Source organism: Nocardia alni (assembly GCF_019038435.1).
GTDB lineage: Bacteria > Actinomycetota > Actinomycetes > Mycobacteriales > Mycobacteriaceae > Nocardia > Nocardia alni.
This window is the reverse complement of record NZ_JAGPOX010000002.1, coordinates 1-194,745: the sequence shown is the minus strand read 5'-3', so window position 1 is coordinate 194,745 and position 194,745 is coordinate 1. Positions and strand designations below refer to the sequence as shown.

Sequence of the window (194,745 nt, the reverse complement as noted above, 5' to 3'; positions counted from 1 at the left end):
GGTCGAGGAACCGCAGGAGCAGGGCGTTGGCCTCCTCGGCGGCGGGTGGACGGCGCTCGGGGCGGTTGGTGCCGTACATCAGCAGGTAGAAGGCGGGGCGGCGCAAGCCGAACTCGACGTGGGCGTCCCAGCCGCGGCGCATGTCGGCGACCGGATCGCCGGTGTGGGCCAGCGCTTGTTTATCGGCCAGGTAGAGCTCGAAGCCGTGGATGGCCAGGGCTGTGAGAAGACCGTCCTTGTCGCCGAAGTACTGGTAGAGGGAGGCGGCGCGGATACCGGCAGCCGAGGCGACCGAGCGAGTCGAGACCGCCTGGGCTCCGTCTCGCTCGAGTATTTCAGCCGCTACTTCGATGATCTGCCGCTGGGCTCGGGTCTTCACGTCGTCCACTGTTGCGATGTTACGGCATTGCGCGTATCACTGATTCGGACAGTGCTACGACTTTATGCGTAGCGTCGATACGACAAGGAGAAGTCAGTGAATCGTGTCGGCTACGGCGCCATGCAGCTCGCCGGACCCAATGTGTGGGGGCCACCCGCCGATCCCGAGGCGGCGCGGCAGCTGCTACGGCTGGCAGTCGAGTCGGGAGTGACGTTCTTCGACACAGCGAACGCCTACGGTCCGCGCTCGGTCAACCAGCTGATCGGACAAGCACTACGGCCCTTCCCGGAGGGGGTGATCGTCGGCAACAAAGTCGGCGCGGGCCGCGGTCCGGACGGCTCGTGGCTGATCACCGACCACCCCGACACCATCCGCCGGCAGGTTCACGAAGCGCTGGCGGACCTCGGGGCCGACACCAGCGAGCTGACGTACCTCAGGCTCGGCGGCGACGGTACGGCACCGGTGAGCGATGTGCCGCTGGAGGATTCGCTCGGCGTGCTGGCGGAGTTGCGCGGCAAAGGTCTCATCCGGCGGATCGGACTGTCCGGCGCGTCACCACAGATGCTGGCACGCGCACAGCAGATAACACCGATCGCGGCCGTGCAGAACCGTTTCAACCTGCTCGACCGCAGCGGCGTGCAGGTTCTCGCCGACTGCGAGGAGCAGCAAATCATGTTCATCCCGTACTTTCCGCTGGCATCAGGGCGGCTCACCAGCTACGCCGAGCTGATCGGCCCGGCGCAACGCCTCGGCGCCACCCCCGCCCAGATCGCGCTGGCTTGGCTACTGCGCCGTTCCCCCGCCATCGTGGTCATCCCCGGCACGAAGAACCCTGCCCACCTACGCGCCAACGTCGCCGCGTCCGACCTCGCGGCCGACCTGACCGACGCCGAGGTAGCCCAGCTGACCGATCTGGTCGACGAGTCGAAAGCCGTCCTCGACCAGCCACACCAAACCACGCTCGACGCGCACAGGTCGGCCGTGGAGAGCCACCGCTGACCGGTCGTTCCGACGACCCCCTGCTCCAGAGGTCATCCGCGCGCGCAGGGGAGGGCGATCACCCGCAGATCGACCTTGTCCCGGGATACCCTCCCCTCACACGACGGCACCGGAGGAGTTGCACGATGGAACATCCCACGAGCCCGACCGATGACCACGCACCGTCGCAAGGGGGAACGGTTCCTTCAACAGCACCGAAAACCGCCCCGGCCCTCGATGCTGGTCGCGCCCGCGACATTCGCCGGGAGTTGCTGTTGATGCGGGCTTTTCAGAGCCGGGTCGGCGGCCCGCTACTGCGGCGCTTTGCCGACCCACAGCAGATCCTGCAGACCGGGATGGCGTTCTGGGCCTCACGGGTCGTTCTCACGGCGGTCGAGTCCGGTGTGTTCACCGAGCTGGCGGTGAGTCCGCTGTCGCAACAAGAACTGATGAACCGACTCGGATGGCATCCACGCGCTGCCGGCCCATTCCTCGGAGCTCTTCTCGACATGGGTTTGCTGCGGCGCAATCGCGCTGGGCTGTATGCGAACTCACGCCGGGCCGCACTGTTCTTGGACCGCGCAAAACCCAGTTACATCGGCGGACTGATGGAGCTGTCGAGCAGTCGACTCTACGATCTATGGTCGGGCCTGGGGGATCTGCTCGAGTCCGGCAGTCCCGGGGCCGAAGAAGAACACGGTGACAACGAGTTCTTTTCCTCGCTCTACCGCGATCAGGCAGCGCTGCGGGATTTTCTGGCCGGGATGACCGGGATTTCGACCGGCGAGGCGATGCTCATCGCCGCACGCTTTCCCTGGAAGAATTTCCGGACGTTCGTGGATGTCGGTGCGGCACAGGGAGCGCTGCCGGTGAGGATCGCGCTCACCCACTCCCACGTCGAAGGGGTCAGCTACGACCTCCCCGCGGTGCGGCCGATCTTCGACGAATACGTCGCATCGTTCGCACTCAGCGACCGAATCCGCTTCGTACCGGGCGACATGTTCGACGGCCCACTGCCCACCGCCGACGTGATCTGTTTCGGCCACGTGCTGCACGGCTACAGCGAAATCACGCGGCGCGAATTGATCGCCAAGGCGTACGCGGCCGTCCCGCCCGGTGGCGCGTTGCTCGTCTACGACGCCATGACCGACCCCGGGCGCAGGCACAACCTCGTCAGTTTCCTCTCCAGCCTGAACATCATGCTGGAGATGCGCGAAGGCTTCGAAGCCACAACCACCCAATGTGCCGGCTGGCTCAGCGACGCAGGCTTCGTCCACGTCAAGAAACGGCACCTGATCGGGCCTACGTCAATGGTGTTCGGGCGCAGGCCGGGAAGGTTGGCGGACCAACCGTGATGTCGAAGGAGCACAGCAGTGCCGCGCGGGCGGACCGAGTACATCCCGACTCCGGGCAACGCACTACATTGCCGCGTTCAGCGTGTTCGGACGGCTGACGATCGTTGGCCCACAGGTGATCTCGCCAGTTACTCGCTCATGCCGATTACACGGCGGTTGGATCGCCCACTTGGTATCCATCGAAGAGTCGTCCGCCGAACAGATCGAGAACCTCGGTAACGGTGTTGACCATCGGTTCGACTGCGCCCGACGCGACCGATTCCACCGCATTTGCCAAGGTTTGGGCATACGTGGTCCCTGCGGTCCGGTCGAAGGTGGTCAGTTCGCGGTGCAGCCATTTGCCGCTGCCCGTCCAGCGGCTGTTCCCTGTCAGCAGAAGATCGGCTGCGGCATGCCACACGGTGGTTGCGATCATCAGCCGCTCTGCGGGATCTTCTGATCCGATGAGATCGTCGAGCAGATCGGTGATGCGATAGCGGGATGATCGTAACTCGCTGTCGGACAAAGGATCAGGTCCTAAGGCCAGCTGCTTCGCGTATGACTCCTGGAAGAATGCACCGCTGCCGTCGACATCGACAAGGACGCAACTGTGCCCGACCAGCCGCAGCGTGCTCGGCCGCCGTTCAGCGTGTTCCTTGGCGCGGAAGTGTTGGAGGGATGCTTCGGTCTGGACGAACAGTTCGACCGGCCACGTGCCGCGGTGCATCGATGCACGATAAGGCGCCGGCGAACCTGGCAACAGCACAGTGATGTCCAGATCTGAAGTAGCGGTAGCTATCCCGAGCGCAACACTGCCGCCCAGCCACGCCGCCCGCGCCTGCGGAAAGTCTCGATTCACCAGTTGCCGGGCAACTTCCACCCCGTCGATTGCCACCCCGCCAGTGTGACATCCGGGCCGCCGCATACTTCGATCGAATGCCCGCTACTGCCGCTGGGCGGGCGATCCAGGAAGAGCCGCGCGGCGCACCGACAGATCAACGCACGGAGATGGTCTCGACCTCTGCGGCGTACGGAAATGGCTCCCCTACGGTCCAGAGGCAGTCGGGAGTTGGCCGTTGGACCCAGTGGTGGTAGGTCCGGGTATGGGCTCAGTGTCGGACCGGGTATCGCAGGTGCACAGCACGATGTCCCTGAACGACGATGGGATCGTCGAGCATCCGGTGGCCCTGATCCAGCTTCGCGAAATAAGGGATTCCCGCGCCGAACAGCACCGGTACGAGACTCACACACACCTCGTCCACCAGACCGAGACCGAGTGCCTGCTGGATGATCGTCGGACTCGCGATAGTGACGTCCTTGTCGCCGGCGATCTTTCTGGCCTCGATAATCGCGGCCTCGACCCGTCGACGAACGCTGTCCTCGGCCACCGCTGGGCGGCGTCTGTCGGTGGTCGATGGGTAACCACCACCACGGGAGCACCCACCGGGTGGTTGTCACCCCAACCCTGGGCGATATCGAACAGTCGTCGGCCGGCAACGAGCGCTCCAGTGTTTTCGGTCAGTTCGCGAAGCATCTCCGCACCGGCGCGATCGACTCGGAACGCAATGTTCTCATTCGGACTCGGCACGGTCACCTCCCCTGCCTCGTACCACTCGAACAGTTCCCCCACCTGGTCATTCGAATCCGCGATGAACCCGTCCAGCGACATCGTCATATGTGTGAATACTCTGCCCACGAGTGGCCCTCCTGCGGCTGTCGGCGATCACTGGATTCGACGGTGTACGGCCGTGGAACTCATCGGTGACGCACGCGACGGCCCATCCGTGACCATCGCCAAAGCGTTATCAGCGTAAGTCGTTCTGACTTGACCCCGTGATTTCGGCCCGGTCCGGACCGAACCACGGGGTCCCGCCAGTTCCACTCCGAGCGGCGTCGGCACCCTGGCCACTGACTTCAGTCGACACGGGTGCGCTCTCATAGCCGCTGGGCGCGTATTTCGGTCGGACCGCTGTCCAACGGCCGGAAGATCAACTGGCCGCGATCATTTCAACCGGGCAACCGTACACACATGCCGCATGTCGGATGTGGGGAGAAACCCGGCGAGGCCGGTGGGTCGTTCGGATTACGCGAAGCCCCTGAACACGCCGACCTCACCGGCTTCCTCTGCGGCTCTGGCGTAGTCCTCGATGGTGATGTTGGCGTTATCCACGTTGGTGACAACATCGCACAACTCGGAAGACACGACCCGGACGGTAGGGCTGGGCTGCTCCTCGAAAAGGTCGAGAAACAGAATCGGATGCTCTGCGCCCGTCATGGTCTCGCGGTCCGCCAGCATCACATACGCGGTGTCCGCGTCCTCCAGCTCGAGAAACTGCTCAACGGTGACGTCCCGGTAGACGGGATCATCGATTATCTCGACGAACACCTCGATACCCACATCAGGGGCGACTTCACGGTCTCGGGCAGAATGATCACCAGGACAATACCTTTCGAAGTAAGTGCAACTGCTCCAATCACAGCACATCGCACGCCCAACGCAAACCGGCCCGATCAACGCCCGCTCACGCCGCGACCCACGCGCTTTCACATACGGTAATCGTTGTGCGCCAGTCAGTCTCGGTCACCGACTTGTACCATCCGAGGAGTATGGGTCGCGTGAGGGCCGACCACGCCGCTTGAATGCCGGTGTCGAGCAGTGGGGGAGCCGGAACTCGCTGTGCCGGCGGGTGGTCCAGGGCGCTGCTGTCGTCGCCACAGGGAAACATCCGACGGAATGCGCGGACGGTTCGGTGTGGCCGTCTTCTCCGCACCAAGCAAGCCGCTGACACACCGAATCATGTGGTGGCTGAGACGAGTAGACGTTGTGCACCGACGTACCGGGCAGGACGAGGCGATCTCGGCGGTGCTTTCGACACCTTCGAGGTTCGTTCAGTGATCCGGTCGCCTACCACGTGGACCGGCGAGGTGATTCGGTCAACCATTTCTCAGACGGGAAGTTCGGTGATGCTGAGGGCGAAGTCCAAGTTCCCCACCCCGTGGTTGGCGAGGCCCACCGTGACCACGCCCGCTCCTTCCAGCCAGTGCGCCATTTTCAGGCCGCCGACATCCAGCGGGCGCAGCTCGAGGCTCTCGATGAACGCCTCCACACTTGCCTTGGCCTGCGCATTATCGCCAGCGATGAAGACATCGGGCCGCCCCTCCTCCAGGACACGCCGGAAGATGGTGTTGAACGCCTTCACCACGCTGGCGCTGGCCGGAGCCGCCTTGGCGAGTTCCTGCGCGATCGAGGTCTCCTCGCGGTGAGCCAGCCCGTCGAACGTGGGATTGAAGGGATTGCTGATGTCGACGATGACCTTGCCCGCGAGAGCGTCTCCGTACTGGGCGACGACCGGCACGACGCCGTCGTACAACAGGGCCACGATGACGATGTCCCCGGCCGGGGCGGTGCCCCATTCTCCCGTCGTGGCGCCTTCGCCGAGAGCCTTGGCCAGATCAGCGGCCTTGGACTGATCGCGGCCCATGACCTCGACGGTGTTGCCGCCCGCTATCGCCCGCGCGCCGATGGTGCGGGCCATGTTCCCGGTGCCGATGATGCTGATGTTGCTCATGAGATGCCTGCCCTTGTTGTGGTTGTTCGGTTCAGATGACGGCGATTTCGTCCTGGCCGGGGGTCAGGACGTTGACGCGGATTCGGCGGTCCTCGAACTCGTTGAGCCACACGCGGGCCCACGCCTGCTGCACGGCCTTGCTGCCGGCGTAGACGCTCCAGCCGCGGAAGGCGCCGAGGGAGGCGTTGGAGCGTACAAGCGGTCCAGGTCGTCCAGGCCCGCGGCGTCGCCCTGGATGCCGGTGACGTTGCGGCCGATCTGCTTCACGGCCTCGTCCAGGGCGTCCTGGCGGCCGCCGGTGATGACCGCGACTTTGCCGTCAAGCCTTCCCATAGTCGTTCCCTCGAGTCGGTGATGCCGTGTGTACAGGGGGTTACGGTATTAAGTACACCGCACTGTGTGCTTACGGTACTGAACGGGCCGCCGATACGCAAACTATGTACACCGATCGTTACCCAGCTGCGGTAGGGTGGACTCGTGACGGAGTTGGCGAAGGGCCCCACGGGCCGCCGCCGCGGCCGGGGCGCGCGAGCGCATCCTCAGCGCGTCCCAGCAGCTGTTCCGCGAGCAGGGCATCAACCGCACCGGCATGGACCATGCTTTGCGCCGCGGCCGAGGTGTCCAAGCGCACGGCCTACCCCCTGTGCCCCTACATCGCCGCCGCCGCCGAACTCCACGACCCCCAGCACCCCGCATCCCAGTACGCGCGCGACTACAAGAAAGCCGTTGCCGCGCGGCTCGCCGACACCGCCCGCGAAGTCGGCGCCGCCGCCCCTGAACAGCTCTGCCGGTCAGTCCATGCCGACGCCGATGATCCGTCAGGGTTGGGCTTGGCATCACCGCGGAACGCACTGAAATGCCGACGTGCGGATGGTTGGTTGCGGGCTGCGGGGCGCTGCTCATGTCACTTTGATGACAACCTTGCCCGAGGTGTGACCGTTCTCGACGGTGGCGAGGGCGGCGGGGGCGTCGGAGAGTGGATGGACCCCGGTGATGACGGGTGCGAGGACTCCGTCGAGGGCCAGCCGGGCGGACCGCTGCAGGTTCTCGCGGTCGAGGCGACGCTCGATGAAACGCCCGCCGAGGTCGGGCACGGACGAATCACCCACGGCGATGACGTTGCGGGGATCGCGGGCCAGTGGAGCGACCGTCCGTAGCGAGGCGCCTCCGACCAGGTCGATGATCCCGTCGAAGCCGTCCGGGACCAGTTCGCGTGCCGTGGTGACGACGTCCCCGGCGGTGTAGTCGATGAACCGCACTCCGATGGTCTCGGCGTGCTCGCGCTTGGCGGTGCTGCCGGTGCCGACCACACGCAACCCGCGCCCGGCGGCCAGCCGGGCGACGGCGAGGCCGACCCCGCCTCCGACCGCGTTGACCAGGACCGTGGCACCGGCCGGGAGGCCGAGCTGGTCGAGTGCGTCCACCGCGGTCGTCCCGGCCACCGGCAGTGTCGCCGCCACGGTCGCGGACAGACCCGCCGGGATGCGCGCGGTGTTCGGTGCGGACAGCACCGTTGTCTCGGCGTACGTGCCGCCGCCGGTGAGCGCGAAGCCGAAGACCGCGTCACCGACCTCGAGCCCGTCGACGTCATCGCCCAGGGCGAGCACGGTTCCCGCCGCCTCCATGCCCAGCACGCGGGGGAACGGACGCCCGCCGTCGAGCCCGGGGACCAGACCCGAGCGAAGAAGGTGGTCGAGGGGATTCACGCCGGCGACCTCGACCCGGATCAGCACCTCGCCGCGGCCGGGTGCAGGATCGGGGCGATCGAAGAACACCTGTACCTCGGGCCCGCCATACCTGCCGAAACCCCACGCCTGCCCCATCTTTCATCGCCTCCTGTGTGACCGACCCGGTGGCTCCGGGCTCTGTGGCCATCCTCATCCCTCACACCGATGTCATGGGCAACAGGCTGAGGCACAGGTCACAGCGTCAGGCCGACTCTGCCATCGGTTCCGGGGCGGTGGACAGCTCCGCCCGGTGCTGGCTGTTGGCCCTGATCAGCACGTCGAGCGCATCCCGGGTCTCGATCAAATGCGCGATATCGGCGTCGATCCGGGCGCGTTCACGCGTCATCGTCGCGAACGCGAGCTCGACGACACCCGGGTCGTCGGGGGTCTCCACGCACGGCAGCACAGTCGCGATCACCCGGCTGGACATACCCGCGTCGAACAGCTGTCGGATGACCGACACGCGCTGGACCTCGGCGTCGGAATAGTGACGCTGCCCGGCGTCGGAGCGTGAGCTGGTCAGCAGGCCCTGCTCTTCGTAGTACCGCAGTGAGCGCGGGCTCACACCCGTGCGCCTGGACAGCTCACCGATCCGCATCCCAGAAAGCCTACGCCCGCATGCTCCGAATTCAGCCTGCCGGCGACCGGTGACGACGCGGACGGACGGTGTTGTGACGGGCAGAAAACCGGCACAAACACATATGCGTACGGGATCTCCGACATCCGCAAATGCCGCTGCGCGGGCGTTGGTCGGCCTGCTGAATCGGGTTGGGTGACAGGGCCATCGATGGCGGGTTTCTGAATTGTCGGACCTGAGTTGAGCTGGTGAGCCGGCACTGCGAGGGTGTAGGGCATGACAACATCTCTGCCGGTTACCTCGGATGTGCCGGTGGTGCGTACCGACTTTTCCGACCAGGGGGCCTGGGAGCGGGTGAAGGCCGGGATCAGCTGGGTGACACCGGATGAGTTCACCGCTCATGTGTCCTTTGTCGATGACCGGGCGTTCGCCGGTGTGCCGGTCACCGATCTGCTGGAGCGCCTGCCCGACGGCAGCGTGCACGCGTTGCTCCTGGTCGTCGACGAGACCACAATTCGCTCCCCCGAACACCCGATTCTGGTCGTGGATCTCGTCCCGGAGCCTGCTCCGGACGACGATTGGCCGGGCGACGATTGGCCGGGCGGGCCTTCCGGTCGAACGTTCCGGGCGCTTCCGCACACGATCCAGGAGATCGAGAACAACCTCTCGATTGCCAACATGGGTTGGGAGGACTTCACCAATGACATCGATGACGACGGCATACGGCGGGAACACATGCTCTACGGTCGCGTCGAGGACTTGGCCGACGACCAGGTCGACGAATAGTCGCGGATTGACGACCGGCCGAGCCGGTCATCGCGCGAATCGAGTTCTCGGCCTCTGGATTTCGGCATCGTCCCGCCAGCCGTGCCCGGCCGTATCGAGCTGGCCGGGTCCGGCGAGATCACCTACGACTGGGCGTCCGACACCTTCGTATCAGTCGAGTTCGGGACCGAGCGGACGTCGGTAGGACAGATCGGTGCGGTCGCGTGCGATCGGACCGGGCTGCACCCGCTCGACGGGTGGTAGATCGGGATCAGCTAATCCGCCAACCCATTCCAGCAGCGAGGCCCGGTGTGCGATCGCCCAGCGGCCGTCTCGGCGCTCGAAGCGGTCGATGTACCGGCCGCCGTGCAGCGTCAGGGGCGTGCCGTTGAGGTTCTGGCCGACCATGACGTAATACGTTTCGGTGTGGGCGGTGTCGCCGTCCAGTTCGCAGGTGTGGTTCATTACGTAGTGGTGGTGGCCGCGGTGGTTCTGGCGGTGGCCGTCGAATGCCCACGTGATGAACTCCGCTACACCGGCTTTGATGAGGCCGTGGTCGTCGATCGCGTCGGGGTGGTAGGCGGAGGCGAGTAGATCTGCGTCGAGGCGGTCAACTCCGCGGCAGTAGCGGTGGATGCAATCCAGTATTTCCTGGCGGTCCAGGAGTTCCCGGATCGCCTGTTCCGTCGTCTGTGCCATGAGGATCTCCCTCGCTACGAATGCGCTGCCTGGATGAGGGAGGCGGCGTGCCAGGCCAGGGCCTGGGTGGGGGCGGACGTGTTGCCCGAGGGCTGGTACGGGAATACGGACGCGTCCACGACGCGCAGCGCCTCTACGCCGCGCACTCGTAGCTGAGGGTCGACCACATCGTCGTCGTTCGGGCCCATCGCGCAGGTGGCGAGTGTGTGGTAGCCGCTGGCGCCGGCCACGAGGGAGTTGTGCAGGAACTCGTCCTCGGTGGCGATCTCGGGGCCCGGGTAGAGCCGCTCCCCTACCAGATCCGACACCGGGCCTTTCGCGAACAACTCCTCGGTGCGCGTGCTCATGTTGCGGATCATCTGCTGGTCGTATTCGGTGGACAGGTAGTTCGGCCGGATGACGGGACCGTCGGATCCGAGGTGGATCGAGCCGCGGCTGGTCGGGCGCAGCGGGTAGACCGCGATCATCAGGCCGGGTTTGTCGTCGACCACCAGGGCCTTGTCGTGCAGGGAGGTGTTCTTGGTCGAGATGGGGTTGAAGAAGCCGATGGAGTCGGGGCGCTGTGCGCCCGGTTCGGATGTGAAGTAGGCCAGCACATTTGCCGAGCCCTGGCTGATGATGCCGTCGCGGGTGAACAGATAGCGGGCGCCCGAGGTCAGTTGGCCGAGTTGGCTGTCGACCTGGTGGTTGTAGCCGCCGCGCCGCCGCAGGCGGTACATGAATCGCGCGCCGCGGTGCTCGGAAAGCCGCTCGCCGACATTGGGACTCTCCACGATCTGCTGAATTCCGTTGGCGCTCAGCACTGCTCCCTGGCCGATGCCCGAACGTTCCAGGAGCAGAGGGGTATCGAGGGCGCCGGCGCAGAGGATCACCTCGCGGCGGGCCGTGATGTCTGCCGTCTCGCCACGATGGTGTACGCGGACCCCGGTGGCGCGACGACCGGAGAACAGCACCTGGCCGACCTCCGCGTCGGTGAGCAGCCGCAGGTTGGAACGGCGCAGCGCGGGATGCAGGAACGCACGTGAGGCGCTGACCCGCGTTCCCCGCTTGGTCGAGAACTGCGTGTAACCGGTGCGTTCGAGATCCGAGCCGTTGACGTCGTCGACCTTGGTCATCCCGGCGGTGACGCAGGAGGCCATGAACGCCTCCGACACCGCCTCGGCGGGACGGCCGATCTCGACGTTGACCGGTCCGGCCCCGCCGTGAATCGCCGAGGGGCCCGACTGGAACCGCTCGATGTCCAGGTAGGCCGACAGGAAGGTCTGCCAGTTCCAGCCGGTGTTGCCCTGGGCCTCGAGCATGTCGAAGTCGGGCGCCCAGCCGCGATTCCAGATCAGGCCGTTGACGGTCGTCGAACCGCCGATGACCCGGCCACGGAACCACTGATCCACCGAATTCTGCGGCCCGTACGGCTGAACGGTGAACTTCTTGGTGTACTTCGGCGATTGCATCGTGAAGAAGAAGCCCTTGGGCACCAGATGGATCGGGTGCCGGTCGCTGCCTCCGCCCTCCACGACGAGCACGGACACGGCCGGGTCGGCACTCAGGCGTTCGGCGACGACCGAGCCGCCGGCGCCGCTGCCGACGACGATGTAATCAAACTCCATGAGTGTCTCCCGCACCTGTCCCGCTAGCTAATCAACCTACAATTATCCTACTAGCAAGTTATAACATAATTAAAGGGAGCTCCTGTTCCACCTCAGCCGGCAGATCGAACCAGCCTGCCGGGACGGGCGCCGGTGGCCTCGCCATCGCGGTAGGTGACCTCTCCCGCGACGACGGTAGCTGTGTATCCGGCCGCCTTCTGCAGCAGCCGCCGACCACCCTTCGGCAGGTCGTAGGCGGCATACGGCGAGCCGAACGCCAGCTGATCGAGGTCGATGACGTTGAGGTCCGCGCGCAGCCCGCGCCGGATCCGCCCGCGATCGCGCAGTCCCATCACATCGGCGGTGTCCGAGGTCATCCGGCGCACGGCCTCGCCGACCTCCAGCACGCCACGCTCCTTGACCCAGTACGTCAGCATCCAGGTCTGGAATCCGGCGTCGAGGATGAATCCGACGTGCGCGCCACCGTCGCCCAATCCCATGATCGAGCGGGGGTTGGCCAGCATCTCCTCGCACGTGCGCAGGTCTCCGCTGGCGTAGTTCGCGAACGGGACGTGGATGAATCCCAGGCCGTCGTCCTCGAGCAGCACGTCGTAGGCGACGTCCTCGGGACGACGACCCGCCCGCTGCGCGATCGCCGCCAGCGAGTCGGCCGTATCGGGGGTGTAGTTGGGCGGGTTCCCGAACCGGTACATGCGCTCGTAGGTGAGGTTCTTCAGCAGCGCCCAGCCGCTGAACTCGAAACGATCCTCGGCGAGGATCTGCTCCTTGACCCGCGGGTCACTCATCCGCGCCACGCGCTCGGCGAGGGGAAGGTGGGCCATGCCGTGATAGGTGGCCGTGCCGGCGAACGGATGCTGACTGCCCTCGAGCCCGAGCAGCAGTCCCACCGACCGCGGGGCCACGACCGGCCGCAGATCGACGCCCTGTGCCGATACCTCGTCCGAGTACTCCATCAGATCCCGCCACAGATCCTTGCCGTCGGCCCCGATCTGCCCGCTCTGCACGAGGCTGTAGACGCCCGGCCGCCCCGATTTCCGCAACGCCCGGCGCATCATCTCGAATTCGCCGATCACGTCCGGGTCCTGCACCTCGGCGACGAACTCCAGGAAGCCGCGTCCCCCGTCGGCCATGCCCTGCGCGAGACCGACCAGCTCCCGTTCGCGGGCCAGCAGGGTGGGGGTGAACTCACCGGCGAGATTGCGGTGGGCGGTCGAGCGTGAGGTCGAGACTCCGAACGCGCCGGCCCGCACGGCCTCCGCGACGAGCCGGCGCATTTCGGCCACGTCGTCGGGGGTGGCGGGCTCGAGCCGCAGCGCGCGATCGCCCATGACGTACACCCGCAGCGGCGCGTGCGGCAGCAGCGCGCACACGTCGATGTCCCAGCTCCTGCCCTCCAGCACGTCGAGGTAATCACCGAAACTCTCCCAGTTCCACGGCAATCCCTCGTGCATGACGGGCGCGGGGATGTCCTCGACACCCTCCATCAGGTCGATCAGTCCCTTGCGGTTCTCCGGCTTACAGGGTGCGAATCCGACGCCACAGTTGCCCATCAGCACGGTGGTGACGCCGTGCCAGGCCGACGGCGCGATGCTGTCGTCCCACACCGCCTGACCGTCGTAGTGGGTATGGATATCGACGAAGCCCGGGGTCACGATCTGCCCGCGCGCATCGATCTCCTCCCGTCCGGCCCCGCGGACATCTCCGATCTCCGCGATCTTCCCGTCCAGCACCGCGACATCGGCCGTGATCGGGGCGCCCCCGTCCCCGTCGTGCACGTCGCCACCGCGGATCACGAGATCGAACTGCGCGCTCGTCATATCCTTGCTCCTGTTCGCACATCGCGGTCGCGGGAAGCGGCGGCGATCTGAATAATGTTGTGCGACGCATCTATTCGCGTACCAGTGGCATGCGTCGACACGAGTTGCCGGTTGTGGGAGACGGTCGGCGCGGCGCGCGTGCGCACCACGCCGACCGCGGCATGTGGGTGGTGCTCAGAAGGAGGTGATCACCGATCGGGCGATACCGCCCTGGGCGAGTTCCTCGTACGCCTTGTTGACGTCGTGGATGCTGATCGTGCGGGAGAGCAGGTCGTCGAGATTGAAACGGCCCTGCAGATACAGCTCTGCATACATCGGGATGTCCCGCTTGAAGTTGGTGCCGCCCATGTAGACGCCGCGCACCGCCGTCTTGTTGAACAGCAGATCGGCCGGGCTGAGGTCCATGACCTCCGTCGGCGCCTGCGCGCCGACGATGTACGCCGTGCCGCCCTGCGCCAGCATCCCCACCGCCTGCTGGAGCGTCTTCTTGATGTTGCCGATGACCTCGAAGGAATGATCGACACCGCCGCCGGTGAGCTCCCGCACCGCCTCCACCGCATCCTGCTCGGCCGGGTTCACCACGTGCGTGGCGCCGAACTTCTTGGCCAGCTCGAGCTTGTCCGGCAGCAGGTCGATGCCGATGATCTTGCGGGCGCCGGCCAGGGCCGCGCCCTGGATCGTATTGAGACCCACACCGCCGCAACCGATCACCGCGACGTTGTCACCGACCCGGATACCCGCCGAGTTGATCGCGGCCCCCGCGCCGGTGGTGACGCCGCAACCGAGCAGCGCGGCCTGCGGGAAGGGCACCTCGACGGGCACCTTCACCGCGTTGTTCTCGTGCAGCAGCACCTGTTCGGCGAAACCCGAGATCTCCGAGAACTGACCGATCGGCTCACCCCCGAGGCGCATCCGCGGCGGCTGGTCGGGCGTGCGCTGAGTGCCGGTGGGGTAGTTGCGGCACAGGTTCGTCTCGCCGACCACACACCGGTCGCACGTACCGCAGAAGCCGTCGAGGCAGGCGACGATGTGATCGCCCACCGCGAACTCGGTGACGTCCGGCCCGATCGCCCGCACGACACCCGAGACCTCGTGACCGAGGATGATGGGCACCGGCGTGCCGAGACCGGGCTGGGTCGCCACATAGATATCGCTGTGACACAGGCCGCTGGCCTTCACATCGACCAGGATCTCCCGGCCCAGCGGATCGTCGAGGGTCAGATCCTCGCGGACGACGAACGGTTCGCCGATCGCGCTGATGACAGCTGCTTTCATGTACAACACCACTTCCGAGTCTCTATATGGTACTGCTAATCAATCTAGTATTGTGATAGCCACCACTGCAACAGTGTGTAGGCAACAAGGAGTCAACGATGTCCGTAGTATCCGCATCCCGGCCCGTCACGAGCCGGTACCGGACGATCAATCCGGCGACCGGTGAGGTGATCCGCGAGTGGGATCCGCTGACCGACACGGAGGTCGAGACGAAACTGGCGGCGGCCCACAGCGCCTACTCGGCCTGGCGAGAGGTGTCGCTGGACGAGCGTATTCGGCTATTCCACGTCGTCGCCGATCTGATGGAGGCCGAGCTGCCCCAGCTCGCCCGGCAGGCGACCCTCGAAATGGGCAAGATCCTGCCGCATTCGACGGCCGAGGGAGTCGGCGCCATCGATATGTTCCGGTACTACGCGAAGCACGCCGCCGAACTGCTCGCGGACGAGGAGATCGAGGTGCCCGGTCTGTCCCGGGCCATCGCGCGCCGGGAGCCGGTCGGGGTGGTGCTCGGCATCGAACCCTGGAACGCACCCCTGTTCCAGGCCATGCGAGCGGCCGTGCCGAACCTCATGCTCGGCAACACCGTGCTGGTCAAACCCGCCGAGGCATGTGCGGGCTCCACGACGATGTTCGACGAGATCTTCCTGCGCGCCGGATTCCCGGCGGGCGCCTACCAGACGCTCCTGGCCTCGACCGAGCAGATCTCGAACCTGCTAGCCGATCACCGGGTCCGCGCGGTCACGCTGACCGGCTCGGATCGAGCCGGATCGATCGTGGGCGAGCAGGCCGGCCGCCACATCAAACCCGTCGTGCTCGAACTCGGCGGCTCCGACGCGTTCATCGTGCTCGACGACGCCGACGTCGCGAAGGCGGCGGCCACCGCCGCGACCTGCCGTCTGATCATCGGGGGGCAGGCGTGCGCACTCCCGAAGCGGGTCATCGTGACCGATAAGGTCGCCGACGAGTTCATCGCGCAATTCACCGAGATCTTCCGAGGCCAGAAGCTGGGCGATCCCTTCGATCCCGAGACCACGGTCGGGCCGATGTCCAGCACGGCCGCCGCCGAGCTGTTGCAGAGCCAGTACCAGGACGCGATCGACAAGGGCGCGACCGTGCTCGTGCCGGGCGGACGGGTCGAGGGCCCCGGCGCGTTCTTCCAGCCCGCGGTCATCACCGATGTCACCCCGGCGATGCGGGTCTATCACGAGGAAGCGTTCGGGCCACTGGGCATCATCTGGCGTGTGCCGGGCGCGGAGGCGGCGGTCGCACTGGCGAACGACACGAAGTTCGGTCTCGGCGGCAGCGTGTTCTCCGAGGATCTCGACGAGGCCCGCCGCGTCGCCGGGCTCCTGGACACCGGCGGCGTCGGAATCAACGCCTTCCTGGGCGCACCCATCGAAATCCCGTTCGGCGGAACGAAGGCCTCGGGCGTGGGACGCGAACTCGGCCGATCCGGGATGGATCAGTTCGCCAATATCAAGACCTACGGCTGGGCCTGAGCCCGCCTGAATACGAAGACGAGGGCCGGGATCGGATCGATCCCGGCCCTCGTGTTCGGTCGGCCGTCAGATCAGGTCGAGGGCACGAAGACTACGCGCGTAGTTATCGATGATCTCGGGGGTGATGTGGGGAATATCCTGCGCGCCTTCGAGTTCCGCGCCGCGAACCGCGTCCCGGAAACGATCGGCGGGCGCACCGGCGCCGAGGGACGGTGGGATCGGTTCGACGTAGTTGTGCAGCAATGGCAGGACAGAGTGATGCTTCCGCCGATCGGGCAACGTCTCGACGGCGGCGCTGAACCTCTGGAACCACGTCTTGTAATCCCCGACCCGGGTGATCGCTTCCCCATGGGCGACAAGCCAATCGATGTATCGGTCGAAGCCGATGCCATCCTCGTGCGGGTTCATCGCATGGTAGGTGCGATAGTCGTCCGCCTGGCTCAGCGCACGGATCGCCGACGCCAGAAAGTCGACGGGCAGGGCGTCGTGATGTGCGCGGGCCCGGGAACCGTCGGCGGCGAGCGGATGGAACGAGTCCGGCGCCAGGCCGGTTGCCAGGACGCTCTGCAGCAGACGGGTGAACATGTCCGGCACGTTGATCTGGCCGGTGTCACGCGCATTGGCCAGGATCATGTCGCACCGGAATACGGTGACCGGGAGCCCGAACCGGTCATGTGCGTCGCGGAGCAACACCTCACCGGCCCACTTACTGTTGGCGTAACCACTGGCATAGCCGGCCTCGATCCGGCGCACCGGGCTGACCGCGCGAATATCGGCATCCTCGACGAAAGAGTCACGCGGAATCTGGCTGCCGACGCCCACCGTGGAAATGTACACATACCGCTTGCGGACACCGGTGAGTGCGAGACGGATCAGCTCCGCGGTGCCGAGTACGTTGGGGCCGAACAGTTCTCGATAGGGCAGGACGTGGTTGACCAGCGCCCCGGAATCGACGATGAGTTCGACGTCCCGCGTGAGTTCGGTCCAGGTGTCGTCGTCCAGTCCGAGCTGTGGAGCATCCTTGTCGCCGGCCACGACCCGCAGACGCGCTTTCGACAGCGAATCGAACTCCTCGCGCAGGGCGCTCCCTTCGTTGCCGAAGACCGCTTCGAGCCGGGCCTGGGCGGCCGCGTCATCGCTCGCCCGGACAAGGCAGACGACGTCGGCGTCGGCATGCCGCAGCCATTCGAGCACGAGGTACCGGCCCAGAAAGCCGGTTGATCCGGTGATCAGCACCGTGCGTGGCGTGTGCGCCGCGGCGGGCAGTGTGGTGGCGTTCGCGAGTATTTCGGCGTCGATGAGCTTGTCGACGGTGAGGTCGCTCGCGCGGAGGCTGTCGCTGTCCTCGCCGTGCACCGATTCGACGGTCGGCCGCGCGAGTTCGGGGTTTTCGAGAAATGCGGCGAGTGAGCCGAGGTCCGTCGCGGGTGAGGTGATCAGCCCGACAGGAACTTTCACATCGAAGATGTCGTGCAGCGTCGAGCCGAGGGTCAGCGCATTGAGCGAATCCCCGCCGAGATCGATGAATCGAGAAGCCGGGACGATCTCACCGTCCCGAAGGTCCAGCAGCGCCGCGACCACGTCGATGACAGTGTCGAGAACCGTTCTGCTCCCGGAGTTTTCGTGAGCGGCACGCAGCCTTCGGTCGCGCTCGCCGGCCAAGTCGGCGTAGAGAGACTCCAGTCGGTCGCCGTAATGCTGCTTGAGCTGAGGGCGTGCCAATTTCCCGATTCCGGTGAGCAGCCCGTTGGACAGCGAAAAGGGCGTCGTCTCGACGATGACGTCGCGAGGAGTCTCCGCCGACGTCAGCCCCGCGGTCTCGCCGATCTCACGAATGGCCGCGACGATATCCGTTCGCAAGGAATCCAGGTCGCCACCGGCGCGAGCGATCGCTTCCCCGGTGGGTACCGCCACGCCGAGGAGATACGGCCGAGCGCTGTTCCCATAGACGTACATCTGACGAATCGGCGCGACGGTCAGAGTGGATTCCACGTACGAGATCGTGATGAATTCGCCCTGGGACAGTTTGATGACGTTGTTGCGGCGGTCCAGATACCGAAGCTCGTCCGGCCCGACCTGGGCCATGATGTCGCCGGTCCGGTAGTAGCCGTCGTCGTCGAAAGCCGTCTCGGTCAATTCGGGTCGGCGGTAGTAGCCCATGAACATGTATTCGGTCTTGACCAGCAGTTCGCCGCGCGGGAATGGGCGGTCGGTGCCGTAATACCCGAGTTCGGGCACGTCGAGGAGTTTGTAGGCGTTGACCGGGGGCCTCATCACATGTCCATTGCGCAGGATCGCACCGGCCTCGGTGGAACCGTACCCCTCGGTCAGGGTCGCGCGGACGAGTCGCTCGACGAAATCCGCCACCTCCGACGAGGTGGGAGCCGAGCCGGTGAACGCGCGGAGCGGTTGATCGCCGAAATACCGCTGGCGCAATTCGGACAACGCCGTGGCTTCGTCGATACCGCGGCTGCGGTCGGCCTGGAGTTCCTGGTAGAGCATCTCCCAGATACGCGGCACGAAATGCAACTGGTTCGGCTGTACCTCGGCGAGGTCTTCGAGCAGCGAAGAAAGGTCGCTGTGCCGGGTGAAATATGCCGTGCCGCCGTTCGAGAGCGTTTGATACAGGGTGCTGCGCGCTCTGGCATGGCTCATCGGCAGAAAATTCAGGGTGATCCAATTTCGAATGCCTTCCCCGTCGCCGATCAGGGGGAAACCGCCGAAAAGCCATCGCACGATGGCCCGCTGCGCGTACATGGCGCCCTTGGGCGTACCGGTGCTACCGGAAGTGTAGATGAGCATCGATAGCTGAGCCGGGTCGCATTCCTGGAAGGCCGCCTCGTCGCGGAGCTGCTCCAACTCCTCCAGCGTGACGACCTCGAGGCCCGGAATGCTCGCAGCGGCTTGCGCTTCCGGCGACGGTACGTCGAAGACCACCACCCGCGGCCGGGCTTCCGGTCCCATATCGCGCAGCACGGTCGCCAGTTTGGTGAGTTCGTCCGCGGAGACGCCGATCACGCGCGGTTCGGTCTCACGCAGTATCTGTTCCCAGTTCGACAGCGCCGCATTGTTCTGCAGCGGTACCGAAACCGCGGCGAGGGGACCGATGACAGCCAGATCTATCAGCGTGTACTGCGCACTGGTGAAACCGATCATGGCCACACGATCGCCGGGCCGGACTCCCAGGCGCGCCGAGAACGCCGACGCTATCCCGAAGACCCGGTTCGCAAGGGCCGCATAGGTCATGGACTCCCAGCCGCCGTCGTCTCCCCGCCACGACAGAGCCGTTCGGCCGAAGTAGCCGGCAGCGAGGCACCTGAGCACGCCGGATACCGTCTGTTCAGCGGATATGGCTCGGGTCACGGCCGTATCGGCGCCGAACGGGTTGGACGCCTGGGGCGGCTGGGACATGGGGTCCTCCAGTACTCGAGGTCAGCCTTGCATACCAACGTCTATCATTACTTCAGACATAGAAGTAGGATAATTGTATTATGAGTAGGCTTGCAGGCAAGGTCGCGTTGGTGTCGGGTGGCGCACGAGGACTCGGCGCCGAATACGTCAGACATCTCCTCGCGGCGGGGGCCAAGGTCGTATTCGGTGACATCCTGCGCGAGGAGGGCAGCGCCCTCGCGGCCGAACTCGGCGCCGATGTGCGGTTCACCAGCCTCGATGTGACCCAGCCGGAACAGTGGTCCACCGCGGTGGGCGTGGCCGTCCAGGAGTTCGGCGGCCTCGACGTACTGGTCAACAACGCGGGGATCGTCGACAGAGGGCGGATCGAGGACTTCGGCCTGGAGGCATGGAACAGGGTGATCACCGTCAATCTCACCGGAACCTTCCTCGGCATGCAGGCAGCCATTCCGACCCTGAAACGTTCGGCGAACGGTCCCTCGATCATCAATCAGGCTTCCATCGCCGGGATCAGCGGCGTGGCCGGATCGAGCGCCTACAGCGCGTCCAAATTCGGCATCCGCGGACTCACGAGATCGGCGGCGAAAGAGTTGGCCGACGAGGGAATTCGGGTCAACGCCGTGGTGCCGGGAACATTCGCCACCGCGATGACGGCAGGCTATTCCGGTGTCCCACCGCAGATTCCGTTGCACCGGATCGGCAAGCCCGCCGAGATCGCGCCGACGGTCGTGTATCTGGCCAGCGATGACGCCGCCTACGTGACGGGCGCGGAGTTCGTCATCGACGGCGGGTGGCTCGCCTGAGCCGAGCACTCACTATCGCTCGATCCCGGGGCCTCCCACCGACCGCCGACGCGCGTCAGACCCGGGTCAGTACGAAGACGGGAATGGGCCGATCGGTCTTCGTCTGATACCCGGCGTAGTCCGGGAAGGCCGCGACCGCCCGCTCCCACCACAGCGCCTTCTCCTCGCCGGTGACCTCCCGGGCCCGGTAGTCGTGTTTCTCCCCGCGATCCTGTAGTTCGACAAGCGAATTCGCCCGCACGTTGTGATACCAGGACGGGTGATTCGGCGCGCCGCCCAGTGACGCGACGATCGCGTATTGCCCGTCGTGCTCGACCCGCATCAGCGGCGCCTTGCGCAGCAGGCCCGACTTGACCCCGACCGAGGTGAGGACGACGACGCGAGAACCCCTGACCGTTCCCCCCTCGGCTCCGTCCGACGCCTCGTACTCCGCGAGTTGCGCGAGGGCGAACTCACTGGTGCCGGCCTCGTACTTACCCGTCAATGGCATTCGTGCTCCTCTAGTGATTGTGTTGTCCGCCAGCGCTTCCGGCGATGGTTCCGCTCGTCACAGCGAGAGCCCGCCGTCGGCGACGAGCAGCTGGCCGGTGACGAACGACGCCTCGTCGGAGAGCAGGAAGGCCACCACGGCGGCCACCTCCTCCGGCGCGGCGACCCGGCCCATCGGGATCCGCTCGCGCAGCTTGCGCTCACGCTCGGCGTCGCTCGTCAGACGCTCGATCATCGCGGTGTCCATGTGGCCGGGGCCGACCGCGTTGATCCGGATTCCGCGATCCGCGTAGTCCCGGGCTGCCGCCTTGGTCATCCCGACGACGGCGTGCTTGGAGGCGGCGTATGCCGTGATCCCCTGCGCGCGAACCACAGCGCCGGCGTAGGAGGCGACGTTGACGATCGACCCGCTCTTCGCGGGCACCATGGCGCGCAGTTCCGCACGCAGGCAATGGAAACTCCCGCGGAGATTGACCTCGTAGGCGCTGTCCCACACGTCATCGCTCAGCTCGGCGGCCGGAGCCGGGGGCGGACTGATGCCGGCGTTGTTGACAGCGCAGTCCAAGCGCCCGAATTTCTCGATGGTGACCGCCACGAGATGCTCCACCGCGTCGAGGTCGGTGACATCGGTGGGCACCGCCACCGCGCGGCCCGCCGCGGCGGTGATCTCGTCGACCACCTTGTCGCACAGATCTATTCGGCGGCCGGCGACGACGACCGCGGCCCCCTCGGCGGCCAGCCGGTGCGCGCAGGCCCGCCCGAGCCCACTGGTCGCACCGGTCACCAGGACGACTCGATCCTGGAAACGACGCGTCACATTCGGCGCCGTCATCACGAATCGCCCTGTGTCGGGTCCGGCCCGACGCGCACCAGCAGCTTCCCGAAGTTGGCCCCGCGCAGGAGCCCGGCGAACGCGGCGGGCGCGGATTCCAGTCCGGCGACGATGTCTTCCCGGTAGTGCACGCGCCCCGCGCGGATGGCCGCGGCCGTCTCGTCCAGGAACCGGCGTTCGTGCGATGCCGCGTAAGGCCGGAAGTGGAAGCCCTGCACGGTGATCGCCCGAGACAGAATCAGCGACATCAGGCCGGGCAATCGGTCCGGCCCCGCTGCCGGCCCGTCCCCGTTGTACTCGGAGACCATGCCGCAGACCGGCACCCGCGCACCCAGGTTGAGATGCGGTAGCACGGCGTCGAACACCCGGCCGCCGACGTTCTCGAAGTAGATGTCCACCCCGTCGGGGACGGCCGCCGCCAACTCGTCGCCGAAGGTCGGTGAGCGATGGTCGAGCGCCGCCGCGAACCCGTTCTCGCGCAACCACGCGACCTTGTCCGGTCCACCGGCGATGCCGACCGCGCGGCACCCCGCGAGTTGTGCCAGTTGCCCCACCATCGACCCCACGGGACCGGTGGCCGCCGCGACGACGACTGTCTCACCGGGATTCGGCCGGCCGATCAGATTCAGCCCCACGTACGCGGTGAAACCAGGCATACCGAGCACGCCCAGCGCGGTGCTCACCGGCGCGGCGCCGGGATCCAGTCTTCGCACCCCGGCCGCCCCTCGCACGCCGAAGCTCTGCCAGCCCAGGTCTGCCAGCACGATGTCACCGGCGGCGAATCCCGGACTCCGCGACTCGACGACCTCGCAGACGGTACCGCCCGGGATCACCTCGCCGAGGGGCAGCAGGGGCGACGCGGACCGGTACGCGTGGGCGTCGCCCAGGCGGCCGCGAACGTAGGGATCCAGCGACAGGTAGATCGTGCGCAGCAGCAGTTCCCCCTCCCCCGTCGGCGGCACCGGCACGTCCTCCGCACGAAAATCACTCGGTTCCGGAGCGCCCACCGGGCGCGATGCGAGGACGATCCGACTACTCGTGGTCACGATCAGCATAGTACATGCTGTAGTGTTGTATTGATCCTGCAATTATGGAGTTGGGAGCGCCGAGTCGTGTCCAGAGGATGCCCACCAGGCACATCGACCGCTGGAGCGCCGGTTGCCGCCGGTGCGCTCGCCGGCGTGCGGGTGGTCGACGTCTCGCGAGTGCTCGCCGGCCCGTACGCGGCACAGCTGCTGGGTGATCACGGCGCCGATGTCATCAAGGTCGAGCCGCCCGCAGGCGACGGCACCCGCGCCTGGGGACAGACGTATCCGGAGAACATCAGCGCCTACTACGCCGGGCTGAACCGCAACAAGCGCCATACCAGCGTCGACCTGGCGACCTCGGGCGGGCGAGAGGTACTGCTGCGAATGCTCGAGCACGCGGACGTCCTCATCGAGAATTTCAAGCCCGGCACGATGGAGCGATGGGGGCTGGACGCCGAGGATCTACTGAGCCGCTTTCCGCGCCTGATCTATTGCCGCATCTCCGCTTTCGGCGCGGAGGGCCCGATGGGCGGGCTGCCCGGATACGACGCCGTGATGCAGGCGTATGCGGGCATCATGCATCTCAACGGCGAGCAGGGCCGGGGACCGCTGCGAGTGCCCATGCCGATCACCGACCTCACCACCGGACTGCACGCGTTCTCGGGCATCCTGCTGGCGCTGTACGAGCGCGCGGCGTCCGACCTGGGCCAGGTCGTCGAGGTCAGCCTGCTCGACAGCGCGGTCAGCCTGCTGCATCCGGCGGCCGCAGCCTATTTCCTCGACGGTCAGCGGCCCCGGCGCCTGGGCGCCGCGCATCCGAGTATCTCCCCGAGCGATATCTTCCGGACCGCCGACGGTCACGAGGTCTACGTCGCGGCGGGCACCGACCATCAATTCCGCCTGCTGTGCGAATTTCTGGACGCGCCCGAACTGGCGCAGGACGCGCGATTCCGGACCAATCACGACCGCCTGGAACACAATGCGGAACTCACCGACCTGCTGGCGAAACTCATCGCCGATCTGGCCGCGGACGACGCGATGGTTCGCCGCATGATCGCCGAGGGAATTCCGGCCAGCGTCGTACGACCGCTGGACGAGGTGCTCGACGACGCCCAGGTCCGGCTCAACGGCATGGTGCAGACCGTCGGTGAATTCCAGGTTCTCGGCATTCCCGCCAAACTCGGCCGCACACCGGGCAGTCTGCGCACTCCCCCTGCCCGGCAGGGCCGAGATACCCGCGAGGTGCTGCTCGAGATGGGCCTGACCGATGCGCAGATCGACGACCTGATCGCTCAGGGAATCGTGAAACCACCTGCGCCTTAACCACTTCCACAAGCACGAAAGGAACGCGATGGAATTCGACAATATTCTCTACAAGGTCGAGGACAGGATCGCAACGATCACCTTGAATCGGCCCGAGAAACGCAATGCGCTCAGTCCCGGCCTGCGCCGCGACATTCTGGCGGCGCTCGAATCCGCCGAACGGGACGACGATGTGACCATCGTCCTCATCGAGGGCGCCGGGTCGTCCTTCTGCGCCGGTTACGACATGAACAGCTACGCCGGCGGGGACGAACACCCGGAGCGGCCCGCGGGTTGGAATCACAGCCCGCTCTACGAGTCCTGGACCGGGCAGTTCCCGCGCAGTTGCCTGCGTGACTGGCTGCGGATCTGGGATCTGATGAAGCCCGTCGTCGCCAAGATCCACGGCCACTGCCTGGCGGGCGGATCGGAACTGATGTCGATGTGCGACATCGTGTTCGCCGCGGACGACTGCCTGATCGGCTATCCCCCCACCCGCGCGCAATCGACGCCCGACATCGAGTATTTCCCGTGGAAGATGACGATGGCGCAGGCCAAATATCTTCAGCTAACCGGACATTCGGTCACCGGCACACGCGCGGCGGAAATGGGCTGGATCGCCAAGAGTTTCCCGGCCGAGGAGCTCGACGAGCAGGTGGCCCGCGAGCTGCGCCCGCTCGCGCAGCTGCATCCCGCGATGCTCGCGGCGAACAAGTTCACGCTCAACCAGTCCTACGAGACGATGGGGTTCCGGGCGGCGTTGCAGGCCTCGGTTCCCTGGTACGTCCTGGCCCGCGGCTTCCGGCCGGGCGGCGGCGAATTCCAGACCAAGGCCGCCGCCGAGGGGCTGAAAAAGGCGCTCGCCTGGCGCGACGGTCCGTTCAAGGAAGAAGGTTTCGCACTGTGACGACAGCAGCGGTCAAGGAACTCAATCACGTCGCGATCGGCGTGCGCGACCTCGACGCGTCCCTGCGGTTCTACACCGAGGGGCTGGGTCTGCGTAAGACACTGGAAAAAGCGGTCAGTGATCTGACGTGGCGCCTGATGCGACTGCCCGAGAATACGACCGGGCAATCGGTCTTCGTGCAGGGTCCGTCCAGGGTCGGTCAGCTCGAACTGGTCAAGTGGGAACTGCCCGAACCCGAGGGCGACGCCCCGAAATGCCCGGGGCGCATGGGATACGGGCAATTGTCCTTCCCGGTCGATCCCGAACATATCCAGACGATCTACGACCGCCTCGTGAGCATGGGCTACACGGTCTATTCGGAGCCGACGACGACGATCGTCAAGAACTACGGCCCCGTCACCCTGTTCCTGTGCGAGGACCCGGACGGTAACCAGATCGAACTGGTGGCCCTGCCCCCGGCCGAGGTCGTCAAGGAATTTCGCGCGAAACTCCGTGCGGAGAAAGAGAACAACTGAACTCACCCGGGCAGTGCCACGACGGCACTGCCCGGGAACCCGTGAGGCTCAGCGGTATCCGGTTCCGGCGACCGAGTGCAGCGGCTCGCCCTGCACGACCACGCCGGCCTCGATCAACTCGTCGACCTTCGAGCCCTCGATACCCGCCTCGACGAGTATCTGCCTGCTGTGTTCGCCCATCCCCGGGGTGCCCATCATGGGATTGTCCGGATGCCGGCCGAACGCCGCGTACTGACGCGGCATGTAGGACCGGTTTCCGTCGGGCCAGGTCACCATGCCGATGTGACCGTCCGCCAGCGTCACCTCGTCGAAGAGCAGTTCCTTGTTGTCCCGCCCACGCGCGACGGTACCGCCGTGCGGCTCGAGCCGGTCCGCGATCTCCTTGCTGGACAGTTCCTTGCACGCCGCGCCCAGCGCCGCCGCCAGCGACTCGTCGCTGTGCAGCGCCGCGGCGTCGGCCATGCCGGCTGTCAACGCCACCTCGGCCGACGGAAGGTGCACTCGAACCCAGCCGTCGGTGCACGCGTAGTACCGCGAAATCGCCGACGGCCCAGGGTAATCGCGCCCACCGGACTCCGCCGGCGGACGACCGGCGAAGCGGACCAGCTCGCCGTTCTGCATATAGGCCGACGTCGCGACCAGCGAGGTGGCGACCGCCTGACCGCCCCGACCACTGACCTGCTGGTAGAGCGCAGCGCATGTGCCCAGTGCGGCCAGGGCCGCGACACCGACGTCGTTCACCGACACCGTGCAGAACACCGGCTCGGCAGCACCGCCCTGACCCCGCATGATGCCCGACAGCGCCTGGATGACCGGATCGTAGCCGGGCTGCCTGCCGAGCGGGCCTATCCCGCCGTACCCGGTGATCGAGGTCGTCACGATATCGGGATTGAACGCGCGCAGACTCTCCAGATCGATCCGCAGCCGTTCGACCACGCCCGGACGGAAGTTGTCCAGCACCACATGGCAGGTGCCCGCCAATTCGCCGAACGCCACATATCCGCGCGGATCCCGCAGGTCGATCGACAGACCGCGCTGACCACGATTGATCATGTAACCGCGCACCCGGAACTCGTCGCCGCCGGTCGTCTCGACCTTCATCACATCGGCGCCGAGACCGGCGAGCAGCTGGCCGGCGTAGGGACCGGCCAGCACCGTGCCCAGATCGAGCACACGCATGCCGTGCAACGGCCCGCGACCGGGCAGACGGTTCGCGTCGAGCGGGACTCGGCGCGGCTGCGTGCCGCCTCGGGCATCCTCCCAATCGACTGTGCCGGAATAGATTCGCGCCCGATAGTCCGGCTCCGGCATCCCGGAGAAGCGAACGGGGTTGCCGCCCGTCACGGCCCGGCCGACGTGCGGATCGTCGATCTCGATCCGCTGGCCCAGCGCGATGATCTGCGGGTGATCCAGCCAGGTGTCACGGTCGCCCACCGCACTGGCCGGACACGCGGCGCCGGCGAACTCGGCGAGCCAGACGTCGCGGTCCTTCGCGCGGAAGCCCTCGGCGATCCGCGCTCGGACCTGGTCGCGCAGGTCCACGGCATAGATTTCCTCCCGATTGGCCGCGATCCGCGGATGGGAGGTGATGTCGGTGGTGCCGAGCAACTCGAAGGCGATGTCCTGGAACTTGACGCCCAGCGCGCCCAGGAACAGCCACTGGCCGTCGCGACACTGGTAGGTGCCGAAGGCCGGGTTGGGACCGCCCGGCCCGACGCTCGTGGTGGGCAGTGAGACCAGCGGGTCGGCGAACATGGTCGTGGTCGCGGCCACGATCGCGCCGTGCAGGGGGTCCACGACCACCCGCTGGCCCAGGCCGGTGTTCTCGCGCCCGACGAGCGCGGCGATGGCCGACGCGGCCGCCCACGTGCCCTGCAGATAGCTCGCGAACGGGTAGACGCAGTCGACCGGGCCTCCGCCGAAGGACGTCTGCCGCCGCGCGATGCCGTACTCGGCCTGCACGAACCGGTCCGCGGTGAGCGGATCGAGCCCCTGACCGGCTCCCCAGCCCGGTACGTGAAGGTGCACCTGGCCGGTCGGGTCGGTCCCGGCGAGCGGTACGCCCAGGGCAGCCGCGTGCCCTGCGTCGCTCGTGACCACCACATCGGCGCCCGCCGCGAGTGCGGCGCCGCGCTGCGCGGGCGTAATGGTCTTGTTACGGTGCCACATGACCGAGCCGGGAAGTTCGGCCGAGTCGTCCTCCAGGCGGATGACCTGTGCGCCGAAATCACCCAGGATCATAGCGGCTATCGGCCCGGCGATTCCCGACGTCGCATCGACGACCCGCACACCCGTGAGTGGTCCTTCAGATCGGCGGCCGCTCATGCTCGCCTTCTTCCATATCGCAGTATAAATAACACCAACATAGTTGTATCACAACTAGGCTGGTCGGCGATCGGCCTCCACGGCGCCGATGATGTGCTCGACCGCCCGCACGGTGGCCTCGGGCGCGTCGAGCGGTACATGGTGGTACGCGCCGGGCGCGATACGGCACGGCACGTCCCGGCCCAGTACCCGCGACAGGTGCTCGACGGTGGCCCGGTCCACCAGCTCGCTGTGCTCACCGTAGAGAAATTCCACGCGACACCGGATCCCCGAGGCCACGGCGTCGAGTTCGTCACGCGGAATCTGTTGCATCGCATGCGGATCGAATTTCCACCGCCAGCCTTCGGCGTCCTCCCGCAGACCCAGGTCGGCGATACGGGCCAGCGTCCGCTCGTCCGCGATCGTGCCTCGCGGCCGCAGCCGGAACCTGGCGATCGCCTCCGCGTGCGAGGGGTAATGAAAAACCTCATGCGACATGGGCCGTAGCACGGTTCTGCGCACCACGGCGCTGTCGATCACCAGTAGGGACCGCACCGCCTCGGGATACCCGCCGGCCGCCAGCATGGCGACCATGCCACCCATGCTGTGCCCGACCAAATGCACCGGCCCGGCCCCGACCCGGCGGATGACCGCCGCTACCTCATCGGCCCACAATCGTGGTGAATACGACGTCCGATGCGCGCTGTCGCCGTGCCCCGACAACTCCATGACGACGACGTCGTGGTCCACCGCCAGGGCGGGAGCGACGTGTATCCACCATCCGGCGTGCCCCGCGCTGCCGTGCAGTAACACGATAGGCGGCCCGCCGCGACGACCGAGACGCCGATACCGAACCCGCGCCTGGTCCACCACGACGGACTCGGTACTCCCATCGAGCCAGTCCATCACCTCGGCCGCCCAACGGCGATCGCCACGACAATCACAGAACTCGGTCCCTTCCTCGATCGTCACACGCCAGGAACGAGTCGATTTCGGACCGGGCGATCGTGTAGCTCTCCTCTTCGGTCAGCGACCGCCCGCCCGCTTTGAGCATGCGCGCCGTGCCACGGCGAAGATCATCGGTGTAGCGCGCATCGATCACCTCGAATTCCAGATTCTTGACGTAGATACGCAGGCGGTCACGCAACGCGCTGTCGGAGTCCGCCGCCGCGACGACGTCGGGCAGCATATTCGTCTGAACCAGCAACGCGTGGGACACCCGGCGAGCGTCCTCGTCCCGGAGCCCGATGAGAATCTCACGCTCCGAGGCGCGAATGAGATGATCCTTCCACCAGTCGAAATCCTCTTCGGCGTCGATGGCGACCAATTCCACCGCCGGTTGGGAAAGCGTGCGAGCCAACGTCTCGACCGCGGCGTTCAGATACAGTTCGCGCTGCGCCGACGGAAGCGCGCCGCACGTCGTCGTCAGCTCGCGCCGGGCATCGGCCGTGGAGAAGCAATATCGCCTGATCCCGTATATCGAGCCGTCCAGGAAACCGTACTCGTAATTGAAGACCCGAAAGGGATTGACCGCACTGGGATTACGCGACGGCCGCCCGACCGCGGCGGCCGCCTCCTTCGTGAAGGCCCAGACCGGGTCATCGAGCCGGCTGCCACGCAGAATGTCATTGTGAATCGGCGCTCCGTAGAACCGTTGCGGCAGTACGACTCCCGGACCTCTCGCGTACGCGATCGTCACACCGGAACTCTGCGCCTGCCGCAGAAATCGGTTGTTGTCCAGATATGTCAACGACGCCGTATAACGAGCCAGTGGCGGCGGGCGAAGTTCGCCGACACTGTAAATCGAGTCGTAGAGTCGCGGTGGCCAATCCTTACCCCAGACATCCCGGGCGGCGGCCGCGATCGCATGGGCGACCGCCGTATCGTCACCGGAGAATCGGGCGCCGCCGGTGGCCACCCCCAGAATCCCCAGCAATGCTGTCGTCGCGGAATCGAATCCCGACGCACCGCCGGAGGAATGCACCAGCAACCCCAGGGATTCGGCGAGCCCGCCGAAATCCGTGCTGGTATCCAGGACGAACTCGGGACGCAGATCGGCGAGACGCCGCACGCCCTCGGCGGTGAATTCACGCTTGCGGTCGTCGCTTTCCATCGCGGCGACGACGAATTCCTGGAGAATCTGGGAACCGTGCGAGTGTTCACCGGTCGCGGCGTCCTCGGTCAGCCAGTCGCGCAGGCCTCGAGCCAGATCGCGCGCACCGACAGCGCGGATGCGTTCGAGGAACTCCATCAGCTCGCGGCGCACCGCCGGGGAGGAGGCGGCCGGCACCCGGCGGTTGGCCGCGATCGCGACCTCGGACAGCGACACCCGGGGATTGCCGCGCCCGCCGGGGCTCCCGGACTCGTAGACCCGCAGCGTCCCCTTGCGCACCCACTGGTTGACCGCCTGGCGGCTGACCCCGACCACACGGGATGCCTCCGCCTGCGTCACCAGGTCGGGCGGCGCGTCGGAGGGATCGTGCCGAAGCCGTAGTCGCTCCGCCGCTCGCTCCAGGGCTCGCACGAGCTCGCCGACCGGGACCGCGCCCACCTCACCGAGTGTGATCGCGAGACGTTCCACCGCGACGGCCACTGTTTCGGTCTGCTTGTCCATGGTCGCCTCAAGATACAAGTCCGGCCGGACGCGACCGACGCCGGGTTGCATGTCAATGGCATCACTTGACACGATCTTGGACCGTGACTACCGTCACAGGCGGTGACCGTCAGCGAGACCGAGGAGCACGCCCATGGAGATCGAACAGATCCGCGACCTGGCGCAGCAGGCCGCCGGACTGCTTCCGGCCGCACCGACGAACAGTGACGCCCTGAATTGGCTCAGCTGGCGCGAACTGGTCTGGGATACCGCGCAGCGGATCGCCGAGATCGGCGGGGCGACGCTGGCCCGGGCGGGCTATGCGCCGACCCGCGACCTGGACCGCGGCGCGGTCACACCCGAGGAACTGCTCGGGCTGGCCACGCAGCTGCGCGCCGATATCGGATCCGCCGCGGCCTGCAAAATCAGCTGGGGCTCTCGATAGGGTCCAGCCGGCCGCTCATACCCTGCGGGCCCGGCGCCGACGGTTCGGCCGAGGCGAGATCGCTCATCCGGGTCTCCGGCAGGAAGCAGGAGAACACACCGCTCAGCACGGTCGCCGCGATGAGGAATACCGCCACCCAGATCACGCTGGTGCCACCCGTCGCGGCGAAGAGTGCGGCCGCGGCCAGCGGCGACAGCCCACTGCCCAGCACCTGGGCGATCTGATAGGTGGTCGACACCGCGGTGTACCGGATCTCGGTGGGGAACAACTCGGTCAGCAGGACCGGAGCGACCGCCATCACGCAGGTGTTGATCGCCGCGAAATACACGAACAGCGCCGCGACGACGGCCACGGCCGAGCCCGTGTCGACGAGCAGGAAACACGGGTAGGTGAACAACGCCGTGGCGATGATCCCGCCCAGCACGATGGGTTTACGCCCGACCCGGTCCGACAGCGTCGCGTACACCGGCGTCAACGCCATGGCGGCGATCTGCGCGAAGGTGATGGCCAGCAACGCCGTCCCGGCGGAGAAGCCGGCGTGCGGCGCGTACGAGATGATGAAAACGCCGAAAACCCCTTGGCCGCAATAGGCTCCGGCCTGGAAGAACACGGCCAGCACCACCTGCCGCGGATAGCCGCGCAGCAGGGAGACGATGGGCATGACCGGTCTGCCCTCGGTCCGGTGACGGACGAACAGCGGGCTCTCGGGCACGCGGGACCGGAAGTACAACCCGATGCCGAGCAGCAGGAAACTCCCGAGGAACGGAATTCGCCAGCCCCAGCTCAGCAGGTCCGGCGTCGGCAGCGACGCCACCAGGAACATGATCCCGTACGACAGCACCGATCCGCTCGGCGCTCCCATCGCGGCCGCGCTGCCGAAACGGCCGCGCTGCCCATCCCGGGCGTGCTCGGTGGTCATGAGCACCGCGCCGCCGTACTCCCCGCCCACCGCGATCCCCTGGATCACCCGCAGCAGCACGAGCAAGACCGGTGCGAGGCCGCCGACCTGCGCATAGGTCGGCAACAGGCCGATCAACCCGCTGGACAGGCCCATGACCGTCATCGTGGTGACCATGACGGTCTTGCGGCCGAGACGATCGCCGAAGTGCCCGAACAGGATCGCACCGCCGATCCGCGCGAAATGCCCGGTGGCCAGGGTCGCGAGCGACACGATCGTGCCGACCAGGGGGCTCAGATCGCTGAAGAACACCTTGCCGAACACCAGTGCCGCGGCCGACCCGTACAGCAGGAAGTCGTAGTACTCCATGGTCGTGCCGAGAAAACTCGACAGCGCCACCCGGCGGGCCTGCCTCGCTCGATGTTCTGAGGTCGCCTCTGGATGCATGGCGATCCCGCCTTCCGTCGTACTATTGTGCACAAATAATGTTACAAGATAAGTTCGTACACTATTGGGAAAGGCGGAGGAAATGAACGACACCGATACCGAGCTCCAGGACCGCATCGGGATCGAGGCCGCGCTGCGTGGCTACGCCTACGGCCTCGACGAACGACGATGGGAGGCATGGGATCTCGTCTTCACCGAGGACGCGATCATCGACTTCACCCCGATGGGCGGCAAACGCGAGACCCCCGCGCAGATGAGCGCGCGGCTGTCGGCGCCCGATCCGGCCTGGTTGTTCGCGCAGCACCCGTTGATCAACACCGTCATCGAGATCGACGGCGACGAGGCCCGGGCATTCTCGGATTACCAGATGGAGACCGGCCGCCGCGCCGAGACTCCCGGTGAGATCATCCGCGTCTCGGGTGGCGGCTCGTACATCGACCTGCTGCGCCGCACCGGCGATGGATGGCGCGTCTACCACCGGTCGGTCTCGCTGAAATGGCGTGAGCGCAGGCAGGTCAAGGACGAGATCTCCCGCTGAACGACGACGTCGATCGGCGGGAGATGATCGGCCGTCAGCCGATCGACGTCTTGTACTCCGGGTGCTCCGGCCAGGTGAGGCGGGTGTAGCTCGGATCGCTCTTGTCCCGGGTGCCCCGGAAGTGACCGCCCGGCACGGCATTGGTGGCGGGAACGGTTCCGTCCCATTCGATCACCACCCGCCGGTAGACCAGCTGCCAGCGCCCATCGATGCGCTGGAAGTAGTCGGCGTATCGACCGATCGACTGGTACAGCGAGTCGGGGGTGGTCTGCATCCAGTACGCGAAGTACGTCTCGCCGTGCGCCTCGTCGCCCTCGACATCGAACAGCGACTGCCCCATCAGGTGATAGAGGAACGGCGAGGCCGTGGTGAATCCCGGGTTGTTGCAGATGAACTCGGCGAATTCGTCACGGCCGCCCCGGAACCGCCCGTGATCGTCGAAGGATTTCTCCGCATAGCAGGCGAGGATGCCTTCGCGATCCTTGCGGTCGACCGCTCGCGCGATCCGGGTGACGAGCTCGGTGAGCTCGAGTTTGTCCGCGATCAGGTCCAACCTGCTGTTGTCACCCATGATCAACTCCTATCTCTGCCGGACCGAATGCCGGTACAACTCCGTGCTCGCCGACCTCCCGATAACGCACGGCCAGCGGCATGCCCACGACCGCGTCGGCGGGATCCATATCGACCAGTCGTCCCAGAATTCGCACTCCGCAGTCGAGTTCGACCAAGGCCACCGGATACGGGATCTGATCCTTCAATGCCGGAGCGTAAGCACGGTGGTAGACGACGAAACTCCACAGCGTGCCGGTCCCCTGGACCTCCGCCCACGTGGCTTGGCGGGCAAGGCATTCGGGGCAGACACCGGCGGCGGGCCAACGCACATAGCCACACTCGTCGCAATGCTGGAACACGAGCCGTCCCTCCCGGGCGCCATCCCAGAAAGGCTGGTCGTCACCGCTGAGACCGTAGGGCGCCTGGCTGCTCACGCGACCTCCTTGGCGAAGATCGTGCTCGCGGCCTTCATCATCCCGAAGGTCGAACAGTATTGAGCGACTCGCACATCCGCGAGCTGACGCGGCCCGGCCTCACCCCGCATCTGCCGGACCAGCTCGCACAGGTGCAGGAAACCCCACATGTAGGCCTCGGACAGTTGCCCGCCATTGGTATTGAGCGGCAGCTTGCCGCCGTATCCGATCGCACCGGAGGTGAACGCGTCGCCCACGCCGCCGGGCTCCACGAAACCGTATGCCTCGAGCATCTGCATGACCCATACGCTGGTCGGATCCTGAATGTAGAGCGCGTCGACCGCCGAACGATCCACACCGGCCGCCGGGTAGATCCGCTCGGCGACCTGCTTCAGCCACGGCCGCATCCACTGATCGTCGTTCTGCCGGTCGCGCAGGCCGCTCTGCTGGGCGATCCCGAGGACGTAGACCGGCTTGTCGGTCAGCTCGCGGGCGATATCGTCCCGCGCGACGATCAGGCACGCACCGCCGTCGGAGATCATGCACAGATCGGCACGGCGCAGGGGCGCGACCAGATAGGGCGAGGCGAGGTAGTCATCGATCGTCAACGGATCGCGGAAGATCGCCAGCGGGTTCTCCCGGGCATACTTGCGCTGCGAGACGGCGATCTGCCCGAGATCGGATTCAGTTGTGCCGTACAGCTTCTGATGCCGCCGGAACGCCATGCCCGCGATACCGGCCACGTTGAGGAAGCCGTTGACCGACGCGTCGTCCTGGCGGCCCAGCGGATGCGCGAACCGATTACCGGCACTGCGCTGGTTGGTCCCGTAGACGATGGCGACCGTGGAGGCCAGGCCCGCCTCGATCGCCGCGACGGCCAGGTGCAACGAGAAATTGCACGTGCCGTAGTCGAGGGTGGCGCTGTACGCGGGATTGAGCCCGGCGAGCCGGCCTATCTCGGTGTCGATTCCGAACCCGCCGTAGGACTTACAGGTGATGAGGCCGTCGATCCGGGACTTATCGATCCCAGCGTCGGCGAGGGTGATGCGCAGCGCCTCGACGGCCACCTCGTCGGGTGCGATACCCGGTAGCTCGCCCTGCAGCGTATTACCGACGGCGACGATCGCGGCGCGACCGCGAACCGCGCCCGGTGCGCGAGAGGAATCTGCCATGCGCTCAGATCACCCCCTCGGCGGCCAGGCCGTCGACCTCGTCCGCGGACAGGCCGAGCAGTTCCTTGTAGACGTCGTAGTTGTGCTCACCGTAGGTCGGCGCGGCCCGCCCCACCGGGCCCCCGATGTATTGCGGGTTGTCGCTCAGCGACACCGAGGGCGCCGCGACCGGCCAGCGACCGAAGTCGGTCGCCTCCAGTTCGGTGAGCCAGTTCAGCGAACGCAACTGCGGATCGCGTTCGACCCGATCCTCGGCGGTCTGCACGACGCCGGCGGCGATCCCGATGTCCTGCAGGCGCGTCATCAGACCGTACCGTTCGCATTCCGCGGTCCACGATCCGATCAGCGCATCGAGGCCCGCCCGGTTGCGTTGCCGTGCTTCGGATGTCGCGAACTCGGTCCGCTCGAGCCATTCGGGATGACCGGCCTCCTTGGCCAGCTTCTCCCATTCGTCCTGTCCCGCACAGGTGATCGCGATCCACCTGTCGTCGCCCGTGCACCGATAGATGCCCTCGGGGGCCGCGGTCGAATAGGGCGACCGGTTGCCGGCGCGTTCGTAGACCCGGCCGTTGACGCTGTGGTCGAGCAGGGGCACCGCGCCGAGGAACAGGCCGACCTCGCACTGCGAGGCATCGATCCACTGCCCTTCGCCGGTCATCTCGCGGTGATAGACCGCGGTGAGCAACGCGAGCGCGAAACTGTAAGCGCCGTACCAGTCCAGATACGAATAGCCCCAGCCGGCGGGCGGGAACGGATCCGGCAGGCCGCTCATCTCGGAGATGCCCGAGAACGCCTGTGCCACAGGGCCGACGGTCCTGAACCGTCCGTAGACACCCTTGCTGCCCATCCCGGACTGCTTGGCGTAGATGATCTTCGGATTGATCTCGCGCAGCACGTCGTAGCCCAGGCCCCACGCCTCCATCACGCCCGGCGAGAAGCCCTCGGCGACGATGCTCGATTCGGCGACCATGCGCTTGGCGAGTCTGAGACCCTCGGGGTGCTTGACGTTGAGCGAGATACCGCGCTTGCCAGGGTTTTTGTTGTTGTACTGGGCGCCGACCGGACCGCCCTGGTCGGCGGGCCAGCGCGAGGGCACCGGTTCGGTCGCCCGTTCGCGCGCCTCCCGTCCGCCGACCGGGGCGCCGCCGCGGCGCGGGTCCAGGTTCTTGTGCCATTCGACCTTGATGACGTCGGCGCCGAGTGCGGCCAGGAATCGGGTGGCCCCCGCGGAGGCGAGCATCCAGGTGAAGTCGAGCACTCGAACCCCTTGCAGCGCAAAGGGAAGACCGTGCGGCGAGAGTCGCTCTTGCTGGGCCCCCGGCAGATACAGCGGCTTCGCGGGCGTGCGCGGCGCGATCTCGAGAATCGAGCGCCGATCCTCGTCGAGCAACGGCGCGCGGCGGCCGGTGACCCAGTTCGAGCCCTGGGTCACCCATTTGCTCGTCGGGTAGCGGAAGGACTTGCCGAGTTCGGGGTGTTCGACATCGGTGTAGGTCTCGCGCTCGAGCCAGTGCTCGTCCTGCGCGCTCTCGTGCGGTTTGCGCACCGGAACCCACATCAGCCCGGCCTGCTGGGCCTGGCGCCACGGCACGGAGTCGAACAGGTACCGCCGCATGGTCTGCTCGACCACGTCCATATTGCTGGCCGCGCCGCCCTCCATACCGGGCAGCACCCGCGAATCCTTCTCGGTCTCCTCGCTGCCGTCGCTGATGGTGCCGCCGACACCCCACTCGTCCAGGAATGGGCCGAGCAGCTTGGCATTTCGGGTCATGGCCAGGTACCAGCGGCCGTCCTTGGTGCTGAAGATGGTGCGATGACGCGAGACGTTCGGCGCCGAATGGCGGCAGGTCTGGCGGTTGAACGGGGTGCGCAGCGCGACCCACGACATCAGGTCGCCCTCGGTGTTCTTGGCCACCGCCTCGTGGATCGCGCACGACAGGTGCTGCCCGCGGCCGGTGCGGTTGCGGGCGCTCAGCGCGGCCACGAGCGTGAACGCCAGCTGCTCGCCCGCGATGGCATACGAATGGCCCAGTTGCGGTGCGATCGGCGGTGTGTCGTAGACCAGCTTGGGGTCCGGGTCGTAGCCGTTGTTCATCACCACGCCGCCGAGCGCGAGATGCACCAGGTCCGAAGCCTTCAGATGGGCCTGCGGCCCGGTCTCGCCGAACGGGGTGATCCGGCCGTAGATCAGCCGCTCGTGGCGGGCGCGCAGCTCGGCGCTGCCCAGGCCGAGATCGTCGAGAGAGCCCAGCGGCGTCGAATCCAGCACGATGTCGGCGGCCGCGACGAGACGTTCGTACTCACCCCGGTCCTCCGCGGTGTCGAGATCGAGAACTATCGACTGCTTGCCCCGGTTGTACGCCCAGAAATGCAGCGACCGTTCGGGGTCGGGCTCGTCGTTCACGAAAGGCCCGAGGCCGCGTGTCGCGCTGCCGCCCGGCGGTTCCACCTTGATCACTTCGGCGCCGAGCCCGGCCAGCACCAAACCGCAGTATTCGCCTTGCTGATCACCGACTTCGATGACCCGGACCCCGGCGAGCGATCCACCGTGTCCGTTCGCTGTTGATGAGGTCATGCTCTTCCTCCGTGATGGGTCTGGGACATGTCAGGCCGCCTCCTGCCAGCCGAGCCATGTCGCGATGGCCTCCCCGAGGACCAGATCCCTTTCGGGAGCGGTCAACTCGGGGGTGTGGTGCACGAACACGTCCACCAGTTGCTCGTAGGGCACCGGTAACCGGGACAGATCCGAACCCCAGAAGACCCGTTCAGCGCCGAACGCCTCGACCAACCGGTAGACGGCCGACGTAATGGACGGGAATGGATAGGACTCCCGGACGAAACACGGTAGTGCCGAGGCTTTTACCGCGATCCCGGGGTGGGCGGCCAGCGCGAGCAGCGGTTCGATCGCCTCCACCAGCGGCCGCCGGTCGTCCTCGACGGCGGCGTGGTCGACCGCGATCCGCAGCCCGGGGTACGTGCGGGCCAACTGCTCGTAGAGGTCGTAGCGGCCGGGTGCGTAGATACTGAGCGGAACATCGAATTTTTCTGCGGCGGTGAAGAATCCGCTCGACGTCGCGCGTTCCAGCGTGCCCGCGACGTCACCACGGTTGAGCGACATCCGAATGGCCAGCCGGCCGGGCACATCTCGCCAGTGCGCCAGCTGCTCGACCGCCGCGGGGTCGTCGGTCGCGAAACGGCAGATCGCCCCGAACCGCGCGGGTTCGGCCGCCGCGGCCGCCAGCACGTAGTCGTTGCGCGAGCCCTCCCAGGTGGGCGCCAGCAGCAGCGCGCCGCTCACGCCCGCGCGCGTCATCGACTCGCTGACCTCCGGGACCTCGAGCGGCACCGCACGCTGCGGCGCGATCGCGTCCGCGGGCCAGGGGCGTTCGGGCGTCGACGCCTTCCAGACATGGATCTGGGCGTCGATCACACGCGAAACCGGATGTGCCGCCATCAGCGCGACCGTTCCCGGGGCTTAGAGGTCTCCAGCGGGTACGCGTCGAAGTCGTTCATCTCCAGCTCGGCGTACTGCGCCTCGTGCTGGGCCCGGGTGAACGGCCAGATGACCGGGACGCCGACGGTCTGGCTGTACCAGTTCTTGCCCTCGGAGTACGTGGTGCCCGGAAGTGCGTCCAGCACTGTTTGCAGGAAGGCGTCGGTGGCCTTGCGCGTCGGCGCGTAGCCGCGCTTCGTACGGGCGATCACGTCGAAAAGCCGCATCAGATAACCGACTTCGTGAGCGAGCGTGGTCGGGATCGAGATGGAGTTGACCGGAGCGAACGGCCCGCACAGCAGGAAGAAGTTCGGGAATTCCGGCACACCGATCGCCCGGAACGCCGCGACGCCCTCGCGCCACGCCTCGTCGAGCGTGCGGCCCTCGGGCCCGACGACGTTCATCGGACGCATGTAGGCGTGCGCGTCGAATCCCGTGGCCCAGACGATCACGTCCAGTTCGTGCAGGGTTCCGGTGTCATCCACGATCCCCGTGGGCTCGACCCGCTGGATCCCGCCGAAGATCGGGTGCACGTTCGGCTGCTGCGCCACGCGGTAGTAGTCCGGGGTCTTGGCGATGCGCTTGACGCCCAGGGGCTCGGTCGGCGTGAACTTGGCGCGCAACTCGGGGTCGGAGATCTCGTCGTGCAGCATCTTCAGGAAGCGCTGCTTCATCTCCTCGCGGTCGGGCCCCGGAACCAGACGCCATGTCTCGTTGCCGTCGGTCCGCACACGCACCGCCGCCATCCGCGCGTCGTACCGGGCCGCCAGCCGCGGTATCCGCATCTGGATCCGCTCCCACAGCGAATACGGCGGGTTGTCCTTGACCTGCATCCATTGCGGCGTCCGGATGAAGTGCGTGACCTCGTTGCCGAGCTTGCCCAGCGCCGAGGTGATCTGTACCCCACTGGATCCCGTGCCGACGACCCCGTACCGCAGCGAACGATCGGACAGGTCGATCGTGTGATCCCACTGCGAGGAGTGAAAGGAGCGCCCGCCGAAGGTTTCCGCGCCCGGCACCTTCGGAATCGAAGGCATCCGCAGGAATCCGGAGGCCGCGACGACGATGTCGAACGTCGCGGTCGACCCGTCGGCGAGGGTGACCTGCCAGGCGCCGTCCTCCCACACCGCCGCGACGACCTCGGCGCCGAAACGGATGTGCGGCAACAGGTCCTGGTTCCGTGCGAAGCCCTGAAGGTAGGTCCGGACCTCGGAGCCCGGTGCGTAACGCTTGGTCCAGTGGAAGCTGCGCGCGAACGGGAATTCGTAGTTGCGGGTCAGCACGTCGACGTGCAGCCCCGGGTAGGTGTTGGTGTCCCAGGTGCCGCCCGCGGCGGCACGCTTCTCGTAGATCGTGAAATCGAGGCCGGCCTGCTTCAGGTGGTAGCCCAGGAACAGTCCCGACATCCCGGCACCGATGACTCCCACCCGCAATGGCTGCTTCATACCCACGTCTCCGTTCCGCGCCCCCGACGTTGCGACGTGCGCACATCGTTGCGACAAACACCAAAACAATGAACTAAGATAGTTATATCATAGTAGTAAACACAATTACATTCCACGGGCGGCCGGTCAGAGCCGCCCGTCCCATACCCGGCGTCGGTAGCCGTCGGGATCGGTGACCGTCACACTGTCGATATCGATCCGGCACACCCGGCGACCGTCGTCGTAGACCGGCCAGCCGGGATCGCCCTCGGTCACGAACCGCACCCACGTCGAGTGGACGGTGTCGGCCAGCGACTGCGGCGCGCCCCGGCCTCGTAGCCCCTCCCCCCACGGATCCGCGAGGGTATCGAAGACGAAGGGGATCTCGAGGGTGTGGCAGGCGCCGAGCCGACCGCCGAATGTTTCCGGCTGCCAGGCGAATTCATACACATGCGCGGGAGTTCCGGCCGCGTGCCGCGCCTCGGCGTAGCGCATCGAGGGCACCCGGCAGAACCAGTCGGACTGGATCGCGACGAACAGTTCGGCGGGGTCCGCATCCGGCAGCTGCTCGCGGTAGGCGGAGATGACGGCCCCGGCGTCGACACCGAGTCGCGCGACCGTGCCGTGCAGAGCCTCGTCGGTCAGGGTGTCCACGAGGCCGGTCGGCGCGCAGAACAGGCCGTACTCCTGCGCGTTCCACCCGAGCATCAGGTCCACCTCGCTGCCGGCACCGGCGCGAGCGGCCTCGACCGGATGCTGCGGCAGGGTGTCGCCATCGATGACCGGTTGCAGCACCAGACGGGTAAAGGGCGCGAATCGAGGATCCTTACCGGCACTGAGCCGGGAGATCACCGCGTTGGTGGCCTGATGGAGAGCCTCGACCGGCACTGTCTCCAAGGACTCCGCCGTCGGCTCGAGACCCAGTTCGACCCCCAACTCCCGGGTGACGATCGAGGCGACCTCCGCGGTGTGGACGTGATGACCGTCCCCACTCTGCGAGATAGCCCGGCGGATCAGGCCCGCACTGCGCGGCATGGCCAGCAGCGTCAGCACGCTCATGGCGCCGGCGGATTCACCGGCGACGGTGACGCGGCCGGGATCGCCGCCGAACGCGGCGATGTTGTCCCGTATCCAAGTAAGCGCGGCGAGCTGATCGAGCAGACCACGATTGGCGACCCGATCGGGCAGCAGCAGGAAGCCCTCGACGGCAAGGCGGTAGTTGATGGTGACCACCACGACGCCGTCGCGGGCGAACGCGGCGCCGTCGAAGGCGGTGGTCGAGCCGGCCCCGGTCACGAAGCCACCGCCGTGGATCCACACCAGCACCGGACGGCTGCCCGCGGTGTCCGGAGTCCAGATGTTGAGGTTGAGCCCGTCGAATCCGGGGCGGACCGGGTCCGGAAGCAACGCGTCGATCACCGCCGAACGCTGAGGCGGCGCCGATACGGTCGGCCCGTAGGCCGTCGCGTCGCGCACCCCCTCGTGCGGCGGGGGAGGTTCCGGGGCGGCGAAGCGAAGCGCGCCGACCGGTGCGTCCGCATAGGGGATCCCCTTGAAGGTGAGCACATCGCCTACCCGCGCACCGCGGAATGTCCCCTGCGGGATCGTCACCTCCATGCCATCCTCCAGCCAATCTTGTCATTGTTGTCATGGGCACGATTGACACGGCGGCGCCGGGGGGCGGCGCGCAGTCCTATCTATCGTCTAATTGTGTAGCTTTGCTACTATGACACAATAGCGAAAGGGAGGCATGACGCAATGGCGTTGTCCGACAAAGAACGACTCGAGCTCCTGACCGCGCCCGGAGCGGCATTCCCGCTGCGGGACCACACGGTGGACGGACATACGTACCAGGTCTTCGACCGCGAACCTCGGACGCTGCGAAATGCCTTCGCGGAGATGAGAACCCACGGAAGCGCCCGGGCGATCGGCTACCGCGACGAGTACTGGTCCTACGACGACATGTGGTCGGAGATGACGGCGCTGGCCCATGCGCTGCGGGATCGGCACGGGATCGCCAAGGGTGATCGAGTCGGCATCGCCATGCGCAATTATCCCGAGTTCGTCATGATCTTCGGGGCGGTTCAGCTCCTGGGCGCGGTCGCGGTGCCGTTCAACGCCTGGCTCAAGGGCAACGAACTGGCCGAACTGGTCCTCGAGTCCGCCCCCCGGGTGCTGTTCGCCGATCAGGAACGCGCCGAACTCGCGCGCCGCCTGGAATTCGCCGGCGGCGCGACGAGTACGACGCTGGTCGGCGTGCGGTCCCCGGCCGCCGACGGCGTCGTCGCCTACGCCGACCTGCTCACCGATCGGCGCCCGGCGCAGCAGTCCGACGCACCCGAGGTCGAGGTCTCGCCCGAGGACATCTCGACCATCCTGTTCACCTCCGGCACCACCGGACGCCCGAAGGCGGCCGCGCACAGCCACCTCAACCATTCGGCCTCGCTGCTGAACAAGCTGATTCGCGCGGTGAAGCTCGACGTTCCCGCCGACGGCGGCGCGGTGCGCGTCTCCCCCGCACCGCATTCCTGCAAGCTGGTGACGTTCCCGTTCTTCCACATCGCGGGGATCAACACCATGTACAACAGCCTCTACGCGGGCCACACGTTGATCCTGATGTACAAGTGGGACGCGCCCGAAGCGGTCCGCCTGGTCGAGCAGGAGAAGGTCAACGAGATCTCCGGGCCACCCTTCGTCGTGCAGACCTTCCTGACCGCGGCACGCGAGGGCGGCAAGGACCTCAGCTCCCTGCGCACCCTGGGCATGGGCGGCGCGGCGGCCCCGCTCGGCGTGATCGCCGAGGCCCGGGAGGTGCTGGGGCCCAACATCCTTCCGCGCACCGGATACGGGATGACCGAAACGACCTCGGGCGTCGTCGCGATCTCCGGCGTCGACTTCGAGCGCCGCCCGACCAGCGTCGGCCGCACGCTCCCCACCGCCGAGATCGGCATCATGGGCGCCGACGGCGCGCTGCTGGGCATCGGCGAGGAAGGCGAGGTCGCGTTCCGCGGCCCGCAGGTCATCCGGGGATACGCGGGGATAGCCGACAGTCCCGACTTCCGCGACGGATGGTTCTTCACCGGCGATATCGGCCGCATCGACGAGGACGGGTTCATCTACCTGGTGGGTCGGGTCAAGGACATCGTGATCCGCGGCGGGGAGAACATCAACTGCTCGGAGGTCGAGGCCTGCCTGTCGAGTCATCCGCACGTGATCGAGGCCGCGACCCTGGGCGCACCGCATCCGACACTCGGCGAGGAACTCGTCGCCATCGTCCACGTGCACGCCGGCGGCGCGGTCGAGGCCGAGGAGTTGCGCGCGTACGCCGCCGAGCGGCTGGCGAAGTTCAAGGTCCCGGCGCGCATCGCGATCGTGCACGAATTCCTGCCGCGCACGGCCAGCGGCAAGGTCATCAAGCGCGAACTGATCGGCGAACTCGGCCTCGACTGGCTGCTCGAGCCCGAAGCCGCCTGACGCATGACGCGGACCGAATACCACCACGTTTCCATTGATTATCGAGGAGTTCCCAGATGACCGCTACCGAGACCGCGACGACCGCGACGGAGAAGACGACCTTCGACGTCCTGGTGATCGGCGCCGGAATTTCCGGTATGTATCAGCTGCACCTGCTGCGTGAGGAGGGGCTCTCGGTCCGCGTCCTCGAGGCAGGCAGCGACGTCGGCGGAACCTGGCATTGGAACCGCTACCCCGGCGCCCGCTTGGACTCCGAGTCGTACAGCTATCAGTACGCGTTCGCGACCGACATGCTCGAAGATTGGGATTGGAGCGAACTTTTCGCGGGTCAGCCGGAGCTCGAACGCTATTACCAGACGGTCGCCGACCGTTACGACCTGCGTCGCGATATCGAGTTCGACACACGCGTCACCGCAATGGCTTTCGATGAGCAGGCGAACACCTGGACCGTGACGACCGACACCGGCAAGACCTTCGTCGCGCCACTGGTCATCACCTGCACCGGTGTGCTGTCCGCGCCGATCTACCCGCACATTCCCGGCATCGACCGGTTCAAGGGCGAGCGGTACCACACCGCGCTGTGGCCGGCGGAAACCGTGACCCTCGAGAACAAGAAGGTCATCGTCATCGGCACCGGGGCCACCGGAATTCAGGCCATCACCGAGGTCGCCAAGACCGCCGGGCATCTGACCGTTTTCCAGCGCACCGCGAACTGGGCTGTGCCGCTGCGCAATCAGGCGATGACGCCCGAGCGGATGGCCGAAATCCGGGCCGGATACCCCGACATGTTCGAGAATCTGCAGCACACCTTCAGCGGATTCCTGCACGACTGGGATCCGGTGCCGACGACCGCGTACACCCCCGAGGAACTCCAGGAGCGCTTCCAGCAGGCGTGGAACGGGCCCGGGTTCGCCAAGTGGATGGGGCTGCCCAACGATATCGCCAGCAGCGCCGAGGCCAACCAGAAGTGGTGTGACTTCCTGGTCGAGCGGATCCGCGAGCGGGTCACCGACCCGGCCACGGCCGCGCTCCTCACGCCGAACGACCACTACTTCGGCACCAAGCGGGTGCCCTGCGAGAGCGGGTACTACGAGGTCTTCAACCAGGACAACGTGGATCTGATCTCGCTGAAGCAGAATCCCATCCTGGAGATCACCGAAACCGGCGTGCGCACCGAGACCGGTGACATCGACGCGGATGTGATCATCTTCGCCACCGGCTTCGAGGCCTTCAGCGGTGCGCTCAAACGGATCGACATCACCGGCGTCGGCGGAATCACCCTCGAGCAGGCGTGGTCGGACGGTCCGGTCACCTATCTGGGTGTCCAGGTCGCCGGCTTCCCCAACCTGTTCATCATGGGCGGCCCGCACGGCAAGGGCGGCCACGGCAACGGCCCGCGCTGCGCGGAGAAGGTCCAGGAGTGGATGACCGATTTCGCGAAGCACATCTTCGACGAGTCCATCGTGCGCGTGGAGGCCGACCCGGCGGCCCAGCGTGAATGGTCCGACGAGGTGCAGGAGCGCGCGATGAAAGGTCTGATGGCACAGACCAAGTCGGCGTTCTTCGGCGACAATCTCGCCGACGACGATCCGGCCAAGCCGCGCAAGCGTACCTATCTCGCCTACGTCGGCGCGCTGGACGAGTACGTGGACCGGCTCAAGAACCTGACCAAGAACGGCTACCCGGGCTTCGTGATCACCTCCTAGGCGATCGCGCCCCCGAACGATCAACGGGTTGCCACGTCCAGGACGTGGCAACCCGTTGGTCTATCTACTCCCGAGCGAAACTCACCGCGCCCGTGCGCCTTCCAGGATCAGATCGGCGGCGATCCAGGCGAGCGCCATCGTGGGGGCGACGCTGTTGCCCGAGGGCTCCCAGCGCAGCACCGACGCGTCCACGACCCGCAGACCGGACGTTCCGCGCACGCGCAGCTCGCCGTCCACCACGTCGGTGTCGGACGGTCCCATCGCGCAGCTGCCCAGCGTGTGATACCCGGAGTTGCCGCGGTTGAGCCCGTACGACAGGATCTGCTCGTCGGTCGAGACCTCGGGTCCGGGTTCGATTTCCGCGGATACATAGTTCGAATACGGTGCGCTGGAGGTGATCTCGCGAACCTTGCGGACGATGTTGATCAGCAGCGCCCGATCATGCTCGGTGGCAAGGAAATTCGGCACGATCTTCGGCGCGTCGGACAGGGACTTACCGGTGATGTGGATGGATCCCTCGCTGGTGGGACGCAGACCGAGCGCGACCAGGCGCGCGCCCGGCTCCTTGTCGACCACGAGCCGACCGCTCATCGGGTTCACCGCGGTCGTCGAGATCGGTGTGAAGAACCCCTGGGTATCGGGGCGATCCGACGCCGGATCGGACGCGAAGATCGCGCTCAGGCCGAAGCCGCCGTGCGCGATGAGACCCTGGCGGGTGAACAGATATTTGAAGCCCGTCCACATCTGCCGGATCGTGCTGGAGGCCTGCGCGTTGTAACCGCGCACGCCGTGGAGTCTGTACTGGAACAGGATGCCCCGGTGTTCACGCATCCCCTCGCCCACCCGCGGGCTGTCCACCACGACCGGAATGCCCAGGCTCTTCAGCAGTTCGGCCTGCCCGACGCCGGAGCGCTCCAGCAGCATCGGCGATTCGAAGGCTCCGCCCGCCAGGATCACCTCGCGACGCGCCTTGTAGGTGACCGGGGTCGCGCCGTCCCGCAGCGCGGAGACGCCGACGGCCCGGGTGCCGTCGAACAGGATCCGATCGACCTCCGTGTGCAACGCCACAGTCAGATTGCGCCGCCGGCGCGCGGGCCACACCAGCGCGCGGGACGCGCTCACCCGCAGGCCGTGCCAGATGCTCGAGGCGACATACGACACACGGTTGTTGTCGCTGCCGTTCATATCGTCCTCGAACTCGATGCCGTTCTTCACCATCGATTCGATCAGCAGGTCGGAGGCCTCCTCGCGCGGGCGCACGATGGAGATGCCGATCGGTCCCTTGTCACCGCGGAAATAGGTCCCGCCGAGCTCGTGACGCTCCAGGCCGCGGTACGCGGCGCAGAATCGCTCCCAGTTCCAGCCGGTGAGGCCGATCTGCTCGTACCGGTCGTAGTCGGGCGCCCAGCCCCGGTTCCAGACCATGCCGTTGATGGTGGTCGAGCCGCCCAGGACGCGGCCACGGTGCCAGACCTCGTGCGCGCCGTCGCCGTATTTCTCGGTCTCGTAGTCCTTGGCATACTTCTTGTTGTTGAGCGTGAAGTAGAAGCCCTTGGGCACCAGATGGATCGGCGCCGAGTCGGATCCGCCCGCCTCGATCAGCAGAACCGACACCCCGCGGTCGGCGCTCAATCGGTAGGCCAGCACGGATCCGGCCGCCCCGCCGCCGACGACGATGTAATCGAACTCGGTTCTATTATCAGGTTTCACGAAGCACCTTTTCCTGTTCATACTATGCTTACCAAGGTAGCCGAAGCGCGGACCGGATGGTGAGCGCCCCGCACGACAACCCTCTAGTTGTGTTGTACATGGTTTGGGGAATATAGTTCAACAACTATGAGCGAAACGACGAACGCGGCCACGTCGGCAACCGGACCACTCGCGGGGGTGCGAGTACTCGACCTGTGCCGAGTCGTCTCCGGCCCGTTCGGCTCACTCCTGCTCGCCGACCTCGGCGCCGAAGTGATCCGGGTCGAGCCGCTGCCCGCCGCAGGTACGGCCCAGCCCGGCGAGCCGGCCGATCTGACCGAGGAAGAGGCGTTCCACTGGGGCCTGAACCGGAACAAGAAGTCGATCAGCCTCGATCTCAAATCCCCTGCGGGCCAGGAGATCTTCCACCGGCTGGTCGCCGACGCCGACGTCGTCTACGACAACTTCCGGCCCGGGGTGACCGCACGCCTGGGCATCGACCGCGACACTCTGCTGGCGTACAACCCGACGGTGATCACGTGCTCGCTCACCGGATTCGGCGCCGACGGCCCGTGGGCGAAGATCCCGGCATACGACCCGATCGTCCAGGCCATGTCCGGAACGATGAACTACACACGGATCGACCACGCGGGCTCGCCGGTGCGGTGGGGCATTCCCATCGGGGACCTGTTCGCCGGAATCTACGCCGCCATCGGCGTACTCGGCGCGGTCATGCACCGCGATCGCGCGGGCGTCGGCCAGCATGTCGACGTCTCGATGCTCGACGTGATGCTCGCGCTCAACACCTACCGGGTGCCGCAGGCGCTGACCTTCGGGCAGGAGCCCGACCCCGCGCCCTTCGAAGGCGGGCAGGGCACGGTCCCCTTCGGGAATTTCGAATGCTCCGAGGGCTGGATCGCCACCTGCATCAGCCAGCGCATGTGGAAGGACGCCTGCGAGGTGTTCCGGCGGCCCGATCTGATCACCGACGAACGATTCAGCACCGGCCATGCCCGGCACGCGCATCGTGACGAACTCGTCACGATTTTGCAGGGAATCTTCCGCAAGCGCACTGCCGACGAGTGGCAACACGAGTTGATGGCCGTCGGCGTGGTGTGCGGGAAGGTCACCGGGATCGCCGAGGTCTTCCAGCATCCGCAGATCCTCGCCAGGAACATGGCGGTCGAGATCCGCGACCAGTACGACCGCGTCGGCACGGTCGCGGGCGACTCGCTGCGGTTCAGCGACACCTCCACCTGGTGCGCGCCGCGCGCGGTCGGCGCGGACACCGCGCTGGTGCTCTCGTCGCTGCTGGGCACGAACGATGACGAACTCGACCGGCTGCGCGACGAGCGGGTGATCCATCTGGCCGACGCCACCGGCGGCACGCCGCTCGCGCCGCACACCCGCTTCGTCCCCGGGGACGCGACCGGCGAGCCGGCACAGCGGCCGCTGCACGGCGTCACCGTGCTGGAACTCAACGGTGACGAGCCGAGCAAGGGTTTCGCCGCCCAGTTCCTCGCGGATCTGGGCGCGCGCGTGATCCGCGTCGACCGTCCGGTCGGCCAGGTCGTCGAGCCGTATCCGGACCACTCCCGCGAGGCGTCCTTCCGCGCCGGTCTCAACCGCGGAAAGCTCAGCGTCATCGCGAATCTCAAGGACAGCGACGGCCACGCGCTGTTCGACCGGCTGGTGGAACACGCCGATGTCGTCCTGGACAACTACCGGCCCGGCGTGCTGGAGCGGCTGGGCATCGACAACGACTCGCTGCGGGTCCTCAATCCGCGCATCATCTCGACCTCCATCACCGGCTTCGGGCACACCGGGCCGTGGAGTTCCTTCCCCGCCTTCGACAATGCGATCCAGGCGCTGGGCGGCGGCATGAGTATCACCACGGATCCGAGACTCCCGGATGTGCCGATCCGATGGGGCAACCCGATCGGCGGGCTGACCGGTGCGATGTTCGCCACCCTGGGCACCCTCGCCGCGCTGCGGCAGCGTCACACCACCGGGCAGGGCCGCAAACTCGACATCAGCCTGCTCGACTCACAGGTCGCGCTGCTGTCCTACCGCGTACCCCAGGCCGTCACGGTGGGCAAGAAGTTCCTGCCCGAACCACGTCGCGGGGGAACCGGATCGCTGCCCTTCGGCGCGTTCGCGACCAAGGACGACACCTGGTTCGTCATCTGCATCACCCCGCAGTTCTGGAGCCGCTTCTGCCAGGCCGCGGGCGCGCCCGAATGGGAGAAGGATCCGCGCTTCGTCACCGAGCCGCTGCGCCGGGCCAACGAGGCCGAGCTGTACGCCCTCGTCGAGCCGAGCTTCCTGCGGCGAACCGCCGCGGAATGGCAGGAGCTGTACATCGAGAAGGGATTGCCGGGCGCGAAGGTGCTCACGCTCGCCGAGGCGTTCGAGCATCCGCAGGCGCTGGCGCGGTCCATGCGCGTGCGACTGCCCGACCACGAAGTGCCGGGCGGGATCGAAGTCGCCAACGCGGCCCTGAAATTCTCTGTGTGCGAACCGGTTCCGGCCATATCCGCGCCCGTGCCGGGGCGTGATACCGCGACGCTGGCCGCCGAGGTCGGGTTCGAGGCGCCGATCGCCCAGGCCGATTCACCGGCCGCTCGGTGGGAAGCCGCCGCGTCGTAGGGTAATCACGAAATGGCCCGCAACCATGGAAATGGTTGCGGGCCAAGCTCTATAGTCACCGCTTCTGCCATCACTGCTGAGGCTCTGTCATCACCGCTGCGGCCCGAGCCGGAGGTCCCAGGCCCGCGAATACTGTCCCAGGGCGAGCATCAGCTCGCCACCGGGCGTGCCGTCGGCCAGATATCCCATCGCCGTGTTCACCGGCATGCCCTGACACCCCTGGCGGCTTCAGGACGGCGACCGTGCCGAAAGCGATGGGCGCCACTGTGTCTGCTGCGCGGTCACCAGCTCAATTGCCGGTTCGTATCCGAAAGTGCCGCGAGGCGCTCGGCGCGGCGGACAACCGGGGCGTCGATCATCGCCCCGTCGACCACGGCCACGCCGTCGTGTTCCCGCATCGCCGCGAGAATCCGCTCCGCCCATGCCCTTTCGGCCTCGGTCGGCAGAAATCCCTCGTTGACGACCGGTACCTGCCGAGGGTGGATGCACAATTTGGCCCCGAAACCGAGCTCCCTGGCATGCGTCAGGTCGTGCTCGAGGCGCTCCGGTGCGTCGAAAGCCGTACTGACACCGTCGATCGGGGCGGGCAACCCCGCCGCGGCGCAGGCCAGCACCATCTTTCCCCGCACATGCCCCAGCGCGGTATGGGAATCGGGATCGATGCCCAGCTCCGCCGAGAGATCGACGTTGCCCAGCGCGACACGAACGACGCCCTCGACCGCGCACACCGCGTCGAGATCCCGTATGCCCCGGGCGGTCTCGACCAGGGCGATGATGCTGCCGTATCCGAGCCTGCCCGCCACGTCGGCGAGCACATCGGCCGATTGCGCCTTGGGCAGCATGACGGGCGCACCGGTGGAACGCAGTGCCTCGACGTCGTCGGCGTGCCACGCGGTATCCGCGCCGTTCACACGCACCACGGCCCGACCCCCGCGAGTAAGCCACTCGACGGCGGAGTTTCGCGCCGTGTCCTTACGATCGGCGGCTACCGCATCCTCCAGGTCGATGATGACGGCGTCGGCTCCGGTCGCGATCGCCTTGTCGAAGCGATCCGGCCGATCTCCGGGAACGAACAGGAAGCTACGGGCCACTGCCAGTGCGGCATTCACAGCGGCAACACTCGAAGGCTCGATGGATGACACATTTCTCCTGACCTGATCATCCGCGGCCCCGGAAGAAGGTCCGGAGATCACCGACCAGCAATTCGGGCTGCTCGGCCGCGGCGAAGTGCCCACCGCGCGGAAACTCCGTCCAGTGCTCGACGGCATAATGATCGCTCGCTATCCGACGGGACGTCGGATAGAGCTCTTTCGGAAAGACGCCGATACCGGTAGGGGTCGACACTCGCTCGACTCGCGGCCGTTCCGCGCCGCCGCCATTGAATGCGGCGGTCTCGTAGTAGAGCCGCGCGGCCGACCCCACGGTTCCGGTGAACCAGAAGGTGGCCACACCCGCGAGGATCTCATCTTTGCTCATCACCGACTCGAGATCACCGTCACAGTCGGTCCAGCTACGCAATTTCTCGACGATCCACGCTGCTTGCCCGACCGGCGAGTCGTGCAATCCGTACGCAAGGGTCTGTGGTTTCGTCGACTGCATGGCGACATAACCCGTATCCACCGCGCGCCGCCGATCATTGGCCGCGATCTGCGCCTCCTCCGCAGCCGTCAGCACCCCGTCCAGCGGGCGCAGACCGCTTTGCAGAAGTGTGAGGTAAAGGCCGGTGAGCCGGTCCGGAAAGCGCTGTGCGAGTTGAGTACCGATCGGTGATCCCATATCTGTACCGAAATACCCGTAGCGACGGTAACCGAGCAGTCCCATCAGCTCCGCGAGAGCCGATCCCACCCGTCCGACATGCCAGCCGCGCTCCGTTGTCGGACCGCTCCAGCCATAACCGGGAATGGACGGTGCGACAACGTGAAAAGCATCGTCCGCCGTTCCCCCGTATGCCACGGGATTCGTCAGCGGTCCCAGCACCTTCGCGAATTCCAGTGGGGTACTCGGCCACCCATGAACCATGAGCAACGGGCGAGCCTGCACGAATGGCGAACGGATGTGCAGGAAATGCACCTTCTGCCCGTCGATCTCGGTAGTGAACTGCGGCTGGGCATTCATCTGCGCCTCGGCCGCTCGCCAGTCGAAACCCGTTGCCCAGTACTCGCACAACTCCCGCAGGTAGGCCGGAGCCACGCCGTAGTCCCAGCCCGCGCCGGATATCTCATCGGGCCAGCGTGTCCGCGTCAAACGACGACGCAGGTCGTCCAGCACGTCATCACGGACGTGTACCCGGAAGGGGTTGTGCCCGACCGCAGTCATCGCATCGCCTTTTCTGTGTCAGCCGAAGGCGAACCCGCGGAAGCCGTCTGCGAACGCCTCCGCACATCGCTCGCGATCGACCGGAACGCCGCCGGTCCGCAGGTGTTCCGGACATCGCGACCCAGCGAAGCGCACGGCGACCTGACCGGAAAGCAGGCGTTTGCCGCGGAGAGCTGAATGTACGTGCTACGTCGTCGGCTGGGTGACCTGACCGAACAATTCACCCAGCTTCGACCGTGCCACCTCCAGCCGATGCGCGAACTCGTCGCGCTCGGCCTCCAGCCGATCCCGCTCGGCGGTGAGCAGCGCCACGTCTTCCTCGGACGGCCTGCCGATCGCCTGGAGATCTTCGGGCGAGGCCAGCAAAAGCTCCTGAACGAGCGCCCGGGCGAGCTTGCGATAGTCGATCTCGGGCATCACCTGCTGCGCCGACTCGGCGACCGGGGACGTGGCGAGCGACATCGGCTGCGCGCCTGTCGGACTCAGCCGCCCGGCCTCGCCCAGCCGGATCGCATACGTCCGCTTGCCCTTGATGTCCCGGGAGATCTGCCCCTCTTTGTCCATGGCGGCGATCAACTGGATGAAGGCGACGCTGGAACCGTTGTATTCGACAGCGTCCATGAGAAGCGAGGTCGCACGCCCGGACGGGTCCTCGATGGGGCCCGACTGCTCCAGTAGTTGACGGATCCTCGTGCGTGCCGTGAGATCGCGCGTCACTTCCTCCACCTCATGCTTCCCTGACCGGTTCTGTCGGCTACTACCATACGACATCGAGAGCAGTACGAATGGTAGCAAGTGTACCCGCATACCATAAGGGTGCAACACGAATAGAGTTTTCGGCAGCATTAAGGCTCCGCCCGCGCGACGTCTCAGGCGCACATCCCGGCGGCCAGCCGCAGCAGCTTGAACTCGAGCGAGCACTCCCTGGGCCCGAGGAGGCAGAGCGCGGCCTCGATGACGGTCCTGTCGTAGCCCGCACTGGCCCGCAGGCCCTCGGCGGCGATCCGGACCAGGTCGTCCCAGGCTTCCCTGCTCCCCCGATCAGCGGATATCACGGACCGGTCCAGCGGCGGGATGATCTCGACGGCCCTCATGGTCAGCGATACGACCAGACGAGCGCCAGAAAGTTCCGGGGCGGCCGGCGAGATGAACGACCGCTCGACACAGGAAGGCGAAGGGCTGCCCGCACGGCGCCCGATGGACCGTCGGCCGTGTACTGCACGCTGCATCGTTGCACGCTCCTGGTGTTCGTCGGCTTCAATAGTCAAGGATGCGCAGCACAGGATGAATCGGCATGCGTACAAGTACGTAGACATGTACCGAGACCACTTCGAGAACGCCTGTATTACCGGAACGGTAGGCTCGTCGGACGGGCCCGCCGAGCGGGCAGACCAGATAACGCTGGATACGACCAGCACACCGATGACGAGGCGGTCATCCGATGCGGCAGGCATCTCAGCGAGGACGGGGCAATGTTCCCGGCGAGACCTCGAGCCTGGTAGGCCGGCGAGCAGAACTCGCCGTCATCAGACGCATCATGCGAACATCACGATTGGTGACCCTGACCGGCCCGGGCGGCGTCGGCAAGACGCGGCTGGCCTTGCACATCGCGAACAGTTCGCGCGGCGCGTTCGCGGACGGGATATGGATGGTCCCGCTCGCGGAACTGTCGCAGGCCGATCTGATCCCTTCCACGATCATGGCCACGATGGGCGAAGCAGGACCCAACAGAACCGATGTGGACGACCTGATCGGCTTTTTGGAGAATCTCGAGCTGCTGCTGGTCCTGGACAATTGCGAACACCTCGCCGAACCGTGCGCGAGAATCGCGTCGGCGATCCTCGAGAGATGCCCGAAGGTCCGGCTCATGATGACCAGTCGCGAGGCGCTGCGCATCGCCGGCGAAGCGATATTCACCGTGCCGCCGCTGTCCCTGCCCGATGCGGGAGAACGCATCGCATCCGGCAGCGCGGTGTTGTTCGACGCCGTGGCGCTGTTCAAGGAACGCGCCACGGCCGTCGAACCGGAGTTCGTGCTGCGTCCCGAGGACGAATCTCAGGTCGTCGAACTGTGCCGCCGGCTGGACGGTCTCCCGCTGGCGATCGAGCTGGCCGCTGCCAGCATGAGGTGGTTGCCCCTGGGCGAGCTGACCGTCGGCGCGGCGACCCCGCTCGCTCTGGTGACGTCCCCCAGCAGGAGTTCCCCGGTTCGCCAGCACACCCTGCGGGCGTCGCTGGACTACAGCTACGACCTGTGCTCCCCCGGAGCCCGAGCACTGTGGGCGCGGCTGTCCGTGTTTCGAGGCAGCGCCGAACTGGATGCGATCCGTTCGGTATGGAGTGCGGACAGCGGCATGGTCGAGCCGCTGCTCGCCGAACTGGTCGACAAGTCACTGCTGATGCTCACCGGCGGCCGTTACGTCATGTTGGAGACGATTCGCCAATACGGCTCCGAGCTGTTGATTTCGCTCGGCAGTGCGAACGACGCACGCCGCGCCCATGTCGAGTATTTCGCCGCCATGGCCTCCGACCTGGAAGCGTTCTGGTCCGGCCAGGATCAAGCCAAGCATCTGAGCTGGGCGAAGGTGAACAGCGCGAATATCAGGGCCGCGCTGGAATACTGCCTCGAATCGGCCGAGTTGCTCGACACCGGTCTGCGGATCGCTGCCGGACTGTGGTCGTTCTGGTCCGCGTGCAACTTCGAGAGCGAGGGTGGCATGTGGCTCACGCGGCTGATAGACGCCGACGCGCGATTACCGGGCGCACCGCGACCGGCGCTCGCCCGGGGGCTGTGGGCCATGGGTTTCCTGGAGGTGATCGACGGCAAGCTCGAGCACGGTAGCCGCAGCCTCGACCGCGCCATCGCCCTGGCCCGGGAGATCGGCGACCCGGTCATCGAGGCGAACGCGGCGCATTCTCGCGGCTTCGCGGAACTGCTGAACGGCGATATCGACAGCGCGCTGCACTATCTGGAGCACAGCGTGAAGCTGGAACGGGACGCTCCGGCGCCCAATCCCTTTCTCGCGTTGTCCCTGCTGAGCTACGGACTGGCGCTGTGCTTCAGCGAACGTCGCGACGAGGCGGCTCCGGTCCTGGCACAGGCCCGCGCCCTGTCGGAAAGCAGTGGCGATTTCCTGCATTCCTGGAGCCTGGTCTTCCTCGGGCTCGAGGCGCTGCTGGACGGCCGGTTGCAAGCGGCGTCGGCGCTGCTGACGGACGGGCTGGCGAGCAACGTCCGGGGCCCCAGAAACAACCAGGGATTGATCTGGGCGACCGAATTCCTCGGCTGGGCCGCGTTCTACGAGGGCGACGCCCGCCGCGCCGCTCGGCTGCTCGGCGGCAGCGAGGCACTCTCCGACGAATCGGGCCCCTACCTGGTGGGCTTCACGATTCTTCGCCGGCTGCACGAGGACTACGTGGATCAGGTACGGGCGGCGCTGGGCCCCGAGATATTCGAGGAGGAGCGATCCGAGGGACGCCGGCTCGATGTGGACGCGCTGATCGCCATGGCCCTCGACACCCGCCGGACCGGCCCGGCGCAGAAGAAGGTCGCGGTCCCCGCGGTCAAGCTCGATCTGCCGCTCACCCCCCGGGAGAGCGAGATAGCCGAGCGAATCGCCGCCGGCCTGACCAACCGCGCCATCGCCGCGGAGCTGGTCATCTCGAAGCGAACCGTCGACACCCACGTCGAGAACATCCTGGTCAAGCTGGGATTTTCCTCCCGCACCCAGATCGTGGCGCTGCTGACGTCCATGGATTCCGCATCCGGTAAGAACTGACGTCGCCGCCGTCCGAGGCGCTGCCCACTCGTTTTCCGGTCCACGATTGGTCTGCACCACTTCCGGCCGTTCCCGCAATAAGCATACAATTATGCTGAGCGTAGTTTCAGTTCCGCGCCCACGGGGGCCGCGGCGGGAAGGGCAGCGTGACACGAGAACTCCAGCACTGGATCAACGGAGCGTCGGTACCGGTGGGCACGGCACAGATCACCACCGTGACCGGCCCGCACGATCGCACCGAGGTCGCCCGCGTGCCGGGCGGCACCCCGGCACAGGTCGACGAGGCCGTCGCCGCGGCCAAGGCGGCCGCGCGGGGATGGCGTGAGCTGGCCCCGGTGCAGCGCGGCCGGCTGTGCGCCGAGCTGGCACGGCGCCTGCGGGAACGGGCCGAGGAGTTCGTCGCCGTGGAGGTCTCCGAGACCGGCAAACTCGTCGGCGAGATGCGCGGCGGCGTGCAGACATCGGCCGATTACTTCGAGTACTACGGCGGTGTGGTCCGGGCGCTGTTCGGCGAGACCATCGGCCTCGGCGCCGGGGACCACGCGTTCACCAGCCGCGAGCCCTACGGCGTCGTCGGCATGATCACGCCCTGGAACGGCCCGCTGACCCAGGCGGCGCGCGGCATCTCCGCCGCCCTCGCGGCGGGCAATACCGTCGTCATCAAACCCTCGGAGCTCACCTCGAGCACGACGGTCATGCTGGCCCAGCTCGCCGCCGAGGTCGGCTTCCCGCCCGGCGTGCTGAATGTCGTGCTCGGCAAGGGATCTCAGGTCGGCGCGGCCCTGGTGGCGCATCCCGACGTGCGCCTGATCGCGTTCACCGGCTCGGTCGAGACCGGGCAGCTCATCGCGCGGATCGCGGCGGACCGGCTGGTCCCGACCATCCTCGAACTGGGCGGGAAGTCGGCGAACATCGTGTTCGCCGACGCCGATCTGGACAAGGCCGTGACCAGCGCGCTCACGGTGACCGTCGGCGCCGGGCAGCAGTGCGCCGCGCTGAGCAGGCTGCTGGTGCAGTCCGAGGTCTACGACGAACTGGTGGCACGGGTCGGCACGGCGATGGCCGAGAAGACGCCGGGCGAGCGCCTGGCGCCGATGACCACCGAGGGACAGTTCGAGAAGGTGCTCGAGTACTTCGAGGTGGCCGAGAAAGACGGCGCGCGACTGGTCACCGGCGGGCATGCCGTACAGGGCGCCCTGGCGGCGGGGCGATACGTGGAGCCCACGGTATACGCGGACGTGACCCCCGAGATGCGGATCTTCCAGGAGGAGATCTTCGGGCCGGTGCTCGCCATCTCACGCTTCGAGGACGAGCAGGAGGCGATCGAGCTCGCGAACGACTCGGACTTCGGGCTGGTCGCCAGCGTATGGACGCGCGACATCGGCCGCGCCTTGCGCGTGGCGGCACGCATCGACGCCGGGCAGGTCATGGTCAACGGCGGCCGGACCGGCATCGAAACGCCGTTCGGCGGTTACAAGGCCAGCGGTCTGGGCCGCGAGAAGGGGTTCGAATCGCTGCTGCATTACACGCAGCTGAAGACGACAGTCGTCTCGACCCAGTGAAATTATGTTATTACTATGGTACTGACATAATTAAGCCGAGAGCACGGCATTACCGGAGGCCGCCACACCATGACTCAGCTCGCTCCCGCGTCGGATATCGCCGACGCCACCTCTCAGACCTACCGCGACGCAGCGCTCGGCTGGCTCGGGGAATTCGGCCGGGCGGCCGAGGAGAAACAGGTCGGCGAGATCGTCCGCCTGTTCTCCTCGGACCCCTGGTGGCGTGACATATACGCGCTCACCTGGGATTTGACCGGAATGCACGGCGCCGACGACATCGCCGAGATCCTCACCACGGCACTACCCGCCAGCGGACTGCGCGACATCGCACTCGACGAGACCCGGCCGGTCACCTTCGAGAACGAGACGTATATCGAAGCGGTGTACACCTTCACCACCGATATCGCGACGGGCCGCGGCGTGGTCCGGCTCGTGCGCGAGGACGGCACGTGGAAAGCGTGGGTGATCTCGACGGTTCTCACCGGCCTGAAGAACTTTCCGTTCAACAAGGTGACGACCGAGGACGTCGGCCATCCCGAATTCAATTACGCGGCCGCACCGGGAACGCGCAAGACCGTCCAGGAGATCAAGGAGGAACGGCGCGCGTTCCGGGATTCGGATCCGAGCGTCCTGATCGTCGGGGCGGGCCACTCCGGCATGTTTCTCGCGGCCTACCTGAACACCCTCGGTGTGCCGACGCTGCTGGTGGACACGTACGCCCGGGCCGGCGACAACTGGCGCCTGCGCTACAACGGCCTGCTGCTGCACGACATGAAATGGGCCGTGCAGTTCCCGTACATGCCCTTCCCGCCCGCATGGCCGATCTTCCTGTCCAAGGATCAGCTCGCGGACTGGCTCGAATCGTACGTCGAGCACATGGAATTGAACCTGTGGACCAGCACCGTGGTCAACCGCGCCGAGTACGACCGGGACAGCGGGCGCTGGAGCGTCGAGCTCAACCGCGACGGCGAGGCCCGGACCCTGCACCCCAATCATCTGGTCATCTCGACCGGTCTGAACGGCCTGCCGAAGCTGCCCGAGATCGAGGGCATGCACGAATTCAAGGGAATCACAACGCATTCCAGCGCCTACGTGGGCGGAGCGGTCGCGCAGGGCAAGCGTGTCGTCGTGGTCGGCGCCGGCTCCAGCGCCCACGACATCGCCCAGGACGCGTACGAGAACGAGGCGTCGTCGGTCACCATGGTGCAGCGCAGCCCCACGTACCTGTTCTCACAGCGCAATGGCGTACCCATGCAGTTCGGCCGGTACTACAGCCACGACCATCTCCCCATCGAGGACGCGGATCTGCTGGCGAGCGTCAACCCCACGGCACTGGCCAGGAAACTCGGCCCGGGCCTCACACAGAAGATCGCCGAGACCGATCGCGAACTGCTCGAGGGGCTCGAGCGCGCCGGCTTCCGCACCACCATGGGACCGGAGAACGCCGGCCTGACGCCCATCGCGTCGACCGGCGGTTCCTATTACATCGATAAGGGCGCCTCGCGACTGATCATCGATGGAAACGTCCGCATGCAGCCCGGTGAGATCGCGCGGTTCACCCCGACCGGCGTCGTCTACACCGACGGAACGGAAGAGGAAGCCGATATCGTCGTGCTGTGCACCGGATACACCAACGTGCGCGAGTCCGTCCGGCCGATCCTGGGCGACGAGGTCACCGATCAGCTGGCCACCGTATGGAATATCGATGAGCGCGGGGAAGTACGCACGGCGATGCGCCACTCGGGTCACGAGAAGCTCTGGTTCGTGGCCAACGGCTTGCGAATCTCCCGCATTCTGGGCAAGCCGCTGGCGCTGATGATCAAGGCCATCGATGAGGGACTCCTCGATCCGCGCATCAGCGTGGAGAAGAAGGCGGCGGAACCGGCCTGACGCCCATACAGTTCGATCCCCGTCTTCGTAATCGAAGGCGGGGATCGAACATGTGGACCATCAAGCGTCGGATTCGTCTTTTCTGAGGAATACGGCCGCTCGCGGGCAGCTGGGTATGGCCGACTCTACGGAATCGACCTGAGCTTCATCGAGTTCGTCGACGATGGTCACCGCGATTCCATCCTCGTCCAGATCGAATACGTCGGGGGCCAACGCGACGCACACCGCGTTGCTCTCGCACAGACCGCGCTGAATTCCTGCTCGCATCACTTCCCCTTCCGGGCGGGCACCCGATCGTGCACGAAGCCGACACCCATCGCATCGGACCGGACCACGTTCTCCTGGTCGATCTCGAAATCGGGCATGAGCTCCAGAACAGTTTCGATCTCGATCCGCAGGATGGCCTTGGCCAGATGCTGGCCGAGGCACCGGTGCACTCCCCAGCCGAAGGAGATGGCTCGACGATTGTCGCGATCGAAGTCGACCCGGAGCGGATCTTCGAATTTTCTCGGATCCTTGTTCGCCGCGGCGATGTTCAGCAGGACCATATCCCCCTCGTTCAGGGTTTCACCGCCCACCGCTACGTCGCGCGTGATGTACCGTCCCTCGGCGGTCGCCGGCGAATACACCCGGATGATCTCCTCGATCGCGGCCGGAATTCTGTCCGGATCCGATCGCAGCAGCTCCCGCTGATCGGGATGCTGTGCGAGGTGAATCATCATGGCGGCGAAGGCCGCGCTGGTCGTGTGGAAACCGGCGAGCACGAGCAGCATTCCGATACCCAGCATCTGCTCGTCGGACAGCTCCGTGCCGTCGCCGAGCGGATCGTTGGCCAGGACGGACATGAGATCGTCCTGCGGATGCGCACGCCGGGCACGCATACAGGACAGGATCTCGGCATCGATCCACTCCTTGTCCTGCCGGACCCGCGCCAGAATTTCGGGGTCGCTGGAGCCCTGATGGGACATGCCCAGTTCCATACGCTCCAGGAATTCCTTACGGCGTTCCGATCCGAGACCGATGATCCCGAGCGTGACCGTGCCCGGCACCACGTTCGCCACATCGCGGACGAAATCCCACTCGCCGGCTTCCGCCAGCGCGGCGACGACACCACGGACGAACGTCCGGATTTCCGGCTCACGCTTGGAGATCGCGTCCGCGGTGAACCAGGGATTGAGGATATTGCGGTACGCCGCGTGGGCCGGCGGATCCAGCGACACCGGGATGTGGCCGCCGCCGAGGTTCAGCGCCGGAATCGCCGCGCCCCGGCGCGAACTGAATGTCTTGTAGTCACGGAATGCCGCCGTGACGTCCTCGAAGCGGTTCAGGACCCAGAAGCCGTCGTGCTTTGTCGACCACGCGACCGGCTTCTCCTCCAGCAGATGGTTCAGCGTGTTGAACGGATCGCGTGCGAACTCCACATCATGGTGACTGAAATCGGTGATCCTGGTCTGCGGACCTGCGGGCATCACAACCCTTTCTCGCTATTATGGGCATCACCCTTACGGTGGGCTCCCATATGACGAACTGCTCGCACACCGGCTTTTCGTAGTGAGCTTACAATTATGCTAATACTATATTTGCAGTGATGGAGAGCGTCAAGGCGCAGCGAGAGCGGCCGAGCGGTCCTATTCGGCCTCGACGGGCAGGGTGATGGCGATCTGCTCGAAGGGCTCGCCCTCGGGATACACGTCGTTGAACAACCCGCACCCCTCGGCGGCCAGCCGCACATCCGGGATCCGCCACACCTCGAACTCGCCCTCCCGGCTCGCCTCGGGGAGTTCGAAGGTCACCAGCCGCACCCGGGGATCCTCCTCGGGCTTATAGGGGTCCACCACCGTCAGCTCGGCCTGCGTGCCGCGCAGGACCACCCAGGGGTCACAGATCCGCACGAACAACATCCCGTAGTGACCGGCGAACCGCACATCGCCCCGGAACGCCAGCAGCCTGTCGGCGCCCTCGGGGACCGGATGCGGGGTGGGGTCGGGTTCGAAGACCAGCTCGCTGCGCTCGGCCGGCCGCGCACCGTCGCTCACGCTCCCCTTCCCGTCGGGCATCCGCGAGATGTACTCCAGGAAGCTGTATTTGATTGCCCAGCGAAGACCGGACAACGTCGGGGTCGTCATCATCGAAACCTTTCTCCACGCCGGGCCGGCCGACGCTGAAGTATTACGTCCGTCCCGCTCCACTCTGCTTCATGCCGCTGCCCGGCCGCCAAGCGCCCCACGGAGTTTCGCTAGCCGACGCCCTGCGGAGCCTCGGTGGCGCGCAGGATGTCCGCGGTGTCGGGCGCGCCGACCATGCGCCGGCGCCGCTCGTGGATGAGCCACCGCCCGTCGCGCCGGACCAGCCGCCAGTCGTTGAGGGAGGCGCTGACCAGCTTCAGCTCCGGCCCGTCCTGGTGCAGGATGAACGAGTAGTTGTTCGCCACCGCGTCGTCCCCGTCGACCCGGACGCTGAGGTTGTTTCCCTGCATGTGCAGGCTGCGCCCGGCGAACCCGTCGCCGTGCCCCGCGGTGCGCACCGACAGGAACTCGCGCATCTGCGCCAGCCCCTCCCAGCGCACGATCTCGTAGGGGTCCTCGCCGCGCCCGACCGAGACGTCCATGACGCAATCGTCGGTGAACAGGGCGAAGTACTCCTCGTCCAAGCGGGCGTCGGCGTAGTAGCCGTAGCGCGACAGCAGCTCGCGGATCTGCTTCTCGTCCTCCAGCTCGGCCAATCGACGCTCGAGCCGCGCCAGGCGGTCCGCGATTCCCGGTTCGGTCATGCGTCTGCTCCTTCCGTGGCCCCGGCGGGCTCGAACAGCAGATGCACATTGTCGATGCCCCACGCGAGGCCCAGGTGCTCGCGCGGCTCGTAGTCGGCGTCCAAGCGGAACGCGGGCAACCGCCGGCGCAGTTCCTCGAACGCGATACGCAATTCCAGGCGAGCCAGATGCACACCCACACACCGGTGCGCGCCCATCCCGAACGCGATATGCGGTTTGGCGCCCGCGGCGACGAAACGGTCGAGCACGACCTCGTCGGGATTCTCGTAGTAATCCGGATCGCGATTGGCGATGGCCAGCGGGAAGTGCACGCGCTCTCCCTTCGGCAACATCAGCTCGCCGACCTGGATCTCGTCGTACACGACCGTGCGGGTCGGCACCGGCGGTGTGCCCCAGCGCAGAAACTCCTCGATGGCCGAGGCGAGCATTTCCGGGGATTCGAACATGTGATCCCACTGCTCCGGATGCCGCCCCAGATAGGCCATCGCCTGACTCAGCACACTCTGCACGGTGTCCAGGCCCGCGAACATCATCAACAGGAAAAGGTCGAACAACTCGACGTCGGTCAACTTCACGCCGTCGAGTTCCAGGTCGAGCGCGGCCGAGGTCACGTCGTCGCGCCTGGGCTCGGCGCGGCGCTGGGCGATCAGCGCGAACATGTACTCGCGGATCTCACCGTGCGCCTTGGCGCGCGCGGCGTCGGTTTCCTCCTGCGTGGCGTCGGGCAACCCGTGCATGACGATATCGACCCAATTGTTCAGCCGGTCGACATCCTCCTCCGGCCACCCCATGATCTTCATGACGGTGACACCCGGGAACGGCAGCGCGAAACCCTGAACGAAATCGCAGGACCCCTGTTCGATCCAGCCATCGATCAGGCGAACGGCCCACTCGCGCAATCCGTCCGCGAGTTCGTTGACCCGCTTGGGCGAGAACAGCGGATCGAGCATCGCACGGAACTGCTGATGCCGGGATCCGTCCAGTTCGATGGGGATCTGCTGCACCTCGGAACCCTGGGTATTCACGCCGTCGGGTTCATTGGGAAAGCTGATGAACCCGCGGTTGCTGCGGCGCAGCACTCCCGCGATGTCGTCGTAGCGAGTCAAAACCCAGCAGCCGTTGCCGCGCGCCGAATAGCTGACGGGCATCGCCTCCCGGCGATCGGCGAGTTCGGCGAGCTGTTCGGTGATGCCGATGGTTCTCGTGTACGGGTCGTAGTCGCGACGATATTTCGCGCGCAACTCGGCCACAGGGGTGTCAGTGCTCATTTCTTTCTTCCTCTTCAGAATTCACGCGCACCGGGCTCGAACCGGAGATGGACGTTGTCCACGCCCCAGGCCAGGCCCAGATGCTCATGAGGCTCGTGGTTCGGATCCAGGCCGAATGCCGGCAGTCGCCGGTGCAGTTCTTCCAATGCGATGCGCAATTCCAGGCGTGCGAGATGCAGGCCGACGCACCGATGCGTCCCCATGCCGAACGCCAGGTGCGGTTTGGTCCCCAGGTCGATGTAGCGGTCCAGCCGCACATCGTCGGGATCGTCGTAGTAGTCCGGATCGCGGTTGGCGACGGCCAGCGGGAAATGCACCCGCTCGCCTCGCGGCAGGACCAGCTCACCGACCCGCACATCGTCGTTCACGATCGTGCGGGTCGGCACCGGCGGCGTCGCCCAGCGCAGGAATTCCTCGACCGCCGACTCGACCAGTTGCGGCGACTCGAACATCCGGTCCCATTGCCGCGGATTCCGTGCCAGGTGAACCATCGCCTGGCACAGCACGCTCTGCACGGTGTCCAGGCCCGCGAGCATCATCAGCAGAAACATGTCGAATATTTCCGAGTCCGACAGTTTCTTGCCGTCCACCTCGGCCTCGAGGGCAGCGGAGGTCACGTCGTCACGGCGTGGCATCGATCGGCGGCGCGCGATCAACGCGAACATGTACTCGTGAATTTCGCCGTGCGCCTTCGCGCGCGCGGCGTCGGCCTGTTCCTGCGTGGCGTCGGGCAGACCGTGCATCACGACGTCCACCCAGCCGTAGAGTCGGCTCACGTCCTGTTCCGGCCATCCCATGATCTTCATGACGGTGACCCCAGGGAACGGCACCGCGAAACCCTTGTTGAAATCGCAGGAGCCGACCTGGATCCAGTCGTCGATCAGACGATTCGCCGATTCGCGCAGACCGCCCTCGAGCTGGGCGACACGCTTGGGTGAGAAGGCCGGGTCGAGCATCGCGCGAAACTGGAGGTGGCGGGAGCCGTCCAATTCCAGGGGGATCGTTCCCTGCTCCGAACCGGTGGAGTTGATACCGTCCGGGTCGTTGGGAAAGCTGATGAACCCGCGGTTGCTGCGGCGCAGGACGCTGGCGATGTCGTCGTACCGCGTCAGCACCCAGCAGCCGTTGCCGCGCGCCGAATAACTGACCGGCATCGCCTCCCGGCGCTCGGCCAGTTCGGCGAGCTGCTCGGCGATCGGCACCGGGTGATACGGGTCGTAATCACGCCGAAGCGTCACGCGCAGTTCATCGATGGGTGCGTCTGTGGTTGCCATGTTCAACTCCAACCGCCGGGTAAAGAAAGCCGTGTTGCCTGGTGTGATCCGAGTTACACCCTAGCGATAAGATGTTTGCAACACAACTTTAAATACCACTTGAGTACGGTTTGAATCCTCAGAGCTCGAGGACCAGGCGCGGCGACAGCGACCGCGACACGCACACCATCATCGTCTCGTTCGCCTCGCGCTCGGCGGGCGTCAGGATCGAATCGCGATGCTGCGCGATCCCGTCGATGATCATGGTCTCGCAGGAACCGCAGGTCCCCTCCAGGCACGACGCGACCACCGGGATGTCGTTCTCCTCCAGGACCTGCATGATCGTCTTGTCCGGCGGGATGGTCAGTGTCTGCTCCGACAGGGTCAGCTCGACCTCGAAGGACCCGTCCAGCGCCGCGTCCTCGAGTTCCTTGGGCGCGAATCGCTCCAGGTGCAGCGCGCCCGCCGGCCAGGGCGCGCAGGCGCTCTCCATCGCTTGCAGGAGCGGCTCGGGGCCACAGCAGTAGACGGCGACATCGTCGCGGACCGTGCCCAGCAAACCCTGGAGGTCGAGCAGCCCGAACTCGTCCTGCGGCCGGATGCTGACCGGCTCGCCGTAGCTGGTCTCCAGGTGATCGACGAAGCTCATGGTCGTGCGCGACCGGCCGCCGTAGACGAGTTCCCACGGCAGACCGCGCGCGGCCACCGCGCGGATCATCGGCAGCATCGGCGTGATGCCGATACCGCCCGCCACGAAGATATAGGCGCCCGCCGGCTCGAGCGGGAAGTTGTTCCGGGGCCCGCGCACCTCGAGCGAGGCCCCTTCGGCCAGTTCGTCGTGCAGATAGATGGACCCGCCGCGGCCCTCGGCCTCGCGCAGCACACCGACCTGGTAGACATCGCGCTCCGCCGGATCACCGCACAGCGAGTACTGACGCACCACCTCGTTGGGCAGCACCAGATCGATGTGCGCGCCCGGTTCCCACTCGGGCAGTTCACCGCCGTCGGGGCGCCGCAGCTCGAGCAGCACGACTCCGGGCGCCAACTGCTCCTTGCGCGCGACGACGAGCATCCCGACCTCATCGGTCTGCGTGACGCCATGAGCATCACTGCCGACTGCCACCTCGGACATCACTGACCACCAACCCTTGCTCTCTTCGATGAAATCAGGACCAACTCGTATAGTAATCGTGTTTACAAGTCGGCGTATCAAGAAACTAACACAATAGCGCCATTGCGGACAGGGGCGATCCGCCCCGCCGTCAGCGCAGCGGGCGCAGGAACTCGCGCAGATCCCGCACAATCAGCTCCGGCACCTCGGCCGGCCCGAAGTGGCCACCGGACGGGAACCGCGTCCACTGCCGCAGATCGGTGTCCTGCTCGGCATGCCGCCGCGGCGGCGCGCTGACATCGCCGGGCAGCACCCCGATGCCCACCGGCACCCGGATGTACGGGTCGGCGGGCGCGGATGTCTTCTGCCGGTTGGTTTCCCAGTAGTAACGCATGGACGAGCCGATCGTGCCCGTCAGCCAGTAGAGCGTCACCGTGGTCAGCAACTCGTCGCGCGAATAGACCGATTCGAGATCCCCGCCGCATTGCGACCAGTTCCGTCGCCGCTCCAGCAACCAGGAGGCCAATCCGACCGGCGAGTCGTGCAGCGCGAAGGCCAGCGTCTGCGGATCCTGGCTGTGCACCGCCAGGTGGCTCGCGGTCAGTGCCGCACCGGCCCGGTCGCGTTCGTAGTCCCCGGCCTCGTCGGGACCGTAATCGTCCGGTCCGGCGGTCGAGAGCCCGAGGCCGGGCACTCCGGCGGGACGGCGGTACCGGCTCATGTGGACGCCGATCAGATCGTCCGGGAAGTCGTAGGCCATCTGCTGGGTGACCACCGCGCCGAAATCCGCGCCCATCGCCGCGAAGCGCCGATAGCCCAGCACCTCACGCATCAGCCGGCGCCACAGACCGGCCGTCACCGCGGAGCCGACGCCGCCGGCGCGCAGCGGGGAGGAGAACCCGAAACCCGGAAGCGAGGGGATGACGACATCGAAGCTGTCCGCGGGATCGGCGCCGACGGCGGCCGGATCGGTCAGCGGGACGATCATCTTCTCGAAATCCCAGAACGTCCAGGGCCAGCCGTGCGTGAGCAGTAGCGGAACCGGCGCGGGCCCGGCGCCGCGCCGATACAGGAAGTGGATCGGCACGCCGTCGAGATCCACGCGATAGTGCTCGAACTCGTTCATCCGGGCCTCGTGCGCCCGCCAGTCGTACCCGTGGGCCCAGTACTCGACGAGTGGTTCGAGGTATGCGCGCGAGGTCCCGTATCGCCAATCCTCGTTGTCGACGTCATCGGCCCAGCGCGTAGCGAGAAGACGTCGCCGGAGGTCGGCCAGGTCGTTGTCGGGCGCCTCGATGGTGAAGCGCTCTGCCCGTACGGTCATGGCTCGCGTGACCCTTCCTGAACATAATTTGCTTGATGCGGCAGCCGCAGCTCAGCACGGTGACGCGGCCTTCAGCATTACTACAACAGACACCGTGGACGACTTAAATCTCATAGTACTACCATTAGAATCGACCACGATTGCGGACGTTACGAGAAGAGTGCATATGCCCGACAACATCGCAACCTCGACCGACGAGCCACTGGATGCTCTGGTCGTAGGCGCCGGAATCTCCGGCCTGTACCAGCTGTATGCCCTGCGGACCGCGGGCCTGAAGGTCCGCCTGCTCGAGGCGGGCTCGGGGGTCGGCGGCACGTGGTTCTGGAACCGTTATCCGGGAGCCCGATTCGACTCCGAGAGCTACACCTACGCCTACTTCTTCCCCAGGGAACTGGTGAACGAGTGGACCTGGTCGGAGGAATTCGCGGGCCAGCCCGAGACCGAGCGGTATCTCAACTTCGTCGCCGACCGGCTCGATCTGCGTCGCGATATCCAGCTGGAGACCCGGGTGACCGGGGCGCGGTGGAGCGAGGCCGAGCGCCTGTGGACGGTCACCACAGAACACGGTGCGACAGTGCGCACCCGGTTCCTGATCACGGCGCTGGGCATCCTGTCCAAACCCGCGTTCCCCAACGTCCCGGGGCGCGAGGACTTCAAGGGCGAGTGGTACCACACGGGCCTGTGGCCGCACACCAACGTCGAGTTCACCGGCAAGCGCGTAGCGGTCATCGGCACCGGATCCAGTGGTGTGCAGATCGTCCCGTTCGTCGCCAAGGACGCGTCGTCGCTGACCATCTTCCAGCGCACCCCGAACTGGTGCACGCCCATCAACAACTTCGCCATCACACCCGAATACGCGCAGCAGCTGCGCGACGACGTGGACAAGATCTACGAGCTGTGCCGCACGTCGCCGGGCGGCAGCAAGCACCGCCCGATGATGACGTCCTCCCTGGATCTGACGGACGAACAGCGGCGAGAGCACTTCGATCGCCTCTACCAGGCGCCCGGCCTGTCGATGGCGTTGGCGAACTTCCGCGACATCGCGTTGGATCGCACGGCCAACGCCAACCTCACCGCCTACATCGCCGAGAAGATCCGCGCCCGGGTCGACGACCCGGCCGTGGCCGAGAAGCTCATTCCGACCGACCACGGTTTCGGCCAGAAGCGCCCGCCCCTGGAAAACGGCTACTACGAGGTGTTCAACCAGCCGCACGTCGAGCTGATCTCCCTCGCCGACGAGCCGATGGTGCGCATCACCGAGACCGGGATCGAGACCACCAAGGGCCACTACGAACTGGACATGATCATCTTCGGCACCGGTTTCGAGGCCGTGACCGGCTCCTACCGGGCGATCGACATCCGCGGTATCGATGATCGCCCCCTGCTCGACCATTGGGACAACGGCCCCAGAACCTACCTCGGGCTGCAGGCCGAAGGCTTCCCCAACCTCTTCTTCGTCGGCGGGCCGCAGAGCACCGCCGGCAACATCCCGCGTTTCACCGAGGTTCAAGCCGATTGGGTCACGCGATGCATCGCGCACCTCACCGCGCAGGGGCACACCCGGATCGGCACCTCCGCCGCGGCCGAGGAGGAATGGAACGAGCACGTGCTCTCGGGAATTCGCGGGACGCTGCAGGAGACCGCCGAATCCTGGTCCTTCGGATCGAATGTCGAGGGCCGCAAGCGCGCCTATCTGCTGTACGCGGGCGGTCTGCCGACGTACCGGGACAAGATCACCGAGGCCGAGAGCGCCGACTACAAGGGATTCGAACTGTCATGAGTCGTTTTTCCACGGCAATCGTCATCGGCGGGAGCATCGCGGGCTGTCTGGCCGCCGCGGCGGTAGCACCGCATTTCGACGAAGTGCTCGTCCTGGACAAAGACAAATTCCCCGAATCGCCGCAGCAGCGCAACGGCGCCCCCCAGGGCGCGCACTTTCATGCCCTGCTCGCCGCGGGGCGCGAGGCCATGGACGAACTGCTGCCCGGGTTCTCCGAACAGGCACTGGAACTCGGGGCCGCGGAACTCGATTCGACCGCCGAGGTGATGCGCCTGGACCGCCTCGGCTGGTCGCCCCGGTTCCCCTCGTCGCTGAAGTTCCTGATGGCCAGCCGCCCACTGATCGAGTGGGTGATCCGCGATCGCGCCGCCGCGATCGACACCATCCGTTTCCTGCCGGGCCGCGCGGTCACGGGAGTGCTGACCACCGACGGCGCCGTAACCGGCGTGCGGACCAAGGACGGCGAGCTCGCCGCCGATCTCGTGATCGATGCGAGCGGGCGGCGATCCGAGGCGCCACAGTGGTTGGCGGAGAACGGCTTCGGGCAACCGGTCGAGACCGTGGTGAACGCGCACTGGGGCTACGCCAGCACATTCGTTCATGTCCCGGAGAACTGGGAACCCGGATTCCGGGCCCTGGCCTGCGTTCCGTTCGGCGAGGGCGCCCTGACCCCCGCCTCCGAGAAACGGGCGATGGCGATGTGGGTCGTCGAGGGCGAACGCCGCTGGGTTCTGACGGTGCAGGGTTCGGCCGGAGACTATCCGCCGAGCAAGGTCGAGGACCTGCTGGAGTTCGTGTCGTCCATCGGCGCGCCCGAACTGGATCGGGCGCTGTCGGAAGTCGAGTTCCCCGAACGGATTCGCATCTGGCGCGATACCACCAACCGGCTGCGGGACTACGCGGGCATGGCCGAGCGGCCGGAGAATTTCCTGACGATCGGCGACGCCTGGGCGGCGTTCAATCCCGTCTACGGCCAGGGTATGACCGTCTCCGCCCTCGACGCGCGGACACTGTCCCGGGAGATCGCCGATCATCTGCGCGAACATCCGGGATCGTTGCGCGGGCTCGCCGCGCGGTACTACGCGAAGAACGACGAGCTGGTGAAGTTCTGCTGGAGTTCCTCGACCGCGCTGGATTATCGAATTCCGGATGTCGAGGTCACCGTCGACGGTGTGCCGCAGGAAGTTTCGCCGGGAACCGCGGACTTCTCCGATCGCCTGGCCGCGTGGGTCTCCCTCGACAAGGATCGGTACATGAAGTTCCGGGAGACCACCCAGCTGCTGCGCTCCGACGATTGGCTGCGCTCCGACGAGGTCGTGAACGAAATCAAGGAGAAGTGGAATGAGCTCGGCGCGTTGGTGACTCCGCGCTGACGCCGCTCACGACGAAGGCGGCACACGATGATCGATCGTGTGCCGCCTTCGTCGTTATCCGGGCCTACTGGTGAGCGGGCACGATACTGATCGCCTCTTCCGGGCACGCGATCGCGATGCCCTCCATGACCTTCCGGTCACTGGCCGGATGCACCTGGTCCAGGGCCTGCCCGTAGCCGATGTCGTCCGCGTCGAAATCCTTCGGCGCCAAGGCATAACACCGTCCGTGCCCCGCGCAGATACTGGAGTCGACTGCGTACCGCAGTTCCGTGTTCTCGGTGGTCTTCTCGGCGGAAGCCATAGTGTGTTCCTTTCTGTTGGTCAGAAGAATTCGAGCGGCAGGCTGGTGAGCTGTTGCATGAAGGCCCCGTACCGATGACGCGGGACGAATCCCTCCTTGATCCGGTAGTTCGGCAGCCGCTCGTGCCAGACCCGCAGGCCGATCTCCATCTCGATGCGGGCCACGTGCGATCCGAGGCATCGATGAATTCCCAGCCCGAATGCGGTGTGCCGGTTCACTTCCCGATCCAGCTGCACCGTAGGCGAGAACAGCCGGTCGGCTCCGCAGCGCGCGATGAAGATCCGGTCGCCCGGCTCGATCGGGAATCCGTTGAGCGTGGTGGCCTTCTTGGCGATCCGGCCCGCGGGCCCGCCGGTGTTGTAGTAGCGGGTCAGCTCCTCCACCGCGGCGTTCGTCTGCTCGGGGTTGCGCACCAGGAACTCGCGATCCTCCGGCGTGCGCGCCAGGTGCCACATGATGTAGCCCAACTGCGTCGAGGTGGTCTCCTGACCGGCGATGAAGCACAGCTTCCCCATGTCGACGAGCATTTTCTCATCGATCGGAGCGCCGTCGACCTGCATCGTGATCATCTTGCTCGCGAGATCGTCCTTCGGGTTTTTGCGGCGCCGGGCGAACAGGTCCCCGACGATCGCGTCGATCTCGTTCTCGATCTTGTCGCGCTCCTCCTGGGTCGGGAACTCGAATGTCGCGCGCTCGGCCAGGTGGAACATGTGGTCGGTGTCGCCGTCGTCCAGACCCAGCCAGCCCAGGAAGAATCGCGCCGGCAACAGCGAGGCGAAATCGGCCGTGAACTGGCACTCGCCCTTGGCGATGATGTCGTCGATCAACTGATTGGTCAGCGCGTGGATTCGCGGCTCCAGCGGAGTCAGCTCCTGGGGGCTGAAGAACGGAATCAGGGCGCGCCGGTATTTGGTGTGGATCGGCGGATCCATATTGATGGGCGGAACGCTCAGCCTGACTTCTTCCTTCGTATACACGATCGTCGTAGGCAGGCTGGACCACGAGGCGTTGTCGCGCAGGACGGTCTTGATGGTGTCGTAATCGGCCGCGACGAGAAAGCCGCGATTCGCCGGGCTGTAGAACAGCGGACCGACTTCCGTGGCCTCGTCCCAGACTCCGAACGGGTCGATACCGAGCCGCTCATCGGCCTCCAGATTCAGCGTGTGAATCGGTAGGCCCTCACTCTGCGCCCGTTCCAACATGGTCGACATGAACAATGCTCCTTAACTGTTATCCACGGATCAGGCGCGCTCGCGCCGGCGTCATCACAGATCCGCTCCATTGGCGTAGATCACCTGAAGCTGGCTGTATTCCTTCAGGCCCTCGATGCTGTTCTCGACTCCGATTCCGCTCCATCGGGCTCCGGCGAAGGGGACGTGCGGACCGTGATTGATGGCGTGGCCGTTGATGTAGACCATGCCGACCCGCAGCCGGCGGCCGATCGCCAGCGCCCGGTTCGGGTCGGCGCTCCATACCGAGCCGCCCAGACCGTATTTCGACGCGTTGATCTCCCGGACGACGGCGTCGAGATCGGAATAGGGAATCAGCGGCAGCACGGGGCCGAACTGTTCCTCGTCGATGATCGGTTGTCCGGCAGGCACATCGGTGAGAATCGTCGGGCGCAGGAAGTAACCGCGCTCCTGCTCGGCCGCGCCGCCGGTCCGTACCGTCGCGCCCGCGGATACGGCCGAGTTCAACAGTTTCCGGACCCGTTCGTACTGCGGGCGATTGTTGATCGGCCCGAGCTGGACACCCTCTTCGGTGCCCGCACCCACGCGAATTCGCTCGGCGACCGCGACGAGAGCGTCGCAGACCGCGTCGTGAAGTGACTCGGGCACGTAGACCCGTTTGGCCGCACCGCAGACCTGGCCATTGTTGGTGAAGGCGCCCCAGAACAGATCTTCGGCGATCGCTACCGGATCGACGTCCTCGAGCAGAATGGCCGGATCATTGCCGCCGAGTTCGAGTTTCACCCGTTTCAGGTCGTCGGCGACCGCGGCCGCGATGGCTTTGCCCGCGGCGATAGATCCGGTGAAGGTGACCATCGCGGTGTCCGGATGTTTGGTCATGGCGACCCCCACCTCGTCACCGCCGGACACCACATTGAATACGCCGGGCGGCAGAATGCCCTGGAGCAGTTCACCGAGCCGCAGCACCGTCGCCGGGGTATAGGGCGACGGTTTGAGCACCACGGAATTGCCCGCGCGCAGGGCGGGAGCGAATTTCCACGCCGACAGAATGAGCGGATAGTTCCACGGCGTGATGGCCGCGACGACGCCGAGCGGGAATCGCGCCGTGCCCACCGATTTCTCGACGACGACCTCGAGGTCGGGGACCTCGACATCGGCGTAGAAACCGATCCAGGCGGCGGTTCCCTGCACCTCACCGATGGCATCGGCCACCGATTTGCCCTGTTCGGCGCTGAGCAGACGCGCCAGTTCCTCGGTGGCCCCGGTTACCACATCGGCGGCCTTGCGCAGCGCCTCGCGGCGCGCCCGGTCGTCCGCGGCCCAGCCGGCCTGTGCGCCGACGGCGGCGCGGAAGGCCGCGTCCAGCTCGGATGCCGTGCATTCCGGAACCTCGGCCCACGGCAACTCGGTTGCCGGATCGAGGACCGGGACGGTCGCCGTACCCGATGATCGACCGTTGATCGTCATGCTGAATCGCTGCAATTGCGCCATCGTGCTCACCTCGAGGTTGGGGCCGGCACAGGGCCGGCGGCGGGCCTGGCCCGTAAACACGAGTTCTAACTCGATAACGAACACAATAGTATCACCGATAGAAGATGACAAGACGGGGCTGCCGACGCGCCGCGGAGAACTATTATGGTTCGGCAGGCGGGATCAGGAACCGATGGTGAGGATCGTCCCCTCCGGCAACTCGACCAGCCCCTCGCCGGTGCCGAGCAATTCGTCCAGCCGCTCCCGGGCGATCCGTAAGCGGCGGGCGTACTCGTTGTGCTCGGCCAGAATTCGGTCCCGCTCCCCGGGCGAATCACCGGGTTCGCGGTCGGGCGTCACCGCGGCGCCCGGCGCGACGGCGCCGAGCAGTTCCTGCACCAGAGCGCGGGCCAAACGCTGGTAATCGATCTCGACGACCTGATTTCCCTGGACGGCGACACGCTTGGCCGCCTTCGAGCGCTTACCGGCCACCGCGGCCACGACCTTGTCGCTCGCGCTGATGCGGTAGGTGCGCTTGCCGCGGATCGTGCGCTCGATCTCGCCGTCCCGATCCATCGAGGTGATCAGCTGGATGAAGGCGATCGGCGAACCCTCGTACTCGATCGCCTCCATGAGCTCGCTGGTGGCGTGTCCGGACGTCTCCTCCAGCGGCCCCGTCGTCGCCAAGTATTCCCGGATGCGCGCACGGGCCGTTCGATCCCTAGCCACTGTCCCACCTGCCCTCGACGTATCGCATCGCTCTGGTGCACGAGTCGACTTCATGCGGTATGCACTCATGTTATGAGCACAACTTCAGCGTTATTGCATCACTGTATATGATGGCTGTCAACATGAATGGGCGCATCAGTGCAGACGACTGCAGGATCACAAAGAATGTAAGCCGTCTATCAGTTCGTGTCAATGGACGCCATTGACGAATAACACGATAAGATTTTCGCCATGGAAGACAGCGGCCGTCAGATCTCCGAAGCAGTGGAGCGTCTGGCGCTGACCCTCGGTGAGAGCGGAGCCGTCCCGATCGCCGAATTGGTGCGTGCGCTCGAACGCGCCGCGGAGCGGTTGCGCACTCGTACCTCACCCAGTGACGAGGTCCCGGTGGATCTCGTGACTCAGGCAGAGGCCTCCCGCACAGTAGGAGTCAGCCGCCAGGCTGTCAACCAGTGGGTACGCAAGGGCATATTGCAGACCTATTCGTCGGGGGACGGTCGCGGCGCGGTGCGGGTCTCCCTGTCCGAAGTCGCGATCGCCGCCAACCGGCACGCCACCCCGACGGTGTTCTCCCCCGTTCGGCGCCGTGAACTGGAGCAGTTCCTCGATCTGATCGACGAGGCCTCCACCCGGCAGTTCGCGCGCGAGCTGGTCGTGGCGCTCGAGGCCGACGAACCATCCAGCGACAGGTACGCCGACGAATCCCGGGTGCTGCGCGAATTCGTCGTCGCGGCAATGGATACCGGTTCCCGGCAGCGCGAATTCACCGCGGACGGCGTGCGATTGCTCTCCGACCTGCGCCCGCAGTTCGCGATCGATCGCTCGTCACCGTTCGGACGGCTGTGCGACTCCCTCGGCCTGCTCGTGTACTGCTCGGACGGCTCGGCGGGCTTCGACTCCCCGGTCACCGCGCTGCTCGGACTGCTGGGCGCGAGCACCGTCGGCTCCCAGTACCAGGGCGGCGACGCCACCGTCGGCAGCTCGATCGCGGCGGCGGCGCGCCGAGTCTGGGACACCGACTGGCCGACGCGCCTGTTCGACGCGGCCTTCTATACCGGGGAGCTGCATCGTTCACCGCTGACCCGATACACGGCCTCACTGACCTACCTCGACAACAACCGTTTCCTACGGCAAGCGCAGTCGACGGGCGTCAGCCTCGCCTATTCCAGGGGCCCCGGACCGCTTCTCCCGCAACGCTTCCACGGCGCACCGATCCAGTACGACATTCTGACCGGCGACTATCGCGGCACGCCCGTCTGGGGGTTCACGCCGGAAGCGGCCGCGGCCGTCGGGCGTCCGGCCGACATCTCCAGTGCGGTGAACCCCTTCCGGATCTTCAACTACGAGTACGGCCTGCTGGACTCGTCCATCCACGGCATCCGCCGATACTGCTTCTCGGTGCCCGACGCCCGCAAGGAACTCATCGACACCGTCCGGCCGATGTCGATGACCCAGCGGCAGGTGTATCTGGACTCCGCGACCGAAACTCTCGCGCGCACACTGGCTTCGCCGCAGATCGAACTCGTGGCCATCGACCGTCCCGAGGACTTCGACTGGTGGAAGGACCACATCATCCGCTCGTCCGAGCGTGAGATCCTGCTGGGCCTGCGCGACGAGCGCGCCCGCAAGATCGCGCATGCGCTGCTGGTGCAGACCAAGACGCTGCCCGATGTGATCGAGGCCGCCGATTCCGACAGCTCCCTGCGCGACCGGCTGCGAATCTACGTCAAGAATCTCGAATTCGACGTGATCGAAGCCCGTTACCAGGACGATCTGCGGCGCGGGGTGGCGCGCGTGATCAGCCCGGGTGGGCGCACGCTCGACTACGACGCGAGCCACGCGATGGCGAGCGAGGAGTTGCGCTCGTTCCTGCGCTGAGCTCTCATGACGAAATCCCCGGCCTGAAAGTTGTTTCCAGGCCGGGGATTTCGGGTGTTGCGATCAGTCGTGGAACGGCCCCGCGGGGATCACCACCGGTGAGGGAACCCCGCCCGTGGGGAAGGTCTTCACCAGGTTCAGGCTGCGGGTGTCGTAGACGACGATCTCACCCGGACCCGTGTGGTAGTTACCGCTCACCATCGGGCCGAACGCGGTCAAGGCCCCGTTGATATTCGGAGCCGGCGAGGAGAACGGGGTGGTCGGCACATAGGCGAGCCGCCCGTCCGGCGAGAACGTCACGTCCAGGGTGATCTTGCCCGGTTTCAGCATGCGAATCAGCGCACCGGTGTGCGAATCGACGACCGCCACGCTCCCGTCGAGATTTCCCACCCAGAACTGCGAACCGTCCGGAGTCGACGAGACGCTGTTCGGATAGCTGGTGATACCGGTGTTCACCGTGGCTGTCACCCGCCGCGACGCCGCATCGATGACCGAGTCCGTGCCATCGGCGAAATTCGATGTCAGCAGCCGCTTGCCGTCGGGCGTCACCGCCAGCCATTCCGGCGACAATCCGACCGCGATCGGATCGCCGACGAATTGGCCTGTCGCCAAGTCCATTTGATAGACGTGGTGCAAGCCCGCGATCCACATGGACTTGCCGTCCGGGCTCGGAATCGCGTAACCGATCGGTTCCCCGGTCTGCTGGGTCGAATAGGTGTGCACCACCTCATCGGTCTTCGTATCGATTTTCTCGATCGTGAAGCCCTGGATCGTGCTGAGATACAGCCACCGGCCGTCGGGCGACAGGTTCGTCAGCGGAAACAGCCCGCCCGGCCTCGGGATCGTCTTCACGATCTGCCCCGTGCAGGGATTGACGACCTTGGTGTTGGCATCGCCGGTGTACCACTGGTCGACATACAGCTTGGAGCCGTCGTTGAGCACGGTGACGTTGGAGGGCACCCGGAAGCCGGGGATATAGCGTTGCACCCGAAGATCTTTGGTATCGACGACCGAAACGGAGTTGTAGTCGGTGTCCAAGTTGGTCGAGTACGCGAGGTGGCCGGCCCCGCTCGGCCGGCAGGACCCCGGGTCACCCGGATTGCCCTGCGCCGCTGCCGGCACGGCCGACAGACCGGCCACGCCCACGGCACACATGAGTGCGATACCTAATCGCCTTCTAGACATACGACAAACCTCTCTAGCCCGACATTGCGCTTGATGGATTCGCCTCCCTGTCACTCCGGAGACGTTGGCGTCTCAGGCTATAAGCATGTTTCAAGTGTTGTCAATCACAGTTGGAACACGACTTAAACTATATTGCCCGGGACCCGCGTCCCCGGCCGGAGGCCACCGACTCACAGCCCTCGACCGTCGCCGTCATCGGTCCGCCCGCAGCCGGGGAGTTGCTGGTACATTTCCGCAATCATTGGCGTCGAGCACGTGGTGGATGTGTCAAGTTTGCTGGGCAGTCGCGGATGTGCCGGTTCCGCCCACACGAAATAATGTGTGGGCGTTAGGATTAGCGCTTGCCCCTTGCCCGGTGATCGTCCTGGAGTCGATGCTTGAATACTTCCGCCCCCGATCCGCGGACCTCATGTCCCGTGGTCGGTCACAGCATACCGTTCGATACCACTGAACAGCGGTTCCTCCTATGGGAACCGGAATTCGCGATGGATCCGCACCGCTACTACGCCAGGATGCGCAAGGACGGCCACAAGCTGGTCTCGGTGGAACTCGCGCCCGGCGTATCGGCCACCCTCGTGATCGACTACCGCACAGCGGTGCAGATCCTCAACGACCCCGAACATTTCCCCGCGGACCCTCGGGCCTGGCAGAACACCGTTCCCGCCGACTGCCCGATCCTGCCCCTCATCGGGTATCGCCCCGTCCCGGCCCGGACCACGGGCCCCGAACATCAGCGATACGCCGATGTGCATACCGAGGCGATGCGCGCGCTCGACCTGTACGCCATGCACGGCCACGTCGAGAAACTCGCCATCGAGCTGGTCAACAGCTTCTGCACGGACGGCCACGCCGACCTGATCAAGCAGTACTCGTTCCCGCTCTCGTTCGCCGTATGCAACATCCTGCTGGGCTGTCCGCCGGAGCTCGGCGACCGGATCGCCGAAGGCATGTCGAAGATCTTCGAGAACATCGACGCCGAGACGGGCAGTCAGATCGTCGGTGCCGCGTTGATGGAGTTGCTCGCGCTCAAACGAAGCACCCCGGGCGACGACGTCACCACGGCGATGTTGCAGCATCCGGCCAAACTCTCCGACGAGGAGATCTTGCACCAGATCAACAGCCAGTACGGTGCGGGCATCGAGATTCAGCAGACCCTGATCGCCAACACCCTGCTGCGAATCCTCTCGGAACAAACACTCGGCAGCAACGTGCTCGGCGGTAGCATGGCCACTCGCGACGCGCTGGACGAGGTCCTGTTCTCGGATCCTCCGATGTCGAACTTCCTGATCACCTATCCGCGCCAGCCGATGTTGATCAACGATTTCTGGCTGCCCGCGAACCAGCCGGTGGTCATCGGAATCGCCGCGTGCAACACCGATCCTCACATCAATCGCGGCAATATCCTCGGCAACAGATCACATCTGTCGTGGGGGCTCGGTAGTCACCGCTGTCCCGCGCAGGATATCGCCTACCTCGTCGCACAGGACGCGATCGACCAACTCCTCGACGCGATGCCGGAACTGGAATTGAACTTCCCCGGGGACGGGCCCACATGGCGCCCGGGTCCCTTCCACCGCTCCATGACCGAACTGCCGGTCGTATTCCCCCCGAGCCCACCCCTCAACATCCAGCCGCTGCGTACCTGACCCGGCGGCGGCGCATCGATTCCGTGTACGGTCGGCGCGCCGCCCCCGGATAGGTTCACTCGGTACCGGCAGCCTCGAGTTCGCGTGTGCCGGGCTCGAATCGCAGGTGCACGTTGTCCACGCCCCAGGCCAGTCCGAGATGTTCGGCAGGGGTCCGGTCCGGACGCAGCTCGAACGTCGGGATCCGCCGCCGCAACTCCTCGAACGCGATACGCAACTCGAGTTGTGCCAGAGGCGCGCCCACACATCGGTGCGGACCCAGGCCGAACGCGACGTGCGGTTTGGTACCCGAGTCGACGAACCGATCGAGAACGACCTCGTCGGGGGTCTCGTAATAGGCCGGATCGCGATTGGCCACCGCGAGCGGGAAGTGCACTCGCTCCCCCTTGGGCAACGTCATCTCCCCCACCTGCACCTCGTCATGCACGATCGTGCGCGTCGGGACCGGCGGCGTGGCCCACCGCAGGAATTCCTCGACGGCCGACTCGAGCAGCGCCGGCGACTCGAGCAGCCGATCCCACTGCCGCGGATGCCGCGCGAAGTACACCATCGCCTGTCCCAGCACGCTCTGCACCGTGTCCAGACCCGCCAGCATCATCAGCAGGAACAGGTCGAACAACTCTGTGTCGGAGAGCTTTTCGCCGTCGATCTCGGCCTCCAGCGCCGCCGACGTCACATCCTCGCGCCGCGGCGCGGCCCGCCGCTCGGCGATCAGCGCGAACATGTATTCGTGAATCTCACCGTGCGCCTTGCCCCGTGCGGCATTCGACTCGTCCTGCGAGACACCGGGCACGCCGTGCATGACCACATCGACCCAGCCGTACAAACGGGACAGGTCCTGCTCCGGCCACCCCATGATCTTCATGACCGTGACACCCGGGAACGGCAGGGCGAACCCCTTGTTGAAGTCACACTCCCCGTCCTCGATCCAGCCGTCGATCAACCGGTTGGCCCATTGCCGCAGTTCGTCTTCCAGCTGCGCGACATGCTTCGGCGCGAACGCCGGATCCAGCATCGCCCGGAACTGGCGGTGCCGAGGCCCGTCCAGCTCGATCGGGATCATGCCCTCCTCCGACCCGGTGGAGTTGATCCCGTCGGGATCGTTCGGGAAGCTGACGAACCCCCGATTGCTGCGCCGCAACACCCCGGCGATGTCGTCGTACCGGGTGAGCACCCAGCACCCGTTGCCGCGCGCCGAATAGCTGACCGGCGCCGCCGACCGGCGCTCGGCCAGCTCCGCCAACTGCTCGGCGATGGGCACAGCACGATAGGGGTCGTAGTCACGCCGATACTTCGCGCGCAACTCTTCGATGGGCACACCAGCTGAAGTCATACACATGCCTTAACCGCTCGTGGATCGCAATCCAAAGATGAACCCGCTCAACAGTAGAGCCTCTCCAGCCCACGGACCAGCGGGACCACCGGATCGAGACCGCCTACGGCACAATGCAGTTCGACATTACGTCTTGACGTGTCATGGCGCCAGCTGCCGCCGTCACGCGAGTTCCGTTGCCTCCCGCAGCTTCCGGAATTCGGTAGCCAGAGCGTCGAGCGTGTAATGGGCGTTGAGTCCGCTCGGATTGGGCAGTACCCAGATGGCGGTCGTGCCGAGTGTTTCGGATTGGCGTCCGACGGTGGTTCGTGGCCGGCCGAAAGCGGTGCGGTAAGCGCCCAGGCCGAGGACCGCCAGAACGTGCGGGCGGTACTGCCGGACTCTGTCGGTGAGCATGCGACCACCCTCGCGTAACTCCTGGGATGTCAGCTCTTCGGCCTTCGCCGTCGTGCGCGCCGCGACATTGGTTATGCCCAGTCCGAGTGCGAGCAGCTCCCGCTGCTCATCAGGCCGGAACAGGCGCGGCGTGAATCCGGACCGGAACAGCGTGGGCCAGAAGCGGTTTCCAGGCCGAGCGAAATGGTGGCCGGTCGCCCCCGACCACAGTCCCGGATTGATCCCGCAGAACAACACCCGTAGGTCCGGCGCCAGCAGATCGGGGATGGACCCGCCGTTCGCCGCGGCCAGATCTGCCGGTGTGGGCCGGTACCCGGCGGAATGTGCCATCCGCCTAGTCTGCCCTGCCCACGCCGGTGACCCGCAACCTTCAGTCGGTCTGCAGTGCGATGCGGATCAGCTCGGCGTCCGATGGCCAGCCCTGTCCGGCATCGATGCGGATCCGGTGGAGTATGCCGGTCCAGGGGAACGGCGGCTCATAGGCGTCGCAGACGGGCAGGCCCCGGTCATGACCGAGGGTCAGGGCGGTGCCACCGTGCTGCCAGGTGACCGGAAGAGTGTGGCTGCCGGTTCCGGCCGCCAGCACGATGTCGTCGACCACGGCCTCGACGGTCAAACCATCGGCGCCCGGCCGCAATACACAGCCGACGCGGTGGCGGCCGACCGGCAATGGTGTGTCGGCGGTGACCCGCACGGTGTCACCGGGCATCGCGACAGCGACGGTGAGCAGCCCGTCCTGGACGAACGCGGCCAACCCGCCGGTCCAATTTCCCAGCGCGAACAGCACTCCCCGCGCGCCGGTGCCGGGCACCTCCACGTCGGCCACGATGCGACCGCCACCGAACAGCATCGGCAACGCCTCATCCGACACCGGGCCGCCCTCGGGATACAGCACCAGATTCTGTCCGGGCGGATAGAGCGGCGGCACGATGGTCGATATCCGCTGGGTGAGTGAATCCGCCAGCGGCATCACCTCGTTGCGCCCGGCCTCGGTGAACCACAGCTGTTCGAGCCGGCGGACCACGTCGGGGTGGTCGTCGGCGAGGTCGTGCGCCTCGGAAAAGTCGTCCTCGAGCCGGAACAGCGACCAGCGATCGGTGGTGAAGTCACGACTGCCCTTCATCAGCAATTCCTCGTCCATCACACCGGCGGATACATGGTCGGTCGTGGCCTTCCACTCGTCGGAGACGATCGAGCGCGATCCGATCATCTCGAAATACTGGGTCGACCGCGGAGCCGGCGCCTGCGCGTCGGTGAAGGTGGACAGCAGGCTGGCGCCCTGGACCTCATCGGGCACCGGCACACCGCAAGCATCGAGCACAGTGGGCAGAACGTCGATCGCGTGCGCGAATTGGCCGCGCACACCGTGTGCCTGCCCTGTACCCGCGGGCCAGTGCACGATCATCGGCACGCGGGTGCCACCCAGCCAGGTATAGCGTTTCCACAGCTTGAACGGGGTATTACCGGCCCATGCCCAACCCCAGGCGTAGTGCGGGTAGCCTCCCTGGCCACCCCAATCATCCAGTCGCGCAAGGTTTTCGGCGAGATCATCACGCACCCGGTGGCTGAACCGGTGTTCGTTGCTCGTGCCCGCCACCCCGCCCTCGGCGCTGGCGCCGTTGTCGGACATCACCATGATCAGCGTGTTGTCCATGACCCCGAGTGCGTCCAGCGCGTCGACCACCCGGCCGATCTGAGCGTCGGTATGGCTCAGGAACCCCGCATACACCTCGTGCATGCGAGCGTAGAGGCGATGTTCGTCGTCGCTGAGCGAATCCCATGCCGGCACCCACGCCGGGCGCTCGGTCAGCGTGGTTCCGTCCGGGACCACACCGGCGGCCAACTGGCGCGCGAAGACATCCTCACGCCAGCGATCCCAGCCCTCATCGAAGCGCCCGCGGTACGCGTCGGCCCAGCTGCGCTCGACATGATGCGGCGAATGCATCGCGCCGGGAGCGAAATACAGGAAGAACGGCTTGCCCGGGGCGGACTCCTGCTGGTTGACGACCATACGGATCGCCTCGTCGGCAAGATCCTCGGTCAGGTGATATCCCTCGTTCGGACCGGACGGCGGCTCGACATAGGTGTTGTCCCGGACCAGATTCGGCGACCAATGGTTGGTATCCCCTTGCAGGAAGCCGTAATACCGTTCGAAGCCCAACCCGAGTGGCCAGCGGTCGAACGGGCCCGCGCTGGTGCGCTCACCGCGCGGCAGTAGATGCCATTTACCGACGGCGAAACTGTTCCATCCCGCCTCGCGCAGCAACCTCGGCAGAGTCGGCGCCCCCGCTGGAATCCGGGCCGTATATCCCGGCGCCGTGGTCGGGATATCGGCCAGAAAGCCCATTCCGACGGCGTGGTGATTGCGCCCGGTCAACAGGGCCGCACGAGTCGGCGAGCACAGAGCGGTGACATGAAACCGGTTGTATCGCAGGCCGTTCGCGGCCAGTCTATCCACCGTGGGGGTCGCGATGTCCGAGCCGTAACAACCGAACTGGGCGAAACCCAGGTCGTCCAGCAAGATCACTACCACGTTGGGCGCCCCCTGCGGCGCGCGTCGAGGCATGGTCATCGCGAAGTCTCCTCACTCGAGACGGTCATCGGAGTGCTCCTCTCGGCAGCGCGTGCTCATCAATCTAATAAGACCTCATTAATTTGGCAACGACTGGCTAAACTGCGTGGCTATGCCCCCTGAAGCCGCCCGCCCCACCGGGTCGAGACCGCCCGCGCGGGGTTATGCCGCCGGCCAGGCAACCCGGCTTCGGCTGCTGGAGGTTGCCGAGGAGCTGTTCGCGGATCGAGGTATCGATGCGGTCAGCCTCAACGAAGTGCGCCTCGCGGCCGGGCAGAGCAATGCCGGAGCGATCAACTACCACTTCGGCTCGAAATCCCACCTGCTACGGGCGGTCATCGAGCACCGCCTGGTCCGCATCGAGGCCGAACGCGGCGAACTGCTGGCGACACTGATCACCAAGAACCGCGGCGGCGATCCGCGCGCCCTCCTGGAGGCGCTGATCCTGCCGCAGGCGGCCAGCATCGGCCGCGGCGAACGCTACGTCGGGCTGATCTCCCACCTTCTGGCCGCGCCACACGGCGGCTACAGCGAGCACATATTCCTGCTGGCCGACCCGGACCTGGTCCCGAACGGACTGAAAATCAACGAACTGCTGGGTGCGTGCCTGACACACTTGCCGCCGCCCGTGGCTCAACGGCGTCTCACCCTCCTGTACACCAGCACCGTGCAGGCTTTGGCTCAGTTCCAGCGCCGGGCGTCGACCGGCCAGGAACCACCGCCCGAGCTGTTCGTCGCCGAGCTGATCGATGCGGTCACACCGATGCTGACGACACCGATGTCGCCGGAGACGCTGACTCAGCTCGAATGTCAGCGACAGTCGACAGATCGGGATCCGATGTAGTTCGACATCGCACTCGGGAGGGATTGCGGCAGACCGAATATGGGGAGGACGGCGTTGTCGAAGACTGTCATGGCACCGATTCGGTCGCCGGCGAGCGTGAGGACGAACAGGCCGGCTCCCCGGAAGCCTGCGGGAGTGTGTTGGTACACCCCGAATGCCGGCTGACCGTTCGCTCGTGTGGGCATCAGGTGGAATCCCGGGATCGCGCCGAAAATAGGTGCGAAGAAGCGGGCCACGATGTCTCGGCCCTGATATTCCAGCGGCACCGGTGGCATCGACATGAAGACGTCGTCGGTCAACAGAGCCACCAACGCATCGATGTCGGCGGATTCGTAGGCGCTGACGAACTTCGCCACGATGGCGTCCTCCGCAGGCGGCTGCTCCGAGGTAATAGTCGAAGGCAGTCGGCGCTGCATTCCCGAACGGGCGCGTTTGAGGGCGCTCTTGACCGATTCGACTGTGGTATCCAGCATGTCGGCTACTTCGTTCGCGTGGAATCCGAGCACGTCGCGCAGGATGAGGACGGCGAGCTGGCGAGGCGGCAGGATCTGCAGAGCGGTCACGAAGGCCAGGGAAATGGATTCGGTTTGCTCGTAGCGCGCCTCCGGACCGAGCGGCACGCTGATCGCACCGTCCAGCAGGGCGTCGGGATAGGGCTCGAGCCAAGGGATCTCGCCGAGTCGAGTGGGTTCCGGTGGTTCGATTCCCGGGATGTCCCACTGCTTCGCAGGGCGTCGGCGAGCGGACCGCAGCGCGTCGAGACACCGGTTGGTGGCGATGCGGTAGAGCCAGGTGCGAAGCGAGGCGCGCCCGTCGAATCGTTCGAGACCTCGCCAAGCGGCGAGCATCGTGTCCTGCAGGACGTCCTCGGCATCCTGAAGCGATCCGAGCATCCGGTAGCAGTGCACCTGCAACTCGCGCCGATGTGGCTCGGTCAACGCCCGGAATGCCTCGCCATCGCCGCCCCGCGCCCGCGACATCAGGTCCGTCCTCGCCGACCCCACTCCCGCCACCCCATTCCGCGTATGCGATTCCATGCTTGTACAGACGCCGGCAGAGGCGCGAACGGGGCGGTCGCGCAGCGCCCCCTTTTCCACCGCCCCGGCGTCCAAACCAGTGCTAACCGACAACACTGTCAAAGGAGCACGGAAATGGGCAAGATCGTCATCAGCACAAATGCCACACTCGATGGAGTGGTCCAGGATCCGGACGGCCAGGAAGGCTTCGAACTGGGCGGCTGGTTCCACCAGTTCGTTGGGGTCGAGGACCTCGAAGGCTGGGCCGCCAACGAAACGGAGGAACTGCTCGGCGCCGAGGCGCTACTGCTCGGCAGGCGCAGCAGCGAATGGTTCGAGTCCCGGATGCGCGACGGCGCGGAAGTCCGCGTGAGCCGCGAGTGGGCCGACAGGATGAACAGCATCCCCAAGTACGTCGCGTCATCGACTCTCGAAGATCCTCGGTGGAGCAACACCACGGTCCTGGGCGGCGATGCGGTAAAGGAGATTTCGGAGCTGAAGCGAAAAGTGGCCGGGCAAATCCTGGTCTACGGCAGCTACCAACTCGTGCGCACTCTGCTGGAACACAACCTGGCCGACGAACTCCGGCTGATAGTTTTCCCGGTCATCCTGGGAACCGGCCTGCGTATCTTCGACGAGACCACCGACAAGAAGCCACTGCACCTGGTCGACACCCGCAAGGTCGGTGCCGGCCTGCTGTCCTACACCTACGAATTCGTGCGAGGCCATCTGTTGTAGGCGCTGGAGTCCACTGAGTGCGCTGCGCGATCGCGGGGTTCGGTGCACGGGGTCTTGTCGCGGAAACGTTCGATCTTATCGGTCGTGGTCGGTGACACCGGAACGAGTTCGCCGGTGTCGCTCCCAGCTCTCACCCATATCGGCTGGGTAAGGTCGTTGGTCGAGACCGGACGGAATTGCGACGCGAATAGAGGGCACAATGTCCACACGACGCGGATTTCTCGCGCAAATGACAGGGACTGCTGTTCTGTTGGCGGCAGGCATGACCGGATGTAATTCGGGCTCGGGTGGTGGCAATATCAAGAGTGCCGCCGCTGTCACCAAAGTTTACGGCACCGGCCAGAAATTTATCGCGGTGGCCGTCGAATACAACTCCGATATCGATACTTCCAAACTGTCGAAGACTGATTTTCGGGTCGAGGGCCGGACCGTCGTCAAAGTTTACGGCAATACGGCGGCCGACCTGGCCGAGCAGGGCAGAAACGGCAAATACGTCATCGTCGAACTCTCCCCCGACGACAGCTCCGCGCTGCTGTGGGGAGGCCCATCCGGTTCACTTCCGCAACAGACTTCCAGCGCATCGACCACGGCCACGTCGGCCACCCCCAGCGGCAACTCCGGCCCACAGGCCGGCACGACACAGGGGCCGGCGATCATCCGGGCGGCCAAGGGCATCGTGACCCAGACCGGCGCCGTAACCACCACTGGCGGCACCGTCTATGCCGCGAGCAGTACAAACGTCGCCACCAGCACAACGGTGAACCTGGTCGTCGACGAATTCAAACAGTTCACCTACAAGGATCCAAAGAACGGCCAAATACTGCCCTACAATTTGTATACGCCCGCGAATTACGACAAGAGAAAATCCTATCCGCTGGTGCTGTTCATGCACGATGCGAGCGTCGTGAGTACGACACCGACCGCAACACTGGTCCAAGGTCTCGGAGCGGTCTGCTGGGCCGACGCGCACGACCAAGCCGAACGCGAGGCTTTCGTCCTGGCCCCCCAATACCCCTCGATCGTCATCGGCGACGATTACAAACCGACCGGATTATTCGATACCACAGCCCACCTGGTCGAGGATCTGTCGAAGCAGTACAACATCGATACCGGACGCCGATACGCCACCGGCCAATCCATGGGCGCGATGATGACACTCGGCCTCAACATCAAATACCCCGACCTGTTCGCGGCCTCGTGGGTCGTCGCCGGCCAATGGCCCGCCGACCAATGCGCTCCGCTGGCCACGAAGAAACTCTGGGTAACCGTCTCCCAGGGCGACACCAAGGCCTACCCCGGCGAGAACGAAATCATGGACATCATCGAACAAACCGGCACCCGAGTGAGCCGCGCGGTATGGAACGGTCAATCCACCACGGCCGAATTCGCCGCCGACGCCACGGCCCTGGCAGCCCAAGGCGCCCCGATCAACTACTCCGCATTCCTGAAGGGCACAACCCTGTCCCCCGGCGAAACCGCCCCGGGCGGCGTGGAACACACCACCACCTGGCCCATCGCCTACACCATCGAAGGCATCCGGGCCTGGATCTTCCAGCAGCACAAGTAAACGGCGATACCCCCTTCCCTACGATGACGCGATGGTCGAACATTCGCACCCTGGCTCAGGGTTCGGGCCGAACCACCGGTGCACTGATCTGCTGCAAGAAGTACTGGACTTTCTGGAACGCCAGATTCGCCTGATCTTCAACTGCCGCTGTAACTGGACCACGATAGGCAAACTGCTCGTGTTGATCTTCGTCCCGACCATCGTGGCGGTTGCAGGTCTGGTAATGATCCTGTTGACAGTCGGCCCCGGATGGGTTGCCGGTATCGGTGAGTTGGTGCCAGTAGCGGCGCTCCTAGAAGACGGGAACGGTCCGGCTCGGTGGCAGACTCGAGGGCGTTGTGACAGCCCGATCATGGAAGGCGGCCTCGTGCGGGTAGCGATAGCGGGTGGTGGTACCGGAGGGCACGTATTCCCCGCGCTGTGTGTTGCGCGAGAACTGCGGGCCGGTGCAGATCTAGTCCAGCTGCTGTGGTTCGGGCAAACGGATTCGCTCGAGCAGCGGACCGCTGCCGACGACGACATCCCCTTCACCGCCGTGGCCGTGGGGAAGCTGCGCCGCGCCCGCAACCCGCTGCGGATGGTGACTCGGGCCAACGCGACCGATATGGCACGGGTGCCGGCGGGTGTAGTCCAGGCCGTACGCGGATTGCGTGCTTTCGCACCGGATGTCGTGCTGACGACCGGCGGGTACGTGGCCGTGCCAGTCGGCGTGGCCGCAGGCGTGCTGCGGATTCCGTTGGTGGTGCACGAGCAGACGGTCGGACTCGGCTTGGCGAATCGGTTGTTGGCGCGGATTGCGACCGCAGTGGCCGTGACCTCCGAAGCGACTGTGCCGGTGTTGCCGACGCGGGCTGCCGCACGGGCGGTGGTCACCGGCAACCCGGTCCGTGAGTCGGTGCTGGCCGGTGCCGGCTCTGCGGCGTTGGACCGGTTCGGGCCAGGGTTCGACCCGGGGCTGCCGACCGTGCTGGTCACCGGCGGCGCCCAAGGCGCTCATCAGATCAACACCGCGATCGGTGAGGTGGTGGAGTCGTTGTTGGTGCAGGCCAACGTGATTCATCAGGCCGGTGCCACGGGCCTGGCAGAGTTGCAGCACCGGGCGACGGCGTTGCCCAGTGAGCTGGCTCGCCGCTATTTCGTCACCGACTTCATCGATGGTGAGGGGATGGCGGATGCTTTGGCGCTGGCCGAGATTGTGGTGTGCCGTGCCGGTGCCGGGACGATCGCGGAGCTGACCGCGTTGGGCAAGCCCGCGGTGTTGATCCCACTATCCTCGTCCGCCGGGGGCGAGCAGGCGCGGGCGGCACGGCTACTCGCCGAGGCAGGGGCTGCGATCACGGTGCCGGACACAGTGACCGGCGAGAGAGTCGGCGCGGCCATCGCGGAGTTGCTGAGCGATCCGGACGCCCGAGCCCGGCTGGGCAACGCCGCCCGGGGGCTGGGACGACCGGATGCAGGGCAGCGGTTAACCGGGCTGGTGCGCACCGCCGCCGGTGATGAATCGGTCAGGTAGCCGCGAGGTCGAGCGCGGCGGCCAGTGCCGCGACCACGATGGTGACGTCTGTGTCGGTCATGGCGGGGTGAAACGGCAGCGACAGCAACTCCGGCGCGGAGTGTTCGGTGGCGGGCAGGCCGGTACCAGCGCTCGAAGGTGGGCTGGGTGTGGTTGGGCGGATAATGGACTCCGACCCCGATATCGGCCACCTTCATTCGCGGAGGCGGGTCAGTTGGCCGGCGCGGATGCCCAGGGTCCGCATGGCGCGCAACAGTTCTGCTTCGCGGCGGTTTCGGGCCACGACCGCGCCGCCCTCGATCGAGGTGATGTTCTTGATCGGGCCGAACGAGAAGCAGGTGAGCTGGCCGGTCGCGCCAACCCGGCGTCCGTGGCGGTGATGGGAGCCGAAGGCGTGGGCGGCGTCTTCGACCACCGTGATGTCCCGATCAGCCAGCCGCAGTTCGGTCAGGTCGACCGCGCGGCCGCCGTAGAACACCGGCAGCACCGCGCGCGTCTTGACGGTGATCGCGGCATCGATGGTTTCGGGGGTGACGCATTGGGTATCGGGGTCGATGTCGGCGAAGCGCGGCACTCCACCGGCGGCGCGGATGGCGTGGATGGTGGCGCAGAACGTTTGGGAGGGGACCATGACTTCGCCGCCGCGTCCGAACCCGGCCGCCATCAATGCGATGTGCAGGGCCCGCCGAGCACGTACCCCACGCTCGTTCAGGAAGTGTCGGCCCCGCGCATGCGGGGATCGGGTCACCGTCCACCGTCGATAGCGGATCGGTGTACCTATCTACTCGACCGGCGCCGCCGTTCTGCCTGGAATCTGTGGTCGTGTTCGATCAACTGGACGATCTCCGCACATGTCTGCGTGTCGAGCGGGGTGGGGAACCACCTACTCAGCTGCCTGATCGCGACGCGGCCTAATCAAGCCCCTCGTCCAATTCCTCCCAGGTGAGACTGGTCTGGAACGGGGTAAGAGTGTCGATGGCCGCGGCGAAGTTGTCGGCGCGGTTTCGATGACCGTTGGAGACGTATCTGCCCTCGGAATTGAGCGTGAGCATCTCTATGGAGACGACCGGGCCGTCGTCGTTGGCCATGCGGACGATCCAGTAATGCTGGATTCCGAACCGGGCGTACTCGGCCCGTTTGTCGATGGTGTCCGCCGTTATCGTGGTCGGCGATACCACCTCGACGACGAGGATCGCGTCGGCAACCGTCGGCTTGGTCTTCCATCGGTGCCGAGGCCGCTCGATGCATCGGTAGACGATCACGTCGGGCCGCTTGTAGTGAAAGGGGACCTCGGACACGAGCATGTCGATGTCGCGATTCACCCGCAGACACGGCTGCCGATCGGTCCGCTTGGCCTCACCATCGGCCAGGGCGCGTTCTATATTGCGGGAAACGGCATTGTGGTTCGGCGACGGCGACTCGCAGAACACAATCATCCCGTCCTTGACCTCGACAGACCGGGACACTTCCTCGGGCATCGCCAGATAGTCGTCCATGTCGACGGTCTGGCTATAGGTCTTCGGCGAAGACCAGTCGAACGCATGCGACACAGGGGGCCACCCTTCGGCTCGGATTCCCCGTCATCGTAGTTGAGAACCCCGCCAGGCCAGGCATCACCGTGCGCCTGCCGCAACAGCCGACCGACGGACCTCGGCCGGGACCGACGGCGTCTCGGGCGAGGTCCGTGTACGGATCATCCAGTGGTGGCGGTTCGTTGATCGAGTGGTGGGAACGGGTCGTTGAATTCGGCTGTCTGTGTGGATGGTGCGTAATTCAGGTCGGCGGGATTGCGGTCCAAGACGAGTCGAAGGATCAGGGCAAAGACGGCGATACCCAGGCCGATTGTCGCGAGGCCGAGAAGTTGGGTCGGCAGCCAGGGGTAGTCGCGGTTTACCGCTATCCAGGAGGGGAGTGCGATCGCTCCGTATACCGTGGTGACCGATAGAGGGGTGATGATGAACATCAGGAGCGAGCGCCAGCCGTGCAGCGCCGATCGGAAACGATATGCCAGGGCTGCGGCCAGGAAGACTCCGATGGAGTTGCAGGGAATCCACCACCAGGGCAGTTGCGACACGATAATCAACGGCTGATTGCCGTAGTAGTGGTAGACGCCGAACTTCAACAAGATCTCTTCGAAGACGACGTCACCCACGGCCGCGCCCAGGAGCATCAACCACAATGTCCTGGTTTTCGGCTTGGCGGCGAGCACCGAGAACATGAAGTAGCTGAAGACCCCGTAGCCGAACCATCCGGCCACGATCCACCACGGCATATGACGGCCCAGAATCTCGTAGGCATTTCCGAGCGGTTGTGTAGCGCTCCATGGGAAATACACGGCGCCCATGACATCGAAGAAGACCTCCGGGATACAGATCACCGCCCCACTCAGCGCGATCATCAGCGGAAGCACGGATCTCGTCCGTATCCATTGATAGATCCCCAGTGCGACGCCGACCAAACCGATCAAGGTCATGACAATCGTGCAGCCGACATTGTTCCCGACCGAATACGGCAGGTCGGGCGGAGGGGGCGTGCCGTATCTCGGATCCAGCGCCACCGCGTGATGCCCCTTCAGACCCGTGATCAGCAGGCAGACGACGACGAACACAGTCGCTGCCGAACCCAACCAGATCTTGCTCGTCTTATCCAGGGACCGTACGGAATTCCTGTGTGCACCCATCTGTGCACCCGTAGCAGTTGCCATCTGATCACCTCCGAGATACGCGCAGACATCCATCGAGGCCGCCGATGCCACCCGCCCCACCTTCGGCCGCGAGAGAACTACCGCATCAATAGTATGGTGATAAATAGTCTAAGGATGCATTATCGATCAATTGCTGTTATCTCCGCCTGGCGCTCCACGCGCGCCAGTTCCCGGTGCCGCCGCGCCGCGTGCGCGAAGGTCGGCGCGACGGTCGTACCGGTCGCCAAATCCTGTTCGATCTGCAGATACGCCTGAGCGACGTTGTAAGCCCTGGGCGCATCCTTCAGCAGGGCGCGTGGTGCGAGCTCATATCGCGCGGGCGTGGGCAACGACGTCAGCGCACGACCTTCGCGACCCCCGCGCAACTCGACAGCGGCCAGCTGCAGATGTCCGGTGTTGCCGATCAGCACCAGGTCTCCCTCTGTCCCGTTGATCTCCCAGTGCAGGTTCGTTCCCGAACTCACGCCCCCGCGAAAGTGCACCGACGCCACGGCGCCACCGGTGAGCACGCCGGAGACCGCGATCTGATCCTTGGCGGTCATCGAAACAGTCTCTCCGGTATCGGAGTTCGTCACCCGCTGCCGTCGAGTCGCGGTGGTGGCCGCGACCTCATCGAATTCGCCCAGAACCATCGTCAGCGCATCGATCGTGTGACCGAACGGAATCGTCAGCATGGTCGCACCGTTCGACGCGTCCAGGGTGTATGCATCCCGCCCGCGTACTGCCGCGCCCCACGAGCCGCCGGATCCGATCAGCGTGGTGGAGAGAACCTCGCCCACATAGCCTTCGGCCACGAGGTCGCGAAGGTACTGAACGGTCGGCGCGGACCGCGCTTGCAGTCCCACGAAGCCGGGCGTCCCGCTGCTCCCGGCGGCTTCGGCCAACCGTTCGGTCTCGCGCAGTCCGTTGCCCAGCGGCCATTCACAGAGCACGGCCTTGCCGGCCTCGAGGGCCCGGTTCACGAGGTGTCCGTGCTCGGGAACTTTGACCGTGACCACGACGAGGTCTATCGCGTCCTGTTCGACCAGATGGCTCACATCGTCGAATACCATCGGCACACCGAATTTCTCGCCGGCCGCCCGCGCGGAGGTCATGCTGCTGGCCACCAGCCCCCGCAATTCGTATCCGTCGAGACTCGCAAGAGCCGGAACGTGTGCGCTCGCCGCCCAACCACCCGAGGCGCTGAGCCCCACGATTCCCACTCCGATCGGATCGGCGCCGCGGCCCGAGGTACGCATGTGCATCCCTTCATCCTTCGGCGCCCGCCGAGGTGACGGCGCCCCTGGTTTGTCGCTGTGGGCCACCCGGCGAACGTCCACTTCAGCCCGATCGACCAATATACTCTACTAGTTGATTATTTATGCCAAGAGTGATTGGCTGGATTATAACCGCCGGTCCGGACCCTACGGCCGCACGACGACAGTGCAGTGGATCGCACAGCCTGGAGAGCAGTTGGCAACGACGATCGGACAGATCCTTCGCGTCCTCGACCTCGATGAGATCGGCGCCGACCTGTATCGAGGACCACAACCGGACGAAGAGCGCCAGCGGGTGTTCGGGGGCCATATCGCCGCGCAAGCCCTGATGGCGGCGGCGAGGCCGGCCTCCGGCCGTGGCCATGAACCGCTCGGCCTACACTGTTACTTTGTGCGACAGGGTAATCCGACGATCCCCGTCGATTACGCCGTCGAACGCCTCCGGGAAGATGCTGTCTCGAGCTACCGAGTGACCGCGATCCAGGACCAGACCACGATCTTCGAGGCGATGGCGCACTTCGGCGGACGCGTCCCCGGTGTCCAGGACACGCACCCGATTCCCGCCGCACCGGCCCCGGAATCCCTGCGTCGAATCGAGGAACAACTCGCTCCGTACGCCGCTGAGCACGACGGCTGGTGGGTCCGGAAACGGGCCTTCGACATCCGCTATGTGAACGCACCGCCGCGCATCGCGATCGACCACCCGCAGCCCCCGCCCCCACGCAATACCCTCTGGATCCGCGCCGATGCCCCCGTACCGCAGGATAGCGTCCTGAATCGCTGCATGCTCACCTACCTCAGCGATATGACGCTGCTGGACCCGGTCATGCTCGCCGCCAGGCGAACGACACGCGGACCGGGCTTCATCGCGTCACTGGACCACGCGATCTGGTTTCACCACGACGCGGACTTCTCGGACTGGCTGCTGTACGACCAGCATTCCCCGAGCACTCAGAACGGCCGCGGCCTGGCCTCGGGCCGACTGTACAACCGCAGCGGCGAACTCGCGGCGACGGTCGTACAGGAAGGCATCCTCGGTCGCTGACACTTCGGCGACCGCGAAACAGATTGGAGTTTCAACACCATGTCGCAACCGGAACGGATCGTCATCGTCGACGGCGCCCGCACACCCATCGGACGATTCGGTGGCGCATTCACCGACGTGCCCGCGCACGAACTGGGCGCCACCGCCGCGAAGGCGGCGCTCACCCGTGCCGGAGTCGCCGCCGCGGACATCGATGAAGTGGTCATGGGATGCATCGGCCAGGTCGGACCCGATGCCTACAACGCACGACGGGTGGCACTGGCGGCCGGGCTGCCCACCTCCGTGCCCGCGTACACGGTCAACCGGCTGTGCGGTTCCGGACTCCAGGCCATCTGGTCCGCGGCGATGCAGATGCGTTGGGGTGGTGTGGACTTCGCCCTGGCGGGTGGTGACGAGAATATGTCCCGGATGCCGTTCTACGACTTCGGCGCCCGCGCTGGGTACAAACTCGGCGACCGCAATCTCATCGACGGCACCGTCGCCATGTTGACCGACCCGTTCAACGATGTCCACATGGGCGTGACCGCCGAGAACGTCGCACGCAAGTACGGGATCGAGCGGACTCGACAGGACGAGTTCGCGGCCGAATCACAACGCCGCGCAGCGACCGAAGCGGCCCGCCGCGCCTTCGCCGAGGAGATCGTTCCCGTGGAGGTCACCGGGCGCGGCGGAAAGTCCGTCACGGTCGACACCGATGAGCACCCCAAGCCGCAGACCACGGTCGATACGCTCGCGGCGCTGCGACCGGCGTTCGAAAAGGGCGGCACGGTCACCGCGGGAAATGCCTCCGGCATCAACGACGGGGCCGGTGTCGTGGTTCTGGCCCGCGAATCCGTTGCCGCGGAACGGGGTTTGGGCGGGTTGGCGGTCATCGAGTCCGTCGCCACCGCGGCGATGGAGCCGGAGCTGATGGGTTACGCGCCGGTGCCCGCCCTGGCCAAACTGTTCGAGCAGACCGGGATGTCCCCCGGCGACATCGACGTCGTCGAGCTGAACGAGGCGTTCGCCTCGCAGGCGGTGGCGGTCATCCGCGACGCCGGGCTCGATCCGGCCAAGACCAATCCGTACGGCGGGGCGATCGCGCTCGGGCATCCGGTCGGGGCCACCGGCGGCATCCTGACACTGCGGGTCGCCAAGACTCTCGTGCGCGACGATCTCGAACTCGGCATAGTCACCATGTGCATCGGTGGTGGGCAGGCCCTCGCCGCGCTGCTGCGCCGCGTGCACTGACACGGCCCGGGCAACCGACGCGCCCTGACCCAGGCCGAACTGGACGCCCTCGCCGCCGCCCGCGGCCAAGCCGCGTCGGTGCTGTTCCTGCAACTGATGTACCGCCATCACCTGGGCGGCATCACCGTGGCCGCAGCTGCCGGACCGACTGTGTCCCGCCGATGTCATCGACATCGGCGGGCCACCAATTCCCTTGCAACAGTGCGCAATTACTCCCGGGGCCCGGCCGGTTCAGTGCACGGTCACTGTCCCCGCCGCGCCGTCGACGGTGAGCATGACTCCGTCCGTGATGCGCTTGGTCGCGTCCTTCACGCCGAGCACACACGGAATACCCAGCTCACGGCTGACGATGGCGGCGTGACTCATCGACGATCCGACGTTGACCACCACGGCCTCGGCCGAGGTGAACAGCGGAGTCCACCCCGGATCCGTCCACGGCGCGACCAGGATCTCACCGGGCTCCAGGTCCACGCCGTCCTCGGGGTCCTCGATGATCCGCGCCCGGCCCGTCGCCACACCCGCGCACGCGGACAGCCCGGTGAGCACCTCGCCCGAGACCGCAACGTCCGCAGTCGAATTCACGCGCTTCGACCACTCGGTAACCGGCGGCACCTTGCCTCGTTCGACGATCAGCGGAGGCTCCAACTCCGACAGCTTCTTCCACCATTCCCAGCGTTCCGCGATCGTCTCGGCGAACGACCCCGGGTCGTCCACCAACGCGTCGAGTTCGTCCTCACGCACCATGACGATGTCATCGGGGCGCTCGAAGATCCCATGCTCGGCGTAACGACGGCCGAGTTCGACAAGACACAGCCGAGCCTCGTGCAGCACGCGAATCGTGTTGGTCTTACTTTGTTCTCGGGCGATCGAGTAGACAGTGACCGACCGCAGCACATTCTCGAGCGCGGCGAGCTGGTCCGGCTTGTCGGCCAGGCGCGCACGGACGTCATCGAGCAGCGCCTCCCGTTCCGCGCGCAGACGCTTGCCCTGCTCCACCGGATCCTTGCTCCCCGGCTGCAACCGCATGCGGTCGATCATGCCCAGCGGAATGGCCGGGAACGATTCCCACGTCTTCGCGTTCGCCTCCCATTCCTGGGTCGACCTGGACCCGAAGCGGTACAGCAGTTCATCGAAACCCGCGACGAACGCGATGCTCGCCGGATCCGACGACGCGCGCAGCCGCTCATCGAGACCGGCCACACCCTTGTCGAATTCCGCGGTGAGCGAGTCGGAGGACGCGACCTCACGGCCGAGCCGCCACATGGCTTCGTTGGGAGCCGCGGACGCGATGTTGCCCAGTCCGCTCATCAGCCGGACGGTCAGCCCCGGGTCACCGAGCGGCGCCAGCGCCTCGTCCAGCGCGCCGGTCACCACCGAACCCTCGTAGACCATGCGCAGATGTGTGCGGAGCAGCGGCGGGTACTCGAGCGACATCACCCCGCGTTCACGAGCGACGAGTTCCTTGTCGCTCAGTTCGGACAGTTCGGGCCGCTGTGACCGCAGCTTTTCGGCGAGTTCGCGGTGTTCGTCGACGTCCGGACGCGCCGTTTCACCGAGCACCCGCTGGACCGTCGCCAGAATCCGATCGGTGTACTCGGGCCTGTCGTCGTCCGGATGCGGCACATACGGCGGAGCCTCGTTGTCCCCCAGATACGTTCGGTCCATGAGGTCCGGCGTGGCGCCGGGCATGCGCGCACCGAAGGTTCGCATATTGGACAGGTTCAGATAGACGTACCCGTGCACCAGGCCCTGGATGTCGATGACGTCCGAGCGAAATTCATCGAGGTCGAAGGCGCCGAACTCGGCCAGGGCCTGCTTCCACTCCCGCTCGGCCGGCGGGCCGCCGACCATGCTCCAGAACAGCGGCGTCGCGGCGGTGGACGACACTTCGCCGACATTGCCCCGGGTATAGATGGGCCAGCGGGCACTGAGTTCGTTGTCCACGACCCAGGGGCGCGTGATGTCCACCATGCCGAATCTCCTTCTCTTCCTCGGCTTCTCGCGCCTGGTACTACAGAGAGCCCGGCCGATAGTCCTGTTCCAGCAACTGCTGGTCATCGAATTTTCGATACAATCCACGGCCCCCTTCACGTGATGTACATTACGTCACAATAGTCTACTAGGCGACTATTGACAAACAGACTAAGAAACCTGGCGAACGTGTGAGGCCAGAGGGTAGCGGTGCAGCCGGCCGGAATCCGGCGTTGACGCAGCGATGCCCGGGGTGCTGCACCCAGGGTCGTGGTGTGGATGCGCAGTGCCGTCGCGTGGTTACCCGTCCTGGTCTCGAGGTCGTAGGCGTAGCCGCCGATCTGGAACATCTCGATGCTGTCGGCCAGGCCGGTGTTCTGCGCAGCGACGTGAGATCGGTTCGCATGGTGTCGTACGCATATACGGCATGCTTGTGGAAGGCTCGACGCACACAGTTTCAACGAGTCAGGAAGTTTTACGATGGGTCGAGTGCTACGCCATTGCGAGAAACTGATCAAATCGGTGCTATCACCGTCGGGTGAATGGTCGCTGCGCTACGACGCCGACGGCCGTGCGGTGATCGCTGATCGCGATGGCACCGTCACCTGGTCGGCAGGCGCCGCGGGCACTCTCTGCCTCGGACAGGAGGGGATTTTCGCGGTCTACCAGGGCAACGAGGTCTTGTGGCGTGCTGACCTGCCCGAACTCCGCTGGTCGACACTCCATGTCACCAACGACGGGGACGGAATAATCTCCGAGGCCGCGATGCCCGTGTACAGCCTGCTGCACGGCCCGATCGTGCCGGAGTCACTGGGCGAGCGGGCGCCGGTGGCCCAGATTCGCGGGAACCGTGTCCTGATGTCGGACGACGGTAAGTACACCGTGAATCGCAGTGCCGACGGTGAGTCCCTGGTGTCCACGAGCAAGCGGACCGGCGGGTATTGGTCTATCAAACCGGTTGATGCTCGGTCGCTCGACCAGGCCGACACCTGGTTGACCTGGCGGTTCCCGCGGCGTGGCCCGGAAGGCTCGGAGCTTGTGCTGGTCGGCCCCGGCGATGATGTGCGCTGGGAATTCGGCCTCGGCCACGTCGAGCAGCCTGCCACGGGGGTATCGGCTGCCCCCGACGAAAATGACGAGGATGGCGAGGATGGCGAGGAGAACGGCGATCGGCCTCCGTGGATGGAAGAGGGCCTGGGAGCCATGGACGGCGGCTACTGCCTGACCGTGATCCACGACGTCGATCCGGATGAGGCCCTGCGCCGCCTCGGGGCCGACGACAGCCAGATCGCCACCGCCACATGGGCTGAGCTCCAGCGACGGGTCAGTGACGAGAGCGCCTACGACAGCCAGGTCGTGGCTGCGTTCGGCCTCGGCCCACATGCCCTGCTCGTCGAGGACGGAGGCGACCAGGGAGCGACACGCCCGGAACTGTCCCGCGGCACCTTCGCTGTCTCCTGCCACTTCAGCGTCAACGCCGACCAGACGTTCCTGGTCAGCCGGGACGGAGAAACGCTGGCGACGTTCAACGACGGTGCGCTGAGCGGGGCATGGGGGGCCGAACCGGGTGTGATCGAGCAGGCCCTGGCCGCGATGGGCATCGACGACCCAGACGCGTTCGACGACGGTTTCCTCGATGACATCGAGTTGCTGTGCCAGGTCGCCGGGATCCGCCCGACGGTCGCAGACGTCACCGGGGCCGCCCGCGTCATCCTGCTCGGCGCGTGAACGGCATTCTCTGTTACACCACTACCCCGGCCAGGACGAGCCGGGCCTCACACGGTTGAGCGGGAGATCAGTCGATGAGGCCGGGAATAACCGTCGGATCGTTGTTGAGGACCGTGCGGCCCTGCTCGCGCCAGGCGGCGATCTTGGCGGCGATACCGGGCGTCCGGAGCGCATCGCGATCGAAATTGTGTGCGTACCGCTTCGCCGCCAGGGCAACCTCCGCATCCTCGGTCGCGACCTGTGAAAGCACTGCCCCGGCCGCGATGTCGGCAGCCGCGGGCGGCTCGACGCCGATGAGTTCGGCGCCGGGATAGGCGCCGTCCGTCGACACCGCCATCGCGAAAACGGTGTCGATCACCTCCTTCATCGCGGATTGCGCGCGGCGGCCGAGGCCGTCACGATCCGGATCCTCGGCCAACGTCTCCGCAAGACACACCGCCTCGCAGGCGGCCACCGACATCCCCTGCCCGTACAGCGGGTTGAAGGCCATGACCGCGTCACCGACGACGAGGTAACCCTCCGGCCTGCTGTCGAGTTCTTCCCACATCCGTCGGCGACTGCCTCGAATCCGGTACGGCACAACAGGACCGAGGAACTCTGCCTTGCGAGCGATCTCCCCGATGATCGGGCTCGGCGCCGAATCCAGATGAGCCAGAAAACCGTCCAGATCCTTCGGCGGATCTTGATTCATCATGCCCAGACCCGCGATGAGATACATACCGTTGTCGGCGGGTACCACTGCGGCGCCTCGGCAGTTGTCCGGGTTCGGATGAGCCAGCACTCCGGCGACATCACCGTCGAGCACACCGTTCGGAAGCCGCACTTCCACTGTCGCATAACCGATGTGAGAGCGCATCTCCTTCTCTTCCGGCTCCGCGTACCCCAGCAGACGAAGCCACTCCGGAGATCGCGACACGCGCCCGGTCGCATCGATGACCAGATCCGCTTCGAGCACGGAACCGTCCACGAGACGGACACCGGTGATACGTGAACCGTCGGTGGTGGCAGTCAATCCGCTCACCGACGATGTCATCGACTCCACGGTGGACAGCGCCAGAACCCGGGAGCGCACCACGTGCTCGAGTTGCGGGCGACGCATCATCACCGTACGGGTGCCGCTGCGCACCCGGCCTGCCCAGCCCTGCCGTCCGAATACAGCCAGGTCGGCCGGGGAATCGACCATCCGCGCGCCCGCCGCCTCGAAGTCGTCCACGATTCCCGGCAAGAGTTTCGCCATCGCATCCTGCCCGGCCCCGAGCAGCGCGTGCACCTGCCGCCCCTGTGGCACTCCCCGACGCGGACCCGGCTGGGCGGGGAACTCGTCCTTCTCGACGATCACCACACGCTGCACGTACGGACTGGCGGCCGCGGCGGCCAGCAGACCCGACATGCCACCGCCGACCACTATCACTGAACTCGGACCCATGGGACTCCCTTGCTCGACGCCGCGTCGATTACATTGACGCTAGATAGTTTGTCATGCGAGTATTTATGTGACAAGCAACATACGCGAGGGAGATCGATACGATGGACATCCACCCGGGCGCGGAACCGCGGACCAGCGCGGAGAAGGCCGTTGTCGGCTTCCTGGACGACTGGGGCCCCGGCGCGTGGCCGCACATGCGGGACTGCTACGACCGGTGGATGACCGACGAAATCTCCTGGGAGAACACAGGTTCGCCGGCGACGAAGGGGAAGGCCGCGGCGATGCGGTTCCTCACCACCCTGCACGACACCCTCGATATGGAGTACTGCACCGCCGAGCTACGAAGCTTGGCCTCACGGGACAACGTCGTATTGACCGAGCGGGTGGACCGCGTCCACGCCGCGGACGGCAGCGTGTTGATCGAGATCCCGATCATGGGCACCTTCCACATCGAAGACGGGAAGATCGCCCGTTACGCCGACTACAACGCCGACTCGCCCATCAAACAGCGATTCCCCCGGCACCAGCACTGAGCATCGGCGACAGCGACGATTGGCAGGTACATCGTGAGCGAGAACGATCTGGAGCGGTCCGTCCGCCGGCTCATCGCCATCGAGGACATCAGACAGTTGAAGGCCCGGTATTTCCGGTGCGTGGATCTGCGCCTGTGGGAGGAGTTCGCAGACCTGTTCACCGAGGATCTCGTGGTCGACTTCGCCGAATCGACCTCGGATCCCAAAGGCAAGACCGAATTCCTCGCCAGCGTCGCACGACACTTCCGATCGGGATACTCGGTGCACCACGGCCACATTCCCGAGATAGACGTGGTCGACGACACCTCCGCGACGGCGATCTGGCCGATGTACGACCGCGTGGAATCGCCCGCGGACAGCGGTTACGTGTCACACGAGGGCTGGGGCCACTACACCGAGACGTATCGCAAGTGCGATGACGGAAAGTGGCGCATCTGCCGCAGTCGACTCACCCGCATCCAGCGCAATGTACTGCCCAAACGCGAGGAGGCAGCGGACAAGTGACCAGTATCGGATTGAGCCTCCCCCAGCTCGGGCCGATCGTCTCGGCGACACTGCTTCGTGACTTCGTGCAGCAAGCCGACGAGATGGGCTTCGACACGCTCTGGGTGCAGGACCACTTCATGTACGCGCTTCGGCAGGCCGGCGTCTACGGCGGTAGCGCCACCACCCAACCGGATGCGTATCGATCGGTGTGGGCGCCGACCGAACTGCTCGGCGCGGTGGCCACCTGGACCGATCGCATGGAACTCGGCACCAGCATCCTGGTCGGCGGTAATCATTGGCCGGCCCAGCTGGCGAATCGGCTCGCCACCGTCGATCAGCTCAGCGGCGGCCGCCTTTCGGTCGTCGGCCTGAGCGTGGGCTGGTCCGAGGAGGAGCATCGCGCGGTCGGCGTCGATCCCACAACGCGCGGCAAACGCATGGACGACTTCGTTCCGGCCCTGCGTGCGTGCTGGGGCGAAGACCCCGTGGAATATCACGGGGCGTTCTTCGACATCGGCCCCGCGATCATGCAGCCCAAACCGACGAGAATGCCCCGGCTGATGTCGGGCATGTACTCGGAACCGGGCCTGGCTCGCACCGCACGGGACTTCGACCTCTGGAATCCGGGCTCCATCCCGATCGATGCGGTGGTCACCGCCCTCGCCGGCATCAACGCTCACCGGTCGCCCGAGAAGGCGCCCGTCGACGCCATCTATCGGATGGCACAACAGTCGACGGCGGGCAAACGACTCTCCGTCGGCGAAATGACGATCCGGGCCGAGGAGTGTGTGGCCGCCGGTCTCGACGGCATCATCGTCGAGACCAATTTCTGCTCCGAAATCGACTCCGCGACAACGTGGCTGGGTGTTCTCAACGATCTCGAACCCGTGCTGAACGCCGTTCGGGGACACCGCGAGAGCTGACGGCGCCGACCCGAAGGACCGATCCGATGATCACCACCACCACCGAACGACTGACCGTGCACACCACCAGCGTGCGTCCGGTCGCCGACGACGTCCTCGAGTTGACCTTCACACATGCGCAGGGGCACGAACTTCCGCCTTGGGAGCCCGGTGCGCATATCGAACTCGAACTCCCCTCGGGCCTGTCCCGGCAGTACTCGCTGTGCGGGGTTCCCACGAACCGCACGTCCTACACCGTCGCGGTGCTGCGCGAGGAAGGCGGCCGGGGCGGTTCCCGAGAATTGCACGAGATTGCCTGTGTCGGAGCGGAATTCGGTATCAATCTACCGAAGAACCACTTCCCTCTCGTACCCGCGGACTCCTATCTGTTCATCGGCGGCGGCATCGGGATCACTCCGCTGATTCCGATGATCGGCGAGGCTCGACGACGCGGCGCCCAGTGGCGGCTGGTGTACGGCGGGCGCACGGCGACGTCCATGGCCTATCGCGACACCCTGGAGTCGTTGAGCCCGCAGGTCGAGACATGGATCGAAGCCGATCGCGGATACCCGGATCTGCCGAGCATCCTGGCCGCCGCACCCACCGGCACCGCGGTCTACACCTGCGGACCTACCGCGATGATCGATGCCGTCACCGCGGAATTCCGGAAACACCCCCACTTGGGCGGACTGCATTTCGAGCGGTTCACCGCGAGCGGACCGGTGGATACCGGCGGCGACTCCTTCGAGGTGGAGCTGCGGCGAACAGGGGTGACGTTCACCGTCCCCGAGGGAACCACCATCCTCGAAGAGGTCCACAAGGTGCTGCCCAACCATCCCTCGTCCTGCGAGGAGGGCTATTGCGGTGAGTGCGAAACCCGCGTTCTCGACGGTGAGCCCGACCACCGCGACGACTACCTGACCGAACAGGAGCAGGAACAGGGCGACATGATGATGATCTGCGTCAGCCGATGCAAGGGTTCCTGCCTGGTGCTCGACCTGTGACCGGCTGTGGCGGCACGGGTTATCGGGCATCCTGGTGTCGGTGGGTGGTCCGCAGAGGCGCGCCGACGTGGTGCAGATGCTTCAGCGCTTCGCGGTAAGAGGAGATCAGCCCGGTCTCGTGGTACGGCACGCCGATTTCCGAACAGTAGTCGCGCACAATCACCTGGGCGCGAGGCAGATTCGGGGTCGGCATGTTGGGGAACAAGTGGTGCTCGATCTGGTAGTTGAGCCCGCCGAGGGCGATGTCGGTCAACCCGCCACCCCGCACGTTGCGGGAGGTCAGCACCTGTCGGCGTAGGTAGTCGGGGCGGTCGTCGCCGGTCAGAGTCGGCATGCCCTTGTGGTTCGGGGCGAAGACGCAGCCCATGTACAGGCCGAACAGCGCTTGGTGGACAGCGAGGAACACGAAGGCCTTGTCGGCGGGCAGAACCACGAACAGCGCTGCCAGATAAGCGGTGAAGTGGCCGAACAACAGCGTGCCTTCCACTCCGCGGTGTTTGACCGATCGGCTCCTGAGCGCACGGGCACCGGCCACGTGCAGGTTCAGGCCCTCCAGCATCAGCAAAGGGAAGAACAGGAATGCCTGCGCCCTCCCGATGAGACGAGCCGGGCCACGGCTGGCCCGCGCCTGCCGCTGTGACCAGAGGAGAATGTCGGGCGCGACATCGGGATCGAGTTCCTCATGGTTCGGGTTGGCGTGATGCCGGGTGTGCTTGTCCTGCCACCAGCCGTACGCCAGACCTATGCCGGCATTGCCGACGAGTCGGCCCACGACCTCCGTCGGCCGCCGTAGCCGCCAGACTTGGCGGTGCGCGACATCATGCATGACCAGGGCGACCTGAGCGAACGTCACGGCCATGAACGCCGCGACCATGAGCGTCCACCACGAGTCACCGACGAAGACGAACGCCGCCCAACCGGCCGCGAACGCGATCCCGACGAGGCTGAGCCGCACCGCGTAGTAGACAGGACGCCGGTTCATCAGCCCCGCCTCGGTAACCCGGCGCAACAGACGGGCGTAATCACCATCCGAGCCGCCGCGCCGCGATGATCGTGGGAGTAACTCTGGGACCAAGGCCGGTGTCGTCATGAATCTTCCTGAGAGCTGGGTCGGAGATGCCACCTCCACCCGTCCTGAATGCCGACCGGAGACCGTGATTCAGCGGGAACTGCTCGGTGCGTCGGTTCGGAAGTGACGATTCGAAGCTATCGGCCGGGCTCTCGTTCGATGTAATACCTTGGTATGGCATGGAATCGGGCTGCAGTGTGATAGAGACGCCACACCGCAGCCCGGCCCCGGGGCCGCGGTAGATCCGGATTGTCTATGTCAGGCCCAGCGGAGCGTACGGACCATCGAGGAACAGCTCGGTCTGCCCGGCTCCAGTCCATTCTCGCCCGTCCGGCGCGATCGTGCGCGTTCGCACCAGATACTCCTTGCCGATCAGGTCGCGCTGCACGGTCCCGTCATGCTGGGTGTGGTCGAAGGGCTGGCGGCTGACGTCGATGTCATCCCATTCCACACTCACCCCGGGCCCGTGATAGGTCCGCATGGACCCGCCGTCGCGCCACGACCCGGCCTGGTACCCGATCGTCGAGGTCACCCAGGGTAAACACGCGGGTTCCACTTCCTGAATCCACTCGCCGCCCGCCGAATCCGTGAGCACCACGCGGCCGGACCGCAGCAGCCGCGTCCCCTCGACCAGTTCGATCTCGCACCGACCGGCCACCAGCTCGTAGGTCTGCTTGTCCCAGCCGATCGTCAATCGGCCCTCGAACGGCGTGCCGAAGGTGTCGTTCATCGGGACCTGTCGTCCCTGGGCGTCGGTATGGATGGCGTAGAAACCCGAGAGATCGCCCGAGCCGAACAGAGTCCAGAACCGCATGGCCCGCCCGACCCCCTCGGGCGCGCGCGGCGGCAGCAGCCTGGGATCCGCCGCCAGCGGGGGACGCTCGAAGTAGACGCCCCACGAGTGATCACGGCTGCCATACCAGTGCGGTGGACCCACCTCGATTCGATCGCCGTCCAGTTCGATCCAACCCTCGACGGTTCCCGGCTGGGAGTATCGGGACTGATCGGTGGTCGGGCGGCCGCGATTGGTCGCGAGATGATGCGCTTCGAGGTAGGCGGGCGCACTGCCGTACCAGTCGAGTTCGCAGGTCAGACCCGATTCGTTGGCCGACAACTCCAGCCGGATATGCCGGTACGGCTCGATCACGCTGATCCGGTAGGGCCCGACCTCGGTGGCACAGTTCTCGCGCCAGGTCCGGCTGAACCTGACGGTGCGCTGGCGGCCGTCACGTTGCAACCCCACATACCCGCCGATCAGGTCGGTGTTCGGCGATATTCGCAGCCCTTGGAAGCAGAAAGCTCGTTCTACCGCCGAGAATGCCCCGAAGTAGTAGCCGTCGTCGAAGCCGGTACTGGTGTCGGCGACCACCGACAGCGGATGAGAAGTCTGATGAATCGGCAGTTCATCGTAGGGACTGAGCACGTCGTTCCTCCTGTGCTGATGGACACATCTGCGGCACTGATTTACTCTACAGATAGATGTTTTATTACTCACCTATTTGGAGGAGACGCGGTGACCGACACAGCGCGGGCCGGGACCTGCCCGGCGGCCACATTCGACGATCTGCTGGCACTACGGGAAGATGTGGTTCGCTGCCCCTACGGCGCGTACGAGACGCAGCGCACCACCGCGCCCGTCGCCTACAGTGAACGACTCGGCGGCTGGGTGGTCACTCGGCACAACGACATCCTGGCGGTCCTGCGAGACACCGAGAAGTTCTCCAATCGACTGGCGAGCGGGCCGAGTTCGGTGTCCGGCCTGGCTCAGAAGATCGTCGAGGACGACCGGCTGCCCGAACGCACGCGCAAGGCCGCGGCCCGGCGGATGGAACTGAGTAAATCGCGCATTCTGCTGTTCGCCGACCCGCCGTTGCACAAGCGGCAGCGTTCCCTGGTCAATGCCGGTTTCACACCCAAGCGGGTGGCCGAACTCGACGGGACGGTCGAGGAGCTCGCGAGCGGGCTCATCAGCGGCTTCCCGAGCGACGGACCGGTGGATATCGTCCCGGCGTTCACCCATCCCATTCCGATGACGATCATCGCGCGGATGCTCGGCGTCCCGACCTCGAAGCTGAGCGTGTTCAAGAGCTGGTCCGACGCGTTCACCCGCGGCGTCGGCGCCCTCGATCACGACAACGACGCGATCATCGAGATGTTCGATCGCGTCGACGAGTTCTACGACTATTTCACCGAAGAGCTGAACAAGCGGCGGGAGAATCCCGTCGACGATCTGCTCAGCGACCTGCTCGCCGCACGCCTCGACGGCGAGGAGCCGTTGAGCGAGGCCGAACTGCTGCAGATGCTGGTGCAATTCCTCGTCGCCGGCAACGAGACCACCACGAACCTGCTGACCTCCTGCGTATGGAAGCTCGCCACCGAACCTGAACTGCAACAACAGCTTCGGGACGACCCCGACGCGATCGCGAACTTCGTCGACGAGGTGCTGCGGCTCGAATCACCGGTGCAGGGCATCTGGCGGGTCGCGGTCACCGATGTCGAGATCGGCGGAACCACGGTCCCTGCGGACAGCCTGATCTATCTGGTCACCGGGTCGGCCAATCGCGATCCCGAGGTCTACAACGAGCCGGACGAGTTGGATGTCGAGCAGACCCGCGCGCGCCATTTGTCCTTCGGCCGAGGCGAACACGCGTGTCTGGGCATGAATCTCGCCAAGCTCGAGGCGAAGGTGGCGCTGGGCCTTCTGCTCGAGCGCTGCCCGAATATCACCCTGGCCCAATCGGACGACGACCTCGTGTTCCACCGCAGTTTCGTACTGCACGGCATGGGCTCGCTGCTCGTCTCGGTCGCATGACGCACGCATAGCGTCGGAGCATCACGAAAGGCAGGTGGGCCGGACGTCCGGCCACCTGCCTTTTGCTGGAACTTGTTGCGAGAGAGGTAAACTCAGCGACGCGGTCCGGTATACGCGTCACGCTCCCACGACAGCCGGCCACGCAACTGGCGGGTGACGAACGCTCGCGCGGCCACCCGAACCGGCGAGTTCTCGTCGAGTTCGGCGGCCACCAACTCCGCCAGCCGTGCCTCCAGCGCCGTGACGTCGGCGCGGGCTTCGTCGATTGCGGGCCAGCGCGGCGCGGGTGAATCCGGGACCTGCTCACCGAGTTCGCGCAGCACGTCGCGCAGATCCGCGGACTCGCGGACCAAGGCCGGCAACTCGTCGCGCAGCCGCACGTCGAGCTGCCGCAGCATCTGCGCCGCCGTCCGGCACAGGCTGGCCGCGTACTCGTCGGCGACCGCGGGTTCGATCTCGTGCTCCAACGCCCCGATCACGGCGGCGATGAGCGTGTGCGGGTCGGGTGGGTTACTCATCGCGCTCCTCGCATCGGCGCCTCATGCCACCAGCTCGGTGAGCAGGTTTCCGGTGTAATCGGCCGCCAGCCGCAGTTCGCTGCGGAAGGCCACCTCCGTGGCGGTCCACACGAATCGCAGCGGCGGGACCTCGTGCCGGCGAACCACCCATGCGGCGTGCTGGGTGTACACGTGTTGCAGGAGGGCCATGACGTCGCGGTAGTAGTCCACCCTGTCCATGGTCACCGTGCTCCCGGTCAGGTCGCGATAGAACTCCAGCGCCTCCGGCATGCCCCAGACTCGGCGGCCGTCCACCACCACGTCGGCGACGAGTTCCTGGCATTGTGCGAAGTCGTAGGCCGGGTCACCGATCGCCGCCAGTTCCCAGTCGCTCATGGCGACGATCCGCCCGTCGCGCCAGACCTCCTCGCCGTGTCCGTTGGTCCCCTTGCAGAAAACCAGCGCGTCGAGATCACGCGGGGCTCGCGCCCGCAACGACGCCACGGCCTCGGCCGCGGGAACGCTCGGCGCGCCCTGATACCGACGCAGCTGGTCGAGCAGATCGTCGACGAGCATCTCCGCCGCCCGTGCGGGCGTGTCCGGGGCACGCAGAATCCGGTCCAATCCCCGCGCCCGCCAGTCCACCGCATGCACCTTCGCCAGTTGCGTGATGTGTTCCCGGGCAAGGGCGATCCGGCGGTCGGCGACCTCGGCGGGGGCCTGTGCCAGTTCGGGCAGCCGCCAGTCACCGGTCACGCATTCGCGAAGGTAGGCGGGCCGCCCATCGGGCATCCAGCTCGGGTCGTCCTCCCACCACAACGCGCGCGCATGCGGAACATCCGTGCCGGCGAGGGCCGCGTAGACGGCATACTCGGTCTCCAGCGAGGTCGGGATGACGCTGCCGACCTCATGGTCGCGCCGGACCATCAACGCGTGCTCACCCGACCGGTCGGCGACCGAGACCGACCAGGTCTGGCGGGAAACCCCGCGCGACATCGGTCGCACCTCGCGTACCGACAGCGACGACGCGTCGAGATCGAGCGCCGCCGCTCGATGCGCCAGCCATCGAGCCACGAAGTCGTTGTCCGTCAACATGATCGGAAATCCGGTCGACGCTTCTCGAAGAAGGCTTTGGCACCTTCACGCGACTCCTTGGAGCGGAACGCCAGCGATTGGCCGAGCACCTCGGCCTCGATCGCGTCGCCGAACGAGCGCTCGAACGAGGCGTTGAGCTGACCCTTGATCACCGACAGCGCCCGCCTGGGGCCATCGGCCAGGCGATTGGCCCAGTCATCGGTCAGCTGATCGAGATCCGCATCCGGTACGCATCGGTTCACCAGCCCCATCTCAGCGGCCTCGGGTGCGGTGACGCGGGAGGCGAGGAACATGATCTCCTTGGCTCGGCCGAGGCCGACCAGCCGCGGCACCAGCCAGGAGCCGCCGCCGTCGATCGACAATCCGCGCTCGGCGAAGATCTCGCCGAATACGGCGACGTCGGAGGCCAGTACCAGGTCGGCGCACAGCGCCAGGTTGGCGCCGTAGCCGACGGCCCCACCCCGGACCTTGGCGATCACCGGCAACGGCAGGTCGTGGATCAGCGTGCACAACCGCCCGACCCGCCGCATGAAGGTGACTTCGTCAGGCTCGATGCGTTCGGACAGGTCCATGCCCGAGCAGAACGACGATCCCGCGCCGGTGACGACCACGACCCGGCAGGAGTCGTCCGCCCCGATCTTCTCCAGGGCGGCGATACCCTGGTCGACCATCGCCTTGTTCAGCCCGTTCTTGCGCTCCGGTCGATTCCAGGTGATCGTCGCGACGCCCGCCGCGTCGACCTCGGTGATCACCACTGCCGTGTCACCCATGAGCGGCCTCCCGCAGCAACGTGGTCGCGAAACGGTTCCGGTGTGCAGCGGGCGAGCCGAAGAGCTGCTCCAGCGTCTTGGCACGCCGGAAGTACAGGTGCGCATCGTGTTCCCAGGTGAAACCGATGCCGCCGAGAATGTGCAGCGACTCGTCGGACACGAGGACCGCCGCGTCACCGCACCGGGCCTCGGCGGCACTCGCCGCGACCCCGAGCGCACGGGCGGTCACCTCGGCGGGGTCGCTCAGATACGCGTCGGCCGCCGCGACCGCGACGTCGTAGCTGGACCGAGCCAGTTCCACCGCCATGAGCAGGTCCACCAGCTGATGTTTGATCGCCTGGAACTGTCCGATCGGACGATCGAATTGGACACGTTCCTTCGCCCACGCGACCGCCGCGTCGTGGCATCGCTGCGCGATGCCGACCTGTTCGGCGGCGACGAGAACCATGAACACGTCGAGCGCGGCCTGCAGGTCCACACCGCTGCCCAACACCGTGGCCGGAGCGTTGTCCAGCTCGATCGAGGCCAATCCTCTGGTCAGATCGAGGCCGGTCATCGGCGTCCGGCGCACCGCGGGGTTCGCGGCGTCGACCGAGACGACCACCTCGGCCTCACCGCCTCGCGCGGGCACGAGAATCACATCGGCGTCCGCGCCGTCCAGCACGAATTCGGCACGGCCGCTGATCGTTACGTCCGAACCCACCGCGGTGCCATCCACCGCGAGGACCGGCACGACGGAATGCGACGCGGGGTCGGGCCACGCCACCGTGGCGCAGATCGACTCCCCTGCCAGGCGCTGCAGCAGCGCCGAGGACGCGTCGGTCCCCGTGAGGCGCAGCAGTACGCTCGCCCCGCCCAGTGAGGACAAGGCGGGTACCGCGGCCAGTGTGTGTGCGAGCTGCTCGATGACGAGCGCCAGCTCGGCCACTCCGGCGCCCGCACCACCGTCCTGCTCGGGAACCAGCAGGGCGGCCAGACCCATCTGCTCGGTCAGCACCTTCCACAACCGCACGTCACGAGTCGGTTTACCGTGGTCGTCGAGGAATTCGCGGGGGCCCGACGACGCCGCGTCGCGAACCGCCGCGGCCAGCGCATCGCGCTCCTGCGCATCGATACCCATGACGGCTCCTCCTATTTCGTGCGCGCGCGACGCGCTACCGGCGACGAGCCTTCGCGCGTCGGCAAGGCGACGGTGGCGGTACCGGGCATGACGTCGGCGCCGCGCTGGTTGCGGGCGAACGTGGTCAGCTCGACGACATGTTCGCCGGTCTCGGTCACCGACTTACCGGTCACCTCACCACCCATGGTCACCACGTCGGACAGGTAAACGAAACCCCGGTACTGCGAACTGCAGTCCACGATCCAGCCCGCGTCGCCGCACCAGTGCGTCAGCAGCTGGATCTGCCAGCACTGCCGCTGGAAGCCCACGTCGTACTGGAAGGCGACGCCCATCGCGTTCGCCGCGGCCTTGTTGTAGTGCACCGCGTAGATCGGTTCGCTCGATCCCATCACCGGATCGCGGAACGACCAGGCCGGGTGGGTCCGGTAGTCCGCCAACGCCGCTGCATGGGCCTTCAGTCGAGGAATCGGGGTCCCTCCCCCGGCGATGAACGCGACCTCGTCGGTGAGACCGATAGGTCCCTTGGTCAGGGACTGGATCGACTCGCCGACCTGGACGTCCTCCCAGAACCGCGGTTCCGCCCCGCGAGGCTGCTCCGAGAGCACCCGCTCCTCGACCTCCTGGATCTGCTGCTCGGTCCAGGGGTGCGGCAGGGTCAATTCCGGCTTGCCCGCATCCTTGGACCGGGACTTCGCGGACCCGCGTTCGAAATTGACCACCTGCCAATCGATCTCGGCGACCAACTCGCCGTGCTGATTGCGATAGCTGTTGACGAAATGGTCGGTGACCATCTGTCCGGCGAACTTGCTCGGGCGCGGGCCGGTGAATCCGTCGTAACGGCACGTGGCGCTGATCTTGTCGCCCCAATAGACGGGCTTGTGGAAGTGCGCCTGCGTGGCATTGTGAAAGGCGCCCAGGCCCGGCCAGCCGAACTGGATTCCGGAGAAGCAGCCGATCACGAAGGACGGCGGCGCCACCGGAGCGCCGTAATCGGAGCCGGTGGCCTGGTCGGCATCCGACCACAGGGTGTTGATATCGCCGACGCCACCGGCGAACTTGGTGACCGCGATCCGGGTGGCTTCCTCGTTGTTCACCGAGTGATCGATGCGCAGATCGACGCCGGCCCGAGCCTTCATCGAGGCGATCATCTCTTCGGTGATCACCGCCTCGGGCATCTTGGCCTCGGTGGTCTTGTCGGCGGTGGTCACTTCGAGGCCTTCCCGGGGTTCGCGGTCCAGGTGTTACCGCCCGACGGGGCGCCGGCTTCGGCGACGGCCTTTTCCAGCCCGTCCAGGGTCCACCGGCCCTCGGTCATCAGCTTCCATTCCGGATCCTTGGTCCACGGCTGAATCCGCTGCACGCGAGAGCCGCCGACGAGGAAGACCTCACCGGTGAGCGAGCAGTTCGGCGAAAGCAGGAAACCTACGAAGGGTGAGACGTTCGCCGGATCGAATCGATCGAACGCGCCCTCCTTGCCGCTGAGGGCATCGCCGAACGCTCCCTCGGTCAGCCGGGTTCGCGCCTGCGGCAGGATCGCGTTGACGCGCACGCCGTACCGCTGCAACTCCTTGCCGGCCACCTGCGTGAGCGAGGCGATGCCCGCCTTCGCCGCGGCGTAGTTCGCTTGCCCCGGATTTCCGAAAACACCCGATTCACTACTGGTGTTGACCACCGAGCCGGACAGCTCGTTACCGGCCTTGCTCTGTTCGCGCCAGTACCGGCCGACCTCGCGGGTCATCAGGAAGGTCCCCCGCAGGTTCACCCGAACAACCAGATCCCAATCTTCGGCGTCGAGGTTGACCAGCACACGGTCCCGCAGGATTCCCGCGTTGTTGACCAGGCCGTGAATGCCGCCGAAGGTATCGATCGCGGTGGTGACGATGCGTGTGACGCCCGCGGCGTCGGCCACGTCGTCGCCGTTGGCGACGGCCTTGCCGCCCGCGGCCGTGATCTCGTCGACGACATCCTGGGCCGGCCCGGCCGCGGCGCCGCTGCCGTCCTGCGCACCGCCGAGGTCGTTGACGACCACGTTGGCGCCCTCCTGGGCGAACAACAGCGCGTGTTCGCGGCCGATACCGCGGCCCGCGCCGGTCACGATGATTGTCCTACCGTCCAGATGTCCCATCGGATTCTCTTCCTGTTCTCTCGTTGTCGGATCCCGCCGGAGCGGGTGAGGTGTGCGGCGGCCTCAGCGCCCCGCCCTCATGCTTTCGATTTGTCTTTCGGCAGGCCGAGGAAGCGCTCGGCGACCGTGTTGCGATGGATCTCGTCGGTGCCGCCACCGATGCGCATGCCGGGAACACTCAGCACGAATTCCGACCATGCGTAGGACTGCGGGCGACCGGTGTCGGCCACCAGCTTCGGCCCGAGGACCAGGCTCACCAGATCGCTGAGCGCGCGCAGGTTCTCGGTCAACGCCAGCTTGCCCAGCGACATCTCGGGGCCCGGGACACCGTTGGCCTTCAGCTTGGCGTCGGCGCGGGCCCGCATCGCCTTGGCCGCGGTGACCCCGGAGTACACGCGGGCGTACGCCTGCACGACCGCCGGGTCCTCATGTCTGCCGAGATCGGCGACCCACGCGGCCAGATCGGCCATCCGGAACAGTCCGCTGCCGCCGCTGGACGAGCCGCCGATCGCGCCGCGCTCGTGCATGAGCATGGCGATGGCGACCGACCAGCCCTGTCCGATCTCACCGAGCCGGCACGTGTCGGGCACCCGGACCTCGGTGAGGAAGACCTCGTTGAAATCGGCTTCGCCGGTGATCTGGCGCAGCGGGCGGACCTCGACGCCGGGTGCGTGCATATCCACCGCGAACGCGGTCAGGTTGCGGTGCCGGGGACCGTCGGATGTGCGGGTCAGGACGATGCCGACATCGGAGTAATGCGCACCCGAGGTCCACACCTTCTGTCCCGAGAGGATCCAATCGCCGTTCCCGGACTCCTGTTGCGCCTTGGTGCGCACGGCCGCGAGATCCGAACCGGCGGCGGGCTCGCTGAACAGCTGGCACCCGACCACGTCCGCGCGGCGTAGCCCGCGCAGCCATCGCGATTTGGCGTCGTCCGATCCGAACTGGGCCAACGTCGGGGCCACCATGCCCAGACTGACCGAGAGCGGTCCCTTGGACGGGATGGAATATCCGCGTTCGGTTGCGGCAAAAGCCTTTTCGTACCGCGCGGACAGTCCCGCACCGCCGTACTCGACGGGCCCGGTGATCCACCCGTAGCCCGCGTCGAACGCCGCCCGCTGATACTCGATCGCCGCGTCGATCTCTTCCCGCGTCGAACCGGAGAAGAGCGCGTAGCGCGATTTCCCTTCGCTGGGCCGCGCACGCTCACGATCCGCCGAGACGGATTCCAGAAACACCCGTGCGCCGGCCACGAACTCCTCGAGGGTCGGAGTCACCGGACCACCCACCTTAAATAGTCTAGTAGTCGACTTTCCAAGTATAGAATATCTACCACACGATAACCAGGATGTGCTAGCCCACCTGGCGTCTCGTCGAGAGGCCGGTGACATGACGAAGCCCGGCTCCTCCTGACTGACGCTGGACGAGCCGGGCTGGTCTTGCGGCGCTCAGACCGCTGTCAGCAGCGTGCGATACGCGGCGCGGGCGGCCTCGTCGTCCGGCCGTTCGTCCAGATGTACGCGGAGCCTTCGCAGAACTTCCACCGCGAGACCGGCGAGCTGATCGTAATGGCGTTGGTACGACTCGAAGTTCGCGACAGACGGACGCCCCGGCACCGAAACGCCGTCGATGCATTCGCCTGCGGCTCCCAGACAGCGAGCAAGCTCATCCGAACGGGAAGCCAACGTGAAACCGGCGTCGTCCCAGTCGATCTGGGCCAGAACGGCACGGATCTCGGCGAGCCGCGAACGCGCGTGCTCGCTGGTGAGTTCCGGTGCGATGGTCTCGGCCAGAATCGCGCGAATCCCGGCGACGACCTCCGAAGGGGACGGTCTCATGTGGAACTCCCGTCCGTCGCGGTGGTCGCATCGAGCAGTCCGGTTTCTCGCAACGCGAGTTTCTCCACCTGATCGGCCGGCGCGGCCGGGCGGTCGGTGGCGCCCTCGCAGAACGCCCGAACTCCGGTCAGGGCGATGACCGCGAGCCGAAATGTGGACATCACCTGCCAGAAATGCAGCCGTTCGGGCTCGACGGCCAGGCCGGACGCCGCGGACCAGGTGCGCAGGAAATCGTCGAGTTCCCAGCGCCCGGACACGAAATGCTCACGGCGATACACCGAACACGTGTACCACCCGAGGTCGTCGTGCGGATCCCCGAGATGCGCGAGTTCCCAATCGAGCAGCGCCGATACCCGGCCCGCGTCGACCAGGACATTGGCCGGGCGGAAATCTCCGTGTACCAGTCGGCACGGCACAGGTGCGGGAAGGTGGCGCGAGAGCCAGGCGATCACTTCGCGCAGACCCGGGTGCGGTTCGAGTTCCACGCGGTCCAGTTCGGACACCCAGCGATCGAGCTCCGCCCGCGCCGGGTCGGCGGGCGCCGATAGGACCGCCCGCAAGTCCAACGACTCGATGTCCAAGCCGTGCACGCGCGCGATCAAGGTCGGCAGCGCCGCGGCGAGTTCGAGGCGTGCCCGTTCGCCGAGACCCAGCGGATCGGTATCGCGCAGCACACCGCGATGAGCGCGACCGGGCAGCCGGTCGACGATCATGGCTCCGCGGCCCAGCCTGCGCCCGTCGTCGAGGGCGTAGACCCGGGCGACCGGGAGATCGGTCTTCCCGAGCGCCCGCAACAACGCGAACTCCACGTCGCGCGGGGTGTCGACGACACCGGTCGCGGGCTCGCGTCGCATCAGCATCGGCAGCAGAACCGGACCTTCCGGCCCGTCGATCGTCGCGTCGAAGGCCCAGTTCTCCTGGGAGCTGCCGCCGCCGAGCCTGTTCGGCTCGCTGACTTCGCGCACACCGAGCTCGGCGATCATGCCGAGCAGCGCGGTACGTAGTTCGCTCATCCCGGCTCAGCCCTTGTTCGGCCGGCTCGGTGGCAGCGCCTCTTCGTAGCGGCCGTACCCGGGCAACACCATGTATTCGACGATTCCGTAGCCGACCTGTCCCTCGCACCGCACCTCGACGAGATGATCGGAACCGGCCTTCGCGTAGCGATAGAACGTGTCGCGATCGGTGAGATCCCACTGGTCGTGCTCCGCGGTGAGATCACCGCGCCACTGGCCCTGCTTCCATCCGTTCCAGCCCTCGTAGCCACCGCCGCGCAGATGCGCCCGGCCCGGCTTCGCGGCGAGTTCCAGAACGATCCGGTCCCCGCCGTGCAGCAGCAGCGACACCGTCCCGCCGACGAGTGTCGGTGCGGCAGCGCCCTTTTCCCACTCGAGATCATGGTCGACACCGATGATGGCCGGAGTGTCAGGGTTCCCGCGCAGTGCGCCCACCACCCCTGCCGACAAATGCACCGGCCGTCCCGGCTCGGACTCCTGCACATAGAGGTGCACGCCGAAGTCGGGCAGTTGCAGGGGCGCGAACAGCAGCATCCGCCATTCGGGCCGCTCCCCCGGCGGCTGCCCCTCGGCACGGGGAAGCGGTCGCGTTCCCCACGAATGATCGCGTTCGGCCCACCAGCGTTCGGGAGTCACCTCGATCGTCGCGCCGCCGGGTGTGCGAATCCAGCCTGATCCCCGACCGTGCTGGACGTAACGGATGGCGTCGTATGTCGTTCGCGCTCGGCTGATCTGAAAGAACTTGCCCTCCAGCAGGGGTTCGAAGGCCGCGTCGAAGCTCACATCGAAGCCGAGCCCGGAATCGTTGTCGGCCAACGCGAATCGCAATTGCCGTAAGGGTTCGCGAACCTCGCAGGTGAACGGCCCGACTCGCATGTCATGGCTGTCCGGCAGCAGCGTTCTCGACAACCGGACGTTGGTCTGCGTGCCCTGATGCGAGAAACAGGCGAACGCCTCCATCACGTCCTGGTTCGGATATCGCCCCAGCCCGAGGGTCAAGACGGTGTCGCCACTCTCGGTGTCCTGGAAGCTCACCCAGTACCGCTCGCGCCAGGAGGGGTCGCTGGTGTCGACCATCGCGTGCGTCAGCGCGGTCTGGTGGGTGAAATATTCGTCGGCGGCGCTCAGGTGCATGCTCATCCTTCCCTCAGCGACTCGAGGAGAGCGGCTTTGATCGACTTCTTGTCCAATTTCTCGCCCGCGAGGGTCGGCAGCGCGGAATCGCTGATCTGCCACACCGCCGGCACCTCGAAATAGGCGAGCGTGCCCTTGCAGTACGCCCGCAACTCCTCCGCGTCCACGGGTTCACCGGCTCGATAGGTGACCGCCGCGGCCAGTTCCTCGCCGAGGTCCTCGTGCGGCAAGCCCACGACGGCCGCTTCGACCACGGACGGGTGCGCGAGCAGTGCCTGTTCGACGTGCGCGCAGGCGATGTTCTCGCCGCCGCGGATGACGATGTCCTTGCTGCGGCCGTCCAGGTACAGGTAGCCCGCTTCATCGAGATGACCCAGGTCACCGGTGTGCAACCAGCCGTCGGCGTCCACCGTGCCATCATCGAGTGCGAGGTAGCCGAGCATGATCGTGGGCGCACGGACCAGGACTTCTCCCGAGCCGGTGTCGTCCGGCTCGCCGATGCGCAGTTCGACCACGGGGTACGGGCGGCCCACGGTGCCGGGCCTGGCCTCGAGGTCGGCGTTGCCCGCGACGGTCATGAATCCACCGGTCTCGGTCATGCCCCAGGTATTGGCCAGACCGCGCTTCTCGAGCTGGGGAAGTTTCGCGGTCAGCCGTCGCAGCAGGGTCCGGGGAAGTGGTGCGCCGCCGAGCGGGAAGGACCGCAGACTCGACAGATCGTACGAATCGAACTTCGGATGTTCGAGCACTCGCACGGCCATGGTCGGCACGCCGCCCCACGCGCCCACCCGTTCGGTCTCGATCAGCCGCAGGATCTCGGTGGCGTCGAACCGTCCGACGGTCAGGACCAACCGCCCGCCGACGATCAAGTTGGTCAGCGCGTTGGCGATACCGCCGATATGGAATAGCGGGGTGCACACCAGGCCGGCCGTCTGCGGCACGGCCGGGTCCAGGTTCTGCGGCAGCCGGCGCGATCGCACGAGCAGATTCTGCTGGTTGGCGATGACGGACCGGACCGACAATTCGACCGCTTTGGGGGATCCGGAGCTGCCCGAGGTGAACAGGATGAGCGCCGGATCATCGAGGCCGACGGTCTCTGGTGGCACCGTCCGCGCCCCCGGGTCTTCCAGGAATTCCGCGAGTGAGCTGATCGGCAGTACATGCTCGGCGCCGCCTGCCAGTTCGGGCGAAATGAGGTCGGGCCCGTCGCTCAGCACCAGCGTCGGCGACGTGAGGGTCAGGCCGTGTTCGATTTCGTGGCTGCTCCACCATCGGTTCGCATAGACGGGGACCGCGCCGAGCCACCAGAGCGCCCAGGTCGCAAGGACGAATTCCGGGCAGTTGTAGCAGTGCAGCACGACCCGGTCACCACGAACGACACCGGCGTCGGCCAGCCGTTCCGCGGCGGCGGGAATGGCCGCCCGGAACGCCGGGTGCGAAATCCGGCGTTCGCCCTGCACGATGTAGTCGCGGCCGTCCCAGCTGCGGGCGGACAGCAGCATCGCCGGAAGCGAGACGGGCGAGGGCTCGTACAGCAGCCCGGGATGCCCGGCATAGCTGCCCTCGACAACCCTGTCACCCCAGATCGGTGCATCGGTCTCGTTCACGCGCCCGTCCATCGTCCCTCTCGTTTCTCCTTGAACGCCTCGACCGCTTCGACCGCGTCCGCGCTGCGGTTCGACAACGCCTCCAAATAGAAGCCGGTATCGAGAACCTGTTCGGTGCCACTGGCCAGCACCCGGTTCAGGGCGCGCTTGGTCAGCTGTGTCGCGATGGGTGGAATCCGCGATACGCGCCGGGCCAGGTCGAACGCGAGATCGCGCACCGCATCGGCGTCATCCGCCAGATCCGTGACCAGGCCGAGGTCGAACGCCTCCTGCCCCGACAGCGCCTCGCCCCACAGGAGTTTGCGTTTCGCGCGCATCAGTCCGGCGCTCAGCGGCCACGTCACACACCCGCCGTCGCCGGCCACCAGGCCCATGTGCACATGCGGGTCCGACAGCTTCACCGCCGGGGTCGTGACCACCGCGTCCGAGGTGAAGATCAGGCTGGTCGCGACGCCGAAGCTGCTGCCGTGGACCGCGGTGACCAGGGGCTTCGGGAAGTCGGCGAAGGCACGGAAGAGCCTGCGCCCGTCGTCGACCCCGCGGATGAGAACGTTGAGATCGGCGTGACCGTCGAGGATGGTCTGCATGTCACCGCCGGCCGAGAAGTGCTTTCCGGTCGAGGTCCACACCACGGCGCGGACCTCGGTGTCACGAGCCAGCTCCACGAGCACCCCGGGGAGCTCGTCGACGAGCTGGTTGTCGAAGGCGTTCAGGGTCTCCGGCCTGCTCAAGCGCAGTTCGGCGACGTGCTCGTCGGTGGTGACTTCCACCGTCCGATAGCTCATGGTTTCCTCTCTCGCGATCGCTCGGTTCGACAGTCAGACACGCTCGATGATCGTCGCGGTCGCCATACCACCGCCGGTACACATCGTGACCATTCCGGTGCTCAGGTCGCGACGCTCGAGTTCATCGATCAGAGTCTGGAAGAGCATCGCTCCGGTAGCACCGATCGGGTGTCCCAGAGCGATGGCTCCACCATTGACGTTGACCCGATCGGGATCGAGCGCCAAGTCCTTGATCACCTTCAGCGGCACCGCCGCGAACGCCTCGTTGATCTCCCAGAGATCAATATCAGCCGCCGTCATACCAGCCTTGGCCAGGCACAGTTCGGCGGCGGGGCCGGGTGCGGTGAGCATGATGACCGGTTCCGCGCCCCGCACCGCACCGGTCACGATCTTCGCGCGCGGGCTCAGCCCGTGCGCACGGGCGTACGAGTCGGAGGCGACGGCGACCGCGGCGGCGCCGTCCACCACACCGGAGGAGTTTCCCGCATGGTGGACATGCTGGATCGCTCCTGCTTCCGGATAGGTGTCACGGCACATCTCGTCGTAGGACCTGCCGTCCGAGCGCGGCTTGGCGCCGGAGCGCTCGAACGAGGCGGGCAATTGCCCCAGGGATTCCACCGTCGTCCCCGGACGCGGGTGCTCGTCGCGGTCCAGCAGCACCGCACCGGATTCGGAGCGAACCGGCACGATGCTGCGATCGAACCGTCCCTCCTTCATCGCCGCCGCCGCGCGATCCTGGCTCCGCACCGCGAACCGGTCGACGGCCTCCCGGTCGAACCCTTCGAGGGTCGCGATCAGATCGGCCGCGACACCTTGCGGGACAAGGGGATATCTGGCACGCAGCAGTGGATTGCCCGCATCGAGAGGCTGTCCGTAGCTGTGGCGCGACATGGACTCGACACCGCCCGCGACGACGAGGTCCTGCCATCCGGCGAGCACGCCGGTCGCCGCCGCCATCACCGCCTGCTGACCGCCTCCGCAGAATCGGTTCAGCGTCAGACCGGGGACGGTCACCGGCCACCCGGCGGTCAGGACCGCCGACCGGGCGATGTCGTTGGCGTGGTCGCCGGCGTGCTCGCCGTTGCCCATCACCACATCGTCGACGTCGGCGGGATCCAGGCCCCGATCGGCCAATGCGCGCAACAGCCCGCCGAGCAGCTCCTGGGGGTGAACGTCGTGCAACGCCCCGGATGCCTTGCCTTTGCCGCGCGGCGTGCGGACACCGTCGATGATCCACGCTTCACGCATGCTGTTCCTCCTGTAGTTTCGAATCCGTATGCTGCCCAACGGCTTCCGCCTGTCCGAGGGCGGCCAGCGAATCGCTGATCGAACCGGCGCGCAGGGCAGCTCCGAGTTCGGCGTGCAGATCTGCTTGTCCACCGAGCAGCGGCTCGAGTGTCAGTGCCCGGCGCAGATAGCGATGAAAGTCGTGTTCCCAGGTGAAGCCCATACCCCCGAGCAACTGCTGGCACACCGCACGTGCGGTCTTGGTGCACCGCACCGCGGCGGCCTTGGCCAGTGCCGCACTGTCGGGCCCGCCGTCCTCCCAGGCGGCCTCCGCGGCGAGCTGCGCGACCGCTCGCCACAGGTGCACATCGGCGAGCTGGTGCTTCACGGCCTGAAACGAACCGAGCGACTGACCGAACTGGTGACGACCGCGCACATGCTCGACCGTCATCGTCTCCATCGCCGTCCCGACGGCGACGAGCTCGTAGGCCAGGGCTCGGCGTCCAGCGGCGAGCATCCGCTGCCAGACCTGTCCGGGATCCTCGCCGAGCGCGTCGGCGTCCAGCACAGTGTGGACGGGCATCGTCCCGCGAATCCGCACCCAGCCCGCGGTGGGGTCGATCGGATTTCCCTCGGCGACCCCGACCTGCCCACCGACCGCGAAGAGCAGTTCACCCTGCGGGTCGACGCAGGGCACCAGCAACGGGCCCTCGCCGGTCTGAGCCACACCGTCGCAGTTCACGGTGTCGCGACGGTCGTAACGACCGCTCGGACGATGACCGCCCAACGCGGGCAGAACGACATGAGTACGAGGGGGCAGGCCCTCGATCCCGGCGGCACGCAACAGGACCCGGTCCAGAGCCGAGCCGGTCGTGAGCAGCTCGCCACACAACGGGAACAGGGTGCTCACCGCAACCCGCGGCTCGTCGTCGAGCAGCTCATCCCAGCCGAAGCCGGTGAGCACCTCATCGGCATCCGCGGGGGCGCAGGTCAATGCCTGGCGCAGGCTGTCGGCCACCTGGGCGACGTCGGCGGCGTCCATATCGTCACACTCCTCAACAGTCAGCGTGGCAGGCCGAGCAACCGCTCGGCGATGATGTTTCGTTGGATCTCGGCCGCCCCGCCGTAGATGGAGGAGGCTCGGCTGTAGAGGTAGTCGTTACGCCAGCTCTCGGCCGCCTCGCCGCCGCCCAGGACGATGTCGCTGCCCAGGCCGGTGAGCGCCACGTCGAAAAGGAACTTCTCGGCCGTCGACATGGCGAGCTTGTCCAGCGACGTCGTGGAACCGACCGGCTCGCCATCCGACAGCGCGTGTACGGTGCGGCGCGAGAGCAGGCGAAGCGCCATCAGCAACTCGAACGCCTCACCGACCACGGCATCGCCCGCCACCTGCTCCGGGGCAGTCGCCAGATCGGTCAACCGTGACCGCAACCAGATCTGTCGCTGCCACGCCGCGGCGCCTCGCTCCCCCGCGAGAACGTGCATGGCCACCGCCCAGCCGCCGTCGACGACGCCGAGCAGCCTGTCCTCGGGGACGAACACGTCGTCGAAGTACAGCGAGCAGAACTCGTCGTCGCCGTTCATGCTCCGCAACGGACTGACCTCGATACCGGCGGTATCCATATCGAGCAGGAAAGCCGAGATCCCCCGGTGCGCCGAACCGGCAGCACCCGTGCGCGCCAGCAGCACGCACCGATCCGCGAACTGCGCCCAGCTCGTCCAGATCTTCTCCCCGGATATCCGCCAGCCACCCTCCGCGGCAACAGCTTTGAGCCGCAACGCGGCGAGATCACTGCCGGCGCCCGGCTCGGAGAAACCCTGGCACCAGGTCTCCTCGCCGCGCAGCAGCCGGGGCAATACCTCGGCCGCGAGTTCCGGGCGGGCGAACTCGGCGACGGCGGGTCCGAGGACCTCCTGGGTGGCGAACGAGAACGGCGGCGGGTAACCCGCTCGCGCGAGTTCCTCGCTCACGACACTGCGCAGAATCGGCCGGCCGCCCAGACCGCCGATCGCTTCGGGCCAACCGAGCCGAATCCAGCCCGCGTCGTAGAGCATGCGCTGCAGCAGCCCCAAGCGGTCGAATATCTCGGTGACATCGCCACCGGACTCACGAAACTGCTCGAGGTCGGCGCGGTTCGCCGCCAGCCACGCGCGGAAGCCGTCCCGGGCCTCGGCGACGGTCGCGGGCACGGTAATCGTCGATGTCGGGGTAGTCACGGCACGAATACCTCTCCCTGCAGCACATCGGCTGGTTCCGAGCGGGCAGGTTCGGATGGGACCTCCCAATCCGCCAGTACCTGTGCGGTGTCCTCACCCGGGAGTCGCGGCGCGGTCGGCAGGCCGGCGGGGGTCCGGCTGAACCGCGGCGCGGGCGCGGGCTGGGGGATACCGGCGACATCGACGAATCCCGCACGCGCGCGGGTATGTTCGGCGTCGGCGACTTCCCAGGGGGCCAGCACCGGCGACACGCAGGCATCCAGTTCGGCGAAGACGTCCGCCCATTCGGCCCTGGTTCGGGTCGCGAAGATCTCGGTGAACCGAGCGCGCAATACGTCCCACCCCGACCGATCCATCTGGCCGGGCAGATCGGCATCGGTATCGAGGCCGAGGCCGATCAGCAACTCGCGGTAGAACCGGCGCTCCAGCGCACCGACAGCCATGTGGCCGCCATCGGCGGTGGCATAGGTGTCGTAGAAGGGCGCACCGCTGTCGAGGAGATTGGTGCCACGAACATCGGACCAGTGGCCATCGGCCCGAATGCCGTGCACGAACGCCGTCAACAGCGCGGTGCCGTCCACCATGGCCGCGTCGACCACCTGGCCCTGCCCGGAGACCTCGCGTTCATAAAGGGCCGCAAGCACTCCCACCGCCAGCAGCATGCCGCCACCGCCGAAATCCCCGACCAGGTTCAACGGCGGCAGGGGTCGCTCACCGGCACGCCCGATCGGCTCCAGCGCTCCCGCGACGGCGATGTAATTGATGTCGTGCCCGGCCCTCGCCGAGAGCGGGCCTTCCTGGCCGTAACCGGTCATCCGCGCGTAGATCAGGCCGGGGTTGGCCGCGAGCAGATCATCGGGCCCCAATCCCAGTCGTTCCATCACCCCTGGCCGGAAACCCTCCACGAGAACATCGGCGCGTGCGGCCAAGGTGTGCACCAGAGCGACGCCCTCCTCCGACTTCAAATCCGCAGTGACAGAACGGCGACCGCGAGCGAGTGGCGTCTTCGGACGCCTCGGGTCGCGGCCGGGACGCGGCGCGCGATCGACCGTCACCACGTCCGCTCCGAGATCGGCGAAGACCATGCACCCGAACGGGGCCGGCGCGGTACTGGCGATTTCCAGCACGCGCACACCTTCCAGTGGGCCCGCCATCAGAACTCCCCCCTCACCTGGTCACCGGAGCCTCGAGAATGTGCACCGCACACGCCGACGCCAGGCCGATCACATGGGTGAGCCCGACCTTCGCGCCGTGGATCTGCCGGGCGCCGGCCTCCCCGCGAAGATGTGTCGCCACCTCGTACAGGTTGGCGATGCCGGTCGCACCGATCGGATGTCCCTTGGACAGCAGACCGCCCGACACGTTGACCGGGATCTTGCCGTCGCGCATGGGCGCACCGGAATCGATGAAGTCGCCCGCGCCGCCGGGCTCACACAGCCGCAGGTTGTCGTAGTGGATGAGTTCGGCGGTCGCGAAGCAGTCGTGCAACTCCACCAGGTCGAGGTCGCCAGGGCCGATACCGGCGGCCTCGTACGCTTGATCGGCCGCCATGCGGGTGAGGGTGTTGACATCGGGCTGCACCTGGCCGGCCTCGGTCCACGGGTCCGAGGTCATGACCGAGGCCGAGATCTTCACCGCGCGCTTGCGCACATCCGGATCGAGCGTCGCGAGTTTGGCCTCGGACACCAGTACGACCGCGGCAGCGCCATCGCCGGTCGGGCAGCACATCGGCAGGGTGTTGGGGTAGCTGATCACCTCGGCGCCGAGCACCTGCTCGAGGGTGAATTCCTTCTGATACTGCGCCAGCGGATTCAGCGTCGAATGCAGGTGATTCTTGACCGCGACCTTCGCGAACTGCTCCGCGCCGACGCCGTTGGCCAGCGCGTATTCCATTCCCGCCTGGGCGAATACGCCCGGCATCAGCCCGGTCCCCAGCAATCCCTCGGTCTTCACCACCGCGCCGTAGCGCCCCTTCGGTGTGTAGACCTTCCGCTCGCCGGCCTTCTTCGCGGCGCCGCCGAGCATGCCCATCTTGCCCATTTTCTCCACACCGACGGCCAGCGCGATATCGCATTCGCCCGCCTTGATGCCCATCATCGCCACGCGCACCGCGGTAGCGCCGGTCGCACAGGCGTTGACGACGTTGTAGACCGGGATGCCGGTCTGTCCGATCTGCTTCTGCAGCCGCTGGCCGTTGTGGGAGTTCGCCTCGTAGACGTTGCCCAGTGCCAGCAGTCCGATGTCGGTCATGGACTGGCCGGAATCGGCCAGCGCGTCCAAGGTCGCGGTCGCGGCCAGGTCCAGCAGATCCTGGTCGGGAAACCGGCCGAACTTCGTCATGGAAGTTCCGATGATCCAGACGTTCTCGCTCAACTCATGCTCCGATCGGCTCGTATCCGAAGGCGACTGCCACGGTTCCGTCGTCGTCGGCGCCCACGTCGAAGGTCACCAACCGAACTTTCATCTCCGGCACTATCCGGTCGGGGTCGGTGACTTCGCGCAGGTTGGCTTTCACCGCTCCGCCGCCGTCGAGGTCGACCACAACCGAGGTGAAGGGACCGGACTTCGCTCCGCGCTGCACGATCGTGTAGGCACGGACCACACCTTCGTTGGACAGCCGACGCTTGGTGAACGACGTGGTCGAACATCTCGCGCAGGCATTGCGCCGATCGAAATACAAAGCGCCGCACTGCAGGCACTCCTGCGCCACCAGGTGCGGGTCATCCCCCAGCACCAGATAGTCGACAGCGGGAATGGTCTGCGACATCGGAACCTCCGAACCGTTTCAGAGCGACTAAAGGTCGCTGTCAAAATGCTATAGTACTAGAGTATTTACACTGCGACAATCTACCGGCGCTACCCGGCGTCGTGTCAACCACACCGCCCGAGCCCGAGGAGGCTTCGTGTCCGATTCAGCGCCCTTCGACCCCAGCGCCGTCGGAGCACGATCGACGCCCAAACGCGTCTCGTGGTCCGCTCGCGACTGCATGCTGTACGCCCTGGGAGTTGGTGCGGGGACCGAGGACCTGGCCTTCACCACCAACAACACCAAGGGTGTGACACAGAAGATGGTGCCGACCATGCCGGTCACCCTCGGTGTCGACTTCAGCGTGCTCAAGCAGGCCGGCAAGTTCGATTGGGCACGACTGCTGCACGCCGAACAGCGCGTCGAGATCCTGTCCGACATTCCCGTCGAGGGCGAGGCGGAAGCGTTCACCGAGATCACCGAGATGTGGGACAAGGGCAAGGCCGCCCTGATCGTCGCCCGCACGACCGGAACCTCGCTCGACGGCACCCCACTGTGGCGAAGTTCCGCGGGGTTGTTCATCAAGGGCGTCGGCGGCTGGGGTGGTGAGCGCGGGCCTGCCTCGACCTCGGACACCGAGGCCGAGGCCACGGGCCCCACGAAGACGATCACCTACGAAACCCGCCCCGAGCAGGCCCTGATCTATCGACTGTCCGGTGACTACAACCCTCTGCATTCGGATCCGGCGTTCGCCGCCCGAGCCGGTATGGATCGACCGATCCTGCACGGGCTGTGCACCTTCGGCTTCGCGGGCCGCGCTGTTCTCGACGTGGTGGCCGCCGACGCGAAGTTGTCCTCGATGTCGGCGCGCTTCGCCGGCCCGGTATGGCCCGGCGACACCCTCGAGATCGACGTCCGGCAATCCGACGATCACACCGTGCGGTTCACGATGCGGGGCCGCGACGGCAAAGACGTTCTGACCAGCGGTATCGCGACGGTACGGTGAGTGATGGCTACCCCCGGCTGGCAACCGCTCCTGGACCGCATCGCGGCCGAAACCGACCCCACCCGCAGAGCGAACCTCGAGATCGTGGCTCGGCACGTGGTGGAAGAGGTCGCGGGCAATATGCCCGCATTGATGGCGACGCTGGTTCCCGATCCCGAGTACACCGTGTGGGGCGCCTCCGACAGCGTCGGTCCGTCCGGCTACGACGCCGTCGTCGAGTGGTATCGGCGCCTTCAGGCCGCTGGGCGTAACCGCCTGGACTATCTCGTGCACCGCGTCGTCGTGGACGAGCACTGCGTCGTCACCGAGGGCGACTTCCACTACGCGATCGCTGGTCGCGACCTGGGCGGCGTGAGCACCACCGAAGCCGGCGAGGACGTCCGGCCCGACGACTACTACCTCGTCGGTCATCGGACAACTGTGTTGTGGCCGATCAGCGACACCGGCCTGATCGAAGGCGAACACCTCTATTCGGGTGAACGCCATCGCGTGCTGCGCCGACTCGCCGACGGCGAACTGCCCAACCTGGGCCCGATCGAAAGGCACCATCGATGACCTCGATATCCGATCCGATTCCCCTGCCGGAGTCGGTGAGCACCGAGGACGACCTGAACGAGCTCACCCCGACTCGCTACGCGATGGAACGGGGTCTGCTGGTCATCGGAGAGCGCACCGAACTGATCCTGGTCAGGCACGCACAGCAGATCCGCACCATGGCGGCGGCGCGCCGGCAGGGCGGCCCCGGCCTGTCCGAACTCGGCCAGGCTCAGGCACGACTGACCGGCCAATACCTGGCCGCCGACGCGGACGCGACCGCGCCGATATCGGCCGTGTACTGCAGCGATCTCAATCGCACCGTGGAGACCGCCGGGATCATCGCGTCGGCCGCCGCGCCCGGGCTCACACCGCAGCCGACCCCGGCACTGCGAGAAATCGACATGTACGGCCGTGCCAGCGGCGATGCCGACGTCTCCCCCGAAACCCAGGCCACAGCCGGGCAGAAGTTCGGACGAACCCTGCGGTGGGACGCGTTTCCGAACACCGAGGCCGGCGCCGACTTCCGGCAGCGGATACACGCGGCAGTGCGAGAAATCGCCGAGAAGCATCCGAACGAACGCGTCCTGGTCGTGAGCCACGCGGGTGCGATCAGCGCGTTCGTCGCCGAACTGATCGGCGCCGAGCCCGATATGTTCTACTTCCCCGGCCACGCCTCGGTGAACCGCGTATTCCACGGCGACGACCGGTTCATTCCGCAGTCGATGAACGAGGTCGGCCACCTTCGCGCCCGCGGCGCGCTGACATTCTAGGAGATCTGATCATGGCCACCCCCCAATTGCCGGCGCCGATCGCGGGTTTTCTCGATGCGATCAACAACCGTGACGCCGAAGGCGCGGGCAAGTATTTCACCGACGATATTTCCTATCACCTGCTGATGCCGCATCCGGCGATTGTCGGACGCGAAGCCGTGGTCGACGCCCTGCGCGGGGCGATCACCGAGGCCGAACGGGTGCAATGGGATGTCGTGACGTTCGCCGCGACCGCCGACACCGCATTGGTCGAGCGACTCGACCGCTTCTGGTTCCGCGGCACCGAAGTCGCGATCGAATGCACCGGCGTCTTCGAACTCGCGGACGGAAAAATCGCCGCGATCCGGGACTACGCCGATATGAATACCTGGCGGGAACGAAAGCAGGCCGCGCTCGGGGACCGCTGATAGACCGATCCCCTCGGTCCTGTTCATCGCGAAAGAGGACCGAGGGGATCGATTCCGCTCGTAATTTTCGATCAGGCCGGTATTCGCATGTCCGCCAGCCGCTTATCGATGAGTTCCTCGGCGTCGGCCATGATTCTGTCGACAACTTCCCGACACGACAACACCTCGTCGATGAGACCCTGTGACTGGCCCGCCCACCACAGTCCGCCGTCCATATCGCCGTTGCCGAGGACTTCGCGGCGGCCGCGTTCGCCGGAGGCGAGGTGTGCCACGTCCTCGAACGTCGCCCCGACCTGTCGCGAGATATTCGCGATCTCCTCGGACACGGCGTTACGCGCGACCCGCGCGGTATTCCGGAACTCACGGAACACGATCTTGGTCGATCGCTCGTCATTGGCGACAATTTGCCGCTTCACGTTGTCGTGCACCGGGGCCTCGGTGGTGGCGACGAACCTGGTGCCCATATTGATCGCGTCCGCGCCCAGCGCGAGCGCCGCGACCAATCCGGCGCCATCGGCGAAACCACCGGAGGCAATGATCGGAATGCTCAGCTTACGCGCGGCGGCATTGATGAGAATCAGCCCGGGGACGTCATCCTCACCGGGATGACCGGCACATTCGAACCCGTCGATACTGATCGCGTCGACCCCCAGTTTCTCAGCCTTGAGTGCGTGCCGCACCGCCACGGCTTTATGCACGACCTTGACTCCGGCGGCCTTGAATGCCGGCAGATGCGGCTCCGGATTTGCGCCGGCAGTCTCGACGATCTTGACCCCGCCGTCGATGATCGCATCGCGGTATTCATCGTAGGGAACCGGAGTCAGCGTGGGCAGAATGGTGAGATTGACGCCGAACGGCCGATCGGTGAGAGTTCGCACCTTGGCGATCTCTCTGGACAACTCCTCCGGCGTCGGCTGAGTCAGCGCCGTCAAGAACCCCAGTGCGCCGGCGTTCGCGACGGCGGCGATCAGCTCGGCTCTGCCGACAGCTGTCATACCGCCGCAGACGATGGGGTGTTCGACTCCGAACTCCTCGGTGAAACGCGTCTTCAGCACGCGGTCGGTCTCCTTCTCATCAATTCGATGCGGGCTTGGCTGCGAGGCGATGGGCATGGCGTGGCGACATGATCCAGCCGCACAGATGCAGATCCGCCTCGAACCGCGCGCCCTCGAGCCAGCGTCCATCAGCGGCGAAATAGCCGACCTCGCCGTTCTGCCGGGTGATCTTCACTCGATCTTCGGCTTCGTCACGCTCGTAGAGATCCTTGCTGTAAGGATGATTGATTCCGTTCATTCGCCCGCCGCTTCCAGATAGCGGTCCATCAGCTGATGCATCCACTTCAGGTTGTCTTCCTGATAGGAGGCGAAGGTGACGGTCTTCTTGCGGGCACTCTCCAAACCCTGTTGCACCTTCTCCATGTTGGCACAGTCCTGATCCAGGACGTTGCCGAGAATACCGAGCGGCGAACTGCTGAACGGCGTGTCGGCGTCGAGGGCGATTTCCGTTGCCGGAGTGCGGTGTTCGCCGACGACGGGTGCGATCATGAAAACTTCCATGATGCAGCTGCGATGATCATCGCCATTGGGCCGGAACCGGTAGACGATCTTGTGCACCCCACCCCACGGCATCAGGTTGGGGAACACGGTGTAGGTGAAGTTGTCGACCAGTTCCGCGTCGGACCACTGCTCCACCTGTTCACCGATCAACGCCCGCCACTTCTCGCGCGTCGTGCGCACGATGTAGGAACGTGCGGTCTCGCCGGGCTCCGGCTCGATCGGAAGCTCCTCGTCGACGCGGACGTCCATGGTCGACCGCAGCATCTCCTCGGTGGTCGGATCCCACGGCATCATCGGACCGACCACCTCCGACGGCGTGATGAACCGCGCGAAATTGTCGTAGACATCCACCTGGCACGCACCGAAGGCGGCGTACGGCACGGTTTGCGGATGTGTGGTCGAGGCGTGCCAGCATTCCATGAACGCTTCCTGAGCGACCTTCCAGTTCGCCCGGATGATCTTGGACACGTGGGCCTCGACATACCGCTCGTGCCCGTACCACAGCGCGAACTGATCGGTCAGCTCGCCCAGATATGTCTCGAGCGGTTCGGCGTCGGGGTCGGGATTGATGAATACGTAACCGGCCCACACTCCCACACTGCATTGCGGCAGCTTGAAGTTCTCCGGATCGACATGCTCGAACTCCCACGGTGCGGGAATTCGCTTCAGATCGCCCTCGATCGTCCAGCTGATGCCATGGAATGGGCATCGGATCTCACTACAACTGCCGGCGTGCTCCTTCAGCGCGCGGCCACGATGCAAGCACGCGTTGGGATACGCGCGGATGGTATCCGGCGCCGAGCGAATCACCACATACGAGGTGCCCGCGATCTCGTAGACGACATGGTCACCCACCTCCGGGATATGTTCCTCCCGGCAGGCGAATTGCCACACGCGACTCCAGAGATATTTCTTCTCCGCCTCGTGCCACTCGCGCGAGATATAGCGATCGATCGATGCCTCTTGGAAATCGAAACTCCCCGGCGCGGATCGCAGGAGGTGCTTGGGAACCGTACGGGTATCCAATGCGAGCACATCCTGATATGTGACGCGGCGGTCGCCGACGTCGAGTCGTTCGCCCACTATGAACTCCTCATCTCACACGATTTCAACTCTGCCCCGATCCGAGACATGATCACAGCAGACCCCGCACCTTGGCGACGACCTTCTCGACCGTCGGATATCCGGACAGCGATTTCGAGAACGGCACCGGCGTGTAGGCCGACCCTACCCGGACTGCCGGGGCGAGTAATTCGCCGAACAGTCGCTCGTTCAGCCGTGCGGCGATTTCCGCACCGGGACCGAGGAATTCGGTCGCCTCGTGGACGACCACCGCACGACGAGTTCGCTCCACCGACGCCTCGACCGTGGCGAAGTCCAGCGGAATCAGCGTCCGCAGATCGATGACCTCGGCCTGCACACCGGATTCCGCGAGCACTTCCGCGGCCTGAAGGCACACGCTCAGCTGCGTTCCATAGGTCACCAGCGTGACATCCGAACCGGTACGGACCGTGTTCGCGACTCCCAGCGGCACTCGGTGCACTCCGGCCGGAACCGGCTCCTTGACGCTGTAGAGCAGCGCGGAATGCTGGATGAGCAGGCTCGGATCCGGAGATTCGAGTGCGGAGGTGATCAATCCCTTCGCATCGGCGGGCGTGGCCGGATACAGCACGTTGATGCCGGGTGTGTGCATGAACCACGCCTCGAGCGACTGCGCGTGCTGCGCACCGAAGTGGCTGCTGCCGATCGTCGTGGTCACCGTGATCGGCGCCGGAGTGGTACCACCGGTCATATAACGGAATTTGGCGGCGTGGTTGAGGATCTGATCCATCGCCAGGGTGATGAAGTCGAAGAACATGATCTCCGCGATCGGCCGGTATCCACCCAGCGCCAGACCCACCGCGGCGCCCGCGATCGCCTGTTCGGAGATCGGAGTCGCCCGCACCCGGAGTTCGCCGAACTTCGTCGACAACCCCTTGCTCGTCTTGAACACCCCGCCGATCGGGTCGGCGACGTCCTCGCCGAGTACCACGATCTTGTCGTTGTTCTCCATGGCGAGGTGGAACGCCGAGTTCAGCGCCGCGGCCATCGTCATCGTGGGGTTCGGCTCGCTGTCGGCGGCCACGGTGGCGTCAGTCATTGTGCAGGCTCCTCACCCAGGTGTCGTCGGCGAAGACGTCGGTGTAGATATCGGACGCGGCGGGCAGCTCGCACCCCGCCGCGTAGCTGAACGCGTCCTCGACCGTCAGCCGCGCCTGCTCCTCGATGTCGGCGATCTGCCGCTCGTTCAAGTGCCCCTGTGCCAGCAGCCACGCGCGGAACGCGGGCGCCGGGTCGCGTTCCATCGCGGCCTTCAGCTCGTCCTGCGGGACATAGCTGAAATCGGCGGTGCCGGTATGCCCGGTCAATCGGTAGTGGAGGAATTCCAGGAAGACCGGCCCCTCGCCCGCCCGCACGCGGGTGACGGCCGCGCGAAGCGCACCGAGAGCAGCCATCGGATCGAAGCCGTCGACCTTCTGCGCGGGGATCGAATACGCAGCCGCTCGCGCCGCGAGGTCCGTGTTCGCGGCGTAGCGTGCGATCGGCGTGTGTTCACCCCACTGGTTGTTCTGGCACACGAACACGATGGGCAACTGCCACAGACCAGCGAAATTCATCGCTTCGTGCCAGGCCCCGATCGAGGTCGCGCCGTCGCCGAAGGTCACCACCGTCGCGGAGTGGTCGTCATCGAGTTGCGCCGCCATCGCCAGGCCGACCGCGATCGGCAGGCCGGAACCCACGACCCCGGTGGTCGCGGTGAAGCCGATCGCCGGGTCCTGCAAATGCATCGGGCCGCCCTTACCCCGGGACAGACCGGCGCGACGGCCGTAGAGCTCGGCCATGATGGACCGCAACGAGGCGCCCTTCGCCAGGGCGTCGCCGAGGTTCCGATAGGTCGACACCAATCGATCGCGCGGTCCGAGAACCTCGCCCAGCGCGGCGCATACCGCTTCCATACCGCGGATCGGATAGAACGCGGCCTGCAGGCGGCCTGCCTTGGACTCGGCAACCGATTTCTGATCGGCGAGCGCGGTAGTGCACATCAGCGTGTACATACGGCTCAGCGCCTCGACGTCCGGCACATTCGCCCCGGTTGTCACCGCTCGGGTCGCGCTGGTCATGCACCGACCTCCTCTGGTGTCACGGGCTGCCCTTCGAAGTCGGTCATGAGATTTGCGCATCCTCTCGCGATGTGGCATCAGCGGCCGCTGCCGAGAGATGAAGTGTGTCGTTGACACAGATCACGCTCCGGACGCCGCTGCGACTGGCACGAAAACAAGTAAGGGAACCGGGTTCGGGAAGCGGGACGACCTCCACGGCGACGTCATACGTTCCAGCCGCGAGCGCACGGATCGACTGTGGATCCGCCACCGCGAGAACATGTCCGCCCGAGTGATCGGAGATCACTCGCTCCAGGTCGAGCGTGGTGACGACGTCCGGGGACGGGCCGGGAAAACCATCCAGGCCGCGTACAGTCCCCGCCAGGTCGGCGGACACATACACGGCCGACCACGACGTATCGCTCAACCGTGTTGCGAGTGCCTCGATCGCGCCGGCATCGAACTGACTCTGCCCGGCGTCGATACTGATCACCGCCAACTCCATTGCCACTCCTCGGAAACCGTCACGCGGGAAGGTCGCGCCATCATTACTCTATCGTTAGACTATTTGAGTGTCGAGACCCGGACCGGCGCGACCTCGTTCAAGCTCCGCACGGACCAGACGTCGTCCTCGCGCTCGTAACGATGCAGCGAGGCGTACCCCGGCTCCATGACCCGAAGCCGATCCGGGACACCGAAGAGTTGACACGTCCAGACATTGATCACGCCGCCATGGCACACCACCAGCACGCGCCGACCGGCCTGTTCGGTCGCAATCCGATTCATGACGAGTGAGACCCGGTCATGGAACTGCGCGGCGGTCGTGCCCCAGGGGGTGAGGTCCCCTGCCAGGTAGTGCCGCCACACATCGGCCTGCGCGTCGTCGTAGTGGACGTAAGGTGCACCATGGTCGAATTCGACGAGCGCGTCATCGAACACGATCGGCAGCCCGAGCGGCTCGGCAACCATCTCCGCCGTCTGCCTGGCTCGCATTTGCGGCGAACTGTAGATGACCTCGATCCCCGCCGCCAGGACATACGGCACGGCGGCCGATACCTGATCCGCACCGCGCCCGGACAGCGCCGGATCGAGGGCATCCGCGGCGTCACGGACCGGTTCACCGTGCCGCATCAGGACCAGATGCATCCCCGGCTCACTCCCTTGGTAGACATGTGATCGACCTCTCAGCTAAGCTCGATTTAGTCTACCACTAGACGATCGGGTGTTAGATAAAAGTTGCGACGACAGAGAGAAGAGGGGAATTCCGTGGCTCACGAGTTCGCCATCCTGCAAGCGGCGCGTCTCAAGGGACGCCTGTCTCCCGACCTCGCTGCCGAATCCTGCGGGATCGATGCCGACACGACGCTCGCCGAGTTCAGCGCGCTTCGTGAGGCCGGGTATGTCAAGGGGGAACCGAGCGTGCGTCTCACGCCGGAAGGACGGGCCCAGCTCGCCGCGCTGGTCGCCGCGGAGCGCACCGACATCGATCAGGACGCATTGACCGGCCGCTACGAGGAATTCGACCACCACAACACCGATCTCAAGCAGATCATCAGCGATTGGCAGCTCAAGGCCGGCGCTCCCAACGACCACACCGACCAGGCGTACGACCAGTCGGTCATCGCCCGGCTCGCGGATCTGCATCGCGCCTTCGGTCCGCTGGTGGAGCAGATCGCGAAGCTCGCGCCGCGACTGGAAAACTACTCACGCCGTTTCGACAACGCGCTGGAACGAGTCCAGGCGGGCGACACCAGCTTTGTCGCGCGCCCGATAGCCGACAGCTACCACACTGTCTGGTTCGAATTCCACGAGGAGCTCATCGGCCTGCTGGGCCTGACCCGCGAGGAAGAAGCGGCCGCGGGCCGCGCCGTTTAGGAGGAAGTTGTTCATGACGCTGATCTGGCTGGGAGACACTCCCGACCTCGACCCAACCCTCGTAGGCGGCAAAGCACGCAGTATCAACCGGATGCGCGCGCTCGGAATGCCGGTACCGCCCGCATTCGTGCTTTCCACCGACTTCTGCGCGGCGGTCAACGGCAATGACGGCCGGCTGAACGAGCCGGTCCTCGGATGTTTGCGCGAAGGTCTCGCCCGACTCGAAAGCACCCTCGATCGGCGGCTCGGCGGCGCCGAGCGCCCGATGCTCGTCGCGGTCCGTTCCGGTGGCGCCAAGAGCATGCCCGGAATGATGGATACGGTGCTGAACCTGGGCATGAACGAGACCGTGGAGGCGCGGCTGGCCGAGATCACCGGTGATGCCGCATTCGCCGCCGACACACACCGGCGGTTCCGCGAACAATTCGAACGGGTGGTGGGCCTCCCGGCGACCGGCGACCCTTGGAAGGATCTGGTCCTGGCCGCGGAGGCGGTCTTCGCGTCCTGGAACTCCCCGCGCGCCAAGGCATATCGCAACCATCACCACATCGGCCACGACGGCGGAACAGCGGTCACCGTGCAGGCCATGGTGTTCGGCAATTTCGACGACAACTCCGGCACCGGTGTCCTGTTCACCCGCAACCCCCTGACCGGGGACCCGGCTCCCTACGGTGAGTGGCTTGCCCGCGGGCAGGGCGAGGACGTGGTATCCGGTCGATTCGACGCCATGCATCTCGACGAACTCGAAGTGCGGATGCCGGACGTGCACGCGCAGCTTCTCGAACTCGCCACCCAACTCGAACAGCACTGCCGAGACGCACAGGACATCGAGTTCACGGTGGAAGCCGGCCGGCTGTGGCTCCTGCAGACGCGAGCGGCCAAACGCTCACCGCAGGCGGCGGTCCGCATCGCGGTCCGGCTCGCGGAGGAAGGCATCATCGGCCGCGACGAGGCCGTCGCGCTGGTGACCGACGCTCAGGTCGCCGCGGCGACCGCACCGCACGTCGATCCGGTCGCTCGCAAGGCTGCCACGCTGCTCGCCTCCGGGGTGCCCGCGTGTCCCGGCGTCGCGACCGGCCGAGTGGTCGCGACCTGCGAAGAAGCCGAGGACCTCGCCGACGCCGGTGTCGATGTCATCCTGGCCCGGCCCACCACCGACCCCGACGATGTCGGCGGAATGGTGGTGTCGGCGGCGATCATCACCGAAATCGGCGGATCGACCAGTCACGCCGCCGTGGTCAGCCGGGAGCTGGGCACCCCCTGCGTGGTCGGCTGCGGGCAAGGTGCGCTGAAGGCTCTGATCGGCAAGATCGTCACCGTCGACGGCACCAGCGGCGAGGTGTTCGAGGGAGCATTGCCGCGCGCGAATGTCCATGGCGCGGAACAGGAGTCCGCGCAGCGGCTCCGGCAGTGGGCCCAGGAGAACGCGATGCAGGTGACCCCGTGACGTTCGCGGCCAGGATCGCCGGACAACGTCCCGCCGAGATCGCGCTGCGAGATCGCGACAAGGCCCTGACCTGGCAGCAGGTCGACGACCTGCTGCGGCCCGCGGTCAACGCGCTGCAAGCAACCGATCTGGGGCCCGACGGCCGGGTAGCCGTACTCGCGGCGAACTCGGCGGACACACTCCTGGGGTATGTCGCGTGCACGCTGGCCGGCGCCGCGGCAGTGGCGGTGAACTCTCATCTGACAGCTCCCGAAACCGCCTACATCCTCACCGATTCGAAATCCCGGATACTGCTGTGCGACACGAGCACAGCGGTCGTCGCGGCCGAGGCCGCACGGCAGGCCGGGATCGAGACCGTGGTCGCCTGGGGTGCGGGCCCCGTCCCGGAAGGCGTTGTCGCATGGGCCGATTGGTGCCGCGACGACACCGAGCCGCGATCCGACATCGCACCCCGGCGCACCCTGGTCTACACCTCGGGGACGACCGGACGCCCCAAAGGCGTCGAACTCCCGCACACCTCGTGGGTCGGCGGGGACACCATCGATGAGCACGTCGAGCGACTTGCCCAGAACCGGATGATCCAATACGGCCGTCACCTCGTCGTCGGACCGATGTATCACTCCGGCCCGCTCACCTCCACCCGGCTGCTGGCCGGTGGCGCGCCCGTGACCGTGCTCGGCAAATTCGACGCGGACGCACTGCTGAATGCGATCGAGCACGACCACATCGGTTCCTCGATCATGGTGCCCACCCATTTCCAGCGGCTGCTCGCTCTTCCCGAGTCGCGACGGGCGCAGGCGGATATCTCCTCGCTGCGCTACGTGCTCCAGGTCGGGGCGAAATGTCCCACCCCGGTGAAGCAGGCGATGATCGACTGGTTCGGGCCGATCGTGTGGGAGAGCTACGGCGCCAGCGAGGTGGGGACCACCTGCATGATCAGCGCGGCGGAATGGCTCGAACACCCCGGCTCGGTCGGACGGGCGATCACCCCGTTCGAGGCATTCATCAAGGCCGACGACGACACCGTCGCACCCCCGGGGACCGAGGGACCGCTCTGGTTCCGCGACACCTCCGATCACGGCATCAGCTACATCGGCGGCGCGCACACCGGCCCCGAGTTCAGCCTCGGCGAGATCGGCCGAATGGACGAGGACGGCTACGTCTGGATCACCGACCGGCAAACCGACATGGTCGTCTCCGGCGGTGTGAACATCTACCCGGCCGAGGTCGAGCAGGCGCTGATCGCGCACCCCGCGATCGCCGACGTCGCCTGCTTCGGTCTGCCACACGAGGAGATGGGCGAGATTCTGGTCGCGTTCGTCGTAGCCACGGATGTGGCGAATCCGCCCACCCGCGCCGGCATCGAACAGCACGCGCGAAAGCTGTTGGGCGGATACAAGATTCCCAAACTCATCTATCTGACCGGCGCGCTCCCGCGGACGCCGGTCGGCAAGCTCGACAAACGAACCATGCGGACGCTGCCGTCCAGCGACACCGCCGATCTCGTCCTGTTGGACAAGGAAGTGAGCGCAGCGCGATGACTCTCGAAACTCCTGTCGCCGTCGTCACCGGCGCCGGTCGCGGCATCGGCGCGGCGATCAGCCGGCGTCTGTCCAAGGACGGATTCACCGTCGTCGCGGTCGATCTCGACGGCGAGGCCGCCGAACGTATCGCCCGCGAGATCGACGGGATCCCGGCCCAGCTGGACATCACCGACGCCACTGCGGCGGCGGAGCTGTCCGCCTCGCTCCCCAGGGTGGACGCGCTGGTCAACAACGCGGGCATCTTTCCCCCGGCGCCCATCGCCTCGGTGAGCGCCGAACAGTTCCGCAAGGTGATGGACGTGAACGTCGTGGGCACCCTGGTCATGACCCAGGCGATGCTCCCCCAGCTCACCGCGGCGCCCGGCGCGGCGGTGGTCAATATCGCGTCGATCGCCGCGAAGGTCGTGACCGCGGGCACCGCCGCGTACTCACCGTCCAAGGCCGCCGTCGTCTCGTTGACGAAGTTGTGCGCGGTGGAGCTGGCGAATCTGGGAATCCGGTTCAACGCCATCGCACCCGGCGGTGTGGCCACCGAAGGCACCGCCGCGGTATCCGCCGACGAGGAGCGCGAAGCGCGATTCAATGCCGTTGTGCCACTGGGCCGTCGGGCGCGGCCCGAGGACATCGCCGACGCCGTTCCGTACTTCCTCAGCGCCGACGCGCGGTACGTCACCGGCCAGGTGCTGTACGTGGACGGCGGGCTCACCGAGGCGACGATCAACTTCCTGCGCGCCGCGCAGACCCCGGGGTGACCCAGGACCACACAGTTCATCTCTGACAGCTCGGGGCCCGAGCACCATTCGGATACTCGGGCCCCGGGCTGTCGGCGCACTATGTGCTCCCGAATTCGGGCAGGAATACGCGATCGTTTCGACGGCGCTTCACGGTGGTCGGGAAGGCGCCAAGATTTTATCTAGTAGTAAATAGAATATTGTTAGACAAAATAACGGGCGTCTGGTTGCATGGACGTGTGACGCAAGACACCAGCTCCGAGACGACGTCGAGGAGCGACCTTCCCGCACTGCACGACCTCATCGATCTCTCCGGTAAGCGGGCCGTGGTCACCGGCGGCGGCCGGGGCATCGGCGCCGCGATCGCGAGGCGCCTCGCCGAGGCGGGTGCGCGGGTGCTGGTCGGCGACATCGACGCCGATTCCGCGAAATCCGTTGCAGCCGAAATCAAACAAAGGTTCGGTCGGCAGACGATCGGGGCGGCCCTCGACGTCGCCTCGTCGTCGTCGCTGGGTCGAGTTCGCGAGACCGTGGTACGCGAGTGGGGTGGCCTCGACCTGTGGGTCAACAACGCCGGGATCTTTCCCACGACCGGCCCGCTGCTCGACGCCACCGACGAACACGTCGATCACGTGCTGCGGGTGAACGTCCGCGGCACCTACGCGGGAGCACGCGAAGCCGCCAGGGCGCTGTCGGCAGACGGGGTGATCGTCAACCTCGCCTCGACGGCCGCCTTCAAGACCAATCTCGGCACCAGCGCCTACATCGCCTCGAAGTCCGCCGTGGTCGGGCTCACCCGTTCCCTGGCACTGGAGCTGGGCCATCGCGGGATTCGAGTCCTGGGCGTCGCCCCCACCGTCGTCGAGACACCGGGGGTCGCCGAACAACTCGGTGGACTCGCCGAGTCCGGGGTGGACGTGAACGAACGCCTCAGCCGGAACCCGCTGCGGCGCGCGGCCCGCGCCGACGACATCGCGCGCGTCGTGCTCTTCTGCTGCACCCCGCTGGCATCGATGATGACCGGCTCGACGCTCCTGGTCGACGGTGGGTCGGTGCTGTGATTCAGGACGGCCGGGTGCCCTCTGATGAACCGCCCTCCGATGGACAAGGACGACACATGCAATCGCCCGAACCGGTACACGCTGCCCTCGCTGACCTGGTCGGAAGCGATCCTGCCACGGTCCGATGCCCCTTCGCGACCTACGCCCGGCTCCGGTCCGAGGGAGGTGTGCACTGGTCCGCGGACCTACATGCCTTCGTCGTGACCCGATACGAGACGGTGACCACCGTCGCGAAGTCGCCGGAGGTGTTCTCCTCGGAGTTCGTCTCCGGCCCGGGCGGCACCGGCAAGCTCGCGCGCAGCATCGTCGCCGACCCGCACGCCGACGCGGACCTGAAGCGGATGGCCGCGCGCCGGGCACGGATCGCCGACGACCCGGTCCTGATCAACGCCGATCCGCCCAAGCACCGCCACCAGCGCCGGCTGGTCAATCCGGTCTTCCGCCGGGCGCGCATCCTCGCGCTGGAACAGACCGTCACCATGCTGATAGACCAGCTCATCGACGAGTTCGCGGGCGGCGGGGACGTCGAGTTCGTCCGCGCGTTCGCCGGCCCGCTGCCGATGACGATGATCGCCCGGGTTCTCGGCGTTCCCGAGGACCGGATGGACGATTTCCGCCGGTGGTCGGAGGCGATCACCGGAGCGACCGGTGCGACGCCCAAGGATCCCGAGGTCATCCGCCGGATCTTCACCGACATGGACGAATTCTTCGTCTACTTCGCAAACGCGCTTGCGGACAGGCGCGCACGGCCCCTGGACGACGTCCTCACCGACCTGCTCGCCGTCGACAACGACGGCCGTTCGTTGCACGAGGACGAGATCCTGGGCATGGTGGCGCAATTCCTGACGGCCGGAAACGAGACGACCACCGCGCTGCTGGCCTCCGCGCTGTTGCGGCTCGCGGAGAACCCGGGAGAAGCCGCGGAGCTGCGTGCGAATCCCGAGGCCGTGCCGGCGTACATCGAAGAGATCCTGCGGCTGCGCTCGCCGATCCAGGGCCTGTTCAGAACAGCCAGGCGTGACACCGTCCTCGACGGAGTCGCCATTGCGGCCGGATCGTTCGTCTGGATCGCGTACGCCTCCGGCAATCGCGACGAGACGGTCTACGCCGATGCCGAGTGCCTGCGGCCCGGCCGGGAGAAGTCCACGCACCTCAGCTTCGGCCACGGCGAGCACACCTGTCTCGGGGCACCGCTCGCGCGGCTCGAAGCGGTGACCGCCATCCGGGCCCTGCTGCGCCGTTTCGAACGGATCGAACTCCGAGATACGGTGGCGGACATCCCGTTTCGCCCGAACTTCGTGATGCACGCTCCCCTCGAGTTGCCTCTGAACCTCACTCCTGCCCCCTGAGAGGTAGTTATCCATGCGCCAGATCCGTTACGACGCCTACGGTCCCCCCGATGTGCTGCACTGTGTTTCGGCGTCCGACCCCGAACCCGCGCCCGGAGAAGTCCTTGTCCGCGTGCGGGCAGCGGCGCTGAACTCCGTCGATGCCCAGTTGCGCGACGGATTGATCCCCGGCCGGGGCACGCCGCCCTTCGTTCCCGGACTCGATGTCTCGGGCGTGGTCGAGGCACTCGGTAGCGATGTCGGCGGACTGAGCGTCGGGGATCCGGTGATCGGCTATCTCTCGCCCGGGCAGGGAGGATACGCGGAGAAGGTGAGCGCGCCCGCGACGTCGTTCGTCCCGCACCCCGCCGCGGTGGACGAGATCCACGCGGCGGCACTGCCGCTGGTCGGGCTGACCGCGCTGCAGGCGCTGGACTTCGCCGACGTTTCCGCGGGGCAGCGGGTTCTGATCCACGCCGCCGCCGGCGGTGTCGGGCACGTCGCGGTGCAACTCGCCGTCGCCAGGGGCGCCGAGGTCGTCGCAACCGCTCGTCCCGCCAACCACGAGCTGATCACCGACCTCGGTGCGAAGCAGGTGATCGACTACACCACCGTCGATTTCGGTACGGCGATCGACGGCGTCGACGTGGTCCTCGATCTCGTCGGCGGCGATTACGGTTCGCGATCGCTCGACGTCCTGGCGCCCGGCGGGCGGGTGCTGGGCCTGACGCTGCGGCCCGGCGATGTGGCGCGGGACGCCGAGCGCCGGGGTTTGCGCTACGACTTCTTCGGACTGCATCCTTCTCAGGACGACCTGCGGCGCCTGGTGGACCACATGAACGCCGGCACCCTGCGGACCGTCGTCGAATCGACCTTCGCACTCGAGGACGCCGCCGCGGCCCATCGTCTCCTCGAATCCCGCCGCGTCCGCGGCAAAGTCGTTCTCGTCCCCTGATCCCCTCCCGACCGCATTTCCCGATCCACCAGTTCTCTCATCGGAGCACACCATGACCGACTCCGTCGTCGACCCCGGTACCACGTTCGACATCGACTCCCCGTGGGTTGTCGACAGCACCCCGAATTCCCGCTTTCCGCTGTACACCCGGGCGAACGTGTCGGAAGTCGCTCCGAACGTGACGGCACCGCTGTTCGCGACCACGGTCGCCGGCTGGCACGGCGAGAGCCGATGGCGCACAGCGCTGATCAACTTCGGAGTGTTCGAGGAGAGCGAATTCCGCGCCGGCGACGCCGACATCATGCCGGTCTTCTTCGGCTATCACTATCTGAACGTCTCGGTGCAGCGGGTACTCGGCGTCCGGTCACCCGGCGTCGACGCCCACGCCATGGACGTCGCCTTCTTCGGCGAGAATCCGGACGTGCCCCGCTACGAGCCGAGACCGGGCGACGACGATCCGAAGTACGAGGCGCGGGTGAAGGCCAGTATCGACCGGGTCCTCGCCACCCGTGCCAGGCCCGATCTCGACAACGATCGCGTGGCGGCCGCGGAGATCCGGCGGGCCCGGCCGGACCTGAAGCGCCTGACCGATCAGGAACTGGTGGCCTACTTCCGGGACATCACCAACGGTCCCTTCGCGCATCATCACGAGAAGGTCTACGAACTCGTCCACGAGTCGTCCATCCCGGTCGCCGCGCTGCACGCGATCCTGGCCGCGATCCCCGACGCCCCGCCGCTGGTCTCCCTGGTGAGCGGTCTCGGCGACATCGACTCGGCAGAACCGACGCGCGCCCTGTGGGAACTGAGCCGGGCCATTCGCCGATCACCCGCGCTCACCGCACTGTTCGACGAGAGCACCGACGGACTGCCTGCCAGGCTCGCCGAGAGCACCGACCCTGAGATCGCGGACCTCGCACGGCGGTTCGAGGAGTTCCTGTACGACTACGGCTCGCGGGGGATCAACGAGTGGGACGTATGCACAACCACCTGGGAGACCCATCCCGACGTGCCGCTGGCGATGCTCGAGCGGATGCGACTGCAACCCGATGACCAGTCGCCGACCGGCCACCGGCAGCGCCTGGCCGAAGAGCGGGAGCGAGCGACCGCGTCCGTGCGGGCGGCGCTCGCCGCAGATCCCGCGGCGCTCGCCGCCTTCGACGGAATTCTCCAAGCGACGCTGGTGTACATGGTGGCGCGGGAGCGGAACAAGACGAACGCCGTGCGCGTCCTGCAAGAGGCGCGGGTGGCGATCCGGGAGCTGGGCCTGCGCATGGTCGATCGCGGGTGGTTCACGGCCTGGGACGACATCAACATGCTTCGTAATGACGAACTGGACGCGTTGACAACAGACCCGAGTGCCTTCGCCGACGTGGTCCGGGCGCGGCACTCCTGGTCGACCGCGCTCCAGCAGCTCGAGCCCCCGTACGTCGTCCACGGCAGCGTACCGCCGCCGAGCACCTGGGCGCGCAAGCGCGGCGACGAGTCGGCGGTACAGCCCACCTCGCCCGGCACCGTGCTGTCCGGATTACCCGCCTGCCCGGGGGTGGCCACCGGCCCGGCGCGGGTTATATCCGACCCCGGCGATGCGCGTGAGCTGCAGATCGGGGAGGTGTTGATCGCGCCGATGACCGATCCGGGATGGACACCACTGTTCGCGTCGGCGGCCGCGATCGTGGTGGACGTCGGCTCGCAGCTCAGCCATGCGGCCATCGTCAGCCGCGAACTCGGGATCCCGTGCGTGGTGGGGCTGGCCAATGCCACGAAGCGCATCAGGGACGGAGCCTCGGTGACCGTCGACGGTAACACCGGCCAGGTCACGATCCACTAGGAGTACGAATGCCGCAGCACGATGACCTGCAGTTGCTACTCGACGAGCGAGCCATCCGGCGCGTGATTCTGCGCTACTGCCGGGGGATCGATCGGGGCGATGTCGAGCTGGTCCGGTCCTGCTACCACCCGGACGCGCTGGACGTACACGGCCGGTACCGCGGCGACGCGCACGGCTTCGCCGAACACGCCGTCACCGTCCTCACCGAACGTTACGAAGTGACATCGCACGCCGTCCACAACTGCCTGATCGAGATCACCGGAGACACCGCGCACGTGGAGACGTATTTCGTCGCTCACCACGAGAGCCGTGCCACGGACCCGGATCGCCACACCTACCGCTTCGGGGGCCGGTACATCGACCGATTCATTCGGGCGGACGGACAGTGGGCGATCAGCCGACGGGTCCTGGTCCGGGACTGGTCGGCGCGGGACCCGCTGTCCTCGGAGGCCTCGGCGGCCGCCGAGGGCGAGCGAGCCACATTCGTCAACGGAACCCGGAACGGCTCGGATCTGGCCTACGAATCAGCGTTCGACCAGTGGATATCGACCTGGTATGACGCTCATACCGATTCGGACCGAACGAACGGCCGGTCCTGACCCCGACGATGCGCGATCGTCACGGTGTTCGCTCCACCATCGACCACCAGGTGGTCGCCATCGCGGATCACCCGGGTTCCGATATCGGTACCGATGACATACGGAATACCGAGCTCGCGAGCCACCACCGCGCCATGACTCGACTGACTACCGATATCGATCACGAGCGCTGAGGCCAGCATCATCAATGGCGTCCAGCTCGGATCGGTGAATCGGCAGACGAGAATGTCACCCTCCTCCAGGTCGGCGTCCGCGTCGGGATCGGTGAGCACGCGGGCTCGGCCCTCTCGGCGGCTGCCGCCGGATGCCTTCCCTTCGAGTACCCGTCGATCGGGGTATTCGGCGGCGGTGACTTCGCTTGTGGCGCTGGGCATCCCGGTGAAAGTGGTCGGAAGGGATAGTTCTTCGTAAATCGCGCGTTGCGCGCGCCGGTAGGCAATGCGGTCCTCGACCCGCACCGAACTGTCGTCTCGCATAGCTTCGAGTTCGGCGACGGTCAGGAAGAAGACATCCTCGACATCGGCCAGGCGCCCGTCCGAAACGTGTTGCGCGCCCAGGTCTCTGGCGGCCGCACGACAGCCGTCCAACGCCATCAGGTAAGCGGCCTTGGTGAGTTCGAGCTTGCGAGTCAGTCCTGCGGCTCGCCGCAGCATGAAGCGGGTGGTGGGCCGGTTGAGTTTCGGTACCGCGGACAGCAACTCGCGCTCGGCCGCGACCCGTGCCTGCATAGTCTGCGATTCACGAGACCTGGGAGAAATGAGGCCGGGTCGAGCACGAAAGGAATCTACAAGTTTGTGGACCGGCGATGGGTCCTCGCGCCATGATCTGGTGTATACGTTCCCCTCATTCGGGCCGTGAAAACCGTATACGGCGAGAAACGCGCTGAGATCGCCGCCCTCGTGAGCCACCTTCCACAAGGCCTCGGCCATTCGAGTCTCGGTGATACTTCCGTATCCGCGCAACGCGGCGCCGGCGAGGGTCGGCACCCCGGCCTTCTCGGCCGCAGCGATGACGGCGCCTTCGGCCGCGGGGATCAAGAATCGAACTGTGGCATGAAGTTGCATGGCGCTGCCGAATCGTGCGGCTGCGCTGCTCAGCCGATCCAGTGCGTCTGTACGCGGCGCGATCCCACCCGCGGTCGGATCGAACACTTCCCGTTTCCACCACTGACTCTGATCGGCGCAGAGCGCGGCGTGCCGAGAATCGAGTCGGAGCAATGCCACAGGCAATTTCGCCATGATTATCGGAAGCCGGTGCCGCGCGATCGGTTCCCGCGGCAAATCCGGTCGGACACTACCGAGAAGGTCACGTTCGACGTCATCGGGCGAGACGCCGGGAAGTCTCGCGAGGACTACACGCAATACATCGACATTCACCGCTTGATGACCGTAGATCGCGGCGGTGGAGCGACGATTCATATCGTCGGACATGATCTGTTCTCGCCGCGAGAGTACGCCGAACTGGCCCATCGAACGTAGCCACGCAGTCTCCAGCCCGTCGCCCCACACGCTCCAGCACAAGGGACTGAGTATCAACGGAGTGGCCTCGGCGGTATTCGTTGTGGACCAGTAGCGTCCGGGTTCGCTATCGCCACGGACCGGATCGTAGGCGGCGGTTGTGGCACGGTCGGTCATAATGGCTTCCTTCGATCTCGTACTGTCGCATTGCCCGCAGGGGCGGCCAAGACCGGTGGCACCACGAAGTCCTCGATCCACGAGCGCATGCTGCCGCTGACCAATTCACGCCGGGCCATGAACACGTAGTGATTGGACATGAACCAGTGCAGAATCCGTTCATCGGAGAGGCCGGCCATCAACTCGCCGCGACCTCGGCCGTACTCGAGTATCGGTTTCCAATAGTCGCATTCCATCGACATCAGATCGCTGTCTACCGCGACCAACCGCGCGGCGACCCGGCCCAGATCTTCGTCGAAGACAACCGCGAGCAATTCGTTGCAGGCGGACAGTTCCGCGCCGATCACCAACGACTCGACAATGAGGTCGCGAACAGAGCCACTGAGCGGGATCAGGTGTCGCCGCTGATTATTGACCGATACGATCTCGGTTTCGAGCAGGGCGCGTACCAGATCTTCCTTGTTGGAGAAGTATCGGTACAGGTTGGGGCGCGCGATCCCCACCTGACCGGCGATGTCTTCCATCCGGGTGCCATCGAAACCCTTGTCCCGCAATGTTACTCGTGCCGCTTCGATGATCGCGCGGCGCCGGCTGGAGCGGGTGTCCGGGGTGGACATCTCAGGCCTCTATTCGCTTGCCCGCTGGAATACGGTCGCCGAAGTACTCGAACCATCCGTACCCGAATTCGACTTCGCGGCTGTCGCCACGCAGGGTGCTGATGCCCGCCATCGACCCGTAGCCATCCCACCGCGAGGCTTCGAAGTCGTCCATATGGCCGGTCGCGTCGGATCGGAATTCCCAGATCTGGCCCGCGGATTCCTGTTCGGCATAATGGATCTGACCGGAATCCTCGATACGGTAGCGGCAGTCGAGGTCGCTGCTCGCGAGGACGACCTTGCCGATTCCGCTCGAGTCTTCGACCACCGCGGCGACGCCCATCCCCCGCCCGCCGCGTACGAGTGTTCCCCACTGCATCGTGCCGTCGTCCAGCAGATTGCCGAATGCGTTGAAGCTGTGTTCGATCTCCTGGAAGAACCGCGCCTCCTTGGGTTCCACCCCGTGCTTCCAGTAGCCGGTCTCGACCACCATGATTCCGCAACACGGCCGCCCGACGACCGTCCCTGTTACCCGGCACGGGTATTCGGAATAGAACCAGGGGTCCGATGGCATCGGCGCATAGCCCTGCACTCCGAGTGCGCCCGGTGTTCCTTCGAGATGGAGGAGATCTCCCTCATCCCACAGTACGGAGCTGTCGGTCAACTCCACGGTCAGCGGCCGCTCGTCGTGGGGCGCGATTTCACGACGGGTGCGCTGCAGAACCGGCTCGGACCATCGACGAATCTCCGGTGAACTGAATCGGCGCAGTTCACCTCGCGCACTGAGCCTGGTCTCCGGGCGCAGGCTCAGCGCGCCGTTTTCGTCGCACATGAGGTAGAGCCCGCCGGTCATCGAGCCGATGTACTTGCGCTCGACGACGTACGAGTTGCCCTGGTCGTCACCGAGGTAGGCGTAGGTGTACTGCACCTGCATGCCCATACCGTGGTACATCGACGTCGGCTGCATGGTTGCCACTCGAGGCCGGAAGACGCCGACGATCGTGCGGAAGTCGAATTCGCCGAACTCGGGTGCGCCCGCTTCACCGTTCGTCATCGCGACCTCTCATGGTTCCGGATTCGCATGTCGAAACCTTCCAGTAATGTTCATCGGCTATTGATCTTTCCGAGGTGGCAGGCAAGCGGCGGGCCGATCTGCCAGCGGCGGCCCGCCGCGACAGCGCGATACATGAAGCCGTGGGCGTATCGCGATTGTCCGCGCGGTCGCTGCGGAGGCATCGCCTCCATGGTGCACGTTGCCCGAAATCCCTTGCACTACAAGGAAGGTACCGATCCGACCTTCGACGCTCGTCCCGCCGGCGAGGGCCCGGCGATACCTTCTGCAATATTTGTATCACCCCGGACGGCGATATGTGGTCGCAATCCAGAACATTTATCCATAGATATTCGCCTACTAGACTATCTGTCGCGGAGAGACTAACATCACATCGGCTCGATACATGGAGCCGCCCTACGTATCAGGAGTGATGATGGCTTCGCACAAGCTAGGCGATTTCGGTACACAGCCGGTTGTCGGAACGTTCGACCCGAGCCCCGAGGACATGGCGCTACTGACGAGCAAACACGGCATCGGCCTGCAGACGACGTGGCTCTACGGCTTCTTCCGTGACGAAGACGGGCTGACCTACTGCAGCGAACGCAAGTTCGTCGGTTCGTTGACCTCGGGTTGTTTCGTCATGACACAGCACGGCGACGCATCCGCAGAACTCAACGTGCACAAGGATTCCGGGCGAAGCGCACGCGGCGAATTGCGTCGCGTGCTGGACGGCAAGTCGCGCCGCTGGTTCGATCCGGTCTTCCAGCGGCTGCCCAAGGACACGTTGCCGGCCGGTGAGCAGCCGGTCGATCTCGAATTCACCCGGGAGCGACTGGTCTACAACGAGGGAGACATCCTGTCGCTGGAAGGCCCCTCGGTCGGGCTCGGCGTGCAGTTCTACATCCCGTCGCTCGACCGGCCGTTGATGTACACCTCGACGTGTTTCTGGATGGAGGGCCTGTTCCAGGGCAAGCGGGTCTCGGGGCCGATCTGGTTCGACAACGCCTTCTGGCGTCACGGCCTCGAGTGGAAGGAATACGGCTACTTCACCGACTACCAGATCATGTGGCACGTGTTCTGCAACAAGTTCGACGACGGCAGCTTCGAGTGGGGCCACCTGGTCAGCGGACGCGAGGGGTTCAGCCCGGGCGTGGTGGTGCAGAGCAATGGCGACGTCGCGATGACCAACTGCACCGATCCCGTCTTCACGCTCGATGCCGGCGCGTGGCCGACGGAGGCGAAGTGGGGTGTCGGCGACAAGACCTACCAGTTCGCGGGCCCGGAGAACGGCCGGATGACCGAGTTCTCCGAGTCGCGCTGGGCGAACTACCGGGCGCAGCTGGGTCAGAGCCGGTTGGTGGGCGATACCCGGACGCTCGCGGACGGGCTCACGTGGAACGAGGGCTTCACCGATCGGATCGGGCCGGACGGCAGGCCGGCATGAGTGCGCTGACCTCAGCCACCGACCAGCTGTTCGATCCGGTTCACGGGGGCTCCGAGCCCGGCCGTTTCTGGACCTTGGCCAACACCAGCGAAGTGACGCCGGGCATTCTGGCCGCCCTGGACTGGAGCGTTTGGGACAATTTCGAGCTCGCCGTCCGGCAAGCGTGGTGCGACCTCGGGATCATGCGCAAGACGGACGTCTACCTGCCCTCGGATCCCAATCTGCGCCAGACGTTTCCGTTCTACGGCCGCCATGCGCTCAACGTCGACTACGTGCGCAACTTCATGGGCTCGGTGCCCGGCGCCTCGCCGAACGACTTCGAAAGGGATGTATGCGGCACGGTGCGTGCCGGAATGCCCGACGAGAAGGGATCGAACCGCCGAGTGCCGGCGATGCTCGCGAAATTGCCTGTCGCGTACCGGCGCACGAACACCGAACTGCGCACACGCCATCAGGAGACTCTCGAATGGTGGCGAAAGGAGGTGCTGGACGGCTGCGGCAGTGGCGATTCGCTGGCCGACCTCCGTTCGTCCGCCCAACGGTTCCGCGAGACGATGAGTGTGCACATTCGGGTGCGCACCTTCCTTCAGGGCGTACAGGGCGCGCTGACGGATCTGGCCCGCTCGTGCGGTCGCCCCGAACTCGCCCTGACGGTGTTCTCCGGATTCGGCGATGTCAGTGAATCCGTTCTGGCCGAAGACATTTGGGCGCTGGGCAACGGCAGCCTCGGCATGCGGGGCTTCCTCGAACAGCACGGGTACTACGGGCCGAACGAGGGGATGGTGTGGACGTCGTCGTGGCGGGAGGACCAGACGCCCCTGCGTACGCTGGTGCGGTCGGTCGCCGCGCGCTCGGCCGATGAGGTCCGGACCGGTCCGCAGGCCGCGAGGGTCGCGCGCGAGGAAGCCGAGCGGGAACTGCTCGCCGCCCTGTCGCCGATTCGGCGGCGGCTGGCCCGGTTCCTGTTCCGGCAGGCCGCGGTTCAGGTCCGCAATCTCGAGCTGGGAAAGGCGACCTATCACATCGCGCTCGATGGATGCCGGGCGGCCGCACGCCGTATCGGGGCGGAGCTCCACCAACGCGGAGTACTCGGCAATCCTGAAGACGTCTTCTTCATGACGATCGAGGAAATCGACACCGCGCCGGGCAATCTCCACGAGCTCATCGCCTTCAGGCGTCAGCGCCGCAAGGAATACACCGGCATCGATCTCCCCATGACCTTCTACGGTGTTCCGGAGCCGCTCGGCGAAGCCGCGCTCGACGCCGCCACCACCGAGATCACGGGTATCGGCGCGAGTAACGGCGTTGTCCAAGGCCGCGCGAGGGTCGTGCAGGATGCGGTGGACGACGAACTGTTCGAAAGCGGCGACATATTGGTGTGCCGGACGACGAATCCCAGTTGGACGCCGTTGTTCACGTTGGTGGACGCAGTCGTCATCGATATCGGCAGTACCGCCAGTCACGGTGCGATCGTCGCCCGTGAACTCGGCATTCCCTGTGTCATCAACACCGGATCGGGTTCGCGGACGATACGCACGGGCGACCTCATCCGGGTCGACGGGTCCTCGGGCGTGGTCACCATAGTCGAAAGGCACGTGCCCGCCTGACTGCCGGCGCACGAAACCACTCCGGGCTCGAACACCTCATCGGTGCCCGAGCCCGGAGTTCTCGTTTCGTCAGACGGACGCGGAACCCGCCTTATCGGCGCGTTCGAGCACTCGCACCAGGTTGTTCGTACCGTCGACAAAGATCCGATCGCCCTCGCGCAGGGCGCGGGTACCGCTCTCGGTTCCGATCACGTAGGGAATGCCGAGTTCTCGGGCGACGACGGCGCCGTGGCTCGCCGAACCACCGATATCGATCACCAGCGCATCGGCCAGCGCCATCAGCGGCGCCCAACTGGGATCGGTGAACCGGCAGACGAGGATGTCGCCGGGGTCGAGATCCACCTCCTGCTCGGGGTCGGTCACGATCCGCGCGCGCCCCTCGGCGGTCCCGCCGCCGCTGGCCGCGCCGTTCAGTTCGGTGACACCGCTGCCCCCGATGTCGGCAGCGATCGTGATCGGCTCGGGCATGCCGCGAAATGCCAGCGGCAAGACCATCGCCTTGTACTCGGCCCTCGTCGCCCGGCGGACATCCACGATCTCCTGCGGATTGTCCAACTCGCCGACGGCGAGTTGCCGGCACTCCTCGATGGTGAAGAAGAAGACGTCGTCGGTCTGCTGCAATCTTCCGAGCGCGACCTGCTGATCACCGAAATTCCTTGCCGCCCATCGGCATTCGTCGATAGCCATGAGGTAGGCCGCCTTGCCGACCTGCAACGTCCGCACGATATTGCGCATCCGGCGCATCAGCCACCGCATCGCCGGACGCTTCAGCGCGGGCGTCGCGGCCAGCAGCCTGCTCTCGGCCTCGGCGCCCGCGACCTGGGCCCGCGCGGCGCGCGCGGCGGGGCGCTCCCGCGCCGCACTGGCCGCGGCCAGGGACCGAATGGGCGCCGGATTCTCCCGCCACACGGTGGTGAACGGATTTCCCTCGTTCGGACCGTGATAGCCCCAGGCCCGCAGGAACTCGTCTTCGGTCAACTCGCCTCGTCCGAGCCGCCACAGGTCGTCGGCCATACGCGTCTCGTTGACGTCACCGACTCCCGACAGCAACTGGACCGCCAGTGCCGGATCACCCGCCTGCTCCGCCGCGCCCGTCACCGCGCTCTGCCCGCCTTGGAACATGAACCGCACGACGCAGTGCAGCGAGAAAATCCTGACGAAATCCTCACGGGCCGCGACCAAACGATCGATCGGCTGAATACCCTGCGGCGCGTTGCCACCCTCGGACTCGTAGACGGTCGTGAGCCACTTGACGTACATCTCGTCGTGCGCCTTGCGCAACCGCTTGCCGGTGCGCGACAACGCGATCGGAGCCTTGAACATCAGCACCGGAACCCGCCTGAAACTGCCGTCGAACGTCGGCGCGTCGGACCGGACGCTGCCCATCAGGTCTCGTTCGAAGTCGTCGCCGTCGACGCCGGGCAACGCCGACATGATCTGCTTGATCGCATCGACGTTGAGCGCCTGCCTGCCGTAGAAACACGACAGTCCCCGCTTGTTGACGTCCGGCGATACGACGACCTTCTTGCGGGGGATGACGCCGAAGGCCGACATCGAATACAGCCAGCCGAGTTCGGCGGAGCCCTCCCAGACGCTCCAGCACATCGGGGTCATCACCTCGGGACAAGCCTCACCCAGATTGGTACTGGTCCAGTACCGATCCGGCTCGGAAGTGCCTCGAATCGGGTCTGTGACGGCGTTGTACACGAACCTTCTCCTTGCTCGGGCGCGGCGCGCCTCGGACTCGCTGTCGACTCCACGAACGACCCGAGACCGGGCGGTTCGCGCCACGTCAGCGTGAATCTGTGACGGACAGCACAATTACACTCTATGTATAGACTATTTTGCAATAGACGACCCGGTTTCGCCATGAAAGCGTCACATGCTTCGGATACAGATCGCGCCCGCGACGTGGCCGTTCACCCCACCCCCAGCCGACCCTCACACCACCGTCGGCCCCGGGTCACAGCGATCCCGAAATCAGCCGTTGACATGCCGGCCGCATCGACACTCCCCCATCTCCTCGAGCGACTGCACGCTACTCAAATAATTTGCGGGTAGACTTTTGATGGTCCGACCGAAGCCAAGGAGGCCAAGCGTGACAGAGGCACCCAAGCTGCCCGACACCGCGTCCGACCCGGTCGATTGGGCCAGACACTACTGGGAACAGCAGGGGCTCGACGGTGACGAACAGCGATTCCTCGCACTGACGTCGCTGTTGCGCTACCAACGGATCGTGACCGACGCCGTCGACGCCGAACTCAGGACGCACGGCCTCAACATGACCGACTATCTGCTCCTGATGACGCTGCAACTCTCCGAGACCGGCACGCGTCTGATCTCGAGCCTGGCGCGCAATCTCCTGGTGCACGCGACCACGGCCACGTTGGCTACCGACCGCCTGGAACAGCGAGGGATGCTGCAACGCAGCCCGCACCCGACCGACCGGCGGGCCACCTGCGTCACCATCAGCGACCTGGGTCGGAAAACCGCGGACAAAGCGACCCGAGGGCTCACCGGAATCGACTTCGGCATGCAGGGCAGCAGCGACGCGAACATCAACCGACTGCGGAACCTGCTGACCACGATGCGCCATTCCCTCGGCGACGCCTGATTCCACGGCGTAGTTCACAAATCCCGGTCGACCACGCGACATGCACGACATCAGCGCGGCGGGGAGGGCGTTCTCCTGCCCCAGCCCGGAGAGCCGCCTCCTCGTCGGGATCCCCCACCTCCGATCGGAGTGCCGATCGTCGAGACGACCCCTCGCGGCGATCTGAAAATCCGCCTTTTCAGGCAGCGGGCATCCGCGTACCGTCGCGCTCGGACCGCGGCCGAGTCAAGGAAAGCCGCGTCCGCCGCGGCACTCCCCACACAACACCGCACGCTATTCGGCAGCAATCGGAGCTCAACCGCGCTGGAACAGCTTCTTGCACAGCGACTTTCATATTATCTAACATTAAATAGTCCACTGTAAGATAAAGTGACCGGCGTCATATCACCTGTCCGGCGCGCACCACTACAGCAGGGTGGCATTACGCCCCCTCTTCGCGCGGCGACAACTCACAACATTGAATCGCCGGCCACATCCCATACCGATCCATGGCATGCGGGTAAGGCCTCGAACTGCGGGAGCTCATCGATGTCTGTCCGAAAATCCTCAGTGCTATGGCTGGTACTGGGAGTCATCCTCATCGCCGCGGCGGCGATCATCAGGTTCGTCGCACTGCCGTCCCTGACGAAACTTCCGGCCCACCTCGATCAGTCACAGAAGTACGTGGGCACGATGCAGGCGGTCAATCCGCAAGCCTTCGCGTCCAACGACCTCGCACACCTGCTGACCCCGGAAATGCCTATCACCGCCGACCGATCACTGAAGGTCGACGCCGTCGACGGTGACACCGCGATCGTCACGAGCAAAGCGCTGCTGAAGCTCCCGAACGGGTCGACAATGCCCGACATCCACACCTACGCCGTCAGCCGGGTCGACTACTCTCCGGTCGCCATCGGTCAGGGACAGGAGAAGTCACTGGTTCCCGCGAACGACCAGGCGTCATTCGAGGACCACACGGGTCTGGCGTTCAGCTGGCCGATGGATCCGCCCAAGGACGGCACCGCCCTCTACGACCCGGTGACTCGAACGGCGCAGCCCGCGACCTTCGCCGACCAAAGCTCACTCGACGGCCGCCAGGTCTACGACTACAAGGTCGATGCCGCCGGACCGATCACGAGCCCGGCCGACCTGGCCCAGTTCAAGAGCTTCCCGAAGCAGCTGCCGAAGGCCGCCGTGGCCGGACTGTTGCAGGCGGGCATCGTCCCGGAGCAGTCGCGCGCCGCCCTGAGTGCCGCCCTGCCGACCATGCCCGACACACTGGAGATCGGATTCGGCAGCACCAACGTGATCAATGCCGCCGTGGACAAACAATTCGGCGCGCCGTTGAAGGTCGATCAAACCCAGGGTATGTACGTCACCGTCCCGGTCGACGGAAAGAACATCCCGACACTGCCGCTGTCGATCGTCAAGATGCACACCTCCGATTCCGACGTCGTCTCCACGGCCCACACGCTGTCGAAGAACACGACGATGCTGTCCCTGCTGGGCGTATGGCTTCCCATCGTCCTGCTCGTCATCGGCATAGCTCTCGCGGTACTGGCAATCTTCCGCTGGCGCAAGCCAATTCAGATCGCGGCCGCACGATAGCCGCCGCACACCCGCCCCTCGACCCGGCAACGTCCGCTGATTCACGCGGGCGCCGGGCCGAGGCTCCGGCAATCGCGAGCATCCCATGTCCCGGTGACGCCCGCGCCTCGCGGTTATCAGGTAGTGCGACTATTGATATGTAGACCTTTCAGGAGGGCACATGACCGACCCGTTCCGGCTCGACGGCAGAACCGCACTGATCACCGGCGGCACGAAAGGCATTGGGCTGGCGATCGCTCGCCTCTTCCGCGATCGCGGCGCCGACGTCGTCATCTGCGGTCGCAGCGAGGACACCGGCGCACCCGTCGCCCGCGAGCACGAGCTGACCTTCTACCGCGCGGATGTCACCGACGAGAACGATGTTCGCGCGCTCGTCGACAACTGCGAGACGAACCATGGCGGCATCCACGTCTTGGTCAACAACGCGGGGCCGACCGATCTGTTGCACACCCGCGACGTCGACGGGCCGATCGGAACGGTTACCCCGCAGGCGTGGCACCAGCTGATCGACCGCACGCTCACCTCCAGCTACCTCACCACGCACCACGCGCTCGACGCGCTGGTGCGAACCGGCCACGGGGCGATCGTGAACATCTCCTCGATCGCCGCCGCACAGGCGATGCCGGGGTTCGACGTCTATGCCGCGGGCAAGGCCGGGCTGGAAGCGATGACACGCTCGGTAGCCATCGGGTACGCACACCTCGGCGTGCGCTGCAACGCGATTCGCGTGGGCACGATCGCCGTCGATCACGGTGACGGCAACCGCAGGTTGCTGCCTTCCGCCGATACCGCACCCGACGCCTGGCGGCGGGCCGAACCACCCGCCGCGGGCGCGGCCACCGATGTCGCGAACGCGGCTCTGTTCCTGGCCGCGCCTTCCGGCGCCTATATCAACGGTGTGGTTCTCCCCGTCGACGGCGGTCTCGGAGCTCGATCACTGATGCCCTGGCAGACGCCTCGCCCGCAACTCCCGCAAGCGGATACCGAGCAGTGATCGCGGCCGCGGCTGCGGGGAGAGCATCGCACGCCCCGCCGCCGCGGACCGCTATTCCAGTCCGTAGTGCGGAAGAGCGCCCCGGGTCATCACCGTGCAGTACCCGGTCGTCTCGACACCATCGATGACCACCCGGGCGAACTGCTCTCGGTGGCCGCTGGGGGTGGGGTTCCCGTCCAGGAGCACCTGTTCCGTCGGCACGAGGTCGTACACATCGTGCTCGACGATCTCCCCGCGCGGCACGCCGAGCCCCTTGCCGTCGGCGTATCCGCCGTCATATCCCGTCCCGGCATAGGCCCAGGGCTCGAGCAACGGCCTGGCCTCGATATCGAACGACCGCCCGTCGGCGCACACAGCATGCAGCGACACGGACTCGTAAGTCCTTGCACCACTGACGAATCGCGGTGTCACATCGGCGCGGATCACGGTCGTGTGGGTACCGTCCGCGCCGATCACCTCACCGTCGAGGTAGGTCACCCGCCCGGCGGAGTCCTCCCGCCGCGATATGCAGATCGACGTGCTCTCGGTGGCGCAGTACAGGACCGAGTGCATCATCGGCGCTGCACGCACGGCCGCGGGGTCCGCGACCGAGCGGTCCATGCCGCCCACACCCGGGCGAACTCCCCACGAGTGGTCGCGCACACCCCACCAATCGCTGACCTCGATTCGCTGGTCCTCCAGGCACAGCGAGCCGTTCCAGCGTCCGATCTGGTTGTATCGGGTCACCTCTTGCGTGATCCGGCCGGTACTGGCGTCGAGATAGTGCTCTTCGGTGTACGGGTCGAACGACGAGGTGTACTCGAGATCCGCCGACAGCGGCGCGCCGGCGCCCGACCAGCGCACCCGCAGCCGTCGAAACGGCTCGAGAATCTCCACCGACAGGTCCCCGACCGCGGTGGACTCCGGATCGGCCGCCAACGGCCGCGACCATCGGGCGTTGTGCTGGCGCCGATTTCGCTGGACGGCGCCGTACCCGTCGCAGACATGCATGTTCTTGTAGATAGCCATGCCGGACAGGAAGCCCGCCTCGCCTGCCGGGTCGACGCCGGCGAACCAATGCCGGTCGTAGAAGCGGTGATCCGAGGTACCGGCGAACCGGAAGGGCCACGGCGTCTGGTGCATCAGTGTCTCGTCCAGCGAGTGCAGCGCCCTGGTGCTCACAGTGTCACCTCGAATGCGACCTGTAGGCCGCTGAGCAGGAATCGCGGGGCGTGCAGCAACCCCAGAACGCCGTCGAGCAATGTCCGCGGCTGGGACACCAGCCGGCCCAGGCCGCGGTATCCACCGGCGAAGCGCCACGCGTCGTGCCAGACCTCGTAGAAATGCAGTCGATCCTCGTCCGGCGGTTCACCGCCCGCGTCCTGGTACGCCTGGAGGAATTCTTCCCACGGCTGTACCCGGGTAACGTGCGGGCGAACATAGGCGAGGTCCTGCGCGGCATCACCGACACGGGCGCGTTCCCAGTCCAGCAGGGCCGATAGGGATCCGTCGTTCACCAGAATGTTGTGGAATCCCGGATCGCCGTGCAGCAGCACCGGCCTGTCGATCTCGGTCGGCGCGTGTGCCCGCAGCCAAGCGAACAGCAGGGTGTGCAACGGGCGCGCCAACCGCCCCGCCGCCGGGTCCGCCGCCGCGACCGATTCTTCCTGCTCATCGATGGCGGCAAGCACCTCGGCGCGAGTGGACATCGGCGGGACCGGAGTGCCCGGCAATCCGTCCAGCGCGACCGCGTGCAGTTTGGCGAGGGCTCGTGCCAGTTCGAGCCCGGCCTTGGGATCGGTTCCCTCGTCCGGGCCGAATACGTCGCCGAGATTGCCACCCGATACCCGGCGAGAAGCGAAGTACGGGCCGCCGAGCGGATTGTCCCGCGGTTCGATCCACAGCGGCTCGGCGACATCGATGCCTCGTTCCCACACGAAACGTAAGACGTCATACTCCCCGACCAGCGTGTGAGCCTCGCGTCCAGGTGTGACCTGCCGCAGCACGATCTCTTCCGGGTCGCTATCCGGACGCCGCAGGCACACCGCGATCGTGGTCTTGGAGAAACCACCGGACAACTGAGCCACCGACTGTGCTCGCACGCGCTGCCCCGACCTCGCGGACAGGTGATCCTCCACCTGGGCAATGCTCAGCGTGGCAGGCGCCTGTTTGCCCAGCCAGTTCATGACGACCGCCTCGCTCGCCAGGCGCTCCGCGGGTGCCGACACGCCCAGTTCGGGTAGATCGGTGCGCGCTACCGCCCGCAGGACCCGCTCGACGACCTCCGGCGGCACGAGATCTCCCGCCACCAGCGCCCCCGCATTCTCCGCGACAGTTCTGTATGGATCCTTTCGCGGATCCGGCTCGGACGGTGCGATCGAGGACAGCGCCTCCTGTAGCTCATCGCGCGCGCCGTCGCGCCGATCGGGCAACAGATCCGCGAGAACGGCGCGATGAAACAGGGCGTCCGCTACGCCGAGAACATGAGACACCTGGGCTCGATCGGCCTGCGCCCCTTCGAGTTCGAGATCGAGCGCCCGATGGACTGCGCTCACCGTCGCCGTGGCGTCGACGGTATCGGCCTCTGCGAGCACGGCACCTCCTCAACATCTCATATCCGGATCGACCTGACCCGATTACTCTATGAGTAGAGTACCGCAGGATAAACTCTATAGAAAAATAATCATTTGCTAGACAAACTGGTGGGGCTTCTTTTACCGTCTTCGGACATGGGAACCCCGCCGCGCGACAGCGGTGTCGACGGGAACGTCAACGCATGATCATCGAGCCTCCGAAATCGGAGCCGCCATCACCCAGGACGACAGTCGCACCGGAAGGTCCGACGTCCGGGCCGCGTGCCAGCGGTTTCGCGGGCGGTCTATTGCACACGCGGAGCATTCGCACTCGCGTACTGTCCATCGCGCTCATTCCATGCGTAGCGCTGCTGGTCATCGGCGGGATCGTGGTGACGCAGCTGGCCGAAGGCGCTCATGCTTCTCACGCGTGGTCGGAGTATCTGGGACGGCAGATGGACATGGCCGTTCGCCTCACCTCTGCCGCACAGAGCGAGCGAACAACCAGCCTGCTCGCACTGGCGGGCAACTCCCAGGCCAGTGTGGAACTCACGATGCGACGAGACGAAACCGACCGTGTCTTCGCCGACCTCTCGCAGGTCGCACGGGAAATGAATAATCTCAACCCGGACGCCGTCGCGAAGTCGACCCCCCTCTTCACCGACGTCGCCACCCGGCTACCGCACATCCGCAACACGATCGACACCAGACAGGCCAACGCGCCCGAAGTAGACGCCTATTTCGCAGCACTGGCCAGTATTGTCGTTGTGGGGCTGCAGGGTTCGGCCCGCCACACGCCGGACTCCGTCGCGGCGGCAGAGCTGATGACCACCGCCAATCTGGTGCAGGCATCCGACCTGCAGTCGCGGGCGGCGGCAGCCGGCTTGTCCGCCCTGGCCGGAGGCGTCGCAACTCCCGGGGAGCGACGGGGCATAAGCCAGTTCGCCGGAGCGTATCGCCACGAACTCGACAGCATCGCCCCGAGCCTCACAGACAGCGAGCAAGCCGAATATCACGAGCTCACCCAGAGCAGCCAGTGGCGGGCGGCCCTTGCGGGCGAAGATCAGCTGTCCGAAATCGGAACGCTTCCGATGCCTGATCGAGAGTGGCGAGACGACGAGACCGCCGTGCACACCCGCCTCATGACGATGTTCAGCGACCACGGCCACTTCGCCACCAGCCTCGCAGAAAACGCCGCGTCACGTTCGTTGACCCAAGTCTTGGCCGCCGCGGGAGGGATGGCCGTCATCGCTATTGCCGCCTTCACACTGGCGTTCATCCTGGCCGGTCGACTGGTCCGGCGACTGCGGTCACTGCGATCGAGGAGTTGGGAACTGGCATACGAACGCTTGCCCGCCATCCTCCAACGAATCCACGACGGCGAGCAGGTCGACCTGGATGCCGAAACCGCGGCGGTGGACACCGGGGACGACGAAATCGGCGAGGTGGCATACGCTTTCGGTGTCGCGCAGCGAACAGCAATAGCTGCGGCCGAAGCGGAGGCTCGCACTCGCGACGGGTTCAACAAGGTATTTCTCGACATCGCTCACCGCAGTCAGACCGTGGTCCGCAGGCAGTTGGACCTACTCGACGTCGCCGAGAGCAAGCAAAACGATCCTGAGCATCTCGAACTACTGTTCCGCCTCGACCATCTCGCGACCCGCGCGCGACGAAACGCCGAAAATCTGGTCATCCTCGGCGGAGCACAAGCGGGACGCCGTTGGCGAAGGCCGGTGCCGTTGGAGGAGATCGTTCGAAGCGCCATTTCTGAAACCGAGGACTTTGCCCGAGTCAGCGCGGTTCGACTACCGCAGGCAGATATCCTCGGCAGCGTCGTAGCGGACCTCATCCACCTCCTCGCCGAACTCGTGGACAACGCCGCATCCTTCTCCCCGCCCCAGTCGCCGATCTTGGTGCGCGGAAACTTCGTCGGCACGGGCGTCGCGATCGAAGTCGAGGATCAAGGACTCGGGATCCGGCCCGAGGAACGTCAGCAATTGAACGAACTACTGCGGAACCCACCGGACTTCCAAGAAATGGCACTGGCCGGACGGCGCCACCTCGGTCTGTTCGTCGTCGGGCGGCTGGCACAGCGACATGGCGTTTCGGTGAGTCTGCAGGAATCGGCTTATGGCGGAATCAACGCAGTTGTACTGATCCGGATCGAACTGCTCCATGCCGAACAAGATGACAGCAAGCCGGACCGAGGTCGTCCCCCACACCGACCGCGGAACGCCATGGGTTCGAACGATCACCAGGCGCCGCCTCCCTCACCGGCCATCATGGCTCCTTCCTCCGATCATGTCAGCGACGAGGTAGATGCTCCGATCCCACGAACACCTGGACCCGGGCGACCACCTTTGCCGGTACGACGGCGTCAAACCCATTTGGTACCGCAACTGCGCCAGGACGCCGAACCGCTCGAGGCGACACCGCAGACATCCGTCGAGCGACGGCGCGCGGCAGACGTGGTGCGCAACTCTATGGCGTCCTTCCAGCAAGGGACACGACAAGCACGGGGCTCAGCGCCAGCGGCCCGATCAGACAGGATCCGGACGGTTGAAAGATGAGTGACGACATGGTGGTTCGCCCCGCAGCATCTGCGTTGAATTGGCTGCTCGATGGACTGATCGACCGACTGCCCGGCGCCGAACGTGCAGTGGTGCTGTCCGCCGATGGACTGGCCCTCGCCGCGTCCAGCAGTCTCGCCACAGAGGAGGCCGAGCATCTCGCGGCAATGGCGTCGGCACTGCACAGCCTGGCACGCGGTGTAGGTACCCGGTTCGACAAGGGCGTCCTGCAGCAGACGGTAATCGAACTCGAACACGGCTATTTGGTGGTGATCGAAGCGGGTTTCGGAGCATGTCTAGCCCTCCTCGCCTCCATCGACGCCGATCTCGGCATGGTCGCCTATGAATTGAACGTGATCGTCGGCCAAGTCCACGACCATCTGTCCGCCGGCCCTCGCACCGCGCCGGGCTCAATCCCTGACCGATATCGACGGTGAGCACCGACGACGACAGTCATTGGTTCGTCGATGACGATCCGGGACCACTCGTTCGTCCGTTCGCAATGACCCGGGGCAGGGTTGGAAAGGACCTGCACAACCTCGACATGCTCACTCTCGTCATCGCTGTCCGGCCCGAAGACGAATTGTCGGCACTGGACCGCGAGTACACCGAGATAGTGCGTTTGTGCCGCGGCGGGCCGCTGTCGATCGCCGAAATCGCCGCTTATATGAATCTCCTGGTCGTTGTGGTCAAGGTCCTGGTCAGCGATCTGATCAACTCCGGTCACCTCATCTTCAGGTCCCCGCCGCCACCGGGCGCCGGTGCCGACCTCACACTTCTACAGGCGGTGCTCGATGGTGTACGCAGACTCTGAACATCTCAACTCTCTCGACACGTACAACGTCGTGAAGGTCCTGATAGCGGGTGGCTTCGGCGTCGGAAAGACGACATTCGTCGGTGCGGTCAGCGAGATCGCACCACTTCGAACCGAAGAGCAACTATCGGAACTGGGGTTGGGCATCGACGATCTCAGCGGTGTCGAAACCAAGACAACGACCACGGTCGCTCTCGATTTCGGTCGTATCACCATCGACGGAAAGGCCGTGCTCTACCTGTTCGGCACTCCCGGTCAGGACCGATTCTGGTTCATGTGGCAGGAGCTGTCCCGTGGAGCCGTCGGCGCAATAGTGCTCCTCGATACCCGCCGACTCCAGGATGGCTTCGCCGCGGTCGACTTTTTCGAATCACGATCCATCCCATTCGTCGTCGCAGTGAATGGCTTCGACAGCGCGGATATCTATTATGACGACGAGATACGCACCGCTCTCGATCTTTCCGGCGATGTCCCCGTTGTGCTGTGCGACGCGCGCGAGCGCGCCTCGGCCAAGCAGGTGCTGGTCTCCCTACTCGAGTACATCGTGGCCACTGCGTCGCTCGGTTCCCGCAACTGACGCCCACGACCGCCCCTTTCGGACCCAACTCGACTACAAGAAGGATCACGATGTATACATGGAAATTCGCGAAACCGATCGTAGCGATCTTGGCAGCAATTTCTCTGAGCTCGTGCTCGGCCGGTGCCGATGGATCAGGATCGCATTCGACTCGGAGCACGAACAGTCAACAGCATTCCATCACCATCACTTTCATGCGCCACGGGGAATCCGGGGGCAATGCCTCCGGCCTCATCGACACTTCGACGCCTGGCCCCGATCTCACCGCGAAGGGAAGGACCGAGGCGCAGGCGGCCGCGGACGCGCACCGTAGTGCGAATTTCGATGGCATCTTCGCCTCGACCATGGTACGAACCCAGGAGACCGCCCAGTACTTGGCAGATGATATCCACAAGCCGATCCACGTACTTCCCGGTCTCCGCGAGATCGAGGCCGGCCAATATGAGCACCAGCCGGAGTCCACCGCGGAGCGAAATTATCTCCAGGCGCCGATGGAATGGCTACAGGGGCAGCGCGACGCACGCATCCCCGGCTCGATCGACGGCAATGAATTCGAAAACCGCTTCGACGGTGCCGTTCAACAGATCTACGACAGTGGCGACAGCAACCCGATCGCGTTCGCGCACGGAGGATCCATCATGATATGGACGCTGATGAACGTCAGAAATCCCGACGACACCCTTCTGAAAACGCATCCGCTGGGTAACACCGCGACCGTCCAAATCGTCGGTAATCCCCGGTCGGGATGGAAACTGCTGAACTGGGACGGTGTCGCCGTCGCGCATTGAGATGCCGCACATCCGCGCCCGGCCGATAGGAGCGCCCACAAAGTCTATAGATAGATAGTCTATTAATAGACAATTAGGACATGGTCACACCCGCCACCATCGGGGAATGGACGAAATAATCGTCCCTCGGAGGCGCGGAAGCCGAAGCTGCGCAGAACTCGAACCAACGGCGCAGCAGCCTTCGGCGCGCCGACCATAGTGGACGACCGCTAGACTATTGAGTAAACGAATACCGTCGAGACCGCCGCGCCCAGATCAGGGGGACATGATGACCACAGCGAAGCAGAAGAAGGCGGAGACGCCTGATACCACCGACCCGGTGGGCTGGGCGCATCACTACTGGCAGGAACAGGGCCTCGAGGGGGACGAACAACGCTTTCTCGCGCTCTCGTCACTGCTGCGGTATCAGCGCCTGGTGATCGACCCGGTGGAGACCCAGCTCCGCAAGCAGCGCCTCAACCTGACCGACTATCTGCTGCTGATGACGCTGCAACTGAGCGACAACGGCACCAGGCTCATCAGTAACCTCGCGCGCAGCCTGATGGTGCATGCCACCACCGCCACACTCGCCACCGACCGGCTGGAGAAGCGGCGTCTGATCAGCCGCAAACCGCACCCCACCGATCGGCGCGCCACCTGCATCTCCATTACCGCGACCGGCCGCAAGCTCGTACTCAAGGCCAACAGCGGCCTCACCGAGATCGGTTTCGGCCTCGGCAGCGCGACAACCGAAGATGTCAGCCGCTTGGTCGATCTGCTGGCAAATCTGCGCTCCTCCGCCGGGGACGCGCAAACAGCCCAGAAACGTACCCGCGCCAAGACTGCCAGCTGATCGATCGGCGTCGTCGTATCATTCACGGCGACATCGCAACGCCCGCGGATCGCCAAGCTTTCCGACGGAAAGAACACCCCAACTGAAGCCGCACGCTTCGAGGGGTTTCGTATCGCAGTTACGGTCGAACCACTGTCCCCGAACCGCTAGGTGGACATAAGTTCTATCCCGTGCTTTGGCGGTCCCGGCTCCCCGACCGCCTCTCCGCATGCGCCGACCTGCCCTGGGTCACCCCCACTGCCACTCGCGAAGGCTGGGTTCGGGAGTTCGGGCGCAGTCTCCGCGCCGGCTCGACGCCCCACGGCTGTCGCTCGGTCGCGATGCCCTCCTCGCCGGCGGCAGCCCGGTTCACCGAGTAACCACCGAGCGCAATGCGTTGCACTGCAATCACTTCCCCGCGCAGCAACTGACCTCCGGTGCGATCCCACCGCGCGACGCGTCCCACATGACGCGCCTCGGCGCGCAGACCCGGTACCTCTTTCCGAGCCTCGGCACATCCTGGCGGGATCAGCGATCCCACGCCCGTATCCGCGCAGGTCGCGTGCCGCAACGGCGATTGCCGCGCCGACGCTGCGCACCATCCACACTTTCGGTCGACGAACTTCATTGTGACCCTGGACACGCTGCGGACTATATGTTTGAGTTATCTACTATCTAGTCTTAGAGTTTCGGAGGTTGTCATTATGGTGGACATCACGCGCCCGTGGGTCGTCGACCAACCGTTGAGCACGCGGTTTCCGGTGTATACCCGTGCCAACGTGGGCGAGGTATCACCACATGTCTTCTCCCCGTTGGGAGGGTCGATGATCGGTGGTGCGGCCGCGGAACAACCGTGGAAGCAGGCGCTGGTCGACTTCGGCGCCTTCGATCCGGACGAGTTCCGCGACGACGCAATCGATATCCAGGGCCTTGTCCACGGCTACATCTACCTGAACCTGTCCAACCTGCGCGTCTTCGGCGCTCGGATGCCCGGCGCGTCGCCGGAGCTCATGGACCACACGTACCTGGGCGAGCGCGCCGATACCCCTGCGTACCAGCCGCATCCGGACGACGCGAAGCCGGAGTACACCGAACGGATACTCGCGACCGTCGGGCGGGTCTTCGCCACCGAGTCACGCGACGATTTCACAACCGACGCAGCCAACGCCGAACGCATCCGCGCGGCTCGTCCGGACTACGCGACCCTGTCCGACGCGGAGCTGGTGCAACACGAACGGCGGATCCTGGCCGAGGAATACTACGGCATCCTGTACAAGCACCTGACGATGGTCTACGAATCCTCCCTGGTGACCGGGCTGTTGGAGCAGGCACTCGCCCCGTTCGAGGATCCCAGCCTCGCTGCCCGGCTGCTCGGGGGCTGGGGCAACATCGCATCCGCGGCGCCGACGACGACCTTGTGGAAGCTCAGCCGGCTGATCAACGAGTCCGCGGTTCTCACTTCCGCTTTCGACGCCGGAGTCGACGGTGTCCTGGATCGCCTGCGCGCCGAAGCCGACCCGGGCGCCGAAGAATTCCTCACCCTGTGGAAGGGCTTCGTCTACGACTACGGCTCCCGCTCCGCCGCGGAATGGGATGCCATGCCTCGCACCTGGGAGACCCACGCACATATCCCCCTCGGACTGCTGGAACGCATGCGCCACCAACCCGCTGATCGAGACCCCGAAGCGCAGTCGGCTCGCCTGCGCGCGGACCGCGAACAGCTCACCGCGCAGCTCCGGGAAAGACTTGCCGACTCCCCCGAACAACTCGGCCAACTCGACCTCGCACTCCGGCTCATCGGGATCTACATGCCTGCGCGAGAGCTGTCCAAAACCAACACCATCCGGATCATGCACGAAGCCCGGCTTGCCCTGCGTGAGCTTGCGCAGCGCTACACCGAGCGCGGGTACTTCGCGACCCCCGAAGACCTCACGATGATCCGAGAGGACGAACTGGACGCGCTGCTCGCCGATCCGCGGGCCTGGCTGCCCACGATCGCCGAACGGTGGGAGTGGTTCCACGAACTCGAAAAGCTCGAACCCCCCTATATCGTCACCGCGGGCGAAGTCCCACCGATCACCAGTTGGGCCAAGAAGGCCGAGCCCGCAGTAGATATCGCCCAACCGGGAGAGCTACTCACCGGTCTGCCCGCCTGCCCCGGCACCGCGACCGGAACGGCCCGCGTCATCAACAGCCCAGACGAGGCCACCGACCTCGCGCCCGGTGAGATCCTCGTCGCCCCCATCACCGATCCCGGGTGGACTCCCCTGTTCACCTCGGCCGAAGCGGTCGTGGTCAACGTCGGCTCCACCCTCTCCCATGCCGCCATAGTCAGCCGCGAACTCGGCATCCCCTGCGTTCTCGGCGTCGCCAACGCCACGAAGCGCATTCCCGACGGCGCGAAACTCACGGTCAACGGCACCACCGGAGTCATCACGGTGCACTGAGGAGCCCTAGCGACTGTGCGGTGGTATCCATCCACCGCGACGTGCGGCTGCTGGAATCGATCCCCCCAGCAGCCGCACCGCAAGCGATCATCGTGTGACGGCGGGCAGCCGCACGCGAGTGCCCCCGCGACTCCACGGCGTTATCATCTGCGGCGCACCATTTTTCGCGGCGGACTCATAAGCTGCCCCGGACCACGAGGACACTCGCACCGGTCCGGGAGGGCCCTGCTCATTCCTCGAAGGAATCGAAGCTCAGGCGGTAGCTCGGATCGGTCGCGTCGCGAACGCCCGGGATGTCGTATTGCGAGCGACCGCCCTCGGTCAGCATTCGTGAGGGCTGGCACTGGTTCCATTCCACGGTTATCCGGCGCCGCCAAATCCGCCATATTCCCGATCGCTTCACCAGCTTGTCCAGGTAGCGACCGCCGGTCATGTACTCGTGTTCCGAATCGAGGGTCCCCTCCGCGGCGCAACGATCCGCGTAGTCCTCGCCGAAGAACCTGGCCACCGACTCGCGTCCACCGGGCACCCGGTGGTAGGCGATCAGATACGACTCGGCGATCGCCCGATCCCCGGACACCTCGACGAGTTCGTTGGTGATGTGGTGGATTCCGTAGCTGGTCTGCGCCCGCAATCGCGGCACCATGAACTCCGCGAACTCGTGCGCACTGCCGTCGAAGGAACCGTGCGAATCGGTCGCGTCGTCGTGATAAACCGACTTCAGCAGTTCGATATCGCAGCGATCGATCGCCCTGGCGTATCGGTGCAGGACTTCGATGATCTGCTGGCGGTCGTAGACCAGGCGCAGCATTTCCTGCGGGTCGTCGGGCTCTGCCTGCGGCGCGAACAGCATTCGGTCCGTCGATGCGTCCTGTTTGCTCATGATCGCGCCGAACGCACGTAGTCGACGGCGGCCTCGGCCGCCATCCGGCCGATGCCCGCGGCACTGGCCAGGGAGCTGCCGGAACCCGAATAGGTGGGCCCGACAATGCCTCCCGTGCACTCACCGGCCGCGAACAAGCCCTCGATGACATCACCGTCGACGCCGATCACGCGAGCGTGGTCGTCGATGCACAGGCCGTAGCCGGTGTGCGCGATCGCCGTGGGCCGCACCTCGACCGCATAGAACGGCGCGGTCGAGATCGGGTTCAGGAAGCGGTCGGCCTTGCCGTAATCGGTGTCCTTTCCGGATTCCACGAGATGGTTGTACCGGCGGATGGAACCGCAGAAGTCGGCGGCCGGGATATTCAGCGAATCCGCGAGAGCCTCGAGGGACTCGGCCGAATGGACCCGCGAGTGATCCTTGTACTGATCCATGACATCGGCGTTGTAGTGCTTCGGCTTGAATTTGGCGTGGTTGGGCCACTCCTGCTTGTAGGCGTCCGCGTAGCGGGCCTTCCGGTCGGCCGGCGGCCGCAGCGCGGCATCGTCGAAGACGACATAGGCGACGTTGTTCCTGGCCTTCAGCAAGCTGTCCAGGATCCCGTACGGCGCGGTCTCGTCGCAGAATCGCTGTCCGCGCTCGTCGAGAAGGACGGTCCAGCCGGGCAGGAACGCCTCGTGCAGGGTGTCGACGCCTGGATTGAGCATGCGCAGGCCACGGTTCTCCCCGGTGACCTGGGCGCCGATCTGGTCGGCGAAGACGAGGTGATCACCGCGAGCTCCGTCGGCGCCGATGTAGAACGTCTCGCCCGGAATCCACCCTATCGGGTAATGAGCGGCCATGTACTCCGGGTTCGCGCCGAAGCCGCCAGTCGCCACAATCGTTGCGGCAGCATGGATTTCCTCGCCACCCGCCCGTACTCCGGTGACCCGGTCGCCAGAGCGCAGAATCTGCTCGACCCTGCTTCCCTGCAGGAAATCGATCCCCGCCGCGCGGCACTTCGACACCAATGCGTCGACGATGGCCTGCCCGCCCCCTTCGACACAGTGACCACGCGGACGGCGGTCGTCCCCGCTGAAGATGAGACGCTCGTAGAACGGGACGCCCTGATCCTGCAGCCAGTCGATGGTTTCACCGCTGCGCAGGGCCCAGCGCTCGACCGGTCCCGCGGCGACGTCCCAGATGTTGATGGACATGTATTCCTTGAACATGTCATCGTCGGCGTCTTCGATGCCGGCGGCCCGCTGGAGCCGGCTTCTGCTGCCCATGACCACACCACCACACAGCCGGGTCGATCCTCCGAGGACACCCTCGGACTCGACCACGAGGACGTTCTCGCAGCCGTTCTCGACCGCGGTGAGGGCTGCGGCGAGTCCACCGAGACCGGATCCGATGACGATGACTTCGATGTCCGGACTGTTCATCTCAGCTCCTTCATGCAGCGCCCACTGTCCGGGGCCGCCGCGCTCGAGTCGTTGCACCAGAAACTATATGACGCAGATTGTCGACTAGACAATAATCCAGCAGTAGACTTTATCGAACAGCGTCGTCGCGGAGCTGTGGCAGCCCGCTCGCGCCCACCGAGACCGTTCGTCACCATCGCAGGAGTCAGCAGTGACCGAAGCCGTCCAATCGTGCCCGTACTCCACGTCCGACCTGTCGAAGTTGTTCAGGCTGGAGCCGGAGCTGGTGCGGTGTCCCTATCCGCTCTACGACGTCCTGCGCGACGAAGCTCCGGTGACCTACGACGAGCAACTGCGCGCTTGGGTGGTCACCCGTCACGACCACGTCGTCGAGGCCCTGCGCGCACCGGAGACGTTCTCCAGCGCCCAGGCCTCCGGACCCAGTTCCGTCACCGGACTCGCCCAGCGACTGCTCGATGATCCGGCGACTTCCGCGACCTTGCGGGCGCAGGCCACACGGCGCGTGCAGCTCTCGAAGTCCCCGGTGTTGCTCTTCACCGATCCACCGCTGCACAAACGCCAGCGACTGCTCGTCAGCGCCGCGTTCCACCCCCGTCGGATCAACCTGCTCGAGCCCGACGTGCGCCGGCTCACCAACGAGCTCATCGACGGCTTCCTCGACGCACGCGAGGTCGAGCTCGTGACGCAGTTCTCGATCCTCCTGCCGATGACCATCATCGCCACGATGCTCGGTGTTCCGCCGGAGAACATGGACACCTTCAAGAAGTGGTCCAACGCCTTCACCGCCGGCGTCGGCGCACTCGAACAGACACCCGAACAGGTCGCCGGGATCTTCGCCGCGGTCGACGAGTTCTACGACTACTTCACCGAACAGGTCGAGGCACGCCGCTCCCAGCCCCGCGACGATCTGCTGTCGGACCTCGTCGAGGCCCGCATGGAGGGTGAGCAACCGCTGACGATCGACGAGATACTGCAGATGCTGGTGCAATTCCTCGTCGCCGGAAACGAAACCACGACCAACATGATCACCTCGATCATGTTCCGGCTGGCCGGTGACAAGGCTCTGCAGGACCGGGTACGCGCGGATCCATCGCTGATACCGTCACTCGTGGACGAGATGCTCCGGCTCGAGTCGCCGACGCAAGGAATGTTCCGCGTAGCGACCAAGGACGTCGTACTCGGCGGGCAGGCCATCCCGGCCGGCGCACTCGTATTCCTGTGCTATGCGGCGGCGAACCGCGACCCGAGCGTCTTCGCCGCACCCGGCTCGGTGGACCTGGACAGCGACCGCCCACCACATCTCGCCTTCGCTCGTGGCGAGCACTTCTGCCTCGGCATCAACATCGCGAAGCTGGAACTGCGTGTGGCGGTGGAGATCCTGCTCGCCCGGCTCGATGACATCACCCTGGCCGAGCCATCACGATCGGCCGAATATCATCGCAGTTTCATGCTGCGCGGCCTGGAATCCCTGCCACTGCGGTTCACCGCGCGAACCTGAGGACGATGCGTGGCCATCGGTGGACGAACCTCTCATCCACCGATGGCCACGCGACGTCGTGCCGTTCCTGCTCACGCCCTCGCGGAGACCCACTCGAGCGCGTTGGTCAGGAGGCGGCGGTAGGCCGGATTTCCGAACGCCGCGGGGCTGTCGCCGAACTGCAGGTAGACGATCCTGCTACGGGGGTGCTCGCGGACCCACGCCGCCACGCCCGATCCTGCGGGATGCTGCCAGCCGTCGTTGGTGTCCCGCTTGCCCACGACCGCGTTCCAGGTCGACCACACCGTGCTGTCGGTCAACTCGGCATCGGTGACCAGCAACGGGGTGATATCGGCGGTATAGGTCTCGGCCAGGTAGACCTCGTCGACAATGGTGAATCCGTCCTGCAGCCCGTCGAGTACAGGGTGCGTAGCGGCCGCATCCGAGGCCGGGACGATCCGCTGCTCGACGGCATGCCGGTAGCCCGAGTCGGGATGCTCGTCGTCGCGGACGAACCTGAAGCGGCCGCCCATCACCTCGGCGTATTCGTCCCAGGTGGGCCAGGCGGCGAGAGCGTGGTGCACGAACACGAAGCCGTGCCCTCGATCGACGAGCGAGGTGAAATCGTCGCGGAAATCCGTCGGGGGTTCGAACAGATCAGGGGCCGAATGGTCGGGCTTGAACGCGAACCCCGGCATGTCGTACATCAGGTAGGCGTCCCAGCGGGTGGGTTCCTGACCTTTGAAATGGACCTGTGCGGCGGGCTGTTCGACCTGGGTGCACTCGATGCCGGGTAGCGCGTCGAGCATCGCGCCGAAGGCGTTGCGGTCGTAGGCATGACCTTTGGTCACCGCCATGATCTGCAAGGGGACGTCCACGGCAACCTCACTCAATGCTGTACGCGGCTGAGCATGCCGCCGTCGACGACCAGATTGGCTCCGGTGATGAACGATGCCCGGAAACTGGCGAGGAACGCCACCGCGGCCGCGACATCCGCGGGGTCGCCGTAGCGGCCCAACGGAAGCTTCGACTTGACGTGCTCGTACACCTCCGGACGCTCCCGACGAACGTTGCCCCAGGCGCCATCCTCGATCTCGATCGGCCCCGGAGATACCGTATTGACCCGAATTCCCGCCGGAGCGTATGCCCGCGCGAGCGCGGACGCATGGTGCAGCACGGCCGCTTTTATCGCCCCGAACGATGTTGGCCCCGAGGGCATTTCGACATCAAGCGCACTGGTGGAGCTGATCGCCACGATCGCGCCCTGGGCGGATGCGGCAAGATGCGGCTGGGCCGCCTCGGCCAGAACGGCGAACGCCTGCAGATCCCCTCGGGCGCTTTCGACCCATGAATCGTCGCCCTTCAAGCTTCCCGGTGAGGCGTTGGATACGACGACGTCGAGGCCGCCGAGCGCATCCGCACTGGCGGCCACGAAGCGCCGCACGGCGTCGCTGTCGGTGACGTCCACGGTGTCGGCGAACACGGTGGCGCCGCGGCTCTCCAGTTCGACCCGGGCAGCCTTCAGCGAGCCCTCGGTCCGGGCGCACAACGCCAGTGCGCATCCCTCATCAGCGAACACGTCGGCGATCACCCGTCCGATTCCCCTGCTGGCTCCGGTGATCAGCGCCCGTCGCCCGGTCAGTCCCAGATCCACTCTGCGCCACCTCTAACACTCTGGTTCCAAATAATTTATAACACGACTATAGTGACATGGACCTCATCTCGCACAACCCTGGAGGAATCCGAAATGCCTGCCCAGTTGGTGAAGCCCACGATCGACATCGGCATCGTCACAACCAATTCCGACGCCATGGTCGACTTCTACGGCAATGTCCTCGGGTTCCCCGCACTGTCCGACGTCCCGATGGACGGTTTCATCGTCAGACGCTTCCAGGTGGGCGATTGCGTTCTCAAGATCGCGCAGTTCACCGACGAGCCGGCCGGCCGAGCGGTTTCCGGCGCGCTCGGCGACTCGACCGGACTGCGCTACTGGACCGTATCGGTCTCCAATCTCGACGAACTCCTGACCGCGGTCGAGGCCGCCGGCCAGAAGATTGTCGAGGGCCCGACAGAGGTACGCCCCGGAGTCAGCATCGCGCTCGTCACCGATCCTGACGGCAACCTCGTGGAGTTCGTCAACCGTCCTGCCGCCTGAAGCACGCGCAGCGACGCAGGACCCGATGCTCCATCGGTGGCCCGTTGCGCCGGGGATCGGCGGCGCGGCGCGGAAGTTATCGATTGCTTCTGCGCCGCAACCGGTCTCAGCCCGGCCAGGCTGATTCACCGAACAGGCTATCCCGGCATGATCCCGGTCTCGAACCATGCTTCGAGCTGCTGACGGCGGTCGTCGTTCACATATTCGACGCGTGTCCCGGCGAGGTGTCCGGCGCGGGCGTAAATCGCCGAAATGCCCCCGTCGGACCTGCGGATGATGGCGTCCACCTGCTCACCGTCCGCTTCCAGCTGCCGCAGCCGCTCGGCAGGGTCACTTTCCCAGACCCCCAGGTGATGCAGCCCCGACAGTCGTGCGGAATACACGCCCTCACCCTGGCTGGCGATCACCTCGAGCCGGAAGGGCCCCTCGCAGGAATAAGCCGCGACCAAATCCACCGCGCGCGTGTAACCGCCGACACGATCCTCGACTTCCGGTATGGCAATGGTCGTCGGCGCGTTGAACGTGTATCCGAACTTGCGGGTCAGCTCCTGGGTCGCGCGGGCTATATCCGGGACGATGATCCCAGCGTGATAGGGCATCGACAGCATGTGCCGCCTCCATTCCGAGTCGAGATCACAGGGGTCAGGCCGCAATCCGCGGCAGCACCTTGTCGGCGAGCAACTCCAGGCTCTGCCAGGACAGTTCCGGCGGAAGGCCACCGAGCAACGGATGTAGGCGCAATTCGTAGTCCGAAGGCAGCTCTCGAAGCCGGGCCACCGCTTCGTCCGGCGTCAGAATCCACATGGTCGGGTCGGCCTTGATCGACTCGATGCCTTCCTGCTTCTGCCAGTAGCCGTTCACGGTCGCGCTACCGCGTTCGTTCCCCCATGCCGCGTACATATTGCTGGCGTGGATCAGGTGTGGGGCGAGCTGCCGCAGTGCGTGCTCGGGGTCTTCGGTGATGTGGACGAACGCGGGCCCGTGCTCGGGAAACCGCTCGGGCGCAGGGTATCCCAGCTCGGCGCACTGCTGTTCGTAATACTCGTAGAGTTCCTTGGACGCGGGCCGATACCCCAGGCCCAGACGCGCCGCACGCCGTGCCGACGGCTTCGCGTTGCCGCCGATGTAGATCGTCGGCCCGGCCGGTGTCGCGGGCGACGGCGTCACCCGGACCGTTTTCCCCTCGAACTCGAAATCCTCGCCCGCCCATGCCTTCCGCAGCACCGCCAGATTTCGCTCGAAGACCTTGGCGCGGTTGGGGAAATCGACCCCGAACATCTCGAATTCCATCGGACGGTAGCCCATGCCGGCGGTGATCAGCACCCGGCCGGGCCCGGCGATCAGGTCGAGTACGGCAAGGTCCTCGGCGAGACGGAGCGGCTGATGCATGGTTATGCACAACGCGGAGAAGTGAATTGCGATTTGTCGCGTCGCACCCGCGATCGCGGAGCCGAGCACTATCGGCGCCGGACAGTAATTGTCTTCCGCCCCATGGTGTTCAGCGAGGTAGATGGTGCCGAACCCTTGCGCGTCGGCCCACGTGCACTGCTCCACCGCCGCCTTGTACAAAGCCTCCGGAGTCGGGGATCCGGCCCCCAGATCCGGCGCTCTCATGTCGTAGCGCAGCCCGATTCTCATCTGTCGTTCTCCAGACCTTCGCGTGCATACCCGCTTGCCGCACCACCGCCCGTCACCACGGCTCCACGAACTCTCGACGGCCATCGACGCCGTCTCCCTCGACCACGGCACCGTCCACCGATCGCTTCAGCCTGGTCAACCGCAGCCGCGTGATACGCCACCGCCCGTCGATCTTCCGGTAACTCTCGGTGTAGTGCCCGTACCCCGTCAGCGCTGGATACCCGCTACCCGCAGACGGCTCGACGAGGTCGAACATCGCCCAAATGCCGTGCGCCGTCTCGGCATCGACGATTCGTATCTCCGGCATATGCCCGTGGTGCACACTCACCGCTTCGCTCAGGTGCCGTCCCACAGACGCCACGAACTCCTCGGAAGTCCTTGGGCAGGAAGTCGATTCGCCGATCTCGAACACGGCGTCATCGGCGAACAGCCCGCGCAGTTCAGGCCACCAATGCAGGTCGACGTAACGAAAGTAGCGCGCCTTGAGCTGCTTGATCTCCTCGATGTCCCCGAGCCGCCGAATATCCGCGAGGTAGCTACCCGAGTCGTTCGCCCCCTCGTGCCCAGTACTCGTATCGTTCGGCATCCAGTAGTTCTCCTCAGTCTCGCTATCGACCGGCTCGCCATCCACAACGAGCCCCGCGGCGACCAATCCACTCCGCTGGTCGAGGCCGCTCCTGACAGCTCGGTGAGATACTACTCTACCTATCAACTATTGATCTAGAGATAAGTTGACCATATGCTTCTCCGGACGAGCCTTCCTGGCAGGTCCGGATAACTGCGCCGGTTACCAGATACGTGGCCGAAGGTCCCGATGAACCCTGACTCGCTATCGACCCCCGGTGTCGATCCCGCTGTTCGACCGAATGCGCGAGCATACTGACGGGGTGAGCGATCAACGAGGCGTTCCGTCCTTCCATATCGACCAGGTCGACCATCCGGAGCAGGACCTGATCGTCCGAATACTCGACGACCAGGCGGCTTTACCGGGTGTGGTGCGGATGCGCGAGTGGGCGCGTGCCGCACTGGCCGTCCGCCCCGGCGAAACAGCTCTGGACCTGGGCTCCGGGACGGGAACCGAGGTGGTGGAACTGGCCGCCCTGGTGGGCGAGGCCGGACGGGCCATCGGTATCGATCCGAATCCGGCGATGCTCGCGGTGGCGCGTGAGCGTGCCATGAACGTGAAGGCCGAATTCATCGAGGGATCGGCCTACGATCTGCCGCTGCCGGACGCGTCCGTCGACGCGGTTCGCTGTGAGCGGGTTTATCAGCACCTCGACGATCCGGCGAAGGCCACCGCCGAGATCGCGCGGGTGCTGCGACCGGGCGGACGGGTGGTGCTGATCGACAGCGACTGGTCCACCGCGATCTTCCATCCCGGCGATCCGGAGGTCATCGCGGCGTTGCAGCAGCGGATGGAGGCCAACAGCCCGAATCGCAACTCCGGCAGGCATTTACGCGGCCGATTGGTCCAGGCGGGCCTACTGATCGACGATATCGGGTCGGAAGCTGTGATCTGGGAACTGGAGTCGATGCTCGCGATGTGGGCCGTGGCCAGCGAACGGGCTGTCGCCGACGGGATGATCACCCCCGCCCAGCGCGACCGCATCCTTGCCGATATCGAGCACGGCGCCGAGACCGGCGACCATCACTTCTCGGTGACCATGTTCGCGGTGGTGGCGCATAAACCCTGAGCCGCACTCGAGAACATGCGCCGCGCCAGGCCCGACCAAGCACGTCTCTGCTGCCCGTAAATTCAACCCACCACGCGCCGCCTGCCGTTGCCTTGGTCGGCGATTCCATCGGCCTATTCGTGGGGCGATGGTTGGAGCGCTACTCACCGACACGCACGATGACGCGGCCAGCGATCTCGCGGCGCTCGAAGGCGTTCATCGCATCGGGAAGTTCCTCGAACGGAATGACTCGGTCGACAACGGTTCGAACCTTGCCCTCGGTGATCAGCGAGACGAGATGATCGTGCACTTTCTGCCCGTGTGCGCGGCTGGGCAGGTTCAACGCGGACTCCTTGATCACCATGCCGGTCGATTCGACGACGTCGCTGCGATCGACATATGTCAGAAGCGCTCCGACGAGCGAGAAATTACCGAAGATGGGATCTCGCATGAGAAGTCCGCGGTTGTCGGTCTGCTCGATTCCCGACGAGAAGCCGGTCATGACATGGCGTCCGCCGTAGGCCATACAGCTCCATGTCAGATGTGTGAGGTCGCCGCCGGTGCCGTCGAAACAGACGTCCACACCGGCGCCGGCGTTTGCCGCGAGGACTTCTTTGACCAGGTCTGGGGTGGTGGTGTAGTTGATCGCGGCGATAGCACCGAGCTCGCGGCAGATGTCGAGTTTGGCGTCTGATCCGACGGTGGCGATCACCCTCGCGCCCGCATTGACCGCCAGTTGCACCGCCGCCGAGCCGGCACCACCGGCAGCGGAGTGCACGAGGACTGTTTCGTCTGCTTTCAGATTGCCGCGTTCCATCAATCCGTGCCAGGCGAGATGAAATGGCCAGAACATGCCCGCAGCCTGTTCGATGGGCATGCCGGCAGGTATTTCGAAGGCCATCGCCGTGGGCAGCGCCGCGTATTGGGCGAATCCGGCGTGACAGCCTCGGGGCATACCCACGACGCGTCGGCCGATCCAGTCCCGGGCATTCGCGCCGGAGTCGGTGACCGTGCCGACCACCTCCGCTCCGGCCACGAACGGGGCCGGGACCGGCAGGCTGGCCCAGCGGCCGTAGATCATGTCGATGTCGTTGTTGTTGATCGCTGCGGCCTCGACTTCGACGAGTACATCGTCGTCGCCGGGGACCGGCCGCTCGATATCGTCGTGAATCGCCAGGACATCGGCCGGGCGACCGAATTGTTCTGCTACCCATGCGCGCATCGCTATGCTCCTTGCTTGCCGCTTGTCGGTGTGATCGAGGAAGGACCTACGTGTGGGTCGTCGTTGTAGAGGTGGCGCAGTTGGGCCTTGACGACCTTGCCCGCGGCTGACAACGGAAGAGTGGTGACGAAGTCGAACGAGCGCGGCACCTTGTAGCTCGCGATGTGGCCTCGGCACCACGTCTGCAGCGCTTGATCGGTGACCTTGACGCCGGGTTCGAGCACGATCACCGCGTGCACCGTTTCGCCCCACTTCGGATGTGGAAGGGCGATCACCGCGCTCTGTGAGACCGAGGGATGCTGAGTGAGAACGTTTTCGACCTCGGCCGAGTACACGTTCTCGCCGCCGGTGATGATCATGTCTTTGAGCCGGTCGACGACGAACAGATATCCGTTGTCATCGAGGTAGCCGATGTCGCCGGTGTGCATCCAGCCCTCATCGAGGACGGCGGCTGTCTCCTCGGGTTTGTCGAGGTAACCGACCATGACGTTGTCACCGCGCACCACGATCTCGCCGAGGTCCCCATGCCCGACCTCGTGTCCTGCCGGGTCCACGATGCGTAGTTCGGTGTGTGGCGCCACCCGTCCGGCAGACTCTCGGGCCGCTGGGTCGGCGTGATCGCGTGGCGAGAGCAATGTGGCGACCGGCCCGAGTTCGGTCATCCCGTATGCCTGGGTGAGTCCGACATCGGGAAATGCGCGCTGTACACGATCGAGTAGGGCGCGTGGCATCGGCGAGCCCGAGTACAGGATCGACCGTAGCGAGCCCAACCGGGCCTCGGCGAAATGCGGCGAGTCCAGCAGGATCTGCAGCATTGTCGGCACAAGCAACGCATCGGTCACCTGGTGAGCCGCGATGGCCTCGAAGACGGCCTCGGGCGCGAAGGCGGGCAGGAACACATGCGACGACCCGGCTATCATCGCGGCGGTCCAACAGCCGAAACCACCGAGGTGGAACAGCGGCGCCGAGTGCAGGACGGTGCCTTCCTGGGTCAGGAAGTGGCCCGAGGCCAAACTTCCCAGTGACGAGGTCAGGACATTGTCATGGCTCAGGAGAACACCTTTCGGTGCGCCCGTGGTGCCGCCGGTGTAGAACACCCCGAGGATGTCGTCGCCGCCACGGCGAGCGTCGTCCACCGCGGGCGCCGCGGCGAGGAGGTCTTCGTAGTCGATGAGTTCGGAGCCACGAGCGCTCGGCGACTCCGACATGTGCACGACGTTGCGCAGCGAGCCACATCGGCTGAGCAACTCCGGTGCCAGAGTGACGAAGGTGTCGTCGACGAGCATGGTCGAGGTGGTCGACTCGGTCAGGGAGTAAGCGATCTCGGTGATGTTCCATCGCGTGTTCACCGGATTGATCACCGCTCCGGCCCAGGGGATCGCGAGCAATGCCTCGTGGTAGCGGTCAGAGTTCGCGCTCAGGACCGCGACCGTGTCCCCGGTGCCAACACCCAACGAATGCAGACCACCCGCCAGGTGCCCCACTCGGTCGGCGATCTGGTTTGCGGTGCGGCGCCGACCGGCGGCGGTGGTAGTCATGACCGCGTTCGGCGAGCGCTGTACCGAATTGTGCAGTGTCTGTGTCAGATACATTCGAACGCTATCTACGCGATCTTCTCGTAGATCGTCACCACACACGCGCCACCGAGCCCGATGTTGTGCTGCAACGCCAACCGTGCCCCGGCGACTTGACGGGCATCGGCCTCGCCCCGTAGTTGCCAGACCAATTCAGCACACTGGGCAAGGCCGGTCGCCCCGAGCGGATGCCCCTTGGACAGCAGCCCACCCGACGGGTTGACGACAACCTTGCCCCCGTAGGTATTGTCACCGTCGTTCACGAATTTCTCTGCCGTGCCCACCGGAGTCAGCCCCAGCGCCTCGTAGGTGATCAGCTCGTTCGTCGTGAAGCAATCGTGCAGTTCTACGACATCGATATCCGAGGGCCTCACACCCGAACGGTCGTACGCTCGGTCGGCGGCTAGTCGCGACATGTCATAGCCCGCGACTTTCATCATGTCGCGATCGGTGAAGGTCGACGATGAGTCGCTGGTCATCACTTGTTCCTTGATCGCCACCGCAGGCGTGAGTCCGTGCGCCCTGGCGAAACTCTCGGAACAGAGCACAGCTGCCGCGGCGCCACACGTCGGCGGGCAACACTGCAGTCGTGTCAGTGGCCCGAACACGTGGGGCGACCCGAGAACCTCTTCCACCGTCAGCTGGTCACGAAACACCGCGTACGGATTGTTGGCGGCATGCGTGCGCGCTTTGACCGCGATCTTGGCGAAAGTATCGTCGCCGAGGCCGAATTTCCGCGCATAGGCCGCTCCGGCGCCACCGAAATACCGGGCAGCCATCGGCGCCCCGTCCTCGTTGTCCACCAGGCTGTTGGTGACCTCGTCGAGCCGGGAGAAGGGACTCGGCCGGTCGGTCCAGTGCGCGGCAAGTGCACCACGCTGCATCTGCTCGAATCCCAGCGCCAATGCGACATCCGCGTTCCCACCGGCCACGGCCTGCCGAGCCAGGTAGAGCGCAGAAGATCCCGTCGAGCAGTTGTTGTTGACATTCACTATCGGAATCGAGGTCTGACCGAGCCCGTATAAGGCCGCCTGGCCATACGTCGAGTCTCCGAAGACATAGCCCGCAAAGGCTTGTTGAACATCGTCGTACTCGATGCCCGCATCCTCGACCGCCAGCCGTGCCGCCCGCTCTCCCATCACGTCATAAGACTCGCTACGACTCGGGGTCGTGAACGGAACCATCCCGACACCAAGGACAAACACGCACTCAGCCATAACTCCCTTTCCGAGTGATACGATTCACAGAGACTACCGCCGCGTCACATGAGATACAAGCACCAAGGCAGGTATCTCTCGTACAGAGAACAGGTACTACCCGTTCGTCACTTACTGTTCGGCGGTATGAGCGGCCTACTCGTCGAGTCACGGTAGGGTGCACAGGCGCGGACGTGGCCCAAGGCCATGGATCTGTGCGACCAGGAGTCGGAGGAGGCAGCTGTGGTCGATGCGATGGGCACGTCAGCGAAGACTCCGAGAGGTACGCGACCGCGCAACCGGCGCGCGCTGATCGTCGCCGCGGCGGCCGACCTGTTCTACGAACGCGGATACGAGGGCGTCAATATCGCCGAACTAGCCGATGCTGTCGGTGTCGGGCGGTCCGCGCTCTACCGTCACTTCCCGAACAAACAGGACCTGCTCGGGAACGTTATTCTGGAACGCATCCAGCCGCTCGCCGATCAACTCCATCGTCATCACTATGCGCCTTTGGCCACAATCGTCGCCGACCTGAGCCGATACGCACTGAGTCATCGACGAGACGGGGTGCTCTGGCATCGCGAAGCCCGACACATGACACCCGGCCACCGCAAGGCGTTCCAGACCCAGGTCGACGCCATCGTCCAAGCGATCACACGATCCTTGCAACCGGCCCGCAGCGACCTGTCGTCGCGAGCGTGCGAGCTGCTCGCCTGGGCAACACTGGCAGTCTTCCTCAGCGCATCCTTTCACCGCAAGGAGTTGCCCGGCGAAGAGTTCTCGTCTCTCCTCGCCGATACCGCACTGCGCGTGGCCGAGGTGCCACCGTTCGAACTCGACCCCGCGACCCGCCCCGATCGCAGCCGGCTTCGGCCCCTATCGCGTAAAGAAGCTCTGATCACCACGGCGACCGCGCTCTTCGCCGAACGCGGATACGGCTCGGTCAGCATCGACGACATCGGCAAAACGGTCGGGATCACCGGCCCCAGCGTCTACAACCACGTCGCCAGCAAGAACGAACTACTCGAGACCGCCATCCGTCGCGGGGGCGCCCACCTCATGCTCGGGCTCGACGCGGCACTCACCGACAGCGCCACACCATCCGAAGCACTGCACAAACTCGGTCGCTCCTACATCGACTTCGCCTCTGCCCATTACCATCTCGTCACCTTGCTGATCAGCGACTCGCAACACCTGACACCTTCGGCACTCGAAGAGGCCGTTGCCACTCAACGGGACTACCTATCCGAGTGGACACATCTACTCTCACAAGCAACACCTCGAATTCAGGGAACTCCGGCAAGCATTCGCGTGCAGTCAGCCATCACCATCGTCAACACAACCGCCCGCGTCGCCCATCTACGGCAATCACCCGGCTACCGGACAGCCATCTCCGCCGTTCTCAACCAGATTCTCCCGTGAGAACAGAATCAACGAGACGCTGCACTAGCTGGACTAGGACTTATCCACCAAAACGGCTGCGATCATGCACCGCTTCCACGGTGACGACTTCATCGAGGTGCCAGAAGCCCGTCCCCGGTCAAAGAGCCTTGACAAGATGAAAAGCAGGCGAGCAGACGCAGTTTCGAATAAGCAGCTTATGGTGGTCCTAGCTGGTTTCGAACCAGCGACCTTGATACCTTTGACTCAGTAAGTGACCGGCCAAAATTGGCTTCTACCTGGTATTATATGAGAGTGGCGCCTCAGCAAAACGCCGCAAGTTTGTGCATGTATAGGCTGCTCTATTGCACGTATATTGCACACAGATCCCAGAAGGAGGGCGAGTGCCACCGTCGCCGAAGAAGGCCAAACCGCGGGCTGACCGCCGCTCGTTCGGCCGGATCCGAAAGCTTCCATCAGGACGTATGCAGGCCGGGTATATCGGGCCCGACCTGCAACTCCACAACGCACCTCACACCTTCGACACCAAGGGACGGGCTGAAGGATGGATCTCCAAAGAACGCGATCTCATCGATCTCGGAATATGGACTCCTCCAGCCACACGTAACATCGAAGCCGAACAGGAAGCCCCTGTCACGCTCTTCGGCCAGTACGCCAAGCGGGTCATCGCCACCCGGGTATCCAGACGCGGCCGCCCCCTCTCACGTCGAACAATCGACTCCTACAAGTACCTCCTCCGCGAGCACATCAATCCAACATTCGAGACAACCCCGCTGACCGACATCACGCTCGAATCGGTCCGCGACTGGTACAGCCGGGTGTCTCGTGCACGTCCACCAGCAAAGAGAGTCCGCCCGGACAAACCGCCGAAGACGGCGCCCACCGCTGACGTTCCAACTGCTCGAGCGCGGGCATACGAGGTCCTGCGAATGGTGCTGAATGTCGCAGTCGACGACGGCCTCATCGACAAGAACCCGTGCCGGATCAAGGGCGCAACCGCAGTACAACCCGCCCACGACGCCACCGTCCTGACACCAGCCGAAATCCAAGCCCTGGCCGCCGCAATGCCCGCCGATCTCTCGGCATCCGTATTGATCGCGGCATGGTGCGCATTGCGCCCGTCCGAAACCTTCGAACTCCGCCGGCGAAATCTGAACGCAGAGTGTTCAATACTGTCCGTGGCCTTTGCCGCGACCTACCGCGATGGCGAAATCCTGATCGACCGACCGAAAGCAGGGTCATCCGGCGAGGTAGTGATCCCGGATCACATCCGCTCAACTCTACGCACGCACCTCGAAAAACATGTCGGGCCAAAGCCAGAATCATTGCTGTTTCCAGATCCCGACACAGGAAAAACTATGCGGGAATGGATCTACCGCAAGATCTTTGATAAAGCGTGCGCCAAGATTGGCCGCCCCGACTTCCGCCCGGGCGAACAACGCCATACCGGCGGCACTGTCGCCGCCCAAGCAGGCGGCACCCTCCCCGAGGTCATGGAACGACTGCGACACAAGACACCACAAGCCGCCATGCGATATCAGAAGATCGCCGCAGGACGGGCACAGACCCTTGCCGAGAATATCTCGAAACTAGCCCAGGAAACGACCCCAAAACCTCGTCAACCAACGAAAGGTCGGCGGAAGTGATCGTGATGCCGGTACATTGATGGCAGTTTGAAAATCGCGATTAGAGATCCATTGACCCGAAGGGGGATATTTATGTTCCCCTATCCACCGAAAAATCAGCTCATCCCATCTCGTCGTATCCCGGCCTATCCAAGTTGTTCCACATGGGTAGCTGACTCAATTCCTAAATCCACGTTCTCACCGCGTTCAAGGCCGTCCTCGATCCCGTCGATTCCCACAATCGGAACACCGGTGCGGTGGACCTCCTTCAACGCCTGCAGAGCACCGAGGCCCATATCATCGTTCTCCGACACCACACCGTTGATCGAGGAGCCGAAGCCCGAGAGCCATTTCTTTTGGCCGCTTCGTCACGCGTCCAGTCCGCGGTGTCCTTCGAGAACCGCGACGAGGAGAACAGTGCCGACGGCGCACCCATCTACCTCTCGAAACGAGACCTGATCATCCACCTATCTGTCGGACACCCGGTCCAATCGACCTCGCCTGACGTCAACACAAGCCTTTGCACCCACGCTCATTGCCATCGAATCATCCTGTCCCCCAACGTTCATCCTCCAATTGCACGCCGAAGATCCCTGCTGTGACTACGTTGTGCGCATGTGGCAGTACGCCTTATGGGGGATCGGTGGCGCAGCAGCCAATTGCGGTGTGGTGTTCCTGGAGGTCAGCAAACGGGTGAAAGGCTGGCCGTGGCGCAAAGACAACCGTGGCCCCGGCGGTGGCGTGTACGCGACGTGGCTGCTCGTTCACTGCGGCATCGCTGGCCTAGCCGCCTCGGCGCTGGCCACCAGCCACCTCGTTGTCACTCCCGTGATCGCGTTCGGCACCGGTGCGGCAGCGCCTATCGTGGTGAAAAAGCTTGCCGCTTATGCAGAGTCCCGCCTGCCGGGTACGAGTGCAAACGACGACCGCGATCAGAGCGGTGACAATGGACGCCACTGAGCAAGGTTTCGGACGACGGTTGTTGTCGCTGCTAGCTGACCGCTGGCCCACATACCAGCCAGGGCCCCCAACCCGGGTTACGGATCCCGATGATCCATTCGGGCGGCGGTTATTGTCGCTGCTAGCCGATTCCTGGCGGGCGTACCAGCCGCACACCGACTGGGCTCGCGAATCTGGCCACCTGGCACCCCGCCGCCGCCGGCGCGTCTCTCGAGGCCGCATCAGGGCGATGGCCTACCTGCGCGGTGAGAATCTCCAAGGCGCGAACCTGCACGGCGCGAACCTGCACGGCGCGCGGCTCAGCGACACAAACCTGACTGACGCAGACCTTAGCGACGCAGACCTCGCTATCGCAGACCTCCGCGGCGCGGCCCTCAGCGACGCAGTGCTCAACCGCGCGAACATGCGCGGCGCGAACATGCGCGGCGCAAATCTCAACCGCGCTGACCTGCATGAGGCGAACCTCAGCGACGCAAACCTCAGCGACGCAAACCTGCATGGGGCGGGCCTGGTCGACGCGCGTCTCGTTAGCGCCTACCTGCGCGGCGCTAACCTCAGCGGTACAGACTTGCGCGGCGCACAACTCACCGACGCATTCCTGATCGGCACGCGACTCATGGACGCGGATCTGCGCGGTGCGAACCTGGTGGGCGCTGACCTCACTGGTGCAACGCTGGCCAGTGCGAACCTCGACCACGCCGAATTCAGCGCCCTCGAATCCATTCGGAACCTCATCTGGTCGGATGACACACGCTGGGGCCGCGATTCGGCGGACATCCGAGCGCGGTCCGTCACTCGTGGTCACGGCATCTGGGTGTTGAATCCAGCAGAAGATCCACGAAACCAATCCCCTCGGCCAGGTGATACACCGGAAAGCCCGCAGCGCGCGCGATAGCGCCGATGCTATTCAGCAGGTCCACCCACCTCGCTGATGGCACAGATTCACGAGGGGTCGTGTCATTCGGCACGACCCTCAGTAGGGGCAGACAAGAATCCACCGATTCTTTCCCAATCACGCCGCGGAGGTCGCCCATGGTCACTGCTGACTCGAGACGATGGCGAGCGCTTCCCCCAATTTCTGGTTCTTACCTTCGGCGACTTCTACTCCGACTACACCGGTAGCGGAGATGGAGTTGCTGGCGCTGCTCCTTGCGGGCCAGTCCCTGCGGTACACCGCTGTTGTCGAGATACACCGTAAAATTCGCGATTTCGCCAGACTATCCGGTCATACAGACACGGCACCGACCCTCATACCTCGAAACACCAACTCGCGACCTATTCTTCGCTGGCTCGGGGCGGTGGGCGGCGCACTCTACACCGGCGGCGGCGTGGTGACGCCGCGGTAAAGCGTTGCGGCGTCACCACGCGGGCGCGCCGCCGGTGTGAGTCGAGTGCGCCCACCGCCCCGGGCCAGCGCAGCTGCGTGGTTCGGGGGTGGGTCTGATCCGTAGCCACCGCCCGATTCTGGTTGGGCAGCAGGTTCTTTCGCGGGTCAGCCGATACCTGGTCACGTGGAAGGAGTTCGTTATGGGTTCGGTTCCGAAGATTACTGTCGGTTCGCTGTCGGATCTGTTCGCGGCGGTGCCGGCGATGTTGGGGTTCTATCCGCAGGATTCGGTCACGGTGGTGACCAGTCACCGTCGCTCGTCAGCGCAGGTTGTGGGGGCGGTCCTGTCGCGGGATTTGGCCGGATGCTTGGAGCCCGAGGGGGACGCGCTCCATGAGGCGGTCCAGTACTGCATCGACAGTGACGCGGTCGCGGTGAACGTTTTCGTTGTCGATGCCCAGGCACAGCCGGACGACTCGGCCAGTGCCGCGGAGCGGGGCAGGCAGTATCGGGGATTCATCGCGCGCTTGGCCGCGGCATTCACCAGCACGGGAATTCGGATCGATCAGGTGTGCTGTACAACCGCGCTCGCAGCCGGCTCGCCATGGTGGAGTCTGATCAACGACGAACACGGCACCTTGCCCGATCCTGCCACCTCTCCGGTCGCGGCGCACACCGCGGCACGCTCGTTCCCGACCAGCCGAGAACTCGATGATTTGGTTACCATGCTCGCGCCCGACCGGTCCCTGGCCGAGCGCGTCCGGGGCTACTTGGCCGAGGCGATCCGCGCGGCTGAGCGCGCACACACTGCGGGGATGGCTGTCGGGGATCCGGATGCGTATGCGCGACGAGCGATCACCACAGTGGCGTCCTACGTCGACAGCGGGCAGGCTCTGCATGCGAATCAATTGGCCGATATCACTGTGGCACTGAGCGATCCAACGGTCCGTGATTGCATGCTCGGATTAGCCGAAAGTACCGACATCACTGGGGTGCAGGCGTTTTGGGCGCGGCTCGCGGCTGCACTGCCCGCCCCCGAACGAGCGCGGCCTGCGGCGGTTCTGGCGTTCATCGCCTACTTCCATGGCCGCGTTCCTGTCGCACGTGCTGCGGTCATCGCGGCTCTGGAATCCGATCCCGGGTATACGTTGGCCCGGCTGATGGAGACCGTAGTGGCTGTAGGCCTGCCGTTTTCGAACCTGAACTCCTCTGTGGCTCATGCACGGGCAATTGCAACCGCGCTGGAAGTCACACTGCCCGGCAGATCGGATCACTAGCATGCCACTTTCGCAGTGAAACAGCATCTTCCGACGAACCATCCCGACTCGAAGGCACGCGCCTCCGAATTGACTTACACCACAACACAGTAGATCGGGTGCCCGCGCTCTCACCAGCTCGTCGCGATGCGATTTCTCTGGCGAAATATCCAATTCCGATCGTATCCATATATGCCTGCCGCGCGCGTTCACCATCGTGACGCACAGCCTGGCAGTGTTCGATCACAAAGGATGTTTCCGATGAATCCTGTTTACTCCCAGCAGATTTCTTCTTTCAACTCCTTCGCTGCGGAGGTGAGGCGATGAGTGTCGCCCGCATTCTGGCGTGGGCAGTGCTCGCTCGTGCGGCGCATCGCCCGAACCTATCCTTGCAACATTTCATCGACCAGGTAGGTCTGGTCGATGCGGCGGAGGCGATAGCCTCCGGTGACGTCCCACCGGGGTTGGCGGCACTTTTGGCGTCTGCCACTCTCGAAACGGCACAACGAGACCTGGATCTCCTTATCCGGCTCGGCGGTCGCCTGCTCACCCCGGATGACCACGACTGGCCGTTCGCGGCGTCCCCGCTTCATTTGTCATCGCAGCGGGGGCGCCCGAAGGTGGACCATGGTGCGCCACCGGTGTTGTGGGTGCGAGGCACGCATCCGGTCCGTGCGGCGGCGCAGGGAGCGATCGCAGTGCTGGGATCGGCCGCCAGTACTCCGTATGGGGACCAGGTCGCGGCCGAGATCGCTGGCGATATGGCGCGTCGGGGTTATCCGATTGTGTCCACCGCCGGTTTCGGGATTAGGGCCGCCGCTGTCCGGGCTGTCTTGGACTGTGCCGGTGCGCCGCTGGTGGTGCAGCCTGCCGGGCTGGATCGGCCGCACCCGTTCCAGCATCAGATGCTGCTCGATGATGTCGCGGAGGTTGGATGCGTGGTCACCGCGTTCCCGCCTCAATCACTCGTGTCGCAGAAAGGGCTCCGGTACACGCGCTGGTTGAGCGCGGCTCTGTCTAGTGCGGTCGTGTTCGTCGAGGCCGGATTCCGGGGTTGCACGCTCGGAACCGCCAGTCACGCGCGTGAACTCGGGCGGCCGGTCTTCGCGATACCAGGGCCGGTTACCTCTCCCGCGTCGCGTGGCACCAACAACCTGATCCGTTGCGGTGCAGCCACTCTGGCTACGTCAGCGGCGGAGATCATTGCCATGCTACCGGCATGACGCGAACCTCTCGCTGGGCAAATCCAACCAACAATCTCAGGAGCGAAATCCGTTGAACGGCACAGCTATTCACAGTCAAGTTCAGTACGCGATCCGGCTGCCCAACAACCAGCTCTACCATGCCGAGCGCAGTGGTTACGTCAACATCGTCCATGACGAGGCGGTGATCTGGTCGCAGCGTGAGGAGGCCGACCGCGCCTTCGTCGCATTGCGCCGGAACGCGGTGTCGACCGGCACTGTCGAGGAGTTCGATGCCGGGGCCGCGGTGGTGCAGCGGACCGTGCTGGTGATCGGTCTGCCGTTCCAGGAGGTGTCGTGATGAATGCCGGGTACGGGCAGGTATTGACGATGACGCTCGGCGAGGTTCCAGCGCCGGTCGAGATCAGTGTTCGGATCACCGACAACTTTTCGGGCACAACAAATATCGAGCGCGAGGCCCGCGATCGTGTCCGGGCTGCGCTCTGCAATGCTGGCCATCGGTATCCGGGCGGCACGGTGGCCATGTCTGCGTCTCGCCCGCTACGCGGCTCGGCCGGTGACCTGGCACTGGCAGTCGCGATCGCAGGTGCGGACGGCACGGCCCCGACCAGCGTTGTGGCACGCACCGTGTTTCTGGGTGGTCTGGGGCTGGACGGTACCGTCCGATCGGTGCCCGGTATCGCGGCTGCGGTCGCTGCGCTGGAGCCGTCGGTGTGTGATCGGGTCGTGGTTCCCTCCGCGGTGATCGGTGAGCTGACCAAGAGCCGGGTACCGGTCTACACAGCGGCGAGCCTGACCGAGCTGATCGACGAGCTTTGTGGCACCCGTCGGATGCAGCCGCTCATGTTGCCCGGTGCGCTGCCGTCGACCGCGGTCGCGGTGCTGCGGGTGTGGCACCGTGTGTTCGAGATTGCCGCTGCGGGTGGGCATTCGATGACGATGACCGTCGGTTCGGAGGTGTCGACCACGCTACTGGGGTGGTATCTCCGTGGCATGGTTGGCGCCCTTCGCGGAACTGCATCATTCGGTGTCGATCCCGGCATTGATCGGTAACCTGCGTGTGCCGGGTGCGCTGACCCGCGCCCACGGCGGACTGCTGGTCATCGAGGACTATCCGCTGCTGTCGCGGGCGTTCTGGGAAGGCCTGCGGCCGGTGTTGGACGATCATGTCGTCCATATCGCTGGGGCGCAGGGGCTGGTGCGGTATCCCACTCGCTGTCAGCTGCTGCTGACCGCGCACGAATGCTCGGGGAATCACTCACCCGGCCGTTCCTGTTCGTGCCCGCCGTTTCCCGCAGATAGGTACCGTCGTCGTCGGGACCATCTCGGGTTCATGACTCCGCGTATCTCGCCGACCAGCTCGACCGGGATGCCGTGCTGGCTCGGTGGCCGTCGCAGTTGGTGCGGCGAGGTGCGTTCTCTCGGCGGGATGCGTGCGCGGTGTTATCGGTGGCCTGAACGGTGGCCGATCTGAGAGGGGCTGAGACTCCGACTCCCGAGGACGTCGAGCTGGCTGTTCAGCTGCACCGCCGGTCAAACGGATACCCTCAGACATGAGGTCCTACCGGTTTCTCGGTTCTGTATCTCATTTCCGCACAGCCTGTTTGATTACACAGGTTCGTCTTGTCGGCTAGGCGGGGCGGTGCATCCGGGTGGGCCGGTGGGCCGCGCCGACGCTACACCGGCGGCAGTCCTGTCCCGCCGCGAAAAGCGTGCGGCGGCACAGGACGAGCGTGCCGCCGGTGTGGGCGTGCGGCGGCCACCGGCCCACCCGCAGCACACCACTGCGGATTGAAAGTTGTTCCGCAGCAGACGATCCGGTTCCCTGATCGTCGCGGTGAATCCCGAGTCACTCGACGCGACTCATCTATACGCCGCGGTCACCAGTGTCTGACTCGAATCCTGCTCCGTGCGTGCATCTTCCGATTCGTCTGTCGAAGGAGTAGTTATGTCCAGACTGAGCAGGCCCGCGGCAGCGGCGCATCAGGAAGCCTGTCGCTTGGTCGATCTGGCTCGTGATTTGTCCGAGGACGAGAAGCAGTTCGTGCTGGAACACTACCAGGAGTCGATGCATCTCGATCAGGGCACCGACGGAATGTTCTTCATACCCTCGGCGCTGGCGCGGGCGATGGCCATCCATGTGGTCGGCACCCGCATCATCGACCTGGGTGCCGGGATCGGGCATCTGGGGTTCGCGTGCCGGAATCTGTTCGGCCACCGACACAATGGCGATCCGACGCCGGATCTGGTGTGTGTCGAGGCTAATCCTGATCTGGTCCGGGTCGGGATGAAGATCGTGCCCGAGGCGGTCTGGGTGTGCGCGGACATGTTCGAGTTGCCCGCGCGCGGTTTGCGGCAGTTCGATACCGCCATCGCGAACCCGCCCTACGGTCGTGCCTCCCGGACGGGCTCGGGGCCTGGGTATCGCGGGCGCCGGTTCGAGTATCACGCGATCGCTCTCGCTGCGCAGATCGCCCGGCACGGGGTGTTCCTGATCCCGCAGTCCTCGGCACCGTTCCGGTATTCCGGTATGCCCCATCTGGCTCCCGGCCCCAGGGACGAGGAGTACGAGCGGTTCGTAGCCAGGACCGGGATCCTGCTGGCTCCCTCTAAAGGGATCGATACCTCGCTGTGCGACAAAGACTGGCATCACCGCGTACCCCCGACCGAGGTCGCGCTCGCCGACTTCACCGACCCGGCCGTGCTTCGGCCCCACCGCCGTTCCCCGGTGCTGCGTGCCCTGACCGATCCCCTCCGATCTCTCGACTCGTGACCCGACCACGCCGTCACGACTACGCGAATGCGTGTATGACACGCGAGATCCCTATCCGCACAACCCTATTCAGGAGGTTGATCATGACTGTCCAGTTCACTGAAGATCACTACGTCAATCGCACCCCGGGAGGTTTCGCGTATACCGTCACCGATCCCGATGTCCCGGTGACCGGGTATGTGTTCGTCGATTTGTTCGTTCACGGCACCGGGGAGACGCTGGCGCCGTGGCCGGGTGTTCGGTTGCGGTTTTTCGATCTGTCGGTCTATGAGCACGATCTCGGTCAAACGGTCGCGACGGTAACCTTCTATCCCGAAGATCCCGAATCGGCTGGTGCCCGTGTTCCGTTCATCAGTTTCGGGGAGCCCGGCTGGCTGGTCGCGACGGTGTCGCACCGGGTCCAGGTCGCACCCGAGCATGTCCAGGAGGCCCTGGAGACGGTGATCACGGTGCTGGCGACCCAGATGCTCACCGACCGTCGGGTCACGGATTATTACCGCCGGATGACCGAGGACCGCGCCGACCAGGTGCGGCGTGCTTACGATCAAGCGCAGCTCACCGAGCAATGCCTGGCCGAGCAGTATCAGACGGCGCGCGTCGTCCGCGACACTGCCGACGCCGTGTATCGCCGGGTCTGCCAGGACGACAAGAAGTGAGCGTCGACCCCGATTACACGCAGTGGTCCCGGGCGATCCAGCACAGTCGCGCCGCCCGTGATCTGGGGTTCGAAGCGCTCGGGTTCGCCCGTGGCTACTGCGACGCGCGATGCGTCGGATCCGGGGAGGCGATCGCGTTCGCTATCGCCTTCGCGGTCCTGGTCGCCACCGGCGGCTCGCGGCCCTCCATCCATCGCGGATGGGCCAACTGGCGCGCCGGACGCGACCTCAACGCCTGGTAACCCCGTCATTCAGCAGGCCACGGCCCAGGTCCGCACGATCGCCAGCCGTGTTGTTACCAGCTGCGCGGCAATGGATTTCCTATTTCCGTCCTGTCGAAAGGATTGTTTCGATGTCTGTTCCCACCTGTATTCGCCACGCCGAGCTGTCGGACATGGTCGCGCTGCTCGAACGGCAGCAGGCCGCGAAGGTCGATCTGGTTGTGCCGGCCGCCGCGATCCACGCGCGGGAGGGTTTCCTCAAGTTGTCCGGGGTGCCGCCGGTGCTGGACGAGCGCGGGGTGACCGCAGTCGACGGCCGCTACCGGCCCACCAGTGCGGCCGACAGCCAGATCGCGGCCAAGCTCGAGATTCCCGGCCGATACCTGACCCGGCTGCGCGCCGATGAGCGCCTAGATCTGTACGACGCCAACGTCAACGGACTACTGCACGGCCTGCCAAGCATCGCCGAGGCCGACCAGCGTTCGTTTCTGCTCCGCTTGTTCACCGGGGATCCCGGCGGGGAGGGGGTGTTGCGGGCGTTTCTGTCGGATCGGTACGGGATGATCGACAACCTCGATGTGCTCACCGCGGTCCTGGACGGTATCCGCGCTGCGGACGCCGATGCCCGGATCCGGGACTGCGACCTGAGCGAGACCTCCATGCACTGCAAGGTCTACGCCCCCAAAGTGTCGGCGCTGGCACCGAATTTCCTTACCGGATACCGCAACCCCTTCGCCAACCCCGATCTGGAGGCCGACCGCCAGCGCGTGGCCAGCACCGTGGATTTCTGGCGGCCGCTCGCCGCCCGCGAGGGCCAAGGCTACCGACCCGGCAGCGAGCCGGTGGTGTTCGCCGGGTTCCGGTTCAGCAATTCCGAAACCGGGCACCATGCCCTGACCCTCAAACCTGAACTCGTGGTGCGGATCTGCGGCAACGGCCTGACCCTGCCGATATTCGCGCAGACACGTCGGCACCTGGGTGAGCGCCTCACCGACGACCCGCACCGATGGTCGCAGGACACCTACCGCAAGAAACTGGCCGTGATCACCGCCGAAACCCGCGACACCGTCACCGAATGGCTCTCCCCCGCCTTCCTGGCCGAGCAGGTCGCCGAGCTGGAGGAACGCGCTGCGGCCCCGGTGCGCGAGCCGGAGAAGACCTTGGAGGTGGTGTCCAAAAAGCTCGGGTTCACGGATACCGAACGCTCGGGCGTGCTGGCGCACTTCATCGCCGCTGGGCAGCTTTCGGCAGCCGGGATCGCCAACGCGGTCACCAGCTACTCGCAGACCGTGCCGGACCCTGCCCGCGCCGATGCCTTGGACGATCTAGCCCTGCCCGCAATGGCCCTTGTGTAACCCGCTATGACGTTGCCCCGCAACGAGTCCCATCACATCGAATGGAGGTTCATCTCATGACCGACACTGTTTCCCACACCGAATACACCCGCCTGAACTACTTCGGGGTCGCCGGACCGGCCACCGATCTCGACGAGGCGACCGCACACCGGTTGCGCCACGACAACGCGGATTGGAAGGGCCGCTACTGGCGCTATGCCCCGGTCACCGAGGACTCCGACCTGCTGCGTATCGAACCGGTCAACGTCGCCGGCCGCAGTAAGGATCCGCGATGACCGTGCCCACGGACCCGCGCCGGATCACCGAGGACGAACGCGAGATCGTCTCGCACGCTTTCGGTTTCCTGCACTGGCGCGACATGGTCGCCGCATTCGCCGCGCCGGTTCGCCGCCGGACCCCCTCGGCGCTCGCGGGTCGGCCCTCCCGCGCTGTGCGTAATCTCGACCCCATGCTCGTGCCGGTCCGGCGGCGGGCCTGGATGCGCGGTCCGCGCACCCGGTTACCGTCGGCCGCGGCGATCGTCGCCGCGTGTTCGCAGGTGATCGTCCCGTCAGGCGACAGCGAAATCCTCGATTCGGTCAGGGATTTAGCGACCTTGGCCATGCACGAGCACATCGCCGATCCCCGAGAGCCTGTCTCGCGCACACAGGTGGAGTTCCAGCACGACGAACTGATCGCCGCCCTCGACCGGCTCATCACCGCCGCACTCCCGATCTCCGCACGACGCGGCGCGCTGGTCCACACCGAGCCTCTCACCACGGTCATCGACCGGCTGGTGACGTTCGCGATCACCCGCGCGGTCATCGACCCTCAGCCTGCCACCGCCGAGTCCCGCGACCTGGATACCGCGATCGCGGACCTGATGGCCGGCTACGACCAGCTCGTCACCGACCTGGTCACCGGCCGCCGACGCCTGCCCCGCTACCAGAGCGTCCCCGCCACCTGAACACCCCTCTTTCACCCCCTCGGGCAGAGCCCGGCCAGTCGTTACCTGGCCGGGTTCTGCCATTCCACGATAGGAGAACACACGATGACAACCACCATCGACACACCCCATACCACCCCCGACCCGGACAGCGGCGCCCACGACTCCGGCGCCGACCGCGATTACCCGCAGCCCGAGGCCAAGTATCTGGATCCGAAAACCCTTGTGCTGGATGACAATGTCCGCGAGAACTTCACTCTCAGTGACTTCCCAGATGTGATCGCCTCCATCAAGGAGAACGGGGTCAAGATCGCGATTAAGGCATACCGCGAATCCGATGGCCGGATCATGGTGATCGAGGGCCAGTTGCGCCTGCTCATCGCTCTCGAGGCGGGGTGCACGCGGGTTCCGGTGTGGATCGAACCCGCCCCCGATGTGACCGCGAAGCAGCGCGCGGTCGCCCGGATCACCGAGCAGATCAACGCCAACGATCACCGAGTAGCACTCACCGAGGGTGACCGCGCGGGCGGGATCGCTGAGTTGCTCGATTTGGGAGTCTCGCTCACCCGCATCTCCAAATCTCTGACCATCAACAACCTGGATACGGTCCGCAAGTCCGGGCAGGTCGGCCACTCCCGCACCGCCCGCACCATGCTCGATGACAACCAGCTCATTCTGGATCACGCCGCGATCCTGGCCGAGTTCGACGCCATCGGCGACACCGCCGCGGTGCAGCAACTCCAGCGCGCTCACCGCACCACCTTCGTGCACGAGGCGTACCAGATCCGCCAGGAACGCCAGGAGGACCGCGATCGGCTCACCGCGAGCCTGCCGTACGCCGCCGCCGGGTTCGCCGTGGCGATCATGGAGCCGGAAACCTTCGGCCAGGACGCCCCGTACCTGCCCGCGAAGGATCTGGTCACCAGCGACGGCCAGGAGATCACCCCCGAACTCCTGCGCGGGAATCCCGACGGGTGGGTCGTGTACGTGACGCCCGGACCAGACCAGATCCTCGTGGACCGTGACACCGGTGAGGTGGTGGACCCCGACACGATCGACCCGGCCACCAAGGACCAGCCCGGCGCCGAACCCGGCGAGGGGTTGCGGCACGCGGACTCCGTCGAACATCGCGCGGTATGGGCGCCGAACTACTACCTGCCCACGGACCTGCTCGACACCAGTGGCTACCGCCTCGCCCCGGTCCCCGAGCCCGAACCCGCCGAGGTCCAATCCGATAGCCCTGTCACCGATTCCGAGTCGATCGGCAAGGAAGGGCCCTTGGTCGACGGACCGCCGCTCGCGGTCAGTGCCTCTGAGTCCACCCCTGTTCGCGATGAAGTCTCCGAGGCCCAACGTCAGGCCGAACTGGCCGAGCAGCGCGCGCTCGCCGAGCAGCGGCAGGCCGAACGGGAGGCCGCAGCCCGGGAAGCCAAGCGGTTGCAGGACCGTCACGACGCGCTGACCAAGAGGTTCACCGCCGCGACCAGCGCGCGCCTGGACTTCGTCCGCACGTTCGCCGAACGCGCGAGCGCTCCGACCTCGGCACAGCGGTTCCTGCTGGAAGCCACCGGCGTTCACGCTCTGAGCCTGGACAGCTACCAGCCCACCCACACCGCCCTGCAATGGCTCAGAATCCAGGGTAGCCGCCCCAGTCTGGCCGAAGCCGCCGTCAAAGCCCGCCCCGGCCGGTGCACGGTGATGCTACTGACCATCGTGTTCGCGGCCTACGAGGCACGTATCACCAAGGACGAGTGGGCGCATCACGACCCACGCACCAGCGCCTACCTGCATTTCCTCGCCGAACTGGGTTACGACCTGGCCGCGGTCGAACAAGCCGCCGCGGGCGACCTCGACCCCGCCACCCTCGACCCCGACGCATAACCCTTCCCCTCCGGGCGGTATCGGAACCAGGCGACTCCCAGGTTCCGATACCGCCCTTTGTCGTTCGGCCAGCCGTCATCGCCCCGTTTCAACCGGGAGGTGTTTCTTGTCTACCAATGATTTCCGTGATGCCGCCTTGCGGGCGGCAGCCCGGGGATGGTTCATATTCCCGCTGCGCCCCGGGAGGAAGACTCCCGCCGTCGCCGCGTGGCCGCAGTTCGCCACCACCGACCCTCACCGTATCTGCCGCTGGTGGGCGAGCCAGCCACGCCGCAATATCGGTATCGCGACCGGTCCCAGCGGCCTGTACGTGATCGACATCGACACCCATGACGAACCCGATCCCCTTGCCCGCCTTGCCCATCAGACAGGCGCACCACTGCCGGCCACGTTCACCGTGCGAACCCCACACGGCAAGCACCTGTATTTCCGTGCCCCCGCCGAACCCGAGTTGCGGCGGTGCACCGTCGGACGAATCGCGCCCGGGATCGACTCTCGCGGCGACGGCGGCTACATCGTCGCCCCCGGCTCGATCACCCCCGCCGGGCGATACAGGATCTGTCCCTTATACACATCTGACGCTGCCGACGAATAG

At 65.8% G+C, this 194,745-nt stretch carries 177 protein-coding genes and 3 pseudogenes; 81 read left to right on the top strand and 99 right to left on the bottom strand.

The features are described 5' to 3' along the window. On the bottom strand, positions 1 to 388 hold a 388-nt coding region (locus JZ791_RS01935), incomplete at its 3' end, for a TetR/AcrR family transcriptional regulator (protein WP_216892349.1). A gap of 87 nt (positions 389 to 475) precedes the next feature. On the opposite strand from JZ791_RS01935, the gene JZ791_RS01930 reads away from it, so the two are divergent. Both JZ791_RS01930 and JZ791_RS01925 read left to right on the top strand, forming a co-directional pair. Next, a complete protein-coding gene (locus JZ791_RS01930; RefSeq protein WP_308162717.1) occupies positions 476 to 1,378 on the top strand; it encodes an aldo/keto reductase in 903 nt (300 codons plus the stop codon). Between the two features lie 125 nt (positions 1,379 to 1,503). Further along, a complete protein-coding gene (locus tag JZ791_RS01925; protein ID WP_216892348.1) occupies positions 1,504 to 2,712 on the top strand; it encodes a methyltransferase in 1,209 nt (402 codons plus the stop codon). Between the two features lie 145 nt (positions 2,713 to 2,857). Here JZ791_RS01925 and JZ791_RS01920 read toward each other — a convergent pair whose 3' ends face one another. From JZ791_RS01920 to JZ791_RS01890, 6 genes are all read right to left on the bottom strand, one after another. Continuing rightward, positions 2,858 to 3,586, bottom strand: coding sequence for a nucleotidyltransferase domain-containing protein (locus JZ791_RS01920; RefSeq protein WP_216892347.1), 729 nt, complete (start codon positions 3,584 to 3,586; stop codon positions 2,858 to 2,860). A gap of 214 nt (positions 3,587 to 3,800) precedes the next feature. After that, positions 3,801 to 4,079: a dihydrofolate reductase family protein gene (locus JZ791_RS01915; protein ID WP_216892346.1), complete on the bottom strand. Its 279-nt coding sequence runs from the start codon at positions 4,077 to 4,079 to the stop codon at positions 3,801 to 3,803. A 695-nt stretch (positions 4,080 to 4,774) separates the two neighbouring features. Next, entirely contained in the window at positions 4,775 to 5,089 is a 315-nt protein-coding gene (locus tag JZ791_RS01910; protein WP_216892345.1) for a DUF6924 domain-containing protein, read from the bottom strand. 547 nt (positions 5,090 to 5,636) lie between these two features. After that, a complete protein-coding gene (locus JZ791_RS01905) occupies positions 5,637 to 6,260 on the bottom strand; it encodes an NADPH-dependent F420 reductase (RefSeq protein ID WP_216892344.1) in 624 nt (207 codons plus the stop codon). An 899-nt stretch (positions 6,261 to 7,159) separates the two neighbouring features. Next, entirely contained in the window at positions 7,160 to 8,083 is a 924-nt protein-coding gene (locus tag JZ791_RS01895) for an NADP-dependent oxidoreductase (protein ID WP_216892343.1), read from the bottom strand. 106 nt (positions 8,084 to 8,189) lie between these two features. Then, positions 8,190 to 8,585: a MerR family transcriptional regulator gene (locus tag JZ791_RS01890; protein WP_216892342.1), complete on the bottom strand. Its 396-nt coding sequence runs from the start codon at positions 8,583 to 8,585 to the stop codon at positions 8,190 to 8,192. Positions 8,586 to 8,840: 255 nt separating this feature from the next. Here JZ791_RS01890 and JZ791_RS01885 point away from each other — a divergent pair, with 255 nt between their 5' ends. Beyond that, positions 8,841 to 9,350: a DUF6924 domain-containing protein gene (locus JZ791_RS01885; protein ID WP_216892341.1), complete on the top strand. Its 510-nt coding sequence runs from the start codon at positions 8,841 to 8,843 to the stop codon at positions 9,348 to 9,350. A 150-nt stretch (positions 9,351 to 9,500) separates the two neighbouring features. On the opposite strand, the gene JZ791_RS01880 is transcribed toward JZ791_RS01885, so the two are convergent. From JZ791_RS01880 to JZ791_RS01865, 4 genes are all read right to left on the bottom strand, one after another. Beyond that, positions 9,501 to 10,028 (bottom strand): nuclear transport factor 2 family protein, encoded by a 528-nt coding sequence (locus JZ791_RS01880; protein WP_216892340.1) that lies wholly within the window; start codon positions 10,026 to 10,028, stop codon positions 9,501 to 9,503. 14 nt (positions 10,029 to 10,042) lie between these two features. Then, positions 10,043 to 11,635 (bottom strand): GMC family oxidoreductase, encoded by a 1,593-nt coding sequence (locus JZ791_RS01875; protein ID WP_216892339.1) that lies wholly within the window; start codon positions 11,633 to 11,635, stop codon positions 10,043 to 10,045. A gap of 92 nt (positions 11,636 to 11,727) precedes the next feature. Further along, positions 11,728 to 13,452: an N-acyl-D-amino-acid deacylase family protein gene (locus JZ791_RS01870; RefSeq protein WP_216892338.1), complete on the bottom strand. Its 1,725-nt coding sequence runs from the start codon at positions 13,450 to 13,452 to the stop codon at positions 11,728 to 11,730. Positions 13,453 to 13,626: 174 nt separating this feature from the next. Beyond that, entirely contained in the window at positions 13,627 to 14,727 is a 1,101-nt protein-coding gene (locus tag JZ791_RS01865) for a zinc-binding dehydrogenase (protein WP_216892337.1), read from the bottom strand. Positions 14,728 to 14,825: 98 nt separating this feature from the next. Between JZ791_RS01865 and JZ791_RS01860 the strand changes: the two genes are divergently transcribed. Further along, positions 14,826 to 16,226: an aldehyde dehydrogenase family protein gene (locus tag JZ791_RS01860; protein WP_216892336.1), complete on the top strand. Its 1,401-nt coding sequence runs from the start codon at positions 14,826 to 14,828 to the stop codon at positions 16,224 to 16,226. A 66-nt stretch (positions 16,227 to 16,292) separates the two neighbouring features. Here the strand turns inward: JZ791_RS01860 and car are convergent, their stop codons facing one another. Further along, the gene (car, locus tag JZ791_RS01855) at positions 16,293 to 19,637 is read right to left on the bottom strand and encodes a carboxylic acid reductase (RefSeq protein ID WP_216892335.1); all 3,345 of its coding nucleotides are present in this window, start codon (positions 19,635 to 19,637) and stop codon (positions 16,293 to 16,295) included. A gap of 80 nt (positions 19,638 to 19,717) precedes the next feature. Between car and JZ791_RS01850 the strand changes: the two genes are divergently transcribed. Next, positions 19,718 to 20,440, top strand: coding sequence for an SDR family NAD(P)-dependent oxidoreductase (locus tag JZ791_RS01850; protein WP_216892334.1), 723 nt, complete (start codon positions 19,718 to 19,720; stop codon positions 20,438 to 20,440). Positions 20,441 to 20,495: 55 nt separating this feature from the next. Here the strand turns inward: JZ791_RS01850 and JZ791_RS01845 are convergent, their stop codons facing one another. The 3 genes from JZ791_RS01845 to curA are packed head-to-tail and all read right to left on the bottom strand — an operon-like array spanning position 20,496 to position 22,816. Further along, a complete protein-coding gene (locus JZ791_RS01845) occupies positions 20,496 to 20,930 on the bottom strand; it encodes a nitroreductase family deazaflavin-dependent oxidoreductase (RefSeq protein ID WP_216892333.1) in 435 nt (144 codons plus the stop codon). Between the two features lie 57 nt (positions 20,931 to 20,987). Continuing rightward, on the bottom strand, positions 20,988 to 21,761 hold the full coding sequence (locus tag JZ791_RS01840; protein ID WP_216892332.1) for an SDR family NAD(P)-dependent oxidoreductase: 774 nt from the start codon (positions 21,759 to 21,761) through the stop codon (positions 20,988 to 20,990). Continuing rightward, a complete protein-coding gene (gene curA / locus JZ791_RS01835) occupies positions 21,761 to 22,816 on the bottom strand; it encodes an NADPH-dependent curcumin/dihydrocurcumin reductase (RefSeq protein WP_216892331.1) in 1,056 nt (351 codons plus the stop codon). The genes JZ791_RS01840 and curA overlap by 1 nt, the downstream gene beginning before the upstream one ends. A 126-nt stretch (positions 22,817 to 22,942) precedes the next feature. Here curA and JZ791_RS01830 point away from each other — a divergent pair, with 126 nt between their 5' ends. Genes JZ791_RS01830 through JZ791_RS01820 form a run of 3 tightly spaced genes read left to right on the top strand, consistent with a single transcriptional unit; the run spans position 22,943 to position 25,513 of the window. Then, positions 22,943 to 24,112 carry a CaiB/BaiF CoA transferase family protein gene (locus tag JZ791_RS01830; RefSeq protein ID WP_308162715.1) on the top strand — a complete coding sequence of 390 codons (1,170 nt, stop codon included), beginning with the start codon at positions 22,943 to 22,945 and terminating at the stop codon, positions 24,110 to 24,112. A gap of 28 nt (positions 24,113 to 24,140) precedes the next feature. Beyond that, positions 24,141 to 24,998 carry an enoyl-CoA hydratase-related protein gene (locus tag JZ791_RS01825; protein WP_216892329.1) on the top strand — a complete coding sequence of 286 codons (858 nt, stop codon included), beginning with the start codon at positions 24,141 to 24,143 and terminating at the stop codon, positions 24,996 to 24,998. After that, the gene (locus JZ791_RS01820; RefSeq protein ID WP_216892328.1) at positions 24,995 to 25,513 is read left to right on the top strand and encodes a VOC family protein; all 519 of its coding nucleotides are present in this window, start codon (positions 24,995 to 24,997) and stop codon (positions 25,511 to 25,513) included. Before JZ791_RS01825 ends, JZ791_RS01820 begins: the two co-directional genes overlap by 4 nt. 48 nt (positions 25,514 to 25,561) lie before the next feature. Here the strand turns inward: JZ791_RS01820 and JZ791_RS01815 are convergent, their stop codons facing one another. The 3 genes from JZ791_RS01815 to JZ791_RS01805 all read right to left on the bottom strand — a co-directional run bounded on the left by JZ791_RS01815 (position 25,562) and on the right by JZ791_RS01805 (position 30,431). Then, on the bottom strand, positions 25,562 to 27,802 hold the full coding sequence (locus tag JZ791_RS01815) for a CoA transferase (protein WP_216892327.1): 2,241 nt from the start codon (positions 27,800 to 27,802) through the stop codon (positions 25,562 to 25,564). A gap of 90 nt (positions 27,803 to 27,892) precedes the next feature. Next, complete coding sequence (locus JZ791_RS01810; RefSeq protein WP_216892326.1) at positions 27,893 to 28,723, bottom strand: alpha/beta fold hydrolase; 831 nt, start codon at positions 28,721 to 28,723, stop codon at positions 27,893 to 27,895. A 34-nt stretch (positions 28,724 to 28,757) separates the two neighbouring features. Beyond that, the gene (locus JZ791_RS01805) at positions 28,758 to 30,431 is read right to left on the bottom strand and encodes a hypothetical protein (protein ID WP_216892325.1); all 1,674 of its coding nucleotides are present in this window, start codon (positions 30,429 to 30,431) and stop codon (positions 28,758 to 28,760) included. Between the two features lie 133 nt (positions 30,432 to 30,564). Here JZ791_RS01805 and JZ791_RS01800 point away from each other — a divergent pair, with 133 nt between their 5' ends. Continuing rightward, entirely contained in the window at positions 30,565 to 30,855 is a 291-nt protein-coding gene (locus tag JZ791_RS01800; RefSeq protein WP_216892324.1) for a hypothetical protein, read from the top strand. On the opposite strand, the gene JZ791_RS01795 is transcribed toward JZ791_RS01800, so the two are convergent. Continuing rightward, complete coding sequence (locus JZ791_RS01795) at positions 30,836 to 32,200, bottom strand: MFS transporter (RefSeq protein ID WP_216892323.1); 1,365 nt, start codon at positions 32,198 to 32,200, stop codon at positions 30,836 to 30,838. The genes JZ791_RS01800 and JZ791_RS01795 overlap by 20 nt on opposite strands. Before the next feature lie 82 nt (positions 32,201 to 32,282). On the opposite strand from JZ791_RS01795, the gene JZ791_RS01790 reads away from it, so the two are divergent. Continuing rightward, complete coding sequence (locus JZ791_RS01790) at positions 32,283 to 32,738, top strand: nuclear transport factor 2 family protein (RefSeq protein ID WP_216892322.1); 456 nt, start codon at positions 32,283 to 32,285, stop codon at positions 32,736 to 32,738. A gap of 34 nt (positions 32,739 to 32,772) precedes the next feature. Here JZ791_RS01790 and JZ791_RS01785 read toward each other — a convergent pair whose 3' ends face one another. The 7 genes from JZ791_RS01785 to JZ791_RS01755 all read right to left on the bottom strand — a co-directional run bounded on the left by JZ791_RS01785 (position 32,773) and on the right by JZ791_RS01755 (position 41,409). Beyond that, positions 32,773 to 33,309 carry a nuclear transport factor 2 family protein gene (locus JZ791_RS01785; protein WP_216892321.1) on the bottom strand — a complete coding sequence of 179 codons (537 nt, stop codon included), beginning with the start codon at positions 33,307 to 33,309 and terminating at the stop codon, positions 32,773 to 32,775. Next, entirely contained in the window at positions 33,302 to 33,724 is a 423-nt protein-coding gene (locus JZ791_RS01780; RefSeq protein ID WP_216892320.1) for a Zn-ribbon domain-containing OB-fold protein, read from the bottom strand. The genes JZ791_RS01785 and JZ791_RS01780 overlap by 8 nt, the downstream gene beginning before the upstream one ends. Further along, a complete protein-coding gene (locus JZ791_RS01775) occupies positions 33,721 to 34,875 on the bottom strand; it encodes a thiolase family protein (RefSeq protein ID WP_216892319.1) in 1,155 nt (384 codons plus the stop codon). The genes JZ791_RS01780 and JZ791_RS01775 overlap by 4 nt, the downstream gene beginning before the upstream one ends. A gap of 4 nt (positions 34,876 to 34,879) precedes the next feature. Continuing rightward, positions 34,880 to 37,450, bottom strand: a complete 2,571-nt coding sequence (locus JZ791_RS01770) for a CaiB/BaiF CoA-transferase family protein (protein ID WP_216892318.1) — start codon at positions 37,448 to 37,450, stop codon at positions 34,880 to 34,882. Between the two features lie 30 nt (positions 37,451 to 37,480). Then, positions 37,481 to 38,329, bottom strand: coding sequence for an amidohydrolase family protein (locus tag JZ791_RS01765; protein ID WP_216892317.1), 849 nt, complete (start codon positions 38,327 to 38,329; stop codon positions 37,481 to 37,483). After that, positions 38,329 to 39,813, bottom strand: a complete 1,485-nt coding sequence (locus JZ791_RS01760) for a flavin-containing monooxygenase (RefSeq protein ID WP_216892316.1) — start codon at positions 39,811 to 39,813, stop codon at positions 38,329 to 38,331. The genes JZ791_RS01765 and JZ791_RS01760 overlap by 1 nt, the downstream gene beginning before the upstream one ends. 126 nt (positions 39,814 to 39,939) lie before the next feature. Further along, positions 39,940 to 41,409, bottom strand: a complete 1,470-nt coding sequence (locus JZ791_RS01755) for a carboxylesterase/lipase family protein (protein WP_216892315.1) — start codon at positions 41,407 to 41,409, stop codon at positions 39,940 to 39,942. A gap of 141 nt (positions 41,410 to 41,550) precedes the next feature. Between JZ791_RS01755 and JZ791_RS01750 the strand changes: the two genes are divergently transcribed. Both JZ791_RS01750 and JZ791_RS01745 read left to right on the top strand, forming a co-directional pair. After that, positions 41,551 to 43,266: a class I adenylate-forming enzyme family protein gene (locus tag JZ791_RS01750; RefSeq protein WP_216892314.1), complete on the top strand. Its 1,716-nt coding sequence runs from the start codon at positions 41,551 to 41,553 to the stop codon at positions 43,264 to 43,266. 56 nt (positions 43,267 to 43,322) lie between these two features. Next, a complete protein-coding gene (locus tag JZ791_RS01745) occupies positions 43,323 to 44,972 on the top strand; it encodes a flavin-containing monooxygenase (protein ID WP_216892313.1) in 1,650 nt (549 codons plus the stop codon). Positions 44,973 to 45,053: 81 nt separating this feature from the next. On the opposite strand, the gene JZ791_RS01740 is transcribed toward JZ791_RS01745, so the two are convergent. Next, a complete protein-coding gene (locus JZ791_RS01740; RefSeq protein WP_216892312.1) occupies positions 45,054 to 46,682 on the bottom strand; it encodes a GMC family oxidoreductase in 1,629 nt (542 codons plus the stop codon). A 126-nt stretch (positions 46,683 to 46,808) separates the two neighbouring features. Here JZ791_RS01740 and JZ791_RS01735 point away from each other — a divergent pair, with 126 nt between their 5' ends. Beyond that, entirely contained in the window at positions 46,809 to 49,310 is a 2,502-nt protein-coding gene (locus tag JZ791_RS01735; RefSeq protein WP_216892311.1) for a CaiB/BaiF CoA transferase family protein, read from the top strand. A 281-nt stretch (positions 49,311 to 49,591) separates the two neighbouring features. On the opposite strand, the gene JZ791_RS01730 is transcribed toward JZ791_RS01735, so the two are convergent. Together JZ791_RS01730 and JZ791_RS01725 are read right to left on the bottom strand one after the other, a co-directional pair. Then, on the bottom strand, positions 49,592 to 50,419 hold the full coding sequence (locus JZ791_RS01730; RefSeq protein WP_308162714.1) for an HpcH/HpaI aldolase/citrate lyase family protein: 828 nt from the start codon (positions 50,417 to 50,419) through the stop codon (positions 49,592 to 49,594). A 49-nt stretch (positions 50,420 to 50,468) separates the two neighbouring features. After that, the gene (locus JZ791_RS01725; RefSeq protein WP_216892309.1) at positions 50,469 to 51,626 is read right to left on the bottom strand and encodes an epoxide hydrolase family protein; all 1,158 of its coding nucleotides are present in this window, start codon (positions 51,624 to 51,626) and stop codon (positions 50,469 to 50,471) included. Between JZ791_RS01725 and JZ791_RS01720 the strand changes: the two genes are divergently transcribed. Then, entirely contained in the window at positions 51,609 to 51,803 is a 195-nt protein-coding gene (locus tag JZ791_RS01720) for a hypothetical protein (protein ID WP_216892308.1), read from the top strand. The genes JZ791_RS01725 and JZ791_RS01720 overlap by 18 nt on opposite strands. Positions 51,804 to 51,812: 9 nt before the next feature. On the opposite strand, the gene JZ791_RS01715 is transcribed toward JZ791_RS01720, so the two are convergent. Together JZ791_RS01715 and JZ791_RS01710 are read right to left on the bottom strand one after the other, a co-directional pair. Further along, positions 51,813 to 52,343, bottom strand: a complete 531-nt coding sequence (locus JZ791_RS01715; RefSeq protein ID WP_216892307.1) for a hypothetical protein — start codon at positions 52,341 to 52,343, stop codon at positions 51,813 to 51,815. Positions 52,344 to 52,495: 152 nt separating this feature from the next. Continuing rightward, the gene (locus tag JZ791_RS01710; RefSeq protein WP_216892306.1) at positions 52,496 to 52,855 is read right to left on the bottom strand and encodes a hypothetical protein; all 360 of its coding nucleotides are present in this window, start codon (positions 52,853 to 52,855) and stop codon (positions 52,496 to 52,498) included. 308 nt (positions 52,856 to 53,163) lie between these two features. On the opposite strand from JZ791_RS01710, the gene JZ791_RS01705 reads away from it, so the two are divergent. The 3 genes from JZ791_RS01705 (at position 53,164) to JZ791_RS01695 (ending at position 58,856) form a co-directional block, all read left to right on the top strand. Beyond that, on the top strand, positions 53,164 to 55,404 hold the full coding sequence (locus JZ791_RS01705; protein ID WP_216892305.1) for a LuxR C-terminal-related transcriptional regulator: 2,241 nt from the start codon (positions 53,164 to 53,166) through the stop codon (positions 55,402 to 55,404). Between the two features lie 146 nt (positions 55,405 to 55,550). Then, positions 55,551 to 56,966 (top strand): aldehyde dehydrogenase family protein, encoded by a 1,416-nt coding sequence (locus tag JZ791_RS01700; protein WP_216892304.1) that lies wholly within the window; start codon positions 55,551 to 55,553, stop codon positions 56,964 to 56,966. A 69-nt stretch (positions 56,967 to 57,035) separates the two neighbouring features. Continuing rightward, positions 57,036 to 58,856 (top strand): flavin-containing monooxygenase, encoded by a 1,821-nt coding sequence (locus JZ791_RS01695; protein ID WP_216892303.1) that lies wholly within the window; start codon positions 57,036 to 57,038, stop codon positions 58,854 to 58,856. Positions 58,857 to 58,916: 60 nt separating this feature from the next. Here JZ791_RS01695 and JZ791_RS01690 read toward each other — a convergent pair whose 3' ends face one another. From JZ791_RS01690 to JZ791_RS01655, 8 genes are all read right to left on the bottom strand, one after another. Further along, positions 58,917 to 59,123 carry a ferredoxin gene (locus JZ791_RS01690; protein WP_216892302.1) on the bottom strand — a complete coding sequence of 69 codons (207 nt, stop codon included), beginning with the start codon at positions 59,121 to 59,123 and terminating at the stop codon, positions 58,917 to 58,919. After that, a complete protein-coding gene (locus JZ791_RS01685; RefSeq protein WP_216892301.1) occupies positions 59,123 to 60,325 on the bottom strand; it encodes a cytochrome P450 in 1,203 nt (400 codons plus the stop codon). Before JZ791_RS01685 ends, JZ791_RS01690 begins: the two co-directional genes overlap by 1 nt. 159 nt (positions 60,326 to 60,484) lie before the next feature. Next, on the bottom strand, positions 60,485 to 60,982 hold the full coding sequence (locus JZ791_RS01680; protein WP_216892300.1) for an HtaA domain-containing protein: 498 nt from the start codon (positions 60,980 to 60,982) through the stop codon (positions 60,485 to 60,487). A 110-nt stretch (positions 60,983 to 61,092) separates the two neighbouring features. Continuing rightward, positions 61,093 to 61,626, bottom strand: coding sequence for a nuclear transport factor 2 family protein (locus JZ791_RS01675; RefSeq protein WP_216892299.1), 534 nt, complete (start codon positions 61,624 to 61,626; stop codon positions 61,093 to 61,095). Then, on the bottom strand, positions 61,623 to 62,894 hold the full coding sequence (locus JZ791_RS01670) for a cytochrome P450 (protein ID WP_216892298.1): 1,272 nt from the start codon (positions 62,892 to 62,894) through the stop codon (positions 61,623 to 61,625). Before JZ791_RS01670 ends, JZ791_RS01675 begins: the two co-directional genes overlap by 4 nt. Before the next feature lie 14 nt (positions 62,895 to 62,908). After that, positions 62,909 to 64,168, bottom strand: coding sequence for a cytochrome P450 (locus JZ791_RS01665; protein ID WP_216892297.1), 1,260 nt, complete (start codon positions 64,166 to 64,168; stop codon positions 62,909 to 62,911). A 118-nt stretch (positions 64,169 to 64,286) separates the two neighbouring features. Beyond that, positions 64,287 to 65,219: a PDR/VanB family oxidoreductase gene (locus JZ791_RS01660; protein ID WP_216892362.1), complete on the bottom strand. Its 933-nt coding sequence runs from the start codon at positions 65,217 to 65,219 to the stop codon at positions 64,287 to 64,289. Positions 65,220 to 65,409: 190 nt separating this feature from the next. After that, positions 65,410 to 66,582, bottom strand: a complete 1,173-nt coding sequence (locus JZ791_RS01655; protein WP_216892296.1) for an epoxide hydrolase family protein — start codon at positions 66,580 to 66,582, stop codon at positions 65,410 to 65,412. A 166-nt stretch (positions 66,583 to 66,748) separates the two neighbouring features. Between JZ791_RS01655 and JZ791_RS01650 the strand changes: the two genes are divergently transcribed. Continuing rightward, positions 66,749 to 68,362 carry a flavin-containing monooxygenase gene (locus tag JZ791_RS01650; protein ID WP_216892295.1) on the top strand — a complete coding sequence of 538 codons (1,614 nt, stop codon included), beginning with the start codon at positions 66,749 to 66,751 and terminating at the stop codon, positions 68,360 to 68,362. After that, complete coding sequence (locus JZ791_RS01645) at positions 68,359 to 69,735, top strand: FAD-dependent oxidoreductase (RefSeq protein ID WP_216892294.1); 1,377 nt, start codon at positions 68,359 to 68,361, stop codon at positions 69,733 to 69,735. The genes JZ791_RS01650 and JZ791_RS01645 overlap by 4 nt, the downstream gene beginning before the upstream one ends. 64 nt (positions 69,736 to 69,799) lie before the next feature. Here the strand turns inward: JZ791_RS01645 and JZ791_RS01640 are convergent, their stop codons facing one another. From JZ791_RS01640 to JZ791_RS01625, 4 genes are all read right to left on the bottom strand, one after another. Then, the gene (locus JZ791_RS01640) at positions 69,800 to 70,036 is read right to left on the bottom strand and encodes a ferredoxin (protein ID WP_254205056.1); all 237 of its coding nucleotides are present in this window, start codon (positions 70,034 to 70,036) and stop codon (positions 69,800 to 69,802) included. A 20-nt stretch (positions 70,037 to 70,056) separates the two neighbouring features. Then, entirely contained in the window at positions 70,057 to 71,247 is a 1,191-nt protein-coding gene (locus tag JZ791_RS01635) for a cytochrome P450 (RefSeq protein ID WP_216892293.1), read from the bottom strand. A 54-nt stretch (positions 71,248 to 71,301) separates the two neighbouring features. Next, a complete protein-coding gene (locus JZ791_RS01630; protein WP_308162712.1) occupies positions 71,302 to 72,801 on the bottom strand; it encodes an aldehyde dehydrogenase family protein in 1,500 nt (499 codons plus the stop codon). A gap of 78 nt (positions 72,802 to 72,879) precedes the next feature. Next, positions 72,880 to 73,425, bottom strand: a complete 546-nt coding sequence (locus tag JZ791_RS01625; protein ID WP_216892292.1) for a hypothetical protein — start codon at positions 73,423 to 73,425, stop codon at positions 72,880 to 72,882. 231 nt (positions 73,426 to 73,656) lie between these two features. Between JZ791_RS01625 and JZ791_RS01620 the strand changes: the two genes are divergently transcribed. Then, positions 73,657 to 75,303: a hypothetical protein gene (locus JZ791_RS01620; RefSeq protein WP_216892291.1), complete on the top strand. Its 1,647-nt coding sequence runs from the start codon at positions 73,657 to 73,659 to the stop codon at positions 75,301 to 75,303. 63 nt (positions 75,304 to 75,366) lie between these two features. Here JZ791_RS01620 and JZ791_RS01615 read toward each other — a convergent pair whose 3' ends face one another. Next, positions 75,367 to 76,458, bottom strand: coding sequence for a beta-propeller fold lactonase family protein (locus JZ791_RS01615; RefSeq protein ID WP_216892290.1), 1,092 nt, complete (start codon positions 76,456 to 76,458; stop codon positions 75,367 to 75,369). 515 nt (positions 76,459 to 76,973) lie between these two features. Between JZ791_RS01615 and JZ791_RS01610 the strand changes: the two genes are divergently transcribed. Beyond that, positions 76,974 to 78,134, top strand: coding sequence for a cytochrome P450 family protein (locus JZ791_RS01610; RefSeq protein ID WP_254205055.1), 1,161 nt, complete (start codon positions 76,974 to 76,976; stop codon positions 78,132 to 78,134). 55 nt (positions 78,135 to 78,189) lie between these two features. Here JZ791_RS01610 and JZ791_RS01605 read toward each other — a convergent pair whose 3' ends face one another. From JZ791_RS01605 to JZ791_RS01595, 3 genes are all read right to left on the bottom strand, one after another. Beyond that, positions 78,190 to 79,467 carry a cytochrome P450 gene (locus JZ791_RS01605; RefSeq protein WP_216892288.1) on the bottom strand — a complete coding sequence of 426 codons (1,278 nt, stop codon included), beginning with the start codon at positions 79,465 to 79,467 and terminating at the stop codon, positions 78,190 to 78,192. Between the two features lie 162 nt (positions 79,468 to 79,629). Continuing rightward, positions 79,630 to 80,193, bottom strand: a complete 564-nt coding sequence (mug, locus tag JZ791_RS01600) for a G/U mismatch-specific DNA glycosylase (protein WP_216892287.1) — start codon at positions 80,191 to 80,193, stop codon at positions 79,630 to 79,632. A 40-nt stretch (positions 80,194 to 80,233) separates the two neighbouring features. Next, positions 80,234 to 82,435, bottom strand: a complete 2,202-nt coding sequence (locus JZ791_RS01595; RefSeq protein ID WP_216892286.1) for an arylsulfatase — start codon at positions 82,433 to 82,435, stop codon at positions 80,234 to 80,236. A 112-nt stretch (positions 82,436 to 82,547) separates the two neighbouring features. On the opposite strand from JZ791_RS01595, the gene JZ791_RS01590 reads away from it, so the two are divergent. Next, entirely contained in the window at positions 82,548 to 83,279 is a 732-nt protein-coding gene (locus JZ791_RS01590; protein ID WP_216892285.1) for a TetR/AcrR family transcriptional regulator, read from the top strand. On the opposite strand, the gene JZ791_RS01585 is transcribed toward JZ791_RS01590, so the two are convergent. Further along, positions 83,246 to 84,259 carry a sigma-70 family RNA polymerase sigma factor gene (locus JZ791_RS01585; protein WP_216892284.1) on the bottom strand — a complete coding sequence of 338 codons (1,014 nt, stop codon included), beginning with the start codon at positions 84,257 to 84,259 and terminating at the stop codon, positions 83,246 to 83,248. The two genes, JZ791_RS01590 and JZ791_RS01585, sit on opposite strands and share 34 nt — an antisense overlap. A gap of 171 nt (positions 84,260 to 84,430) precedes the next feature. Here JZ791_RS01585 and JZ791_RS01580 point away from each other — a divergent pair, with 171 nt between their 5' ends. The 3 genes from JZ791_RS01580 to JZ791_RS01570 all read left to right on the top strand — a co-directional run bounded on the left by JZ791_RS01580 (position 84,431) and on the right by JZ791_RS01570 (position 88,113). After that, positions 84,431 to 85,033 (top strand): dihydrofolate reductase family protein, encoded by a 603-nt coding sequence (locus JZ791_RS01580; protein WP_216892283.1) that lies wholly within the window; start codon positions 84,431 to 84,433, stop codon positions 85,031 to 85,033. A 262-nt stretch (positions 85,034 to 85,295) separates the two neighbouring features. Further along, a complete protein-coding gene (locus JZ791_RS01575; protein ID WP_216892282.1) occupies positions 85,296 to 86,600 on the top strand; it encodes an alpha/beta hydrolase-fold protein in 1,305 nt (434 codons plus the stop codon). Between the two features lie 367 nt (positions 86,601 to 86,967). Then, positions 86,968 to 88,113, top strand: coding sequence for a UDP-N-acetylglucosamine--N-acetylmuramyl-(pentapeptide) pyrophosphoryl-undecaprenol N-acetylglucosamine transferase (locus JZ791_RS01570; protein WP_308162709.1), 1,146 nt, complete (start codon positions 86,968 to 86,970; stop codon positions 88,111 to 88,113). Positions 88,114 to 88,306: 193 nt separating this feature from the next. Here JZ791_RS01570 and JZ791_RS01565 read toward each other — a convergent pair whose 3' ends face one another. The 4 genes from JZ791_RS01565 to JZ791_RS01550 form a co-directional block, all read right to left on the bottom strand. Further along, on the bottom strand, positions 88,307 to 88,861 hold the full coding sequence (locus JZ791_RS01565; protein ID WP_216892280.1) for a DegT/DnrJ/EryC1/StrS family aminotransferase: 555 nt from the start codon (positions 88,859 to 88,861) through the stop codon (positions 88,307 to 88,309). A gap of 163 nt (positions 88,862 to 89,024) precedes the next feature. Next, entirely contained in the window at positions 89,025 to 89,663 is a 639-nt protein-coding gene (locus JZ791_RS01560; protein ID WP_216892279.1) for a Uma2 family endonuclease, read from the bottom strand. A gap of 143 nt (positions 89,664 to 89,806) precedes the next feature. Further along, positions 89,807 to 90,670 (bottom strand): hypothetical protein, encoded by an 864-nt coding sequence (locus tag JZ791_RS01555; protein WP_216892278.1) that lies wholly within the window; start codon positions 90,668 to 90,670, stop codon positions 89,807 to 89,809. Positions 90,671 to 90,936: 266 nt separating this feature from the next. Further along, on the bottom strand, positions 90,937 to 92,061 hold the full coding sequence (locus JZ791_RS01550) for a Gfo/Idh/MocA family protein (RefSeq protein WP_216892277.1): 1,125 nt from the start codon (positions 92,059 to 92,061) through the stop codon (positions 90,937 to 90,939). A gap of 208 nt (positions 92,062 to 92,269) precedes the next feature. Between JZ791_RS01550 and JZ791_RS01545 the strand changes: the two genes are divergently transcribed. The 3 genes and pseudogenes from JZ791_RS01545 to JZ791_RS01535 form a co-directional block, all read left to right on the top strand. After that, positions 92,270 to 93,118, top strand: a complete 849-nt coding sequence (locus tag JZ791_RS01545; RefSeq protein ID WP_254205053.1) for an acyl-CoA thioesterase — start codon at positions 92,270 to 92,272, stop codon at positions 93,116 to 93,118. A gap of 39 nt (positions 93,119 to 93,157) precedes the next feature. Further along, positions 93,158 to 94,348, top strand: coding sequence for a thiolase family protein (locus JZ791_RS01540; protein WP_216892276.1), 1,191 nt, complete (start codon positions 93,158 to 93,160; stop codon positions 94,346 to 94,348). 24 nt (positions 94,349 to 94,372) lie between these two features. After that, positions 94,373 to 94,477 (top strand): annotated as a pseudogene (locus JZ791_RS01535) (DUF305 domain-containing protein); the annotation flags it as partial. Positions 94,478 to 94,579: 102 nt separating this feature from the next. Here JZ791_RS01535 and JZ791_RS01530 read toward each other — a convergent pair. After that, entirely contained in the window at positions 94,580 to 96,319 is a 1,740-nt protein-coding gene (locus JZ791_RS01530) for a PEP-utilizing enzyme (RefSeq protein WP_216892275.1), read from the bottom strand. A 522-nt stretch (positions 96,320 to 96,841) separates the two neighbouring features. On the opposite strand from JZ791_RS01530, the gene JZ791_RS46375 reads away from it, so the two are divergent. Then, positions 96,842 to 98,047: a DUF6461 domain-containing protein gene (locus JZ791_RS46375; protein ID WP_216892274.1), complete on the top strand. Its 1,206-nt coding sequence runs from the start codon at positions 96,842 to 96,844 to the stop codon at positions 98,045 to 98,047. Positions 98,048 to 98,114: 67 nt separating this feature from the next. Here JZ791_RS46375 and JZ791_RS01520 read toward each other — a convergent pair whose 3' ends face one another. Then, positions 98,115 to 99,473: an FAD-dependent oxidoreductase gene (locus tag JZ791_RS01520; RefSeq protein WP_216892273.1), complete on the bottom strand. Its 1,359-nt coding sequence runs from the start codon at positions 99,471 to 99,473 to the stop codon at positions 98,115 to 98,117. Positions 99,474 to 99,574: 101 nt separating this feature from the next. Here JZ791_RS01520 and JZ791_RS01515 point away from each other — a divergent pair, with 101 nt between their 5' ends. From JZ791_RS01515 to JZ791_RS01500, 4 genes are read left to right on the top strand one after another with little or no spacing between them, the layout of a single operon-like run. Beyond that, complete coding sequence (locus JZ791_RS01515) at positions 99,575 to 100,006, top strand: limonene-1,2-epoxide hydrolase family protein (RefSeq protein WP_216892272.1); 432 nt, start codon at positions 99,575 to 99,577, stop codon at positions 100,004 to 100,006. A gap of 33 nt (positions 100,007 to 100,039) precedes the next feature. Beyond that, on the top strand, positions 100,040 to 100,510 hold the full coding sequence (locus JZ791_RS01510) for a nuclear transport factor 2 family protein (protein ID WP_308162708.1): 471 nt from the start codon (positions 100,040 to 100,042) through the stop codon (positions 100,508 to 100,510). Continuing rightward, complete coding sequence (locus JZ791_RS01505) at positions 100,507 to 101,415, top strand: TIGR03619 family F420-dependent LLM class oxidoreductase (protein ID WP_216892271.1); 909 nt, start codon at positions 100,507 to 100,509, stop codon at positions 101,413 to 101,415. Before JZ791_RS01510 ends, JZ791_RS01505 begins: the two co-directional genes overlap by 4 nt. Before the next feature lie 26 nt (positions 101,416 to 101,441). Continuing rightward, positions 101,442 to 102,398 carry a PDR/VanB family oxidoreductase gene (locus tag JZ791_RS01500; RefSeq protein ID WP_254205052.1) on the top strand — a complete coding sequence of 319 codons (957 nt, stop codon included), beginning with the start codon at positions 101,442 to 101,444 and terminating at the stop codon, positions 102,396 to 102,398. 19 nt (positions 102,399 to 102,417) lie between these two features. On the opposite strand, the gene JZ791_RS01495 is transcribed toward JZ791_RS01500, so the two are convergent. Beyond that, on the bottom strand, positions 102,418 to 103,488 hold the full coding sequence (locus tag JZ791_RS01495; protein WP_216892270.1) for a fatty acid desaturase family protein: 1,071 nt from the start codon (positions 103,486 to 103,488) through the stop codon (positions 102,418 to 102,420). A gap of 232 nt (positions 103,489 to 103,720) precedes the next feature. Beyond that, positions 103,721 to 104,890, bottom strand: coding sequence for an Rv3169 family protein (locus JZ791_RS01490; RefSeq protein WP_216892269.1), 1,170 nt, complete (start codon positions 104,888 to 104,890; stop codon positions 103,721 to 103,723). Positions 104,891 to 104,980: 90 nt separating this feature from the next. Here JZ791_RS01490 and JZ791_RS01485 point away from each other — a divergent pair, with 90 nt between their 5' ends. Beyond that, a complete protein-coding gene (locus JZ791_RS01485) occupies positions 104,981 to 106,279 on the top strand; it encodes a cytochrome P450 (protein WP_216892268.1) in 1,299 nt (432 codons plus the stop codon). A gap of 92 nt (positions 106,280 to 106,371) precedes the next feature. Here the strand turns inward: JZ791_RS01485 and JZ791_RS01480 are convergent, their stop codons facing one another. The 18 genes from JZ791_RS01480 to JZ791_RS01395 all read right to left on the bottom strand — a co-directional run bounded on the left by JZ791_RS01480 (position 106,372) and on the right by JZ791_RS01395 (position 124,474). Next, positions 106,372 to 106,797 carry a hypothetical protein gene (locus JZ791_RS01480; protein WP_216892267.1) on the bottom strand — a complete coding sequence of 142 codons (426 nt, stop codon included), beginning with the start codon at positions 106,795 to 106,797 and terminating at the stop codon, positions 106,372 to 106,374. A 21-nt stretch (positions 106,798 to 106,818) separates the two neighbouring features. After that, positions 106,819 to 107,871, bottom strand: a complete 1,053-nt coding sequence (locus JZ791_RS01475) for a phosphotransferase family protein (protein ID WP_216892266.1) — start codon at positions 107,869 to 107,871, stop codon at positions 106,819 to 106,821. Beyond that, positions 107,865 to 108,641 (bottom strand): enoyl-CoA hydratase/isomerase family protein, encoded by a 777-nt coding sequence (locus tag JZ791_RS01470; protein ID WP_216892265.1) that lies wholly within the window; start codon positions 108,639 to 108,641, stop codon positions 107,865 to 107,867. The genes JZ791_RS01475 and JZ791_RS01470 overlap by 7 nt, the downstream gene beginning before the upstream one ends. Continuing rightward, positions 108,634 to 109,761: an acyl-CoA dehydrogenase family protein gene (locus JZ791_RS01465; RefSeq protein WP_216892264.1), complete on the bottom strand. Its 1,128-nt coding sequence runs from the start codon at positions 109,759 to 109,761 to the stop codon at positions 108,634 to 108,636. Before JZ791_RS01465 ends, JZ791_RS01470 begins: the two co-directional genes overlap by 8 nt. An 11-nt stretch (positions 109,762 to 109,772) precedes the next feature. Next, the gene (locus JZ791_RS01460) at positions 109,773 to 110,969 is read right to left on the bottom strand and encodes an FAS1-like dehydratase domain-containing protein (protein ID WP_308162707.1); all 1,197 of its coding nucleotides are present in this window, start codon (positions 110,967 to 110,969) and stop codon (positions 109,773 to 109,775) included. Then, positions 110,966 to 111,886, bottom strand: coding sequence for an SDR family oxidoreductase (locus JZ791_RS01455; RefSeq protein WP_216892263.1), 921 nt, complete (start codon positions 111,884 to 111,886; stop codon positions 110,966 to 110,968). Before JZ791_RS01455 ends, JZ791_RS01460 begins: the two co-directional genes overlap by 4 nt. Before the next feature lie 77 nt (positions 111,887 to 111,963). Next, the gene (locus JZ791_RS01450; RefSeq protein WP_308162706.1) at positions 111,964 to 113,163 is read right to left on the bottom strand and encodes an acyl-CoA dehydrogenase family protein; all 1,200 of its coding nucleotides are present in this window, start codon (positions 113,161 to 113,163) and stop codon (positions 111,964 to 111,966) included. A 171-nt stretch (positions 113,164 to 113,334) separates the two neighbouring features. Beyond that, positions 113,335 to 113,724 carry a hypothetical protein gene (locus tag JZ791_RS01445; RefSeq protein ID WP_216892261.1) on the bottom strand — a complete coding sequence of 130 codons (390 nt, stop codon included), beginning with the start codon at positions 113,722 to 113,724 and terminating at the stop codon, positions 113,335 to 113,337. Beyond that, entirely contained in the window at positions 113,721 to 114,737 is a 1,017-nt protein-coding gene (locus JZ791_RS01440; RefSeq protein WP_216892260.1) for a phosphotransferase family protein, read from the bottom strand. The genes JZ791_RS01445 and JZ791_RS01440 overlap by 4 nt, the downstream gene beginning before the upstream one ends. Before the next feature lie 6 nt (positions 114,738 to 114,743). After that, the gene (locus JZ791_RS01435) at positions 114,744 to 115,871 is read right to left on the bottom strand and encodes an Rv3169 family protein (RefSeq protein ID WP_216892259.1); all 1,128 of its coding nucleotides are present in this window, start codon (positions 115,869 to 115,871) and stop codon (positions 114,744 to 114,746) included. Positions 115,872 to 115,873: 2 nt separating this feature from the next. After that, positions 115,874 to 117,478 (bottom strand): class I adenylate-forming enzyme family protein, encoded by a 1,605-nt coding sequence (locus JZ791_RS01430; protein WP_308162705.1) that lies wholly within the window; start codon positions 117,476 to 117,478, stop codon positions 115,874 to 115,876. Then, a complete protein-coding gene (locus JZ791_RS01425) occupies positions 117,475 to 118,263 on the bottom strand; it encodes an enoyl-CoA hydratase/isomerase family protein (RefSeq protein WP_216892257.1) in 789 nt (262 codons plus the stop codon). The genes JZ791_RS01430 and JZ791_RS01425 overlap by 4 nt, the downstream gene beginning before the upstream one ends. Positions 118,264 to 118,296: 33 nt before the next feature. Further along, a complete protein-coding gene (locus tag JZ791_RS01420) occupies positions 118,297 to 119,511 on the bottom strand; it encodes an acetyl-CoA C-acetyltransferase (RefSeq protein ID WP_216892256.1) in 1,215 nt (404 codons plus the stop codon). Beyond that, positions 119,504 to 120,532 carry an acyl-CoA dehydrogenase family protein gene (locus JZ791_RS01415; protein ID WP_216892255.1) on the bottom strand — a complete coding sequence of 343 codons (1,029 nt, stop codon included), beginning with the start codon at positions 120,530 to 120,532 and terminating at the stop codon, positions 119,504 to 119,506. The genes JZ791_RS01420 and JZ791_RS01415 overlap by 8 nt, the downstream gene beginning before the upstream one ends. 20 nt (positions 120,533 to 120,552) lie before the next feature. Next, positions 120,553 to 121,707, bottom strand: a complete 1,155-nt coding sequence (locus JZ791_RS01410) for an acyl-CoA dehydrogenase family protein (RefSeq protein WP_216892254.1) — start codon at positions 121,705 to 121,707, stop codon at positions 120,553 to 120,555. Next, a complete protein-coding gene (locus tag JZ791_RS01405) occupies positions 121,704 to 122,861 on the bottom strand; it encodes a CaiB/BaiF CoA transferase family protein (protein WP_216892253.1) in 1,158 nt (385 codons plus the stop codon). Before JZ791_RS01405 ends, JZ791_RS01410 begins: the two co-directional genes overlap by 4 nt. Before the next feature lie 13 nt (positions 122,862 to 122,874). Further along, a complete protein-coding gene (locus JZ791_RS01400) occupies positions 122,875 to 124,080 on the bottom strand; it encodes a thiolase family protein (RefSeq protein ID WP_216892252.1) in 1,206 nt (401 codons plus the stop codon). Position 124,081: 1 nt separating this feature from the next. Then, on the bottom strand, positions 124,082 to 124,474 hold the full coding sequence (locus JZ791_RS01395) for a Zn-ribbon domain-containing OB-fold protein (RefSeq protein WP_216892251.1): 393 nt from the start codon (positions 124,472 to 124,474) through the stop codon (positions 124,082 to 124,084). A 136-nt stretch (positions 124,475 to 124,610) separates the two neighbouring features. Between JZ791_RS01395 and JZ791_RS46370 the strand changes: the two genes are divergently transcribed. Genes JZ791_RS46370 through JZ791_RS01375 form a run of 4 tightly spaced genes read left to right on the top strand, consistent with a single transcriptional unit; the run spans position 124,611 to position 127,173 of the window. Beyond that, the gene (locus JZ791_RS46370) at positions 124,611 to 125,459 is read left to right on the top strand and encodes a MaoC/PaaZ C-terminal domain-containing protein (RefSeq protein ID WP_216892250.1); all 849 of its coding nucleotides are present in this window, start codon (positions 124,611 to 124,613) and stop codon (positions 125,457 to 125,459) included. Positions 125,460 to 125,462: 3 nt separating this feature from the next. Then, positions 125,463 to 126,014, top strand: a complete 552-nt coding sequence (locus JZ791_RS01385; RefSeq protein ID WP_216892249.1) for a nuclear transport factor 2 family protein — start codon at positions 125,463 to 125,465, stop codon at positions 126,012 to 126,014. Continuing rightward, positions 126,011 to 126,766: a histidine phosphatase family protein gene (locus JZ791_RS01380; RefSeq protein WP_216892248.1), complete on the top strand. Its 756-nt coding sequence runs from the start codon at positions 126,011 to 126,013 to the stop codon at positions 126,764 to 126,766. The genes JZ791_RS01385 and JZ791_RS01380 overlap by 4 nt, the downstream gene beginning before the upstream one ends. Positions 126,767 to 126,777: 11 nt before the next feature. Then, positions 126,778 to 127,173, top strand: a complete 396-nt coding sequence (locus JZ791_RS01375) for a nuclear transport factor 2 family protein (protein ID WP_216892247.1) — start codon at positions 126,778 to 126,780, stop codon at positions 127,171 to 127,173. A gap of 71 nt (positions 127,174 to 127,244) precedes the next feature. On the opposite strand, the gene JZ791_RS01370 is transcribed toward JZ791_RS01375, so the two are convergent. The 7 genes from JZ791_RS01370 to JZ791_RS01340 are packed head-to-tail and all read right to left on the bottom strand — an operon-like array spanning position 127,245 to position 133,015. Beyond that, entirely contained in the window at positions 127,245 to 128,228 is a 984-nt protein-coding gene (locus JZ791_RS01370) for an NAD(P)H-dependent flavin oxidoreductase (protein ID WP_308162702.1), read from the bottom strand. A 19-nt stretch (positions 128,229 to 128,247) separates the two neighbouring features. Continuing rightward, positions 128,248 to 128,466, bottom strand: coding sequence for a hypothetical protein (locus JZ791_RS01365; RefSeq protein ID WP_216892245.1), 219 nt, complete (start codon positions 128,464 to 128,466; stop codon positions 128,248 to 128,250). Continuing rightward, positions 128,463 to 129,812: an aromatic ring-hydroxylating oxygenase subunit alpha gene (locus JZ791_RS01360; protein ID WP_216892244.1), complete on the bottom strand. Its 1,350-nt coding sequence runs from the start codon at positions 129,810 to 129,812 to the stop codon at positions 128,463 to 128,465. Before JZ791_RS01360 ends, JZ791_RS01365 begins: the two co-directional genes overlap by 4 nt. A gap of 52 nt (positions 129,813 to 129,864) precedes the next feature. Further along, positions 129,865 to 130,869, bottom strand: coding sequence for an alpha-ketoacid dehydrogenase subunit beta (locus JZ791_RS01355; RefSeq protein ID WP_254205049.1), 1,005 nt, complete (start codon positions 130,867 to 130,869; stop codon positions 129,865 to 129,867). Beyond that, positions 130,862 to 131,890 carry a thiamine pyrophosphate-dependent dehydrogenase E1 component subunit alpha gene (locus tag JZ791_RS01350; RefSeq protein WP_216892243.1) on the bottom strand — a complete coding sequence of 343 codons (1,029 nt, stop codon included), beginning with the start codon at positions 131,888 to 131,890 and terminating at the stop codon, positions 130,862 to 130,864. The genes JZ791_RS01355 and JZ791_RS01350 overlap by 8 nt, the downstream gene beginning before the upstream one ends. Positions 131,891 to 131,933: 43 nt before the next feature. Further along, positions 131,934 to 132,374 carry a hypothetical protein gene (locus tag JZ791_RS01345; RefSeq protein ID WP_216892242.1) on the bottom strand — a complete coding sequence of 147 codons (441 nt, stop codon included), beginning with the start codon at positions 132,372 to 132,374 and terminating at the stop codon, positions 131,934 to 131,936. A gap of 59 nt (positions 132,375 to 132,433) precedes the next feature. Next, a complete protein-coding gene (locus JZ791_RS01340) occupies positions 132,434 to 133,015 on the bottom strand; it encodes a histidine phosphatase family protein (protein WP_216892241.1) in 582 nt (193 codons plus the stop codon). A 120-nt stretch (positions 133,016 to 133,135) separates the two neighbouring features. On the opposite strand from JZ791_RS01340, the gene JZ791_RS01335 reads away from it, so the two are divergent. The 9 genes from JZ791_RS01335 (at position 133,136) to JZ791_RS01295 (ending at position 143,237) form a co-directional block, all read left to right on the top strand. Then, on the top strand, positions 133,136 to 133,744 hold the full coding sequence (locus tag JZ791_RS01335) for a hypothetical protein (RefSeq protein ID WP_308162700.1): 609 nt from the start codon (positions 133,136 to 133,138) through the stop codon (positions 133,742 to 133,744). Between the two features lie 13 nt (positions 133,745 to 133,757). Next, complete coding sequence (locus tag JZ791_RS01330; protein ID WP_216892239.1) at positions 133,758 to 135,191, top strand: pyruvate, phosphate dikinase; 1,434 nt, start codon at positions 133,758 to 133,760, stop codon at positions 135,189 to 135,191. Next, complete coding sequence (locus JZ791_RS01325; protein ID WP_216892238.1) at positions 135,188 to 136,732, top strand: AMP-binding protein; 1,545 nt, start codon at positions 135,188 to 135,190, stop codon at positions 136,730 to 136,732. Before JZ791_RS01330 ends, JZ791_RS01325 begins: the two co-directional genes overlap by 4 nt. After that, positions 136,729 to 137,487: an SDR family NAD(P)-dependent oxidoreductase gene (locus JZ791_RS01320; protein WP_216892237.1), complete on the top strand. Its 759-nt coding sequence runs from the start codon at positions 136,729 to 136,731 to the stop codon at positions 137,485 to 137,487. Before JZ791_RS01325 ends, JZ791_RS01320 begins: the two co-directional genes overlap by 4 nt. 218 nt (positions 137,488 to 137,705) lie before the next feature. Beyond that, positions 137,706 to 138,527: an SDR family NAD(P)-dependent oxidoreductase gene (locus tag JZ791_RS01315; RefSeq protein WP_216892236.1), complete on the top strand. Its 822-nt coding sequence runs from the start codon at positions 137,706 to 137,708 to the stop codon at positions 138,525 to 138,527. 56 nt (positions 138,528 to 138,583) lie between these two features. Continuing rightward, complete coding sequence (locus JZ791_RS01310) at positions 138,584 to 139,876, top strand: cytochrome P450 (protein WP_216892235.1); 1,293 nt, start codon at positions 138,584 to 138,586, stop codon at positions 139,874 to 139,876. A gap of 13 nt (positions 139,877 to 139,889) precedes the next feature. After that, positions 139,890 to 140,810 (top strand): NADP-dependent oxidoreductase, encoded by a 921-nt coding sequence (locus JZ791_RS01305; RefSeq protein ID WP_216892234.1) that lies wholly within the window; start codon positions 139,890 to 139,892, stop codon positions 140,808 to 140,810. A gap of 52 nt (positions 140,811 to 140,862) precedes the next feature. Continuing rightward, positions 140,863 to 142,638, top strand: coding sequence for a PEP-utilizing enzyme (locus JZ791_RS01300; protein ID WP_216892233.1), 1,776 nt, complete (start codon positions 140,863 to 140,865; stop codon positions 142,636 to 142,638). Positions 142,639 to 142,646: 8 nt separating this feature from the next. Further along, the gene (locus JZ791_RS01295) at positions 142,647 to 143,237 is read left to right on the top strand and encodes a nuclear transport factor 2 family protein (RefSeq protein WP_216892232.1); all 591 of its coding nucleotides are present in this window, start codon (positions 142,647 to 142,649) and stop codon (positions 143,235 to 143,237) included. Here JZ791_RS01295 and JZ791_RS01290 read toward each other — a convergent pair. Further along, positions 143,201 to 144,166, bottom strand: a complete 966-nt coding sequence (locus JZ791_RS01290; RefSeq protein ID WP_498049397.1) for a PEP-utilizing enzyme — start codon at positions 144,164 to 144,166, stop codon at positions 143,201 to 143,203. The genes JZ791_RS01295 and JZ791_RS01290 overlap by 37 nt on opposite strands. On the opposite strand from JZ791_RS01290, the gene JZ791_RS01285 reads away from it, so the two are divergent. Then, positions 144,092 to 144,715 carry a hypothetical protein gene (locus JZ791_RS01285; protein ID WP_216892230.1) on the top strand — a complete coding sequence of 208 codons (624 nt, stop codon included), beginning with the start codon at positions 144,092 to 144,094 and terminating at the stop codon, positions 144,713 to 144,715. The two genes, JZ791_RS01290 and JZ791_RS01285, sit on opposite strands and share 75 nt — an antisense overlap. 152 nt (positions 144,716 to 144,867) lie before the next feature. On the opposite strand, the gene JZ791_RS01280 is transcribed toward JZ791_RS01285, so the two are convergent. Beyond that, a complete protein-coding gene (locus JZ791_RS01280) occupies positions 144,868 to 145,488 on the bottom strand; it encodes a TetR/AcrR family transcriptional regulator (protein WP_216892229.1) in 621 nt (206 codons plus the stop codon). Between the two features lies 1 nt (position 145,489). Next, a complete protein-coding gene (locus JZ791_RS01275; RefSeq protein ID WP_216892228.1) occupies positions 145,490 to 146,521 on the bottom strand; it encodes a hypothetical protein in 1,032 nt (343 codons plus the stop codon). A 433-nt stretch (positions 146,522 to 146,954) separates the two neighbouring features. Here JZ791_RS01275 and JZ791_RS01270 point away from each other — a divergent pair, with 433 nt between their 5' ends. Together JZ791_RS01270 and JZ791_RS01265 are read left to right on the top strand one after the other, a co-directional pair. Then, on the top strand, positions 146,955 to 147,965 hold the full coding sequence (locus JZ791_RS01270) for a hypothetical protein (RefSeq protein ID WP_254205047.1): 1,011 nt from the start codon (positions 146,955 to 146,957) through the stop codon (positions 147,963 to 147,965). Next, on the top strand, positions 147,962 to 149,572 hold the full coding sequence (locus JZ791_RS01265) for a PEP-utilizing enzyme (RefSeq protein WP_216892226.1): 1,611 nt from the start codon (positions 147,962 to 147,964) through the stop codon (positions 149,570 to 149,572). The genes JZ791_RS01270 and JZ791_RS01265 overlap by 4 nt, the downstream gene beginning before the upstream one ends. A gap of 69 nt (positions 149,573 to 149,641) precedes the next feature. On the opposite strand, the gene JZ791_RS46365 is transcribed toward JZ791_RS01265, so the two are convergent. Then, complete coding sequence (locus JZ791_RS46365) at positions 149,642 to 151,279, bottom strand: PEP-utilizing enzyme (RefSeq protein ID WP_216892225.1); 1,638 nt, start codon at positions 151,277 to 151,279, stop codon at positions 149,642 to 149,644. Between the two features lie 391 nt (positions 151,280 to 151,670). On the opposite strand from JZ791_RS46365, the gene JZ791_RS01255 reads away from it, so the two are divergent. From JZ791_RS01255 to JZ791_RS01245, 3 genes are all read left to right on the top strand, one after another. Beyond that, positions 151,671 to 152,186: a MarR family winged helix-turn-helix transcriptional regulator gene (locus tag JZ791_RS01255; RefSeq protein ID WP_216892224.1), complete on the top strand. Its 516-nt coding sequence runs from the start codon at positions 151,671 to 151,673 to the stop codon at positions 152,184 to 152,186. 528 nt (positions 152,187 to 152,714) lie between these two features. After that, positions 152,715 to 153,773 (top strand): porin PorA family protein, encoded by a 1,059-nt coding sequence (locus tag JZ791_RS01250; RefSeq protein ID WP_216892223.1) that lies wholly within the window; start codon positions 152,715 to 152,717, stop codon positions 153,771 to 153,773. A gap of 160 nt (positions 153,774 to 153,933) precedes the next feature. Then, complete coding sequence (locus tag JZ791_RS01245; protein ID WP_216892222.1) at positions 153,934 to 154,767, top strand: SDR family NAD(P)-dependent oxidoreductase; 834 nt, start codon at positions 153,934 to 153,936, stop codon at positions 154,765 to 154,767. A 51-nt stretch (positions 154,768 to 154,818) separates the two neighbouring features. Here the strand turns inward: JZ791_RS01245 and JZ791_RS01240 are convergent, their stop codons facing one another. Both JZ791_RS01240 and JZ791_RS01235 read right to left on the bottom strand, forming a co-directional pair. After that, the gene (locus JZ791_RS01240) at positions 154,819 to 155,928 is read right to left on the bottom strand and encodes an Rv3169 family protein (protein WP_308162699.1); all 1,110 of its coding nucleotides are present in this window, start codon (positions 155,926 to 155,928) and stop codon (positions 154,819 to 154,821) included. Next, positions 155,925 to 157,340, bottom strand: a complete 1,416-nt coding sequence (locus JZ791_RS01235; RefSeq protein ID WP_216892221.1) for a phosphotransferase family protein — start codon at positions 157,338 to 157,340, stop codon at positions 155,925 to 155,927. Before JZ791_RS01235 ends, JZ791_RS01240 begins: the two co-directional genes overlap by 4 nt. 371 nt (positions 157,341 to 157,711) lie before the next feature. On the opposite strand from JZ791_RS01235, the gene JZ791_RS01230 reads away from it, so the two are divergent. From JZ791_RS01230 to JZ791_RS01200, 7 genes are all read left to right on the top strand, one after another. After that, the gene (locus JZ791_RS01230) at positions 157,712 to 159,889 is read left to right on the top strand and encodes a nitrate- and nitrite sensing domain-containing protein (protein WP_216892220.1); all 2,178 of its coding nucleotides are present in this window, start codon (positions 157,712 to 157,714) and stop codon (positions 159,887 to 159,889) included. Beyond that, the gene (locus JZ791_RS01225; protein WP_254205046.1) at positions 159,886 to 160,326 is read left to right on the top strand and encodes a roadblock/LC7 domain-containing protein; all 441 of its coding nucleotides are present in this window, start codon (positions 159,886 to 159,888) and stop codon (positions 160,324 to 160,326) included. The genes JZ791_RS01230 and JZ791_RS01225 overlap by 4 nt, the downstream gene beginning before the upstream one ends. After that, entirely contained in the window at positions 160,323 to 160,703 is a 381-nt protein-coding gene (locus JZ791_RS01220; protein WP_308162698.1) for a DUF742 domain-containing protein, read from the top strand. The genes JZ791_RS01225 and JZ791_RS01220 overlap by 4 nt, the downstream gene beginning before the upstream one ends. After that, positions 160,684 to 161,280 (top strand): GTP-binding protein, encoded by a 597-nt coding sequence (locus tag JZ791_RS01215; RefSeq protein WP_216892219.1) that lies wholly within the window; start codon positions 160,684 to 160,686, stop codon positions 161,278 to 161,280. Before JZ791_RS01220 ends, JZ791_RS01215 begins: the two co-directional genes overlap by 20 nt. 50 nt (positions 161,281 to 161,330) lie before the next feature. Then, on the top strand, positions 161,331 to 162,068 hold the full coding sequence (locus tag JZ791_RS01210; protein ID WP_216892218.1) for a histidine phosphatase family protein: 738 nt from the start codon (positions 161,331 to 161,333) through the stop codon (positions 162,066 to 162,068). 268 nt (positions 162,069 to 162,336) lie between these two features. Next, a complete protein-coding gene (locus tag JZ791_RS01205) occupies positions 162,337 to 162,900 on the top strand; it encodes a MarR family winged helix-turn-helix transcriptional regulator (protein ID WP_216892217.1) in 564 nt (187 codons plus the stop codon). Positions 162,901 to 163,583: 683 nt separating this feature from the next. Continuing rightward, positions 163,584 to 165,326: a PEP-utilizing enzyme gene (locus JZ791_RS01200; protein WP_216892216.1), complete on the top strand. Its 1,743-nt coding sequence runs from the start codon at positions 163,584 to 163,586 to the stop codon at positions 165,324 to 165,326. A 229-nt stretch (positions 165,327 to 165,555) separates the two neighbouring features. Here JZ791_RS01200 and JZ791_RS01195 read toward each other — a convergent pair whose 3' ends face one another. Both JZ791_RS01195 and JZ791_RS01190 read right to left on the bottom strand, forming a co-directional pair. Beyond that, positions 165,556 to 166,209: a nuclear transport factor 2 family protein gene (locus JZ791_RS01195; protein ID WP_216892215.1), complete on the bottom strand. Its 654-nt coding sequence runs from the start codon at positions 166,207 to 166,209 to the stop codon at positions 165,556 to 165,558. After that, the gene (locus JZ791_RS01190) at positions 166,206 to 167,633 is read right to left on the bottom strand and encodes an FAD-dependent oxidoreductase (protein WP_216892214.1); all 1,428 of its coding nucleotides are present in this window, start codon (positions 167,631 to 167,633) and stop codon (positions 166,206 to 166,208) included. Before JZ791_RS01190 ends, JZ791_RS01195 begins: the two co-directional genes overlap by 4 nt. Before the next feature lie 190 nt (positions 167,634 to 167,823). On the opposite strand from JZ791_RS01190, the gene JZ791_RS01185 reads away from it, so the two are divergent. After that, positions 167,824 to 169,131 carry a cytochrome P450 gene (locus JZ791_RS01185; protein WP_216892213.1) on the top strand — a complete coding sequence of 436 codons (1,308 nt, stop codon included), beginning with the start codon at positions 167,824 to 167,826 and terminating at the stop codon, positions 169,129 to 169,131. Between the two features lie 71 nt (positions 169,132 to 169,202). Here JZ791_RS01185 and JZ791_RS01180 read toward each other — a convergent pair whose 3' ends face one another. Next, positions 169,203 to 170,003 carry a ThuA domain-containing protein gene (locus JZ791_RS01180; RefSeq protein WP_216892212.1) on the bottom strand — a complete coding sequence of 267 codons (801 nt, stop codon included), beginning with the start codon at positions 170,001 to 170,003 and terminating at the stop codon, positions 169,203 to 169,205. After that, the gene (locus tag JZ791_RS01175; protein ID WP_216892211.1) at positions 170,000 to 170,764 is read right to left on the bottom strand and encodes an SDR family NAD(P)-dependent oxidoreductase; all 765 of its coding nucleotides are present in this window, start codon (positions 170,762 to 170,764) and stop codon (positions 170,000 to 170,002) included. Before JZ791_RS01175 ends, JZ791_RS01180 begins: the two co-directional genes overlap by 4 nt. Positions 170,765 to 170,857: 93 nt before the next feature. On the opposite strand from JZ791_RS01175, the gene JZ791_RS01170 reads away from it, so the two are divergent. Next, positions 170,858 to 171,265, top strand: coding sequence for a VOC family protein (locus tag JZ791_RS01170; RefSeq protein ID WP_216892210.1), 408 nt, complete (start codon positions 170,858 to 170,860; stop codon positions 171,263 to 171,265). A 137-nt stretch (positions 171,266 to 171,402) separates the two neighbouring features. Here the strand turns inward: JZ791_RS01170 and JZ791_RS01165 are convergent, their stop codons facing one another. From JZ791_RS01165 to JZ791_RS01155, 3 genes are read right to left on the bottom strand one after another with little or no spacing between them, the layout of a single operon-like run. Next, positions 171,403 to 171,873 (bottom strand): VOC family protein, encoded by a 471-nt coding sequence (locus JZ791_RS01165; protein WP_216892209.1) that lies wholly within the window; start codon positions 171,871 to 171,873, stop codon positions 171,403 to 171,405. A 34-nt stretch (positions 171,874 to 171,907) separates the two neighbouring features. Next, a complete protein-coding gene (locus JZ791_RS01160; protein ID WP_216892208.1) occupies positions 171,908 to 172,903 on the bottom strand; it encodes an LLM class flavin-dependent oxidoreductase in 996 nt (331 codons plus the stop codon). Between the two features lie 52 nt (positions 172,904 to 172,955). Beyond that, complete coding sequence (locus JZ791_RS01155) at positions 172,956 to 173,555, bottom strand: nuclear transport factor 2 family protein (RefSeq protein ID WP_254205045.1); 600 nt, start codon at positions 173,553 to 173,555, stop codon at positions 172,956 to 172,958. A gap of 235 nt (positions 173,556 to 173,790) precedes the next feature. On the opposite strand from JZ791_RS01155, the gene JZ791_RS01150 reads away from it, so the two are divergent. Continuing rightward, complete coding sequence (locus JZ791_RS01150; RefSeq protein ID WP_308162697.1) at positions 173,791 to 174,597, top strand: methyltransferase domain-containing protein; 807 nt, start codon at positions 173,791 to 173,793, stop codon at positions 174,595 to 174,597. Positions 174,598 to 174,736: 139 nt separating this feature from the next. On the opposite strand, the gene JZ791_RS01145 is transcribed toward JZ791_RS01150, so the two are convergent. The 3 genes from JZ791_RS01145 to JZ791_RS01135 are packed head-to-tail and all read right to left on the bottom strand — an operon-like array spanning position 174,737 to position 178,589. After that, entirely contained in the window at positions 174,737 to 175,798 is a 1,062-nt protein-coding gene (locus JZ791_RS01145) for a quinone oxidoreductase family protein (RefSeq protein WP_216892207.1), read from the bottom strand. 2 nt (positions 175,799 to 175,800) lie between these two features. Next, positions 175,801 to 177,390 carry a long-chain-fatty-acid--CoA ligase gene (locus JZ791_RS01140; protein ID WP_216892206.1) on the bottom strand — a complete coding sequence of 530 codons (1,590 nt, stop codon included), beginning with the start codon at positions 177,388 to 177,390 and terminating at the stop codon, positions 175,801 to 175,803. Between the two features lie 11 nt (positions 177,391 to 177,401). Further along, positions 177,402 to 178,589, bottom strand: coding sequence for a lipid-transfer protein (locus JZ791_RS01135; protein WP_216892205.1), 1,188 nt, complete (start codon positions 178,587 to 178,589; stop codon positions 177,402 to 177,404). A gap of 186 nt (positions 178,590 to 178,775) precedes the next feature. On the opposite strand from JZ791_RS01135, the pseudogene JZ791_RS46765 reads away from it, so the two are divergent. Continuing rightward, positions 178,776 to 178,952: pseudogene (locus JZ791_RS46765) on the top strand (hypothetical protein); the annotation flags it as partial. Here the strand turns inward: JZ791_RS46765 and JZ791_RS45905 are convergent. Next, positions 178,944 to 179,066 (bottom strand): hypothetical protein, encoded by a 123-nt coding sequence (locus JZ791_RS45905; RefSeq protein WP_256461779.1) that lies wholly within the window; start codon positions 179,064 to 179,066, stop codon positions 178,944 to 178,946. The pseudogene JZ791_RS46765 and the gene JZ791_RS45905 overlap by 9 nt on opposite strands. Positions 179,067 to 179,135: 69 nt before the next feature. On the opposite strand from JZ791_RS45905, the gene JZ791_RS01130 reads away from it, so the two are divergent. Both JZ791_RS01130 and JZ791_RS01125 read left to right on the top strand, forming a co-directional pair. Beyond that, complete coding sequence (locus JZ791_RS01130) at positions 179,136 to 179,990, top strand: TetR/AcrR family transcriptional regulator (RefSeq protein WP_308162695.1); 855 nt, start codon at positions 179,136 to 179,138, stop codon at positions 179,988 to 179,990. Between the two features lie 362 nt (positions 179,991 to 180,352). Further along, the gene (locus JZ791_RS01125; protein WP_498049396.1) at positions 180,353 to 181,615 is read left to right on the top strand and encodes a tyrosine-type recombinase/integrase; all 1,263 of its coding nucleotides are present in this window, start codon (positions 180,353 to 180,355) and stop codon (positions 181,613 to 181,615) included. 146 nt (positions 181,616 to 181,761) lie between these two features. On the opposite strand, the pseudogene JZ791_RS01120 reads toward JZ791_RS01125, so the two are convergent. Next, positions 181,762 to 181,991 (bottom strand): annotated as a pseudogene (locus tag JZ791_RS01120) (xylitol/threitol ABC transporter substrate-binding protein); the annotation flags it as partial. A 218-nt stretch (positions 181,992 to 182,209) separates the two neighbouring features. Between JZ791_RS01120 and JZ791_RS01115 the strand changes: the two are divergent. From JZ791_RS01115 to JZ791_RS47310, 15 genes are all read left to right on the top strand, one after another. Then, entirely contained in the window at positions 182,210 to 182,554 is a 345-nt protein-coding gene (locus JZ791_RS01115; protein ID WP_216892202.1) for a hypothetical protein, read from the top strand. Positions 182,555 to 182,783: 229 nt separating this feature from the next. Beyond that, positions 182,784 to 183,449, top strand: a complete 666-nt coding sequence (locus JZ791_RS01110; protein ID WP_216892201.1) for a pentapeptide repeat-containing protein — start codon at positions 182,784 to 182,786, stop codon at positions 183,447 to 183,449. A gap of 632 nt (positions 183,450 to 184,081) precedes the next feature. Beyond that, positions 184,082 to 185,158: a DUF4192 domain-containing protein gene (locus tag JZ791_RS01105; RefSeq protein ID WP_216892200.1), complete on the top strand. Its 1,077-nt coding sequence runs from the start codon at positions 184,082 to 184,084 to the stop codon at positions 185,156 to 185,158. Positions 185,159 to 185,460: 302 nt separating this feature from the next. Beyond that, positions 185,461 to 186,360 carry a DNA-processing protein DprA gene (locus JZ791_RS01100; RefSeq protein WP_216892199.1) on the top strand — a complete coding sequence of 300 codons (900 nt, stop codon included), beginning with the start codon at positions 185,461 to 185,463 and terminating at the stop codon, positions 186,358 to 186,360. A gap of 52 nt (positions 186,361 to 186,412) precedes the next feature. Further along, on the top strand, positions 186,413 to 186,679 hold the full coding sequence (locus JZ791_RS01095; protein ID WP_216892198.1) for a hypothetical protein: 267 nt from the start codon (positions 186,413 to 186,415) through the stop codon (positions 186,677 to 186,679). Continuing rightward, entirely contained in the window at positions 186,679 to 187,392 is a 714-nt protein-coding gene (locus JZ791_RS01090) for a magnesium chelatase domain-containing protein (RefSeq protein WP_216892197.1), read from the top strand. Before JZ791_RS01095 ends, JZ791_RS01090 begins: the two co-directional genes overlap by 1 nt. Continuing rightward, on the top strand, positions 187,367 to 187,813 hold the full coding sequence (locus JZ791_RS01085; protein ID WP_216892196.1) for an ATP-binding protein: 447 nt from the start codon (positions 187,367 to 187,369) through the stop codon (positions 187,811 to 187,813). The genes JZ791_RS01090 and JZ791_RS01085 overlap by 26 nt, the downstream gene beginning before the upstream one ends. A 474-nt stretch (positions 187,814 to 188,287) precedes the next feature. Next, entirely contained in the window at positions 188,288 to 189,112 is an 825-nt protein-coding gene (locus tag JZ791_RS01080; RefSeq protein WP_216892195.1) for a class I SAM-dependent methyltransferase, read from the top strand. 83 nt (positions 189,113 to 189,195) lie between these two features. After that, positions 189,196 to 189,768, top strand: coding sequence for a hypothetical protein (locus tag JZ791_RS01075; protein ID WP_216892194.1), 573 nt, complete (start codon positions 189,196 to 189,198; stop codon positions 189,766 to 189,768). Beyond that, positions 189,765 to 190,010, top strand: a complete 246-nt coding sequence (locus JZ791_RS01070; protein WP_216892193.1) for a hypothetical protein — start codon at positions 189,765 to 189,767, stop codon at positions 190,008 to 190,010. The genes JZ791_RS01075 and JZ791_RS01070 overlap by 4 nt, the downstream gene beginning before the upstream one ends. 110 nt (positions 190,011 to 190,120) lie before the next feature. Then, the gene (locus JZ791_RS01065) at positions 190,121 to 191,344 is read left to right on the top strand and encodes a hypothetical protein (protein WP_216892192.1); all 1,224 of its coding nucleotides are present in this window, start codon (positions 190,121 to 190,123) and stop codon (positions 191,342 to 191,344) included. 56 nt (positions 191,345 to 191,400) lie between these two features. Next, the gene (locus JZ791_RS01060) at positions 191,401 to 191,619 is read left to right on the top strand and encodes a hypothetical protein (protein ID WP_216892191.1); all 219 of its coding nucleotides are present in this window, start codon (positions 191,401 to 191,403) and stop codon (positions 191,617 to 191,619) included. After that, positions 191,616 to 192,290: a DUF4254 domain-containing protein gene (locus JZ791_RS01055; protein ID WP_216892190.1), complete on the top strand. Its 675-nt coding sequence runs from the start codon at positions 191,616 to 191,618 to the stop codon at positions 192,288 to 192,290. Before JZ791_RS01060 ends, JZ791_RS01055 begins: the two co-directional genes overlap by 4 nt. An 84-nt stretch (positions 192,291 to 192,374) precedes the next feature. After that, positions 192,375 to 194,150, top strand: coding sequence for a ParB/RepB/Spo0J family partition protein (locus JZ791_RS01050; RefSeq protein WP_216892189.1), 1,776 nt, complete (start codon positions 192,375 to 192,377; stop codon positions 194,148 to 194,150). 106 nt (positions 194,151 to 194,256) lie between these two features. Next, entirely contained in the window at positions 194,257 to 194,745 is a 489-nt protein-coding gene (locus JZ791_RS47310) for a bifunctional DNA primase/polymerase (protein WP_216892188.1), read from the top strand.

What these genes read in the sequence shown, in the direction of transcription:
- JZ791_RS01925 (WP_216892348.1), top strand. Translation starts at nt 1,504, where the DNA reads ATGGAACATCCCACGAGCCCGACCGATGACCACGCACCGTCGCAAGGG.
- JZ791_RS01905 (WP_216892344.1), bottom strand. Translation starts at nt 6,260, where the DNA reads ATGAGCAACATCAGCATCATCGGCACCGGGAACATGGCCCGCACCATC.
- JZ791_RS01895 (WP_216892343.1), bottom strand. Translation starts at nt 8,083, where the DNA reads ATGGGGCAGGCGTGGGGTTTCGGCAGGTATGGCGGGCCCGAGGTACAG.
- JZ791_RS01890 (WP_216892342.1), bottom strand. Translation starts at nt 8,585, where the DNA reads ATGCGGATCGGTGAGCTGTCCAGGCGCACGGGTGTGAGCCCGCGCTCA.
- JZ791_RS01885 (WP_216892341.1), top strand. Translation starts at nt 8,841, where the DNA reads ATGACAACATCTCTGCCGGTTACCTCGGATGTGCCGGTGGTGCGTACC.
- JZ791_RS01880 (WP_216892340.1), bottom strand. Translation starts at nt 10,028, where the DNA reads ATGGCACAGACGACGGAACAGGCGATCCGGGAACTCCTGGACCGCCAG.
- JZ791_RS01875 (WP_216892339.1), bottom strand. Translation starts at nt 11,635, where the DNA reads ATGGAGTTTGATTACATCGTCGTCGGCAGCGGCGCCGGCGGCTCGGTC.
- JZ791_RS01870 (WP_216892338.1), bottom strand. Translation starts at nt 13,452, where the DNA reads ATGACGAGCGCGCAGTTCGATCTCGTGATCCGCGGTGGCGACGTGCAC.
- JZ791_RS01865 (WP_216892337.1), bottom strand. Translation starts at nt 14,727, where the DNA reads ATGAAAGCAGCTGTCATCAGCGCGATCGGCGAACCGTTCGTCGTCCGC.
- JZ791_RS01860 (WP_216892336.1), top strand. Translation starts at nt 14,826, where the DNA reads ATGTCCGTAGTATCCGCATCCCGGCCCGTCACGAGCCGGTACCGGACG.
- car (WP_216892335.1), bottom strand. Translation starts at nt 19,637, where the DNA reads ATGTCCCAGCCGCCCCAGGCGTCCAACCCGTTCGGCGCCGATACGGCC.
- JZ791_RS01850 (WP_216892334.1), top strand. Translation starts at nt 19,718, where the DNA reads ATGAGTAGGCTTGCAGGCAAGGTCGCGTTGGTGTCGGGTGGCGCACGA.
- JZ791_RS01845 (WP_216892333.1), bottom strand. Translation starts at nt 20,930, where the DNA reads ATGCCATTGACGGGTAAGTACGAGGCCGGCACCAGTGAGTTCGCCCTC.
- JZ791_RS01840 (WP_216892332.1), bottom strand. Translation starts at nt 21,761, where the DNA reads ATGACGGCGCCGAATGTGACGCGTCGTTTCCAGGATCGAGTCGTCCTG.
- curA (WP_216892331.1), bottom strand. Translation starts at nt 22,816, where the DNA reads ATGCTGATCGTGACCACGAGTAGTCGGATCGTCCTCGCATCGCGCCCG.
- JZ791_RS01825 (WP_216892329.1), top strand. Translation starts at nt 24,141, where the DNA reads ATGGAATTCGACAATATTCTCTACAAGGTCGAGGACAGGATCGCAACG.
- JZ791_RS01810 (WP_216892326.1), bottom strand. Translation starts at nt 28,723, where the DNA reads ATGGACTGGCTCGATGGGAGTACCGAGTCCGTCGTGGTGGACCAGGCG.
- JZ791_RS01805 (WP_216892325.1), bottom strand. Translation starts at nt 30,431, where the DNA reads ATGGACAAGCAGACCGAAACAGTGGCCGTCGCGGTGGAACGTCTCGCG.
- JZ791_RS01800 (WP_216892324.1), top strand. Translation starts at nt 30,565, where the DNA reads ATGGAGATCGAACAGATCCGCGACCTGGCGCAGCAGGCCGCCGGACTG.
- JZ791_RS01795 (WP_216892323.1), bottom strand. Translation starts at nt 32,200, where the DNA reads ATGCATCCAGAGGCGACCTCAGAACATCGAGCGAGGCAGGCCCGCCGG.
- JZ791_RS01790 (WP_216892322.1), top strand. Translation starts at nt 32,283, where the DNA reads ATGAACGACACCGATACCGAGCTCCAGGACCGCATCGGGATCGAGGCC.
- JZ791_RS01785 (WP_216892321.1), bottom strand. Translation starts at nt 33,309, where the DNA reads ATGGGTGACAACAGCAGGTTGGACCTGATCGCGGACAAACTCGAGCTC.
- JZ791_RS01775 (WP_216892319.1), bottom strand. Translation starts at nt 34,875, where the DNA reads ATGGCAGATTCCTCTCGCGCACCGGGCGCGGTTCGCGGTCGCGCCGCG.
- JZ791_RS01770 (WP_216892318.1), bottom strand. Translation starts at nt 37,450, where the DNA reads ATGACCTCATCAACAGCGAACGGACACGGTGGATCGCTCGCCGGGGTC.
- JZ791_RS01765 (WP_216892317.1), bottom strand. Translation starts at nt 38,329, where the DNA reads ATGGCGGCACATCCGGTTTCGCGTGTGATCGACGCCCAGATCCATGTC.
- JZ791_RS01760 (WP_216892316.1), bottom strand. Translation starts at nt 39,813, where the DNA reads ATGAAGCAGCCATTGCGGGTGGGAGTCATCGGTGCCGGGATGTCGGGA.
- JZ791_RS01755 (WP_216892315.1), bottom strand. Translation starts at nt 41,409, where the DNA reads ATGGAGGTGACGATCCCGCAGGGGACATTCCGCGGTGCGCGGGTAGGC.
- JZ791_RS01750 (WP_216892314.1), top strand. Translation starts at nt 41,551, where the DNA reads ATGGCGTTGTCCGACAAAGAACGACTCGAGCTCCTGACCGCGCCCGGA.
- JZ791_RS01745 (WP_216892313.1), top strand. Translation starts at nt 43,323, where the DNA reads ATGACCGCTACCGAGACCGCGACGACCGCGACGGAGAAGACGACCTTC.
- JZ791_RS01735 (WP_216892311.1), top strand. Translation starts at nt 46,809, where the DNA reads ATGAGCGAAACGACGAACGCGGCCACGTCGGCAACCGGACCACTCGCG.
- JZ791_RS01725 (WP_216892309.1), bottom strand. Translation starts at nt 51,626, where the DNA reads ATGACTGCGGTCGGGCACAACCCCTTCCGGGTACACGTCCGTGATGAC.
- JZ791_RS01710 (WP_216892306.1), bottom strand. Translation starts at nt 52,855, where the DNA reads ATGCAGCGTGCAGTACACGGCCGACGGTCCATCGGGCGCCGTGCGGGC.
- JZ791_RS01705 (WP_216892305.1), top strand. Translation starts at nt 53,164, where the DNA reads ATGCGAACATCACGATTGGTGACCCTGACCGGCCCGGGCGGCGTCGGC.
- JZ791_RS01695 (WP_216892303.1), top strand. Translation starts at nt 57,036, where the DNA reads ATGACTCAGCTCGCTCCCGCGTCGGATATCGCCGACGCCACCTCTCAG.
- JZ791_RS01690 (WP_216892302.1), bottom strand. Translation starts at nt 59,123, where the DNA reads ATGCGAGCAGGAATTCAGCGCGGTCTGTGCGAGAGCAACGCGGTGTGC.
- JZ791_RS01685 (WP_216892301.1), bottom strand. Translation starts at nt 60,325, where the DNA reads ATGCCCGCAGGTCCGCAGACCAGGATCACCGATTTCAGTCACCATGAT.
- JZ791_RS01680 (WP_216892300.1), bottom strand. Translation starts at nt 60,982, where the DNA reads ATGACGACCCCGACGTTGTCCGGTCTTCGCTGGGCAATCAAATACAGC.
- JZ791_RS01675 (WP_216892299.1), bottom strand. Translation starts at nt 61,626, where the DNA reads ATGACCGAACCGGGAATCGCGGACCGCCTGGCGCGGCTCGAGCGTCGA.
- JZ791_RS01670 (WP_216892298.1), bottom strand. Translation starts at nt 62,894, where the DNA reads ATGAGCACTGACACCCCTGTGGCCGAGTTGCGCGCGAAATATCGTCGC.
- JZ791_RS01665 (WP_216892297.1), bottom strand. Translation starts at nt 64,168, where the DNA reads ATGGCAACCACAGACGCACCCATCGATGAACTGCGCGTGACGCTTCGG.
- JZ791_RS01660 (WP_216892362.1), bottom strand. Translation starts at nt 65,219, where the DNA reads ATGCTCGTCGTCGCGCGCAAGGAGCAGTTGGCGCCCGGAGTCGTGCTG.
- JZ791_RS01655 (WP_216892296.1), bottom strand. Translation starts at nt 66,582, where the DNA reads ATGACCGTACGGGCAGAGCGCTTCACCATCGAGGCGCCCGACAACGAC.
- JZ791_RS01650 (WP_216892295.1), top strand. Translation starts at nt 66,749, where the DNA reads ATGCCCGACAACATCGCAACCTCGACCGACGAGCCACTGGATGCTCTG.
- JZ791_RS01645 (WP_216892294.1), top strand. Translation starts at nt 68,359, where the DNA reads ATGAGTCGTTTTTCCACGGCAATCGTCATCGGCGGGAGCATCGCGGGC.
- JZ791_RS01640 (WP_254205056.1), bottom strand. Translation starts at nt 70,036, where the DNA reads ATGGCTTCCGCCGAGAAGACCACCGAGAACACGGAACTGCGGTACGCA.
- JZ791_RS01635 (WP_216892293.1), bottom strand. Translation starts at nt 71,247, where the DNA reads ATGTCGACCATGTTGGAACGGGCGCAGAGTGAGGGCCTACCGATTCAC.
- JZ791_RS01620 (WP_216892291.1), top strand. Translation starts at nt 73,657, where the DNA reads ATGGAAGACAGCGGCCGTCAGATCTCCGAAGCAGTGGAGCGTCTGGCG.
- JZ791_RS01615 (WP_216892290.1), bottom strand. Translation starts at nt 76,458, where the DNA reads ATGTGTGCCGTGGGCGTGGCCGGTCTGTCGGCCGTGCCGGCAGCGGCG.
- JZ791_RS01610 (WP_254205055.1), top strand. Translation starts at nt 76,974, where the DNA reads ATGGATCCGCACCGCTACTACGCCAGGATGCGCAAGGACGGCCACAAG.
- JZ791_RS01605 (WP_216892288.1), bottom strand. Translation starts at nt 79,467, where the DNA reads ATGACTTCAGCTGGTGTGCCCATCGAAGAGTTGCGCGCGAAGTATCGG.
- mug (WP_216892287.1), bottom strand. Translation starts at nt 80,193, where the DNA reads ATGGCACATTCCGCCGGGTACCGGCCCACACCGGCAGATCTGGCCGCG.
- JZ791_RS01595 (WP_216892286.1), bottom strand. Translation starts at nt 82,435, where the DNA reads ATGACCATGCCTCGACGCGCGCCGCAGGGGGCGCCCAACGTGGTAGTG.
- JZ791_RS01590 (WP_216892285.1), top strand. Translation starts at nt 82,548, where the DNA reads ATGCCCCCTGAAGCCGCCCGCCCCACCGGGTCGAGACCGCCCGCGCGG.
- JZ791_RS01585 (WP_216892284.1), bottom strand. Translation starts at nt 84,259, where the DNA reads ATGTCGCGGGCGCGGGGCGGCGATGGCGAGGCATTCCGGGCGTTGACC.
- JZ791_RS01580 (WP_216892283.1), top strand. Translation starts at nt 84,431, where the DNA reads ATGGGCAAGATCGTCATCAGCACAAATGCCACACTCGATGGAGTGGTC.
- JZ791_RS01575 (WP_216892282.1), top strand. Translation starts at nt 85,296, where the DNA reads ATGACCGGATGTAATTCGGGCTCGGGTGGTGGCAATATCAAGAGTGCC.
- JZ791_RS01550 (WP_216892277.1), bottom strand. Translation starts at nt 92,061, where the DNA reads ATGCACATGCGTACCTCGGGCCGCGGCGCCGATCCGATCGGAGTGGGA.
- JZ791_RS01540 (WP_216892276.1), top strand. Translation starts at nt 93,158, where the DNA reads ATGTCGCAACCGGAACGGATCGTCATCGTCGACGGCGCCCGCACACCC.
- JZ791_RS01530 (WP_216892275.1), bottom strand. Translation starts at nt 96,319, where the DNA reads ATGGTGGACATCACGCGCCCCTGGGTCGTGGACAACGAACTCAGTGCC.
- JZ791_RS01520 (WP_216892273.1), bottom strand. Translation starts at nt 99,473, where the DNA reads ATGGGTCCGAGTTCAGTGATAGTGGTCGGCGGTGGCATGTCGGGTCTG.
- JZ791_RS01515 (WP_216892272.1), top strand. Translation starts at nt 99,575, where the DNA reads ATGGACATCCACCCGGGCGCGGAACCGCGGACCAGCGCGGAGAAGGCC.
- JZ791_RS01500 (WP_254205052.1), top strand. Translation starts at nt 101,442, where the DNA reads ATGATCACCACCACCACCGAACGACTGACCGTGCACACCACCAGCGTG.
- JZ791_RS01495 (WP_216892270.1), bottom strand. Translation starts at nt 103,488, where the DNA reads ATGACGACACCGGCCTTGGTCCCAGAGTTACTCCCACGATCATCGCGG.
- JZ791_RS01480 (WP_216892267.1), bottom strand. Translation starts at nt 106,797, where the DNA reads ATGAGTAACCCACCCGACCCGCACACGCTCATCGCCGCCGTGATCGGG.
- JZ791_RS01475 (WP_216892266.1), bottom strand. Translation starts at nt 107,871, where the DNA reads ATGTTGACGGACAACGACTTCGTGGCTCGATGGCTGGCGCATCGAGCG.
- JZ791_RS01470 (WP_216892265.1), bottom strand. Translation starts at nt 108,641, where the DNA reads ATGGGTGACACGGCAGTGGTGATCACCGAGGTCGACGCGGCGGGCGTC.
- JZ791_RS01465 (WP_216892264.1), bottom strand. Translation starts at nt 109,761, where the DNA reads ATGGGTATCGATGCGCAGGAGCGCGATGCGCTGGCCGCGGCGGTTCGC.
- JZ791_RS01455 (WP_216892263.1), bottom strand. Translation starts at nt 111,886, where the DNA reads ATGGGACATCTGGACGGTAGGACAATCATCGTGACCGGCGCGGGCCGC.
- JZ791_RS01445 (WP_216892261.1), bottom strand. Translation starts at nt 113,724, where the DNA reads ATGAGACCGTCCCCTTCGGAGGTCGTCGCCGGGATTCGCGCGATTCTG.
- JZ791_RS01440 (WP_216892260.1), bottom strand. Translation starts at nt 114,737, where the DNA reads ATGAGCGAACTACGTACCGCGCTGCTCGGCATGATCGCCGAGCTCGGT.
- JZ791_RS01435 (WP_216892259.1), bottom strand. Translation starts at nt 115,871, where the DNA reads ATGCACCTGAGCGCCGCCGACGAATATTTCACCCACCAGACCGCGCTG.
- JZ791_RS01425 (WP_216892257.1), bottom strand. Translation starts at nt 118,263, where the DNA reads ATGAGCTATCGGACGGTGGAAGTCACCACCGACGAGCACGTCGCCGAA.
- JZ791_RS01420 (WP_216892256.1), bottom strand. Translation starts at nt 119,511, where the DNA reads ATGCGTGAAGCGTGGATCATCGACGGTGTCCGCACGCCGCGCGGCAAA.
- JZ791_RS01415 (WP_216892255.1), bottom strand. Translation starts at nt 120,532, where the DNA reads ATGGACGCCGCCGACGTCGCCCAGGTGGCCGACAGCCTGCGCCAGGCA.
- JZ791_RS01405 (WP_216892253.1), bottom strand. Translation starts at nt 122,861, where the DNA reads ATGGCGGGCCCACTGGAAGGTGTGCGCGTGCTGGAAATCGCCAGTACC.
- JZ791_RS01395 (WP_216892251.1), bottom strand. Translation starts at nt 124,474, where the DNA reads ATGTCGCAGACCATTCCCGCTGTCGACTATCTGGTGCTGGGGGATGAC.
- JZ791_RS01385 (WP_216892249.1), top strand. Translation starts at nt 125,463, where the DNA reads ATGGCTACCCCCGGCTGGCAACCGCTCCTGGACCGCATCGCGGCCGAA.
- JZ791_RS01380 (WP_216892248.1), top strand. Translation starts at nt 126,011, where the DNA reads ATGACCTCGATATCCGATCCGATTCCCCTGCCGGAGTCGGTGAGCACC.
- JZ791_RS01375 (WP_216892247.1), top strand. Translation starts at nt 126,778, where the DNA reads ATGGCCACCCCCCAATTGCCGGCGCCGATCGCGGGTTTTCTCGATGCG.
- JZ791_RS01365 (WP_216892245.1), bottom strand. Translation starts at nt 128,466, where the DNA reads ATGAACGGAATCAATCATCCTTACAGCAAGGATCTCTACGAGCGTGAC.
- JZ791_RS01355 (WP_254205049.1), bottom strand. Translation starts at nt 130,869, where the DNA reads ATGACTGACGCCACCGTGGCCGCCGACAGCGAGCCGAACCCCACGATG.
- JZ791_RS01350 (WP_216892243.1), bottom strand. Translation starts at nt 131,890, where the DNA reads ATGACCAGCGCGACCCGAGCGGTGACAACCGGGGCGAATGTGCCGGAC.
- JZ791_RS01345 (WP_216892242.1), bottom strand. Translation starts at nt 132,374, where the DNA reads ATGGAGTTGGCGGTGATCAGTATCGACGCCGGGCAGAGTCAGTTCGAT.
- JZ791_RS01340 (WP_216892241.1), bottom strand. Translation starts at nt 133,015, where the DNA reads ATGCATCTGGTCCTGATGCGGCACGGTGAACCGGTCCGTGACGCCGCG.
- JZ791_RS01330 (WP_216892239.1), top strand. Translation starts at nt 133,758, where the DNA reads ATGACGCTGATCTGGCTGGGAGACACTCCCGACCTCGACCCAACCCTC.
- JZ791_RS01320 (WP_216892237.1), top strand. Translation starts at nt 136,729, where the DNA reads ATGACTCTCGAAACTCCTGTCGCCGTCGTCACCGGCGCCGGTCGCGGC.
- JZ791_RS01310 (WP_216892235.1), top strand. Translation starts at nt 138,584, where the DNA reads ATGCAATCGCCCGAACCGGTACACGCTGCCCTCGCTGACCTGGTCGGA.
- JZ791_RS01305 (WP_216892234.1), top strand. Translation starts at nt 139,890, where the DNA reads ATGCGCCAGATCCGTTACGACGCCTACGGTCCCCCCGATGTGCTGCAC.
- JZ791_RS01300 (WP_216892233.1), top strand. Translation starts at nt 140,863, where the DNA reads ATGACCGACTCCGTCGTCGACCCCGGTACCACGTTCGACATCGACTCC.
- JZ791_RS01295 (WP_216892232.1), top strand. Translation starts at nt 142,647, where the DNA reads ATGCCGCAGCACGATGACCTGCAGTTGCTACTCGACGAGCGAGCCATC.
- JZ791_RS01290 (WP_498049397.1), bottom strand. Translation starts at nt 144,166, where the DNA reads ATGGCCGAGGCCTTGTGGAAGGTGGCTCACGAGGGCGGCGATCTCAGC.
- JZ791_RS01280 (WP_216892229.1), bottom strand. Translation starts at nt 145,488, where the DNA reads ATGTCCACCCCGGACACCCGCTCCAGCCGGCGCCGCGCGATCATCGAA.
- JZ791_RS01275 (WP_216892228.1), bottom strand. Translation starts at nt 146,521, where the DNA reads ATGACGAACGGTGAAGCGGGCGCACCCGAGTTCGGCGAATTCGACTTC.
- JZ791_RS01270 (WP_254205047.1), top strand. Translation starts at nt 146,955, where the DNA reads ATGGCTTCGCACAAGCTAGGCGATTTCGGTACACAGCCGGTTGTCGGA.
- JZ791_RS01265 (WP_216892226.1), top strand. Translation starts at nt 147,962, where the DNA reads ATGAGTGCGCTGACCTCAGCCACCGACCAGCTGTTCGATCCGGTTCAC.
- JZ791_RS01250 (WP_216892223.1), top strand. Translation starts at nt 152,715, where the DNA reads ATGTCTGTCCGAAAATCCTCAGTGCTATGGCTGGTACTGGGAGTCATC.
- JZ791_RS01245 (WP_216892222.1), top strand. Translation starts at nt 153,934, where the DNA reads ATGACCGACCCGTTCCGGCTCGACGGCAGAACCGCACTGATCACCGGC.
- JZ791_RS01225 (WP_254205046.1), top strand. Translation starts at nt 159,886, where the DNA reads ATGAGTGACGACATGGTGGTTCGCCCCGCAGCATCTGCGTTGAATTGG.
- JZ791_RS01215 (WP_216892219.1), top strand. Translation starts at nt 160,684, where the DNA reads ATGGTGTACGCAGACTCTGAACATCTCAACTCTCTCGACACGTACAAC.
- JZ791_RS01210 (WP_216892218.1), top strand. Translation starts at nt 161,331, where the DNA reads ATGTATACATGGAAATTCGCGAAACCGATCGTAGCGATCTTGGCAGCA.
- JZ791_RS01205 (WP_216892217.1), top strand. Translation starts at nt 162,337, where the DNA reads ATGACCACAGCGAAGCAGAAGAAGGCGGAGACGCCTGATACCACCGAC.
- JZ791_RS01200 (WP_216892216.1), top strand. Translation starts at nt 163,584, where the DNA reads ATGGTGGACATCACGCGCCCGTGGGTCGTCGACCAACCGTTGAGCACG.
- JZ791_RS01195 (WP_216892215.1), bottom strand. Translation starts at nt 166,209, where the DNA reads ATGAGCAAACAGGACGCATCGACGGACCGAATGCTGTTCGCGCCGCAG.
- JZ791_RS01190 (WP_216892214.1), bottom strand. Translation starts at nt 167,633, where the DNA reads ATGAACAGTCCGGACATCGAAGTCATCGTCATCGGATCCGGTCTCGGT.
- JZ791_RS01170 (WP_216892210.1), top strand. Translation starts at nt 170,858, where the DNA reads ATGCCTGCCCAGTTGGTGAAGCCCACGATCGACATCGGCATCGTCACA.
- JZ791_RS01165 (WP_216892209.1), bottom strand. Translation starts at nt 171,873, where the DNA reads ATGCTGTCGATGCCCTATCACGCTGGGATCATCGTCCCGGATATAGCC.
- JZ791_RS01160 (WP_216892208.1), bottom strand. Translation starts at nt 172,903, where the DNA reads ATGAGAATCGGGCTGCGCTACGACATGAGAGCGCCGGATCTGGGGGCC.
- JZ791_RS01145 (WP_216892207.1), bottom strand. Translation starts at nt 175,798, where the DNA reads ATGCGCGCATGGGTAGCAGAACAATTCGGTCGCCCGGCCGATGTCCTG.
- JZ791_RS01140 (WP_216892206.1), bottom strand. Translation starts at nt 177,390, where the DNA reads ATGTATCTGACACAGACACTGCACAATTCGGTACAGCGCTCGCCGAAC.
- JZ791_RS01135 (WP_216892205.1), bottom strand. Translation starts at nt 178,589, where the DNA reads ATGGCTGAGTGCGTGTTTGTCCTTGGTGTCGGGATGGTTCCGTTCACG.
- JZ791_RS45905 (WP_256461779.1), bottom strand. Translation starts at nt 179,066, where the DNA reads ATGACGATGGAGTTGATCGGCGAGCGGCTGGATGCGTTCCAGAATAAC.
- JZ791_RS01115 (WP_216892202.1), top strand. Translation starts at nt 182,210, where the DNA reads ATGTGGCAGTACGCCTTATGGGGGATCGGTGGCGCAGCAGCCAATTGC.
- JZ791_RS01110 (WP_216892201.1), top strand. Translation starts at nt 182,784, where the DNA reads ATGGCCTACCTGCGCGGTGAGAATCTCCAAGGCGCGAACCTGCACGGC.
- JZ791_RS01105 (WP_216892200.1), top strand. Translation starts at nt 184,082, where the DNA reads ATGGGTTCGGTTCCGAAGATTACTGTCGGTTCGCTGTCGGATCTGTTC.
- JZ791_RS01100 (WP_216892199.1), top strand. Translation starts at nt 185,461, where the DNA reads ATGAGTGTCGCCCGCATTCTGGCGTGGGCAGTGCTCGCTCGTGCGGCG.
- JZ791_RS01090 (WP_216892197.1), top strand. Translation starts at nt 186,679, where the DNA reads ATGAATGCCGGGTACGGGCAGGTATTGACGATGACGCTCGGCGAGGTT.
- JZ791_RS01080 (WP_216892195.1), top strand. Translation starts at nt 188,288, where the DNA reads ATGTCCAGACTGAGCAGGCCCGCGGCAGCGGCGCATCAGGAAGCCTGT.
- JZ791_RS01075 (WP_216892194.1), top strand. Translation starts at nt 189,196, where the DNA reads ATGACTGTCCAGTTCACTGAAGATCACTACGTCAATCGCACCCCGGGA.
- JZ791_RS01065 (WP_216892192.1), top strand. Translation starts at nt 190,121, where the DNA reads ATGTCTGTTCCCACCTGTATTCGCCACGCCGAGCTGTCGGACATGGTC.
- JZ791_RS01060 (WP_216892191.1), top strand. Translation starts at nt 191,401, where the DNA reads ATGACCGACACTGTTTCCCACACCGAATACACCCGCCTGAACTACTTC.
- JZ791_RS01055 (WP_216892190.1), top strand. Translation starts at nt 191,616, where the DNA reads ATGACCGTGCCCACGGACCCGCGCCGGATCACCGAGGACGAACGCGAG.
- JZ791_RS01050 (WP_216892189.1), top strand. Translation starts at nt 192,375, where the DNA reads ATGACAACCACCATCGACACACCCCATACCACCCCCGACCCGGACAGC.